The sequence below is a fragment of the Streptomyces sp. NBC_00316 genome (genome assembly GCF_036158715.1).
Classification (GTDB): Bacteria; Actinomycetota; Actinomycetes; order Streptomycetales; family Streptomycetaceae; genus Streptomyces.
The window spans coordinates 115,343-346,028 of sequence record NZ_CP108024.1 but is presented as its reverse complement, the minus strand read 5'-3'; the positions used below and the strand labels follow the sequence as shown (position 1 = coordinate 346,028).

Annotated in this window: 183 protein-coding genes and 28 pseudogenes (2 of these 211 cut by a window edge); 110 read left to right on the top strand and 101 right to left on the bottom strand. The window is 68.0% G+C overall.

The window, feature by feature from the left end; all coding sequences use genetic code 11:
- Nucleotides 1–540, top strand: partial view of an SDR family NAD(P)-dependent oxidoreductase gene (locus OG878_RS40855; RefSeq protein WP_328891765.1) — the 3' portion only. 186 nt of this gene lie to the left of the window's left edge; only the last 540 of its 726 coding nucleotides appear in the window; its start codon lies off the left edge, out of view; it ends in the stop codon at nt 538–540.
- A gap of 286 nt (nt 541–826) precedes the next feature.
- Here OG878_RS40855 and OG878_RS40850 read toward each other — a convergent pair whose 3' ends face one another.
- Nucleotides 827–1,522, bottom strand: a complete 696-nt coding sequence (locus OG878_RS40850; protein WP_328891981.1) for a VOC family protein — start codon at nt 1,520–1,522, stop codon at nt 827–829.
- A gap of 56 nt (nt 1,523–1,578) precedes the next feature.
- Here OG878_RS40850 and OG878_RS40845 point away from each other — a divergent pair.
- The 4 genes and pseudogenes from OG878_RS40845 to OG878_RS40830 all read left to right on the top strand — a co-directional run.
- A pseudogene (locus tag OG878_RS40845) lies at nt 1,579–1,862 on the top strand (NF041680 family putative transposase); the annotation flags it as partial.
- A gap of 46 nt (nt 1,863–1,908) precedes the next feature.
- On the top strand, nt 1,909–2,331 hold the full coding sequence (locus OG878_RS40840; protein ID WP_328891764.1) for a hypothetical protein: 423 nt from the start codon (nt 1,909–1,911) through the stop codon (nt 2,329–2,331).
- A 309-nt stretch (nt 2,332–2,640) separates the two neighbouring features.
- On the top strand, nt 2,641–3,648 hold the full coding sequence (locus OG878_RS40835) for a DNA-directed RNA polymerase subunit alpha (protein ID WP_328891763.1): 1,008 nt from the start codon (nt 2,641–2,643) through the stop codon (nt 3,646–3,648).
- A 203-nt stretch (nt 3,649–3,851) separates the two neighbouring features.
- Nucleotides 3,852–5,507: an IS1182 family transposase gene (locus tag OG878_RS40830; protein ID WP_328886378.1), complete on the top strand. Its 1,656-nt coding sequence runs from the start codon at nt 3,852–3,854 to the stop codon at nt 5,505–5,507.
- 117 nt (nt 5,508–5,624) lie between these two features.
- Here the strand turns inward: OG878_RS40830 and tnpA are convergent, their stop codons facing one another.
- Nucleotides 5,625–6,053 carry an IS200/IS605 family transposase gene (gene tnpA, locus OG878_RS40825; protein ID WP_328891762.1) on the bottom strand — a complete coding sequence of 143 codons (429 nt, stop codon included), beginning with the start codon at nt 6,051–6,053 and terminating at the stop codon, nt 5,625–5,627.
- Nucleotides 6,054–6,076: 23 nt separating this feature from the next.
- On the opposite strand from tnpA, the gene OG878_RS40820 reads away from it, so the two are divergent.
- The gene (locus OG878_RS40820) at nt 6,077–7,234 is read left to right on the top strand and encodes an RNA-guided endonuclease InsQ/TnpB family protein (RefSeq protein ID WP_328891761.1); all 1,158 of its coding nucleotides are present in this window, start codon (nt 6,077–6,079) and stop codon (nt 7,232–7,234) included.
- Nucleotides 7,235–7,777: 543 nt separating this feature from the next.
- On the opposite strand, the gene OG878_RS40815 is transcribed toward OG878_RS40820, so the two are convergent.
- Nucleotides 7,778–8,164 (bottom strand): fic family toxin-antitoxin system, toxin component, encoded by a 387-nt coding sequence (locus tag OG878_RS40815; RefSeq protein WP_328891760.1) that lies wholly within the window; start codon nt 8,162–8,164, stop codon nt 7,778–7,780.
- Nucleotides 8,161–8,457: a type II toxin -antitoxin system TacA 1-like antitoxin gene (locus OG878_RS40810; RefSeq protein WP_328891759.1), complete on the bottom strand. Its 297-nt coding sequence runs from the start codon at nt 8,455–8,457 to the stop codon at nt 8,161–8,163. The genes OG878_RS40815 and OG878_RS40810 overlap by 4 nt, the downstream gene beginning before the upstream one ends.
- A 611-nt stretch (nt 8,458–9,068) precedes the next feature.
- On the opposite strand from OG878_RS40810, the pseudogene OG878_RS40805 reads away from it, so the two are divergent.
- The 3 genes and pseudogenes from OG878_RS40805 to OG878_RS40795 all read left to right on the top strand — a co-directional run.
- A pseudogene (locus tag OG878_RS40805) lies at nt 9,069–9,280 on the top strand (methylmalonyl-CoA carboxyltransferase); the annotation flags it as partial.
- 156 nt (nt 9,281–9,436) lie between these two features.
- Nucleotides 9,437–11,332 carry a 2-oxoacid:acceptor oxidoreductase subunit alpha gene (locus OG878_RS40800; protein WP_328891758.1) on the top strand — a complete coding sequence of 632 codons (1,896 nt, stop codon included), beginning with the start codon at nt 9,437–9,439 and terminating at the stop codon, nt 11,330–11,332.
- Nucleotides 11,325–12,407 (top strand): 2-oxoacid:ferredoxin oxidoreductase subunit beta, encoded by a 1,083-nt coding sequence (locus OG878_RS40795; protein ID WP_328891757.1) that lies wholly within the window; start codon nt 11,325–11,327, stop codon nt 12,405–12,407. Before OG878_RS40800 ends, OG878_RS40795 begins: the two co-directional genes overlap by 8 nt.
- A 61-nt stretch (nt 12,408–12,468) precedes the next feature.
- Here OG878_RS40795 and OG878_RS40790 read toward each other — a convergent pair whose 3' ends face one another.
- A complete protein-coding gene (locus OG878_RS40790) occupies nt 12,469–12,984 on the bottom strand; it encodes a hypothetical protein (RefSeq protein ID WP_328891756.1) in 516 nt (171 codons plus the stop codon).
- A gap of 1,173 nt (nt 12,985–14,157) precedes the next feature.
- Between OG878_RS40790 and OG878_RS40785 the strand changes: the two genes are divergently transcribed.
- Nucleotides 14,158–16,146 carry a TOMM precursor leader peptide-binding protein gene (locus OG878_RS40785; RefSeq protein ID WP_328891755.1) on the top strand — a complete coding sequence of 663 codons (1,989 nt, stop codon included), beginning with the start codon at nt 14,158–14,160 and terminating at the stop codon, nt 16,144–16,146.
- A gap of 77 nt (nt 16,147–16,223) precedes the next feature.
- On the opposite strand, the gene OG878_RS40780 is transcribed toward OG878_RS40785, so the two are convergent.
- Nucleotides 16,224–16,475, bottom strand: a complete 252-nt coding sequence (locus OG878_RS40780) for a hypothetical protein (RefSeq protein ID WP_328891754.1) — start codon at nt 16,473–16,475, stop codon at nt 16,224–16,226.
- 80 nt (nt 16,476–16,555) lie between these two features.
- Here OG878_RS40780 and OG878_RS40775 point away from each other — a divergent pair, with 80 nt between their 5' ends.
- The 7 genes from OG878_RS40775 (at nt 16,556) to OG878_RS40745 (ending at nt 27,035) form a co-directional block, all read left to right on the top strand.
- The gene (locus OG878_RS40775; protein ID WP_328891753.1) at nt 16,556–18,502 is read left to right on the top strand and encodes a TOMM precursor leader peptide-binding protein; all 1,947 of its coding nucleotides are present in this window, start codon (nt 16,556–16,558) and stop codon (nt 18,500–18,502) included.
- 66 nt (nt 18,503–18,568) lie between these two features.
- Nucleotides 18,569–20,200 carry a SagB family peptide dehydrogenase gene (locus OG878_RS40770; protein WP_328891752.1) on the top strand — a complete coding sequence of 544 codons (1,632 nt, stop codon included), beginning with the start codon at nt 18,569–18,571 and terminating at the stop codon, nt 20,198–20,200.
- Nucleotides 20,201–20,212: 12 nt separating this feature from the next.
- On the top strand, nt 20,213–22,945 hold the full coding sequence (locus tag OG878_RS40765; protein WP_328891751.1) for a lantibiotic dehydratase: 2,733 nt from the start codon (nt 20,213–20,215) through the stop codon (nt 22,943–22,945).
- Nucleotides 22,945–24,009: a thiopeptide-type bacteriocin biosynthesis protein gene (locus OG878_RS40760; RefSeq protein ID WP_328891750.1), complete on the top strand. Its 1,065-nt coding sequence runs from the start codon at nt 22,945–22,947 to the stop codon at nt 24,007–24,009. Before OG878_RS40765 ends, OG878_RS40760 begins: the two co-directional genes overlap by 1 nt.
- Nucleotides 24,006–25,247 carry a hypothetical protein gene (locus OG878_RS40755; RefSeq protein ID WP_328891749.1) on the top strand — a complete coding sequence of 414 codons (1,242 nt, stop codon included), beginning with the start codon at nt 24,006–24,008 and terminating at the stop codon, nt 25,245–25,247. Before OG878_RS40760 ends, OG878_RS40755 begins: the two co-directional genes overlap by 4 nt.
- Nucleotides 25,240–26,193 carry an ABC transporter ATP-binding protein gene (locus OG878_RS40750; protein ID WP_328891748.1) on the top strand — a complete coding sequence of 318 codons (954 nt, stop codon included), beginning with the start codon at nt 25,240–25,242 and terminating at the stop codon, nt 26,191–26,193. Before OG878_RS40755 ends, OG878_RS40750 begins: the two co-directional genes overlap by 8 nt.
- Entirely contained in the window at nt 26,190–27,035 is an 846-nt protein-coding gene (locus OG878_RS40745; RefSeq protein WP_328891747.1) for an ABC transporter permease, read from the top strand. Before OG878_RS40750 ends, OG878_RS40745 begins: the two co-directional genes overlap by 4 nt.
- A 1,135-nt stretch (nt 27,036–28,170) precedes the next feature.
- Here OG878_RS40745 and OG878_RS40740 read toward each other — a convergent pair.
- On the bottom strand, nt 28,171–29,190 hold the full coding sequence (locus tag OG878_RS40740; RefSeq protein WP_328891746.1) for a DUF4331 family protein: 1,020 nt from the start codon (nt 29,188–29,190) through the stop codon (nt 28,171–28,173).
- Between the two features lie 280 nt (nt 29,191–29,470).
- Here OG878_RS40740 and OG878_RS42570 point away from each other — a divergent pair.
- Nucleotides 29,471–29,641 (top strand): annotated as a pseudogene (locus OG878_RS42570) (IS5/IS1182 family transposase); the annotation flags it as partial.
- 362 nt (nt 29,642–30,003) lie between these two features.
- On the opposite strand, the pseudogene OG878_RS42565 reads toward OG878_RS42570, so the two are convergent.
- Together OG878_RS42565 and OG878_RS40725 are read right to left on the bottom strand one after the other, a co-directional pair.
- Nucleotides 30,004–30,216 (bottom strand): annotated as a pseudogene (locus OG878_RS42565) (IS630 family transposase); the annotation flags it as partial.
- A gap of 147 nt (nt 30,217–30,363) precedes the next feature.
- Entirely contained in the window at nt 30,364–31,146 is a 783-nt protein-coding gene (locus OG878_RS40725) for a uracil-DNA glycosylase (RefSeq protein WP_328891745.1), read from the bottom strand.
- 152 nt (nt 31,147–31,298) lie between these two features.
- On the opposite strand from OG878_RS40725, the pseudogene OG878_RS40720 reads away from it, so the two are divergent.
- A pseudogene (locus OG878_RS40720) lies at nt 31,299–31,451 on the top strand (DUF488 domain-containing protein); the annotation flags it as partial.
- 187 nt (nt 31,452–31,638) lie between these two features.
- Here the strand turns inward: OG878_RS40720 and OG878_RS40715 are convergent.
- Nucleotides 31,639–32,073, bottom strand: coding sequence for a hypothetical protein (locus tag OG878_RS40715; protein WP_328891744.1), 435 nt, complete (start codon nt 32,071–32,073; stop codon nt 31,639–31,641).
- Nucleotides 32,074–32,488: 415 nt separating this feature from the next.
- Complete coding sequence (locus tag OG878_RS40710) at nt 32,489–34,138, bottom strand: alpha-keto acid decarboxylase family protein (RefSeq protein ID WP_328891743.1); 1,650 nt, start codon at nt 34,136–34,138, stop codon at nt 32,489–32,491.
- A 1,154-nt stretch (nt 34,139–35,292) separates the two neighbouring features.
- On the opposite strand from OG878_RS40710, the gene OG878_RS40705 reads away from it, so the two are divergent.
- Nucleotides 35,293–36,195, top strand: coding sequence for a glycerophosphodiester phosphodiesterase (locus OG878_RS40705; RefSeq protein WP_328891742.1), 903 nt, complete (start codon nt 35,293–35,295; stop codon nt 36,193–36,195).
- Between the two features lie 924 nt (nt 36,196–37,119).
- Here the strand turns inward: OG878_RS40705 and OG878_RS40700 are convergent.
- On the bottom strand, nt 37,120–37,953 hold the full coding sequence (locus OG878_RS40700) for a PIG-L family deacetylase (protein ID WP_328891741.1): 834 nt from the start codon (nt 37,951–37,953) through the stop codon (nt 37,120–37,122).
- A 557-nt stretch (nt 37,954–38,510) separates the two neighbouring features.
- Between OG878_RS40700 and OG878_RS40695 the strand changes: the two genes are divergently transcribed.
- Nucleotides 38,511–39,074: a dihydrofolate reductase family protein gene (locus OG878_RS40695; protein ID WP_328891740.1), complete on the top strand. Its 564-nt coding sequence runs from the start codon at nt 38,511–38,513 to the stop codon at nt 39,072–39,074.
- Nucleotides 39,075–39,146: 72 nt separating this feature from the next.
- On the opposite strand, the pseudogene OG878_RS40690 reads toward OG878_RS40695, so the two are convergent.
- Nucleotides 39,147–39,449 (bottom strand): annotated as a pseudogene (locus tag OG878_RS40690) (TnsA-like heteromeric transposase endonuclease subunit); the annotation flags it as partial.
- A 171-nt stretch (nt 39,450–39,620) separates the two neighbouring features.
- Nucleotides 39,621–39,875 (bottom strand): transposase, encoded by a 255-nt coding sequence (locus OG878_RS40685; RefSeq protein WP_443049308.1) that lies wholly within the window; start codon nt 39,873–39,875, stop codon nt 39,621–39,623.
- 93 nt (nt 39,876–39,968) lie between these two features.
- Here OG878_RS40685 and OG878_RS40680 point away from each other — a divergent pair, with 93 nt between their 5' ends.
- Nucleotides 39,969–41,813: a SpoIIE family protein phosphatase gene (locus tag OG878_RS40680; RefSeq protein WP_328891739.1), complete on the top strand. Its 1,845-nt coding sequence runs from the start codon at nt 39,969–39,971 to the stop codon at nt 41,811–41,813.
- 126 nt (nt 41,814–41,939) lie between these two features.
- Here OG878_RS40680 and OG878_RS40675 read toward each other — a convergent pair whose 3' ends face one another.
- The 3 genes from OG878_RS40675 to OG878_RS40665 all read right to left on the bottom strand — a co-directional run bounded on the left by OG878_RS40675 (nt 41,940) and on the right by OG878_RS40665 (nt 44,696).
- Nucleotides 41,940–42,425 (bottom strand): lipocalin-like domain-containing protein, encoded by a 486-nt coding sequence (locus tag OG878_RS40675; RefSeq protein ID WP_328891738.1) that lies wholly within the window; start codon nt 42,423–42,425, stop codon nt 41,940–41,942.
- Nucleotides 42,426–42,492: 67 nt separating this feature from the next.
- On the bottom strand, nt 42,493–44,070 hold the full coding sequence (locus tag OG878_RS40670; protein ID WP_328891737.1) for an aldehyde dehydrogenase (NADP(+)): 1,578 nt from the start codon (nt 44,068–44,070) through the stop codon (nt 42,493–42,495).
- A complete protein-coding gene (locus OG878_RS40665; protein ID WP_328891736.1) occupies nt 44,067–44,696 on the bottom strand; it encodes an isochorismatase family cysteine hydrolase in 630 nt (209 codons plus the stop codon). Before OG878_RS40665 ends, OG878_RS40670 begins: the two co-directional genes overlap by 4 nt.
- 45 nt (nt 44,697–44,741) lie before the next feature.
- On the opposite strand from OG878_RS40665, the gene OG878_RS40660 reads away from it, so the two are divergent.
- From OG878_RS40660 to OG878_RS42560, 3 genes and pseudogenes are all read left to right on the top strand, one after another.
- Nucleotides 44,742–45,041 (top strand): hypothetical protein, encoded by a 300-nt coding sequence (locus OG878_RS40660; RefSeq protein WP_328891735.1) that lies wholly within the window; start codon nt 44,742–44,744, stop codon nt 45,039–45,041.
- A gap of 151 nt (nt 45,042–45,192) precedes the next feature.
- The gene (locus tag OG878_RS40655; protein ID WP_328891734.1) at nt 45,193–45,780 is read left to right on the top strand and encodes a TetR/AcrR family transcriptional regulator; all 588 of its coding nucleotides are present in this window, start codon (nt 45,193–45,195) and stop codon (nt 45,778–45,780) included.
- 833 nt (nt 45,781–46,613) lie between these two features.
- A pseudogene (locus OG878_RS42560) lies at nt 46,614–46,694 on the top strand (DUF7639 domain-containing protein); the annotation flags it as partial.
- Between the two features lie 331 nt (nt 46,695–47,025).
- Here the strand turns inward: OG878_RS42560 and OG878_RS40645 are convergent.
- From OG878_RS40645 to OG878_RS40630, 4 genes and pseudogenes are all read right to left on the bottom strand, one after another.
- Nucleotides 47,026–47,451: a hypothetical protein gene (locus OG878_RS40645; protein ID WP_328891732.1), complete on the bottom strand. Its 426-nt coding sequence runs from the start codon at nt 47,449–47,451 to the stop codon at nt 47,026–47,028.
- A 306-nt stretch (nt 47,452–47,757) separates the two neighbouring features.
- Nucleotides 47,758–48,003: pseudogene (locus tag OG878_RS40640) on the bottom strand (ISL3 family transposase); the annotation flags it as partial.
- 25 nt (nt 48,004–48,028) lie between these two features.
- A complete protein-coding gene (locus OG878_RS40635) occupies nt 48,029–48,796 on the bottom strand; it encodes a hypothetical protein (protein WP_328891731.1) in 768 nt (255 codons plus the stop codon).
- Nucleotides 48,797–49,382: 586 nt separating this feature from the next.
- Nucleotides 49,383–49,844: an MmyB family transcriptional regulator gene (locus OG878_RS40630; RefSeq protein ID WP_328891730.1), complete on the bottom strand. Its 462-nt coding sequence runs from the start codon at nt 49,842–49,844 to the stop codon at nt 49,383–49,385.
- A gap of 246 nt (nt 49,845–50,090) precedes the next feature.
- On the opposite strand from OG878_RS40630, the gene OG878_RS40625 reads away from it, so the two are divergent.
- Nucleotides 50,091–52,172 carry an NPCBM/NEW2 domain-containing protein gene (locus OG878_RS40625; protein WP_328891729.1) on the top strand — a complete coding sequence of 694 codons (2,082 nt, stop codon included), beginning with the start codon at nt 50,091–50,093 and terminating at the stop codon, nt 52,170–52,172.
- Between the two features lie 131 nt (nt 52,173–52,303).
- Here OG878_RS40625 and OG878_RS40620 read toward each other — a convergent pair whose 3' ends face one another.
- From OG878_RS40620 to OG878_RS40610, 4 genes are all read right to left on the bottom strand, one after another.
- Nucleotides 52,304–52,534, bottom strand: a complete 231-nt coding sequence (locus OG878_RS40620; RefSeq protein ID WP_328891728.1) for a hypothetical protein — start codon at nt 52,532–52,534, stop codon at nt 52,304–52,306.
- 125 nt (nt 52,535–52,659) lie between these two features.
- The gene (locus tag OG878_RS40615) at nt 52,660–53,322 is read right to left on the bottom strand and encodes a Type 1 glutamine amidotransferase-like domain-containing protein (RefSeq protein ID WP_328891727.1); all 663 of its coding nucleotides are present in this window, start codon (nt 53,320–53,322) and stop codon (nt 52,660–52,662) included.
- Nucleotides 53,323–53,555: 233 nt separating this feature from the next.
- Entirely contained in the window at nt 53,556–53,702 is a 147-nt protein-coding gene (locus OG878_RS42555) for a DUF6221 family protein (RefSeq protein ID WP_443049315.1), read from the bottom strand.
- A gap of 39 nt (nt 53,703–53,741) precedes the next feature.
- On the bottom strand, nt 53,742–54,092 hold the full coding sequence (locus OG878_RS40610) for a winged helix-turn-helix transcriptional regulator (protein WP_326624003.1): 351 nt from the start codon (nt 54,090–54,092) through the stop codon (nt 53,742–53,744).
- A gap of 64 nt (nt 54,093–54,156) precedes the next feature.
- On the opposite strand from OG878_RS40610, the gene OG878_RS40605 reads away from it, so the two are divergent.
- The 4 genes and pseudogenes from OG878_RS40605 to OG878_RS40590 form a co-directional block, all read left to right on the top strand.
- Nucleotides 54,157–55,056, top strand: a complete 900-nt coding sequence (locus OG878_RS40605; protein WP_328891726.1) for an LLM class flavin-dependent oxidoreductase — start codon at nt 54,157–54,159, stop codon at nt 55,054–55,056.
- Nucleotides 55,053–56,363 (top strand): FAD-binding oxidoreductase, encoded by a 1,311-nt coding sequence (locus tag OG878_RS40600; RefSeq protein WP_328891725.1) that lies wholly within the window; start codon nt 55,053–55,055, stop codon nt 56,361–56,363. The genes OG878_RS40605 and OG878_RS40600 overlap by 4 nt, the downstream gene beginning before the upstream one ends.
- 87 nt (nt 56,364–56,450) lie before the next feature.
- Nucleotides 56,451–57,101 carry an FMN-dependent NADH-azoreductase gene (locus OG878_RS40595; protein WP_326816230.1) on the top strand — a complete coding sequence of 217 codons (651 nt, stop codon included), beginning with the start codon at nt 56,451–56,453 and terminating at the stop codon, nt 57,099–57,101.
- A gap of 89 nt (nt 57,102–57,190) precedes the next feature.
- Nucleotides 57,191–57,368 (top strand): annotated as a pseudogene (locus OG878_RS40590) (IS5/IS1182 family transposase); the annotation flags it as partial.
- Between the two features lie 94 nt (nt 57,369–57,462).
- Here OG878_RS40590 and OG878_RS40585 read toward each other — a convergent pair.
- The 3 genes from OG878_RS40585 to OG878_RS40575 form a co-directional block, all read right to left on the bottom strand.
- The gene (locus OG878_RS40585; protein WP_328891724.1) at nt 57,463–58,482 is read right to left on the bottom strand and encodes a zinc-dependent alcohol dehydrogenase family protein; all 1,020 of its coding nucleotides are present in this window, start codon (nt 58,480–58,482) and stop codon (nt 57,463–57,465) included.
- 88 nt (nt 58,483–58,570) lie between these two features.
- Nucleotides 58,571–59,158, bottom strand: coding sequence for a TetR/AcrR family transcriptional regulator (locus OG878_RS40580; protein ID WP_326623997.1), 588 nt, complete (start codon nt 59,156–59,158; stop codon nt 58,571–58,573).
- A gap of 326 nt (nt 59,159–59,484) precedes the next feature.
- Complete coding sequence (locus OG878_RS40575) at nt 59,485–60,081, bottom strand: TetR/AcrR family transcriptional regulator (RefSeq protein ID WP_328891723.1); 597 nt, start codon at nt 60,079–60,081, stop codon at nt 59,485–59,487.
- Between the two features lie 240 nt (nt 60,082–60,321).
- Here OG878_RS40575 and OG878_RS40570 point away from each other — a divergent pair, with 240 nt between their 5' ends.
- From OG878_RS40570 to OG878_RS40555, 4 genes are all read left to right on the top strand, one after another.
- Nucleotides 60,322–60,924 (top strand): nuclear transport factor 2 family protein, encoded by a 603-nt coding sequence (locus OG878_RS40570; protein ID WP_328891722.1) that lies wholly within the window; start codon nt 60,322–60,324, stop codon nt 60,922–60,924.
- 59 nt (nt 60,925–60,983) lie between these two features.
- Complete coding sequence (locus OG878_RS40565; protein ID WP_328891721.1) at nt 60,984–62,084, top strand: Gfo/Idh/MocA family protein; 1,101 nt, start codon at nt 60,984–60,986, stop codon at nt 62,082–62,084.
- Between the two features lie 155 nt (nt 62,085–62,239).
- Complete coding sequence (locus tag OG878_RS40560) at nt 62,240–63,142, top strand: NADP-dependent oxidoreductase (RefSeq protein WP_328891720.1); 903 nt, start codon at nt 62,240–62,242, stop codon at nt 63,140–63,142.
- A 58-nt stretch (nt 63,143–63,200) separates the two neighbouring features.
- Complete coding sequence (locus OG878_RS40555; RefSeq protein WP_328891719.1) at nt 63,201–64,670, top strand: MFS transporter; 1,470 nt, start codon at nt 63,201–63,203, stop codon at nt 64,668–64,670.
- A gap of 323 nt (nt 64,671–64,993) precedes the next feature.
- Here the strand turns inward: OG878_RS40555 and OG878_RS40550 are convergent.
- Nucleotides 64,994–65,314 (bottom strand): annotated as a pseudogene (locus tag OG878_RS40550) (RidA family protein); the annotation flags it as partial.
- Between the two features lie 276 nt (nt 65,315–65,590).
- Between OG878_RS40550 and OG878_RS40545 the strand changes: the two are divergent.
- On the top strand, nt 65,591–67,204 hold the full coding sequence (locus OG878_RS40545) for a serine/threonine-protein kinase (protein ID WP_328891718.1): 1,614 nt from the start codon (nt 65,591–65,593) through the stop codon (nt 67,202–67,204).
- Nucleotides 67,201–67,923 carry a hypothetical protein gene (locus OG878_RS40540; protein WP_328891717.1) on the top strand — a complete coding sequence of 241 codons (723 nt, stop codon included), beginning with the start codon at nt 67,201–67,203 and terminating at the stop codon, nt 67,921–67,923. The genes OG878_RS40545 and OG878_RS40540 overlap by 4 nt, the downstream gene beginning before the upstream one ends.
- A gap of 298 nt (nt 67,924–68,221) precedes the next feature.
- On the opposite strand, the gene OG878_RS40535 is transcribed toward OG878_RS40540, so the two are convergent.
- Both OG878_RS40535 and OG878_RS40530 read right to left on the bottom strand, forming a co-directional pair.
- Complete coding sequence (locus OG878_RS40535; protein ID WP_328891716.1) at nt 68,222–68,623, bottom strand: NUDIX hydrolase; 402 nt, start codon at nt 68,621–68,623, stop codon at nt 68,222–68,224.
- Nucleotides 68,624–68,880: 257 nt separating this feature from the next.
- Nucleotides 68,881–69,963: an aldo/keto reductase gene (locus OG878_RS40530; protein WP_328891715.1), complete on the bottom strand. Its 1,083-nt coding sequence runs from the start codon at nt 69,961–69,963 to the stop codon at nt 68,881–68,883.
- A gap of 187 nt (nt 69,964–70,150) precedes the next feature.
- Here OG878_RS40530 and OG878_RS40525 point away from each other — a divergent pair, with 187 nt between their 5' ends.
- Complete coding sequence (locus OG878_RS40525; RefSeq protein WP_328891714.1) at nt 70,151–71,047, top strand: AraC family transcriptional regulator; 897 nt, start codon at nt 70,151–70,153, stop codon at nt 71,045–71,047.
- A 221-nt stretch (nt 71,048–71,268) separates the two neighbouring features.
- Nucleotides 71,269–71,487 (top strand): hypothetical protein, encoded by a 219-nt coding sequence (locus OG878_RS40520; RefSeq protein ID WP_328891713.1) that lies wholly within the window; start codon nt 71,269–71,271, stop codon nt 71,485–71,487.
- A gap of 92 nt (nt 71,488–71,579) precedes the next feature.
- Here OG878_RS40520 and OG878_RS42550 read toward each other — a convergent pair whose 3' ends face one another.
- From OG878_RS42550 to OG878_RS40515, 3 genes and pseudogenes are all read right to left on the bottom strand, one after another.
- Nucleotides 71,580–72,056 carry an MmyB family transcriptional regulator gene (locus OG878_RS42550; RefSeq protein ID WP_443049307.1) on the bottom strand — a complete coding sequence of 159 codons (477 nt, stop codon included), beginning with the start codon at nt 72,054–72,056 and terminating at the stop codon, nt 71,580–71,582.
- Nucleotides 72,019–72,324 (bottom strand): annotated as a pseudogene (locus OG878_RS42545) (MmyB family transcriptional regulator); the annotation flags it as partial. The pseudogene OG878_RS42545 and the gene OG878_RS42550, both read right to left, overlap by 38 nt.
- A 168-nt stretch (nt 72,325–72,492) precedes the next feature.
- On the bottom strand, nt 72,493–74,967 hold the full coding sequence (locus tag OG878_RS40515) for a SpoIIE family protein phosphatase (RefSeq protein ID WP_328891712.1): 2,475 nt from the start codon (nt 74,965–74,967) through the stop codon (nt 72,493–72,495).
- A 111-nt stretch (nt 74,968–75,078) separates the two neighbouring features.
- Between OG878_RS40515 and OG878_RS40510 the strand changes: the two genes are divergently transcribed.
- The 4 genes from OG878_RS40510 (at nt 75,079) to OG878_RS40495 (ending at nt 77,168) form a co-directional block, all read left to right on the top strand.
- The gene (locus OG878_RS40510; protein ID WP_328891711.1) at nt 75,079–75,387 is read left to right on the top strand and encodes a hypothetical protein; all 309 of its coding nucleotides are present in this window, start codon (nt 75,079–75,081) and stop codon (nt 75,385–75,387) included.
- Complete coding sequence (locus OG878_RS40505) at nt 75,323–76,042, top strand: transposase (protein ID WP_328891710.1); 720 nt, start codon at nt 75,323–75,325, stop codon at nt 76,040–76,042. The genes OG878_RS40510 and OG878_RS40505 overlap by 65 nt, the downstream gene beginning before the upstream one ends.
- A gap of 6 nt (nt 76,043–76,048) precedes the next feature.
- A complete protein-coding gene (locus tag OG878_RS40500) occupies nt 76,049–76,237 on the top strand; it encodes a hypothetical protein (RefSeq protein WP_328891709.1) in 189 nt (62 codons plus the stop codon).
- A gap of 448 nt (nt 76,238–76,685) precedes the next feature.
- Entirely contained in the window at nt 76,686–77,168 is a 483-nt protein-coding gene (locus OG878_RS40495; RefSeq protein ID WP_328891708.1) for a cupin domain-containing protein, read from the top strand.
- 241 nt (nt 77,169–77,409) lie between these two features.
- Here OG878_RS40495 and OG878_RS40490 read toward each other — a convergent pair whose 3' ends face one another.
- The 5 genes from OG878_RS40490 to OG878_RS40470 all read right to left on the bottom strand — a co-directional run bounded on the left by OG878_RS40490 (nt 77,410) and on the right by OG878_RS40470 (nt 87,399).
- Nucleotides 77,410–78,639: an IS110 family transposase gene (locus OG878_RS40490; RefSeq protein WP_328891083.1), complete on the bottom strand. Its 1,230-nt coding sequence runs from the start codon at nt 78,637–78,639 to the stop codon at nt 77,410–77,412.
- A gap of 655 nt (nt 78,640–79,294) precedes the next feature.
- Nucleotides 79,295–81,256, bottom strand: a complete 1,962-nt coding sequence (locus OG878_RS40485; protein ID WP_328891707.1) for a hypothetical protein — start codon at nt 81,254–81,256, stop codon at nt 79,295–79,297.
- 876 nt (nt 81,257–82,132) lie between these two features.
- The gene (locus tag OG878_RS40480; protein WP_326623968.1) at nt 82,133–85,240 is read right to left on the bottom strand and encodes an alpha-mannosidase; all 3,108 of its coding nucleotides are present in this window, start codon (nt 85,238–85,240) and stop codon (nt 82,133–82,135) included.
- A 66-nt stretch (nt 85,241–85,306) separates the two neighbouring features.
- Nucleotides 85,307–86,653: a 6-phospho-beta-glucosidase gene (locus OG878_RS40475; RefSeq protein ID WP_328891706.1), complete on the bottom strand. Its 1,347-nt coding sequence runs from the start codon at nt 86,651–86,653 to the stop codon at nt 85,307–85,309.
- Nucleotides 86,650–87,399, bottom strand: coding sequence for a DeoR/GlpR family DNA-binding transcription regulator (locus OG878_RS40470; RefSeq protein ID WP_328891705.1), 750 nt, complete (start codon nt 87,397–87,399; stop codon nt 86,650–86,652). Before OG878_RS40470 ends, OG878_RS40475 begins: the two co-directional genes overlap by 4 nt.
- Before the next feature lie 127 nt (nt 87,400–87,526).
- Here OG878_RS40470 and OG878_RS40465 point away from each other — a divergent pair, with 127 nt between their 5' ends.
- The 8 genes from OG878_RS40465 to OG878_RS40430 all read left to right on the top strand — a co-directional run bounded on the left by OG878_RS40465 (nt 87,527) and on the right by OG878_RS40430 (nt 100,422).
- Nucleotides 87,527–88,582 carry a carbohydrate kinase family protein gene (locus OG878_RS40465; protein WP_326816214.1) on the top strand — a complete coding sequence of 352 codons (1,056 nt, stop codon included), beginning with the start codon at nt 87,527–87,529 and terminating at the stop codon, nt 88,580–88,582.
- 74 nt (nt 88,583–88,656) lie between these two features.
- The gene (locus tag OG878_RS40460; protein ID WP_267009668.1) at nt 88,657–89,937 is read left to right on the top strand and encodes an ABC transporter substrate-binding protein; all 1,281 of its coding nucleotides are present in this window, start codon (nt 88,657–88,659) and stop codon (nt 89,935–89,937) included.
- A 3-nt stretch (nt 89,938–89,940) separates the two neighbouring features.
- A complete protein-coding gene (locus OG878_RS40455; RefSeq protein ID WP_406308849.1) occupies nt 89,941–90,915 on the top strand; it encodes a carbohydrate ABC transporter permease in 975 nt (324 codons plus the stop codon).
- Between the two features lie 9 nt (nt 90,916–90,924).
- Nucleotides 90,925–91,776, top strand: coding sequence for a carbohydrate ABC transporter permease (locus OG878_RS40450; RefSeq protein WP_267009346.1), 852 nt, complete (start codon nt 90,925–90,927; stop codon nt 91,774–91,776).
- A complete protein-coding gene (locus OG878_RS40445; protein WP_328891704.1) occupies nt 91,776–94,727 on the top strand; it encodes a glycoside hydrolase family 2 TIM barrel-domain containing protein in 2,952 nt (983 codons plus the stop codon). The genes OG878_RS40450 and OG878_RS40445 overlap by 1 nt, the downstream gene beginning before the upstream one ends.
- Before the next feature lie 126 nt (nt 94,728–94,853).
- Nucleotides 94,854–96,698, top strand: a complete 1,845-nt coding sequence (locus tag OG878_RS40440) for a LamG-like jellyroll fold domain-containing protein (protein WP_443049306.1) — start codon at nt 94,854–94,856, stop codon at nt 96,696–96,698.
- Nucleotides 96,699–96,812: 114 nt separating this feature from the next.
- The gene (locus tag OG878_RS40435) at nt 96,813–98,489 is read left to right on the top strand and encodes a histidinol-phosphatase (RefSeq protein WP_328891703.1); all 1,677 of its coding nucleotides are present in this window, start codon (nt 96,813–96,815) and stop codon (nt 98,487–98,489) included.
- On the top strand, nt 98,473–100,422 hold the full coding sequence (locus OG878_RS40430) for an alkaline phosphatase family protein (protein ID WP_443049305.1): 1,950 nt from the start codon (nt 98,473–98,475) through the stop codon (nt 100,420–100,422). The genes OG878_RS40435 and OG878_RS40430 overlap by 17 nt, the downstream gene beginning before the upstream one ends.
- A gap of 55 nt (nt 100,423–100,477) precedes the next feature.
- Here the strand turns inward: OG878_RS40430 and OG878_RS40425 are convergent, their stop codons facing one another.
- Complete coding sequence (locus OG878_RS40425) at nt 100,478–101,260, bottom strand: AraC family transcriptional regulator (protein ID WP_328891702.1); 783 nt, start codon at nt 101,258–101,260, stop codon at nt 100,478–100,480.
- 70 nt (nt 101,261–101,330) lie between these two features.
- Between OG878_RS40425 and OG878_RS40420 the strand changes: the two genes are divergently transcribed.
- Nucleotides 101,331–102,149 carry a phytanoyl-CoA dioxygenase family protein gene (locus tag OG878_RS40420; RefSeq protein ID WP_267009352.1) on the top strand — a complete coding sequence of 273 codons (819 nt, stop codon included), beginning with the start codon at nt 101,331–101,333 and terminating at the stop codon, nt 102,147–102,149.
- On the top strand, nt 102,146–102,409 hold the full coding sequence (locus OG878_RS40415; RefSeq protein WP_267009353.1) for a hypothetical protein: 264 nt from the start codon (nt 102,146–102,148) through the stop codon (nt 102,407–102,409). Before OG878_RS40420 ends, OG878_RS40415 begins: the two co-directional genes overlap by 4 nt.
- A gap of 49 nt (nt 102,410–102,458) precedes the next feature.
- On the opposite strand, the gene OG878_RS40410 is transcribed toward OG878_RS40415, so the two are convergent.
- The 8 genes and pseudogenes from OG878_RS40410 to iolC form a co-directional block, all read right to left on the bottom strand.
- Entirely contained in the window at nt 102,459–103,466 is a 1,008-nt protein-coding gene (locus OG878_RS40410; protein ID WP_328891701.1) for a Gfo/Idh/MocA family protein, read from the bottom strand.
- Nucleotides 103,467–103,515: 49 nt separating this feature from the next.
- On the bottom strand, nt 103,516–104,457 hold the full coding sequence (locus OG878_RS40405; protein WP_267009355.1) for a TIM barrel protein: 942 nt from the start codon (nt 104,455–104,457) through the stop codon (nt 103,516–103,518).
- Between the two features lie 187 nt (nt 104,458–104,644).
- Nucleotides 104,645–104,845 (bottom strand): annotated as a pseudogene (locus OG878_RS42540) (aldehyde dehydrogenase family protein); the annotation flags it as partial.
- Nucleotides 104,794–105,180, bottom strand: a pseudogene (locus OG878_RS42535) (aldehyde dehydrogenase family protein); the annotation flags it as partial. The pseudogenes OG878_RS42540 and OG878_RS42535, both read right to left, overlap by 52 nt.
- Nucleotides 105,181–105,211: 31 nt before the next feature.
- Complete coding sequence (gene iolD, locus OG878_RS40395; RefSeq protein ID WP_328891700.1) at nt 105,212–107,068, bottom strand: 3D-(3,5/4)-trihydroxycyclohexane-1,2-dione acylhydrolase (decyclizing); 1,857 nt, start codon at nt 107,066–107,068, stop codon at nt 105,212–105,214.
- Entirely contained in the window at nt 107,065–107,925 is an 861-nt protein-coding gene (gene iolB / locus OG878_RS40390) for a 5-deoxy-glucuronate isomerase (protein ID WP_326623956.1), read from the bottom strand. Before iolB ends, iolD begins: the two co-directional genes overlap by 4 nt.
- Nucleotides 107,922–108,803 (bottom strand): Cgl0159 family (beta/alpha)8-fold protein, encoded by an 882-nt coding sequence (locus OG878_RS40385; RefSeq protein WP_328891699.1) that lies wholly within the window; start codon nt 108,801–108,803, stop codon nt 107,922–107,924. The genes iolB and OG878_RS40385 overlap by 4 nt, the downstream gene beginning before the upstream one ends.
- Nucleotides 108,797–109,741: a 5-dehydro-2-deoxygluconokinase gene (iolC, locus tag OG878_RS40380; protein WP_326623954.1), complete on the bottom strand. Its 945-nt coding sequence runs from the start codon at nt 109,739–109,741 to the stop codon at nt 108,797–108,799. The genes OG878_RS40385 and iolC overlap by 7 nt, the downstream gene beginning before the upstream one ends.
- Nucleotides 109,742–109,952: 211 nt before the next feature.
- On the opposite strand from iolC, the gene OG878_RS40375 reads away from it, so the two are divergent.
- Nucleotides 109,953–110,942: a LacI family DNA-binding transcriptional regulator gene (locus OG878_RS40375; RefSeq protein WP_328891978.1), complete on the top strand. Its 990-nt coding sequence runs from the start codon at nt 109,953–109,955 to the stop codon at nt 110,940–110,942.
- Nucleotides 110,943–111,257: 315 nt separating this feature from the next.
- Here OG878_RS40375 and OG878_RS40370 read toward each other — a convergent pair whose 3' ends face one another.
- From OG878_RS40370 to OG878_RS40350, 4 genes are all read right to left on the bottom strand, one after another.
- Nucleotides 111,258–111,473 (bottom strand): hypothetical protein, encoded by a 216-nt coding sequence (locus OG878_RS40370; protein WP_328891698.1) that lies wholly within the window; start codon nt 111,471–111,473, stop codon nt 111,258–111,260.
- A gap of 208 nt (nt 111,474–111,681) precedes the next feature.
- Entirely contained in the window at nt 111,682–112,665 is a 984-nt protein-coding gene (locus tag OG878_RS40360) for an IS481 family transposase (RefSeq protein ID WP_328891697.1), read from the bottom strand.
- Nucleotides 112,666–112,974: 309 nt separating this feature from the next.
- Nucleotides 112,975–113,379 (bottom strand): SsgA family sporulation/cell division regulator, encoded by a 405-nt coding sequence (locus OG878_RS40355; protein ID WP_443049304.1) that lies wholly within the window; start codon nt 113,377–113,379, stop codon nt 112,975–112,977.
- Between the two features lie 362 nt (nt 113,380–113,741).
- Nucleotides 113,742–114,149, bottom strand: coding sequence for a hypothetical protein (locus tag OG878_RS40350; RefSeq protein WP_328891695.1), 408 nt, complete (start codon nt 114,147–114,149; stop codon nt 113,742–113,744).
- A 592-nt stretch (nt 114,150–114,741) separates the two neighbouring features.
- On the opposite strand from OG878_RS40350, the pseudogene OG878_RS40345 reads away from it, so the two are divergent.
- Nucleotides 114,742–115,764 (top strand): annotated as a pseudogene (locus tag OG878_RS40345) (ISL3 family transposase); the annotation flags it as partial.
- 444 nt (nt 115,765–116,208) lie between these two features.
- Here the strand turns inward: OG878_RS40345 and OG878_RS40340 are convergent.
- Nucleotides 116,209–116,907, bottom strand: coding sequence for a TetR/AcrR family transcriptional regulator (locus tag OG878_RS40340; protein ID WP_328891694.1), 699 nt, complete (start codon nt 116,905–116,907; stop codon nt 116,209–116,211).
- Nucleotides 116,908–117,169: 262 nt separating this feature from the next.
- Here OG878_RS40340 and OG878_RS40335 point away from each other — a divergent pair, with 262 nt between their 5' ends.
- From OG878_RS40335 to OG878_RS40320, 4 genes are all read left to right on the top strand, one after another.
- Complete coding sequence (locus OG878_RS40335; RefSeq protein ID WP_328891693.1) at nt 117,170–117,550, top strand: hypothetical protein; 381 nt, start codon at nt 117,170–117,172, stop codon at nt 117,548–117,550.
- Between the two features lie 320 nt (nt 117,551–117,870).
- Complete coding sequence (locus OG878_RS40330; RefSeq protein ID WP_328891692.1) at nt 117,871–118,533, top strand: hypothetical protein; 663 nt, start codon at nt 117,871–117,873, stop codon at nt 118,531–118,533.
- On the top strand, nt 118,530–118,952 hold the full coding sequence (locus OG878_RS40325; protein WP_328891691.1) for a hypothetical protein: 423 nt from the start codon (nt 118,530–118,532) through the stop codon (nt 118,950–118,952). Before OG878_RS40330 ends, OG878_RS40325 begins: the two co-directional genes overlap by 4 nt.
- A gap of 48 nt (nt 118,953–119,000) precedes the next feature.
- Complete coding sequence (locus tag OG878_RS40320) at nt 119,001–119,123, top strand: hypothetical protein (RefSeq protein ID WP_328891690.1); 123 nt, start codon at nt 119,001–119,003, stop codon at nt 119,121–119,123.
- A gap of 122 nt (nt 119,124–119,245) precedes the next feature.
- On the opposite strand, the gene OG878_RS40315 is transcribed toward OG878_RS40320, so the two are convergent.
- A complete protein-coding gene (locus OG878_RS40315; RefSeq protein WP_328891689.1) occupies nt 119,246–119,854 on the bottom strand; it encodes a TetR/AcrR family transcriptional regulator in 609 nt (202 codons plus the stop codon).
- A gap of 70 nt (nt 119,855–119,924) precedes the next feature.
- On the opposite strand from OG878_RS40315, the gene OG878_RS40310 reads away from it, so the two are divergent.
- The 3 genes from OG878_RS40310 (at nt 119,925) to OG878_RS40300 (ending at nt 122,751) form a co-directional block, all read left to right on the top strand.
- Entirely contained in the window at nt 119,925–120,974 is a 1,050-nt protein-coding gene (locus tag OG878_RS40310) for an alcohol dehydrogenase catalytic domain-containing protein (RefSeq protein WP_328891688.1), read from the top strand.
- Between the two features lie 20 nt (nt 120,975–120,994).
- Nucleotides 120,995–121,597 carry an NADPH-dependent F420 reductase gene (locus OG878_RS40305; protein ID WP_443049303.1) on the top strand — a complete coding sequence of 201 codons (603 nt, stop codon included), beginning with the start codon at nt 120,995–120,997 and terminating at the stop codon, nt 121,595–121,597.
- 65 nt (nt 121,598–121,662) lie between these two features.
- A complete protein-coding gene (locus tag OG878_RS40300) occupies nt 121,663–122,751 on the top strand; it encodes an alkene reductase (protein WP_328891687.1) in 1,089 nt (362 codons plus the stop codon).
- Between the two features lie 173 nt (nt 122,752–122,924).
- Here OG878_RS40300 and OG878_RS40295 read toward each other — a convergent pair whose 3' ends face one another.
- Complete coding sequence (locus OG878_RS40295; protein ID WP_328891686.1) at nt 122,925–123,557, bottom strand: hypothetical protein; 633 nt, start codon at nt 123,555–123,557, stop codon at nt 122,925–122,927.
- A gap of 138 nt (nt 123,558–123,695) precedes the next feature.
- Between OG878_RS40295 and OG878_RS40290 the strand changes: the two genes are divergently transcribed.
- Nucleotides 123,696–123,962 (top strand): hypothetical protein, encoded by a 267-nt coding sequence (locus tag OG878_RS40290; protein ID WP_328891685.1) that lies wholly within the window; start codon nt 123,696–123,698, stop codon nt 123,960–123,962.
- On the opposite strand, the gene OG878_RS42530 is transcribed toward OG878_RS40290, so the two are convergent.
- Entirely contained in the window at nt 123,866–124,141 is a 276-nt protein-coding gene (locus OG878_RS42530) for a hypothetical protein (RefSeq protein WP_443049314.1), read from the bottom strand. The genes OG878_RS40290 and OG878_RS42530 overlap by 97 nt on opposite strands.
- A gap of 124 nt (nt 124,142–124,265) precedes the next feature.
- Here OG878_RS42530 and OG878_RS40285 point away from each other — a divergent pair.
- A pseudogene (locus tag OG878_RS40285) lies at nt 124,266–124,556 on the top strand (arsenic resistance protein); the annotation flags it as partial.
- A gap of 61 nt (nt 124,557–124,617) precedes the next feature.
- Here OG878_RS40285 and OG878_RS40280 read toward each other — a convergent pair.
- The 3 genes and pseudogenes from OG878_RS40280 to OG878_RS40270 form a co-directional block, all read right to left on the bottom strand.
- Nucleotides 124,618–125,270: pseudogene (locus OG878_RS40280) on the bottom strand (IS5 family transposase); the annotation flags it as partial.
- 430 nt (nt 125,271–125,700) lie between these two features.
- On the bottom strand, nt 125,701–126,288 hold the full coding sequence (locus OG878_RS40275) for a TetR/AcrR family transcriptional regulator (protein WP_328891684.1): 588 nt from the start codon (nt 126,286–126,288) through the stop codon (nt 125,701–125,703).
- Between the two features lie 478 nt (nt 126,289–126,766).
- Nucleotides 126,767–127,162, bottom strand: a complete 396-nt coding sequence (locus tag OG878_RS40270) for a CBS domain-containing protein (protein WP_328891683.1) — start codon at nt 127,160–127,162, stop codon at nt 126,767–126,769.
- An 829-nt stretch (nt 127,163–127,991) separates the two neighbouring features.
- Here OG878_RS40270 and OG878_RS40265 point away from each other — a divergent pair.
- Nucleotides 127,992–129,383 carry an IS1380 family transposase gene (locus OG878_RS40265; protein ID WP_328885304.1) on the top strand — a complete coding sequence of 464 codons (1,392 nt, stop codon included), beginning with the start codon at nt 127,992–127,994 and terminating at the stop codon, nt 129,381–129,383.
- 321 nt (nt 129,384–129,704) lie between these two features.
- On the opposite strand, the gene OG878_RS40260 is transcribed toward OG878_RS40265, so the two are convergent.
- Nucleotides 129,705–131,126 (bottom strand): MFS transporter, encoded by a 1,422-nt coding sequence (locus tag OG878_RS40260; RefSeq protein WP_328891682.1) that lies wholly within the window; start codon nt 131,124–131,126, stop codon nt 129,705–129,707.
- 570 nt (nt 131,127–131,696) lie between these two features.
- Between OG878_RS40260 and OG878_RS40255 the strand changes: the two genes are divergently transcribed.
- A complete protein-coding gene (locus tag OG878_RS40255; protein ID WP_328891681.1) occupies nt 131,697–132,248 on the top strand; it encodes a winged helix-turn-helix transcriptional regulator in 552 nt (183 codons plus the stop codon).
- A gap of 295 nt (nt 132,249–132,543) precedes the next feature.
- On the opposite strand, the gene cynR is transcribed toward OG878_RS40255, so the two are convergent.
- Nucleotides 132,544–133,449: a transcriptional regulator CynR gene (gene cynR / locus OG878_RS40250; RefSeq protein WP_328891680.1), complete on the bottom strand. Its 906-nt coding sequence runs from the start codon at nt 133,447–133,449 to the stop codon at nt 132,544–132,546.
- A gap of 122 nt (nt 133,450–133,571) precedes the next feature.
- Here cynR and OG878_RS40245 point away from each other — a divergent pair, with 122 nt between their 5' ends.
- On the top strand, nt 133,572–134,171 hold the full coding sequence (locus tag OG878_RS40245; protein WP_328891679.1) for a carbonic anhydrase: 600 nt from the start codon (nt 133,572–133,574) through the stop codon (nt 134,169–134,171).
- An 87-nt stretch (nt 134,172–134,258) separates the two neighbouring features.
- Nucleotides 134,259–134,729: a cyanase gene (cynS, locus tag OG878_RS40240; protein ID WP_328891678.1), complete on the top strand. Its 471-nt coding sequence runs from the start codon at nt 134,259–134,261 to the stop codon at nt 134,727–134,729.
- Nucleotides 134,730–135,218: 489 nt separating this feature from the next.
- On the opposite strand, the gene OG878_RS40235 is transcribed toward cynS, so the two are convergent.
- Nucleotides 135,219–137,357, bottom strand: coding sequence for an ATP-binding SpoIIE family protein phosphatase (locus OG878_RS40235; RefSeq protein WP_328891677.1), 2,139 nt, complete (start codon nt 137,355–137,357; stop codon nt 135,219–135,221).
- 890 nt (nt 137,358–138,247) lie between these two features.
- Between OG878_RS40235 and OG878_RS40230 the strand changes: the two genes are divergently transcribed.
- Nucleotides 138,248–139,903, top strand: a complete 1,656-nt coding sequence (locus tag OG878_RS40230) for an IS1182 family transposase (protein ID WP_328886378.1) — start codon at nt 138,248–138,250, stop codon at nt 139,901–139,903.
- Between the two features lie 62 nt (nt 139,904–139,965).
- Here the strand turns inward: OG878_RS40230 and OG878_RS40225 are convergent, their stop codons facing one another.
- Nucleotides 139,966–141,801, bottom strand: coding sequence for a helix-turn-helix domain-containing protein (locus OG878_RS40225; RefSeq protein WP_328891676.1), 1,836 nt, complete (start codon nt 141,799–141,801; stop codon nt 139,966–139,968).
- 115 nt (nt 141,802–141,916) lie between these two features.
- Between OG878_RS40225 and OG878_RS40220 the strand changes: the two genes are divergently transcribed.
- The 3 genes from OG878_RS40220 to OG878_RS40210 all read left to right on the top strand — a co-directional run bounded on the left by OG878_RS40220 (nt 141,917) and on the right by OG878_RS40210 (nt 147,363).
- Nucleotides 141,917–143,671, top strand: a complete 1,755-nt coding sequence (locus tag OG878_RS40220; RefSeq protein WP_328891675.1) for an FAD-dependent oxidoreductase — start codon at nt 141,917–141,919, stop codon at nt 143,669–143,671.
- A 45-nt stretch (nt 143,672–143,716) separates the two neighbouring features.
- Nucleotides 143,717–144,628, top strand: a complete 912-nt coding sequence (locus tag OG878_RS40215; RefSeq protein WP_328891674.1) for a YceI family protein — start codon at nt 143,717–143,719, stop codon at nt 144,626–144,628.
- Between the two features lie 776 nt (nt 144,629–145,404).
- A complete protein-coding gene (locus OG878_RS40210; RefSeq protein ID WP_443049302.1) occupies nt 145,405–147,363 on the top strand; it encodes a LamG-like jellyroll fold domain-containing protein in 1,959 nt (652 codons plus the stop codon).
- Nucleotides 147,364–148,163: 800 nt separating this feature from the next.
- Here OG878_RS40210 and OG878_RS40205 read toward each other — a convergent pair.
- The gene (locus OG878_RS40205; protein ID WP_328891672.1) at nt 148,164–148,772 is read right to left on the bottom strand and encodes a TetR/AcrR family transcriptional regulator; all 609 of its coding nucleotides are present in this window, start codon (nt 148,770–148,772) and stop codon (nt 148,164–148,166) included.
- Between the two features lie 236 nt (nt 148,773–149,008).
- On the opposite strand from OG878_RS40205, the gene OG878_RS40200 reads away from it, so the two are divergent.
- A complete protein-coding gene (locus OG878_RS40200; protein ID WP_328891671.1) occupies nt 149,009–149,758 on the top strand; it encodes a glucose 1-dehydrogenase in 750 nt (249 codons plus the stop codon).
- Between the two features lie 215 nt (nt 149,759–149,973).
- On the opposite strand, the gene OG878_RS40195 is transcribed toward OG878_RS40200, so the two are convergent.
- Complete coding sequence (locus OG878_RS40195) at nt 149,974–150,423, bottom strand: nuclear transport factor 2 family protein (RefSeq protein ID WP_328891670.1); 450 nt, start codon at nt 150,421–150,423, stop codon at nt 149,974–149,976.
- A gap of 626 nt (nt 150,424–151,049) precedes the next feature.
- Here OG878_RS40195 and OG878_RS40190 point away from each other — a divergent pair.
- The 3 genes from OG878_RS40190 to OG878_RS40180 all read left to right on the top strand — a co-directional run bounded on the left by OG878_RS40190 (nt 151,050) and on the right by OG878_RS40180 (nt 154,320).
- On the top strand, nt 151,050–151,508 hold the full coding sequence (locus OG878_RS40190) for a nuclear transport factor 2 family protein (protein WP_328891669.1): 459 nt from the start codon (nt 151,050–151,052) through the stop codon (nt 151,506–151,508).
- Between the two features lie 438 nt (nt 151,509–151,946).
- Nucleotides 151,947–153,020, top strand: coding sequence for an alkene reductase (locus OG878_RS40185; RefSeq protein WP_328891668.1), 1,074 nt, complete (start codon nt 151,947–151,949; stop codon nt 153,018–153,020).
- A 154-nt stretch (nt 153,021–153,174) separates the two neighbouring features.
- A complete protein-coding gene (locus tag OG878_RS40180) occupies nt 153,175–154,320 on the top strand; it encodes an MFS transporter (RefSeq protein WP_328891667.1) in 1,146 nt (381 codons plus the stop codon).
- 246 nt (nt 154,321–154,566) lie between these two features.
- On the opposite strand, the gene OG878_RS40175 is transcribed toward OG878_RS40180, so the two are convergent.
- Nucleotides 154,567–154,971, bottom strand: coding sequence for a nitroreductase family deazaflavin-dependent oxidoreductase (locus tag OG878_RS40175; protein ID WP_328891666.1), 405 nt, complete (start codon nt 154,969–154,971; stop codon nt 154,567–154,569).
- 132 nt (nt 154,972–155,103) lie between these two features.
- Nucleotides 155,104–155,535, bottom strand: a complete 432-nt coding sequence (locus OG878_RS40170) for an Rrf2 family transcriptional regulator (RefSeq protein WP_328891665.1) — start codon at nt 155,533–155,535, stop codon at nt 155,104–155,106.
- Nucleotides 155,536–155,632: 97 nt separating this feature from the next.
- Between OG878_RS40170 and OG878_RS42525 the strand changes: the two are divergent.
- Nucleotides 155,633–156,727 (top strand): annotated as a pseudogene (locus OG878_RS42525) (IS630 family transposase).
- 105 nt (nt 156,728–156,832) lie between these two features.
- On the opposite strand, the pseudogene OG878_RS40155 reads toward OG878_RS42525, so the two are convergent.
- The 5 genes and pseudogenes from OG878_RS40155 to istA all read right to left on the bottom strand — a co-directional run bounded on the left by OG878_RS40155 (nt 156,833) and on the right by istA (nt 162,820).
- Nucleotides 156,833–157,434: pseudogene (locus tag OG878_RS40155) on the bottom strand (NADPH-dependent F420 reductase).
- Between the two features lie 52 nt (nt 157,435–157,486).
- Nucleotides 157,487–158,506: a zinc-binding dehydrogenase gene (locus tag OG878_RS40150; protein ID WP_328891662.1), complete on the bottom strand. Its 1,020-nt coding sequence runs from the start codon at nt 158,504–158,506 to the stop codon at nt 157,487–157,489.
- Nucleotides 158,507–159,907: 1,401 nt separating this feature from the next.
- Nucleotides 159,908–160,432: a DUF1877 family protein gene (locus tag OG878_RS40145; protein WP_328884827.1), complete on the bottom strand. Its 525-nt coding sequence runs from the start codon at nt 160,430–160,432 to the stop codon at nt 159,908–159,910.
- Nucleotides 160,433–160,466: 34 nt separating this feature from the next.
- Nucleotides 160,467–161,225 carry an IS21-like element helper ATPase IstB gene (gene istB / locus OG878_RS40140; protein ID WP_328884826.1) on the bottom strand — a complete coding sequence of 253 codons (759 nt, stop codon included), beginning with the start codon at nt 161,223–161,225 and terminating at the stop codon, nt 160,467–160,469.
- Nucleotides 161,225–162,820, bottom strand: coding sequence for an IS21 family transposase (gene istA, locus OG878_RS40135; protein WP_328884825.1), 1,596 nt, complete (start codon nt 162,818–162,820; stop codon nt 161,225–161,227). Before istA ends, istB begins: the two co-directional genes overlap by 1 nt.
- Nucleotides 162,821–163,016: 196 nt before the next feature.
- Between istA and OG878_RS40130 the strand changes: the two are divergent.
- Together OG878_RS40130 and OG878_RS40125 are read left to right on the top strand one after the other, a co-directional pair.
- Nucleotides 163,017–163,261: pseudogene (locus OG878_RS40130) on the top strand (IS110 family transposase); the annotation flags it as partial.
- A gap of 87 nt (nt 163,262–163,348) precedes the next feature.
- Entirely contained in the window at nt 163,349–163,717 is a 369-nt protein-coding gene (locus OG878_RS40125) for a hypothetical protein (protein ID WP_328891997.1), read from the top strand.
- A gap of 107 nt (nt 163,718–163,824) precedes the next feature.
- Here OG878_RS40125 and OG878_RS40120 read toward each other — a convergent pair whose 3' ends face one another.
- The 6 genes and pseudogenes from OG878_RS40120 to OG878_RS40100 form a co-directional block, all read right to left on the bottom strand.
- Nucleotides 163,825–164,883: a CU044_5270 family protein gene (locus OG878_RS40120; protein WP_328891661.1), complete on the bottom strand. Its 1,059-nt coding sequence runs from the start codon at nt 164,881–164,883 to the stop codon at nt 163,825–163,827.
- Entirely contained in the window at nt 164,880–165,518 is a 639-nt protein-coding gene (locus OG878_RS40115) for an RNA polymerase sigma factor (RefSeq protein ID WP_328891660.1), read from the bottom strand. Before OG878_RS40115 ends, OG878_RS40120 begins: the two co-directional genes overlap by 4 nt.
- Before the next feature lie 74 nt (nt 165,519–165,592).
- Nucleotides 165,593–165,724: pseudogene (locus OG878_RS40110) on the bottom strand (IS630 family transposase); the annotation flags it as partial.
- A 243-nt stretch (nt 165,725–165,967) separates the two neighbouring features.
- A complete protein-coding gene (locus tag OG878_RS42520) occupies nt 165,968–166,549 on the bottom strand; it encodes a CGNR zinc finger domain-containing protein (RefSeq protein ID WP_443049301.1) in 582 nt (193 codons plus the stop codon).
- A gap of 189 nt (nt 166,550–166,738) precedes the next feature.
- A complete protein-coding gene (locus tag OG878_RS40105) occupies nt 166,739–167,281 on the bottom strand; it encodes a carboxymuconolactone decarboxylase family protein (RefSeq protein ID WP_328891659.1) in 543 nt (180 codons plus the stop codon).
- A gap of 1,487 nt (nt 167,282–168,768) precedes the next feature.
- Nucleotides 168,769–169,608, bottom strand: a complete 840-nt coding sequence (locus OG878_RS40100; protein WP_313934985.1) for an alpha/beta fold hydrolase — start codon at nt 169,606–169,608, stop codon at nt 168,769–168,771.
- A gap of 1,422 nt (nt 169,609–171,030) precedes the next feature.
- Between OG878_RS40100 and OG878_RS40095 the strand changes: the two genes are divergently transcribed.
- The 3 genes from OG878_RS40095 to OG878_RS40085 all read left to right on the top strand — a co-directional run bounded on the left by OG878_RS40095 (nt 171,031) and on the right by OG878_RS40085 (nt 176,872).
- On the top strand, nt 171,031–174,762 hold the full coding sequence (locus OG878_RS40095) for a S8 family peptidase (RefSeq protein ID WP_328891658.1): 3,732 nt from the start codon (nt 171,031–171,033) through the stop codon (nt 174,760–174,762).
- Between the two features lie 777 nt (nt 174,763–175,539).
- Complete coding sequence (locus OG878_RS40090; RefSeq protein WP_328891657.1) at nt 175,540–176,061, top strand: RNA polymerase sigma factor; 522 nt, start codon at nt 175,540–175,542, stop codon at nt 176,059–176,061.
- Between the two features lie 10 nt (nt 176,062–176,071).
- Nucleotides 176,072–176,872 (top strand): hypothetical protein, encoded by an 801-nt coding sequence (locus OG878_RS40085; RefSeq protein WP_328891656.1) that lies wholly within the window; start codon nt 176,072–176,074, stop codon nt 176,870–176,872.
- 262 nt (nt 176,873–177,134) lie between these two features.
- On the opposite strand, the pseudogene OG878_RS40080 reads toward OG878_RS40085, so the two are convergent.
- Nucleotides 177,135–178,068, bottom strand: a pseudogene (locus OG878_RS40080) (IS5 family transposase).
- Between the two features lie 93 nt (nt 178,069–178,161).
- On the opposite strand from OG878_RS40080, the gene OG878_RS40075 reads away from it, so the two are divergent.
- Together OG878_RS40075 and OG878_RS40070 are read left to right on the top strand one after the other, a co-directional pair.
- Entirely contained in the window at nt 178,162–179,271 is a 1,110-nt protein-coding gene (locus OG878_RS40075) for an IS630 family transposase (protein ID WP_328885022.1), read from the top strand.
- A 1,186-nt stretch (nt 179,272–180,457) separates the two neighbouring features.
- On the top strand, nt 180,458–181,954 hold the full coding sequence (locus OG878_RS40070) for a dihydrolipoyl dehydrogenase family protein (RefSeq protein ID WP_328891655.1): 1,497 nt from the start codon (nt 180,458–180,460) through the stop codon (nt 181,952–181,954).
- A 100-nt stretch (nt 181,955–182,054) separates the two neighbouring features.
- On the opposite strand, the gene OG878_RS40065 is transcribed toward OG878_RS40070, so the two are convergent.
- Complete coding sequence (locus OG878_RS40065; protein ID WP_328891654.1) at nt 182,055–182,957, bottom strand: pyridoxamine 5'-phosphate oxidase family protein; 903 nt, start codon at nt 182,955–182,957, stop codon at nt 182,055–182,057.
- 524 nt (nt 182,958–183,481) lie between these two features.
- Between OG878_RS40065 and OG878_RS40060 the strand changes: the two genes are divergently transcribed.
- Nucleotides 183,482–184,348: an alpha/beta fold hydrolase gene (locus OG878_RS40060; protein WP_328891653.1), complete on the top strand. Its 867-nt coding sequence runs from the start codon at nt 183,482–183,484 to the stop codon at nt 184,346–184,348.
- A gap of 169 nt (nt 184,349–184,517) precedes the next feature.
- A complete protein-coding gene (locus tag OG878_RS40055; RefSeq protein ID WP_328891652.1) occupies nt 184,518–186,278 on the top strand; it encodes an MOSC and FAD-binding oxidoreductase domain-containing protein in 1,761 nt (586 codons plus the stop codon).
- Nucleotides 186,279–186,850: 572 nt separating this feature from the next.
- Here the strand turns inward: OG878_RS40055 and OG878_RS40050 are convergent.
- Both OG878_RS40050 and OG878_RS40045 read right to left on the bottom strand, forming a co-directional pair.
- Nucleotides 186,851–187,072, bottom strand: coding sequence for a hypothetical protein (locus tag OG878_RS40050; RefSeq protein ID WP_328891976.1), 222 nt, complete (start codon nt 187,070–187,072; stop codon nt 186,851–186,853).
- Between the two features lie 35 nt (nt 187,073–187,107).
- Nucleotides 187,108–187,194: pseudogene (locus OG878_RS40045) on the bottom strand (hypothetical protein); the annotation flags it as partial.
- 648 nt (nt 187,195–187,842) lie between these two features.
- On the opposite strand from OG878_RS40045, the gene OG878_RS40040 reads away from it, so the two are divergent.
- A complete protein-coding gene (locus OG878_RS40040) occupies nt 187,843–188,019 on the top strand; it encodes a hypothetical protein (protein WP_328891651.1) in 177 nt (58 codons plus the stop codon).
- A 55-nt stretch (nt 188,020–188,074) separates the two neighbouring features.
- Entirely contained in the window at nt 188,075–188,491 is a 417-nt protein-coding gene (locus OG878_RS40035; protein WP_328891650.1) for a hypothetical protein, read from the top strand.
- 71 nt (nt 188,492–188,562) lie between these two features.
- On the opposite strand, the gene OG878_RS40030 is transcribed toward OG878_RS40035, so the two are convergent.
- On the bottom strand, nt 188,563–190,023 hold the full coding sequence (locus OG878_RS40030; RefSeq protein WP_328891649.1) for an FtsK/SpoIIIE domain-containing protein: 1,461 nt from the start codon (nt 190,021–190,023) through the stop codon (nt 188,563–188,565).
- Nucleotides 190,024–190,058: 35 nt separating this feature from the next.
- On the bottom strand, nt 190,059–190,667 hold the full coding sequence (locus OG878_RS40025) for a TetR/AcrR family transcriptional regulator (protein WP_328891648.1): 609 nt from the start codon (nt 190,665–190,667) through the stop codon (nt 190,059–190,061).
- Nucleotides 190,668–191,745: 1,078 nt separating this feature from the next.
- On the opposite strand from OG878_RS40025, the gene OG878_RS40020 reads away from it, so the two are divergent.
- From OG878_RS40020 to OG878_RS42515, 3 genes and pseudogenes are all read left to right on the top strand, one after another.
- Nucleotides 191,746–192,204, top strand: a complete 459-nt coding sequence (locus tag OG878_RS40020; protein WP_328891647.1) for a nuclear transport factor 2 family protein — start codon at nt 191,746–191,748, stop codon at nt 192,202–192,204.
- 236 nt (nt 192,205–192,440) lie between these two features.
- Nucleotides 192,441–192,569 carry a hypothetical protein gene (locus OG878_RS40015; protein ID WP_328891996.1) on the top strand — a complete coding sequence of 43 codons (129 nt, stop codon included), beginning with the start codon at nt 192,441–192,443 and terminating at the stop codon, nt 192,567–192,569.
- Nucleotides 192,509–192,887: pseudogene (locus tag OG878_RS42515) on the top strand (transposase); the annotation flags it as partial. The gene OG878_RS40015 and the pseudogene OG878_RS42515, both read left to right, overlap by 61 nt.
- 948 nt (nt 192,888–193,835) lie before the next feature.
- Here the strand turns inward: OG878_RS42515 and OG878_RS40005 are convergent.
- The 4 genes from OG878_RS40005 to OG878_RS39990 form a co-directional block, all read right to left on the bottom strand.
- On the bottom strand, nt 193,836–194,234 hold the full coding sequence (locus OG878_RS40005; RefSeq protein ID WP_328891646.1) for a nuclear transport factor 2 family protein: 399 nt from the start codon (nt 194,232–194,234) through the stop codon (nt 193,836–193,838).
- Nucleotides 194,235–194,963: 729 nt separating this feature from the next.
- Nucleotides 194,964–195,362: a nuclear transport factor 2 family protein gene (locus tag OG878_RS40000; RefSeq protein WP_328891645.1), complete on the bottom strand. Its 399-nt coding sequence runs from the start codon at nt 195,360–195,362 to the stop codon at nt 194,964–194,966.
- A 557-nt stretch (nt 195,363–195,919) separates the two neighbouring features.
- Nucleotides 195,920–196,897, bottom strand: a complete 978-nt coding sequence (locus OG878_RS39995) for a hypothetical protein (RefSeq protein ID WP_328891644.1) — start codon at nt 196,895–196,897, stop codon at nt 195,920–195,922.
- Nucleotides 196,894–197,550: a hemerythrin domain-containing protein gene (locus tag OG878_RS39990; RefSeq protein WP_328891643.1), complete on the bottom strand. Its 657-nt coding sequence runs from the start codon at nt 197,548–197,550 to the stop codon at nt 196,894–196,896. The genes OG878_RS39995 and OG878_RS39990 overlap by 4 nt, the downstream gene beginning before the upstream one ends.
- 73 nt (nt 197,551–197,623) lie before the next feature.
- Between OG878_RS39990 and OG878_RS39985 the strand changes: the two genes are divergently transcribed.
- Nucleotides 197,624–197,821: a TetR family transcriptional regulator gene (locus OG878_RS39985; protein ID WP_328891642.1), complete on the top strand. Its 198-nt coding sequence runs from the start codon at nt 197,624–197,626 to the stop codon at nt 197,819–197,821.
- 431 nt (nt 197,822–198,252) lie between these two features.
- On the opposite strand, the gene OG878_RS39980 is transcribed toward OG878_RS39985, so the two are convergent.
- The 4 genes from OG878_RS39980 to OG878_RS39965 form a co-directional block, all read right to left on the bottom strand.
- Complete coding sequence (locus tag OG878_RS39980) at nt 198,253–198,684, bottom strand: Rrf2 family transcriptional regulator (RefSeq protein WP_328891641.1); 432 nt, start codon at nt 198,682–198,684, stop codon at nt 198,253–198,255.
- A gap of 319 nt (nt 198,685–199,003) precedes the next feature.
- Nucleotides 199,004–200,227 carry an MFS transporter gene (locus OG878_RS39975; protein ID WP_328891640.1) on the bottom strand — a complete coding sequence of 408 codons (1,224 nt, stop codon included), beginning with the start codon at nt 200,225–200,227 and terminating at the stop codon, nt 199,004–199,006.
- Between the two features lie 1,057 nt (nt 200,228–201,284).
- The gene (locus tag OG878_RS39970) at nt 201,285–203,105 is read right to left on the bottom strand and encodes a PA domain-containing protein (RefSeq protein WP_328891639.1); all 1,821 of its coding nucleotides are present in this window, start codon (nt 203,103–203,105) and stop codon (nt 201,285–201,287) included.
- Complete coding sequence (locus OG878_RS39965) at nt 203,065–204,300, bottom strand: S8 family serine peptidase (protein ID WP_443049300.1); 1,236 nt, start codon at nt 204,298–204,300, stop codon at nt 203,065–203,067. Before OG878_RS39965 ends, OG878_RS39970 begins: the two co-directional genes overlap by 41 nt.
- Before the next feature lie 1,035 nt (nt 204,301–205,335).
- Between OG878_RS39965 and OG878_RS39960 the strand changes: the two genes are divergently transcribed.
- Nucleotides 205,336–207,027: a DUF885 domain-containing protein gene (locus tag OG878_RS39960; protein WP_328891638.1), complete on the top strand. Its 1,692-nt coding sequence runs from the start codon at nt 205,336–205,338 to the stop codon at nt 207,025–207,027.
- Between the two features lie 8 nt (nt 207,028–207,035).
- Here OG878_RS39960 and OG878_RS39955 read toward each other — a convergent pair whose 3' ends face one another.
- Together OG878_RS39955 and OG878_RS39950 are read right to left on the bottom strand one after the other, a co-directional pair.
- Nucleotides 207,036–207,185, bottom strand: a complete 150-nt coding sequence (locus OG878_RS39955; protein ID WP_328891995.1) for a hypothetical protein — start codon at nt 207,183–207,185, stop codon at nt 207,036–207,038.
- A 137-nt stretch (nt 207,186–207,322) separates the two neighbouring features.
- On the bottom strand, nt 207,323–207,661 hold the full coding sequence (locus OG878_RS39950) for a hypothetical protein (RefSeq protein WP_328891637.1): 339 nt from the start codon (nt 207,659–207,661) through the stop codon (nt 207,323–207,325).
- Between the two features lie 565 nt (nt 207,662–208,226).
- Here OG878_RS39950 and OG878_RS39945 point away from each other — a divergent pair.
- Both OG878_RS39945 and OG878_RS39940 read left to right on the top strand, forming a co-directional pair.
- Entirely contained in the window at nt 208,227–208,562 is a 336-nt protein-coding gene (locus OG878_RS39945) for a CBS domain-containing protein (protein ID WP_328891974.1), read from the top strand.
- A 55-nt stretch (nt 208,563–208,617) separates the two neighbouring features.
- Complete coding sequence (locus tag OG878_RS39940; protein WP_328891636.1) at nt 208,618–208,929, top strand: SCO5918 family protein; 312 nt, start codon at nt 208,618–208,620, stop codon at nt 208,927–208,929.
- A gap of 90 nt (nt 208,930–209,019) precedes the next feature.
- Here OG878_RS39940 and OG878_RS39935 read toward each other — a convergent pair whose 3' ends face one another.
- The 3 genes and pseudogenes from OG878_RS39935 to OG878_RS39925 form a co-directional block, all read right to left on the bottom strand.
- Nucleotides 209,020–209,889 (bottom strand): hypothetical protein, encoded by an 870-nt coding sequence (locus OG878_RS39935; protein WP_328891635.1) that lies wholly within the window; start codon nt 209,887–209,889, stop codon nt 209,020–209,022.
- 85 nt (nt 209,890–209,974) lie between these two features.
- Nucleotides 209,975–210,238, bottom strand: a pseudogene (locus OG878_RS39930) (YncE family protein); the annotation flags it as partial.
- Nucleotides 210,239–210,343: 105 nt separating this feature from the next.
- Complete coding sequence (locus OG878_RS39925; RefSeq protein ID WP_328891634.1) at nt 210,344–210,574, bottom strand: YncE family protein; 231 nt, start codon at nt 210,572–210,574, stop codon at nt 210,344–210,346.
- A gap of 741 nt (nt 210,575–211,315) precedes the next feature.
- On the opposite strand from OG878_RS39925, the gene OG878_RS39920 reads away from it, so the two are divergent.
- A complete protein-coding gene (locus tag OG878_RS39920) occupies nt 211,316–212,269 on the top strand; it encodes a multicopper oxidase domain-containing protein (protein ID WP_328891633.1) in 954 nt (317 codons plus the stop codon).
- A 140-nt stretch (nt 212,270–212,409) separates the two neighbouring features.
- Nucleotides 212,410–213,255: pseudogene (locus OG878_RS39915) on the top strand (transposase); the annotation flags it as partial.
- Here the strand turns inward: OG878_RS39915 and OG878_RS39910 are convergent.
- A pseudogene (locus OG878_RS39910) lies at nt 213,256–214,149 on the bottom strand (PP2C family protein-serine/threonine phosphatase); the annotation flags it as partial.
- A gap of 275 nt (nt 214,150–214,424) precedes the next feature.
- The gene (locus tag OG878_RS39905; protein WP_328891632.1) at nt 214,425–214,625 is read right to left on the bottom strand and encodes a hypothetical protein; all 201 of its coding nucleotides are present in this window, start codon (nt 214,623–214,625) and stop codon (nt 214,425–214,427) included.
- 109 nt (nt 214,626–214,734) lie between these two features.
- Here OG878_RS39905 and OG878_RS39900 point away from each other — a divergent pair, with 109 nt between their 5' ends.
- Entirely contained in the window at nt 214,735–215,655 is a 921-nt protein-coding gene (locus tag OG878_RS39900; RefSeq protein ID WP_328891631.1) for an NADP-dependent oxidoreductase, read from the top strand.
- 24 nt (nt 215,656–215,679) lie between these two features.
- Entirely contained in the window at nt 215,680–216,135 is a 456-nt protein-coding gene (locus OG878_RS39895; RefSeq protein WP_328891973.1) for a cupin domain-containing protein, read from the top strand.
- 37 nt (nt 216,136–216,172) lie between these two features.
- Here the strand turns inward: OG878_RS39895 and OG878_RS39890 are convergent, their stop codons facing one another.
- A complete protein-coding gene (locus tag OG878_RS39890) occupies nt 216,173–216,616 on the bottom strand; it encodes a hypothetical protein (protein ID WP_328891630.1) in 444 nt (147 codons plus the stop codon).
- A gap of 498 nt (nt 216,617–217,114) precedes the next feature.
- Nucleotides 217,115–218,158, bottom strand: a complete 1,044-nt coding sequence (locus tag OG878_RS39885; RefSeq protein WP_328891629.1) for a LacI family DNA-binding transcriptional regulator — start codon at nt 218,156–218,158, stop codon at nt 217,115–217,117.
- A 175-nt stretch (nt 218,159–218,333) separates the two neighbouring features.
- On the opposite strand from OG878_RS39885, the gene OG878_RS39880 reads away from it, so the two are divergent.
- The 12 genes and pseudogenes from OG878_RS39880 to OG878_RS39825 form a co-directional block, all read left to right on the top strand.
- Nucleotides 218,334–219,632 (top strand): ABC transporter substrate-binding protein, encoded by a 1,299-nt coding sequence (locus OG878_RS39880; RefSeq protein ID WP_328891628.1) that lies wholly within the window; start codon nt 218,334–218,336, stop codon nt 219,630–219,632.
- The gene (locus tag OG878_RS39875) at nt 219,632–220,612 is read left to right on the top strand and encodes a carbohydrate ABC transporter permease (protein WP_328891627.1); all 981 of its coding nucleotides are present in this window, start codon (nt 219,632–219,634) and stop codon (nt 220,610–220,612) included. The genes OG878_RS39880 and OG878_RS39875 overlap by 1 nt, the downstream gene beginning before the upstream one ends.
- On the top strand, nt 220,602–221,507 hold the full coding sequence (locus tag OG878_RS39870; protein WP_328891626.1) for a carbohydrate ABC transporter permease: 906 nt from the start codon (nt 220,602–220,604) through the stop codon (nt 221,505–221,507). Before OG878_RS39875 ends, OG878_RS39870 begins: the two co-directional genes overlap by 11 nt.
- Nucleotides 221,508–221,545: 38 nt before the next feature.
- Nucleotides 221,546–222,313 carry an SDR family NAD(P)-dependent oxidoreductase gene (locus OG878_RS39865; protein ID WP_328891625.1) on the top strand — a complete coding sequence of 256 codons (768 nt, stop codon included), beginning with the start codon at nt 221,546–221,548 and terminating at the stop codon, nt 222,311–222,313.
- Nucleotides 222,301–224,040, top strand: coding sequence for a heparinase II/III domain-containing protein (locus OG878_RS39860; RefSeq protein WP_328891624.1), 1,740 nt, complete (start codon nt 222,301–222,303; stop codon nt 224,038–224,040). The genes OG878_RS39865 and OG878_RS39860 overlap by 13 nt, the downstream gene beginning before the upstream one ends.
- A gap of 5 nt (nt 224,041–224,045) precedes the next feature.
- Nucleotides 224,046–226,070, top strand: coding sequence for a hypothetical protein (locus OG878_RS39855; protein WP_328891972.1), 2,025 nt, complete (start codon nt 224,046–224,048; stop codon nt 226,068–226,070).
- Nucleotides 226,067–226,666: a hypothetical protein gene (locus OG878_RS39850; RefSeq protein ID WP_328891623.1), complete on the top strand. Its 600-nt coding sequence runs from the start codon at nt 226,067–226,069 to the stop codon at nt 226,664–226,666. The genes OG878_RS39855 and OG878_RS39850 overlap by 4 nt, the downstream gene beginning before the upstream one ends.
- Entirely contained in the window at nt 226,663–228,387 is a 1,725-nt protein-coding gene (locus OG878_RS42510) for a polysaccharide lyase family 7 protein (RefSeq protein WP_443049299.1), read from the top strand. Before OG878_RS39850 ends, OG878_RS42510 begins: the two co-directional genes overlap by 4 nt.
- Before the next feature lie 108 nt (nt 228,388–228,495).
- Nucleotides 228,496–229,257: a polysaccharide lyase family 7 protein gene (locus OG878_RS39840; protein WP_328891622.1), complete on the top strand. Its 762-nt coding sequence runs from the start codon at nt 228,496–228,498 to the stop codon at nt 229,255–229,257.
- 234 nt (nt 229,258–229,491) lie between these two features.
- Nucleotides 229,492–230,124 (top strand): zinc-binding dehydrogenase, encoded by a 633-nt coding sequence (locus OG878_RS39835; protein ID WP_328891621.1) that lies wholly within the window; start codon nt 229,492–229,494, stop codon nt 230,122–230,124.
- A 54-nt stretch (nt 230,125–230,178) separates the two neighbouring features.
- Nucleotides 230,179–230,415: pseudogene (locus OG878_RS39830) on the top strand (SDR family NAD(P)-dependent oxidoreductase); the annotation flags it as partial.
- A gap of 217 nt (nt 230,416–230,632) precedes the next feature.
- Nucleotides 230,633–230,686, top strand: a pseudogene (locus tag OG878_RS39825) (cation diffusion facilitator family transporter); its annotated part runs 42 nt beyond the window's last position; the annotation flags it as partial.

Below are 230,686 nucleotides of genomic sequence, written 5' to 3'. Positions count from 1 at the left end.
CAGGCGGCACTCGACACCTTGCCTACGCGGGTGGACGTACTGGTCAACAACGCCGGCGGCAACACGGACATCGGCGCCGAGACGCCCTCTGGCCTGCTCGGGGTGGCGGCGGCCTGGCGCGCGAACCTCGACGCCAATGTGCTCTCTGCGGTCCTGGTCACCACCGCCCTGCGACCGCGTCTGGCGGCGGGGGGAGCCGTGGTGAGCGTCAGTTCCATCGCGGCCCACCGTGGTGGCTCCGGCTCCTACGGATCCGCCAAGGCCGCCGTCGAGGCCTGGAACCTCACGATCGCCCAGGACCTCGGCAAGGACCAGATCACAGCCAACGTCATCGCCCCGGGCTACATCGAGTCCACCGACTTCTTCCAGGGCGGGATGACCCAGCAGCGTCGTGCCACCCTGCTCGCGCAGACAGCCAACGGCCGGGCCGGTACTCCGGCGGACATCGCAGGCACCGTGCTGTTCCTCGCCTCACCGGCTGCAGGACACATCACGGGACAGACCCTGCACGTCAACGGCGGTGCCCTGGCCGGACGCTGAGCAACAAGCCCGTTCAGCTGGACGGAGCCGACCCGCCGCGGGTTCGCGGGCGGCTCCTGGATGCCGCTGTCGCCGCGCCGAAGACTGGGAGGGTCGGTTCCGTGCCGCTGGACAAGACGTTCCGGGCGTTCACGCCCGATCGGATGCTGTTGATGCCACTGTCGTTGGACGATTGGCCACCCAAGGCACATCTGGCAGTTACGACAAGCTCGCCGTTCGCTACGAGGCCACCGTCCTGGTAGCAACCATCAACGAGTGGCTGTGACCGCTGGGTTCGAAGCACACCTCAGTCGTCTCGGCCCTGCCATGTGGTCACGCAGGCCTCGTTCCCCTCCACGTCGGCGAGCACCCAGAACGCGGGGGCACGGGTCGCGGATACGAGTCGGCCCCCTGCCGCCAGCGCGGCCTCGATCCGCCGGGGTGCCTCGTCATGGGGAACGCAGATGTCGAAGTGGATGCGATTGCGCTGTGGGCGCGCCCGATCCATCTGCTGGAACCAGATCGCCGGGCCCTGCCCAACAGGGTCGACAAGCGGATCCTCCGGTCCTTTGGCGCCCGCCTCGTCGGCATAGCCCAGCACTGCCTTCCAGAACGGCCGAATCTCGGCGATGCCCAGCGCATCAATCGCGATCTCCAGGAGTTGGACTGACCGCGGTGCCCCCGTTCCGATCTCGGGCTCCGTCATCAGCAACCCGGTCTCGTTGACGGCGGCGGAGATCCGACGCGCGAGTTCGACGTCCCGGGTGGTAACCGCTGCATGGTCCAGCGACTGCAGAGTGAGCACGACCCGCTGGGGGCGGGCATCGACCCGAAGGTGCCGATCGGCGTTGCTGCCGCACACCGCGATGGCGTCCGCCGCCAAGCCGACCGCCTGAGCCAACGATCCGACCGGGACTGCCGTTCGCAAAGTGCCCAGCAAGAAGCGCCAGCCGTGGTCGTGGACAGCCTCCGACGCTTCCTGCCGACTCAATATTTGCTCCATGCCTGCATCCTCGCAGCCCACTGTCAGACCCGTCTGGCGGACATCTGAAACACGCCCTAGTCATCACGGCCCACACCCAGTTCCGCCTCGCCCGGCCGCTGACCTCCGCCGCCCCTGGGAGAAGCCGGCCGAGCCCGGCCGGCTCACACCCGCCCGGGTCCGCCGGGGGTTCCGGAACCTCCGCCCGACCCTGCACTGCCCGGCCCGTGCGTCGAAACCATCGCGGCCAGGCCCCGGTCGCCCGCTCGGCCCGAAGAACAAGCAGCCCGCCAACTACGACGTGGGCAAGACCGTCAGACGCCCGGGCACCCTGATCGAACGTGATCAAGCCCGGCTGTGAGGCCATGATCTGGGTCTGTCAGTGGCGCCGGGCAGAATGCACTCCCGTGAGCCTCCACTACGAAGTCGTCTTCACGTGCTTCCTCCGGGACGACACGCCCGACACGGTCCTGGCAGCCCTGCGATGGCACCTCGGCCTGGCCCCCGAGCGTCCAGCAGAGCTCGACGCGGAGGAGCACTCGTATCCACTGCTCTCCCCGGATCCGGACAGTCGCCTGCCCGGAGGCGATTTCGTGTCCCTACGACGCCAGTCCCGAGGCTTCACGCCCGGTGGTGAGCTCCACGCATGGGGACTGTTCAGCCGCAACCTCTGGCTCGACGACATGATGGGTGACCTCTACACCGTCCTGGACCTGCTCGCACCCCACGTCGAAGAACCTGGCTACAGCGGGTACTTCCGGGAGGAGTTCGACACCGAGCCGACCGTCTTCACGTTCCGAGACGGCACCTTCGGGCCACTGAAACTCTGAATCCGGTTCGGTCCCTGAACGCCGAAAGGGTTAAAGAACAAGCTCAGAAGCTGTGTCTGAGCCCTCCATGACAAGTCGTCAGGGCCCTTTGAACCGTTCCGGATGGCGAAGAGGCTCAAGAAGCGGGCCGAGCCCCGCATACGGCGCATCGGCGCACAGCGCGTCATCGACCGTTCGGGGATGGCCGAGGAGGCTGAGCCGACACCTGGGCAACGTCGCGCGGTGCGGCCTCGTGCAGGTCGGATTACCGATACCGTGCGGTGTCTACGGCGTCAAATAGCGGGCGCCGAAATCTGGAGGCACCACCCCATGCTGATTGCTCAGCGTCCCTCGTTGACCGAAGAAGTCGTCGACGAGTTCCGCTCCCGGTTCGTGATCGAGCCGCTGGAGCCGGGCTTCGGTTACACCCTCGGCAACTCCCTGCGTCGGACGCTCCTCTCCTCGATCCCGGGTGCGGCTGTCACGTCCGTCCGTATCGACGGTGTCCTGCACGAGTTCACCACCGTGCCGGGTGTCAAGGAGGACGTCACCGACCTCATCCTCAACATCAAGCAGCTGGACCTCTCCTCGGAGCACGACGAGCCGGTCGTGATGTACCTGCGCAAGCAGGGTCCCGGCCTGGTCACCGCTGCTGGCATCGCCCCGCCGGCCGGTGTCGAGGTCCACAACCCGGACCTGGTCCTGGCCACGCTGAACAGCAAGGGCAAGCTGGAGATGGAGCTGACCGTCGAGCGCGGTCGCGGCTACGTCTCCGCCGTCCAGAACAAGGAGGTGGGCCAGGAGATCGGCCGTATCCCGGTCGACTCCATCTACTCGCCGGTGCTCAAGGTCACGTACAAGGTCGAGGCGACCCGTGTCGAGCAGCGCACCGACTTCGACAAGCTGATCGTCGACGTCGAGACCAAGCAGGCCATGCGTCCGCGTGACGCCATGGCATCGGCCGGCAAGACCCTGGTCGAGCTGTTCGGTCTGGCACGCGAGCTCAACACCGACGCCGAGGGCATTGACATGGGTCCCTCCCCGACGGACACCGCGCTCGCCGCCGATCTGGCGCTGCCGATCGAGGAGCTCGAGCTCACCGTCCGGTCGTACAACTGCCTCAAGCGCGAGGGCGTCCATACGGTCGGTGAGCTTGTCGCCCGCTCCGAGGCGGACCTGCTCGACATCCGCAACTTCGGTGCGAAGTCGATCGACGAGGTCAAGGAGAAGCTGGTTGGCATGGGCATGGGCCTCAAGGACAGTCCGCCCGGATTCGACCCGATCGCCGCCGCCTTCGGCGACGCGGACGAGAGCTTCGTCGAGACCGAACAGTACTGAACGCTGCGCCGGGTCGTGCGGAGCCGGGAGTCGCCTCCCGGCTCCGCACGACCAGTCAGGCAAACGGCCACATGACGGTAGTTCAGCGGGATCTAGCGCGGAACCCCGGGCGTTCACGACTCCGTTGGAAAATGCGTAAACCGGGCTCGTCGGCTTGCTGAGGTTGACATGATCGTTCTGTTCGTCGGAGCGAGGGGGGCTGGGTGTCGCTGGAGTCTCGGGACGACCGTGGGGTGCCGGAGCTGACTGCTCGGGTCGTGCGGGCATCGTTCCCGAAGGGGACACTGGCTGTCCGCGTGCGTGAAGTGCTGGGCCCGCTGTTCGAAGACGATTCCTTCGCTGGGGCGTTTTCGTCACGGGGTCGTCCGGCGGTGTCGCCGGGGGCGCTGGCGCTTGTGTCGGTGCTGCAATACGCAGAGGGGCTGACCGACAGGCAGGCCGCTGACCAGGTGCGGGCCCGCATGGACTGGAAGTTCCTCCTTGGTCTGGAGCTGGACGATTCGGGGTTCGACTTCTCCGTGCTGAGCGACTTCCGCGCCCGGCTGATCGAGCACGGCCTGGAGGAAAAGGTCCTGGACCTGATCCTGGAGCGGATATCTGACCTCGGGCTGCTGCGTTCCGGGGGGCGTCAGCGCACCGACTCCACCCATGTTCTCGCGGCCGTGCGGACGTTGAACCGGATGGAGTTCGTCGGCGAGACCCTGCGCGCGGCGCTGGAAGCCCTGGCCGCCGCCGCCCCAGCATGGCTGTCGCCGCTGGTCACCGCCGACTGGGCCAAACGCTACGGCGCCCGGATCGACTCCTACCGCTTCCCCAAGGGCGACAACGTCCGCGCCGAGTGGGCCGGGCAGGTCGGCAGGGACGGCCTCACCATCCTGGAGGCCGTCTACGCACCCCAGGCTCCCGCGTGGTTACGGGAAGTCCCCGCTGTCCAGGTCCTGCGCCGGGCCTGGGTGGAGCAGTACCACCGCGACGGCGAGGAGGTGCGCTGGCGGGAGGGCAAAGACCTCCCGCCGGGCAGACGCCGCCTCGCCTCGCCCTACGACCCCGACGCCCGCTACGCGACCAAGCGCGGATCGGGCTGGTGCGGCTACAAGACCCACCTCAGCGAGACCTGCGAACCCCACGCCCCGCACCTGATCACCCATGTCGTCACCACGGACGCCACCGTCGCCGACACCGAGGTCACCGCAGCAGTCCACCAGGGCCTGGCCACACGTGAACTGCTACCCGATGAGCACGACGTCGATGCCGGCTACGTCACCGCCGCCCACATCGTGGCCGCGCGCGACGCACATGGGATCGAGCTGCTGGGGCCGGTCGGGCTGGATACGTGCCACGAGAACTACGAGGGTGAGCACTTCACGCAGAGCGCGTTCACGATCGACTGGGAAGCCAAGAACGCCGTCTGTCCCCAGGGCAAGATCAGTGCCAGCTGGTCCGACCAGCGCAAGAGCAGTGGCACTCCCGTCTCACGGGTGCACTTCACCGCCCAGGACTGCGCGGCCTGCCCGGTGCAGGACAAGTGCACCAAGGCGGCGAACGGCAAGTGGGGCCGAAGCCTGACCCTGCTGCCCCAAGACCAGCAGGCAGCACTGGAAGACCGACGCCGCGAACAGCTCACCGACCAGTGGCAGCAGCGCTACAACATCCGCGCCGGAGTGGAGGGCACCATCTCCCAGGCAATCCGGCGCACCCGCATCCGCCGGACCCGTTACACGGGCCTGCCCAAAACCCACCTCGGACACATCTTCGCCGCCACCGCCATCAACATCATCAGACTCGACGCCTGGCTCAGCGAAACACCCCTCGGCCAAACCCGCACCTCATACCTCGCCCGACTCCAACTCGCCGCCTGACGACAAGATCACACCCGCCGGTTTACGCATTTTCCAACGGAGTCGTTCACGCCCGGGAGGAAGCGCTTCTGTGGGCTGCTCTGCCCCGCAGGTTTCCACGGGTCCGTACTGTTGACCTCAGTTCGGGCGCTTCTGGTTCTCGATGTACTCCTTGATGATCGACAGGGGTGCGCCTTCGGAGGATGCGGCGAAGTAGGAGGGTGACCAGAAGTGATCGCCCCATAGGTACTTGCGGATGTGGGCGGGGAACTCCTGTCGGAGCCTGCGGGCGGATACGCCCTTGAGGGAGCCGACCAGCCGGGACAGGGCGATCTTCGGCGGGTAGTGCACGAGCAGGTGGACGTGATCGCGTTCGCCGTTGAACTCGACCAGTTCCGTTCCGAAGTCGGCGCATACGTCGCGCATGACTTCCTCGCAGCGTCGAAGGATCTCGTCGGTGAACGGACCGCGCCGGTACTTTGGTGTAAAGACCAAGTGGGCATGGAGAGTGTAGATGACCGTACGACCCCTGCGGATGTTGGGGTTTGGCTCCCAGCGTGGTGACATAGGTCAACGCTACGATCAGGGCTGTGAAGATCGTGACGCAGGTGAAGCTGCTGCCGGAGGCCGGCCAGGCCGCCGCGCTTGGCGCGACCCTGCGTACGGTCAACGAGGCCGCGTGCTGGGTATCCGGTGTGGCGTTCGAGCGCGGTGTCCCGCGTGAGTACGAGCTGCGCAAGCACACCTACGCCGAGTTGAAGGCGCGCGGGCTGGGGGCGCAGGCCGCCCAGCACGTCATCAAGAAGACGCGTGACGCCTATGCCACGTTGAAGGCGAACATCCGCGCCGGGAACCTGGGCAAGCCGGGGTCGAAGCGCAGGGACAAGGCGGAGTCGAAGCCGATCACGTTCCGGCCCCAGGCTGCGCAGCCCTACGACGACCGGTGCCTGTCTTGGCAGTACGACGCCAAAACGGTGTCGATCTGGACGACGGCCGGACGGCTCAAGAGCGTCCGCTTCGCCTGCTCGCCGGACGCGCTCAAGATGCTTCGCGAGCACCGCAAGGGCGAATCCGACCTGATCGAACGCGACGGCGTGTTCTACCTGATCGCCGTCTGCGACATCCCCGAGGCCGAGCAGTACGAACCCAGCGGGTTCATCGGCGTCGACCTCGGGATCACCAACATCGCTACCACTTCCACCGGCTACCGGGCTGCCGGGCGCGGCCTGAACCGGCACCGGAAACGACAGCTCGATCTACGCAAGAAGCTCCAGGCCAAGGGCACCAAGTCCGCGAAGCGCCTCCTCAAGAAGCGCTCCCGCAAGGAAGCCCGACACAGCGCCAACGTCAATCACATCGTCTCCAAGACCATCGTCGCCACCGCTGAACGCACCGGCTGCGGTATCGCCCTGGAAGACCTCACGGGCATCCGAAGCCGGGTACGGCTCCGTAAGGACCAGCGGACTCCCCTGCATTCGTGGAGCTTCCACCAGCTCGGCCAGTACATCGAGTACAAGGCCAAGCGGGCTGGGGTGCCGCTGGTGTACGTCGATCCGGCATACACCAGCCAGCAGTGCTCCGAGTGCGGTCATATCGACCGGCGCAACCGCCAGTCACAATCCACGTTCGCCTGCCGGTCCTGCGGGGCCCTCATGCACGCGGACGACAACGCGTCCCACAACATCGGCCGCAAGGGCGAGACCGTGTGGACCGCGGGGCGTGAGTCAGGCGTCCCTGCCACCCCCTAGGGGTGTCTGGACGGAGGAGCCCACCCAGCAGCCAGTTGGGCGCTACCTCCAAGCCCGGCCCTTCAGGGCCGGATCACGTTGACATGCCCTGTCAGTCACATCCGTTGTCGTGCGGCGACCCCTATGGGAACCCCCGTCCCGATCGGCCATGGCCCTTTCAGGACCGGACGATCACTGTCGACGGCCCCGGATCGGCCACCACCGGCTCGCATTTTTTGATCTTGCGCACCTGTCGGTCGATATCTGCACAAGATCAACTTTGCGACCCAGGGGCTGCACTTCCTGCACTGCCTCAGCCGAGACGATCACGTCTGTCATCAGGTGTCACTTCCTGTTCGAAGATCCACCATTGACCGTACAGACCCGGTGAGGGCGCGTAGCGGCTCTGGAGGTGCGGTGTGTGGACGCCGAGGGCGAGAACGCCGGACATGGCATGCCGTACGGCTGTGGCGGGCCGTTGCCGAGCCTGCCGCACCCGGCCACGCCTTTCGATCGGTCTCCTGGCTGTGGGGAATCCCGGGCCGGCATGGGCACTGCGGGTAGTCAGTTGATGGTCCAGTCGCGCAACTGACGGGCGGTGCGGGCTACGCCCAGCGTCCCGGCGGCGGCGTCGCGCACGAGGGCGACGGCCGCCTTGGGCGGGTAGTCGAGCCGGTGTCCGTTCAGGGCGAGGTACGCCTCGGTCGAGTGCCAGGCGAAGGCCTCGCCCGAGTGCTCGAGGCAGGGGAGTTTTGACAGGGTCTGCAACAGTGCGGCGGCCTTGAGGTGCACAGAGCCGTAGATGTCGAGTTCCATGGCGCTGGCGTTGACCCGCGCGACGGCCGCGTACAGCGGTCCGAGGTCGTCGACCTGCGGGTCGCCGTCCAGGAGCTCGGCGGCGTGCAGCAAGAAGGTGATGTCGAGCGGGTGCAGCGGTTCGGGCTGTGTCACGCGGCCTGGCCCCGCCTCTGCTGCTGAAGCTCGGCACGGGCCTGCTGCTCGGCGGCTCGCTGCTCCGGGGAGGGGTCGGTGCTGCTGGGCTCGGCGGCGAACGCGGCGCCGCTGCGCGTCATCGACTCCTTGAAGCTGTCCAGGAACCGCTGCTCCACGGCGGTCGCGCGGGCGTAGGCCGCGGAGAGGATGTACTCCTGCAGGCTCACTCCTTCCTGCGCGGCTGCGGCGGCGATCGCGGCCCGCTGCTCGGGGTCGGGGAAGCGTAGGTTCATGGCCTTCGGTTCTGGCATGGTACCGACGGTACCAGTGGTATCACCTTTGGCCTAGAGCAATGGCTCCGTCGGGGTGAGGTGGCAGGTGAAGGCAGCTCTGAAGGCAGCGGAAGCCGTTCCGCAGGGTGAGCTTGTCCTGGTCGCTGAGAGCGACAGACATGATGGGGGCTCCTTTACGTCGTACGCCGTACCCGGCACCGCTCCGTTTCCGTGGCTCCCTAATGGCACATGTTTGGCGCCATGGCGAGCCATTCGTGGTGCCATGTGTGTGCCAGTGGTGTCGTGGGTTGGTCTTCGGCCCATGAAGCAGCAGGTCGGAAGCTGCCTCCCTCCGGTGCCAATGCAGCCGAATTTCTTGGCGGGCCGAACCGGCAGCGGGCACGCAGGGGGCCCGCCGGTGCCCTCGGGGGATGGGGCGCCGGCGGGCGGTTCGTTGCTCCGCGAGGGATCATGACCGTCCGCAGCGGAGCTCACGACCCCGAGCCTCACACCCCGCGCTCGACGGATGTTCGCGCGGCGGTGGAGAGCCGGCATGGCCGGAGTCATCGTCATCCAGCGCTCCAACCGGCTTCGAGTGACATGGCAGAAGCTGGCCGTTGGTTCATCACGACGGCCGGAAGGGGAATTCCATGACCGCCCTGGACGACAGACCGGTCGGGCAGCAGCGCGGCGCCATCGCCGAACTCGAGGCCGTACGTGACGCTATGCGCCGAGGGCCCAGCGACAAGGCCACCGCGGCGCAGCATGCCAAGGGCAAGCCACGGCCCGGGAGCGGCTCCGGCTCCTCTTCGACGACGGCTGGTTCACCGAGGTCGAAGGGTCTCGCAGACACCGAGCGAGCCAGTGACGCGCAAGGCCCAACCGGGCGACCGCACAAGCCCTTCTCCATCAGTGATGCATAGCCTCCGGAGAGATGTACGACCTTGCACCGCACCGCGTGTCCGCCGACGTGTCTGCCTGACCTCGCGGACCAGGATCGACAGGAGCCGACACACGTATGTCCGTGAAAACCACTGCCCCTGACGTGACAGGGGCGTGTGACAAAGAAGTCCGCCGCCTGGATCGGGTGATCATTCGCTTCGCGGGTGACTCCGGTGACGGTATGCAGCTCACGGGTGACCGGTTCACCTCGGAGACGGCGTCGTTCGGCAATGATCTGTCGACGCTGCCGAACTTCCCGGCCGAGATCCGGGCCCCCGCCGGTACCCTGCCGGGCGTCTCCTCGTTCCAGTTGCACTTCGCCGACCATGACATCCTCACGCCGGGCGATGCCCCGAACGTGCTGGTCGCGATGAACCCCGCGGCGCTGAAGGCGAACATCGGCGATGTGCCGCGCGGTGCCGAAATCATCGTCAACACGGACGAGTTCACCAAACGGGCGATGCAGAAGGTCGGTTACACCGCCTCCCCGCTGGAGGACGGCTCGCTGGACGGCTACCACGTGCACCCGGTGCCGCTGACCACGCTGACGGTGGAGGCGCTCAAGGAGTTCGGGCTCTCCCGCAAGGAGGCCGAGCGGTCCAAGAACATGTTCGCGCTGGGCCTGCTGTCGTGGATGTATCACCGGCCCACCGGGGGCACGGAGAAGTTCCTCAAGGCCAAGTTCGCCAAGAAGCCGGAGATCATGAAGGCGAATCTGGCGGCGTTCCACGCGGGCTGGAATTTCGGGGAGACGACCGAGGACTTCGCGGTCTCCTACGAGGTGGCGCCCGCGGCGCACACCTTCCCCACCGGTACGTACCGGAACATCTCCGGGAATCTGGCGCTGTCGTACGGGTTGATCGCCGCGAGCCGGCAGGCGGATCTGCCGCTGTATCTGGGCTCGTATCCGATCACCCCGGCCTCCGACATCCTGCACGAGCTGAGCAAGCACAAGAACTTCGGCGTCCGCACCTTCCAGGCGGAGGACGAGATCGCGGGCATCGGTGCCGCGCTCGGCGCGGCCTTCGGCGGCTCGCTGGCGGTGACGACGACGTCCGGGCCGGGTGTGGCCCTGAAGTCGGAGACGATCGGTCTGGCGGTCTCCCTGGAGCTGCCGCTGCTGATCGTGGACATCCAGCGCGGCGGCCCGTCGACGGGGTTGCCGACCAAGACCGAGCAGGCCGACCTGCTGCAGGCGATGTACGGGCGCAACGGTGAGGCCCCGGTGCCGGTCGTGGCTCCGAAGACCCCGGCCGACTGCTTCGAGGCCGCGCTCGACGCGGCCCGGATCGCACTGACCTACCGCACCCCGGTGTTCCTGCTCTCCGACGGGTATCTGGCCAACGGCTCGGAGCCGTGGCGGATCCCGCAGATCGATGAACTCCCGGACCTGCAGGTGCAGTTCGCCACCGGTCCCAACCACGAGCTGGCCGACGGCACCGAGGTGTTCTGGCCGTACAAGCGCGACCCGCAGACGCTGGCCCGCCCGTGGGCCGTTCCCGGCACCCCCGGTCTCGAACACCGCATCGGCGGCATCGAGAAGCAGGACGGCACCGGCAACATCTCGTACGACCCGGCGAACCACGACTTCATGGTCCGCACCCGCCAGGCCAAGATCGACGGCATCGAGGTCCCCGATCTGGAGGTCGACGACCCCTCCGGCGCCCGGACCCTGGTCCTGGGCTGGGGCTCCACGTACGGCCCCATCACCGCCGCCGTCCGCCGGCTGCGCGCAGCGGGGCAGCCGATCGCCCAGGCCCATCTGCGCCACCTCAACCCGTTCCCGCGGAATCTCGGCGAGGTGCTGAAGCGTTACGACAAGGTGGTCGTCCCGGAGATGAACCTCGGCCAGCTGGCCACGCTCGTCCGGGCGAAGTACCTGGTCGACGCCCACAGTTACAACCAGGTCAACGGTATGCCGTTCAAGGCCGAGCAGCTCGCCACAGCTCTCCAGGAGGCCATCGATGCCTAACACCGACCAGGCACTGCCTACCGGGCTCCCCGCCCTGCAGTTGGTGCCCAAGGCCGAGGCCAGGCAGTCCATGAAGGACTTCAAGTCCGACCAGGAAGTGCGCTGGTGCCCCGGTTGCGGTGACTACGCGGTCCTCGCGGCCGTGCAGGGCTTCATGCCCGAGCTCGGTCTGGCGAAGGAGAACATCGTCTTCGTCTCCGGCATCGGCTGCTCCTCCCGGTTCCCGTACTACATGAACACATACGGGATGCACTCGATCCACGGCCGCGCCCCGGCCATCGCCACGGGCCTGGCCTCGTCGCGGCGCGACCTGTCCGTCTGGGTCGTCACAGGAGACGGCGACGCGCTGTCCATCGGCGGCAACCACCTCATCCACGCCCTGCGCCGCAATGTGAACCTCAAGATCCTGCTCTTCAACAACCGGATCTACGGGCTCACCAAGGGGCAGTACTCCCCCACCTCCGAGGTCGGCAAGATCACCAAGTCGACGCCGATGGGCTCGCTCGACGCCCCCTTCAACCCGGTGTCACTGGCTCTCGGCGCGGAGGCCTCGTTCGTCGCCCGCACCGTGGACTCCGACCGCAAGCACCTCACGAGCGTGCTGCGCGAGGCCGCGGCCCACCCGGGCACGGCCCTGGTGGAGATCTACCAGAACTGCAACATCTTCAACGACGGCGCCTTCGAGGTCCTCAAGGACAAGGACCAGGCGGAGAACGCGGTCATCCGGCTCGAGCACGGACAGCCGATCACCTTCGGCGGAGGGGGAGGCGCCAAGGGCGTGGTGCGCGATGCGGCCACCGGCGACCTGGAGGTCGTGCCGGTGACCGAGGAGAACCGCTCCCAGATCCTCGTCCACGACGCGCACGCCACGTCTCCGACGACGGCGTTCGCACTGTCGCGCTTGGCCGACCCGGACACGCTGCACCACACCCCCATCGGGGTGTTCCGCAACGTAGAACGCCCCGTCTACGACACGCAGATGGCCGACCAGCTCGACACCGCGATCGAACAGAACGGCAAGGGCGACCTCGCCGCCCTGCTGGCCGGCAGCGACACCTGGACCGTCGCCGGCTGACGCGCCCGGGACCCGGGCCGGAAGCCGGGGGAGCCGGGCGGTATCCGTGGCCGAGGCCGGATCAGACCGTGTCCGGCGAGGGCGCCCGCGACCCCGGTATCCGGTGGGAGCCCACGCCGGCGAAGGTGCGCGCGAGGTTCATTTCGGACTCCAGCACAGCGGCCAGCCGGCGCTTGCCCTCGTGGATCCGCTCCGGCGTCGGGTAGCAGTAGGACAACCGCATCTGGCGGCTGCCGGACTGGTCCGTGTGGAACCCGCTGCCCGACGCGTACGCCACCCGGGCGGACACCGCGCGCGGCAGCATCGCCTTCGTGTCCACACCCTCCGGCACCCAGCCGACCCGCAGGCCGGAGGCGAAAGGTCCGATGATCTGCGCGACCTGCGTCGAGAGTGACTCCAGCGGCAGCGCGGCCAGGTTCGGCACGCCGCCGGCCGGCGAGACCACCTCCGGCCTGCTGGCGACCGCGAACAACGACCGGATCTCCGAGGCCGTCATGCCCGCGGTGCGCACGGCGTACCGGTCCAGGTGCGGGTCGAGGACGTCACGGCCGCTCTGCGGCGTCGCGAGGCTGTGCATGGTTATGAAGGCGCCCCCGGGGCTCGGTGGACAAGGTGACTGCCGTGGTGGGACCGCAGAGAGGAACCTCGGGAGCTGCGGCTCAGTATCGGTAGTGATCCGTCTTGTACGGGCGGAACCGGTACCGCGATTCGCATGAGTACTCCTCCGGTCGCTTCAGTCGCTTCGGTCGCTGATCGCCCGTGGGGCGCGTGTCGGCCGACAGCGCCTGGCCCGGCCGTCGAAGTGCCGGGCTCAGATACCCGTGGCTGCCTTGAGCCGCTGGGCGCGGGCGGTGCGCTCCTGGGCGTACGCAGCCGAACGGCGGAGAGCGATGGCCAACACCGCGTTCGACACACCCGACGACCTCGACCGCATACTCCGCCGCGAGTTACGCAGAACCCGGCTCCGGCCCCACCTGATCAACGGATGCCTCACCGCCTGCCCCTCACCCCACCGACCCCACTCCGAAAAACTCAGGTAGCAACCCCTCACGCGCGGCGCTGCCCGCTCCTTTCGCCTTTCGTTGGCGCGCTATTCACCACCGGTTCAGGAGTCAGTCGGGGATCATGGGGCGCGACGCCGAATGCCAGGGCACCCGTGCACCGGTAACTTGTTTGCGATCGGGATCGTCCCGCCGGGTGAGGGGACGCGTCAACGCCAAGGGCTACCGTCGGTTACACGGTGATTCCACTGAAGGTTGATTGCGTTTCGCCAGTCGTGGGCTGCCCGCGGATTGTGGCCGTGCGCTAAGTATCGTTCAGCAAATCCAGGCCGGAGTGTGGCTGGATGACCCCCGAAATGCGCCGCCGGCGGAGCCTGATAATGCCCCGAGGGCGTGACCCTATATAGGTCCTCCTGCGTCGCCGCCGTCCGCCAGGGATTCCCAAAAGCGCCCAGACGGAAACACTCGTTGAAGTCGGTACAACCCGTTGACGTGGCCATGGCGGGGGCGACACAATCCTCCCCGGTGGACGCGGGTAGCGCTGCCCCACCGTTGAGAGGCGTACGATCCTGCGAAGGGACGCTATGCAAACGATCGACCGTGCACCTCTGATGGAGATAAGACCCCGGCTGCGTAATGACGTGGTATTTCTTCGCGTCGACACCGGAATCTATCTCAGAAGTTCAGAGACTTCCTGCGTACTCAAAGGCGCCGGCGCATATGAGTGGATGTCCGTCCTCGGTCCTCGAATGACTGGCGAATCCAGCATCGCTGAATTATGTGAAGGGCTGGACGACACCCGACGCAAAACCGCGGTCGGACTGATGCGCACCCTGCTCGACCGGGGCTTCGCCCGCGCCGTCCCGCGCCCTGACGTGCAGGTGCTGCCGGCCGCCTTATCGGATCTGTTCGCGCCGCAGATCAATTTCGTGGAACATTTCATGCACGCGGACCAGCGGACGCCGCAGGAACTCTTCGCGCGGTTCCGCTCCTCCCGGGTGCTGGTCAGCGGCCCACCCGGGAGCGTAGCGGCGGCCGCGGTGCGCGGCCTGCTGCGCAATGGCCTGGCCGAAATCGCGCTGGACCACGCCGCGTGGGGATCGGAATTCGACACCGAGACGGCCCGGCTCGCGGACGCGGGCGCACCGGCACACGTCGTCGTGATGCCATCGACCCCCGAGGATCTGACGCCGTTCGACGTCGTGGTGGCAGTGGCTGACGGATCGCGCAGCGGTGCGCTGCTCGAACTGGCCGAACGGCTGCACGGCGTTCCGCACGGCCCGCGCCTGGTCCCGGTGGTGGCCGACCCGGACCGCATGGTGGTGGGGCCGGTCTCCGGGCCCGCGGAGCAGCCGTGCTGGGTGTGCGCGCAGCTTCGGCTGTCCGCCAACTCCGATCCTCGTTTGATGGCCGACTTCTGGCGCTCGCTGGCGGTCGGCCCGGCCGGCGGCGATGACCCGGCCGACGGCCTGGTGGCGCAGTCCATGGCCGGAAACGCCGTCGCGTTCGAGGTCTTCAGGCTGCGCACCGGCCAGTTGCAGCCGGACGACGAGCGGCACGCCGTGATCCAGGATCTGACCACGCTGGAGGCCGGCCGCGAACGGGTGCTGCCGCATCCCGGATGCCCGATGCGTCACCAGCGGGTGGAGCCGGACGACGCCGTACGCCCGCCCGCGGACGACAGTGACGCCTATGGGCGTGCGGCTGTTCTGGTCTCCCCGCGATTCGGCGTGATGTCCGGCTGGACGGACGACTCGATCCGGCAGATCCCGCTCAAGACCGGCCGGGTGCGGCTCGGGCCGGCCGGCTCGCTGACCGACGGGGCGCGTGAGATCGCCGCGTTCGACACCGACACGCTCCTGGTCGCCCGCACGCGCTCGGTGCAGGTGGCGGTCGTCTGCTACGTGGGCCGGCTCGGGCCCGTCGGGCTACGGGGCGAGGTGGCCCCCCTGGACGGGGAACCGGTTCCGGCCGAGCGGCTCGCCCTGTTCAGCGGCCTGCCCGCACCCGAGGAGGAGTCGACGATGCGAGCACGCCTGTCCGCGGTGTCACTGCACGACTCAAGCCGCTGGCAGGTGCAGGCCGCGGCTGTCCACCCGCTCTCCCCGGCCAACTCCCGGCTGCTGTTCGAGCCGAGCCCCGCGGGTGCGGCGGCCGGCTGGACCGCGGCGGACGTACAGGAACGCGGGCTGTGCTCGGCGCTGGCGCAGCGCGGGCTCGTCCGCGCGATCCGCGGCGAGGACCCCGCCCTGCCACTCACCGAGGAGTGGCTGGCCGGCGACGAGGAGACGGCGTTCGCGCTCGGCGGCCTGCGGCACATCGGCCGCACCGCCCGGGTCTACGCGCTGCCCGGCGCCGTACCGGCCTTCGCGGTACTCGCGGTGGTCGAGGGTGCCGACGGCGGAGCGCTCGACTGGGCGACGGGCTCGGCGCTGTCGGTGCGCGCCGCGGTACGCGAGGCGGTGCGGGACGCCGTCGGTCTGGCCGTCGGCCGGCACTACGAGGGCGCGCCCATGGACCCCGGCGACCCGCTGGTGGCCGACTTCGACCCCAGGACCCTCACCGAGGGCGACGCGAAGGCCGAGTGGTCCTTCGACCAGCCCGGTGTGCCGATGCCCGAAGCGCTCGGCCGGCTGGACGCCGACGGCACGCGCGCCCTGTTCGTCGACACGACGCCGGTCGACCTGAGCGCGATCCGCGCGATGGTCACTGGAACGATCCTGCTCGCTGCGAAGTAGCGCGACAGCGAGCCGGTCCGCGCCCTCGAGGCGCGCCATGGTTCTCGGAACACCGGTTCCGGGTGCACATCCCATCATCACGAAGGGAGGATCGCCATGTCCGTTGAGCTCCGAGACGAACTGAGCGCTCTGGAGAGCGCGACGTTCGAGATCGAAGAGATGACCGACGAGTCCGTCGAGCTGGCGTGGTCCAGCTCGTCCTGCTCGTGCTCCAGCTGCTGTTCCTGCTCCACCAGCAGCTGCTGCTCCTGCAGCAGCAGCACCAGCTGACGCAGGCAGCTGACCGGGCCGGTGAGCACCTGCCGCCGGCCCGGTCGTCCGGCTGACACGTGCGGCTGCCCGACGCGACGGTCCCCGTCGCCGAGGCAGGCAGCCGCACCCCCCATCTTCGGAGTGACTGGGTGGACGGATGAATGTGGTGTCGAACGCGGTGACCACCGCGACGGTCCTGGACGACCCCCGGGTGACCGACGTCGTCCGCGGCTATCTGGCCGGGCGCGCCGGCGCGGGCGTCACGGTCGACGTCGGGGTGCTCGGCCTGCCGGAGCGGCCGGCGCCGAGCAGGGAGCGGCCGGCCGAAGGACTCGTCTACCCGGTGCGTCTGTACGGCGGGACGGTGCTGATGGGGCCGCTGCACCGGGCCGACGGCACGAGCCGGCCGTGCGGCCGTTGCCTGGACCGCCGTTGGCTGGCGCTGCGCCCGGTCGAGGAGCGCCGGCCGATCGAGGACGGCGCGGACGCCTGGGTGGCGGGTGATGAATCGCTCACCGCCTTCGCCCTGGAGCAGATCGCGCAGATCGTGCACGCGGAGACGGCTGACGGCGAAGTCGCCCCCGGCGACCGGCGGATCGGACGGATCGTGGAGCTGCGGACCGGTGATCTGACGGTCGACCGCCACGACCTGATCCCTGACTCCGAGTGCGAGAGCTGCGCCACCCCGGTGCCCGACACCGCCGAGGGCGCGAGACTGCCGCTCGGCCCGCGACCGAAGCCGGGGCCGACCATCTACCGGGGTGCGTCGGCGGCGGACCTGACCCTGCCGATCACCGGCCTGGTCAACGAGGTGTGCGGAGCGCTGGCGAGCGCGGCCCGCCGCGTCTACCAGTGCAGCGCCACCCTGCCCGTCAGCGGGTACTTCCGGGTGCGCAGCAAGTACGACTACCACGAGATGTGGTGGAGCGGGCAGTCCCAGAGCTCGGCGAGCAGCGAGCGATACGGCATCCTGGAGGGCCTGGAGCGGTACGCGGGCCAGTTCCCACGGGCCAAGCGGCCGGAGACGTACGGCAGTTACCGCGAACTGGCGCCGCAGGCCCTCGACCCCGCGACGATGGGCTCGTACCGTCCCGAGTTCTACGTCGGACACAACGACTACTACCAGTCCTACCATCCGGACACCCCGACCCACTGGGTCTGGGGCTACTCGTTCGGTGAGCAGCGGCCACTGCTGGTGCCCGAGCAGTTCGTGTTCTACCTGGACCGCCGCCCGGACCGGAAGTTCGTGCAGGAGTGCTCCAACGGCTGCGCCAGCGGCAGCAGTGTCGAGGAGGCGCTGTTGCACGGCATGCTCGAACTCATCGAGCGCGACGCGTTCCTGCTGTGCTGGTACGGCGCGGCGAAGCTGCCGGAGATCGACCAGGCGACCGTCGTCGACGAGGAGGTCCAGTTCGTACTGGACCGGGTCGCGAGGCTCGGCTATCGGATGCGCCTGTTCGACATGCGCGTGGACATCCCGGTGCCCGCGGTGATGGCGGTGGCCGAGCGGCTGGACGGCGGGATGGGCCGGCTGTGCTTCGCCGCCGGCGCGAGCATCGACCCGGTGGAGGCGGTGCGTGCGGCGATCGCGGAGACCGCCTCCTACATCCCGGGCATGGACGAGCGGGTGGAGGCGAAACTGCCCGACCTGCGCGCGATGGTCACCGACCACAACCGGGTGCACGAACTCACCCACCACGCGCTGCTGTACGGCCTGCCGGAGATGGCACCGGTGGTCGACTTCCTGCTGGACGCGGCGCCGCCCCGGTCGATGGACGAGCTGTACGGCCCGTGGCTCGCGCAGCGACCCGAGAGCCTGGACCTCACGGATGACGCGCGGTTCGTGATGGAACGGCTGCGCGAGGTGGGCAGCGACGTCGTCGCGGTGGACCAGACCTGCCCGGAGCAGGACGGCACCGGCATCCGCACGCTGAGCGTGCTGGCGCCGGGACTGGTGCCGATCGACTTCGGCTGGGAGCGGCAGCGTGTACTGCAGCACCCGCGGCTGAAGGCCTACCTCGACGGCACGCTGGCGGAGATCCATGCCCGCGACGAGGGGTTCGGTCCCACGGGGCTGAACCGCAGGCCGCACCCGTTCCCGTGAGCTGTACCCGCTGCCTTCCGTGAGCCGTCCCCGTCGGCGCCGGCCCCGGCCGAAGAAGGAGATCCCGTGTCCGAGAACCGCACGCAGGTTGTGAGCGACTATGTGGAGTCGGTGTTCCGGCGCGGCCGGGAGCCGATGGAGCCGGTCGGATTCGCCCCTGATTGGGAGGACCAGCCCTCCCGGCACAAGACCTACCTGGGGGTGCGGCGCTTCCCCCTGCCGGCGGGCACCGGCCTGCCGCTGGCCGGCGCCGCGGACGTACTCCTCGGTGAACTGCCCGCAGGCCAGGGCCCGCCCTGGACGCTCGACTCGCTCGCCGCCTTGCTGCGGCTGTCCTACGGCGTCCTCGACCGCAGGCTGCGGGTGAGCTGGAACCAGGACAGCCATGTGCGGGTGCTGTACCCGGAGGCGCTGTGGGGGAGGGGTACCGCATCCGGGGGCGGGATGTACCCGCTGGAGGTGTACTGGGTGGCCGGGCCGGGTGGTCCACTGACCCCCGGCGTCTACCACTACTCGACGGCGCACCATGGCTTCGAGCGCCTGCTGGCCGGTGATCTCACCGATGAGGTGCGCGCGGCGTGCGAGTCCGGGAACGGGACCGGGACCGCTTCCGGGGAGTCCGACGGCTTCCTCGTGGTGACCGTGCGGTTCTGGAAGAACTCCTTCAAGTACAACAGCTTCTGCTACCACGTGGTGACCCAGGACGCCGGTGCGCTGCTGGGCAGTTGGGAGCTGATCGCGCGGGGCACGGGCCGACGCCTCACCCGCGTGCTGTGGTTCGACGACGAACGGCTGAACCGGCTGCTGGGACTCGAAACCGACCAGGAGTGCGCGCTGGCCGTGGTCCCGCTGCCGTTCGGTGGGCCCGCCGTCCCTGCGACCGGTCCGGCGGACCGCGACGGCCCGGTCGGTCTGATCGACCGGCCGAGCTTCGAGAGGTCGGCGCGGACCCGCACCTTCGAGCAGGTCGAGCAGGTGCACCATGCGGTCCTGGCGGACCGCCGCGAGCGCCCGGAGCCCGAGGCGGCGCGCGGACTCGTACCGGTCCCGCCCGCCGGGGGCGAGGACGTCGTACTTCCCGAGCCGCTGACCGACCGGATGGGCACGGACGTCGGCGAGACGCTGCGCTCCCGCCGGACCAGCTTCGGCTCGTTCACCCGCTCCCGCCCGCTCGGCCTCGACGAACTGGGGACCGTGCTGGCCGGCACGGTGTCGGGGCAGCGGTACGTCTCGGACGTGGTGCCCGACGACGTGGGGCTGACGGGGTTGTACGTACTGGCGAACCGGGTCGCCGGGCTGCCCAGCGGCACCTACCGCTACGACGGCGGCGGGCACCGGCTGCGTGTGGTGCGCGAAATGCCGCTCGCCGAGAAGCTGCAACACAGTTACTACCTGAGCAACTACAACCTGGAGCAGGTCGGCGCCGTGCTGGCGATCTCGGGACGGTGGCGCAGCACGCTCGACGCCTACGGCAGCCGCGGCTACCGGGTGCTCAACTCCGAGGTGGGCGCGGTGGCGCAGACGGCCTACACCGCCGCTGCCGCGCTGGGCGTCGGCTGCGGGGTGGTGCTCGGCTTCGACAACATCGCCATCGACGAGTGGGCCGGCCTCGACGACGGGGACGAGCGAACCTTCCTCTTCGTCCTGCTCGGCCACGAACGCGCGGACAGCGCGGACTTCGACTACCGGCTGGTCTGAGAGGGCTCATTCGTGAAATCCAGCGCGCTGCCGGCGCCGACGTCACGTGTGACGTCGGCCGCGACCCTGCCCGACCACGAGAGCGCGGAGCGCGTGCGGTGGCACCTGGTGCCGAGGTTCATGCTGCGCGTCGGCGGTCTCCCCTTCGAAACCGCCGCCGCGCTGGCCACTCCCATGAGCGCGGCGTGGGCGGACGGCGTGCTCGACGCGCGGCGGCGGCTGCGCGAGCGCGGGGCCAGACTCGCCGACTTCCTGCAGGAGCGGGTGGCACAGAGCCTCGACGACCCGGCGGCCCGCCGGACGCTGATCAACCTGCGCCGCGACGTCTTCAACGCCCGTGCGCCACGCGGCCTGGCGGCAGCCGAGCCGCTGCTGGCAGCCACCGAACTCGCCGAGCTGCGCGAGTGGTCCGCTGAACGGCAGCGGCAGGAGGCGCTGCTGCGGACCGGCTCCGGCATCCTGGCCGAGGAGAGTGCCGCGGTCCGGCGGGAGCTGCGGCGCGCGGCGACGGAGACGGACCTGCGGCACGGCATCCAGCTGTCGTCCCCGTCGCTCGACGGGTATCTCGACGGTTACCTGCACCGCGCCGGCGGCCCGCTCAGCAAGCGGGAGAGGCGCATCGAGCGGTCACTGCTGGAGTACCTGCTGCGCACCGCGTGCAAGACCAGCCCGTTCAGCACCCTGACGGCGGTGTCCGCGGGCCACTTCGCCGAGGCCGGCGGCCGGCCGCTCGTCGCGTCCGTCGACGGGTGGGAGAAGCGGGGCAGCACCCGGCTGAACATTGCGGTACTCGCCAGACTGTCGGAACTGCTGACCACGAACCCCCGGATCCGTCATGACCTGCCGGTCCGGGCCACCAGCGGAACGCAGGTGCACCAGGACCGGGTCCGCTACCTGCGCAAGCTGCGTGGCGCCGACGGCAACGCGGACGCGGCGGTCACCCTGGACGCGGTCCACGAGAGCCTGTTCTTCCTGCCCGGCGGAGAAGCGCTCGCCGATGTGCTCAAGCTGTTCGGCGACGGCACGACGCTGCGGTTCGAGGACGCCGTACGGCAGTTGTGCGCGATGGACGCCAAGCGCCCCGAGCCGGAAGCGGAGCGGTATCTCGCACAGTTGCTCAGGCTCGGCCTGCTCGTCGTGCCGGATCTGCACATCGACATCCACGACCCGGACCCGGTCTCCACCTACCGAAGCGGGCTACGGGGACTGGGGACGAGCTGGGCCGACGACATCGCGACGCTCGTCGAGCGGATGGGCGCGGACGTCGAACGGTTCACCGGGGCCGGACTGGCCCGCAGGCGTGAACTGCTTGCCCACGTGAAGGAGTCGGTGGCCGAGACGCACCGCCTGCTGGGCCGCGACGACACACCGGTCCTGCGCACCCTGGTCTATGAGGACACCACACTGCCCGGGCTGGCGGTGACCGGCGACGCCGAGGCCTGGACCCGGCAGCTCACCCCCGGCCTGCGTCAACTGGCCCGGATTCTCCCGGCGTTCGACGGGAACGCGGTACGCAGGCTCGTCACCAAGGGTTTCTTCCGGGCGCGCTACGGCGAAGGCGGCCGCTGCGAGGACTTCCTGTCCTTCGCCCACCAGTTCAACCAGGACTTCTACGACAACTACAACCAGCGCCTGATGCGCCATCAGCGCTTCGACGGCACCACCTTGCGTCCGTACGACAACTGGTTCCGGCAGGAGGAGATCGCCGGCATCGACCGCGCCCGCGCCGCCGTGGCCGAGGAGATGAGAGTCCGGTACGACGGAGCCCGCGCGCGGGGAGCCGACGTCGAGCTCGACCAGGACTTCCTGGCCACCGTGGAGGAGCTGCTGCCGCGGACGGAGGACATGCGGTCGCTGTCGTTCTTCCTTCAGCTCGCCGAGAACGGCACTGAGGACCCCGTCGTGGTCGTCAACCGGGTCTACTCCGGACTCACCCTGCTCTTCTCCCGGTTCGCGCACTGCTTCGACGACGCCCTCACCGCGTCACTGCGCCGCTCGCTGGACGACGCCGTACCGGAGGGCGCCGTGTTCGCCGAGCTCAAGGGTGGCTACGACGCGACCAACCTGAACCTCCACCCGGTCGTCACCCCCTACGAGATCGTCTGCCCCGGAGAGACCAGCTTCCGCCCGCCGCACGAGCGGATCCCGGTGGAGGACCTGGTCGTCGAGCACGACGCGGCCACCGACCGGCTGCGACTGCGCTCCCGCCGTCTGGGCGTCGAGGTGATCCCCGTCTACCTGGGCTTCCTGCTGCCGATGGCGCTGCCCGAGGTGCAGCAGGTGCTGCTGAACTTCTCCTGCACCACCATGGTCCAGCTCGACCTGTGGGAGGGCACCGGCGTCCAGGAAGGCGCGAGCGGTGTCCTCCCCCGTGTGCGGCTCGGCAATGTGGTGCTGCAGCGCAAGACCTGGCGGTTCGCCGCCGACCAGCTGCCGCCGGCGGTGGCCGGACAGCCGGACGAGGAGTGGTTCCTGGCGTGGCGGGAATGGCAGTGCGACGCGGGGCTCCCGCGTCATGTGTTCGCCTCGCTGGGCGGTGAACACAAGCCGCAGTACGTGGACTTCGACTCCTACGCGTGCGTCCGGCTGCTGGAGACCGCGGTCCGCAAGAGCGCCTCGGCGGTGGTGCTCACGGAGATGCTGCCCGGCCCCGACCAGATGTGGCTGCGTGACGGCCGGCACCGGTACGTCACCGAACTCACGGTCCAGCTCGACGGCGTCAACGGAACTGATACGGAGCGGTGATGGACGGCAGACGAGGATCGAACGACGGGGGCACCGCCGACACGGAGCAGGACGGCGACGGCTGGATCAGCCTGCACGTCTTCTACGCCGCGAACGCCAACCCGGTACTGGTGCACTGCGTACGGCCGCTGATGTCACGCCTGAGTGAACGGGGCCTGCTGCGCTCGTGGTTCTTCATCCGCTACTGGCTGGAGGGTCCGCACATCCGGCTGCGTCTGCTGCCGGCCGACGCTTCGGCGGCCGGCGAAGTCGCCCGCGCGGCGCGGGAGAGGCTGGAGGCGTACCTGGGCGAGCGCCCCGCCCTCTACGAGGAGGACCGCAACTCCAGCGGCGACCTCTACAAGAACATGTTCCTCGCCGAGTACACCGAGGAACGCTGGAACGAACTCTACGGCGCCGACGGCGAGATGCCGTTCCGGGACAACAACAGCGTCGCGCCCATCCCCTATGAACGCGAGCTGGACCGCTACGGTGGCCCGGCCGGCATGGAGCTGGCCGAGTGGCACTTCCAGGAGTCCAGCGAGACGGTGATGGCGCTGCTGGAGACCACCAACGTGCATGTGCGGACCGTACTGCTCGGCCAGGCGGCGCAGTTGACGGCGGGACTGTGCTTCGCCCTGCTGCGGGACGAGGACGCGGTGGCCCGGTTCCTCGTCCGCTACCGCACCATGTGGGAGACCTCGTACCAGGAGCCGAGCGACAGCCAGCACGAGCGCTTCGACCGCTCCTACGAGCGGATGAAGGACAGGCTGGTGCCCCGGCTGCGGCATGTGCGCGACAGCGCCTGGGGCGACGTGGCGGCGTCGCCCACCCCGCTGGAGCGGTCCTGGCTCGACCACTGCGCCGAACTCCGCGACCGCGTACTGAAACTGGCCGACGCCGGACACCTGACGTTCCGTGACGGAGCCGTACCGGACCCGCAGGACGCGTTGGCCATCATGCTCAGCTCCTACGTCCACATGACCAACAACAGGCTCGGGGTGAGCATCCTGGACGAGATCTATCTCTCCTACGTCATCTGCAGAGCGCTGTCCGACATGGCACCCAAGGAGGCGCTGCGGTGACCGGAACGGCCTACGACCGACCCCGGCTCCGGCCCGAGGTGCTACTCGGCCCCGCCCTGCGCTCCGGCCCGAAGACCGTGCACCACGTCAAGGACGCACGCACCGGCTGCTACTACCGGGTCGGCCCCCGTGAGCACTTCATCATGGGGCTGATGGACGGCGGTCACACCCTCGAGGACATCGGACGCAGCTACACCGACACCTACGACCGCCGGCTCGGGCCCGCACACTGGCAGCAGATGTTCACCATGCTCGGCCGCTACCAACTGCTCGACGGATACGCCGACGACGCGGCCCTGGACAAGCTCAGACAGGCCCACGAGGCCAAGGAGTCGGCGCGGCAGAGCCGGCTGCGCCGGCGCTGGGTGATGCTGCGCCCCGACCGGTTGTGCGCCGCTCTGGCCACCCGGCTGGCGTTCGCCTTCCGTGCGGCGTTCCTGATCCCCGCGTTCGTCCTGGTGGCCGGTCTGCAGGTGTTCGTCTGGACGCACGTGTCCACCCTGACCCACGAGGCGACGCACCAGAGGTCCTGGGTGATCACCGTGCCGCTGTCGATGCTGCTGTTCTGGGGCATCACCGTGCTGCACGAGTTCGCCCACGGCGTGACCTGCCGCCATTTCGGCGGCACGGTCACCGAGATCGGGCTCAGCTGGCGGTTTCCGATGCTGACCCCTTATTGCCGCACGGACGACATCGTGCTCTTCCACCGACGCAGGGCCCGGGTGGGCACGGCGTTCGCGGGCGTCTTCGTCAGTCTGATGGCGCTCGTACCGGTGCTGGCCTGGTGGCTGCTGGCCCGCGACGGGGTGCCCGGGCGCTCGCTCGCTGCCGGGCTGCTGCTGTTCGGCAGCGGAGGCGCCGTGATGAGTCTGCTGCCGATTCTGCGATCGGACGGTTACGTCATGCTCACCCACTCGCTGAACATCGTCGACCTGCGCCGCGAGTCCTACCGGTTCTGGCGGCTGCGACTGCGCCGGCGCGACCCCGCCGCCCGGGAACAGCTCAGCGCCTACTCGCCCCGCGACGCACGCGCCTACGCGATCTACGGCATCACCTCGCTCCTGCTCCTCGTGGCGGCCTACTGCGCGCTGATGTGGGTGTGGTTCGGCACCCTTCAGCGCTGGACGGGCCCGGTGTGGGCGGTGGTGATCCTCGCCGTGGAGTCCGTGGCGGCGGCCGGCATCCTCGGGCTGGCCGCGCGAGGCCGCTCCGGTGAACGGCAGGCCGCCGATGCCTGACAGCGGCGACGACATCGCGATCCGCACCAGCGGGCTGACCAAGCGGTACGGCCCGGAAACCGGTGTGTTCGACCTCGACATGACGGTCCGGCGCGGCAAGGTCTATGGATTCCTCGGACCGAACGGGGCCGGGAAGAGCACCACCATGCGGATGCTGGTGGGGCTGATCCGGCCCACCTCGGGGACCGCCACGGTGCTGGGCCACCGCGCCGGGACCCGGAGCAGCCTGCACGGGGTGGGAGCACTGATCGAGGCACCGGCCCTGTATCCGCATCTGTCCGGCCGGGACAATCTGCGCGTCCTCGCCGGCTACGCGTCCGTACCCACGGCCCGCATCGAGCAGGTTCTCGAAGAAGTCGGGATGACGGCCAAGGCGGATGTCGCCTACCGCTCGTACTCGCTCGGCATGAAACAGCGCATCGCGGTGGCCGCCGCGCTGCTGAAGGACCCCACTCTGCTCATCCTCGACGAGCCGACCAACGGCCTCGATCCGGAGGGCATGGCGAGCATGCGCGAGCTGATCACAGGACTGCGCCGGGACAACCGCACGGTGCTGCTGTCCAGCCATCTGCTGGCCGAAGTGGAGCATCTGTGCGACCGGGTGGGTGTGATCCGGCACGGCCGGCTGATCGCCGAGGGAACGGTGGCCGAGCTGCGCCGAGGGGTCGGCGAGGGCGGTCTGACGGTGACCGTGGACTCGCCCGAGCGTGCCGCAGAGCTCGTACGGCAGTTGCCGGCGGTCCGCTCGGCGACCGTCGGCGACGGGGACCTGCGCGTGGTCGTCGACCCGCGTGAGGCGGCCGCCGTCAACAGGCTGCTGGTGGTGAACGGGCTGGAGGTCAGTGAACTGCGCAAGCAGGTCCTCTCCCTGGAGGACGTGTTCCTCGACCTGGTGGAGGGCCACCGGCCCACCGGACCGGAATCCATGGAGGTGGTGGGCCGGTGAATGGCGTCTTTCGGGCCGAACTGCTGGCGACACGCAAGCGTCCCGGTGTCTGGGTCGTCGGCGGGGCATGGGCCGGCCTGGCGGTGGCCTTCGGCATGGTGGTGCCGTACATCGTCTGGCTGGCCATCAGGAACCGGCCTGTCGGCTCGGCGGGTGATCCGGAGCAGTTGATCGGCGGCGTGCTGCCGGACAAGTTCCTGTCCGGCACAGTCGACCTGTACCCGATGTTCGGCAGCGCGCTGATGCTGATCCTCGGCGCTGTCCTCGTCGGCGGGGAGTACCGGTGGGGTACCTGGGGCACCCTTCTGGTCCAAGGACCCGGCCGGAACTCGGCGGTACTCGGGAAGGCCATGGCGGCAGCGGTGGCGGTCCTGTGCGTCACGGTGCTGGTGCTGGCGGCGAGCGCGGGGGCGAGCGGGCTCGTCGCGGCACTCACCGGCCGCCCCGCCCACTGGCCGGACGCGGCCACGCTGCTGGGCGGAACCGGCGCCGTCTGGCTGATCAGCATGGCCGCGGCGAGCCTGGGCATCTTCCTGTCGATCCTGCTGCGCGGCACCGGGGCGGCCATCGGAGTGGGCCTGCTCTGGCTGCTGGCGCTGGAGAACCTCGTTTCCGGACTGGCCGGCACCTTTCCCTCCCTCAAGTGGGTGCAACGGCTGCTGATTGGACCGAGCGCCGGGTCGCTCGCCACCGCCCTCGATCCGTCCGGCAAGCCGAACACCTCGATTCCCGGGGTCGTCTCGGTTTCGGGCCCCCTGTCCGCGAGCCTGGTGCTCGCGGCGTACGTGGTGGTGTGCCTCGGCCTCTCCTGCCTGCTCGTCAACCGGCGGGACGTGACCTGAGCCCCATTGATCCCAGTCGACGAAAGAGGAGTTGTGGAAAATTTCTGCAACTTGTCGGCATGTGTGTGGCGGGCTGTGCCGACCTCGACGGTCCCAGCCGCTGCCGGCTCGGATGCGTTTCGCGCTGCTTTCGCTCAGCAGCGCCCAGGCGCCAAGACTCACTTCCGCCCCCGCGGCCGGTCACAGCAGCCGGGGATCGGGGAAGACCGTCGTGGGATCGGCGAAGTCGACCACTGCGCCGCAGACGCGGTGCGCTCTGGTCATCGCATACAGCGTGCCCATTGCTCCCAGCAGGGGGCCGCCTGGACGCGCTGGGGCGCACCAGCTCCTTGGTCTTTAGCCGGGGGACCGGGCCGGGAGCGCTGCGGTCGGCCAGCAGCGCGACCGCCTCCTCGAAGGACGCGGCGGCCAGGAACCCCTCACTCCTGACGCGGACGGGACGAGTGAGGACCGCCGGGATAGCACTGGACCCGCCGCGGCATGAGCCGGCGACCGCTATGTAAAGGAGGAGGTGGCCGCCTGAGGGAGACGGTCGAACAGCGCACGCAGCACTCACGCGGCCGGGGGCGACCACAGCAGCGCGTCGCTGGTGATGCCGTGCCGGTGCAGGAAGGCGATGACCTGTGTGACGGTGGCTGAGCCGTGACGGGGCCCGGCGAGAGCCGCTTCTCCCGGAAGTAGGCGCGAACCCGCTGGTAGCCGCCCTGATAGCCAAGCGGCACAATCTCCTCCCACAGCGTCCAGGCGTTCGTGGAGCCTTGGTTCCAGCGGCCATCCAGGTAGGGCTTGAAGGCGTCGAGTTTGGATGGCCGGCCCTGCCACTGCCCGTGGAACAGGTCCTCAGGGGTGGCTGCGTCGGCGAAGAGCTTGACGGTGCGGGAGGTCATCCGAAGTTGGCGGCCAATCGCCCTTCGGCTGAGCCCGGCGGCCAGTAATTCGAGGACGGTCGCGTGGCAAACAGAGAGCGACTCGTCTGCCTCCGCTGGGTTTTCGTGTCAGTCCCCGAAAACGGTGCTCGGGCAGCTTCGGGAGGGGTGAGGAGGCGGACCCACGGCCCATCGGATCGGGGAACGGCTCCGCCGGCTGTGTCGGTTGGACCGTCGGAGCCCCGGGTGTGTCCTCCCGCCGGGATCCGTCAGGAGTCGGTTGCCGGGTGCGGGTCGCCGAGGTACGGGAACCGGTCCAGGGTGTCGGTGTGCGGCGTCAGACCGGTGGGCGGCGCCTCGTTCTTGGTGAGGAACGCGACGCGGATGTCGATGACGTCTTCCGTGAATGTCCGGCCGTTCGGGTACGCGGCAGGCTTGGACGGGTCGAAGTGCAGCACATCCGGCAGGAGGCCGTGCTCGTCGAGCGCGGTGATCGCCTCCTCACGCGAGTAGCCGCCGGTGTGACCCAACAGGTGGACGAACTGGTCCGTCCACCTGGCCCGGTCGTCGACCGGTTCGCTGGCGTTGTACTCCTCCTTCGTGTCGTCGGTGTTGAAGAAGCTGCTCATTGACGGGTGCCCGGCCCGGTCCGCGTGGACGAGTTCGCCGTCGCGCAGGACGCTGCACCGGCCCCAGATGTGCAGCTCGGGGTTGGGGGCCAGCTCCGCGGTCGGCAGTTCGACGGCCATGGAGAAGACGTTGGCCGTGGTGTTGGAGTCGACGCCGGTCCACGGGGACTTTCCGCCCAGGTGCGGCGCGGTGAAATTCCGCTTGCCGCTGGTGTCGAACAGATTCTTGATTCCGTCGAAGTCGAAGTAAAAGGCGTCACTGCGGCTACCGGCGGCCACCTTGTAGTCGCCGCTGCTGACCACGTTGGCCTGGGGGCCGAAGGAGACGGCGGCGTCCGACACGATCTTGGTGCCGACCGCCTCGGGCCTGCGGGACTCCGCACCGGTTGCCATGAAGACGCTGTAGGTCTGCGAGCCGTCGGATGACGGCGGGCTGAAGACCCAGCTCAAAGCGACGTCGGTCAGGTAATCGCCGTCGCTGTCGATGTTCAGGCGGTATACGGCATCGGGGTGCAGAGCATCGGCGTTGGGATTGGCGTTGAGGATGAGAACGGTCCTGTTCGGATCGCCGGGTGCCCCGAAGGCGTACAGGTCGCACAGATCCAGGCGCTGGTCGCCGAGCGGCGGTCCAAGGCTGAGGCCGGTGAAGTGGTTGGACATGTCGGGCCCTTCCATTGCTCGCTCGCCGGACAACCGCGAGAACGGTCGAACGGTCGTTCTGGGCGCGTGAGGTGCACCCACACCTGGGCGGTGTATCCACGCTAGCCGCCACAGCAGTCCGACCATCGAGGGCGAAGGCACCGTCGTCAAACAACGCTCGAATGGGTCACCGACAGGCGGGAAGTGACCGTCTCGCCGTCCGGGAGCAGGGTTGTCAGACAGCGCTGTCATTACTCGCCGGCCCCTTCAGTCCCCGCGTCGGCTGCTTTGGTCGCTGCTCAACGCCATCCTGAAGGAGTGCATGGCTCGCAAACTACGGACCAAGTCCGGCATGGCCGCCTACAGTCGTCGCAAAGCCATCGTCGAAGCCGTCTCCGGTCAGAACATGATCGGCCAGAACGCCCGCCAACTCCTCCTCCGGGGCGAGGACGGTGCCCGCAGCGGGTGGCGCCGCTCGTCCCAACTTCCGACACGCAGGAGCCTACGAAGCCCTTGCGCATCCCGTCGCAACGGACGGCACTGGCGCTCCGGCCGACTCACCGGATAGCGGTGGGGCCGAACCAGCCAACACTGCAGAGGAAACCTCGCTCAGGGCCTGAGCGAGGTTTCCTCCTCGGTCATGCTGTCCCTGTCATCGGCACATCCCTCAGGATGATGAAGGCGAGGAAGCGCTCCGGCTTGTGCTCATAACGCCGATGAAGGCGACGGCAGCCAGCCAGGGCACGCTCGCTGGATCAGCCGCCGAGGAGGTCCGAATTGGCGGATCGATAGTCCGCCGCCGAGGCAGCCCTGCGGCCCAGCGGTCACTGCGACTCGGTGCCTGCGGTGCAGAGAGCCGATGACCTTTCCGGTGGTCACCGGCGGCGAACAGGTTCGTGGTACCGGAGCGGCTCAGGGCCTGAATCTGCGACTTCTCGTCCACACACAGGACCAGGGCCTTCTCCGGCGGGTCGAAGTAAGGCCGACGACATCACAGACCCTGTGGATGAACGAGGTATCGGTGGACAGCTTGAACGTACCGGGTCTTTCATCTGCGTTACGGCGAGGTCATCCGCATCCGCGACTACATCGAAGCACCCATGCCCTCGTCGCCGTTCACGGATCAGCGGTCCGCAGCCTTTGACACGCGTCGACCGGCCCCGGTGAGAAGAGTTAGTCAAGGCTGGAGGAGGGTCACCCAGGAGGCCGACGGACCGCCACGTCGGCGATGTCGGCGCCGCGGTGCAGTACGTCGCGGAGCATGGCAGGGGTCAGTGTGCGGGTGGACAGGTTGCGCTGGCTCGGGTGGTAGCCGCCGAGCAAATGCAACACTCGTTCACTTCGGGCGTCGGTGAGCTGCGCGTGTGCGCCGTGCCCGAAAGCTGGGCGCGGACGAGGCACCTGCCAGCCGGTGGCGGTGAGGACCGGGAGCAGCGCCTGCCAGGCGAAGCCGCCGAGCACCACGATTGCGCGCAGGGTCGGGCGCAGGAGTTCCAGCTCCCGGGCGAGCCATGGCCGGCAGGTGTCGCGTTCGGTGGTGGTGGGGCGGTTGGCGGGCGGTGCGCAGTGCACCGGCATGGTGATCCGTACGCCGTAGAGCTTCATCCCGTCGTCGCGGTGCGTGGCTACTGGCTGGGAGGCCAGGCCGAGGTCGTAGAGGGCGGCGTAGAGCGCGTTGCCGGACGGGTCACCGGTGAAGATGCGTCCGGTGCGATTGCCGCCGTGCGCGGCCGGAGCCAGTCCGATGATCGCCAGCGGTGCGTCCGGCGGGCCGAAGCCGGGCACGGGCCTGGCCCAATACTCCCAGTCCCGGAAGGCCCTGCGCTTGACGTGTGCAGTCTCCTCCCTCCAGGCCACCAGCCGTGGGCAGGCCCGGCAGGTGGTCATGGCCTCGTCCAGTTCGCGCACGGAACCCAGTCGGGGGGCCATCACCGAGGGGAAGTCGTGGGCCTGCGTTGTCGTACGGCTGCCGCGCATGCTCGGCCTCCTCTCTCTCACCGGCCGGCTCGCCCGGGCGAGCCCCGCCGAAGGCGGTCACCGATAAAATGGGTGAGTCGGATGTGGGCGCGCGCGGCGCACCGCGGCCGCCCACCATCTCAGGCCGAGCGATCGATCTGGAAGGTGCCGTCATGGTCAAACAGATCACTTACCACAGAGTCTACGAGGAGACCTCGCCCAAGGACGGCAAGCGGATCCTTGTCGACCGTGTCTGGCCACGAGGCATGCGCAAGCAGGACGCACATCTGGATGAGTGGCTGCGCGATGTGGCCCCGTCAACCGAACCTCCATCGCCCGACGGCCTGGTGGACTGGCCACATTGAAGTTCCCCCTGCGCCGTCAGTCTGGCCGGGGACGAGGGACGTGGGCGGCTCGCGGTGCGGTTGCGGGGCCGGGTTCGCAGGACGGGGTGAGATCGGTGAAGTCGCCGTGTGGCTCTGCCAGTCCGCGAAGGTGCGGATCCGGTACGGATCAGATCCGGTTGCCGGCGTACGACCACCTGGCGTGCTGTTGGCACCGAGGCCGATGTCCAGGTCGGCCAGGGAAGGTTCCGGCCAGAGCGCGGACCGGGTCGTCGAGGCGCGCGAGGAGTTCGTTCGGGGCCAGGTTCAGGTTGGCCAAGGGTGTGCACGGCCGCACGAAGCCGCCCCATGGTGGCGGCCGTACGCACGCCGCGGCCGGGGCGCTCCCACTCACAAGTGCGACGCGGGCCCCCGGAAGAGGAATGACGTCGGTCCAGTCGTCGCCGGCTCCGGAGTAGACCATGTGATGAGCCCAGTCCACGGCCCGGGTGGCGGGGAAGCGCTGGGGCAGCATGCCTTGCTGCAGGGCGAGTACGGTGTTGCGCTCGCGGACGTAGCGGCGACCGTGGTCCAGGGCCACCGCTGCCCGGCCCGCCAGGTCCACAGCGAGCGTGAGATCGCCGTCCCCGAATGGGCCCTTCGCCGTACCCCACCGGTAGAAGCAGACCGGTCCCAGGGCGCGGTCGCGGACGACGATCGAAGCTCGGCTTCTCGCTGGCCAGGCGTACGAGGGGCCCGGATGAATCGGATGCTGCGCGCTCGGCCTCCGCGGTCTGCCGGTACCGAGCGGCGCGCCGACAGCGCGACCAGGTCGCGCTGTCGGCCGAGATGTGTCGCGACAGCGAGCTCGTCTTCGCGGGTGTGGCATGTGACGAACGCCGGGTTTCGAATGTACGCACGAGCTGATCAAGCCCGACGTCGCTTAGTGAGCAGGGCCGTTCCGCGGAGACCGTGGCTCGTCCGGCGTTCGGTTTTGACGGCCGGCCCCGGCCTCACATAGGAACGCTCGTGCACGATGCTCAAGTGGAGTAGAGCGTCGCAGTGTTCTCGTGCAGTTGCTCGGCCATGGGCGGAGCCTCGTAGGTTGCGGTGACGACCTCGATGTAACAGCCGGTGTCGGCCTTCGCCGCGGTTTCCATGGCCTGGTCGAGTTCGGCGGATGTGGTCACGCGAGCGGTGAACCAGCCTTCGCAGCCCAGGACTTCCGGCAGTTCGGAGTACTGCCAACGGGCGACGTCGTTGTAGGAGATGTCCGGGTGAGCGCACAGCAGGCGCTCGATCAGGTAGCCGTTGTTGTTGAGGATAAACACCACCGGGCGCAGGCCGTTGCGCCCGAACTGGCTGATCTCCTGCGCGGTGAGCTGGTGGGATCCTTCGCCGGTGATCAGCACGACGCGTTGATCGTCCTTGGCAGCGAGGGCTGCGCCCACCGCTGCGGGGGTGGCCCATCCGATCGAGCCCCACAGGGTCTGATTCTGGAACGTGGCGTCCTGAGGAAGTCGGGTGAACGCCATCCCCAGGGACACGGTTCCAGTTTCGGCCACAAGGATGTCGTTGGGCTTGAGGAAGCTCTCCCAGCGGGGGTAGAGGTTCTCCGCGGTGATGGGGTCGTCGCCGCTGCCGCCGGCCGCGGGCATGCGGACCACTTCTGCCGCCGGACGGGGCCACTGCTTGTTGGGCAGCTTCTCGGTGAGAGCGTCGAGGAGATCCTTCATCTCCACGCTCTGATACGTCATGCCGTCGACGCGCACGTAGTGGTGCCGGATGTCGATCGTGCGGCCGGGGTCCAGGTTTGCGGTGAACGCACCGGTGTTGAAGTCGTTCATCAGCGTGCCGGCCATGATGACGACGTCACCGTCCTCGACGAATCGGCGCACGCCCTCATTCATGAGCTTTCCGTCGTACATGCCGAGGAACGAGGACTGGTCCTCGTCCAGGACCCCCTTGTCGGACATCATCGTGGCGAAGGGCAGCCCTGTGGCGTCGAGGAACCGCTGGAGATCCTGGTTCAGACCGGCGCGGGAGACAAGGATGCCGGGCAGGACGCAGGCGCTCTTGGCTCTGCCGAGCATGTCGCTGATCGCCTGTGCGGCGGCGTCCACCTGCGCGGGGTCGCTGGCCGGGGCAGGGATCGGCTGAGCCTCACCGACCACGGTCATGTTCGCCAGGTCGGAGGGGAAGGCCATGTAGACCGGGCGACGGTGGTAGAGCGCCGCCGCGATGAGGCGCTCGGTCTCGGCTGCCACGTTCTGAGGGGTCATGATGGCGCTGGCGCAGACCACTGGTTCTGCCATCTTGTGGAACAGGTTGAACTCGCCGTTGCCCAGGGTGTGGTGAACGATTGAGTGGTGGGCCTGGACCGGCATCGCCGGCATGCCGACAAGGTGGAACAGCGGGAGGTGTTCGGTGTAGGCGCCGGCGATACCGCACATGGCGCTGAGCTCTCCGACACCGTAGGTGGTGCTCACCGCCCCCACGCCGTGAACGCGAGCGTATCCATCAGCGCTGTACGCGGCGTTGAGCTCGTTGCAGCTGCCGACCCACTCGACGTCCGGGTGCTCGGCGATGGCGTCGTTGACCGGGAAGGCGTAGTCACCTGGCACCCCGAAGACGTGTTTCACGCCGATGTCGCGCAGGCGGTTCAGCACGTGCTGGACCACGGTTGTCATGAATGGCTCCTTTGCCACGAGCGGCCACCGTTCCTCCGGGTCAGCTACTCACCGGCGACCTGGAGTATTGGGTGCCGCTTTGCCTGAGTGATCTACAAACACGGTTCGCGCGGTGGCGCTCATGCTGAGCCGAGAGCGGTGGCACAGGTCCGACCGCGGACATGACGGCGACAATGAGTCGAGTCCACGCGCGCGACACTCCTCCCGGTGAGTGCCCGGCCCGCTCTACGCGGGTCTGCTCGTCAGCGATCCGCCGCAATGCTCTACGGCAGAGCATGCGGAATAGCCGGGCAATCGACGTCGTTCACCATGCAAATAACGAACATAGTTATTTTTATGTCGAATAGTGGTCAATTGCAGGAAAGCCGCTCATTTCGCCCGAACCGTAACTCGAATGGCACCACCTTTCCCCGGACGCGCTCACGCTTGAGTTGTTGTTCGTAGGGGCCGTGTCGAACAGGCCCTACTGGCCTTGTGGTCATACGACGCAGGTCCGACGAGAGCGACGTGGGTCCGCCGTCGCACCAGTACACGCAGGACATTCGCGCCGGCCGCCGGGGTCGGACGGCAGGCGCTCGCCACAGATATCAGGGGCTCGGATCAGGCCGATCGGAACCAGTACTGCTTTGGCCGTCAGCGCCAGTTCCTCTTGCCTGCACCGGACTTCGATCGTCTCAGGGGGGTCGGCGCCCGCGGCAGCCGCATGGCCGATCAAGCGGGCCGAGATCCACAGGCACACGCCGATGCGCCGACGCTCCCGCGGGAGTTGCATCGCACGTAAGCGACGGTGCCGGGGCATCGCCGATGCCGGCCGCGGTGCTCCGGGAGCCGCGCATCGCCCCAACTGGTCTGCTACTCCGTGCGTGGCCGGCGGCTCGGCGGCGGGTTGGCCCTGAAGGAGGTGCGTCTGGAGGGAACCTGCAAGGACATCTACGACGCGTTCGACGAAGTAGTGGGCGGCGCCGACGTCACCGAGCTCAGTGCTGCGCAGATCGAGCGGCTGCGGGGCTCCCGCGCGCTGCACATCCCGTCCGGCACCCGCGGGACGGCCCGCTCTCTCACCGCGGCGAGTGGTGAGCGTTCTTTCCACCCCGGCACTTCGGCGGCCCAGCTCCTCTGCGACTATCTGTGCGATCTACTCAAGAGGAGATTGGATGCTCACACGCATCTACATATGCGTGGCAGGAATGGTCCTGGGGCTGGCAGCGGTGCTGCTGGTGACCTCCACGGCGACTGACGCGCCCGATCGCGACGGTGTAGCGAGCGTGGCCCACCGGGCCGGGGCATACCGGGCCCCGGAGAACACCTTGGCCGCGGTGGATGCCGCGCGGGCGGTGGGCATCGACTGGCTGGAGAACGACGTCCAGCGCACCAAGGACGGCACGCTGGTCGTCATCCACGACAAGAGCCTGGCCCGCACCACTGATGTCGAGAAGAAGATCCCGCACGGCGCGCCGTGGAACGTGGCGGACTTCACCTGGGCGGAGATTTCCACCCTCGACGCCGGCAGCTGGAAGGGCCGGCAATGGGCCGGCGAGAAGATACCGACCCTTCAGCAATACATGCGCCGCGTGGACAGCAACGACCAGCGGCTGGTGCTGGAGATCAAGTGGCCCGAGCTGTATCCGAGGCTCACCGAGGACACCCTGAACGAGCTGGACCGTCTGGGCTGGCTCAAGGGCGACCGGGTGACCGACCGGCTGATCGTCCAGGCCTTCGACACCGGCACCCTGAAGACCGTGCGCGCCCGCGCTCCCGAGGTGCGCACCGCCCTGTTGTCACGCGATCCGGTGGCGAAGGACCTACCCCGGTACGCCGAGGTGGCCGACCAGATCCATATGAAGTACCTCAAGGTCACTCCTGAATACTTCAAGGCGGTCCATGCCCTGAAAGGTCCGCACGGGCGCCGGCTGAAAGTCTTCCTCTGGACCGTCGACGACCCGCGGCGCGCGGTCGAGTTCGCCCGGTGGGGCGCGGACGGGTTCATCAGCAACCGCCCGGACCTGCTGCAGAAGGCCCTGGCTGAAGCCGGCTACACCGCTGACGTCAAGGACTGACCCCGGACAGCCAACACCCGGCGGCCTTGAGGTCACACGCAGCTTTCGCGCCCACCCACCGACATCCAGAAGGACGGCTCGAGGAGGCGCGCTGCCCGGCGCGCATTCCCCGCATCGGTGCACCCGAGGGCGCACCGCAAAAGCGCCCCTGTGCGAAGGCCAGCGCGGTCAGCACCGACCGCAGCCACGGTGTCTCAAGACGCTGCGATAGGTCCAGTTCCAACAGCTCACGCAGGCCACGGGGCATCGTCGCGCCGAGTTCCCGAGCCTCGAGAGCAGACACAGGCACGGTTTGGTCCGACACGGTCCGCATATACAGCGCCGGGATTGACGTGCTGTCAATGAAGTAGGCACTGGACGTAGCCGAGGCATTCCTGGCCCAGGACTGCGAAGGCTGGAACCCGGACACGATGCGGCTTGTGCATGAGCAGGCTGTGAGACCGCGAAGGCGGCCCACGCCGTTGACCACCGGCCGGAACTTCGGCACCGAGCCTGGTGCTCCAGCTGGGGACGTCGACCACATCTGAGCTGGGTCAGCCGTGCGTCGGCGATCGCAAGTGCCTTCGGCGTGGTGCGGGCGATGCAGGGGCGGACGAGAAGCTGGAGGGATGCCTGGCGGTGTCCCATCGCCCGAAGCCGATGCCACCGCCAGGCTCGTGCCTGGCCTCTTCACGGCCCATGGCAGCCGTAGGGCTTGAGCCGGGCCCGGCGCCCACGGGGGAGGCCACCAAGCCCGGTCATTTGGTCAACATGACGGGTCGGGCGAGGCAATGCTCCGACTCCCCGCAGGTGCCGACCAGGATCGCTCCCTCGGCTGACCGTGCGCCCTGTTTTCGTTGGGCCGCAGTGTGCCTCCGGGTGTGTGCGACCCGCTCGATCACGCTGTGCGGTCGATGCGCTTTCCCGGCCGGTCGGACGGGCGGATCAGCGCAGTCCGGCGAAGAGGTCGTTCTCGGGTATGGGCGCGCCGGTGGCGTCCTGGACACGTACGAAGGTCTCCATGCCCATCAACTCGCCGAACCTCTCCGTGCCCATCTTGAGGAAGAAGATGTTCTCGCCCTGACTGGCGTGCGCGGCCAACGCGTCGAACTTCTGACCGCTGAACGCGGTGGTGTCCACCCACGTGGTGATGTCATCGTCGGGGAGGCCGATCTCGGCCATCGCGGCGGCCTCGGCAGGATCCGGTTCCGGCATGTCCTCATGAAACTCGCGCATGATCTCGCCGAACCGCTGCATCATCGAGCGGGGCATCGTGGTCCAGTACACCTTCGGTGTCAGCGCGGTCATCTCCAGCGCCGCCATCGTGATGCGGTGGGCCTGGATGTGGTCGGGGTGGCCGTAGAAGCCGTTCTCGTCGTAGGTGACTACCACATCAGGTCGGTAGTGCCGCATGAGTTCCGCGAGTCGGGCCGCGCCTTCCTGCACGGGGGTCTGCCAGAAGGATCCGGGGGCGTCGTTGCTCGGCCAGCCCGTCATCCCGGAGTCGGCATAGTCCAGCATCTCCAGATCGCTGACCTTCAGGACGTCACAGCTCGCCTCGAGTTCTTGACGGCGCATCAAGGCGACCGACGCCGGATCGTGCCCGGGATCGCCCGGCTTGACTCCGCCCGGTCCGTCACCGCAACCGCCGTCGGTACACGTCACGAGAACCGTGCGGATGCCTTCCGCCGCGTACCGCGCGAGGACCCCTCCGGTTCCGGTGGCCTCGTCGTCGGGGTGGGCGTGTACTGCCATGAGCGTCAAGGGCCGGTCAGTCATGAAACAGTCCTCCTGCAGAAATACGTCTTGGTCCGAGTGCGCGGCGGGCGTACCGCGACTCCTGGGGCCCGGATCCTGGTGGTGCGGACGACCTTGTGGTCTCCGTGTTCCCCGCACGTGCGGCGCCGGTCCCTCGGTCGATGCAACCGTGCCGGCCGGACCGGCTGTTCCCGACGCGGCCGCTTGGCCTTCCAAGCGTCGGCGTTCAACGCGAACGAGGTACAGGCGCAACCTGCATGTCTCGGCGCCACGTCGGATCCGACTTCCATCCGGCACCAGCCGTGAGATTCCGACACGAAATTTGGGACACTACATCGCGTGTAGGGTCTCGCCGCCGATGACATGTCGATCTTCTGTGACCTGCTGGTTCTCTGTTGTCTCATCGCGATGTCACCCAAGATCAGTCTCAGATCGATGCCATTTCCTCGGCGGAACGATGAGTCTGCGGCTGAGCCACCGAGCACGAGGACTACATGCGAGCTCAGATCGCGCACCGATCAGTTTCCCGCGCCGCGCCGGTCTGTACGCGTGAGACCGACTCACGGAAGGCTGGCGCCATGCGGAAACTGATCTACGGCATGAACCTGACCCTGGACGGCTACATCGCCGCGCCCGGCGACGACATCGGCTGGAGCGTGCCGAGCGACGAGCTGTTCCAGTTTTGGTCCGACCAGTTGCAGGCGACCGACCTGTCGCTGTACGGGCGCAAGCTGTGGCAGACGATGAGCTCCTACTGGCCGACCGGCGACCAGCAGCCCAACGCCACCCCGGCGGAGATCGAGTTCGCGTGCCGCTGGCGGGACATGCCGAAGGTGGTGTTCTCCTCGACGACCGACAAGGTCGACTGGAACACCCGCCTGGTCACCTGCGACGCGGTCGCCGAGATCACCCGGCTCAAGGCCGAGGACGGCGGCCCGATGGACATCGGCGGCGCGACGCTCGCCGGGGCGGCCATGCGGGCCGGACTGATTGACGAGTACGTGCTGGCCACCGCGCCGGTCCTGGTGGGCGGCGGCACGCCGTTCTTCACCGCGCTGGACAGCTGGGTGAACCTGAACCTGGTGGAGACGCGGACGTTTCCCGGCGGCGTGGTCCTGACCAGGTACGAGACGAGGCGCTGAGCGCCCGTCACGCGACTCGACCGCCTGCCGGGTCCACGCGAACGTGAACGCCACCACTGGGGTGGACAGCCGGCAGTGCGGCTTCACATCCACCACTACCGGACCCTGCTCAGTGGTCAAGATGTAATCCGGGATGTGCTTGCGGACCTTCCCCTCGACTACGGACTTCAGCAAGAACGGCTGGGCCACGATGCCATGGACCGAGGCGTCGAAGCCGGCGAACAGCAGACGCGCAAGCACGAGGCGTGACTCGTACGAGACATGGCCCCGCTTCGTGGCTGACCAGTAGGTCCCCGCGTAATGCCGCTGCCCCTTGTACCAGCGAAAGGCCCGCCACGGTGAAGCCGAGCGCAAGAGGTCGACTGAATCCGTCATCCATATGCGGTCTTCCAGAACCGCACCATCGCTGCAGCGGACACTGAACATGACGTCAGGGCTGGTCATCGATGCCCCCATGGCGGTCGGTGGTTGATGAGGCGCGCTGTTAGAAGACTCATGAAGATCTTGGTGAGGGGTTGTCCGGCCGTAGCCGGGCGGCCCTTCGGTCTATGTGGTGGCTGGGTTGATCGTCCAGGTGCTGCCGGTGTGGGTGAGTCCGGGGTTGATCAGTCGGCGGAGGTCGAGGGCGGCGGCTCGGGTGTGGAGCCAGACGTTGTTGGCGATGGTGCCGCGGTAGCGGAGTTTGCGGTTGCCGTGGTGGACGAGCCAGGCGACTGCGCGTTCGACCGGTGGTCGCCAGCGGCGGTAGTCGGCTTGCCAGTCGCCGCCGCCGCTGGTCAGGTGACGGAACCTGGAGTGCACGAGCCCTTTCCGGGGGCGTCGCAGCGAATAGACCGGAATATCATGGGAAATGATCGTTTGGGCCATCGCTCGATGATTGTCAGGGAGCGGCAGATGGACACCTGGGACGAACTCAATCGGAGGGCTACCCCTTCCGCTCTTTTGACCCTGGACGGCACCATCCACTCCCTCAACGCCTCGATGGCCGCGACGCTGGGCAGGCCGGCGGAGCAGTGCGTAGGTCATGACTTCCTCGGTTTGCTGCCCGATACCCAGCGGGCCTCAGCCGTGAGTCTGCTGACTCACGGGGCGACGACGAAGACGGTCGCGATGCGTGTGCTGGAGTTCTCCGGGCCGGGCAGTGCGTCCGTGGTCAGCCTCATCGAGGCCCAGCCGGTGGAGGATCCGGCAGGTCGCGAGCGGCTGGTGTGGGTGTACTCGGTGGACGCGCGAAACGACCCGGGCGGGCTACTGATCCCGTTCCGGCTGGCGGCCGCGGCCGCGGACCTCGGTCTGTGGATGTACTCACCCCAGGAGCATCGGCTGGATTGGCTGGGTGGCGCACCCGCCCTGGCTGTGCTGTTCCCGCATGCCTCGGCGTCCTTGTCCAGGGTTGTCCGGCGCGTTCACCCGGACGACCGGGAGGCCCTGGGACGGCTCGTGCGCTCGACGGCCGCCCAGTCCCCCTGGATCAGCCTGCGGTTCCGTACCGAGAACGAGGGGTGGCACCATTTGGCCTGTCAGATCCGTCGGATCCAGCTGGGTTATGGCGGCCCTGAGCAGGTCTTCGGGGTGATCCGGGACGACACCCGGCTCGAGGCGAGCCGACAGAAAGCGCTGGTCACGCTGGCTGCCGAGCGGCAGCGTGCCGACGAGATCGCCGACTTCTCCGCCGCCCTGATCACCGCCACCACCGAGCAGGAACTGCAGCAGGTCGTCCTGACACGGGTCGCCGCGACTTTCGGCGGTACGGGTGCCATGCTCGCACTCGTCGACAACGAGACGCGGCGTCTATCCGTCTCCTCCGATGCCAGGGTCGACCCGCGGCAGGCCGACGACATGCACGGACTGTCGCTGGATGAGTCGGGACCGCTGACCTACGCGATCCGAACCGGCATGCCGCAATTCATCCCTAACCAGGAGGAATACGTTCGTCGCTGGCCGGGGGTAGTCAGTGCTCCGTGGCTCAGCTCCTATGTCGCCACGTCGATCGCCCCCCTCAGCCCGGTCGGCGAACAGCCGCTCGGCGCCTGGGGGGTGATCTACGACATCGAGCACCACGCGTCCCCCGACGAGCGCGCCCTCATGAGTACTCTGGCCGACCTGGCAGGCCAGGCACTCGAACGCATCCAACTGCAGCAGGCCCGCGTCGAGCTGGCCACGGCGCTCCAACAGAGCATGCTCCCCACGCTGCCCGAACACCTCCCGGGCCTGGAGGTCGCCGCCTGCTACCAGCCCAGCCGGGACGGGCTCGACATCGGGGGAGACTGGTACGACGCCTTCGTGATGCCCGACGGTGCAGTGGCCCTGGAAATCGGCGACGCCCAAGGGCACGACGTGGGTGCGGCCGCCTTCATGGGACAGGTACGCGGCTCCATGCGCGCGATCGCCGCCCACGAGCCGGACCCCGGAACCGTGCTGAGGCGCACCAACCAGCTACTCATTGCGATGGACGCACCACGGTTCGCCAGCTGCACCATGCTGCATATCGATCCGCGCAACGGGCAGGTCACCGGCACCAGCGCAGGCCATGTCCCTCTGCTGTGCGCACACGACGACGGCAGCCACGACATCCGCGAGCTGCTGGGCGGTCCGGTCCTGGGAGTCCTGCCCGACACCCACTACTCGGAGGAGACCTTCACGCTGGAGGAGGACACCGCGCTGGTCATGGTCACCGACCTGTCAAAGTGGTCCGGGCACGCCATGGCGATCCGGCGACAACAGCAGGCCGGCCCCTGAGCTCCCCGTCGAACAGGCCTCGCCCGCGTGCAGGTATTGGTAGTTCGCGACGACGGCCGAATCGGATTTCAGCCGCCGTCGACAGTGGTGGCGCTTGCACGCCGACCGAAGAAATGCCTTTTGAGGTCAGGCCAGCCTGCTCCAGGTGAGTTCGGCTGTCCGTTGCGCACCCCACAGACGGGTGGGAGTGGTGACGCTGAGTTTGAGGAGCGACCCTGCGAAGCTGACCTTCCGCACTTGGGGCTGTCCGATCCAGTTCGGGAAAAGGCTGGTGGTGACGTGGTGTTCGATGGTTGTGGGGTCGGTGACCTCGAACGGCCCGCCATAGGAGAGATAGTCGACCGCTGCCTGGGCCAGTTCGTCGGTTGCCGCGTCCTCAAGGCGTGCTGATCTCATGGGTGGGCGGTCGCCGCGCGCCAGCTGGGCGGACATGTATCCGTCGGGGGTGTAGACGATCAGTCCGTTCGGGGTGAGGCCAAGGGGGTGGATGACCTCACCGTCGGTGCTCGTGGCGGTGTACGACACCAGTCGCCATGCGCCAAGAAGCTTTCTGCGAACCTCTTCGCGGGCCTCGCCTTCGCTGCTTGCGACCGCCTGGCCGGTGGCTGTCATAGAGGGGATTCCTTTCGTCCGGGATACCGAATGGGCCCCATTCGGTGAACGGGACCCGGGACGAGCGTCAGGGCCGGCTGAGTTCGCCGTCGACGAGGCGCCAAAGATGCAGGAGGTTGGCCTCGCGCAGGGACTCGGGCAGCAGTTCGTCGGGGAAGTTCTGGTAGGCGACAGGACGCAGGAATCTTTCGATCGCGCTCATTCCGACCGAGGTGAAGCGGGAGTCCGAAGTGGCCGGGAATGGGCCTGTGTGGACGGACGCGTAGGTCACCTCCTGCGGGATCGAGAAGGCATTGATGACGATCCGGCCGGTGCGGCGCTCCAGGATCGGCAGGAGCCATTCGGCGGCGGCGTGGTCGCTCTCTTCGGCGTGGACGGTGGCCGAGAGCTGCCCACGGAAGGCGCGGGCCGCTTCGTGAAGTTGCTCCAGACCGGTCAGCCGGACCAGCAGGATGGCCGGGCCGAAGACCTCCTCGCGCAGGGTGGGTTCGGCCAGTAGTTGTTCCCCGGTGACCTCGTACAGCAGGGACTGGCCGTCCCATGCGCGGATCGGAGCCGGGCCTGCGGCGATCCGGGTGGCGCCGCGTTCCTGCATGCGCTGCGCGTTGCGGGTGTAGGCGTCGTGGATGCCGGGCGTGAGCATGGTGCGCGCGGCGACCTTTTCCACCTCGGCTCTCGCTGCGTCCCGCATCTCCTGGAAGCCGGGTCCGTCGACGGCGAGGAGGATGGCCGGCTTCAGGCAGGCCTGTCCGACGTTGTACATGGCGCGCTGGACCAGGCCGCCGCCGATCTCGGCGCCGCGGGCTGCCAGGGCGGCGGGCAGGACGAAGGTCGGGTTGACGCTGGTCATCTCGGTGAACACGGGGATGGGGTCGGGACGCTGCTGGGCCCGTCGGTACAGGGCCATGCCACCGCCCTCGGAACCGGTGAAGGTGACCGCCCGGACCAGGGGGTGGTCCACGAGTGCCTCGCCGATCTCGTTGTCGGCGCCCCGGATCAGCGAGAAGACGCCTTCGTGCAGTCCCGCCTCGGCGACGGCCTGCTGGATGACGCGGCCCTGGATCTCGGAGGCACCGGGGTGGGCGTTGTGGGCCTTGAGGACGACGGGGCAGCCGGCGGCCAGGGCGGAGGCGGTGTCGCCGCCTGCGACGGAGTAGGAGATCGGGAAGTTGCTGGCACCGAAGATCACCACGGGGCCGAGGGCCACCTTCTGCATCCGGTGGTCCATGCGCGGTCCGGGTCGGCGGTCCGGTTGCGCGGGGTCGATGGCCGTCTGGAGGAAGCGACCCTGACGGACGACGGTGGCGAACTTGCGGAACACGCCCGCCGTCCGCACGGCCTCGCTCTCGAGCTGGGCAGCGGGCAGGCCGGTCTCCAGTGACGTTCGGGCGGCGAGCTCCTCCTTGACCGCCTCGAGCTTCTCCGCGATGAGGTCGAGGAAGGCGGCCCGCTCGGCGAGGTCGGTGTGGCTGTAGCTGTCGAAGGCCTCGTCAGCCAGGCGCAGTGCGCAGTCGACCTCGGCCGCGCCGCCGAAGGCGAACTCGGGCTCGATGGGCTCGTTCGTGGCAGGGTTGAGCGCCGTCATTGTCCCAGCGGTGGCGGGCACGCGGGCCGCACCGATCAGCAGTTCTCCGGTCAGTGTCATGCGTGCGCTCCCTTGAAAGCGGCGGTGAGCTCGTCCGTGGAGACGATGGCGTGGGCGTAGGTGGGGCCGTTCAGCTCGTGGGCGGCGTGCAGCATCTCGGGGAGGAACGCCGCGGTGGCGTCACGGACCAGCGTCACGTGGTAGCCGAGCTCCATGGCGAAACGGCCGGTGGACTCGATACAGGTGTTCGCCAGCAGGCCGACGACCGCGACGTGGGTGATGCCGTGCTGCTTGAGCTGAAAATCGAGGTCGGTGTTGGCGAAGCCGCTCTGCGCCCAGTGCTCCTGGACCACGATGTCACCGGGCTGCGGCTGGAAGTCCGGATGGAACTCACCGCCCCAGGTCCCGCGCGCGAAGCTGTGACGCTCCATGATGGTGCGCTGGGTGGGGTTGGGGTGGTCCCACGTCTCGTAGTCACCCGGCTCCCAGCGGCGATGCGGAACGAACACCACGCGTACGCCGGTCGTACGGGCGGAGCTGACCACGCGGCTCAGGTGGTCCAGCAGGCCGACCTCGTTAGCCACGGGCTCCAGACGCGGCCAGATCTTGCCGCCCTCGGACAGAAAGTCGTTGTAGGGGTCGACCAGCAGGACCGCCGTATGGCGCGGGTCGTAGGTCTTGGACACGGTATCTCCTCGGTTCGAAGGCGCTCGCCATCTCAAAATAGGATTATGTTAATAATCCTGAAAGTCAAAAGTGCCAGCTCAGATCGCCTTTTCCTGTCGCTGGAGTCGCTTGGCGGCATCCGCAACCCGGCTCGTGCTCCACCCGCCACGAGGGGCGGCGCGGCCACGCAAGGCGTCAGTCGGCTGTCGACCTCGGTCGTCGGTGTGATCTGGGAGAGATTGGACCTCGCGCCGCGACTGCAGGACACCTTCGAGCTGTCCGCCGATCCGCAGTGCGTCGACGAGGTCGCCGATGTGGGCGGGCCGTGCCACGGCCCGCCCGAAAAGGCGGTGGCGCCGACGTGAACGTCCACATCCAGGCGCTGGACCGGTTCCGGCCGGGATTTCCGATGGGCAAGTGCGAGCAGCTCAAGCCGCCGATGTAGATGCTTGTGTATGATGGCCAACATCCAGTTGTCGGGCGTGCAGGCGCCGCTTCTCGAAGGGAAGGCCGAAGATGGGTCACTCACAGGCGGAGAAGACGGCATCTCGCGAGCGCGTGCTGCGCATCGCGGCCCGCAAGGTCCGCACGGAGGGCGTGACCCGTCCCGGCATCGCGGACCTGATGAAGGAGGCGGGGCTCACGCACGGCGGCTTCTACAAGCACTTCGCCTCCCGCGACGACCTGATCGCCCAGGCCGCGGCCCTGGCTCTGGCGGAGGGCTCGGCGAAGATGGAGCGGGCCGCGCGCAAGAACAAGCAGCAGCCGCGAAGCGGCCTCATCGATACCTATCTCGCCAAGCAGCACCGTGATGCGCCCGGCACGGGATGCGCCCTGGTCACCCTTGGCGCCGCCGCCGGGCGCAGCGACCAGCCTTTCAAAGCCGCCTACGAGAAGCAGGTCCGTGGATACCTGGATCTGATCGCCGGCCTCGGCGACGACGAGGAGGCACAGGCCGAGGCGATGCTCACCCTCAGCGCCCTGGTCGGCGCGCTGCTCATCTCCAGGGCCGTAGCCGACCCGGAATTCTCCGACGAAATTCTGGAGGCAGTCGCCGAACAGTTGAAGCGACACGGGCCGGAAGCCGCGTGGCCTGCTGCCTGATCCCGAATCCACCGGCTTGATTGGCGAGTGATGGTTTCGGGTGCTGCCGGCTGATACCTGCGTCGGAGGCCGTTGCCCTTCCGATCTTGAACGGTTCCGTCGAACGGGAATTGCGATCGGGTGATGGTGGCCGAGGTCCATGCCCCGTCACCGAAGCTGCCGCGACAGGCGGCGACGTGCAGCACATCATCCACGTCACCGCCGTGATGCGGGGGTGGGTGTTCGGTTCTCTTTTGGGCGGGCGGCGTCTGTCCGCTCTGCTGGAACGTCCACGGGCCCGCTGGCAGCGGTTACCTCGCAGCGGATTGGTCCCCGGAAGTCCTGTGCAGTGTTGTGGAAACCGCACTTGGCGCACCAGTGTGTCGCCCGACTCGGCCGCCCATCGCAGGCCTCGACGACCCAGCCTCTCACTGGGGTCGCCCAGCCCACGGTGCCCAGCACCAGGGGGACCTGGCCATCTTGTACATCGTGTGTGGAGGAGGACCTGGCCGGCTTGCTGCCGCTCCACCAGGCCGTGGCCGAGCGCGTCCCGGCGGAGTTGACGGCTGCGCTTGGCACACTCGGCGTTCCCGTCGCGGCCGGTGGAGCAGGCCCGCATGCTCCGGGAGGAACTCGTCGGCCACCTGCGGGATTTGTGGTCCGCTGACACCAGAGGGATTTCTTCTGGAAGTCGCTGATCGCATCGAAGCACTCAATGAGCGACCAGCTGCCGGGCAACGTTGCTGGGCTGCGATCCGACGCTTTCAGCAGGAGCCGGCCGAGTCCAACCGAGCACTTCTCCGGCGGCATATCTGGCGGTTCCGCCGCATCTTCGGATCTACGTCCTCGGAGATATGGACCGCCAGGACCGTCCCTTGCGGATCCTGCTCACGAGCATCGGTGAGGTTGTCGACGGCGATGGTCCGGTAGTGACAGCGGAGATGCATCAGGACGTCCTGGATTGCTTCAGCCGCGGAGATCAGGGAGACCGGAGCGAGCAGGAGCGGCGAGCCATCCAGCATGCCGACGATCCTGGCTACCAAGATCGTGCCCGCTGTAGGGGTGGTGCGCCGGGTGGTGTGGTAGAGCAACGCCGCCCTGTGAAGATCGTCTCGGCACGCAACTCCTTCGGATGCGGGCCCGCTCACACAGGTCCTTCCCGGAAGCAGAAACGCCACGCCTGGATGCTGCCCCAGGTCTACCCGCAACTGACCATGATGGCGTTGGCACACCGCGTCGCGGCCGCGGGAGCCGTTCGGGCCGGGTTCAGCAGTCGTAGCGGTGGGTGTACGGGGTGTCCGGGCAGACGCGACAGACGAAGAAATACACGCCGCCGATGTCTCCCAGGCCCATGTTGTGTCCGAACGCGTCGAGGGTGGCGGGGTCCGCCTCGGCCCGCCAAGACGGGGTCGCGGCCTGGTCCTGGCTGGGGTTCCGGTCGTCCAGGGGGAGCCAGCGACCCGTGCCCGGTTCAGTCGCGGTGGCGCTGAGCAGGTGTTCCATGCGTGTGCCGCAGCCCGCGCAGTCGGGCCAGTCCGGCGGCTGGGTCCACCCCGGGTAGCCGCCGACCTTGCTCTGCTGCGTGGTGGCTACCTCGAAGTAGTCGAATCCGCGTTCCTCCTGCAGGGCCTCGAACCGCTCGTCGAGCAGCTCGCTGAGCCCCTCCGGAAGGTCCCAGTTCGGATACTCCACGGCCGGTGCGGGTGACACCGTGCACGGGCGGGGCAGGTAGTCCTCCTCCGCGGTGTGCGGGCGGGGCGGTTGCCCGGCAGCGGCGTCGGCGCAGTGCTATCCGTCCGCTCAGGAGCACCGCCTCATCTGGCGCGGCCCCTACATCAAGGGCCCAGCTGATGGGCCCCTCATGCTGGGCGAGAAGGTGTACGTGGCTGACCACTGACGGGGTCGGGCAGGCTGACGAACCTTCGCGCAGCACGGTTCCGCCCCGCGGGCACGGGGCTTTCGGCCAACCTGCGGACTGCGCCGCGCACGTTGCTGGTGTCAGGTCCTCTCCACTGCGGCAGACAGGTTCTGCAGCAGGTGCCACCTGTCGGCGACTTCGAGGGAGCTGGGGGCGGCTTCCTTGATCGCCTTGGCGTAGGCGGTGGCACGGTCGCGGCAGATGATCTCCGCACCGCGATGCTCCTTGAGCCAGGCCGCGATTGTCTCCGAGGTGCGGTCGGGCAGCACGTCCACGACCCGGCCGGCCTCGACGTCGACCAGGACCGTGCAGTAGGTGCAGCCCTTGCCGAAGGCGAACTATGAGGCCCGGTCACCCGAAGGCCGGGGTGCCGTCGGCTGTGTCGGTGGAGCGCAGCAGGCGCAGGAACGCCTTCACGCCCGCGATGATTTCCTGGTTGTCGGTGAGGCGGTTCACCGTGGACTCGAACTCCCTGCCCAGCGCGGCGATCCTGCGGTTAGCCTCCTCGGTCCGCTCGTACGTGCTCATGGCCAGCGCGTCCACGGTGCGGCGCAGTTCGCCGAGGGCTCGGTACTGTTCCTCCGCCTTCTCCTCCAGAACCCGCGTCCCGGCCTCGGCGCGGTTCAGCCGGGCGTGCAGCTCAACGACGTCGTCCCGCGGATACGTGACGTCCTTCAGGAGGGTGCCCAGGCGCCGCCGGAGCTGGCCGAAGTAAGCGCTGGCCGGACGGAAGAAGGTGCTCAGCAGGAAGAATGCGGCGAACCAGTAACCCGTGAACTCGCCCGTCGCCCAGGTGACCGCGAAGACAACGGCTGCCGTCAGGACGTGACCCGCGACCGCCGCCCGGAGCATCGTGCGGGCGATGCGCGCGGCCTCGGCATCCCGGGCCGGGGAGACCTCCATGCCCTTCTCACGGCTTACCGCGATCTCGGCGAGCACCGCATGCGCGCGGAAGTACAGGTTCCAGGGCAGCGTGAGCAAGAGCAGCAGCCATAGAAGGCTCAGCACGCCCGCCCCGACGGCGAATACCACTGCGGGCGGTGTCCCCACCACGTATGCGAAGACCAGCGCTGCGGCCGCGGCCACGACTGCTACCACCGTCCCCAGAAATCTGCCCATGCCCCCGCCTTCCGGTACGCCGACACAGCCCATGGTCCCTGGCGCGGTGCGGGTGGGCATGAGTAGGCGTACTCAGTGGAGTGTGCGGCGCGGCAGTGTTCGCCAGCAAGGCGGCGGCCAGGGGTAGAGCTGCAGACGATTTCATGCGGAATGCGCAAGTCCAGGATTCCTCGAACCGTGCGCTTTCGCCTTCGACGGACTGACTGAAGGTCTCGGGTAGAGATCAGTTGCGGCAGCCCTACCGTGAGCGCGGCTGTGCGACATTTTCCGAAGCGGCCGCATTCGCGGCCGCTTTCGTCAACCCTCCTCTGAGTGGCACTGCCCCGGGCACTTGGAATCCCAGTAGCGAGGCCTGGCTGTAGAGCCCGCCCCAGATCGACTCGGGATGCCCCGTACCGGATCGAGCAGGGTGCTGGGGGCGGCCAGAGAGACGGTGACCGCGCCGATGAGCGCCTCGGTGGTCTCGCGCACCACTGGTGAAGCGTCGGTATTCGGGAGCTGGGGTATTCCTCCGCGAAGTGACTCGCCGATCCCGTGGGAGACATCGACTTCCCACGGCAGGTGAACGACGCAGGTGAGACCCGGCTCAGGCCCCGGGACCGGCCGGATGGGGGTCCGGTGCGGAGCCGGTCGCGGGCGCGTTCCAGCTGCTGAGGATGCGCAGGGACTCGGCTGTGGCGGAGCCCGGCTCGGGGAGGTAGACGCACAGCGTCTGGTTCTCGTCGCCGGGCGGCTGCAGCGACTCGTACGAGAAGTGCAGGTCGCCGACGACCGGGTGCCGGTAGTGCGTGGTCCCGTGGTTGCGGCGCACCACGCGGTGGTCGTTCCACCAGATGCTGAACTCCGTGGACTTGAGGGTCAGTTCGCCGATCAGGTCGGCCAGCTTGCGGTCCTGCGGGCAGTAGCCCGCCTCCAGGCGCAGCATGGCGACGATCTCGCACGCGATCTGCTCCCAGTCGCCGGTGCGCTCGCGGGCCTCGGGGTCGAGCGGGTAGTAGCGGGCGAGGTTACGCCGCGAGGCGGGCAGCGCCATCTCCTCAGGGGCCACACCTGATACAAGCTCACGCGGTATCCGGCAGACGGCAGTCGGGGTACCTCACGAAGCTCTCCTAGTAACTCCTAATTTAGGAATTATTATTGACACGCGCCGGTAACCGCTGCAAGATCCTGGAAACCGACCGCAGGCGCGCGGGCATTGACTGGTCCGAAGGCCGACCACCGCACCCTCCACGAGGGAGCGGTACCTCAGACTCACGACCAGGACGGGTCGGCACGCCTGATCGAAGGATCCGATGTGAAACGACATCTCACCGTCCTCCTCGCTCTCCTGACCGGCTTGCTGGTCGTGGCAGCACCCGCCCACGCCGGGCCGGCGCCCGGCACTGCCGCCGTCACGGCGCCGGCACCTCAGCAGGTGCTGAGCCCGACGCCGTACATGGGCTGGAACACCTACTACGCGCTGGGTGGCGATCCGACCGAGGCCGAGGTCAAGTCAGTAGCCGACTTCCTGGTCAGCAGCGGTCTGCGCGACGCCGGCTACCAGTACGTCTGGATCGACGGCAATTGGGCGGCGCCGACCCCGCGTAGCTCGGCCGGCGACTTGGTGGCCAACCCCGACCAGTTTCCGAACGGGCTGAAGCCGCTGGTCGACTACATCCACGCCAAGGGCCTGAAGGCCGGCATCTACACCGACGCCGGCCCGTACATCCCGGGCAAGTGCGGACTCGGCAGCCACGGCTACTATCAGCGCGACGCGGACCAGTTCGCCGCCTGGGAGTTCGACGCGGTCAAGGTGGACTACCTCTGCGGGATCGCCGCGGACCTCGACCCGAAGACCGTCTACACCGAATTCGCGCAGGCGTTGCGGAACAACGCCAGCGGGCGCCCCATGATCTTCAACCTCTGCAACCCGGTGACCTCCCCGGACTGGGGCAACTACCCGCAGGAGCAGCAGTCGACGTACTCCTGGACCTACGCGCCGGCGATCGCGCAGTCCTGGCGGACGTACACGGATGTGGGTTTCGTCGGCGAGATCAAGTTCAAGGACGTGCTGCGGAACTACGACGCGAACGCGCGGCACCCCGAGGCCGCCGGGCCGGGGCACTTCAACGACCCGGACTACCTGGGACCTGAGCTGGGGATGACCGACGAGGAGTTCCGTACCCAGATGACGCTCTGGTCGGTGGCGGCCGCGCCGCTGCTGATCGGCAGCGACGTCCGTAAGCTCAGCCAGACCTCGCTCGGCATTCTCGCGGACCCCGATGTACTCGCGATCAACCAGGACACCGCCGGCATCCAGGCCGTCCGCGTCGGCCCCGCCGGTACGACGGAGACCTGGGTGAAGCGGCTGGCCAACGGTGACCGTGCCGTGATGCTGCTGAACCGGGGCGACAGCCCAACGACCCTGACCACGAAGGCGTCGTCGGTCGGGCTGTCCGGGGATCGGTTCACCCTGAAGAACGCCTGGACCAACCAGGTCACCGAGAGCGCCGGCACTATCAGTGCCGCCGTCCCGGCCCACGGCGCGGCCCTGTTCCGGGTCGGCCCGGCCACGGGCAAGCCCGGTGTTCCGCACGTCGTCGCCGGCCTGCCGCAGGTGACGCAGGTCGGCGGCGACGCGGTGCCGGCCGGGGCCGCCCCGCTGGTCGCCGGCGGCGACCAGGCCCGGGTCGAGGTCACCGTCCGTAACGACGGTGCGCAGCCGGTCTTCGCGCCGCAGGTTGAGCTGACGGTGCCCGCCGGCTGGACGGCCGATCCGCTCGGCAAAGCGCCGAAGCTGCTGGGCTCCAACCATTCCGCGACCTTCGCCTTCACGGTGACCCTGCCGGCCACCGCCGCGCCGGGCAGCGCCGCGCTGACCGGCAAGACGTCGTACAAGGTGATCGGCAAGGGACGCCTGCGGCAGGAGACGGCCACGTCGGTAGTCGTCGCACCGGCAGCGCCGGACGGCGACGTCGTACTGTCGCACCACAAGTGGATCAGCGCCACCAGCGGGTGGATGAGCCCGACGGTCGACCTGAGCGTCGGTGGCTCGTCGCCGATCAGCATGCTCGGCCAGGTCCACCCGACCGGTATCGGGGTCGCCTCACCCTCCGCGGTCCGCTACTACCTCGGCGACAAGTGCAGCCGGCTGACCGCGACCGTCGGCATCGACGATGCGGTGCGCAACGTCGGCCCGGACGGCGGCACGTCGACCTTCCAGGTGATCGGCGACGGCCGGGTGCTGTTCGACAGCGGTGTGCTGACCCGCGACGACACCCGCCAGGCCGACATCGACCTGACCGGCGTCCGCGTGCTCGACCTGGTGGTCGGCGACGGCGGCGACGGCGGCTACAACGACCGCGCCAACTGGGCCGGTCTGAACGCCACCTGCTGATTCGGCTCGGCCGCACGCAGGTGACACCTCACCTGGGTGCGGCCGATTCGCCAAGACTTTGAGACGCCGTCGCGCGGTTACGCGCCACGGCGTCGTGATGTTGGGCCGGCCCGCATGGGGAGCGGACGGCGTCAGGCGCGCCGCAGCACAACGAGTTCGGGGCCCTCGATGACTATGAGGTCGCATTCCCTGAGCCCGATGCGGACCTGGGAGTAGAACGTCGGTGAAGCCACATGCAGCATCGGGAAGATCACGAATTCACGTGGCGTCCCTGTCCGCCTCGTGGTGATCACAGCAGATCGGACGGCATGCCCGGTCACCTCGATGATCTGCATGATTCCGGGCCGCGATCGGTTCGTCATTGCCGAGCAGGGCGGAGGGGCCCTGCACTTCAAGGTGCTGGCGATCTTCATGAGTCTTCCAGCTGGGAAGTGCTGCAAGGCGACAAGGTCACGTCCAACGGCGCGACGTCACGAATGCCGGGTGGCTATGACCCGAATTTCGTCCATTGCCCTTCGGAGACCACCTCGACGAGGCCGTCGACGACCTTGATGGCCGTCTGTTCGTCGATGGCGTAGGCCGGAACGCCGATGTCGGCGGCCCACCGCTCCGCGTCAGCCAGGGTGTTCTGCGGGAAAGCGTCCAGGTGCGGGAAGATCGAGAAGTCGACGACTCCCAGGGTGCGGTCGTCCGGCGCGGACGGCCACTCGACGAAGTACGCTCCGATCCGGGGCGTCATCACCATGCTTCCGGCGCTCACTCCCACCCAGACCGTGTCGGGCAGCGAAGGCAGCAGATCGGCCAGCCCGGACTCCCGCATCCAGTGGCACAGGTACGTCGCGTCGCCGCCGTCGACCAGGAGCACATCGGCCTCCCGGATCCAGGGGACCCATCGCTCCGCGCCGATGGTGGGCAGTGCGGTGAGCTCCAGGACACCGAGCGACGCCCAGCCCAGGCCGGACAGGTGCTGCCACTCGGGCTCGGCGGCTACGAAGCCCCGCGCCGATGTCGGACCGCACATCGGGTGACCCCACTGTGCCGTCGGGACGCAGAGGGCGCGGCACTCGGCGATCGGCTTGCCAAGAAGCTGCACGAGCGCCGAGTTGATGCTTGGGTTCGTGACGCCGCCTGACGTCAGCAAGAGCTTCAAGGTGCCTCCAATTTCGCGCGCGGAAGGTGGCTGTACCTGAAGACCCGGGACCGTGCCGGGACTCATCGCAGTTTGGGCAACCTCTTCAGAGGGTCTCTCAGATCGCCGCGCGCGATTGCCCACTAGAAGATCTTGCTCGGGCCGCCCGGCTCATATCGGATTGCCCCTAATGCCAATCGGGTTGAACCGGTGCAAGCCGGGCGCGGTTTCAAGATCTTCAGTGGTTTTCTAGGCTAGAGCCTGTTTCCTTGAGGCTTCCAGGGGCGCCATTCCCGGCGGTAGGCGGGGTGTTCGGCGTACGACTGCGCGAGGACGCGGATCGCATAGGTGAGGCCCTGTCGAACCCAAAGACGCGCTCGCCGAAGACCTGGGCGCCTCAGAGCCGACAGAATGAGTGCGCGCGCCTCCTTAGCCGGAGGCTACGTCGACGACGGAACCCGCCCCGAGCCCCTGGGCCCTGAGCGGTGCATGCTCCACTGCGCGAGCGGCAGCAGGGCGTCCACAAGTGCCTGGCCGTCCGGGGACAGCTGATAGCGGACTTGTACGGGCGTAGAGGGTATGACGGTGCGCTCGATGAGGCCCGCGGCCTCGAGTTCTTTCAGGCGCTGGGAGAGCAGCCGGTCGGAGATGCCGTCGATCATCGTCCGGTACTCACCGAAGCGCCGGGCTCCACGGTCGGCGGCCTGCAGTACCGAACCCGTCCAGCGGCGTCCGATCAGTTCGAGGGTGCCTTCGAAGCTCGGGCAGGTGTCGTCATGAATGGAGCTCACTTACAAAAGATTAGCACCTTACCCACCGCTTTGCCGGTGGGGCGGTCCGGCGCACCGTAGACGCATGACCGACTACGGACGCCCACTCTCCTTCGGAGTGAACCTCGATCCCTCCGCCGGGGCCTGGGCGCAGACCCGGCGCCTCGCGCGGACGGCGGAGGACTCGGGCCTGGACTACCTCGCCGTCCAGGACCACCCCTACCAGCCCGGCCACCTCGACGCTTGGACCCTGATCACGCATCTGTCCGCGGCCACCGACCGCATCTCCTTCCTCACCGACGTCGTCGACCTGCAGTTGCGTCCGCCGGTGATGCTCGCCAAGGCCGCCGCGTCGCTGAGCGTGCTCACCGACGGACGGATCCAGCTCGGTGTCGGCGGGGGCGGCATCCCCGATGCCATCGCCTCGATGGGCGGACCGGCGCGACGCGGACAGGACATGGTGGCATTCGCCGAGGAGTCCCTGGGGCTCCTGCGCGCGGCCCTGTCCGGGGGCGTCGTACGACTGCACAGCCAGTACCACGCCGTCGGCGGTTACCGCGCCGGACCGGTGTCCCCGAAGCCCGTCGAGCTCTGGCTCGGCGCCCAGAAGCCGCAGATGCTCGCCGTCGCCGGCCGGTTGGCCGACGGCTGGATCTCTCCGCTGAACATCTACGTCCCGCCGCAGGAGGTGCCCTCGCGTCAGCGGATCATCGACGAGGCGGTCGCCGACGCAGGCCGCGACCCGAGGACGCTCCGGCGCGTCTACAACGTGACCGGCGTGATCGGCGACCACGCGGACGGACCCGGGCTCGTCGGCGATGTGCGGCGGTGGACAGACACACTCGCCGAGTGGGCCGAGGAACTCGGCTTCGACACCTTCGTCTTCTGGCCCGCCACTGACCCCGAGCAGCAGCTCGCGCTCTTCGCCGCCGAGGTCGTGCCCGCAGTACGCGAGCGCGTCGGCGCTCTCCGGAGCAGGCGATGAACGGCACCCTCTCCACCGTGCCGACCGAGCTCGCCGGCAAGCTGGTCATGCCCGACGACCGCCGCTACCGGCTGCTCCGTTCCACCTACACCACCGTGGGCCACCCAGCCGCCGTCGTCCTGCCCGAGTCCGCGGGCGATGTCGCGGCGGCGCTGCGGCTCGCGCGGGAGACGGGGCTTCGGGTGGCCGTTCGCAGCGGCGGGCACGGCCTGTCCGGCAGCGGCACCAACAACGGCGGGCTCGTCATTGACCTGAGCGCGCTGCACCGAGTCGACGTCCTCGACCGCGGTTCCCGTCTGGTCCGTGTCGAGGCGGGCGCCCGCTGGGCCCAGGTCGCCCAGGCGCTCGCCCCGCACAGGCTCGCCATCAGTTCGGGCGACCACGGCAACGTCGGGGTCGGAGGCATCGCCACCGGGGGCGGCGTCGGATGGCTCGTACGGCAGTACGGACTCACCGTCGACCACATCCGCGCCGTCGAGCTCGTCCTGCCCGACGGATCGGCCGTGCGCGCCGATGCCGAGGCCGAGCCTGACCTGCTGTGGGTGATGCGCGGGGCCGGCGCGGGTGCCGGGATCGCGGTGGCCTTCGAGATCGAGGCCATGGATCTTCGTGACGTCGGTTACGCGCAGCTGGTCGTGGCGGTGGACCCGGCCGGGGAGACGCTGCGGCGCTGGGAGGCCGTCATGGCACGGGCGCCGCGCGAGCTGTCGACGGCGGTGATGCTGTCCTCGCAGGGCGCCGCCACCGCCGCGTTCATCAGCGCTGTCGTGGCCTCGGACAGCCCGTCAGTCATCCGCGACGCCATCGAACCGCTGCTCGGCATCGGTGACGTAATGGCCCAGCAGGCCCATGTCATCTCCTACACAGAGCTGGTCCCACCGCTCCACCTGCACACCAACACCGGGCAGATGCCCTCCAGCACGACCAACGGACTGCTCACCGACATGACTCCGGATGCCGCCCGTGTCCTGGTCGCGGCGTCGGCCGCCCCCGACCCGGTCCTGGTCCAGCTGCGTTCGCTCGGCGGCGCGGTCCACGACCCCGCCCCCTCTGCCATGGCCTTCACACACCGCCATCAGAACACCCTCGTCATCGCCTCGGCGTTCCCGCCGGACGACCGCGCCACGCTGGCCGCCGCCTGGGCGCCCCTCGCCCCACACACCGACGGCGTCTACGTGAACTTCGAGAGCAATCCCGACAAGACGACGTTCTCACGCGCCTACCCCGGACCGACCGGCACCCGCGTCACCGACCTGTGGAAGCGCTACGACCCCGACGGTGTCCTGCGCCCCCGGCCGCCGGCCTGACCGCCGGCCCCATCGACTCACCGACCACGAGCCCCACGGCACCCGCCGCAGGCGCCCGCCCTGTCACCCCCCTACTGGAGACAAACCATGGCCACGTTGCTGCACATCGACTCCTCCGTGTTCCCGGGCGGCGCCTCCGCCTCCCGCGCCGTTACGGAGACCTTCCGCAAGACCTGGGAAGAGCAACACCCGGAGAGCACGGTGATCTACCGCGACCTCTCCGTCGCCCCCGTCCCGCATATCACCGCCGCCGCACACACCGCGGGCTTCGCCGATCCGAACGCCCACACGCCCGAGCAGGCCGCCGCCTTCGCTGAACGCCTCCAGCTGATCGAGGAACTGGAGCAGGCAGACGCGGTGCTGATCGGCGCGCCGATGTACAACTACTCGATCCCGTCGACCCTCAAGGCATGGCTGGACAACGTGATCCTCCACGGCCGCACCTCTGGCGAGAACCCCTCTGCCAAGGGCACCCCGGTCACCGTCGTCGCCAGCCGCGGCGGCTCCTACGCGCCCGGCACCCCGAAGGAGCCCTACGAGTACGTGCAGAACTACCTGACGGCGACCCTCGCCGACATGCTCGCCCTCGACCTCGACTTCATCGTTCCGGAACTCACCATGGCCCCGCACAACCCGGCCATGGCCGAACTGGTGCCGCTCTTCGAAACCTCCCGCGACCGCGCCCTGCAGGACGCGGCCACCAAGGCCAAGGCCCTCGCCGAACGCCTCGCCGCGTAAACATGGGAGCGCCGTGCGCATCCCTGCCGCCAGGGCATCGCGCGGCGTCCTCGATTCGCCCCGACAGCGTCCACGGGAGTGAAGGTCGTCTCGACGCCGACACCCGGCTCAGCGTCGCCGCCGCTCGGCCGGCGGCGGGTAACCACAACGACTGCAAAGTGGGAACAGGCCGGCACCAAGCACGCCGTCGGCCGGGCCACAGTCATCGCGGACGGCGGCTGCCGGAGCACCGGTCTGGTCATCCCGCACTGTCGCGAGCGGGCCAGGCCGAACTCCCGGCCAGTTCGGGCTGTTGGCGCAGGCACGCGGGGCGTCCGAGCGGCGTCCACATATGTCCGGTCGCCGCCTGAACCGGAAACGGTCACTCCGCGACGTCGATGATGATCTTGCCCGCGGCGGATCCGCTCTCCACCGCCTTGTGGGCCTCGGCGGCCGTATGGAGGGTGAAATGCCGGGGATCGACCATGGGCATGAGCGCCCCGGCGTCAACAAGGGCGGCCGCCTCCCGCAGAATCTCCCCGTGGTGTTCCCGGCCCCGTCCGGTCAGCATCGGCAGCAGCGTGAAGACGCCCGAGTATGTGGCCCCGCGGAACGACAGGGGCGCAATGCTGTGGGTGCCCCAACCCAGGGCGCTGACCACATGACCGGTGTAGGTGCGTACCGCGGTGAAGGAGGCGTCGAGCGTTTCGCCGCCGACGGTGTCGAAGATGATGTCGAAGCCCTCACCGCCGGTGTGCCGGGTGACGTAGTCCTCGACCGGGGTGGTGGTGTAGTCGATCGGCGTTGCTCCAAGGCGGGCGATGGTCTCCAGGCTGCGGGCTGATCCGGTTGCGAAGACCTTGGCTCCCCGCGCCCGGGCGATCTGAATGGCCACATGCCCGATGCCGCCGGCTCCGCCGTGGACGAGGACCCGCTGACCGGTCTTCACCTGCGCCCGGTCCACCAGACCCTCCCAGGCCGTGATGACGGTCAGCGGCAGTGCTGCCGCCTCCCGCGGGCTCAAGGAGACGGGCTGGTGCGCAAGCAGCCGGGCGTCGACGGCCGCGTACTCGGCCAGCGAGCCCTGCAGCTCGCCGACGCCGCCGGTGAGCCCGTACACCTCGTCGCCCGGGGTGAAGCCGGTGACCTCGGGACCGACGGCCTCGACCACGCCGGCCAGGTCCACTCCAAGGACGGCGGGCAGTCGGCTGCGAGCGTGGGCCGCCTTACCGGCCCGGATCTTGGTGTCCAGCGGGTTCACGCCGCTGGCCGCTACTCGCACCAGCACCTGGCCCGGCCCGGCGGCAGGGGTCGCGAGTTCGCTCAGGGTCAGCGGGCCGCCGAACTGCTCCAGCACAACCGCGCGCATGGACGCGGCCGCCGCAGGGCGGGAGGTGGTCATAGTATTCCTTTCGAACAGACAGGTCTGTTTTCTTTGGATCCGAAAATCCCTCAGGTGCCCCGAGGGGGCGCATGAGGGCCTGGAGGGGTCAGGTGGTAGGAGGCGGGCAGGAGTATTCGACCGCGAACCGTGCCGCCTCCTTGGCGGCGGCGGGTATGGCCGGGTCCTGCTCGAGCTTGCCCGCCGCCAGCGCACCGTCGACCAGCAGGGTGAGCTGCAGGGCCAGCTGGTCGGGGTCGGCAGCTCCGGCCGCCTCGGCCAGGTCGCGCACCCATGCCCGCACCGCTCGCTTGTGTTCGACGGTCACGGTGTGCGGGAGGCTCCCCGGCACGCTCTCGGCGGCGGCGTTGATGAACGGGCAGCCGTGAAATCCGTGCCGTTCGTAGGAGGCGGTGACCGCGTCGAACAGACCCACCAGCTGATCGCGGGGACTGTCACCGGCCGCCAGCGCGGCGGCCCGCAGTTTGCCGCGCCATGAGTCGTCGGTCCGCCGCAGATAGGCGGCGGCCAGTTCGTCCTTGGACGGGAAGTGCACATACAGGGTGGACTTGGCGACGCCCGAATCGGCGATGATGCGGTCGACGCCCACGCCGCGCAGCCCATGGGCGGAGAACAGCTCTTCCGCCGTCGTAAGGATGCGCTCGCGCGCCGGGAGGCGCTTGGCCGTGGCAGGCATGGCAGTTACTCGCCCCTCTCCGGGACCCCTAGGATTCGTCACCTGAAGACTAACAGACAGGTCTGTCCGATCAACCGGTCGGACGGCGTGCCTGGCTGGCGATCGAGGACCTCGCAGATACGGGGGCGGAGTGATGAGGCGGATCGCGCGGGCGCGGTCGTTCTTCAGGATGGAAAGGTTCGTTGGCCACGCCGACCCGGGAGGCGTCGGGCGCCATCGCGCCGTCCCTTCCAGATCCTCCCTCTGCGACCAGGCAGAGCCGAGGCAGTCATCACCTGTGACCCGCGGTGCTTCGCTGAAGACGCCCTGGCGCGATGCGTCGTGGATCAAGCGGTGCCCGTTCGGTCAAGGGCGCCCAGGGCCACTTCGACGGCCCCCATCAGCGAGGGCCGGTCCGGATCGATGGCACCCATCACCTTCAGCCCCTGCATGGTCACCAGGAGGAATCGGGCCAGGTCGCGGGCGCCGCGGGCGGCGGGCAGCTCCCCACTTGCCTGCGCTTCCGCGATGAGCTCGCAGAGCGCGTCCTCCAGTGAGGCGGTCGTCGAGCGCACGTGCGCGGCGGCCTTGGGGTCGTGTGCGATGCGCTCCGTCGTGGCGCCGACGATCAGGCAGGCCTGCCGGCTCCCGTCGCGCACGATCGCGTCCACGGTCCCGACCAGGACCTCGCGCAGCAGCTCGCGAGCCGGCGCCCCACCGCGCAGGAGCTCGACCAGAGGCAGCGCATACCGTTCGCGGTACCTGTCCATGGCCGCCAGGTACAGCCCCTCCTTGCTGCCGAACGCGGCATACAGCGATCCGCGACCCAAGCCGGTGGCGCTCACCAGGTCCTGAACCGACGTTCCCTCGTAGCCCCTGCGACGGAAGGCGTTCATCGCCGCCTCCACCGCCGCCTCCGTGTCGAATTCCCTGATGCGTGCCATGAACCGAAGCCTATCAGGAACGGACAGTACAAATTTTACTTCCATATGGGACATGTAAACAGAAGTTTTTTTTGACTCATCGTTCCACATACGATTCACTGAAGGCCGGCGCCCGATCGCCCTCCCGGCAACGGCGCTCCTTGGATCAGCGTCCGGCGCTCACAACGCAGGCCTGGAACTCAATGGCCGGACAAGACCTGCCGCTCCCGCCCCGAGGCACGGAGCCGAAAGGAAGACACCATGGACGAACAGGAATCCCGTAAGCCCTCCGCGTGGCGCTCCCGCGTGGCCGCCGCGGCCGCGGCGGCCACGCTGCTGGTCGGCGGCGGCGCAGGAGCGGCGGCCTGGGCCTCCCAGTCCGCGTCCGCCGAGGCGCACTCCCGTACCGCGTCGAACGCGGCCAGTGTGCAGCGACTGGCCGACATCGAGGACATCCGGCAGCTGAAGGCGCGTTACTTCCGGTCCATCGACAGCAAGCAGTGGTCGAAGCTGGCCACGCTCTTCACCGCCCACCCCACGATCGACGTCGGCGCCAAGTACAGCAGCGGCAAGGAGCTCGCCGAGAAGACGGCGGCGCTGCTCGGCGACGCCCCCAGCGCCCACCAGGGCTTCCTCCCGGAGATTCAGGTGCACGGCAACCGCGCCTCGGCAATCTGGGCGATGGAGGACTACGTGAGCTTCCCGGCCGGCTCCACCTACAGGAACGGCTTCCACGGCTACGGCGAGTACCACGACACGTACAAGCGGATCAACGGCCACTGGTACATCGACAGCACCGTGCTGTCCCGGTTCCGGGTGGACACCGTCCCCAACTGGACGCCGTCCTCCGCGCCGAAGAAGTAACAACAAGACAGACACACCCTCATGAGCCCGCCAGGGCCCCTATTCGCAGGAGTGACAACATGAACACCATCGGTGTCGGCATCATCGGCGGCAGCCAGGGAGGCTGGGCCTCCATCAGTCACATCCCCGCCCTCAAGGCACTGCCGGACTTCGAACTGCGCGCCGTCAGCACCTCGCGCCAGGAATCCGCGAACGCTGCCGGGAAGGAGTTCGGGGTCGAGGCCGCTTTCGACAACCACGCGGACCTCCTCGCCCATCCCGGGGTCGACGTCGTCGTGGTCGCGGTCAAGGTCCCCCACCACCGGGAGCTGATCTCGGCGGCGATCGACGCCGGCAAGACGGTCTACGCCGAATGGCCACTCGCCCTGAACCTGGCCGAGGCCACCGAGCTGACCCGGCGCGCCGAGGCTGCGGGGGTTCGCACCGCCATCGGCCTGCAGGGCCGCTACCACCCCGAACTCCGCTTCGCGCGCCGCCTGGTCGAGGACGGCCGGATCGGCCGAGTCCTGGGCACCAGCATGGTGGCCTCCGGCATGGTCTGGGGCGGGGAGACCACCCGGGCCCATGCGTACTGGTACGACCGGACGCAGGGCGCCACTCCGCTGACCGGCGCCGCCCTCCACGCCATCGACGCGCTCAACGTCACGCTCGGCCAGTTCGGCCACCTGTCGGCCGAGCTCGTCCTGGGCCGCACGCAGGTCACCGTGACCGACGACGGCAACACCGTCGTCCCGGTGACCGCCCCGGACCAGATTTCCCTCATCGGCACCCTCGACAGCGGCGCCGCGGCGTCCGTCTTCTACCGCGGCGGCACCTCCCGCGGTGACAACTTCCGCTGGGAGATCAACGGCACCGACGGGGACCTGGTCCTGACCGCCCCATGGGGCAACCTCCAGGTCACTGACCTCACGCTCCAGGCCGGCTTCGGCACGGACACGACCGTCTCCCCCCTCGAGGTGCCCGCCGCGTACTCCGCCGACATCCCCGCAGGCCTCACCGGCCCGGCCAGGAACGTCGCCGCGCTCTACACGCACCTGGGACGGGACTTGCGCGAAGGGACCCACACGGTCCCCGACTTCGCCTACGCCCACACACGCCACCAGCTCCTGAACGCCATCGACCGCTCATCCGCCGAAGGCGCCGCACAGACCCTGGCCTGACCTGCCCGACCCGGCCCGACGCCGGTGAGAACAGCCGTGTGCACCCGGCCACCCCCATGCCCCGAATCTGTAACGAACAGTCAAAATTGTGAGGGATCATGAAGACAGTAGGCGTAACCCGATTCGGGGGGCCGGAAGCCCTGCGGGTCTTGGAAGTGCCCGAGCCCCACGCCGGTCCCGGTCAGGTGCGCGTCCGGGTGCACGCCGCATCGGTGAATCCCGGCGACAGGTATCTGCGCAACGGTTCACTCGGCCTCATCTCCCCTGCACCCCCGTACGTTCCGGGCATGGAAGCCGCCGGAGTGTTGGATGAGATCGGGGCGGGCGCGGTCACCGATCTGCGCATCGGGGACCGGGTGATGGCGATGACCATGCCGACCGAGCCCGGCGGCGGCGCCTATGCGCAGTACCTGACCCTGCCCGCGCAACGGGTGACCCGCGCACCCGAGGGAACCAGCCATGCCGAGGCGGCGACGCTGCCTATGAACGGACTGACCGCCCGGCGGGCACTTGACCTGCTCGGCCTGTCCGCCGGGCAGAGCGTCGCGGTCACCGGTGGTGCGGGAGTGGTCGGCGGACTCGTGATCCAGATGGCCAGGGCCGAGGGGCTCACCGTGGTGGCGGACGCGTTGCCGGCGGACGAGGAGCTTGTGCGTTCGCTGGGGGCCGACCTCGTAGTACTGCGTGGACCCGGCGTGGCCCGTCGCATTCTCGACGCCGTGCCGGAGGGCGTGGACGGACTGGTGGACGCGGCCGTCATCGGCTCCTCGGCGGTGGCCGAGGCCGTCCGCGACGGCGGCGTCATCGTCACGTTCCTCGGCGAGGGCCCCCGCGCTCTTCGCCCCGCCGATCTGCGACGCCGATCCCTGCGCACCTACATGGTGTTCGTTCCGGACTACCTCGACGACCGCGCCCGGCTGGACCGCCTGCGCTCTCAGGCCGAAGCAGGCGAACTCACCATGCGTATCGCCCGGGTCCTGCCGGCGGAACAGGCCGCCGAAGCCCACCGTCTCCTCGAGGCCGGCGGTGTCCGCGGCCGACTCGTTCTGGAGTTCTGACCCTCCCAGCACCAGTACCAGCACCGCATCAACCAACTGCTGAGGAACCTCTTCCTTCATGTCTGCGACATTCGCACATCCGCATCCGCGCCGCTGGGCCGCACTGCTGTTCATATCCATCGCCCAGCTGATGGTCTTCCTGGACAGCGCGGTCATGAACATCGCGCTGCCCTCCGCCCAGGACGCCCTCCACTTCTCCGACGGCGGCCGCCAGTGGGTCATCACCGCCTACGGCCTGGCCTTCGGCGGACTGCTCATCCTCGGCGGGCGCCTGAGCGACCTCCTCGGCCGCAAGCGCACCTTCACCATCGGCTTGGTCGGCTTCGCCCTGGCCTCCGCGCTGGGCGGAGCCGCCACGAACCTGGGCGTTCTCCTGACCGCGCGCGCCGGGCAGGGCGTCTTCGGTGCCCTGCTGGCGCCCTCCGCCCTGGCCCTGATCTCGCTGACCTTCACCAACCCCAAGGAACGCGCCAAGGCCTTCGGCATCTTCGGCGCCATCGCCACCGCCGGCGGCGCCCTCGGCCTGCTGCTCGGCGGGGTGCTCACCCAGTACCTGAACTGGCGCTGGTCGATGCTGGTCAACATCCCGATTGCCGTCATCGGCATCATCGGCGCAATCACTGTGGTCCACGACATCTCCACCGAGGGCAAGCGCACCCGCCTGGACATACCCGGCGCGATCCTCGCGACTTTGGGCCTGGTCGCCCTGGTCTTCGGCTTCGCCGAGGCCGAGAGCCGCGGCTGGGACTCGGTCCTCACCATCACGATGCTCATCGCAAGCGTGATCCTGCTGCTGGCCTTCGTCATCCTGGAGGGCAAGCTCACGTCGCCGCTGCTGCCACTGCACATCCTGACGGAACGCAACCGGGCCGGCGCCTACCTCTCAGTGGGCCTCGCCGTGATCAGCATGTTCGGCATGTTCCTGTTCCTCAGCTACTACCTGCAGCTGGTCAAGGGCTACTCCCCGATCGAAACCGGTGTGGCGTTCCTGCCGCTGGCTGCCGCCCAGGCCTTCGGCTCCATGGTCATCGGCACGCGACTCACCGGCAGGATGCGTCCCGGCCTGCTGATGAGCGGCGGCTACCTCGTCACCGCAGTCGGCGTGCTCCTGCTGGTCCTACTACGGGAAGACAGCCCCTACAGCCTGCTCGCCGTCGCCGAGATCATTACCGGCCTGGGCATCGGCACCGCCTTCATGCCCTCCATGAGCCTGGGCACCCATGGAGTCCAGCCCGAGTACGCCGGCGTAGCCTCCGCGATGGTCGGCGCCTCCCAGCAGGTCGGCGGTTCGGTCGGCACCGCGCTGCTGAACACCATCGCGGCCAGCTCCACCGCCACCTACCTGCTCTCCCACGCACACGGCAAGGCCAACACCAACGCCGCGCTGGTGCACGGATTCTCCACGGCCTACTGGTGGGCGGTCGGCTTCCTCGTCCTGTCCGCCCTGATCTCCCTCCTCGCGGTCAACGCCCCCCACCCCAGCCACCACACCACCGAATCCTCCAAGGCCCCCGAGATGGCGATCTGACCACTGAACCCCTCTGCAAGCCAGGCCTTTGAGCCTCCCCTAGATGATCGATTCCAAGGCTTGGTCGACGCCCGCTGCATGTGTTCGCGCTTCCGGCGCGAGTCGATCACCCGGTGATGGGCCGGCCGATGACCTCTTCCAGTTGGAGATCGCGGAGAACAGCTTTGCCGAGCTTGGCGTCGGTGGCATTCGTCAGCCCGGGGGGTGGGGCACCGGTGCGCTGAGAGCTGGTCGTGTGGGTAGTGCCGCCGTGAGAGGTCGGCCTCGATCAGCTGCCCGGGAAAGCCGAGCTGCGCGATTCCCAGCAGTGTGCTCGCGGTGGTGAACGCGGGCCCGATGGCCGAATGGGTGAGGCGTTGCCAGGCGGCGCCCAGGATCACGGCATCGCGGCTGACCACGTAGATCACTGAACGGACGACCTGATCCGGCTGGGCACCCACCGTACTCAGGGCGGCGAGGGCATTGGCTGCCACTTGGTCGATCTGGGCATCGAGGTCGCCATGACCCACCAGCGCGCCGGAGCGGTCGAGAGGGCACTGCCCGGCCAGGAACGCCGTCCGGCCCGCCTCCACCACCGTGATGTGGTGATAGCCCGGCGTCGGATGAAGCTGATCGGGATTGATTCGAGTGATCTCGGCGGTCATGCGGGCGAGTCTGGTGATTCGGCCGACGCAGTGCACTGGGCTTTCGTCCGGCCCTCAAACCAGGCACGTACTGTCCGCGAAGCCATACAAGTGGACCTACGACGGCACCCCGCTCAAGGCCGCCTGATCATTCCAACGCCCCTCCACGAACATACGCGGAGCAGCACCAGGGGTGTCCTACCGCAACCGTGATGCCCGAAAATGTGTCTCTCATCCCGTGCTCGATGCTCCGGGGCGGGTGAGGTTCCGGGGCACGGCGGCCTTGGGGGGACGGACATGAGCACTTGGGCGGTGCCGGGATACACCGAGTTGCTGGAACTCGGTTCGGGGGCGAGCGGACAGGTCGTGCTCGCCGTTCATGTGGAGACCGGGGTTCCGGTCGCGGTGAAGTACCTCAGCGACTCCTTGCGCACCCAGCCGGGCTTCGTGCAGGGGTTCCGCTCGGAGGCGCGGCTGCTGGGCGGGCTGGGGAGTCCGTACGTCGTCGGTCTGTATGAGTACGTCGAGAGCCCCGACGGGGCCGCGATTGTGATGGAGCTGGTCGACGGCATCTCGCTGCGCACCTTGCTGATGAGGCAGGGCCCGCTGGTGCCGGAGGCGGCGCTCACCGTCCTCAAGGGCTCGCTGCTGGGGCTGGCCGACGCGCACCGGGTCGGTGTCGTCCACCGCGACTACAAGCCGGAGAACGTTCTGGTCGGCACGGACGGGTCCTCCCGCCTCGTCGACTTCGGCATCGCGGTGGACTCCGGCGTCAGCGCCGGCATCGCCGGGACACCGGCCTATATGGCGCCGGAACAATGGACCGGTGCGCCCGCCTCGCCCGCCGCCGATGTGTACGCGGCCACGGCCACCTTCTTCGAGTGCCTGACCCGCCGTAAGCCGTACCAGGGCGAGAACTTCGCCGAGCTGGCGCTACGGCACCTGGACGCGCCGATTCCGGTGGAGCAGGTGCCGGAGGCGGTACGGGGTCTGGTGGCTCGGGGCCTGGCGAAGAACCCGGCGGAGCGGCCCACACACGCCGAGGAGTTCGTGCAGGAGCTGGAGGTGGTGGCGGGGGCGGCGTACGGATCCGACTGGGAGGAGCGCGGCCGCGAGGCGCTCGCCGTGCTGGTTGCACTGCTGCCCCTGCTGTTGCCGTCGGGGCGTACGTCCCCGGCCTCCACGACGGACTTCGCCCTGACGGTGCTGCGTCAGCCCTCCGCGGGAGGTCGGCTGCGGCCGTGGCTGCCGGGCCGGACGGGACTGGTGCTGTCGGCGGCCCTGGTGCTGCTGGGAGTACTTCTGGCCGCCTACGGTGTCCAGTCGGCCCCTGCCGCTTCCCCGCGCGAGGCGGCGCGGGCGCTGGCGACGAGCAGCGTGGGACCCGGGGCCGACCACGTCGCGGAGTTGAGCGAGACGCCCACGCCTGCCACCACGACCGCCCCGACGGCCCTCGAGTCACCCACCCATCCGGCCACGTCGTCGACCTCGCCTCCGCCGGTCGATCCGCCGCCCCCGGTGACCACGACCCCGACTACCCCCGACGTCGATCCGCCGCCCCCGCCCCCGCCCCCGCCGCTCGTCGAACTCGGGGAGCCGGACCTCCAGCAGACCAGCCCCACGACCGCCACGGCGACGTTCAGGATCCAGACGGACGGCGCCGGGCCGCTGACCCTCACCGTCGCCTGGTTCACCAGCGGCGAGCCCGGCGGGCCGTTCACGCCCGACGGCCCGCCGGAGACCTTCAAGCGCAGCGCAGCGAGCAGGGGCAGCAACTACTTCACCGTCACCGTCGAGCACGCCTTCCAGACGGATGCCTGCTATTGGACCGTGCAGGCGACCACCGACCCGGCGTCCCCCGGCGGCGTCAGGACCGCGCAGGTGGAGCTGAGGCGGTGTGTGGTGCGATGACCACCCCCGAAGACCAGGTTCCCGAGGAGCCCACCCGCAGACTCGGCCCCACCGAGGCCGAGTACAGCGCGACGGTGCTGGCCGGCCACTGGTTCACGGGCCCGGAACAGGAGGGGGCCAGGGCGACGGTGCCGGAGCAGGGGGAGCCCTCCGTGACGGTGCCGGTCGGGGGGTTCACAGGCCCGCGGCGGCAGGTGTCCCCCGCGACGGTGCCGGACCGCGTGGAGGGCACCGTCCTGCGCTTCGGCCCCGGTGTCACGGCGGCGACGGCCCACCCTATCCACAGCACGCTGCCCGTCACGCCCCCACCGCCCCCGCCCGTCCCACACAGCGGCCTGCGCCGCTACGCGCTCCCGGCGCTGGTCTTCCTCTGCGTCCTCGCCTTCCTGGCGTGGCAGCGGCTCGGCCCCTCGGTGGAGGTACGCGACGTGTCGGTCACCGCCCGCCCGGCAGAGCTGGGCTGCGGCGAGACGGCGCAGATCCTTGCCCAGGTCACGACGAACGGCCGCCCGGGCACGTTCACCTACCGCTGGTTCCGCAGCGACGGCACGTCCTCGGACGTCCTGCGCGAACGCCTGCCCCGCGGCCGACGTCACGCCACCCTCAGCCTCCGCTGGACCTTCGAGGGCAAGGGCCACCACGCCGGCCGAGCGGAACTCCGCCTCCTCACGCCGTCGGTGCACACGGCGGTCACGAGGCTGACCTACGACTGCCGATGACCTCGCGGTGGCCTGTTCGGCCGAAGTGGCCACCGCAGCGGGCACGTTCCGCGCCGATGCCCTGGTGAAGAAGGTGCCGAAGCGGGCCCCAGCCGCCGGCTCCTGAAACTGGGGCGGCCCGCACGACGGCGATGATGCACCGGCACCACGCCGGCACGGAGAGCGGGTTCCACGAACGGACAGACCGGCCCGGAACGCCAACCGCTCGTGCGGGCGGCTGATGTAGTCCTCAAACCACTGCCGGATTACCGCATCCTGCTGCGGCGTGGGGTCGCTGAAGCGCACCTGGACGCTCATGTCACCGGCCCAGCCCGGCAAGGCGGGCACGCATGAGCGCGGCGAGGGTGAAGACGTCGGTGATCTCACCGGCCCTGGCCATCGCCTCGGCCCGGGCGAAGGACACGGTGCGGGCCTGCCGGATTCCCTTGCCGTACGGCACGTCGCCGACCTCATCGATGCGCGCCGCATACAGCAGCACCGCGTCTGCCAGGAGCCCGGTGTCGGGGTGGACCTTACCCAGCGGGATCAGCTCCCGGGCGCTGGCGCCGATTTTCTCCTGCAGCGTCCTGGCCGAGTTGTCCGTGGAGATCAGGCCAGGAATGCCCCCGCCGCGGGGGATCTCCCAGTGCCAGGCCCGGGTGGCGTGCCGGTAGTGCTCGATGAGCACCACCTCGCCGCCCAGCAGCGGCAGCACCGCCACGCCGGCACTTCGAAGGTGGTACGCACAACGGTGGTCTTGATGCCGCGGTCAGGGTGGGCCTGCGTGAGCGCGGCGGAGATTGGGCGAGCAGCCAGGCGAGGACGACCCGGGCGACGGTGATCTCCTTGGCGGCGGCGAGCTCCTTCGGCTGCCCCGCCAGTGATGAGCGCCGACGTGCCTGTAAACCCTGCTCTGCTGTGCCCGCGAGGCTGCCTCGGCGGGCGTTCCGCCACCTTGTCGGTCCGGCAGTTGGCGTGTCAGTAGCGGGTGGGGTTGGTCTGAAGCAGGGGGGAGACGATGGTCTGCTGGTCGTCGACGGTCGCGCCGGCGAAGGCGAGCATCGCGGCGAGGGTCCTGTTGTTCTCGGCGGGGAAGTTGAGGGTGGGAGCGGAGACCTCGTCGAGGGTTTCGCGCTGGGCGTCGGTGAGGGTGACGGCGAAGGCGTCGAGGTTGGTCTCCAGCTGTGCCAGCCGTCGGGCGCCCACCAGGGTCGAGGTGATGCCGGGGCGCTTGTTCACCCAGTTCAGGGCGACTGCGGCTGGGCTGGCACCGGCCTCGGCGGCGATTTCGTTGAGCGCGTCGATGACGATGTAGTCGCTCTGGCTCGGAGCGCCGACCAGGGCCGAGCGCGCGGTGTCGACCGGCCCGGTGCGGCCGCTGGAGTACTTGCCGGACAGGAAGCCGCTCTTGAGCGGGCTCCACGGCAGTACACCCATGCCCTTGGCTTGGGCCAGCGGAATCAGCTCTCCCTCCGAGGAGCGCTCCAGCAGGGAGTACTCCAGCTGAAGCCCGACGATGGGCGCCCAGCCCCGGAACTCCGCGAGGGTGGCCGCCTCGGCGGTCCTCCATGCCGGCACGTCGGAGAAACCGATGTAGCGGACCTTGCCGCTGGCCACCAGGTCGTCCAGGGCCCGCATGGTCTCCTCGATCGGTGTCGCGGGATCGAAGTTGTGCAGCCAGTAGATGTCGACGTAGTCCGTCTGCAGGCGCCGCAGCGAGTTCTCAAGCTGCTGCATGATCCCCTTGCGGCCGGCCCCGCCGCCGTTGGGGTCCTTCTCGTAGAGGTTCCCGAAGAACTTCGTGCCGATCACGACACGGTCGCGCAGCGAGCCTTTGCCGGCGAAGTAGTCGCCGATGATCTTCTCGGAGTGCCCGTTGGTGTAGATGTTGGCCGTGTCGATGGAGTTGCCACCGCGCTCCAGGTAGGCCGAGAGGATGTCCTTCGACTCCGCCGGGCTGGTTCCCCAGCCATGATCCTCACCGAAGGTCATGGTCCCGAGGGTGAACGGACTGATCCTTAGCCCCGAGCGGCCGAGCGTGACGTACGAATCAAGCGACATGGTGCAACTCCGATGTGAGTCGGGTGAAAGGAATCGGGGGGCGGGTAAGGCATTGCTGCCGGGTACCTCCATCCGACCACCGACCTCGTCGCAGCCCTAGGCCAATGCGCTCAAATGAATGCACGATCCGCTCAAGTTGGCCCGGATGGTATTCCGTCCTGTGCGGGCGCGTGGTTAGGGTGAGGCGGTGGAAAAGCTCGACGAACTACGCGCACAGATCGTCCGGCTCGCGCGGCGGAACGCTCCGCCGGAATGGATCGACGGAGTGCAGGTGTTCGCCACCGATCAGGTGACAGAACCGCTCGGCACGGTCACCGAGCCGTGCCTGGCCCTGGTCGCCCAGGGGGAGAAACGATCCGCCCTCGAGGAGCGGATCTTCGACTACCGTGCTGGCCAGTACCTGGTGGTCACCCTCGATCTGCCCCTGACCTCACAGATCACGCACGCCGACACGGCCGAGCCGTTCCTCGCCTTCGGGCTTCCGCTCAATCCCGCGGTGATCGCACAGCTCCTGCTCGACGCCGGCACCGCTACCGGCACGGGGAAAAAGGACACAGGCGTGGCCATCGCCACGAGCGACGCCGACGACGATCTGATCGACGCAGCCGTCCGACGTCTGCGCCTCGTGGGCAACCCCGTCGACCAACGCATCCTCGCACCGGCGATCGAGCGTGAGATCCACTGGCGCCTCCTCACCGGCCCCCAGGCGGCCACCGTCAGGCAGATCGGACTCGCCGACAGCAGGCTCTCCCTTGTCGCCCGCGCCATTCACTGGCTCCAGGCCCGCTACGCCGAAGTCATTCGGGTCGACGACCTCGCCGCCGAGGTAGGGCTGAGCGTTTCCTCACTCAACCGGCACTTCCGAGCCGTTACAGCCATGAGCCCGATGCAGTACCAAAAGCAGCTCCGCCTCCAAAAGGCCCGCATCCAGCTCATCGCCAACCCCCACGACATCGCCGCGATCGGGCACGCCGTCGGTTACGACAGTCCGTCTCAATTCAGCCGCGAATATAGACGCATGTTCGGCGCACCACCGGGCCAGGACGCGGCCAGACTCCAGACCGCGGTGCTGCCCGCGGGGTAAACGCAAACACCGCACGGGTGCGTCCTTGGACGGCGCACGCGAGCACATGCCCCTGCTCGGGGCGGGAACTGTACGGGCAGGGCGTGTGCGCCGCCGCGAGAGCACATCTGCGGGAACGGACGCAGCGGCTGGTTCCTGGCCGCCCTGAGAGCACGGAGCCTCCCCGGTGTGCTCCAGCGCCAGCTCCACGACCCTGCCGATCGGCACCTGTGATCCAGGAGATGTACCAGGCAGGGTTGCCGAGCAAGCCGATCGCGGAAATCCTGCCGTACCTCGCGACCGGCATGGTGACGCCGCCGCTGCTGGAGCGGCTCGCGGCGGAAAGAGACCGCATCGACCGGCAGATCAGCGCTCTGGTCACGACCCGCGACAGGCTCGGTACCGGCATCGCCGAGGCCGCTGCGAACGCGGCCGCGGGTGCGCGGTGCCGCCTTGCCTGAGCGGCGTTTTTTCCGCGCGGGCCCGCTCGTACATCGGCCCGCCTCGCTGCCTCTCCGCCCGGCCGCCGTCGCGCCATCCTCGTGCCGTGCCCTCAGCTCCCGCCTATGCGGCCAAGGCAGACAACAACGGGCCGTGAGTACGTACGGCGGCAGGTCCCCCCAGCCGAGGTCGCCTCAGCGAGACGCATGATCGGCCGGACAGGCACTAATCGATCCCAGCCTCGCCTTTCAGGCTTTCCCCGTCGCCCCACGGCCGGGCGGGCCAGGCGCACCCCCAAGCCTTCCTCGCGCTGGATGTGCGTGGTGTCAGCGGTCCAGCTGGCAAGCAAGCGCAGGGCGTTTTCCGACGGTGATCCGGGTTCGACGGTGTACAGGCCCAGCGTCTGGTCGGGGTCGCCCATGGGCTTGAAGGCCTCGAAGCCAAGGGTGAGGTCCCCGACGAGTGGGTGGTGGGAGCGCTTGGAGCCGTACTTGGGCTGGTACACGTCGTGGTCCGCCCACCCACCGGCGGAAGTCCCGGTCGTCGACGGACTGGGCCAGCCGGGGATCGCGCGGATGGTGGCTGGCATACAGGTGCAGCATGCCCACGTTTTCGCGGGCGGTCTCGGGCCAGTCGACGTAGAGATCCCGGGCGGCGGCGTCGACGAACATGTAGCGGGCCATGTTCCACCTGCCCAACAACGCCCCCGGGTGAGCTTCAGCGCGAGGACGCGGTCGAGGAGGGCGAAGGTTTCGATGTGTTGCTGGTTGTAGAGGTAGGGGCTCAGGTCCGAGTCGCGCTGTCCAACACGGGGGTCCAGTTCGGTCAGGCCGCTTCGAACCTTCAGTCCTGAGCATTGCTCGATTCGAACCTGCGCACACGGCTCCGGGGTGAACGCGTAGATCACCACTCGCAGCCCTCTGACCTGTGGCGGAGTCCGTCAGAGGACGTCAGCGGCGCAGAGTGTGTCGGAGGCGTGTTGGACGCCCCTGCGAAGCCCGCTTCGCGAGGTCTGTGGGTTCGCCTCAGATGCGCGCCGATCGGGGGCCGGCTGTACGGGGGAGGTCTTGTTCAGCCCAGACGACCTTGCCGCCCGGTATCGAGCGGGAGCCCCACCTGCGGGACAGGTTGGTGATGAGGAAGAGCCCGCGCCCGTTCTCGTCCGTGGTGCGTGCGCGACGCAGACGCGGGATGCAGGGTCCGGTGTCGGACACTTCGCAGGTCAGGACCTGGTGCCGGACGAGCCGCAGCCCGACCTGTCCGGTGCCGTGGCGGATGGCGTTGGTGACGAGTTCGCTGACGATCAGTTTCGTGGAGTCCTCAAGACCTTCCAGGCCCCATTCCGTCAGCTGACGTGCCGCCAGGTTGCGGGCGTTGCGGACTGCCGCCTGTTCACCGGGCAGTGTCCAGGAGGCCACCCGGCTCGGGCTGAGAGGACGGGTCCGGACGAGGAGGAGTGTGACGTCGTCGCACGGAGCCTGGTCGGGAAGGGTCTGCATTGCGGTGTCGCAGAGGGCATCGAGGGATCGGCCCGGCTGCGCGAGGGCGGCGCCCAGCCGGTGCATCCCCTCTTCGATGTCGTGGTCGCGGGTCTCGATCAGGCCGTCGGTGTACAGGGCGAGGATGCTTCCCTCGGCCAGTTCGAGTTCCACGGACTCGAGGGGGTCCCCCAGGCCGACACCCAGGGGGGCTCCGGTGGGGAGGTCGGGGTACGAGACCCGCCCCTGGGGGTCGATGATCGCGGGCGGGGGATGCCCGGCTGATGCCATGGTGCAGCGGCGGATGGTGGGGTCGTAGACGGCGTACAGGCAGGTGGCGCCCACCACGGGGGTCGGGTCCGGGGAATCGCAGTCTTCCTCGCCCAGTCGTTGGACCGTGTCGTCGAGTTGGGCCAGCAGTTCGTCCGGGGGTAGTTCCATGTTGGCGAGGGTGTGCACGGCGGTACGGAGCCTGCCCATGGTCACGGCGGCGTGGAGGCCGTGCCCGAGCACGTCGCCGACGACGAGCGCCACGCGTGCGCCGGACAGCGGGATCGCGTCGAACCAGTCGCCGCCGACACCGTGGTCCACGTCTGCGGGCAGGTAGCGCGACGCCACCTCGACCGCCGTGCCACCCGTCAAATGGCGGGGCAGTAGATTGCGTTGCAGCGTGAGGGCGGCGGTGTGTTGGCGAGCGTACTGACGGGCGTTGTCCAATGCCTGCCCGGTGCGGCCGACGAGCTCTTCGGCCAGGAGCAGATCGGCCTCATGGAACGGCACGGGATCCGTTGTGCGGACGAACAGTGCCATGCCCAGCAGGGCGCGCCGTGCACGGATGGGCACGATCATGATCGAGTGCATGCCGTTTTCGCGGACCCTGTGCGCCAGTTCCGGCACCTTGTCGACCCATGTGCCTGAAGTGGTGTCCAGGACCGCCTCCAGGCGGGACTTCCCGGCACGCAACACGGCGGTAAAGGGTGAGGCGGGAGGTACGTTGACCGGCTCGCCGCGCATCCATGGGGATTCCGGCATACCTTGGTGGTTCGAGGCCAGACCTGCCCGCCGGAAAGCGGGGAGGCGGTTGCCCGTCGTGCTGATGCCGACCGGGGGCCCCTCGCCGAACGGTATCGACTGCTCCAGGTCCACGGCGACGTAGTCGGCGAGCAGAGGCACGGCAAGGTCAGCCAGTTCCTGGCTGACCTGCATCACATCCAGGGTGCTGCCCAGACGCGCACTGGCCTGGCTGAGGGCGGCGAGGCGCTCGCGTGCCTGCCAGCTCGCGGTAACGTCGGCGCTGATGGTGCACACCCCCAGCGATTCGCCGTCGGCGCCCTGGAGGCACTGGAACGAAGCCGCGAACTGGTGCTGCGGGCCCTGGCTCGTCGGCTGCCACGTCCGGTACTCGTGGATCTTGGTCGTACCGTTTTGGAGGGCCTGCCGCATCACCGCCTCGAGTGCCTCGGCATTGGCACCGGGCAGTACCTCGGTGAATCGACGTCCGAGGCGCCGGTCATGGGGAAGGCCGTCGTGGCTCTCAGCAACGTCGTTTACGTAGGTGGACCGCAGTTGCCGGTCACGAATGCCGACACCGATCGGCGCGCGGGCGAGCAGTGGCCCCCGCACCGATCTGTCTGTCGCGTCCCCGGACTGCGGGACGGTGTCGGTCACGGACGCGAGCCATCGCGTTGTTCCGTCCTGACCGTGCAACATCGTGATCCGCAGGCTGACGTCGAGCACACGGCCGTCCCGGTGGCGCACCGCCGTCGCCCCCGACCAGCCGTTTTCGGCGCGGCACTGCTCGACGAACGCCGATGGCGTCGTCGTTTCGCCGAAGGATGGCAGCACGAGTGCGGCGGACCGGCCCACGACCTCCCCGGCGGAGTATCCGATGAGCTGTTCGGCCGTGTGTGTCCATGCGGCGATCATTCCCTGCTCGTCGAGCAGGGCGATTGCCGTGTCGAATATTTCAGACGCGTTCAACTGCTTACCGAGTGTCACCGCGTCGAGGCTGGTCGTGGTCATCGAGTGCCGTCCTCGGGAGTCCGGGAAAGCCGACGGTATAGGGCTGGAATGATGTGACCCTTTTGCATGGAATGACCGGATAAAGACCAGCTTTGTGACGGCGCTGCAGCGGTGACTGATACTGCTCCCGTCATTCAGGTCGTCGTCGGGCTGCGAGCCGGGCGGAGTGCCAAGCTGCCTGCCGACCCGACCGTCTCCCGGCTCATCGACAAGCCCGCCGCGGCCGGGCCGAAGGCTCTGACCGTGATCCAGTCAGCGCGGGCCGACGTACGGGAGCGAGTATGGAGGTTGGCTGGCGCCTCGTCTCCGGACGCCGCAGGTCAAGTGGTCGTGGACCTGGACGGGGTACTGGTGCTTGCGCACTCCGAAAAGCAGGACGCGGCGGCGACCTGGAAGAAGACCTACGGCATCATCCACTGATGGGTTTTGTCGACCACGGCAGTGGCGGCACCGGGGAGCCGGTGCCGCCCTGCTGCGGCCCGGAACGCGGGGTCCAACACCGCAGCGGACCACATCACCACCACCCAACTTGCCCTGCCTCCCCGAGAGATATCGGCGGGGGCGGAACACGCTGATTCGCACCGACTCCGCGGACGCCACCCATGAGTTCCTCGCCTGGCTCTCCAAATGGGGGAGGTGGCTGTCGTACTCGGTCGGGATGACCATCACCGAGCAAATTCACCAGGCGGTGTTGAGGGTCCCGGACTCTGCGTGGAGTCCGGCGATCGAGCCGGGTGGAGAGATCCGCGAGGGTTCCTGGACCGCCGGACTCGATGGCGACGTACTCAAGGGCCGGCCGGGCGGGATCCGTCTGGTCGTCCGCAAGGAACGGCCCCACCCCGGAGCCCAGTTGCGCTTCACCGACGCCGACGGACTGCGCCTGACCTGCTTCGCCACCAACACCGCTAGCGGGAAGATCGCGGACCTGGAACTACGGCACTGCCGACGTGCCCGGGCCGAGGACCGTACTCGGGCCGCCCGTGCCACCGGCCTGCGGAACCTGCCCCTGCACGAGGCCTCTCAGAACCGGATCTGGCTGGAGATCGTCCAGCCCGCCCTCGATCTGCTGGCCTGACTACCGATGCTCGCGCTGGCTGGAAAGCCCCGGCTCTGGGAGCCTCGCCGTCTGCGGTTGCGACTGTTCTCCGCCGTCGTCCAGCTCGTCACCACCGCCCGCCGACGACACCTCAGATTCGCCCGGCACTGGTCATGGACCGACGCGATCACAGCGGCAATCCAGCGCCCCGACGCTCTCCCCAACCCCGGCTGACCAGCAACAACCCGCCCCGACGAGCAGAAACACCAGCGACCGGACCCGTGGAAACCGGCGCCCACCCGACGCGACAGCCGGGTTGTCGGCTTGCCATCACGATCTCGAAGAGCCGCGGCGAGAGTGTCCTCCGTGAGAGCGTGCAGGGGCACACTGTCAGGTGCGGTCATCGTGCTGATCTCTCCTATCAAAGACTTAGTCGTCTTGAAGGATCAGCCGGTGGCCGTTCATCTATGCGGGCGTCATCCCCGAAGCCGGAACAGACCCCCGGACCGGGTCGAACCCGTACTACCACTTCCAAGGACGCAACCGCGCGCAGAGATCCTGGAACTGCGGTGATGCGATGTGTCACACGCGATGGTCGTACCCGGTCTACCGTGTGAGTGGTGGCCTGCACACGCCCCCCTCAATGCATCGTTGCATCAAGCATACGTAGGGAATGGTATACATGTCGTACCCGAAGCAGGTGTATTTCGGAAATGGCGGCGAGATCAGCGCGAATTTCCGGCCGGAGAGCACCGGACCCAATCTCGGCGAGGCCGGCAAGGACGCCATCCATTATCTGGCGACCACGGCCACCACACGAGGCGAGTTCGGACTCTACCGAGTCGAGATGAGTCCGAAGGCAGGCGGCCCCAAGACGCATTTCCATCGGTCCATCTCGGAGTCGTTCTTCATCCTCGACGGAACCGTTCGCCTTTTCAACGGCGAGGAATGGGTCGACGCGCAGAAGGGCGACTTCTTGCACGTGCCGCAGGGTGGACTTCACGCCTACCGCAACGACTCCGACGCGCCGGCTCAAATGCTGCTGCTCTTCGCGCCGGGCGCACCGCGTGAGAAGTACTTCGAGGGACTGTCGCAGCTGGCCCATGCCACGGATGAGGAGCGAGCCAGGTTCCTCGACGAGCACGACTCGTACTTCGTGGAGTAGCCCGACCCTCCGGGTGCCACCCCGGCCCGGTCCCACCTGGCGGCTCCTCGTGAGACCGCCAGGTGGAAGAGCACCGAGCGGCTCACCGGGCGGCCGGTCACCGCCGGGGCCTGGCGTTCGCGACCGCGCGGCGTGCGGTGGCCAAGTGCCGAAAATTAGGTATGAGTTGGTCTGCCCCCCCTTCAGCACACTGAGGCATGGGCGGACTGTACGTGGTCAGACATCCCATGCCGTTTTGGTGTCAAGTGGTGGCCGAGAGGGTCGCGTGGTGTGACCACCCGGTGGACTCGTCGTAGGGGGTGCGTGTCTTGAGGCATCCGTGGAGGATGCCGACGAGGCGGTTGCCGAGCTGACGCAGGGCGGGGTTGTAGCCCGCGTCGCGGGCGCGCTGTTTGTCGTAGTAGCGCCGGGCTCCGGGCGAGGTGTTCAGCGCCGAGAACGCCTGCCGGTGCAGGGCGTCAGCGAGGCGGTTGTTGCGTGCGTAGCGGGCCTGAACGGCGTGTGTTCGGCCGGAGGCACGGGTGATCGGGCTGGTGCCGGCGTAGTTCTTGCGGGCCTTCGCGGAGGCATAGCGGGTGGGGTCGTCCCCGAACTCGGCCAGCACCCGGGCGCCGGTGATCGCGCCGATGCCGGGCATCGACAGGTAGATCTCAGCGTCCGGGTGCTCACGAAAATGCGCGCTCACCTGCTCTTCCATCATGGCTATCTGCTCGTTCAGGGCGATCAGGAGCCTGGCGTGCGCGGTCGCGGCGGCGCCGTAGGCGGCCGCGACCGGGGTGGCGACGCCGAGCTGGGGCTCGCGGAGTGCGGCCTGGATCGCGCCGGCCTTCTGGTCGCGGTGGTGGCGTCGGTGCCGGGCCAGGACCGCGGTGATCTGCGGCTTCGTGAGCTTCGCCGCCTGCTCCGGGGTGGGCGCCTTGACCAGCAGTTCCAGGGCATCGGTGCTGGTCAGCTCCAGGGACGCGTAGGCAGTCAGCGCGCCCGGGAAGTACTCGCGCAGTGTGTTGCGCAGCCGCTGGAAGGTGCGGGTGCGTTCCCAGATCAGGGTCTGGTGGGCGCGGGCGACCACGCGGACGGCCTGGGCTTGGTCGCTGTCGCCTGCGACGGGTCGCAGCTGGGGGCCGTCGATGCGGACCATATCGGCGAGCGCGTGTGCGTCGCCCTTGTCGCTCTTGGCCCCGGAGGTGCCGTACCGTTCCTTGAACCGCGCGGCCTGGCGCGGGTTGATCGCGTAGACGCGGTAGCCGGCTGCGATCAGCGCCTGCACCCAAGGGCCGCGGTCGGTCTCGATCCCGACCGCTACCTTCTCGGACTCCAGGTCCTCGCCGCCGTGCCGGGCTATAAGCGTGTGCAGCTTGGCGATGCCCTCCACACCCTCGGGCAGCTGGGCTGAGGCCAGTTTCCGGCCTGTCTCGTCCTGCAGCTCGACATCGTGGTGGTCCTCGGCCCAGTCATCGCCTATGAACAGCAACAACACTCAACTCCTTGCCCTCGTCCGGTACTTGCCTGCAGCCGACGGAAGGCACGGCTCGCGCCCTAATGGATCCAGTGCTCACGCCCAACCGCCCGGCGGGCACGCCATCCCATCAGCAGTCAGGCCTCCCGGCCGACCAGCAGGGGCACGGTCTGACCACAGAGCTCGAATGGCTCCGGCATGGAGAGTGCTCACCTGCTGGCGGCTACGGACCGTAGTCTCTCTCACGGCCCGATGAATCCCATTAGGCATGAGCCGACCTGGCGCGAGGAGCCGGAGCCGGACGACGAGTACGACAATGGCACGGACGAGAAGACCCTGTATGCCCTCTTCGGGCTACTAGGCCGACGGCATGGCACGGAGCGCTGCGCGCCGAGCTCCCGGCTGGTGTCGCCTGCCTGCACCTGCCGACGCAGTCCAGCCGACCTCCCGTCTGGTACTCGTTGAAGCCAGTCACCAGCACGGCTGCGATCACCCTGGGCGAGGCCGTCCCCCCGAGGCCAGAGCAGACGCTCTGCGCCGGGACCAGCAGCGGAAGGCGGAAGAGAAGCGCACTGCTGCTTTCCTCCAGGACTCAGTTCAGAACTGTGAGTTCTCGGCCTGAGTCCTTACTTGTGCCTCGCGGATACCCGGGGCACACGATGCCACCGAGTCAGCGTTTCTGGAAATCCGTCTCTGGGGTTGTGATCAGGAGAGTTGCCGGTCCTAGCGGTGGGGGAGGGGTGTCCAGGCTGTCGCATACGTAGACCGTGAGGTGAGGGGAAAGGCGGATTCCGTCGGCTGCCCGACGGGCACGCTTGCGGTCGCGACGAGTTCCTTTGCCCGGCTTCGTGGGGTGCAGCGCTCTGCGCACGGGCTGCCAATCTGTGGCCTTCAGTGCAAGCGTGGCGATCGCCAGGTGACGCCAGTCCTCCGGCCGGCCCTGTTGGACGAGGTCCAGGGCGTCCAGCACCTCGGACGGGATGCCTGATGTCGGACGGCTCGGAGAGGGTGACCCCGGGGCATCAACGTGCGTGTAGAACGCGTTAACCGCCTCACTGCTGGTGTCGAGGTGCACGAGTTCGCCAGCGGGGGGCTCGACAGGCTGAACGCGGTGTTCCAGCCAGGCCGCCAGAGCATCTGCCTCGACGAAAACAGTGGGCCCCTTGGCCTTGGCCATGGCAGCGCGGGTGCTGGCGTAGGCGTAGAACTCTGCCGGGTGACGCAGGACGTCTGCCACCATCATCAGATCCGCGAGCGTGACCAGCCAGGTCCCATCGTCTGGGGCCGCGCCGCGTTTGCCGCCATCAGGAAGGTGTGTGGCGAACGGATCCACACGGTCGAGCGTGACGATCACCGACACCGCGGTAGGGAGATGGTCCGGCAGGGGCAGATGGCGCTTGTGTCGGTCCCGGAAGTCCCTTCCACCACCGTCGAGGTAGGCAATGGTGCGCGCGTTCTGCGTGAGGGCCTTGTCGACGAACTCGCGTGTCTTCTTCTTCACTCGGTCCGGCGCAGCCCTGCGGGCTGGGTCAGTGAAACGTCCCCCCTTGGCCTCGACCGCAAGTACGGCACCGGGCATGGCCATGAGGACGTCGACGTCCGGGTTCCCAGCCTCCGGATAAATGACGCCGGCGTGGGTGTACTCGTCCCCGAAAACCAAAGCCAGGGTGCGTCGGGCCTGTTCCTCGCAGAAGTCCTGGCGTCGCTTGTCGAACTGCTTCAAGAGGTCCGGATGAGCGAGGCAGGCGTCTGCGGCCCAGTCGAGTGCCTCGTGCAGGAAGTCGCCTGGACGAGCCCACAGGCCTCGCGTGTCTCCCAGGCCGATGATCGGGCGACGACGCAGCGTGTTGGTGTCGCTCAGTTCACGAAGGCCTGGTTGGCTGCCCAGCTGCGTCGTCAGCGAGGCGACCAGGCGGGTCATTTCGTCACGAGGAGCGTTGAGGCGTTCGGCCAGCAGCCCGGGAAGGTCGTCTTCGACAGGGGCTGCCCCGAACGTTGCCACCCCAGCGGCATGAACGAGTGCTAACTGTGAGCGGTGCGCCTTGTCCGTGGAGGCCTGGAGCGCGGCGAGAACGTCCTGAAGTGCGTCCACGGCCTGGTTCATCTGCGTGGCTCTCAAGGAGTGATACGCGTCAGCCGCATCCACGGCATGGTGAAGTGCGAAACCGAGGGCTTTTCGAGCCTGGCCGGCCAGTGGGGCGGTTATGCCTTCGATAATGGGTCGTAGGTGTGCGGGGTAACCCTGCATCCGGTCGAATCGCCGCTCTAGTTGCAGCATGTGCAGGACGTTCGTCTGCCGGTCTGCGGTGCCGTCGCGCAGCATTTTGGCCTGGTACGCCAGAGATTCGGCCTTCCCGTACTCGCGCAGCAGCGAATCCACGTCGAACAGGGCCTGCGGATGGTAGTCGGTCCCCAGCCGGGCGAGAACGTCGTCCGGCGGCATTGCCGTAACCAGGCCTCCGTAGAACTCCGTCAGCGCGTCACTGCCGAACACCAGTCTTGCCGGTAGCACCGCCCGGCTCATCGCGTTGAGAACGTGCATGCTGCTGTAGATCACGAGCGGATCGGCAGCCAGAGAAGCTCTGGAGATATCTGCCAACAGCTGCGGCAACTGCTGCTCTGCAGTTGCCATCTGCCGCCACGCCTGCTGCGCTTGATGCAGTCCGGCCTTGGACGAGGCATCCGGCCGACGGTGTCGCCGAAGGCCGCTGCCAACGGCTGTAGGCACAAAGGATGTTCCGGCCCCCAGGTAGGGCTCAAGCTCACTTACTGCGGCCGTGTAGTCGTTGGGCCGAGGACCTGACGTTGCCAAGAGGCTTCCTTTCCACCCACCCAGACTGCGGCCACGTCCGATGGCGCTGGTCAGCATAGAGCGTCAAGGACGCAGCCATGAGCGTCGCATCAGCACAGCCCTGCTTGCTGCAGCGAGCCGACTACTTGCCTTGGGACCGCCTTGATTGATCCTGGTTGCCATGACGGCCATCGCGGCACGCTGCGTCGCGCGTTCGGGGGGCCTTGCCGAGTCCGCCGGGCCTGCGGATGTTGGTGAGCCATTGCCCGACGGGTTTGACGAGGGCGGTGGCGTGGCGGGGCGCGGCCAGGGTGCCGGCTTCTGGTAGTAGCTGGCATCGGGAACGCCGTCATCATGTGCGAAGGACTACCGGGCGGACTCCATCGTCCACGGTGCCCTGACAGCCAATGCCGCCACCGTTGACAGGGCCGAGAGGTGAGCCGAATGTGTCGGTCACAAAGCCGCTGAGGTGTCGGTGTTCAGGTGAATGTGTAGAGCCGTGCACAGATCAGCTGGGTGTGGGCTGCGCCGGTCAGCCGTCGGGGCCCGCGATTGCGGATGGTGCTGCCCACGGGCTGCAGGATCTTGCCCTGGAGCGACGAAACGCGCCCTTTGGCCCGTCCCATGGTGCGCCGGGAATCAGCGCGCGCCGCCGGAAGCAACCGGCACAAGGGTCCCGCCCGGCCCATGGGGAAGACCGGGCAGGGCCCCGTACCATCAGCCCGCGGGCGTCAGCCGCACGGTGAGGATCTGGAACGGCCGTAGTGTCACGGCCACCTCCCCCTCACGGGCCGCTGATACCTCTGCGGGCTGCCCCGCGAGCGGGCGCTCCAGCAGGTCCGTGACCTGTACTTTGCCCAGCGGGAAGCCCGGGCGCAGAACCGCCTGCGCCCGGCCGCCCAGCGACTCGTAGAGCCGCACCACCACATCGCCCGAGCCGTCGTCGGCCAGCTTGACCGCCTCGACGGTGACGGCCGGGTTGTCGCTGGTGACCACCGGGGTGGCCGAGGCCGCGGCGCCGACCCGCAGCGGCAGGTTCAGTGCGTACCCCTCGGCGACGGCGTCCTCGACCGTCGCGCCCGGCAACAGGGCGTAGGTGAAGCGGTGCTTGCCCTGGTCCGCCCCCGGGTCCGGGACGCGCGGGGCTCGCACCAGGCTGAGACGGACCGTCGTCGTCGTACCGCCGTCCGTCTCCCGCGTGGTGCGGGAGACATCGTGTCCGTACGTCGAGTCGTTGATGACCGCGACGCCGTACCCCGGCTCCCCGATGTGCACCCACCGGTGGCCGTAGACCTCGAACCGGGCAGCCTCCCAGCTGGTGTTGGTGTGCGTGGGGCGCTGCACATGGCCGAACTGGATCTCGGCGCGGGAGTGGTCGGCCCGGACGTCGACCGGGAAGGCGGCCTTGAGCATCTTCTCCGCCTCGTGCCAGTCGATCTCCGTCTCGATGTCGATCCGGCGGCTGCCCGCACGTACCACGATCCTCTGGACGATCCGTGAGCCCTTGCCGAAGGAGCGCTCCACCCGCAGCGCGCCGAGCAGCGGACCCTCCTCCGACACAGTGACCGACTCGGCCTCGGTGAGGTCCGTGTAGCGGTTCCGGTAGTGCTTGTCGATGTCCCAGGCGTCCCAGTAGTTGGGCAGGTCGCTGTGCAGGCGCAGCAGATTGCCGGCAGCGTCCGGCGCCAGCACCTCACGGCCGGCCACCAGGTCGCGGACAGAGGCGATGGTGCCGTTCGCGGCGACTTCCACCCGCACCAGGCCGTTGTCCAGCACCCGGCCCTCGACGGTCACCGGCTGCGGGGCGGCCCCCGACGCGCCGAGCGGTGCGATGCCGCTCGCCGGGACCTCGGTGTACACGGCCACCGATCCGTCGGCCAGCTGCTGGCCGTCGGCCGCTGTGCCCGCGGGCACCGTGACTACCTCGGCGCGGTCGCGCGGAGCGGTGTTGAACACCGAAAGGCCTTCACCACCGGAAAGCGCCGCCAGTGCCTCGGTCGTCAGCTCCTGCACCTCGGCCGCGACCCGCGCGTACTCCGCCTCTGCCTCGCGATGGACCCAGGCGATCGAGGAGCCCGGCAGGATGTCGTGGAACTGGTGCAGCAGCACCGTCTTCCACAGCCGGTCCAGCTTCTCGTGCGGATAGCGGTAGCCCGGCGCGTGCAGCGCGGCCGTCGTCGCCCACAGCTCCGCCTCGCGCATCAGGTGCTCGCTGCGCCGGTTGCCCTGCTTGGTGCGCGCCTGCGAGGTGTACGTGGCGCGGTGCAGCTCCAGATACAGCTCACCGGACCACACCTGGTCCTTGGGAACCTCCTTCGCCGCCTCCGCGAAGAAGGTGTCCGGGTGCTCGACCGTCACCTTCGCCGAGCCCTCGAGGTCGGCGAGCCGGCGGGCGCGCTCCAGCATCTCCCGGGTGGGGCCGCCACCGCCGTCACCGTGCCCGAACGGGGCCAGCGAGCGGGTGCCGACGCCCTTGTCCTGGTAGTTGCGCACCGCGTGCGCCATCTCCTTGCCGGAGAACTCGGCGTTGTAGGTGTCCACCGGCGGGAAGTGGGTGAAGATCCGGGTGCCGTCCACGCCCTCCCACCAGAACGAGTGGTGGGGCAGCTTGTTGGTCTGGTTCCACGACAGCTTCTGGGTGAGGAACCACTCGTTGCCGGCGAGCTTTGCCAGCTGCGGGTAGGCGGCGTTGTAGCCGAAGGAGTCCGGCAGCCACACGCCCTTGGTCTCGATGCCGAAGTGCTCGATGAAGAACCGCTTGCCGTGGATCAGCTGGCGGGCGATGGCCTCACCGCCCGGCAGGTTGCCGTCCGACTCCACCCACATGCCGCCGACCGGCGCCCACTGCCCGTTCTTCACGGCCTGCTGGATACGGGCCCACACGTGCGGGTAGTTGTCGCGCACCCACTCGTACTGCTGGGCCTGCGAGCAGGCGAAGACGAACTCGTCGTACTCCTCGGCCAGCGCCGTGACGTTGGAGAAGGTGCGGGAGGTCTTGCGCTTGGTCTCACGGATCGGCCACAGCCACGCCGAGTCGATGTGCGCATGCCCGACGGCCGACATCCGGTGCGCACTGGCGTGCGCGGGCTTGGCCAAGGCCTCCTTCAGCACGGCGCGGGCGTCGGCCGCGGTGCCGGAGATGTCGTCCAGGTCCAGCGCGTCCAGGGCGCGGTCCAGACACGTCATGATCTCGTGCCGGCGCGGGTCGTGCGCCTCAAGCTCCAGCATCAGCTCGCGCAGCACCTGCAGGTCCAGTGACAGATGCCAGACGTCCTCGTCCAGTACGGCGAGATCGGCGCGCTTGAAGGTGTACAGCGGCTTGTCACCGGCAGTGAGCCGGTCGCCCAGCGGAGTGGGGCCGATGAAGTCGTTGGCGAGGATGTCCGGGTTGGAGGCGGCCTCCACCAGGTAGTGGATCTCCTCGCCGCCGACGGCCGGGTTGGCGACCGGGACGTACTGGTTCTGCGGGTTGACGGCCTTCAGCGGGCGGCCGTCCGGCACGTGCACCAGCGCCTCGGCCTGGTTGCCCGGCCAGTCGCCGACGAAGCCCAGGTCCATCACCGTCTCGACACGCTTGCCGGCCCACTCGGCCGGCACCCGGCCGCGCATCCGGAACCAGGTGGTGCCCCACGGCGGGCCCCACGGCGTGCCCATCGCGAAGGGTTCGTACGCGGCATCCGCGGCCTCGGCGAAGGGCACCGGCTCGCCGGGCGCCTGCCAGGCCTCGACCATGAGCGGGACGGAGGCGGAGTAGACGGCCGGCTTGATGCGCTGGTCGTGGATGCGTTCGACGCGCTCCTCGATCCGGCGGCGTTCGTCGTGCATGGGATCTCTTTTCAGAAGTTCTTGGGCAGCTCTCAGGGAGCTTTGCGGCAATGGAGAGGCGCGGCGCTACGTCAGGTACGCGAGGCCCGGATGCACCTCGCGGTACTCGTCGACCAGCCGCCGCGCCACCTCCACGGAGTCGATGAGCGGGTGCAGCGCGAAGGCCTTGATGGCGGCGGGCCGGGAGCCGGAGGCGGCTGCGTCCAGCACCTCGCGCTCCACGGCCTTGATCGCGCAGACCAGCCCGGCGGCATGACCCGGCAGCGGGGAGACGGTCACCGGGTGGGCGCCGTTGCCGTCGACCAGGCAGGGGACCTCGATGACGGCGTCCTCGTCGAGGATGGGGAGGGTCGTCCGATTGCGCACGTTGAGGATCAAAGTGGCGCGCTCGTCGCGGGCGATGGCCCGCATCAGGGCGAGGGCGACCTTCTCGTAGCCGCCGGACTCACTGAGCGACGCCTCGTCCCGCTCGCCGGCGCCGGCCGCCTCGCGGTTCTCCGACATATAGGTCGCCTCGCGCTCGGCCCGGGTGTCGTCCCAGGTACGCAGCGCGGGCGCGGCCGGGTCGCGCATGCAGTCGTAGAAGCGGGCCTGCTGGTCGCGCAGGAAGGCGCCGCGGGTCTGCTGCGCCTCCCGGTACGCCTTCACCGCTTCCCGGTTGAAGTAGTAGTAGTGCAGATACTCGTTCGGTACGGCGCCCAGCGACTGGATCCACTCCGGGCCGAAGAGCTTGCCCTCCTCGAAGCTGCCCAACAGCTCCCGGTCCGCGAGCAGCCGCGGCAACTGGTCGCGGCCGTCGATGTGCAGGCCGCGCAGCCAGCCCAGATGGTTCAGCCCGACGTAGTCGATCCAGGCGTCCTGCGGGCGTGTGGCGCCCAGCGCGCGGGCCACCCGGCGGCCCAGGCCCACCGGGGAGTCGCAGATGCCGATCACCCGGTCGCCCAGATGCCGGGACATGGCCTCGGTGACGAGGCCCGCCGGGTTGGTGAAGTTGATGAACCAGGCGTCCGGGGCCAGCGCAGCCACCCGCCGGGCGATGTGGTCCACGACCGGCAGCGTGCGCAGCCCGTACGCGATGCCGCCGGCGCCGACCGTCTCCTGGCCGAGCACGCCCTTGGCGAGCGCCACTTGCTCGTCCGCCGCCCGGCCCTCCAGACCGCCGACGCGGATCGCGGAGAAGACGAAGTCGGCGCCCCTCAGCGCCTCGTCCAGATCCGTGGTGACGGTCACCGCCGGGGCGTCCGGGTGACCGGCGGCCTGCTCGGCCAGCACCCGGGCGATCGCGGAGAGCCGGCCGGCGTCGAGGTCGTAGAGGGTCACGCCGGTGACCCGGCCCTCCGCGCGGTCGCCGAGCAGCGCACCGTACACGAGCGGCACCCGGAATCCCCCGCCGCCCAGAATGGTCAGTTTCATACTTTGATCACCTCTGCGCCGGCCTCCGCGAGCGCGGCGAGGGTCGCCGGGTCCGCGGACGCGTTGGTCACTACTACGTCGAGGTCCGCCGGACCGCACACCTTGGCCATCCCCTGGCCGGGGAACTTCCCGGCGTCGGCGAGCAGCACCACCTTCTCGGCGGCGGCCATCATGGCCCGCTTCACCGGCACCTCGATCACGGTGGTGTCCATGACCTGTCCGCCGGGTCGGACGCCGCTCGTTCCCAGGAACAGCCAGTCGGCGTGCAGTTGGCGCAGGCTGTCCTCGGTGAGGAAGCCCACCAGCGAGCGGTACTCGCGGCGGACCACACCGCCGGGGAGCACCAGTTCGATGCCGGTGTCCTCGGCCAGCTCCTCGTACACCACCAGATTGCTTGTGATCACGGTGAGTCGGCGGCCGTGCAGCTGCCGGGCCAGGCGGTAGGCGGTGGTGCCGATGTCCAGCAGCACCGTCTGGCCGTCCTTGATCATTGCCGCGGCGCGCTCCGCCAGGACGTCCTTGTCGGAGACCCGGACCTCGGCGACCTCCGCGAAGGGCTGATCACCCTCCTCCACCACCGCGCCCCCGTGGACGCGGGTGAGAAGGCCGTCCTCCTCCAGCCTGATCAGGTCGCGGCGGACCGTGGCGGCGCTCACGTCCAGCTCGGAGGAGAGATCGGCCACAGAGGCGGGCCCCCCGGAGCGCAGTGCCCGCAGGATGAGTTGATGTCGTCGCTCTGCCAGCATGCAGTGCACACTACCCTTCAATTTCATTCAATTCCATGCTTGATATTGAAGAAGTCTTGAAAAGTTTGCGCACTTGTCCCACGATCGGCTGGTCGAACTTGCACACTCTTGACGAGAGGACGCGCTCGTGAGCGAGCCGCTCCCAGCCTCCGACGTGACACCGGGCGATGAAGCGCCCGACCTCCTGCTCACCGGTCTGCTCTTCTACGACCTGGTCTTCACCGGCCTCGGACAGCCACCCGTGCCGGGCGAAGAGATCTGGACCCGGGGGATGGGCAGCGGTCCCGGCGGCATTGCGAACCTCGCGGTCGCCGCCGCCCGCTTCGGCCTGCGCACCTCGCTGGCCACCGTGTTCGGTGACGACTTCTACGGCCGCTACTGCCGCGAGGTGCTTGCCGGGCAAGAGGGTATCGACCTCTCCCTGTCCCGTACGGCCCCGGCCGGCTGGCACACGCCCGTCACCGTCTCCCTCGCGTTGGGGGATGACCGGGCGCTGGTCACCAACGGCCACGAGCCGCCGTACAGCCAGGACGAGCTCATCCGTGACCCACCGGCCGCCCGCTCCGCGCTGGTGCACATCGGCGCCGAGCCGCAGCAGTGGCTCGCCAAGGCCGCCGCTTCGGGCACCAAGATCTTCGCCGACGTCGGCTGGGACCCCTCCCAGCAGTGGTCGTCCGACGTGCTCGACCGGCTCTCCCTGTGCCACGCGTTCCTGCCCAACGAGGGCGAGGCCATGGCGTACACCCGCACCGACACCCCGACGGCGGCGCTGCACGCGCTGTCCGACCTGGTGCCGGTCGCGGTGGTCACCCGGGGGCGGGACGGCGCGATCGCCGTCGACCAGAGCACGGGTGAGTTCGCCGAGGCCGGCGCGCTTGACGTTGATGTCCTGGATCCGACCGGCGCCGGGGATGTCTTCGGGGCGAGCTTTGTCGCCGCCTCCCTGGCCGGCTGGCCGCTCGCCGAACGGCTGCGTTTCGCGGCGCTCGCGGCGGGGCTGTCCGTACGCCTGCACGGCGGGGCGCTGGCGGCGCCCGGCTGGGGCGGCGTCGCCGAGTGGTGGCGCGGTGTCGCAGCCGATCCCGGCGCCGAGGCGCTGCGCCGCGAATTCGGCTTCCTCACCGACCGGATCCCCACCGACCCCGGTCCGCCCCCACCAAGGGCACCGGTCACTCCCCTGTAGGACCTTCCTCCGTAAGACCCTCCGTAACACCTCCTGAACCCTCAACGACGAGAAACCGAAAGGCGGTGGGAGCAGTGCATCTCTCGCGCAGAGGACTGCTTCGCGCGGGCCTGGCAACCACCTCGGCCGCCCTGTTGGGCGGCACGGTCGCCGGCTGCTCGGTCCCAGCCGGATCCACCGGGAGCGACATGACGCTCTGGTACTGGGGCGGTGGACTGAGCGACAAGCTGGTGGAGGACGCCGTCAAGCGCTTCACCCAGGTCGACCTCAAGGCCACTCAGATCGGCGGCTACTTCCGCTCGAAGCTGCTGACGACCCTCACCGCCCGCGCTCATGCGCCCGACATCACCGGACTGAAGGGCGAGGACATAGCCTCCCTGCTGCCCAACGCCGACCAGTTCATCGACCTCAATACCCTCGGCGCGGACAAGCTGAAGAGCCAGTACCTGGACTGGAAGTGGAGCCAGGGCACCGCCGACGACGGCCGCCAGATCGGTTTCCCGATCGACACCGGCCCCTGCGTCCACTACTACCGCCCCGACATCTTCGAGAAGGCGGGCCTGCCCACCGAGCCCGAGGACGTGGCCGCGCAGATGGGCACCTGGGACGACTACTTCGCCGCCGGTGAACAGCTGGTGAAGAAGGCCAAGGGCTCCTACATGGTGAGCGACCCGCTGGCGATCTTCGGCATGGCCGTGGGTCAGTCGACGAAACGCTACGTCGACAAGGACCGGCACTTCATCGGTGACCAGGAACACATCACCCGCGCCTGGGACCTCGCGCTGGAATGCCTGGACCGGGGCATCGACTCCCCCTTCAAGTCCGGCACCGTGGACATCAACCCGGCGCTGGAGGACGGCAAACTGCCGAGCCAGATCGGCGCCTCCTGGGTGGCCGGCGACTTCAAGTCGCAGCTGACGAAGTCCAAGGGGAAGTGGCGGGTCGCCGCGATGCCGGAGCGCCCGGCCAACGACGGCGGCTCCTTCCTCGGCATCACCAGGTACTGCCGTGATCCCGAGCTCGCCTTCCAGATCATTACTTGGCTGCTCGGCCCCGAGAACCAGTCCCGCGGCTTCCTCGAAGCCTCCCTCTTCCCCTCCACCCCGGCCTCCTTCGAGTCGCCGGACCTGCGCACGCCGGACGAGTTCTTCGGCGGCCAGATCACCATGGACGTCTTCGGTCCGGCCGCGCAGCGGGTCCCGGTCTCCTACAACAGCCCGTACGACGTAGCCCTCAGCCAGCCCATCAGGGACGAGCTGACCTCCGTCTACATCTCCGGCAAGAACCGCAAGAAGGCCTGGCGGGACGCCATGGCCCAGTGCCGACGTATCGCAGACCACCTGGGGGTGAGCTGAGTCATGGCCGATCTGAAGACCGCACCGGCCGCAGCGGCCATGGACGCGCCCCCACCGGCTGTCGCTGCCAAGGCCCATCCGGAGGGCGGCATCCGTCGCCACTGGCGGCTGTACGCCGCGATCTCGCCGTTCTATCTCCTCTTTCTCTGCTTCGGCCTGATCCCGGCCGGCTTCTCGCTCTTCCTCGCCTTCCAACGCTGGGACGGCCTGGGCAACATGGAGTACGCGGGGCTGTCGCAGTTCCGCTATCTGCTCACCGACACCCAGTTCTGGGACGCGCTGGGCAACACACTCGTGATCTGGGCCATGGGCACCTTCCCGATGCTCGTCATCGCCCTGATCAGTGCCGTGATGCTGAACTCCGCGGTGCGGCTGAAGCGCGTCTACCGGTTCGCCTACTTCGTGCCGTCGGTCACCTCGGTGGTCGCCGTCGCGATCATCTTCGGCTCCATCTTCTCCACCAGCTTCGGCATGGTGAACGCCGTGCTCAAGGCCATCGGGGTCAGCGAGGTCGCCTGGCTGAACGAGCCGTGGGGCATCAAGGTCGCCGTCGCCGCGCTGATGACCTGGCAGTGGACCGGCTACAACGCGATCATCTATCTCGCCGGTCTGCAGACCATCCCCAGCGAGCTGTACGAGGCCGCGAAGGTCGACGGAGCCGGTCCGGTCAAGACCTTCTTCAAGATCACCGTGCCGATGATGCGCCCGGTCATCCTGTTCACCGTGGTGGTGTCCACGATCACCGGTCTGCAGTCCTTCTCCGAGTCGCAGGTGCTGCTCGGCGCCAACAACGGCGGCTCGACGTTCTCCGGCGGCCCCGAGCACGCCGGCCAGACGGTGGTCCTCTACTTCTTCCAACAGACCTTCGACAACAACGACTTCGGCTACGGGGCGGCCATCGCCTGGGCGATCTTCCTGATCGTGGTCGTCTTCTCCATCATCAACTGGCGGCTGGTCCAGCGCCGGGAAAGGGACTAGGAGGCCGCCATGACCAAGACCTTCACACCGAGGATCAAGGGTGCCCTGGCCCGCGGTGTCTCCTTGCACACCGCGCTCATCGCGGGCGTACTGCTGTCGGTCTTCCCGTTCTATCTGGCCGTCGTCATGGCCACCCGGACGACCAGCGAGATCTTCTCGTACCCGCCGAAGCTGCTGCCCGGCTCGCACTTCGGCGAGAACGTCAAGAACCTCTTCGACAACGTGGACTTCTTCGGGTCGATGCTGAACTCGTTGATCGTCGCGGTCAGCGTCACGGTGCTGGTGTTGTTCTTCGACTCGCTCGCGGCGTTCGTCTTCGCCAAGTTCGAGTTCCCGGGGCGCAAGCTGCTGTTCGGGCTGATGATGGCCATCTTCATGCTGCCCGCGCAGCTGGCCGCCATCCCGCAGTTCGTGATCATGGCGAAGCTGGGCTGGATCGGCTCGCTCACCGCGCTGATCGTCCCTGCGGCGGCCAACGCGTTCGGCATCTTCTGGATGCGCCAGTACATGACGGGCGCCATCCACGACGAGCTGATGGACGCCTCCCGCCTCGACGGCTGCAGCTTCCTCCGCCAGTACTGGCATGTGGCGCTGCCCGTGGTCCGCCCTGGCCTGGCGTTCCTCGGCATCTTCACCTTCATGAGCCAGTGGAACGACTACGCCTGGCCCCTGATCGCCCTCACCAACCCGGACAACGTCACTCTCCAGGTCGCGCTGTCCCAGCTCAACGGCGTGCACAGCATGACGGACTACGGCATGGTCATGGCCGGCGCCCTGCTGGCCCTGATCCCGCTGCTCATCGTGTTCGCCTTCGCGGCCCGCCACTTCATCGCCGACCTGGCCAAGGGAGCCATCCGCTGATGACCCGCCCGTCCCTGCCCACCCGCCCCTGGGAGAGCCCGGAGCTCACCTCCTGGCAGCGGCTGCCGATGCACGCCGTACGCCGGGAGGGGGACCGGATCGAGCTCGACGGCAGCTGGCGCTTCCAGCTGCTGCCCGCGCCCGATGTCCCGCTCGCGGACTTCTGGACCGAGCTGGAGGTGCCCGGCCTCTGGACCATGCAGGAGTTCGACGATCTGCACGGGGTGGCGGACCTGCCGCACTACACCAACGTCCAGATGCCGTTCCCGCACTTCCCGCCGCAGGTGCCCGCCGCGAACCCGACCGGTGTGCACGAGCGGGAGGTCGACATCCCGGCGGAGTGGGCGGGGCGGCGGATCGTGCTGCACGTGGGGGCGGCGGAGAGCGTGCTGGTCGCCGCGGTCGACGGGCGACCGGTGGGGATGGGCAAGGACTCTCATCTGGCGGGCGAGTTCGACATCACCGACGCCGTACGGCCCGGCGAGCGCGCCACCGTACGGCTGACCGTGGTCAAGTGGTCCGACGCCACGCACATCGAGGACCAGGACCAGTGGTGGCACGGCGGTATCACCCGCTCCGTGTACGTCTACGCCACCGATCCGCTGTATCTCGCCGATGTGAAGATCACCGCCCCGGCGGACGGCGGTCTTCTGGCCGAGGTGCAGGTCCGCTCGGCGGCGGGGGCGCTGCCCGCCGGCTGGTATGTCAGCGGCGAGCTGGAGGGTGTCGGGGAGCTGGCGCAGGACGCGGAGTTCGACGCGTACTGCAAGGAGGAGTGGCGGGTCTCCGACTTCCTCGGCGAGGCGCGGCTCAAGGCCGTCGTGCCGGACGTGCGGCCGTGGACCGCGGAGACCCCCGAGCTGTACGGACTCACGGTGCGGCTGCACCGGGCGGACGGCAGCGTGGCGGACACCTCGCGGCACCGGGTGGGCTTCCGCACCGTGCAGATCCAGGGCCGGGACCTGCTGGTCAACGGCGAGCGGATCTTCCTGCGGGGTGTCAACCGGCACGACTTCCACCCGCTCACCGGGCGGGTCGTGTCGCAGGCGGACATGCGCGCCGACCTCGTCCTGCTCAAGCGCTTCGGCTTCAACGCGGTGCGCACCTCGCACTACCCCAACGACCCCGCCTTCTACGATCTGGCCGACGAACTCGGCGTCTATCTGATCGACGAGGCGGACATCGAGTCGCACGACCACGCCCATGAGATAGCCGACGACCCGCGCTATCTGGCGGCGTTCACCGACCGGGTGTCGCGGATGGCGCTGCGCGACAAGAACCACCCCAGCGTGCTGATCTGGTCGCTCGGCAACGAGTCCGACTACGGCGCCAACCACGACGCCGCCGCGGGCTGGCTGCGCCGCTACGACCCGACCCGGCCGCTGCAGTACGAGGGCGCCGCGAAGATCGACTGGGCCGACACCTCGCTGGCCTCCGACATCGCCTGCCCGATGTACGCCAACCTCCCCGAGGTTGTCGAGCACGCCCTGTCCGGGCGCCAGACCAAACCGCTGATCTGGTGCGAGTTCTCGCACGCCATGGGCAACAGCAACGGCACCCTCGCGGACCACTGGGCGGCCATCGAAAGCACGCCGGGCCTCCAGGGCGGGTTCATCTGGGAGTTCCGCGACCACGGCATCCTGCAGCGTGTGGACGACAAGCGACCGACCGGCACCGCGGGCGCCGGCGCCTTCGCCGACGGTGTCGCAGGTCCGGGCCTGCGCTGGGCCTACGGCGGCGACTTCGGTGACACCCCGCACGACGGGGCGTTCGTCACCGACGGCATGGTCTTCCCCGACCGCACCCCCAAGCCGGCGATGTACGAGCACCGCGAACTGGCGGCGCCGGTCCGGCTGACCGCGTCGGTCGACGGGTCGGTGACGGTACGCAACCACCAGCACTTCCGCGATCTGTCCTGGCTGGCGGGCGAGTGGGTGCTGGCGGCGGAGCGCACCGGCACGCACACCGTCCCAGCGGTCCTGCCCGACCTGGGTCCGGGGGAGTCGGCGACCGTCGCCGTACCCGCGGAGCTGCTGGCGCAGGCGGACGGGGACGGCGGCGAGGCGTGGCTGACGCTGCGCGCCACCACGGCCGGCGCGGAGAGCTGGGCGCCGGCAGGGCTGGAGGTGTGCACGCCGCAGGTGCGGCTGCGCGGCGCCGCCCCGGCGGCCGCCGACACCGCGCAGGGCGAGGTCACCCTCGACGAGGACGGCCTGCTCGTGCACCCGCTGCTGGCCGCGCCGCCCACGCTGAGCCTGTGGCGCGCGCCCACCGACAACGACGAGCTCGGCGGGATCGCGGAGCGGTGGCGCAAGTGGGGCCTTCAGGCTCCGACCCGCACCCTGCTGGACGTGTCCGTACGCGACGGGCGCACCGTCGTACGGGCGGAGTACGCCACCGCCGAGGGCGCCGTACGCCATGAGCAGACCTTCACCCCGATCCCCGGCGGAGTCCTCGTCGAGGAGACGGCCGAGCTCCCCGAGGGCCTGACGGACGTCGCCCGGGTGGGTACCGTCTTCGAGACGGCCGCCGGCTACGAGGAGCTGGACTGGTTCGGCCAGGGGCCGTGGGAGTCCTACCCCGACCGCTGCGCCGGCCCGCCCGTCGGCCACCACCGGGTCGCCGTGGACGACCTGTTCACCCCCTATCTGCGCCCGCAGGAGAGCGGCGGCCGGCACGGCGTACGCAGCCTCGCCCTGCACTCCGCCGCGGGGGAGCGGCTCGCGGTGCGCCTGGACGAGCCGCGCCAGGTGTCGGTCACCCGGCACCGCGCCGCCGATCTGACGGCCGCCACGCACCACGACGAGCTCACACCGCAAGAGCGCTGCGTGGTCCATCTGGACGCCGAGCACCGCGGTGTCGGTACGGCGTCCTGCGGGCCCGACACGCTGCCGCAGTACCTCGTGGGCCCGGGCGTCCACCGCTGGTCCTGGAGGCTGACCGCCGAGTAGGCGGCCCCGGGGCACCGTCCACCACCAGCCAGCCAAGTCCGCATCCACCGGGCCGACAAGCCCACCGCGCTCCGTCCCCGAGCCGGAGCGCGGTCCGGGCTGCCCGAAACCTCTCCTGGAGACGATGTGTGCACCTCGCACGGCACCGACCGGCGCACCTTCCTCAGCCGCGCCGGGCTGATCACCGCAGGCACCGCGCTCGCCACGGCCACCGCCGCCACGCAGGCCGCAGCGCAGGCGGACGAGCCCGCCGACTGGCGGCCGGACCCGGACAGCAACCGGTTCACGCTGGTCGTGATGCCCGACACCCAGTACCTCTTCGACGGTCCGAGCATCCAGCGCGCACCCGTCGAGGCCTCCCTGCGCTACGTCCTGGACCACGGCCGCGACGACAACATCGTCTTCCTGGCCCATCTGGGCGACCTCACCGAGCACGGCACGGACACCGAGTTCGCCGCCGTGGGCGAGGCGTTCGAGCTGCTGGACCGCAACGGCGTCGGCTACAGCGTGCTCACCGGCAACCACGACATCCCCTCGCGCACCGACGACCAGCGCGGCGCCACCCCGTATCTGCGCACCTTCGGCCCGGACCGGATGGCCGATCTGCCCACCTTCGGCGGGGCCACGCCGGACGGCTACAACACGTACCACCTGATCCCCGCCGCCGGCCGCGAGTGGCTGGTCCTGGCGCTGGACTGGCGGATGTCCGAGGCGGGCTTCGCCTGGGCCCGCCAGGTCATCGCCGACCACCCGGAGTCCCCCGTCATCCTCACCACGCACGACCTCGTGGGCGTCGACGAGGACAAGGGCGGGGCGGTCGTGTCCGACTACGGGCAGCGCCTGTGGTCCGAGCTGATCCACGACCACGACCAGATCTTCCTCACCCTGAACGGCCACTTCTGGCCCGCGGCCCGCACCGTCCGCGAGAACGCCGCCGGCAACGACGTGCACCTGCACCTCACCAACTACCAGAACCGCTACTACGGCGGCGCCGCCATGATCCGCCTCTACCACTTCGACCTGGACCGCGACACCATCGACGTCGAGACCGTCTCGCCGTGGATCCTGGGCCGGGCCGCCGACGGCCTGAACGAGCTGGAGCGCGGGGAGATCGAACTGACCGGCCCCGACGACCGGTTCTCCGTCGCGGTGGACTTCGCCGAGCGTTTCGCGGGCTTCGCCCCCGTGGCCGCGCGCGGGCCCCGGCCCGCGGCGCAGCTGCTGGTCCCCGGCACCCTGGCGTACTGGCGTTTCGACGGGCGCGAGGACGGCGCCAGGGCCGAGGGACCGATTCGCGACCTGACCGGCCGCGGCAACGACCTCACCGTCGTCGCCGTCCCCGGCTCCTCCTCCCGCAGCCTCACCTTCTCCGCCGCCCACCACCCCGACCAGCCCGGTCACGGCAGCCTGCGCTTCGCCGGCGGCAAGCCGCCGCTGCAGGGCGCATATCTGCGTACGGTCCAGGGCGCACCGCTGAACGCCGCGACCTTCCCCGACGGTTACACCATCGAGGCCTTCTACCAGCCCGCCGAGGACTGGGACTCCGCCCGCAACGCCTGGGGCGGACTCGTCGGCCGCACAGGCACCGGCGGCGCCGCGGGCAAGACGCAGGACGACCCGGACGAGCCGCTGGCCACCCTGTCGTTGTCCGACGGCCCCGGCCCGCAGTGGGCCGTCCGGCCGCTCAACCAGGAGGGCATCGCCACCAACTGGGGCGACGAGACCGCGCCCGGCCGCTGGTGGCACGTCGCCGTCGTCAACGACGGCAGCCACACCACGATGTACGTCCAGGGCTGCCCGGTCGCCCGCAACCCGCACGCGGCAGCCGTCGGCCTCACCTCGGTCGGGCTGCCGTGGCTGCTGGGGGGTTACGAGTACGGCGGCAGGATCGACCAGATCCTCAACGGCCGCCTCGGCGACGTCCGCATCTGCGACCGGGCGCTGGCCGTCGGCGACTTCATGCTCAGCTGACGGACTTCATCCGGGCCGACAGGTCCCGCCCGAGGGCTCGCCCCCTCTCGCCTCCGGGGGCGAGCCCTCCATCCCGCCGATTCCCGCCATCCACCGCAAGGGAGTAGGACCCGCATGCCGTCCTCCAAGCTGCCGATCTGGGCCGACCCCGACGTGCCCGCCGCCGCGCTCAGCGCCCAGGCCCTGTCCCGCCGCGGCCTGCTGCGCCGCGCCGGCCTGTTCGGCGCCGCCTTCGCCGCCGGATCCCTGCTCAGCCCGTCCACCGCTTCCGCCGCGTCCGCGCCCCAGCTCGGCGGCACGGACCCGGAGTTGGCGTACCTGGTCGGCGACCACCACATCCACAGCGTCTACAGCCACGACGCCAAGTACACGTTCAGCCAGCTGGCCGACGCGGGTGCCCGCTACGGCCTGGACTGGATGGTCTTCAACGAGCACTCCAACTTCGGCCACGCGAGCTACGGCGCCCGGCTGGAGCACGAGGAGATCCTCAAGGCCCGCGCCGCCCACCCCCGGCAGCTGATCTTCCAGGGCCTGGAGTGGTACATCCCAGCCGCCGAGCACTGCACGGTCTTCGCCGCCCCGGGACCGCACGAGGTCGACCTGCTCACGCGGTTCGAGCTCGCCTACGACGGCAAGCTCCTGGACTACACCGCCGGCGGCCCCGACCACCCCGACACCCCGCGCAACGAGGCGCACGCCGTGGCCGCCATCCGCTGGCTCGCCGAACAGCGCCGCACCGGCTACATCGACGACGTCCTGGTCATCGCCAACCACCCGATGCGCCTGGGCATCGACTCCCCGCACGAGATGCGCAACTGGCGCGACGCCGCACCCGACATCATGATCGGCATGGAGGGCGCCCCCGGCGCCCAGGGCGGCGGCATCCCCGGCTGGCGCGGCCCCGACTCGCAGCGCGGCGAGTACGAGAACGCCCCCTCGGCCAACTCCTGGCCCGGCTACCCCACCGACGCCTACGTCACGTACGGCGGCTTCGACTGGGTGACCGCCACCGTCGGCGGCCTGTGGGACGCGATGCTCTCCGAGGGCAGGCTGTTCACCATCACCACCAACTCCGACGTGCACCGGGTGGTCTTCGACACCTGGAAGAACGGCGACTGGCCGCCGGGGCAGAACCTCGACAACACCGGCCGGCTGCCCGACCCGGTGAACACCACCGAGCCGCAGCCCGGCGGCGACTTCTGGCCCGGCCAGTTCAGCCGGACCCATGTGGGCGTCACCAAGTACGGCTACCGGCCGGTCATGGCGGGTCTGCGGGCCGGCAGGGTCTGGCTCGACCACGGCCAGCTCCTGGACGGGCTCGACGTGCGCCTCAGACGCGCCGACGACACCGGCCGCGGAGTCACCCTCGGCGGCCGGCTGCGGGTACGCCCCGGCGACCGGCTCACCCTGTCCGTCACCGTCACCACGGCCTCCCGGCCCAACGCGCACGACATCCTGCCGGAGCTCGCCCACGTCGATGTGATCCGCGGTGCGGTGCGCGGCCCGGCCGCGGACCGCGACTCGTGGCGGGCGCCCGACACCCGGGTCGTGCACACGACGGACGTCACCGGCCGCTCCGGGACCTATACCCTGCACATCCCGCTGACGGCCGGCGACGAGCCCTTCTACGTCCGGCTTCGCGGCAGCGACGGCAACCGCAACGGCACCGGCTACCTCGGCGCGTCGATCGACCCGCACGGGCCGATCGCACACGAGCCGGGCGACGGCGACCCGTGGCTCGACACGTGGTTCTACACCAACCCGGTGTTCGTCGATGTCGCGGGGAGCTGACGTGACGGCTCAGCTCCCGGCCTCGGTGCTGCGGATGCTGGCCGAGGAGCCGCCGGCCGGCGGGCTGGAAGACGTCCGGCACGTGGTGGTCCTCATGCAGGAGAACCGGTCCTTCGACCACTACTTCGGCATGCTCCCCGGCGTCCGCGGCTTCGGCGACCGCAATGCGATCCGCCTCCCCGGCGGCGCCCTGGTCTTCGACCAGCCCGACGGGGAGCGGACCGTCCGCCCCTTCGCCGCCCGCGCCGCGGCCGGTACGCCGCAGCTGGCGACCTTCCACGACCTCGACCACGGCTGGGAGACCGCCCAGCAGGCCTGGCACGGCGGCTGGATGGACGGCTGGGTCCCGGCGAAGACCCCGGCCACCATGGCCTACCTGGACCGGGACGACATCCCGCTGCACTACGCACTGGCCGACGCCTTCACGATCTGCGACGCCTACCACGCGTCCATCCACTCCTCGACCAGCCCCAACCGCAACTACCTGTGGTCCAGCCTGTCCGGCCATGAGCCGGACGGCCGCCGCGCCGTCGACAACGACGCCAACGACGAGGACGTCCACCCCGGCTACGACTGGCCGACGTACGCCGAGCTGCTGGAGCGGGCGGGCCGCAGCTGGCAGACGTACAGCGAGTGGGAGAACTACACCGACAACCAGCCGGAGTTCTTCGCCACCTTCAAGGCCGTCGCCCGCAAGGCGCTGCGCAAGACCGACGGCCACACCTACCTGGAGTCCTTCTACGAGACCGTCCGCGAGGCGGCCGACGACGCCGAACGGGACCGGCTGCTGGGCCTGCTGGAGGAGGGCGTCGACGCCCTCGCCCCGGCGGAGCGCAGCCTGTTCGAGCGAGCCCTGCGCCGGGTGCCCACCGGCACCCTCACCGACGCCTTCGCCCGCGATGTGGCGGCGGGCCGGCTGGCGGAGGTCTCCTACGTCGTCGCCCCGGCGGTGTCGTCGGAGCACCCCAACGTCTCCTCCCCGCAGGCCGGAGCGGAGGTGATCCACGGGCTGCTGGACGCGCTGGCCTCGCACCCCGAGGTGTGGCGGCACACGGTCCTCCTCCTGACCTACGACGAGAACGACGGCTTCTTCGACCACGTCCCGCCGCCAGTGCCGGGCCCGGACGACCCGGACGAGTGGTGGGAGGGACACCCCACGGGCCTGGGGATCCGGGTGCCGATGCTGGTCATCTCACCCTGGTCGACGGGCGGTCACGTCTGCTCGGAGCTCTTCGACCACACCTCCGTGAACCGGTTCCTCGAGCGGTGGACGGGGGTCGAGGACCCGAACGTCTCGCCGTGGCGCCGGACGGTGACGGGCGATCTGACGGCGGCGTTCGCGTTCGACCCGGAACCCGCTCCGGCCGCCGTGCCGCCGGGAACGCGTCCCGCCCGCGCGCTGCCGTACCAGCCGGACGCGCACGCCGTTGTGCGCGGCGAGCAGGTCGCGCTGACGCTGGTCAACACCGGCGCGTCCAGCGCGCACTTCGCGCTCTACCCCTACGCGGGTGAGTTCGCCGCGCCCCAGCACCGGGATGTAAGGGGCGATGCGCAGTGGACGGTGCCCCTTACCGCCGACCACTACCGCTTCACGGTCACCGGCCCGAACGGCTTCCGCCGCGAGTTCACGGGCACGCCGTCCGACGGCGTGGAGGTCGCCTCGGCGGTCGAAGCCCCGGCCCGTGAGCTGCGGCTGACGCTCACCAACACCTCGGCGCGGCCTCAGACGGCAACGGTCCGCCCGCAGGCCCGTGAACGGGATCCGCACCCGGCCTGCCTGCGGTTGGCACCCGGCGAGACCCGCACCCTCACCCACCCCACCAGCGCCGCACACGGCTGGTACGACCTGGTGGTCACCGTGGCGGGTGACCCGGCCTTCTCCCGGCGGCTGGCGGGACACATCGAGGACGGGAGGCCGAGCGTCACGGGGTGACCGGTCCGCCAGCCGCGACAGCCCGGAGCGGTCAGGCCGAGCCGGTCGGCGACGGCTAGGGCCGCGCCGCCTCGCGGATCGTACGCGGCGCCGCTCCCAGTTCGCGGCGGCAGGTCTTGTTGAAGGCCTGGAGGTCCGGGATGCCGACCGCCGCCGCCACCGCCGGGATCGGCATCGTCGAGGCCTGGAGCAGATGCCGGGCGCGCTCCATACGGCGGCGGCGGATGTAGGACACCACCGTGTCGCCCGTGCCCGTGCGGAACAGGCGGGTGAGGTGGTTGTGCGAGACCCCCGCCGCCCGGGCGATCCCCGGCACCGGCAGCGGTCCCGCCAGCCCCTGTTCGATGTACGCGAACGCCGCCGCCAGCGCCGGATGCGGCTGCCCCGCCGCCTCCTGGCCGCCGCCCAGCTGCGCCGTGTGCCACAGCACCGTCCACACCTCCGCAGCCGCCCGCGCCGGCGACACCGGCATCGCGGCCACCGCGTGCCGCAGCAGAGCGGTGAGCAACGGGGCCTCCGCGCCCGCGTCCTGCATCACCGGCACGGTCCGCCGCTCACCGCGGCCGGGCAGCGCGAAGTGCGCGTACAGATGCTCGTTCCGGCGCGACTCGTAGTGGAAGTGCACCTCTACATCCGGCGGCACCAGGCTCACGTGCCCGGGCCGGATGGGATACCGGCCGCCGCCGAAGGCCAGCTCGCCGGAGTAGGTGTACAGGTGCAGCTGCCACAGGCCGGGAAGCCGGAAGACGTCGTGCGAGCCGAGGGTGCCGTGCATGCCGACGCCCGCGTTCACCGCCTGCGGCGGTTCGTCCAGCGGCAGCACCACATGACCGGTCATGGTGAGAAATTACCAGTAGTCGATGAATAGAGCACACGACAGGGGGGCAGGCCCTTTCTAGGCTTGCCGTATGTCAACCAGCAAGCAGCTACTGAACTCGGCCCAGGTGGCGAGCTTCGTCGCGCACGGCTCGCTCCGCCTGGACGCCGTCGTACCGCCGGAGATGAACGAGCAGGCCATCGGCGTCTTCGACGCCGGGATCCCCGAGGTGCCGTTCGGCACCCCCGTGGACAAGGCCTTCCCCGAGGGGTCCTTCGCCCGCCGGCTGATCGAGCTCCCGGCCGTCGCCGGCGCCCTGGAGAGCCTCGTCGGCCCGGGCCCCACCGTCGACCACCACTTCGTCCACGTCCGCGAACCGCACGGCGGCGAGGCCCAGCCCCTGCACGCCGACGCCGTCATCGACATCCGGCCCGACGCGTTCGACGTCCAGCTCATGTACTACCCGCAGGACGTCACTACCGAGATGGGCGGCACCCTCAGCGTCCCCGGCAGCCATCTGCGCCGCACCAACGAGTCCGACACCGGCCGCTACCAGAACCTCCGCGGCCAGACCCGCCTCACCTGCCCGGCCGGCACGGTCGTCCTGCTGCACCATGGCATCTGGCACGGCGGCCGGCGCAACGACAGCGACATCCTGCGCTACATGTTCAAGATCCGCTTCAACCCGACCGTCCCCCAGGTCCGCCTCTGGGACACCTCCGACCTGGACGACCCCGCCGTCGCCAGGGAACTCAGCCGCACCTTCCCCTGGTACGAGCCCGCCACCGGCCGCCTGGAGGTCTACAACCGGGTGAAACTCTGGCGCGCCCTGACCGGCGACGACACCTTCGACATTGACTACTGGGCGACCCGCGTCGCCAACCGCCCCACCCTCCGGAGCCACGCATGAAGCAGCAGGTCCTGGTCCTCTATCTGGCCAACTCGGCGCTCGACTCCGAGGTGGTGGGCTGGTCGCAGTACGACGGCACGGGCCGCACCAGCCCGACCACCGGCGACAGCGACGAACCGCCGTACGAGACGGGCGTCGCGGCGCTCCAGGACGGCTGGCGGCTGTTCCAGGCCGCGCAGCTGATCCCGCCGTACCCGGGCGCGGAGTACGACACGTCGTTCCTGAAGCACGAGTTCTTCTTCGAGAAGCTCCAGGGCTGAACGCGTAAGGGGCGCCCTCCGCGGAGGGCGCCCCTTACGCACGCCGACGTCAGGCGTAGAACGCCGGCTTGTCCACCATCTCCACCTGCTCCACCGCGCCGGAGCGCTGCGCCCGCACCGCCGCCACCGACACCGCCGTGGCGGCGTAGCCGTCCCACGCCGACGGCCCCGTGGCGCGGCCCGCCGCGGCCGAGTCCACCCACGCCTGCAGCTCCGCGTCGAAGGCCGCCGAGAAGCGGTCGTCCCACTCCTGGTCGATCGCGGTGCCGATCCGCGCCGCCGCCCGCAGCTGCGCCCGGGCCGGGTCGGGCAGCCGGATCAGGCCCTCCTCGCCGATCGCCTCGCACTGGATGTCGTAGCCGTACTGGCAGTTGACGAAGACCTCCAGATCGATCCGCACCCCGTCGGCGGTCTCGAAGAGGATGAACTGCGGGTCCGCCAGGTGTTCGAAGCGCCGGCTGGTCGACCGCGGCACGATCACCTGCACCGAGACGATCTCGTCGTTCAGCAGCCAGCGCGCCGCGTCGATCTCGTGCACGCCGGAGTCCTGCACCGCCATGTCGGTGGTGTACGCGTCCGGCACGGCCCGGTTGCGGTGCGCGCAGTGCATCATCAGCGCCCGGCCGATGCCGCCGCCGGAGATGATCCGCTTCAGCTCGCGGTAGCCCGTGTCGTACCGGCGCATGAAGCCGACCTGCACCAGCCGCCGCCCGTAGGCCTCTTCGGCCGCCATCACGGCCAGGCAGTCCTCGGCGGTCGTGGCCAGCGGCTTCTCGCAGAGCACCGGCTTGCCCGCCGCGACGGCGCCGAGCACATGCTCGGCGTGGGTCGGGCCCCAGGACGTGACCAGCACCGCGTCCACGTCCGCGGAGGCGATGAGTTCGGCGCCGTCGGCGCACACCCGGGCGCCGCCCGCCTCGCCCGCAGCCTTCTCGGCCAGGGCCCGGTCGATGTCGGTGACGGCGGAGATGACGGCGCCGCTGGTACGGCGGGTGACGCGTTCGATGTGCTCGCGCCCGATCGAGCCGGTGCCGATCACTCCGATACGTATGGTCATGCTGGTCGTTCTCCTTGCGGGTCGGGCGGGACAGCGGCGGGCTTGCGGGCTAGCGGTTGGGGCGCCGGGTCCCCGACAGCCCGGCGCCGTTCAGATACTCGCGGGTGCGCACCGCGATCGGCAGCGGCACCTCCGGGGCGCAGGGGTACAGGTCCTGCTCGACGATGACGAACAGCTCCGCGTCGAGCTCCGACAGCGCGGCGACGATGTCCGCCGGGTTCGGCACCCCGGCCGGCGGCTCCACGCACACGCCGCGCCTGACGGCCTCGCTGAAGGACAGGTCCTCCGCCTCGACCTGGGCGAGGATCTCCGCGTCCATCTGCTTGATGTGGACGTAGCCGATGCGCTCGGCATACCGGCGGATCAGATCGAGGTTGTCGCCGCGGCCGTAGGCGACGTGCCCGGTGTCCAGGCAGAGGTTGGCGTAGCGGGAGTCGGAGGCGTTCAGGAAGCGCTCGATCTCCGGCTGGGTCTGGATGTGGCTGTCGGCGTGCGGGTGGACGACGAGGCGTACGTCGAACTCCTCCAGCAGGATCTTCCCCAGCCGATCCGCCGCGCCGCCGACCAGGTCCCACTGTGCGGCGGTCAGCTCGGGGGACTCGGTGAAGGAGCCGGTCTTCTCGTCCCGGTACAGCGGCGGGATGAACACCAGGTGGTGCGCGCCCGCGGCGGCGGTCAGCTCGGCCACCCGGCGGGCGCCCGCCAGCATCTCGTCCCACTGCTCGGGCCGGTGCAGCGCGCCGAAGACGGTGCCGCCGGAGACCTGCAGTCCGCGGGCGGTCAGCTCGTCGGCCAGGCGCCGCGGGTCGACGGGGAGGTAGCCGTACGGGCCGAGCTCCAGCCAGCGATAGCCGGCCTGGACGAGTTCGTCGAGGAAGCGGGTGTAGGGGACCTGGTGCTCGTCCTCGGCGAACCACACGCCCCAGGAGTCGGGCGCGGAGCCGAGGCAGAGGTTGCCCGCGGTGGCGCGGGGGGTCGATGCGGTGCTCACGGTATGGCCTTTCAGGGGTCTGGGAGATACGGGCGGGTTCAGCGGTCGCAGCCGTCTCGGCGGTCTCAGGTGGACGTCGGGAACGCGAAGGCGGCGCGCGGGCCGCCCCGTCCGGCCAGCGGGTGGTGACGACCTTCGGCCGGGTGTAGAAGCGCACGCCCTCCGGGCCGTGGATCGGGCTGTCGCCGATGAGGGAGTCCTTCCAGCCGCCGAAGGAGTAGCCGGCCATCGGCACCGGCACCGGCACATTGACGCCGATCATCCCGACCTGCACCCCGCGCTGGAACCGCCGCGCCGCGCCGCCGTCGCCGGTGAACAGGGCGGTGCCGTTGCCGTACGCGAGTACTGCGCCGAGTAGTCGCCCTTGAGCGCGTCGGCGATCCCGCACGCGAACTCCACGACCTCCAGCCCGCGCACCACCTCGCCGCGCGCGTCGTCCAGCACCTTGCCGTGCTCGGCGGAGATGATCCGGGCCAGCTCGTCCTCATGCCGTACGAGCAGCTCACGGAAGGCGAACATGACCCGCATCCGGGTGCTGAGGGAGCTCTCGCTCCAGCTGTCGAAGGCCTTGGCCGCGGCGGTGACCGCCGCGTCCACGTCGGCCGGCTCCGCCAGCAGCACGCTCGCCCGCTGCCGTCCGGTCGCCGGGTCGAAGACGGGGGCGGTGCGGCTGCCGCAGCCTGCGGCGGGGGAGCCGGCTATCCAGTGCTCGATGGTGTGCAAGGGGTTCGTTTCGCTGTTCAGTCGGTACGGATCACAGATACGGCCGCTGCGCCCGCTTGGCGGTCTCGTACGAGGCGTGTGCCTGCCGGGTGGAGTCCAGCTCCGCGACCTCCGCCACCGGCACGTCCCACCAGGCGGAGCTCGGCGGACCGGGGCTGAGATAGTCCGTGGTGACATGCACGACCGTCGTGCGGTCGGCGGCCCTGGCCTCCAACAGCGCCGCACGGAACTCGGGAACGCTGCCCGCGCTCAGCACCCGCGCGCCCAGGCTCGCCGCGTTCGCCGCCAGATCCACCGGCAGCACGCCGCCGTCCAGCCGCCCGGTCTTCTCGTCGCGGAAGCGGTAGCGGGTGCCGAAGCGCTGCGAGCCGAGGGACTCCGACAGCGCGCCGATCGAGGCGAAGCCGCCGTTGTCGACCAGCACCACCGTCAGCTTCAGCCCCTCCGAGACCGCGGTGACCAGCTCCTGGCACATCATCAGATACGAGCCGTCGCCGACCAGCACCACCACCTCGCGGTCGGGGGCGGCCAGCTTGGCGCCGACCCCGGCGGCGATCTCGTAACCCATGCAGGAGTACGCGTACTCCACGTGGTACGCCTTCGGATCGCGCGCCCGCCACAGCGCCTGCAGATCGCCCGGCATCGAGCCGGCCGCGTTGATCACCACGTCCCGGTCGTCGAGGAGTTCGTTCAGCGCGCCCAGGATCTCGGTCTGCGCGGGCAGCGGGCCGTGGCCCAGGTGGTAGGCGTGGTCGGTGGCCCACCGCCAGTCGGCGGCCAGCTCCCGCACGCGGGCCCGGTACGCCTCGTCCGTGCGCCAGTCCGCCAGCTTGCGGGTCAGTGCCTCCAGGCCCGCCCGGGCGTCGGCCACCAGGGGTTCGGCGGCGTGCTTGACGGCGTCGAGCCGGGCCACGTTGAGGTTGACGAACCGCACCTGCGGGTAGGCGAAGACCGTCCGGCTGGCGGTGGTGAAGTCGCTGTAGCGGGTGCCGATGCCGAGGACCACGTCCGCCTCGGCGGCCAGCGCGTTGGCGGCGCTGGTGCCGGTCGAGCCGAGGCCGCCCACCGCGCACGGGTGGTCCCACGGGATCGCGCCCTTGCCGGCGTGCGTGTCCGCCACCGGGATGCCCGTCGCCTCGGCGAACTCCCGCAACTGCGGCCACGCCTGCGCGTACACCACACCGCCGCCCGCGACGATCAGCGGCCGCTCGGCCTGCCGGAGCAGCGCCACCGCGCGCGTCAGCGCGTCGGGTTCGGGCTGCGGCCGGCCCACGTGCCAGACCCGGCGGCGGAAGAAGTCCTCCGGCCAGTCGAAGGCCTCCGCCTGCACGTCCTGCGGCAGGCACAGCGTCACCGCGCCGGTCTCCACCGGGTCGGTGAGCACCCGCATCGCGGCCAGGGCGGCCGGGATCAGCTGCTCGGGGCGCTCGATCCGGTCGAAGTACTTCGACACCGGCCGCAGCGCGTCGTTCACCGAGACATCGCCCTGGCGCGGATCCTCCAGCTGCTGCAGCACGGGGTCGGCGACGCGGGTGGCGAAGGTGTCGCCGGGCAGCAGCAGCACCGGCAGCCGGTTGACGGTGGCCAGCGCGGCGCCGGTGACCATGTTGGTGGCGCCGGGGCCGATGGAGGAGGTGCAGGCGTAGGTCGCCAGCCGGTCGTTCATCTTGGCGTAGGCGGCGGCGGTGTGCACCATCGCCTGCTCGTTGCGGGCGAGGAAGTACGGCAGCTCGTCGGGGTACTGCAGCAGCGCCTGCCCGATCCCCGCCACGTTGCCGTGGCCGAAGATCCCCCACACGCCGTCGATCAGCCGCCGCTCACGACCGTCGCGCTCGCTGAACTGGTTCGCCAGGAAGCGCACCAGTGCCTGGCCGGTGGTCAGTCTCATCTCGTCGTCCCTCCGAACGGCAGCCGCGGATCGGTGGGCTGGTCCTCCCAGGTGGTACGGATCCAGCCGTGCGCCGGGTCGTCGCAGATCAGCCAGGCGCGTTCGGGGCCGGGCCCCGCCATCACGTTGAGGTAGAACAGGTCGTAGCCGGGCACAGCCATGGACGGCCCGTGCCAGCCGTGCGGAATCAGCACCGTGTCGCCGCTGCGCACCTCCTGGAGCACGTCGACGGGCCGCTCGGGGGAGCCGTACACCCGCTGATAGGCCATGCCCCCGTCCGCCACCTCGAAGTAGTAGATCTCCTCGAGCTCGCCCTCCTCGCCCGGCCGCGCCTCGTCGTGCTTGTGCGGTGGGTACGACGACCAGTTGCCGCCCGGCGTCAGCACCTCGCACACCAGCAGCCGGTCGGCGTCGAAGGTCTGCGGCAGGCAGTAGTTGTGGACCTGCCTGCTGCAGCTGCCGGCCCCGCGCAGTTCCACGGGCACCTCCTCCGCCGGGCCGTAACGCACCGGGAGGCGCCGCTCGCAGCGGGCGGAGGGTAGCGCGAAGCGGCCGCCGTTGCGGCTGGTCACGCGGGCCTCGCCGTCCCGGGGCAGGTAGAGGAAGTCGGTGGGAGCGCCGAACACGCCGTCGCGCCCCTTCAGTTCGTACGACGCGCCGTCGACGGTAACCGTGCAGCCGCCGGACAGGGGCAGCACCAGATGCTCCGCGTCACTGGTGCCGAAGACGTGCTCCTGGCCCGGCGCCAGTTGAAGGATCCGCAGGCCCGAGTAGCCCCACCCCGCCGACTTCGGCGTGATCACCGTTCGGTACGGCCCGGAGGCCGCGGTATCCGCTTGCAGATATTTCGTGCTCACAGCAGCCCCACCGCCCTGTCCACCGCTCCCGCCACATCGCCGTCCGCCGGATAGAGCAGCGAACGGCCCACCACCAACCCCTGCACCCCGGGCAGCCGCAGCGCCCGCCACCACTTGGCTCGCGCCACCCGCTCCCCATCTGCGTCGCCCGGATCGCCGCCGAGCAGCAGCACCGGCAGGGTGGTCGCAGCCAGTACCCGCTCCATGTCGTCGACCACCGGCAGCTTCAGCCATGTGTAGGCGCTGCGCCGGCCGAGACCGGAAGCAATGGCCACCGAGCGGACGACCGCGTCGGGCGACAGGTCGTTGCGCACCCGGCCGTCCTCCCAGTGGGACAGGAACGGCTCCACCATGGCCAGCAGCCGCCGCTCGGCCAGCTCGTCGACTGCCCGGGCCGAGTTCTGCAGCACGCCGGCGGTGGCCGGATCGTCGAGGGCGACGCGAGTGAGCATCTTGCCGCCGTCGAAGCGGAGTTCGGCGATGGTGTGCGCGTCGTAGCCGGTGAACCGGTCGTCGATCTCGAAGACCGAGCCGGCCAGTCCGCCCCGGTTCATCGACCCGAACACGCACTTGTCGTCCAGTACCCCGAGCAGCAGCAGGTCCTCCAGGATGTCGGCGGTGCCCAGCACCCCCGTCACCCCGGGCCGCTCCAGTGCGACGCACAGCCGCCGCAGCAGCTCGGCACGGTCCGCCATGGCCAGCGCGTCGCCGCCCACCGCCGTCGCCCCGCGGGCCGGATGGTCGGCGGCGATGACCATTGCCCGCCCGGTGTCTCCCAGCGGGGACTTGGCCCGCCTCCGGGTCGCGGCCGCCGTGGCCACCGCCTCCGGATCCCGCACCCGCAGCGAGGTCAGCTCCCGGATCCGCCCCCTCACCATGTGCCGGCCGCCTTCAGCCGCTCCGCGACCTCGGTCTCGGTGGGCATGGCGTCCGAGCAGGCGAGCTGTCCGGCCACATGGGCGCCGGCCGCGTTGGCGAACGCGATGATGTGGTCCAGTTCCCAGCCGGCCAGTAGGCCGTGCACCAGCGCACCGCCGAACGCGTCGCCGGCACCGAGGCCGTTGACCACATCCACCGGCACCGGCGGCTGCTCCACCGCGGTGCCGTCCCGATGCACGGCCAGCACACCGCGCGGTCCCTGCTTGACGACGGCCAGCTCCACGCCCGTGGCCAGCAGCGCTCGGGCCGCGGCATACGGGTCCCGCTCGCCGGTGGCGACCTCGCATTCGTCGATGTTGCCGACAGCGACGGTCGCGTGCGCCAGGGCCTCCTCGTACCAGGCCCGGGGCGGGGTGGTCCAGAACATCGGGCGCCAGTCCAGGTCGAAGACCGTGTGCGCCCTCCGCCCGCGCGCCCGCAGTGCCGCCAGAGTGGCGGCTCGGCTCGGCTCCTCGCACAGCCCGGTGCCGGTCATCCAGAACACCCTTGCCGAGCGGATCGCGCCCAGGTCCAGCTCCTCGGGCGTGATGTCCAGATCCGGAGCCTTGGGGAAGCGGTAGAAGTACAGCGGGAAGTGGTCCGGAGGGAAGATCTCGCAGAACGTCACCGGCGTCGGCAGCCCCGGGGAGACGCCCACATGGGCGGTGTCCACGCCGTAGCCCGTGAGGGCCGCGCGGACGAACTCGCCGAAGGGGTCCGCCCCCGTCTTCGTGACGACGGCGGCGGCGCGCCCGTAGCGGGCCGCCGCCACGGCGACGTTCGTCGGGCTGCCGCCGAGGTAGTTGGCGAACGAGGTGACCTCCGCCAGGCCGACGCCGCTCTGCAGCGGGTAGATGTCCACGCCGCCCCGCCCCATCGTCAGCACATCCAGTGCCATGAAACCCTCCTGTCGCGCTCTACTAGAGCGCGCTAGATGCGAGTACCATGATCCCGTAGCGCCGGGATGTCAAGAGTGCGGGCGGCGGCCGGCCGAGGAAGTGCGTTCCCGCGCGGGAGCAGACGCGAAGGACCGCACCGTCAGGACGACGGCCAGAGCGCGGCAAGACAGGAGCGAAGCGTTGGCAGGAACCGACCAGAAGCGCCCCACCATGGTGGATGTGGCCGCCCGGGCGGGTGTCTCGCGCGCCCTGGTCTCCCTGGTCTTCCGTAACCGGCCGGGCGCCAGCGAGCAGACCCGGCAGCGCGTCCTGCGGGCAGCCGACGAGCTGGGCTACCAGCCGGACAGCGCCGCCCGGCTGCTGGCCCGCGGCCGCAGCCGCACCATCGGCGTGCTGCTGACCCTGCACCATCCCTTCCACGCCGACCTGGTCGAGGCGATCTACCCGGAGGCGGAGCGCCTGGAGTACGACGTGCTGCTGTCGGCCCGCGCCCCGGGGCGCGACGAGCGCACGGCCGCCGAGGCGCTGCTCAGCCACCGCTGCGAGGCGCTGATCCTGCTCGGGCCCGAATCGGAGGCCGCCTTCCTCGGCGAACTGGCGCGGCGCAGCTCCGCCCTGGTCGTGGTGGGCGCGGACGTGCCGGGCAGCGGCGCGGACAGCGTCCGTACGGCGGAGGGCAAGGGCGTACGCCAGGTCATCGACCACTTCGTCACCCTCGGCCACCGCCGTATCGCCCATATCGACGGCGGCCGGGGCGCCGGCTCCGCGGAGCGCCGCCGCGCCTATCGTGCCGCGATGCGTCGTCACGGCCTGGCCGACGAGATCCGGGTCATTCCCGGCGGACATACCGAGGAGGCGGGCATCGCCGCCGGGCGACTGCTGGCCATGGAGGACGCCCGACCCACCGCGGTTCTCGCGGCCAACGACCGCTGCGCCGTCGGCCTGCTGCACAGCCTCGCAGGCGCGGGGCTGGAGGTGCCGGGGGACATCTCGGTCGCGGGTTTCGACGACAGTTACCTCTCCCATCTGTCGCACATCGACCTGACCACGGTCCGCCAGGACGCCGCGGCTCAGGCCGCGCAGGCGGTCAGCTTCGCGGTGGAGCGGCTGGAGGACGCGGCGTCGACGCCGCCGCGCGAACTGGTGCTGGAACCGCGGCTGATGGTGCGCGGGACGACGGGGCCGCCGCCGGGGGCGTGAGGAATGGTCTCCCGTCGCACAGCCACACCCCGCCGGCTTGCGGAGACGCGGCAGGCGGTGGCGTGGGGGTGGAGTACTAGGGTCGCGCCCTACCGGCGACCTGAAGATCGGCCGCCTGTGCCGCCATTCTGTGCGTCGTTTTTCGAGCGGGGTGCGCGATTTCACCCATTCGCCCTACCGCTGTCGTGCCTCTTCTGAAAGGCGGGCCATTCTCACTGGTCTTTGACGAGCGACGCGTTCGTCTCATCGAAGGGCGGTCAAACTTTCGACGAGATCGGCAAAGAGGTGGGCGGACGGGGGAGTGGAGATGGGCCTTCAGTTCATGGGGCGTGGTCCTCGAGCCGCGACGAGGAAGAGCTGCGGGATCCCGGCAGAGGCGGCCAACGCCAGCCCTGTGGCGAGCAGGGTGTCTCCGTGGCCCTGCTTACGGTGCAGCACAGCGGTGACGAGGTCCTCCAGCTGAGCCAGCCCGGCGGATTGGTTGAGGTAGAGGTCGGTCCAGGCCGCGATCTTCAAGCCCGAACGCCTCATGGGTGAGTTCCCCGACGTTCTCCCCATACGTCTCCGGTGCCGGCCACCTCCTGTAGGACAACGGGGGAGTGGGTGGCCATGCTGGCCATTCCGTTGCGATCTGACAGGAGGTCGAAGACGCCTCCGCATGAGCGCGGCGAGGAGCGGGGGGTGCAGGTGGGTTTCTGGTTCGTCGATCAGGACGAGCGTGCGCTCGGTGACGACTCGACTAGGTGTATTGACCCGGAGCGTTGTTGACTCGGCTGATCGGTGGCTTGCCGTCGAGTGCGGTGTGGCAGCGGTGGTGGTTGTAGGTGTGGAGGAAGTCTGCCAGGGCCGCGGTTCGTTCGGTGTTGGTGGTGTAGGGCCGCAGGTAGGCCCATTCCTCCAGCAGGGTGCGGTTGAAACGTTCGACCTTGCCGTTTGTCTGGGGCCGGTAGGGGCGGATGCGTTTATGGGTGATGCCGGCTGAGGTGAGGGTCTGGGTGAACAGCTTGGACTTGTAGCAGGAGCCGTTGTCGGTCAGTACCCGTTCGACGGTGATGCCGTGGCCGGTGAAGAATGCCTGGGCGCGTTGCCAGAAGGCGATCGCGGTGTGCTGGCGTTCGTCGGGCAGTACCTCGCTGTAGGCGAGGCGGGAGTGGTCGTCGACGGCGGAGTGGATGTAGCTGTAGCCGATCACCGGCTTGCAGCTCTTGCGCAGGTCGGTAGTGGCCTGCCGGTTCTGGTTGCCGGCTGTTCTGCCGACCGTGCGCCAGCCGCCGCCGTCAGGGATGTTGCCGAGTTTCTTGATGTCGACGTGCACCAGCTCGCCGGGGCGGCTGTGTTCGTAGCGGCGTATCGGCTCGCCGGTGGGCCGGTCCAGCCAGGCCAGACGGTTCAGTCCGTGACGGGTCAGGATCCGGTGCACTGTGGAGGCGGGCAGCCCGAGGATCGGGCCGATCCTGGCCGGGCCGAGCTTGCGGGCCTGTCGCAGATCGCAGACAGCGGCTTCCGTCTCGGGGACCGTGCGATGCGGGGTCGTGTGCGGCCGGCTCGAGCGGTCGAACAACCCCGGATCGCCTTCCGTGCGCCACCGTCGCACCCACTTATGGGCGGTCGCCCGCGAGATCCCCATCTCCTTGCCCACATGAGCGACCGGGCGGCCGGAACGGACACGCTGGATCAACAGCCGCCTGCCATGAACAGTCAGCCGGGCATTACGGTGGGACACGAAGAGCTCCGTGTGGTGCAGTCCTAGACAGCTCCACCACACCGGAGATCTTCGCCTTTGATCAAGACCCTCGCGTCAACAACGCTCGTGATCAATACATCTAGGTCGCTCAACGGCGACGGTTTGCACTCCTCGGTGGCGTATGCGCCGAAAAGAGCCGGCACCGGCAACGGCCGGCACCGGCAGATTCGGCAAACCACCGTAGGCGGCGGCCAGGCACACCAATGCGTCATAGGTGCCGGATGCGTGCGAAACTCTCCGCGATGATCGTCAGCGCCCGAGGCGGCGCGTGCGTAGTGCGGGAGGCGTTCAGCTGCCCGCCAGCAGGTGCGCCAGCTCGGCATCCAGGTCGAGTTGGCCGGACTCGGCCCCCGGCGGCACGACGGATCGCGTCTCGCGCAGGAAGGATTCCACGCCCCGTGCTGGGACCTCGAGCAGGATCGAGCCCGCAGGCGGGCTGAGGGCGATGTACAGCACATTGCGTCCGAGGCCGTCACCCGACCACATCCGGACGTCTCCATGGCCAGCGTGACCCCGCAGGGCCTGAGCCAGCATGTCACGACTGAAGAACCACTCAACCGTCCCGCCATGGCCGAGGGGGTAAAGGGCGGCACGGACGGCGTAGGGATCGCTCGCCTCGTACTGCAGCCCCATGGGCAGCGGCATTGACAGGTCACGTGACACGACAAGCCGCACGGGCAGCTCGTACACCACGGTTCTCAACGATTTCATAGTCTTTCACTCCGAGGTGTCTGCTTCGCCGTTCACTCCGACTGCTCGCACCTGGCCTCGATCCGTGGAACAACAACGGCCACTGTGACGCAGCACGAACCATCGAAGAGGAAGGGCGGCAAAAGGCGGTTCCTTTGCGGACCCTGCCCGGCCAGGAGGCGATCTCACTGCAGCGGCCTGATGCCGCTTCGATGAGCGGTCACCTGACGGTGCCAAGTCTCATTCGGCGACTGCGTCTTGGCGCCGCAGTACACCAGCCGGACGGTGACCACCGACGACGGGGCGGGCCTGTGCGCGCCGACGGGCGGGTACGGGCAAGCCGGGCCCTCGTCCGGGCGGCTGAATCAGCGCTGGTCCTGCAGGAGCTGGTCCATGTACCAGAAGTCAATGCTGCCGTTGCGGAACGGTGTCACATCGATCCATCGGCCGTCGTCCCAGACGTAGAGGCGGTGTCCGTCCCAGCGGTAGTGGCTCTTGTGGTGCCAACCGCGGTGGTGGTCCCGGTGACCGTCGTGCGTGTACCAGCCACGGTATCCGTCCCAGCCGTCGTTGCGTTCCCCGTCGTGGCCGTACCGGCCTGCGTGGTAGCCGTCACGGCCGCCGTCGTTCACGGAACTGACGATCGAGGACCGGTTGTGCTCGATGGGGCCGGAGGTCGCCGCCGACGCCGAGCCTCCGGCACCGAGGATGGCTCCGCCCGCGATCGCAGCGGAAGCAACAGCAACCGAGACGCGCCTTACGAACCTCTTCATGGTCATCTCCTTGTGACGTGCCGGTGACGCGAAATATTCGAAACAGATCGCTACCGAGCGAACCAGCCAATCGGAGGGGTCCCTCACGTTTGGCTCTGCCAGCGTACTCGAGGGCCCCCTCATGTTTGCGGTGAGCCTCATCACAGCAGGTGGAGCGCCATCCGGAATGGCCTCCACTACGGGGCGGAAGCCAAGCGGAGACCATTCGCCGATGATTGTCGGCGGTCCGTTTTCAGTGGTCGGGTTCAGGGCGGTGGAGCCTGTGCCGCCGGTCCTCCGTAAAGCCGCGGGTCCGCGGGCGCCGTGGCGCCTGCGGACCCGGGTGGTCGAGCAGCGAATCGGATCAGTAGGAGAACTGCTGGATCTGGCTGCCGTCGCCTGCGTACGTCCAGCCGGTCCGGGTTGCCGGGTCGAGCTGGATGGCGCGCTCGCCGACGAACACCAACCCGCCCTACAACGGCCCATACGACGGAACCCGGGCAAGCGTCGGCGGAAGCGACGGCACCGCCAGCGCCGGAAACGGGACTGTAAGAAGAACGGCTCTGTCCCGTAATCGGTGGTAACGAAGCGTGAGCAGAGTCGTTGACATCTCATGTGCGATGTCAACTCCCTTATAGCGAACGTGTTTTCGGGGCTGTCGGTGCTGGTTGTCGAGGATGTGGTGGACGAGGGTGAGGTGGTCCGCCTGTCGGCCCGGACCCAGCAGGAGCCGGTGCCATGCCCGATGTGCGGGACGCCGACCGCGAAGGTGCACGGCATTCATCGCCGGACGGTGGCGGACGTGCCGGTGGGCGGCCGACGGGTGGCGGTGTCGGTGCGAGTGCGGCGCCTGGCCTGCCCGGTGCTGGGCTGCCCGAGGCAGACCCTCCGCGAGCAGGTTCCCGGGCTGCTGGAGCGATACCAGCGACGCACGACCCGGCTGACTTGTCAACTAGGCTGCTTGTTCCGAGAGTTAGCGGGCCGAGCAGGTGCCCGCCTCTCCAGATGCCTCTCCGTCGCGGTCTCCCGCTCAACCGCGCTGCGGATGCTGACACGACTGCCGCTGCCCCGACTACAGGTGCCGCGGGCTCTCGGGGTCGATGACTTCGCCCTGAAGCGGCGTCACCGCTACGCCACGATCTTGATCGACGCCGAGACCGGCGAGCGGATCGACGTACTACCGGGCCGCAGCGCGGATACGCTGGAGCGATGGCTGCGCAAACATCCCGGCGTGGAGATCGTCTGCCGCGACGGCTCGGGCGCATACGGTGAGGCAATCCGCCGCGCCCTGCCCGATGCAGTGCAGGTCAGCGACCGCTGGCACATCTGGAAGAACCTCTGCGACAAGACCCTGGCTACCGTCCGCTCGCACAGCTCCTGCTGGGCCACCGTTAACCCGCCGCGTCCCGCGGGCGTGCACGAGCAGACCACCCGTGAACGCTGGCACCAGGTCCACGACCTGCTCGGCAAGGGCGTCGGCCTGCTCGAATGCGCCCGCCGCCTGAATCTGGCGCTCAACACGGTCAAACGCTATGCGCGGACGAGGGAACCCGAAGCCCTGCGCCGGGCCCCACGCTACCGGCCCACCCTGGTTGATCCCTACCGCGATCACCTCCGCGAACGCAGGGCCGTCGATCTCGATGCCGACACTCTCGCCGGGGCCGGTCAGTTGTCGTCCCGGCTGCTTGAATGCCCGCTCGAACCGGCTGAGGGCATTGGCAACCGCGTCCGGCCGGAGGTGCTGGGCCTCAACACGGCGTACCGCCGTCCGAGTCCGAGCCGATACACACGGGAGTCGACCGACCGGCATGTGCCTGGGCGGCCGCTACCGCTCAACGCGGACGGCCGTGGGACGCCTACGCGGCATCGCCCTTTCGGATCAGAACCGTGTCGGCATCCTGCCACGGCCCGTGCCCTCGGAGGGGGCCGGCGGACTCGGCCCCGTCTCACCGAGAGGCCCGCAGGCGAACAGCCGGCCGGCTCACGGCCCGCGGTGAACGCGCCGGGTCCGCCGGGGGAGGCCGGCGATGCGGAAGACGTGCTCGCCCTGTGAGGTGCGGGCGGCGTGTGACAGCACGGGTCAGGCCCGCTGCTCGCGGCAGTCCTCTTCGTTGCACTCGAGAGTGGTGAGGGTCTGGTCGACCTGCTCGCTGGTCAGGGGAGGTTCGGGCAGTTCGTGGGCGCCCTCGGTGCGGAAGGCGTCGAGCATCAGGTGGAGGTAGCGGCGCCAGGCCTGGGGCGCGACGGTGCGGGTGGCCCGGATGATCCCGGCCTGGGACCAGATCACGAAGGCGATGTCCTGCGCGGTGACGTCGCCGCGCAGGACGCCCTGTTCCTGGGCGTTGCGCATGATCTGGCCGCAGAGTTCCTTGGTTCGGTCATGCATCTCGCGGCCGGTCGCGTGAAGGGGCAGCCGTGCTGAGATCAGGTCGTTGAAGGCGCGGTCGCAGGCCTGCAGCTGGCAGAGTTTCTCCATGGAGCGGCAGAACCCCTTCCAGGCGTCGTCCATGGCCGCGGCTTCTTCCGCGGCGACGAGTAGCTCCGTGTACTTCGCGTTGAAAAGCGTTTCGACCAGGGCGAGACGGGTGGGGAAGTGGCGGTAGAGCGTGCCGATCGCCACACCGGCCTCGCGGGCGACGCCCTCCAGGGACGCCCCGAGGCCCTGCTCGGAGAAGGCTGTGCGGGCTGCGGCCACGATCGCGTCCCTGTTGCGCTGTGCGTCACGGCGCAGGGGTTTCGCCGGTGACTCGCTCGCGGACGGGGCGTGGTGGTGGCTCATGGCTCGACAGTAACATGAGGCACCCCTCCAATTGGATTGTTGTGATGTTTCCGATCGCAATCTCGCGCCTCCGACGTGCTGTGATGAGCCTTACTGCAAACATGAGGTGCCCCTCGGGTACGGTGGCGGAGTCAACGTGAGGAACCCCTCCGGATGACCTTGAAGCCAGCCGACTGACCCGGGATTTCCGGATCTCGGTTCACATGGAAGCGGCGCCCGCCGGATCGGCGAAGCCCGCGGCAGTTTTGTAAGGGAAATGACCATGAGCAGCATGACGAAGCGCCTCTCGATCGCACTCGCCTCCACGGCACTGGCCGGCGGAGCGCTTCTCGGGGCCGGCGGCTCGGCGTCGGCAGCCACGACTTCGGTGTCCGTGCAGCACACGCAGCACGTGTCCGCCACGTCCGTGACCGGCAGCGAGCGAGTCGGCCGCTACGCGGACCACGAGGCCGAAGCGGCGTCGTGGCACGGTGTCAGTGCCGCTCGTTGGTACGAGGACCAGGTTGAGGCTGCGGCGTCGTGGCACGGTGTCAGTGCCGCTCGTTGGTACGAGGACCAGGTCGAGGCTGCGGCGTCGTGGCACGGTGTCAGTGCCGCCCGCTGGTACGAGGACCAGGTCGAGTGGTCCCTGAACCACAGCTGACGCGGCCCGGACTGCCCAACTCCGGAACGGCGGAACCTGCCCGGACAGCAGCACGGCCGCACCCCCGGCCGACCGGGATCCCGGATCGCGCCCCCTACGGCGCTCCGCACCCGCATCGGGAAGACCACCGCACGCAAGACGAAGGCACTCCGGCCCCCAGCGCCCGCCACGCCGACCACGGCCAGGCCCACACCCGCACATGAACCCCACCGGCCGCATCCCCGGCCGACCGCTTCCTGCTGTTCGACCACCACGCCCACGACCTGCGTGGCACCCGCGCCGGCACCGGCTCCCTCACCGTCCACACGCTGGGTATCCGGGTGGAGGACTTCGTCACCTGGGCCAACGACGAGGCCACTGCCCATGGGCTAGCCCATGAGGTCATCCCGCCTGATCCGCACGGGAAGATCCGTACTGAGCGGTTCCGCAGGAGCCTGGCGTGGCATATCGCCCGTCGGCCCGGTGGGCTGGTCGCTCTCGCAATTCAGTATGGCCATCTGCGGACTTCGGTATCCGCCGGCTACGCCGCGCGCGGCCGGGACGGCATCCACGACCTCCTCGACGTCGAGATGGCCCACGCGACCATCGACACCGTCGCCGGCCTGAACGCCGATCTCAAGGACGGCCCCGGCAACATCGTCACCGCCCGGCAGGCCCGCCAGATCCGCGCCAACCCTCAACTGGCCGTCTACGACAATCCCAACACGCTGCTGATGTGTGTCTACAAGCGCGACAAGGCCCTGTGCCACCGCGGCACCAAGGACACCCCCAGTCTCGACCGGTGCGTTCCCACCTGCGCGAACATCGCCCGCACCGATCAGCACGCCGCCGGTCTCAGGTGCCGTGCCACCGTGTTCGATCAGCGGGCAGCCCAGGTCCCCGGCCCGCTGGGCGAGCGGCTACGCAGCAACGCCGGGCGCCTACGCGACCTTGCCGACGCCCACTACCGAACCCGGACCACACTCCAGGACGGCACCGCATGAGCCCCGCACCCGACGAACGCGACCGTATCCGTGCGGCCATCGGCCGCATCCTGCAAGGGACCCCACTGCGCTCCAACGGCGCGTGGACGATCGTCGCCCTGGCCGAGGAAGCCGGCGTACCCCGCAACGCGCTGACCCAGCGGCACCCGGACCTCAAGATCGATTTCTGTGCGCAGGTCAGGGCGCGCGGTAAGACGCCAGACTCCGAGATCCGTCTACGCAAGCAGATCGTCAAGCTGAAGGAACTCCGCGTCAAGGACGCCAAGGAGCTGTCGCAGTTGCAGACCGACATCGATCACCTCGTCCGCGCCGTCAACCAACTGACCGTGGAGAACCGGCAACTACGCGGTGCGCTGTCGCAGCCCAGCTCCCCGGTCAGAGCACTGCCGACGCAGCCGCGGCCCAATCGGATCCCGTGAACCGCGCTCAGGGGCCCAGTTCGGCCGTGGGGAACATCGATACAGCCGTTGGCAAGAGCCCTGATCGTCCTGGGCCGCTACAGCTTCAACGCCTCCGTGCCGTGCGAGGGCCTACGTCCGCTGCGTGACCCGGACGCGATCGAGCTCGACGAAGACGGCGCGGAGGAGTAGAGCCCTCGACCAGGTCAGGCCGATCAGCCTTGTAGGGAGCGTGTCCATTCCTGCGCCTGTCGGGGCCGGGCCGTCTATCGCGAACGCCTCAGCTCCACGTCCCGCAGCGGCCCTGAGTCGCATCAGTCGAGGGCGTGGCTGCGGCCGGTCTGCAGGATCTCGTCGGAGAGCTCGGGCTCGACGTGGCATACGGCGCGGGCGAGCATCAGCGCGCCGACCATTTCGCTGAGCAGGCGGATGGCCCTGTGGCGGGCCTCGGCCGGGTCGAGCTCGTGGCCCTTCTCCTCGGCTTCGCGCAGGAACTCGGCGGCGAAGCCGGTGAGGTAACCCTCGACGCCTTCGGCGTACGCGCTCTGCACGGCTTCGCTGTGCCGTCCGGCGTCGGTGACCAGGGAGGCGGAGGGACAGCCGCCGTCCGGGGCGTCACGGTGCGTGGTGGACAGATACCCGGCCACGACCCGCTCCAGCGGAGAGCCGGCCTGGCCCGGACCGTCCTCGATCGTCCGGGCCAGGCCCCCGAGCGAGGCGGCGTAGGAGGCGCCGCACACCTCCACGGCCAGGTCGTTCTTGGAGGCGAAGTGGTTGTAGAAGCCGCCGTGGGTGAGTCCGGCTTCCTTCATCAACTCGGCGATGCCGACCGCGTCGATGCCCTGCGAGCGAAACATGCGGCTCGCCGCTTCGAGGATGTTCTGCCGGTTGCGGGCCTTGTCCTCCTTGGTGATCCGCGGCATGGCCGTCCTCTCGCGTCGCTCTCGATTTGACATTTTTAATGATGCCTCTCATCATAGCAGGAGAGTTTCAATGATGACCATCATCAATAGTTCGTGGAAGGGGAGCGTCATGCGCGCCATCGCCTACGACCAGCACGGAGAAGCCGGGCAGGTACTACGCCTGAGCGAGCAGCCGGCTCCTGCCGCGCCCGCGGCCGGGCAGGTGCAGGTGCGGGTGCTGTCCCGGCCGATCCACCCCGGCGACCTGGCGGGAGTGGAGGGCCTTCCGGGTGGGCCGCGGCAGCGGTTCGCCACGCCACGGATTCCCGGCGTGGAGGGAATGGGCGTCATCGAGACCGTCGGCGAGGGTGTGCAGGATCTGCGGCCCGGTCAGCGGGTGGCGTTCTTCCCGGTGCCGGGCGCGTGGAGCGAACTCGTCACGGCGCCGACCGGTCTTGTGGTGCCGGTGCCCGAGGACCTCAGCGACGAGACCGCGGCTTTGACGCTGGTCAACCCGCTGACCCTGCTCTCCTTGCTGCGGGCGGTCGAGGACGCCCAGCACGGCCAGGCTGGTCCGGTGGTGCAGACGGCCGCCGGTTCGTCGGTGGGAAAGCTGGTCAGCGCCGCAGCACTCAAGCACGGCATCCCGCTGGTCAACCTGGTACGCAGCGCCACGGGGGCGCAGACCTTGCGGCAGCGCTTCCCCGGACTGCCGACCATCTCGACGGCCGACGCGGACTGGCGCACTCAGGTCCAGGACGCGACCGGCGGCCGGGGTGCCCAGGTCATACTGGACGCGGTGGGCGGATCCCTGACCGGTGAACTGGCCGGGCTGCTCACCGACGGCGGCACGCTGATCACCTACGGACAGCTCGGTTCCGGCAGCACGCCGCTGGAGTCGCTCGCGCTGACCCCGCGGGCCCTGACCGTGCGGGGCACGTCCATCTTCCAGTGGATGGCCGCCCGCACGCCTGAGGAACGGGCCGAGGACGTCGCCTTCGCCGCCCATCTGGCCGCGACCGCCCCGGAACTCTTCGAGGTCGCCGCCAGCTACGACCTCGCCGACTTCGCGAAGGCCATCGACCATGTCCGCCGCCCCGGCAAGAGCGGAACCGTCCTGCTCACCAGCCCCGCACCCTGAACCCCACGAAGGGCACCGCCATGAAGATCGGAACCCTCGGCGCCGGAACCGTCGCCCAGGCCATCGCCCGCCACGCCGTGGCCCACGGCCACCAGGTCGTACTGAGCAACAGCCGCGGCCCCGCCTCCCTGGCCGGCCTCGCCGACGAACTCGGACCGCTCGCCCACGCCGGCACCCCGCAGGAAGCCGCCGCGGCGGAACTCGTCGTGCTCGCAGTCGGCTGGCCCCAGATCCCGGACGCGGTAGCCGGCCTGCCACCCTTCGACGGGCGCATCGTCATCGACGCCACCAACCAGTTCGCCTCCCCGCCCCCGCCCATGAAGATCGCCGACCTGGGCGAGCTGACCGGCAGCGAACACGTCGCCTCACTGCTGCCCGGAGCCCGCGTCGTCAAGGCGTTCAACACCCTCTACGGCCAGTACATCGCCGCCGACCCGCGCCACCAGGCCGGACGCCAGGTGCTGTTCCTCGCCGGTGACGACGCCGACGCCAAGACCACCGTCAAGGACCTCACCGCCGCCTTCGGCTTCGCCCCCGTCGACCTCGGCTCCTTGCGCGAGGGCGGACGCCTCATGCAGCTCGGCGGCCCACTCTCCGGCCTCCACGCCCTCAAACAGGACTGAGCCGGGCCCTCGCCCATTCCTCGCTCTCCTCCTCATCCACCCCCCTCAGCACAAGGAAGTTACTCATGACCACCACCCAGCCCCTGCTGCAGCCCGTCCGCCTCGGCGCGCTGGAGCTCGCCAACAGCGTCGTCATGGCTCCCATGACCCGCGCCCGCGCTCAGAACGCCGAGCTGGCCCCCACCGACCTGCACGCGACCTACTACGCGCAGCGCGCCGGCGCCGGCCTGATCGTCACCGAGGGAACCTGGGTCAACGCCGACGCGATCGGCTTCATCCACGCGCCCGGCATCTACACCGACACGCAGACCGCCGGCTGGGTGAAGGTCACCGAAGCAGTCCACGAGGCCGGCGGGCGGATCGTCTCCCAGTTCGGCCACCTCGGCGCGGCCTCCCACCCCGACCACCTCGGCGGCCGCCTGCCCGCCGGACCCTCGGCCATCAACCCCGGCGAGAAGTCCTTCACCCCCTCCGGCCCGAAGGACACCGTCACCCCGCGCGCCTACACCGCCGCTGAGATCGCCGCCACCATCGCCGACTACCGCCATGCGGCCGAGAACGCCCGCCGCGCCGGCTTCGACGGCGTGGAAATCCACGCCCAGCAGTCCCACTTGATCCCGCAGTTCCTCAACCCACGTCTCAACCAGCGCACCGATGCCTACGGAGGCAGCAGCGAGAAGCGGGCCCAGTTCCTCCTCGACATCCTCGACGCCGTCAGTGACGTGTGGGGCAGCGACCGCATCAGCGTGAAGATGTCCCCGGGCTGGGCCAACGGAACCACGTTCACCGCGGACGAGGAGGCACTCGCCGACTACGACCAGCTGTTCAAGAAGCTCAGCGACAGCAACCTGGCCTACCTGCACCTCCTGGGCACCCCCGGCACCATCGAGGAGCGCATCGCCCTCTTCTCCCGGTACCGCGCCCACTACCAGGGCAACATCGTCGCCAACCTCGGCTTCACCCAGGCCCTCGGCAACGAGATCCTCGACCACGGGATCGTCAACGCGGTCTCCTTCGCCGAGCCTTTCATCGCCAACCCCGACCTGGTCGAGCGCTTCGCGCAGGGCCACCCGCTGGCCGACGGCGACCGGGGCACCTACTACGCCGGTCACAGCGAGGGCTACACCGACTACCCCGCCTTCACCGCCAACTGAGCAACTACGTCTTCCTGCGCCTTTGACGGTTGATCGGAGGCCCGCCGCGCCCGCTCCTCGCCACAGCGAGGAAGCGGCGCGGCGGACCTCGGACGCGCCGGCTGGAGGTGACTTGTGCACCCTGGCTCAAAACCGTGCGCACGGACCTGTTCGGAATCGGCGCAGGCAGGAACTCAGGACCGACTGCGGGACGGCGACAGGCGGCCGCGCCGCCTCACGCCGGACACCCCAGGCCTGGCAGCTTGGGGCGTGTTGAGAGCGGGCGGCTCGGCCAGCCACTTGCCCGCAGCGACCACGAATTCCCGGCGGCCCGTGAGCATTTCATGGCGCGCTTTCTGGTCCCGCTCCAGCTGCTTCTTGCGCGTCGCCCGGGCCTCGGCCGATCCAAGAAGCGTCGACACGCTGAGCCCAACCGGCGGACCATACTGACCGAATTCGTTCTCGATCTCGTATATCTCCTGTTCTCGGTCGGGCTCCAGCTTCCCGGCCCGCACTGCCCGGTCGTCTTCGGATCTGATCTCCCTCACCCTGTCCCGTACCCACGCCAGCGACACGGCGTCGGAAGGGACGCTGTTGCGGGGGTCGTCGAGCATGGCCTCCTCGTGGTCTGCGCTGCTCCGCAGCTCGCGAAGCATCTTCTCCTCAGGATTTTCTTGGAGCGCTTCGTCGCTCATTAGGCCGACCGCTCGGAACTGGATGCGCTCTGCGACCTCGACTGGGCCGACGCCCGACTGGAACACGAGCTGCACCCTCAGAAGCTGTGCCCGCATCGTTCTCTCTGTCGCCGGCGATGGATCGTCCAGCACCGCGCCAACGGCCCCAAGAAAGTGGCCTGCAGAACTTGAAGCCAGCCGACTGACCCGGGATTTCCGGATCTCGATTCACATGGAAGCGGCGCCCGCCGGATCGGCGAAGCCCGCGGCAGTTTTGTAAGGGAAATGACCATGAGCAGCATGACGAAGCGCCTCTCGATCGCACTCGCCTCCACGGCACTGGCCGGCGGAGCGCTTCTCGGGGCCGGCGGCTCGGCGTCGGCAGCCACGACTTCGGTGTCCGTGCAGCACACGCAGCACGTGTCCGCCACGTCCGTGACCGGCAGCGAACGAGTCGGCCGCTACGCGGACCACGAGGCCGAAGCGGCGTCGTGGCACGGTGTCAGTGCCGCTCGTTGGTACGAGGACCAGGTCGAGTGGTCCCTGAACCACAGCTGACGCGGCCCGGACTGCCCAACTCCGGATCGGCGGCACCTGCCCGGACAGCAGCACGGCCGCACCCCCGGCCGACCGGGATCCCGGATCGCGCCCCCTACGGCGCTCCGCACCCGCATCGGGGAGACCACCGCACGCAAGACGAAGGCACTCCGGCCCCCAGCGCCCGCCACGCCGACCACGGCCAGGCCCACACCCGCACATGAACCCCACCGGCCGCATCCCCGGCCGACCGCTTCCCCGCACACCGTGACACCCGGCCGGACCAGGCAGGTCCTCTCCACACCGGGACGGTCACCCGCGACGCGAACACCACGCCACGCCCGGTCCCTTTCCGCCGCGCTGGTCGTGAACTTCGTGATCGTGCCGCTGGTCGTCGCCGCGATATTCACGTTCCTCCCCGCCGACCAGACCGTCCGGCTCGGTGTCCTGCTGGTGCTGCTGTGCCCGTGCGTGGACTACGTGGTCGTCTTCTCCGGCCTGGCCGACGGATCCAACCGCCGGCTCCTGGCCGCGACCCCGCTGCCGCCCGTGTTCCTGTACCTCTTCGTGGGCTCCGAGCTGGCCGACATCGTCGAGGTCGAGCCGTTCCTTAAGAATTCATCTCATTTGGTGAGTCTGTGGTAGCAGATGAGGGTGCAGGCGAGGAAGTGCTCGGCTTTGCGCTCTCGACTCCCTTGCGTGCGATGCGGTGCTGGATGCCGCGCTGGCGTAACCATCGTCGCAGGTGGTAGTAGTCGTAGCCCTTGTCGGCGTGGAGCTTTGCGGGCTTGCGTCGTCGGCGTCCGTGGCGGGAGCGGATCGGCGGTATCCCTTGCACGAGGGGAATCAGGGCCTGGCTGTCGTGCAGGTTCGCCCCCGAGATTGCGACGGACAGAGGCAGATCGGTCCGCTCGGTGATCAAGTGGATCTTCGACCCGTACGTGCCCCGGTCGACAGGATTCGGACCCGTCAGATCCCCCTTTTCAGGGCCCGCATGTTCACCGAGTCGATCGCGCACCGCGACCAGTCCAACTCGCCGCAGGCCCCGAGCTCGTCGAGGACCAGGCGGTGGAGCTTCGCCCACACCCTGGCCTTCGTCCACTCGGAAAAACGCCGATGAGCTGTCGCTCCCGACGGCCCGAACGAAGCCGTGGGCAACTGCTGCCACGTGCAGCCCGACGTGGCCACGAACACGATCGCGGCCAGCACCTCACGATCACCATGCCGGCGCCGTCCACCACCCTGAGGACGCGACGGCGCCTCCGGCACAACCCGCTGGAACAACACCCACAACTCATCCGGCACCAGCCGCTCAACGATCCCCACCATGGCCGACAGCTTACCGACGAAGCCAAATGAGATGACTTCTAAGGCGCTCTCACGCTGTCTCCCTGGAGAAACAAGCCCGTTGAGGTGCCTTGGTCGCTAGGACCTGGGAATCAGGTCCAAAGACCGATCGCGGACATGATCATTGGCGGACACCTTCCTGGCAGCGGATGCTCCAGCCGATGGCGATCGCCGCAACGGAGAAGTCGCGAAAAAGCGGCAGACGTGGGCCCTCAACACCACTTGAACGGTCTCGCTCTGATCGGTGGGTGGTCCTGTGACCCAGGCCCTATGCGGTTGACTCCCACACGCTCGGCGCGAAAGACGTCGGCAACTGGCTCTACACGCCCCACGGGCCAGGGTTGCCGCTCGTCGCGGACGGGATCGAACACACCGAACATCGCGCCGCAGGGCGGCCTCAAGCGCGTGCGGGTCAGGGGCGAGGGAGGCTCAACAACGCGGTGCGGCCGATCTGCATGAGGGCCGAGGCGTCCATGTCGGTCTTGGCGAGGAACTCGATTCCCTGTAGGACCGCGAGCAGCAGGTTGCCCATTTCCTGCGGATCGGCACCTTTAGCTAGGTCGCCTTCCCGTTGTGCATCCTTCACACAGGCGGCCAAAAGGTCTTGTACCTCCTGATAGGTCGCCCGGGCGCGAGAGACCACTTCGGACTCCTGGCCGTGCAGTTCGGAGGTGCTGTTGACCAAGAAGCACCCGCGGCGGCAGGCATCATTCGCGTAACCGCCAGCGGCGCCGTCGAGGAGGCGCCCTAGGCGCTCCAGCCCCGAACCCGGTCCGGTGAGTATCTGCCGGACGCTGTCGAGCTGCTCCCTGCGATAGTCGTCCAGTGTGCGCAGGAAGAGCTGGCGTTTGTCGCCGAACGCCCCGTACAGGCTTCCTTTGCCCAGTCCGGTGGCCGACATGAGGTCTTCCAGCGATGTAGCCGTATAGCCCCGGTTCCAGAACTGCTCGCGCGCGGACTGTAGAACCTGGTTCTCGTCAAAGCTTCGGGGGCGCGCCATGCGCCCACTCTAACAGTTCTTGACTTTTCAGTCCATTTGCATGAGGAGTCGCTACCGAGGGTTCCGGTCGGGTGCCCGGCATGAGTTTCCACGGTGGTTCGCCGGCGGCAAGGGCTGGTGCCACACTGCTGCCCCGCCTCAGCCTGCGGTCGTGGCGCGTGCTTCTCGACGTACCCGGTTCACCACCAGCTGCGGATCGCCCAGCACCAGGCGCAGCCACAGGCAGCGACTTTGTCGCGCTTGGTGCACCCTCCTGAATAGGTCGTGCCCCCACACGGCGCTGATTGCCGGCGATCCACGTGATGAAGGATCTGTCTACGACTCGGCGGTTCTGCCCTTATCAGCGGTCTATCGGTGCCTTCGGCGCGCGGTCACCTCCCAGATCGTGATCAAGAGGAGGAAGAGAAGTCATGTAGGGCCCGGCTGCTGGGAGCCCGCTGTGGAGAGGTGGAAAAGATGCCGGGGGACAACTTGGCGATCAGTGGTTGGCCTGGGCGTTTCCGAGTGCGATGAGTACCTCTCGTGCATGGGCCGTCTCAGCAATGTCGCTTAGCGAGAGAAGTCCCACGAGATGGCCGTCGTCCACGACAGGTAGACGGTGCAGTGCATGGTCGCACATCAATGCGGCGGCCTCGCAGAGAGTGGTGTCGGAGGTGACGGTTACCAGGGCTCCGGACGCGGCTTGGTGGGCCGTTGCGCTTCCCGCGATCATACCTTCGGCAGTGACGCGGACCGTGATGTCGCGGTCCGTGATCAAGCCGTGAAGGGTGTCGTCAGTGACGACGAGGACGCAGCCGACGTTGGCGTCACGCATACAGGCGGCAACCGAAGTCAGGGCGGTGTAGGGCGGTACGGTAACGACGTCGCTGGTCATCGCGTCTCGAACCAGGTTCACAGGCTCCTCCGGTCGTAAGCGGGTCCAACCACGATGTGTCACACAGGGATGTCGTGAAGTGTGCGGGTATCCGGTGGCCTTCGACGGAACTTTCCGGCGATGATCCACGGGGGCACCGAAGTCTCGGTTGTCTGGGCGAGAGAATTCCGAGGCAGAGTTTGCGATGCGACGGTCTGGCCATGATCGGTGGCTTCGCGATCTGCACGACGTGTAAACCGCGAACATGATCCCCGGATCGCTGTGCAGGGCTGGTCATACTTGCCCCTTTGCGTCGGCTGCACCGACATAAGCATCCTTGAGCGGGCAGGAAGCCCATGACTCTTGCGGTCAACCGAACTTCCCCTGGTGTTTGCCATGTTGGCCGAACAAGTACTTGTATTCCGAAGGAAAGCTTTCCCCATTTTCCCACTGTTGCTGAGGTCTCGCCATGTGTGCCCCACTTGGCATCAATAGCGCTGCGTCCACGATCAACAGTCTTTGGAGTTGTTCGGCGGCGGATGCCTGCAGGTCGGAGCGGAGTCGCTGGGGAGTAGATGCTGCAGTCCGTGCGGGGCGGCGCACTTGGCGAGCCGCTACCGTTCTTGCTCCTCACTGGGCCGAATAGGACGCCCAAACCACCGACCACACACCGGAATCGGCGGTCAGACCCCAGTCAGCCGCATCACCAACCTGCCCGGACAGCCCTTAGCCTCGATCCACCGAGTGGCTCGCTTGCTGTGGATGAGCAATCAAGAAGAGGTGCCTGCTGACCTGCGATGATGGGAGTTCTGACGCTTCCAGCACGCACAATCAGCAAGGCACCTCGTAGATGCAAGTTTCCCATACTCCGGCAGCGGTCTCCGCTGCGTTCGATGACCCGAACCTGATCGCGTATGCCGGGCTGCTGCCGGTGCTGCGGCTGGCCGAGCGGTGCGGGCTGTCGCGGTTGGTGGCCGAGAAGGTGAAGCTGACCGGCGCGAAGAACGGGGCTGGGGCTGCGGCGGATGCCAAGGTCACCAGCATTGTGGGCGGCATGGCCGCGGGTGCGGACAGCATCGACGACCTTCACGTCCTGCGGCACGGCGCGATGCCGGCCGTGTTCGCAGGTGCCCGTGCCCCGTCCACGCTGGGCACCTTCCTTCGCTCGTTCACCCACGGTCACGCCCTCCAACTCCACGCTGTCCACCGCCGGTTCCTGGCCGCACTGGCCGCGCACACCCCCTTGTTGCCGGGCTCGGACGAGATGGCGTTCATCGATGTCGACTCCACCCACAAACGCGTCTACGGGCGGGCGAAACAGGGCGCCGAGTACGGCCGGTTCAAGGGCATCCGCACCCTGCACCCGCTGCTCGCCACGGTCTGCACCCCGCAATCGAGGCCGGTGATCGCCGGCGTGCGGATGCGACGCGGCAAAGCAGCAGACTCCCGCGGCGCCCCGAAATTCGTGAGCGAGGCCCTGGCCACCGCCCGCGAGGCCGGCTGCACCGGGACCCGAATCCTGCGGGCCGACTCGCAGTTCTACAACGCCGGTGTGATCGCCGCCTGCCACCGGGCCGGAGCCCACTTCTCGCTCACCACCAGCATGAACCCCTCCATCAAACGAGCCGTCCACAGCATCCCCGACGAGGAATGGCAGCACATCAGTTACCCGACCGCGGTGCCCGACCCCGCCACCGGTGAACTCATCTCGGACGCCGAAGTCGCCGAGATACCCCAATACACCGCCTTCGCGAGCCGCAAAAAGAGCGAGCAGATCACCGCCCGGCTGATCGTGCGCCGGGTCCGTGACCTCGCCAAACCCGCCGTCGTGGGTGAACAGGGCGAGTTGTTCCCCGTCTGGCGCTACCACCCCTTCTTCACCGACCAGCCCGCCGCAACCCTGCAGGCCGAGCGGGAACACCGCCACCACGCCGTGATCGAGCAGGTCATCGCGGACACCAAAGCCGGCGCCCTGGCCCACCTGCCTTCCGGGCACTTCCACGCCAACGCCGCCTGGCTCACCCTGTGGGCGATGACCTACAACCTGCTGCGGGCCACTGGCTCCCTGACCTCCGCCTTCCACGCCAAAGCCACCACCGCCACGATCCGCACCCACCTGGTCCACGTTCCGGCCCGGATCGCCCGCTCCGCCCGCCGCATCACCCTGCACCTGCCACACAACTGGCCCTGGCAGCACGCCTGGACACACCTCTTCCACACCGTTCACGGCCCACCCGGCTGACGCGAACAGCCCCTACCCGACTCGCCCGCCGCCAGGGCCCAACCGGAACCGAACCCGTGGAAAAGCTGGGCAGACCAGCGACTACAACCTGCCCATACCCGAGCGCCGACCTGAAACCGGCTCGAAACCGGTCACAAGATCACTCCCCAAACCACGTCGGTGGATCAAGGCTTAGACGGCCTTAGCTCGGCAGGTGAGCCTCACCGAGGTGACAACCGCTTCAGGTCTTCGTATTGGGCACAAGTGGTCTTGGATGGTGCCCGTGAAGCTTGCGGCGCCCTGAATCTCTGCACGGAGCCGCCATCGCCATGGTGCTGTACGTCATGACATCTCAGGTGTGACGGTCAGGGCGGCAGAGGCGCTGTCGGAGGGTGTGCTACGGGGGGTCATACGCAAGGCGGTCAGTGCGCCGACGAAAGCCACAGCGGCAATGGTCCACCGCGCGAGCGTGAAGGCCGCGTGTGTGGCGGTATAGGTGTGGGGGACACTGACAAGCGCGATCAAGATGCTTACTCCCAGGACTGCTCCCAGTTGGCGGCTCATGTTGACGATTGCGCTGCCGGTCGCAGCACGGTTGTTGGGGAGGTCGGCCGTGGCCGCGGCCAGGATGGTGGGCAGGGCCAGACCGACGCCCATGCCACTCAGCAGCCAGCCCGGAAGCACCTGCGTGAGGTAGGCGGGCTGAGCGCCCAGGCTCAGTTGCAGCACGATGATGCCGGTGCCGAAGAGGGCCGATCCCACCGCGGTGATCCAGCCGGCCGGCACTTTGTGAGCGACAGCTTGGGCCAGGGAGGCGAACAGCGGCACCATCAGGGGTCCCGGGGTGATTGCCATGCCGGTCCTGAGCGCCGAGTAGCCCCATACCTCTTGCAGCCACATGACGGTGGCGAGCAGGCCGGCGGCGAACGCGGCTGTGAAGGCCAAGGCGGTGGCGTTGGACCAGGCGAATGAGGGCACGCGCAGCAGCGCCGGTTCCACCACGGGGGAGGCGTGGCGTAGGGAGCGGCGCCAGAAGACAGCCATGCCCGTGAGAGTCAGTCCCAGACATACAGCGGTCCTGGGGCTGCCCCAGCCCCAGGAAGGAGCTTGGACCAGCCCGAGAGCTAGGACGCTGATGCAGGCCAGAAGAACAGCGGCACCTGGGAGGTCCGGCAGCCGGGCGTCCACGTCGTGTCGGCTGGCGGGCAGCGAAGGAAGCGCCAACAGGAAGGCAGCAGCGCCGATCGGCACGTTGACCAGGAAGATCCAGCGCCACGAGGCCTCGGCAAGGAGGCCTCCAACGACGGGCCCTGCGGCGGCCGCGAGACCGCCTGTGGCCGCCCAGACGCGCACTGCTCGCTCTTTCCGGTCGGCGGGCGTGGCAGTGAGGAGCAAGCCGAGGCTCGTGGGAGTGAGCAGGGCGGCGCCCATTGCCTGTATTCCCCGAAAGGCGACCAGGGGCCACAGGCTGTCGCTCAAGGCGCAGGCGGCGCTGGCGGCGGTGAATACAGCCAGGCCACTCAGGAAGCCCGCCTTTTGCCCGAAGCGGTCAGCCAGGCGCCCCAGGGGAACCAGAAGGGCCGCGTACAGGATCGCGTAGGCGTTGAGGATCCAGCTCAGGTCGGCCAGCGAACTGTCTGGGAACTCTTGCCCGATGTCCGAGAAGGCAACGTTGACGATGAACAGGTCCAAGCTGGCCATGAACGCGGCAACGCAAAGCACCGGCAGTACCCAGGCGGTCTTCGCCTGGCTTTGATTTTCCATAGCCAGACGCTATCCATCTGGCTGGGACCGACGCAAGCCAGATGCCTCGCGAACTCGCTGTCGGCTCGTACGTCGACGGCTCAAGGCTCGGCTGCCAGCCCTAACCCTCTCCCCGCGTGCTGAGCGCCTCGGCGCGCGGGACGTCGGTGGGTGCTGGCGTTCCCGGCCGGTGTGACGGTGGTGGAGTGGTGTTCGCCCTTGCCGGCGTCCAGGTCGAGGAAGACGTCGATGTCGCCGTGTCGATCACGTGCAGGCCCCCCTCCACTCACGCTTTCGTCCGGCCTGTCGCGGCACCGAGCTGTCGCAATCCCCGTTACGGAGAGCTCTTCGGTCTGGGTGAAGCCGGTGCTCAAGCCCCTTATAGGCGGTCCGTCGGTGCCCTCGGACCTGGTGACTGATACCCCCGGATCATTGCCAACAAGGAGGAAGTGATGCCGGACCCGAAGGTCGGAGGCGCCATTGCGAACCACGAGAGGTAACTGTGATAGTCGTCCTGCGGCCCGCTATCCATGAGTCGGAGCGTTAAATGGCCTGAGTAGGGAAATCTCAAGCCAGCGTTAGTCTTGGCGCATGTCGACAGAAGCTGCACATCTAGACGGACCGGTGGCCGACCGGGACGGCTGGATCACTGACCGTTGCTCCCTCGACCGCGCTGTGCGCGCGGTCGGCAGTCGCTCCGCAATGCTGCTGATACGCGAGGCCTTCTACGGCACTCGGCGCTTTGACGACTTCGCGCATAGGGCGGGCATTTCCGAAGCTGTCGCTGCCTCGCGCCTGCGCGAACTCGTGGCTGTCGGTGTCCTTGAGCGTCGCCCCTACCAGGAGCCCGGCACGCGCACCCGGCATGAGTACGCACTCACGAAAAGAGGCCGCGACCTGCTCCCTGTGGCCTTGGCTCTCATTCAGTGGGGCGACCGTTACCTCGCCGACCCGGCCGGACCACCACTCCTTTTCACCCACCACAACTGCAGCGCGCCGCTGAGGGCAGGCGTCACCTGTGAGGAGGGGCATGAGGTTCCACTCGGCGAGGTCGGCGTCGCCTTTGCGCCGAACAAGTTGAACGGATCAGACCTCAGCTCTGCTTCCACGCTCTCGGAGGGCGACCAGACGGCAAACTGCTAAGGCTTGTCCCGTGGGGCCGCCGCGGCGGACGACCACCCGGCTTCGACCGCGAGGTCTACCGCCGACGCAACACAGTCGAGCGCTGCTGACGCCGGTGCGCACCCGCCTCAGTAGTTCGTTGAGGGTGATTACCGGGTCCATCAAGGTCTCGATTGCCGCCTGGGGTCTGTTCCGACGGGTGGGTTGGGACAGAAATCCGATGCAGGGTGTCGGTCGGTGTCCGGCCCTTGCTGCCTGAGCCGGCGTCTTTGGGCGGCAGGGCCGACAGCCGCGTTGGCATCCGCTGCCTCCTTGGTCAGCAGAGGTTGAAGCCGTGGGCAGGCGCCCAGTTGGTGGCCCGGTTGGTGAAGGCGCGGGCGGCGGCGCTTTGGTACGTGCTTTCACGGTGCAGGAGTGTGACAGTGCGGGACGGGAGTGCGGGGGAGAGGGGGACGGGGGCCAAGTGGGGATGGCCGCGGGTGATCGCGTCGGGTAGGACGGTCGCGAGCGGGGTGCGGGTCACGATTTCGGTGAGTGCGTTGATGGAGTTGGCCTCCATCGCGATTCGTGGCTGCACGTGGTGTTCGGCGAGGTGCTGGTCGATGTGCTGACGGGTGGCGAAGTCACCGCTGAGCAGGGCGAGATGGCGTTCGCGGAGGTCGGTGATGGTCAGGGGGTCGCGCCTTTGGGTGTCGGGGTGATAGGGGCCGACGACGAGGCTGAGGGTCTCGGTGAACAGTGCGGTGGCCTCGATGCCCGGGTGATGGGCGCCCATGAAGGCGATGCCGAGATCAATCCGATCGCTGAGCAGGTCGGCTTCGATGCGGGTCTGGGGCATCTCCCGCACGTCCAAAGTGATGCCCGGATAGCGGGCATAGAAGTCGGCGACGAGGGGGCCCGTGAGGTAGGCCGTAAAGGTAGGGGTGACAGCGAGGCGTAGGTGCCCACGGGAGAGGTTCTGCACGTCCAGCACCGCCTGCTCGCCGGCCGCAAGGTCCTGTAGCGCGCGCTGGGCGTAATGGGCGTAGGCAGTCCCGGCGTCGGTGAGGCGTACCGTGCGGCCAGTGCGGTCCAACAACTGGACACCGAGGATCTTTTCCAGCTGCCGGACCTGCTGAGACAGGGTGGGTTGCGAGATGCGCAGGCCCTCGGCGGCGCGGGTGAAGTTCCCGTGCTCGGCCACTGCGAGCAGGTATCGCAGATGACGCAGTTCAGGCTTCACACCCATAATTATAGATGCGGTCGATGGAACTCAGTGGTAATGAGTCTTGGACGCTATAAGGGCAGCTCGTGCACAGTGAATGACGTAGACCTCATCGGCAAACCCACCGGAAGGAGTACGGCATGCGTCATCTCGCCGAGGGCATCACCCGCTTTCAGCGGGAGGTCTTCCCCGCCAAGGCAGGGCTTCTCGCTCAGCTGGCCACCACCCACCAGCCCAGCACGCTGTTCATCGGCTGCTCTGACGCCCGTGTCATCCCCGAGCTGATCACCCAGGCCGATCCCGGCGAGCTGTTCGTCATCCGCACTGCCGGCAATCTCGTTCCCCTCTACACCTCCGGCGCCGACGGCATCGTCGCCAGTATCGAGTACGCCATTGCCGTCCTGGGAGTGAAGGACATTATTGTCTGTGGACACTCAGCATGCGGTGCAATGACCGCTCTCGCCCAAGGCCATGACCTGACCGACACCCCGGCCATCGCCGACTGGCTGCGCCAAGCGGCTGCCGCCCAGGACCTCAGCGCACCCGCTGGAAGCAGGCAGACAGTCGCCGCATTGGTACGGGAAAACGTCGCTGTCCAGCTGGCGAATCTGGCCGCACACCCCTCGGTGGCCCATGCGCTGGCCAAGGACAGTGTGCGGTTGCACGGCTGGGTCTTCGACATCCCAACTGGAACCGTCGAGGAACTCGACGCCGGGCGGCACCGCTCCCGCGTGGCCTGACCCCCCGGCCCAGTCTGGCCGCTCCAAGGACTATTTCTTCCGCTCTCCGCACTCTCCAAGGGGGGCCGACTGAAAGGAAGCAACGCCATGATGCACGCCCAACTCGACAACGCCGCCCGCCAGCAGCTCGCGGTCACCGCGGTCGAAGCCAAGACCCGCAAGGACCTCACCTGGCAGCAGATCGCAGACGCTGCCGGCCTGTCCGTTGCGTTCGTCACGGCCGCCATCCTCGGCCAGCACGCGCTGCCAGAGAAGTCGGCCGAGGCCGTCGCTGAACTCCTTGGCCTCGACGACGATGCGGTAACACTGCTGCGAAGTATTCCCACCCGCGGCTCCATCGAGGGCGGCATTCCCACCGACCCGACGATCTACCGCTTCTACGAGATGATCCAGGTTTACGGCACCACACTCAAGGCCCTGATCCACGAGCAGTTCGGTGACGGCATCATCTCCGCGATCAACTTCAAGCTCGACGTAAAGAAGATCGCCGATCCCGAGGGAGGCGAGCGCGCCGTGATCACCCTGGACGGCAAGTACTTGCCCACTAAGCCCTTCTAGCGACCCGAGTCAGAGTTCATCGGCAGTAGCGGCGCTTTTCGAGGATCTCGTCGGCTATCTGCGTCCAGAAGAAGGGGGCGTGGTTTGCCGTTCCAGTCGGCGAGCCAGGCGGCGGTGTGGCGAACGGCTTCAGTAGTTGTCTGCGGGCATCTGTGACGCCGGGGCGATCTGCCCGTCCTCGACAGACTGGGGACCCGCACGGCGGCCTTACGGGTCATACGCTAGGTCAAGCTGAGGTTGACGTGGACGTCCGTGATCCCGGTGGGGCGCAGACAGCGGGCCAGGCGCCGACAGCGGTGCCTGGGCGCCGAACATGCTGTGCCGGGAGCCGGTGCCCAGCCAGAAGCCGCCTGTCCTACAGGACAGCAGCGCGGTGGAGTCGGTCATGCGCAACAGGCCGGTCGGGGGCTGGCGGGGTGGCCAATGTCCACGCGCCGGTGCGCCGTTCCGCCCAGGTGTCGGAGAGCGACGGCGCAGGTCTGCAGTCCCTTATTTAGGAATGTCGATCCACACTGTCTTTCCTCGGCCGTGGGGAGAATTTCCCCACGCGGAGGAAAGGATTTCCACAATGCTTAGCCCCCTCCCGTGCTCCGCCACGGCGTTCGCCTCGTCGGAGTCGGTGATGGATGTCGGCACTGGAGGCTTGGCATCGGTGTCACGGACCTCGAAATGAATGCGGTCGGGGTATTCGCGGAGCCATACCTCGACATCGCTGTCGGCATGAATGAGGGCATTAGTGACGATTTCGGAAGCCATCACTTCCATGTCGTCGGCAAGTCTCTGCAGGTCCCGTCTGAGCAGGTAACTCCGCACGAACCTCCGCACAGACCCCACGCCCTGGATGTCGTGCCTTCGTATAGCCATCCGGTCGACCCTGCGGACCGAGCCGAGAGGATTTCCCTCGTATAGAGCAAACAGGAGTGCCATGTCGTCCCGCTGGCGCTCGGGGCGCTTCGACGCGCCCATGAGGAGCAAGTCCGCAATCTTGTGCAGGGAACGGGCTTCGACTTTGTCGGCTGAAGCGAGAAGGCTGCGTGCGTCGACCACCGGGTCGCCGGTGGGGGAGTTGACGATTCCGTCCGTGTAAAGCATCAGTAGTGTCTCCGGGCGGATGGTGAATTCCGTGCTCCTATACACATAGCCAGGCTCCACGCCGAGCGGGAGGTTCGGCGGAGCGTTCGGCGCTATGATCCCGGCCTCGGGGCAGCGAAGGAGCGGAACCGGGTGACCGGCCAGAGCGATCTCGACGACCCCGCCTTCCGGATCGAGCCGGACGAAACAGCAAGTGGCAAAGAGATCGGTGTCGAGTTCGGCGAGCAGTTCGCTGGATCGGGCGAGCACATCGGCGGGCTTGTGTCCTTCCGCAGCATACGCGCGCAGTCCGCTTCGGAGCTGTCCCATGATCACCGCGCTGTCGATGTTGTGGCCCTCCACGTCGCCGACCACGAGACCGGTTTGCCGACCCGGCAGGGGAATGACGTCGTACCAGTCACCGCCCATCCCCGAGGGAGCTGACGCGGACAGGTACCGCGCAGTGATCACCACCTCGGGGAGTTCGGGCAGTGAGCGGGGGAGTAGCTTCTTCTGCAGCGCCTCCGTGAGAGCGTGCTCGCTCTCGTTGAGTTGGGCACGCTCCATGGCCACGGCGAGCTGGGCGGCCATCATCAGCAGGACGGCCTGTTCTTCGGCGCCGATCCATCGCGCAGTCTCAAAGCCAAGCAGGCAGCTGCCCCGGAAGTTTCCGCTGCCCACCAGAGGTAGCACCGCACACGCCTGGACGTCAGCACTCTCCAGAGTGGGGTAGGCCGCTAGCAGCGCCGCGCGATCGGGGAGAAAGAGGGGTTGTCCGGTGCAGAGCACATCTGCACTGGGGGTGCTTCTGTCCAGGGGCGCCCCGTGGACCATCCGCACCAGCTCCGCAGACCCGCTGTGCCCGGCCACCCGGAGTCTGCCCTCTTGAGCCACCGCAGCCACGAATGCGCCGGCGCCGAAAGGCAGCATGATCCGTTCACGCGCAGCTCGCATGACGTCGACCAGCCCCGGCGCCTCGTTGAGCGCGGCGGAGAGTTTGTGTACTTGGTACATCTGCGAGAGAGCGGCTGATCCGGGAAGGTCGGGCAATCCCCAACGTCGCTTCACCTCCGCAGTGGGGATCCCTTCACCACCCGGGCTTCGGAACATGGGGATGATCAGGGGAGATGCGGTCGGCTTCATAGCGTGATCAACCTGAGACTGGTCGACCAAACCGGACGCCAGCAGTTCCCCCAGCGTCGCCATCCGTTCCTGCAGTCCCTCGCAGGTCTGGCTTGGCGGTACCCAAATCCCGGTCAGCACTCCAAGCTTCTCGTCCCCGGCGATGAGGGGTACGGCCACGACCGAGTATGGATAGGGCATCATCCGCAGTGCGCGCTCTTCACGGGAGATCGCATGGGCGGCATCGGAGGCCATGGTGCGGCCGGTGCGGTAGGCGGCAGCCGTTACGAGGGGACCGTCGCACGCAATGACCTCGGGGATGGTGAAGACGGCTGGCGGGGCCCCGCCGACTGCGGCTGACAGCAGGTGCGTGCCATTAGCATCATGCGCAGCCAGGTAGACGACGCCGACATAGGCGCCGAACTCGAATCTCATCTGACGGAAGACCTCGGCAAGCAGCTTGCTCCGGTCAGTGAGAGCCGGAGGGGGGTTGCCGGTGGCGTCAGTTCCGTCGTTGGCTGTCCGCGTATCATTCACCCTTTCCCCACACGGTGCGGCGCGCTATGCGGCTATAGGGAGCGGATTGCGTCATACGGCGCCTACGTCCCCGGTCCTATGTGATGGCACTCATTCAAGTCATCTCACCCCGGTGACTCTGGTGCAACCGCGACGCGGCGATGCTCTCGCGGCTTGTCTTCAGCATTGGGAAGTGTGTCCGCCGTAAACCTCGGATTCTCGGCGGTGGCGCCAATGGCTTCGCGGTGAAGGGCGGCGCACTGCGCACCAGCCCAGTAGGTGGGGCGGGGGAGGGTGCTCGTTGTGGTCCGCTTGTGGACGGCAAGGCCCTGCTGTGCGGGGGTACGGTGCCGTCGGCGCCGTACGAGCGATAGACAGCAACGTTGTCAGCGACGGGCGGCGAGGCCGGCGACGCTGCGCCCGGCGCAGCCAGTGTCCTTCTGGTAGTCGGGCTTGGTCTGGTATTGCGCGCAGCCGGAGCCCGCCCGTAGTTGCGGTCGTGCAGGGCGGCAGGCCGCACTGCACGCGGTAGACGGCCAGGTCGGCCTCGGCGTTGGGATTGTCATACGCATCGACGATCGCGATCACCTGGCCCGCGCAGCCGCCCGGGGCAGGCTGTAGGCGCTTTGACTGCGATAGCCCTCTTCCGGCTGGTCAAAGGGCTACACCTTCACACGGCATGCCGTGACGACGGGGGGTTCCTGGACAACCGCATGGCTGTAGGACTCCGTTGGAAAATGCGTAAACCGGGCTCGTCGGCTTGCTGAGGTTGACATGATCGTTCTGTTCGTCGGAGCGAGGGGGGCTGGGTGTCGCTGGAGTCTCGGGACGACCGTGGGGTGCCGGAGCTGACTGCTCGGGTCGTGCGGGCATCGTTCCCGAAGGGGACACTGGCTGTCCGCGTGCGTGAAGTGCTGGGCCCGCTGTTCGAAGACGATTCCTTCGCTGGGGCGTTTTCGTCACGGGGTCGTCCGGCGGTGTCGCCGGGGGCGCTGGCGCTTGTGTCGGTGCTGCAATACGCAGAGGGGCTGACCGACAGGCAGGCCGCTGACCAGGTGCGGGCCCGCATGGACTGGAAGTTCCTCCTTGGTCTGGAGCTGGACGATTCGGGGTTCGACTTCTCCGTGCTGAGCGACTTCCGCGCCCGGCTGATCGAGCACGGCCTGGAGGAAAAGGTCCTGGACCTGATCCTGGAGCGGATATCTGACCTCGGGCTGCTGCGTTCCGGGGGGCGTCAGCGCACCGACTCCACCCATGTTCTCGCGGCCGTGCGGACGTTGAACCGGATGGAGTTCGTCGGCGAGACCCTGCGCGCGGCGCTGGAAGCCCTGGCCGCCGCCGCCCCAGCATGGCTGTCGCCGCTGGTCACCGCCGACTGGGCCAAACGCTACGGCGCCCGGATCGACTCCTACCGCTTCCCCAAGGGCGACAACGTCCGCGCCGAGTGGGCCGGGCAGGTCGGCAGGGACGGCCTCACCATCCTGGAGGCCGTCTACGCACCCCAGGCTCCCGCGTGGTTACGGGAAGTCCCCGCTGTCCAGGTCCTGCGCCGGGCCTGGGTGGAGCAGTACCACCGCGACGGCGAGGAGGTGCGCTGGCGGGAGGGCAAAGACCTCCCGCCGGGCAGACGCCGCCTCGCCTCGCCCTACGACCCCGACGCCCGCTACGCGACCAAGCGCGGATCGGGCTGGTGCGGCTACAAGACCCACCTCAGCGAGACCTGCGAACCCCACGCCCCGCACCTGATCACCCATGTCGTCACCACGGACGCCACCGTCGCCGACACCGAGGTCACCGCAGCAGTCCACCAGGGCCTGGCCACACGTGAACTGCTACCCGATGAGCACGACGTCGATGCCGGCTACGTCACCGCCGCCCACATCGTGGCCGCGCGCGACGCACATGGGATCGAGCTGCTGGGGCCGGTCGGGCTGGATACGTGCCACGAGAACTACGAGGGTGAGCACTTCACGCAGAGCGCGTTCACGATCGACTGGGAAGCCAAGAACGCCGTCTGTCCCCAGGGCAAGATCAGTGCCAGCTGGTCCGACCAGCGCAAGAGCAGTGGCACTCCCGTCTCACGGGTGCACTTCACCGCCCAGGACTGCGCGGCCTGCCCGGTGCAGGACAAGTGCACCAAGGCGGCGAACGGCAAGTGGGGCCGAAGCCTGACCCTGCTGCCCCAAGACCAGCAGGCAGCACTGGAAGACCGACGCCGCGAACAGCTCACCGACCAGTGGCAGCAGCGCTACAACATCCGCGCCGGAGTGGAGGGCACCATCTCCCAGGCAATCCGGCGCACCCGCATCCGCCGGACCCGTTACACGGGCCTGCCCAAAACCCACCTCGGACACATCTTCGCCGCCACCGCCATCAACATCATCAGACTCGACGCCTGGCTCAGCGAAACACCCCTAGGCCAAACCCGCACCTCATACCTCGCCCGACTCCAACTCGCCGCCTGACGACAAGATCACACCCGCCGGTTTACGCATTTTCCAACGGAGTCCTGTAGCGGGGCGGTTCCTCAGTCTGGCAGTCCCTGGTAGCCACGCAGCTTGCGATACAGCGTTGCCCGGCCGATGCCCAGCGATGCTGCAGCGCGCGCCTTGTTACCGCCGTGGCGGTGCAGTGCGCCGAGGATCGCCTTGCGCTCGGCGAGCGCCATTGGGCTCAGGTTCCGGGCGGCGGGTGTCTCCCGTACAGCGTCGGGAAGTTCGCCACGGCGCACCGGCCCGGAGCTGCGCCGCTGCTTCGCCACCGCCCGTACAAGGTGGGCGAGTTCGGTGATATTGCCGGGCCAGGAGTGCTGTTCGAGCGCTCGCAGCGTGTCGAGTGTCCAGGTCAGCGGCGGCTGCCCGGGCTCCGGCCGAGGTGCCAGGAGGGGCAGCAATTCCCTTATGTCATCGACTCGTTCACGTAGGGGCGGCAGTACGACGGAACGTGCCGCCAGTGCGTCCAGCAGCCGCTGCAGACACGGGCCGGGCGCGGTCCCTGGTGTGTACGTCGCCACGAGCGGCAGCTCCGGGTGCTTGCCGAGGAGGGCGATCAGTGCGGCCACATCACGCTGTGCCAGCTGCTCGGTGTGGCGCAGCAGCATGGGATTGGTCAGGGCGCCCTTAGCGCCCAGCGACTCGCATTGAGCGGCTAGTTCGCCGTCTGGTGCCTGGGCGGCATCGACGATCAGCGGCCGGGTGTTATCGCGCTGGGCGAGTAGGGCCAGAGCCAGCGCGGTCTTCCCGGTGCCGCGCTCGCCGGTCAGTAGCAACGGCTGCCCGGACTGCGCCAGGTCGAGGGCGCGGCCCGCTGCATGCCGCCACGGCACGGAACTGCCGGCCAGCCTGGCCAGCTTGTCCCGCCCTAGCCGTGGTTCATTGAAATGTTCCTTGCGAAGGCGGTCTGGCTCACCGCGTCGACTTGTCTTTTCGGACAGGTGTGAGGGCGGGGAGAGCGCGGCGCTCAGCTCGCTCGGTTCCTCGACGACAGCGAGCACACCACCCGTCCGCAGCGGAGTGACCCGGGCGACACGCCCCTCGCCGTCCGGAAGTTCGATGTTGTATGCCTCCGCAGGCTCTTCCCATACTCCTGCCGCCTCCCGTTCGAGCGCTGCCAGTGCCTGCGGGGACAGCAGCCGCGCGGCGCCGCCGCTTACCAGCTGGTTTCGGCCGTCGAGCGCGAGCACCGCCCGCCCGTGGGCGCTCTCCCGCAGGTAGGCGTCGAGCAGCAGTCGCTCCGGCGGGCGTGCCGCGGCGGCCAGCTCCGCCTCGACGGCCGCTGCCGTCGCCTCGGCGAGTACGGCGCCCGGGTGCGGGACGCAGTCCGGGCGTAGTCCGCCCACGACGGTTACGGTGCCGGCCGCGCGCCCAGAGCCAGGTACGCGGAGCGGAACACTGACACAGGAGAGTTCCTGCCACAGGTCGAGAAAGTGCTCGGGTCCGTGCACCTCGGCGCGAAATCCCGTGCGCAGGGCGAGCGCCGCGCTGTTGTTGCCGACGACTCTCTCCGACAGATCACGGTGCAGGGTGTTCGGGGACCAGCGGCCACACCACCACAGGACCTTGCAGCGTTCGTCCGTGAGGAGCAGCGCGTAGTCCCCGCCGTCCAGCGTGGCTGCGAGCCGGTCGAGCACTGGGCGGGCGGCGGCGAGCAGCGCCGAGTTCTCGGTGGCATCGGTGCCGGGCGCGGTCGCCAGATCGTGCCGTACTCCGTAGAAACGCGCCCGCCGCCAGGCCGCTACGACGTTGTTCGGTACATCGTCGGACAATGGCCGACCCTGCAGGAAGCGTTCGCGTGCCTGGCGTAGCCGTTCGAGGGAGAACGCTGTGCTGGACTCGGCTGTGGGGGAATGCTCGGTACTGGTCACGACGGCTCTACGGTATCTGGCTGCCGGTGTCTCGAATTGAGACACCCATTCTCACGCGGGCAGGTCCAAGATCACTAATGACAAAGTTGTGAGTCCATCCCCAGGAGATACACCGGTGCACACCGTCGAGACCGACGTACTGATCGTGGGCAGCGGCCCCGCGGGATCTTCGGCAGCCCTGGCACTGAGCACCTACGGCGTGCCCAATATCGTTGTGACCCGCTATGCCTCCCTGGCGGACACTCCGCGCGCCCACATCACCAACCAGCGCACCATGGAGGTGCTGCGTGACCTCGGCGTCGAGGACGAGGTCGTGGCCAAGGCCACTCCGCAGCATCTGATGGGCAACACTGTCTTCTGTACCAGCCTCGCGGGCGAGGAGCTGGGGCGGCTGCGCTCCTGGGGCAATGAACCGCTGGTGCAGGCCGAGCATGAACTCGCCAGCCCGAGCCGCATGTGCGACATGCCGCAGCACCTCATGGAGCCGATTCTTGCCGACGCGGCGGTTGCGCGCGGTACTTCGCTGCGCTTCGAGACGGAGTACCTGTCGCACGTACAGGACGCGGACGGGGTGACAACCACCGTCAAGGACCGGTTGCGCGGGGACACTTACGAGATACGCGCGAAGTACCTGATCGGCGCGGACGGCGCCCGCAGCCGGGTCGCGGAGAACGCGCGGCTGCCGACCGTCGGCCAGATGGGTGTCGCGGGCAGCATCAACATCCTCTTCGAGGCGGACCTCAGCAAGTACACCGCGCACCGTCCGTCCACCCTCTACTGGGTGCTCGCCCCGGGCGCCACAGTTGGCGGCATCGGCGCGGGCCTCGTTCGCTGTGTACGCCCGTGGAACGAGTGGATGATCGTGTGGGGTTACGACCTCACGGCCGGCACCCCCGACCTCACCGAGGAGTACGCGGTGTCGGTCGTACGCCGTCTCATCGGTGACGACGACATCCCGGTGACCATCACCTCGTCCTCCGCCTGGACGGTCAACCATCTGTACGCCGAGAACTACCAGGACGGCCGTGTGCTGTGTGCTGGCGACGCTGTACACCGCCATCCGCCGTCGAACGGACTCGGCTCCAACACTTCCATTCAGGACGCGTACAACCTGGCGTGGAAGCTGAAGCTTGTCCTGGACGGCACCGCCGGCGCGTCCCTCCTCAACACCTACACCGCCGAACGCGCTCCCATCGGCAAGCAGGTCGTCGAGCGCGCCAACAAGAGCATCGGCGAAACTGCACCCGTCTTCGAGGCGCTCGACGGGCTCTCCCCACAGACGCCCGAGCAACTGTGGGCCAATATCGCCGGCCGTAAGGACGCCACCGAGGCCGCCGAGAAGCAGCGGGAACAGCTGCGTGAGGCGATCGCCTCCAAAGCGTACGAATTCAACGCCCACGGCGTCGAGATGAACCAGCGCTATGCGTCGGACGCGATCGTCTCTGACGGCACCGAAGGCCCTGGTTTCGACCGCGATCCCGAGCTGCATCATCAGCCCTCCACCAGGCCGGGCGCCAAGCTCCCGCACGCCTGGATCACCCGCGGCCGCGAGCAGCTGTCCACCTTGGACGCGGCGGGTCGGGGGCGGTTCACCCTGTTCACCGGCATCGGCGGAGACGACTGGACGTGCGCGGCCATGACCGCCACCGAAACGCTCGGTGTCGAGCTCGCCACGGTCGTCATCGGCCCCGGGCAGGAGTACGAGGACCCGTACGGCGACTGGGCGCGGCTGCGCGAGATCGCTGACTCGGGGGCTCTGCTCGTACGACCCGACCATCACATTGCTTTCCGGCACGCTCACGCCGCGGCGTGCGGTGACGCGGAGGTGCTGCTCACCGCGGCGCTGCGTCAGATCCTCGGACACGGCTGAACCCCTCTCAATGCTTACCCTGCATTTCCACGAAAGGTGAACACCATGGCCTTCGCACTGCTCAGGCGCAGGCGCACCCACGGCTTCGGCGGCGGCACAGGCCTCGCTCTGCCCCTTCCGCCCGGCGCAGGCGGCCTCGTCCGCGAGGTGCTGGACCCGTTGGGTCACCCCCTCGGCGGCGTTGACGTCACGGTCACCGCGACTGATACCCAGCGGGTCGCGGCACGAGGCACCACCGATCCGTACGGGCTGTTCTGCGCCGCATTGCCCGCCGGCCGTTACAGTCTGCTGATCACCGCGGAGAGTCTGCAGCCGCACCGCGAGGCGGTGGACATCGTCGCGGGCGAGGGCGTACCGCAGGCCAGGACACAGCTGGACATGGCCCGCCAGCCGGAGCTTCCGTCCCCCGGCGTCTGGCTCTTCGACCCGCCGCACACTGCGATCCGCTTCATCGCTAAGCATGTCGGCATGGCAAATGTGCACGGCCGATTCGAGCGCTTCGAGGGCGGCATCCGGGTCCACGAGAACATGGAGGAGTCGCAGGTCGAGGTCAGGATCCACGCCGACAGCATCACCACGGGCAACAACACCCGGGACAACCACCTGCGCTCGGCGGACTTTCTCGACGTCGAGAACTACCCGTACATCGACTTCGCCAGCAGTCGGTTCGTTCACCGCGGTGGCTCCAAGTGGTCGCTGCAGGGCACGCTGACCATGCACGGCGTCAGTCGCTCGATGGCCCTGGATACCAACTACCTGGGCACGGTCAACGGCGGCTATGGCGAGGAACTGCGCTGTGCCGCGCTGGCCAAGGCTGAACTCCACCGTGAGGACTACACCCTCAACTGGCGCAACATGTTGGCGCGCGGTATCGCCGTGGTTGGACCGACGGTCAAGCTGGAGCTGGACATACAGGCGATGTACCGGAGCCACGACACCCCCACGCCGCCCCGGTAGTTCCCGCGCCGTTGAGCCTGCGCCAAGTCGCCTTCATGACACCGGGGATGAATGGCGACATGCCTCAAACCAGGCGACACAACCTGCCGCGCCCTGTCTCGTTACCTGTCCGATCCGTGGGAGGACATGGGGCTTGGACCTGTAAGTTTGACCCCCTTGTTAGCGCGCATGAGCTGATTGTGCGCGACGCCGTTGCTCGGTCAGCTTGGCGGCCATCCCCGAGATGCAGGAACCCGCTCAATTGCCTCACGCAGCCGGGATGCCTGAGGGTGCAGACAGGGGCGAGGGGAGTTCGAATTCTTCTCTCCCGGAAGAGCCTGGGTCTCACCCCCGGTGTTGGCAACGTTGCTGGCCATCCCGCGCCGGCCTGCTCCGCTCGCTGCTCGGGCGCTGATCACGGCTGGAGTGATCGGTGAGGTATGTCAGTCATGTTGATCGAAGGCCTGACCTCGACACGCATCGCGCACTTCCTCGTCGGCTTCGACCGGGAGTTGTTCTCGGTCTGCCGCCCCATGACGTGAAGGTGTGCACCCTAGCTGTCACGGCCGAGCCCGAAACTCAAGGCGGTGGCCTTGAGGGCAGTGGCACTGGGTCGAGATGTCGACTCCCTTTCGTTACTTTCCGCTCTCAAGAGATCGGCTTTTGGTCGTGATTTGCCTTGCGCTTTCATCGTGGACAGACGCTTGATCATCGTTTGTCATCTCGCGTCTGCCCAGCTCAGACCGCTTCTGCGTAACATCGTTGCGGTTTGAACTATCGATGCGAGAGAGGCTCTCATGTGTATTCACGGTGACACTCCGTCACAAGAGTCGACTGGGCAGAATCGGCGAGGTTTTCTGCGTAACGCGGCGCTGGCCGGTGCGGGAGCGGCAGCCGTAGGAGTCGGCGCGTCCGCGCTCGGCGGGACGTCCGCGTTTGCCGCGGACGCCACCAGGAGTGGGAGTGGTAAGACCGGTCCGTGGAGACCGGATTCGACCGCCCTCCAGTTCACCCTCGCGGTCATGCCGGACACCCAGTTTCTGTACTGGGGAAGCCAGGACAGCGTAAACCGGACGCCGCAGGAGGAGTCGTTCCGCTACATCATCAACAACAGCGGGAACCCCAGTAACAACATCGTGTTCATGGCACACCTCGGTGACCTGACACAGGACGCCGACGCGTCGTCATTTCAGCAGGTCGACAAGGCGTTCGCCCTGCTGGACTCGCACGGTGCCGCGTACAGCGTGGTGGCCGGCAACCACGACGTGTCCGGCGACGACAGCCGCGGCGACACGCCGTACCTGAAGACCCTGGGCCCGCAGCGGTTCAAGCGCTCCAAGACGTTCGCCGGGTCGGACCCGACCGGCTACAACACCGCGCACATCTTCCAGGCCGCTGGCCGCTCGTGGCTGGTGCTGGCGCTGGACTGGCGGACCACCGACCAGGGCTTCGCGTGGGCCAACAATGTCATCAAGGCCCACCCGAAGATGCCGGTGATCCTCACGGCGCATGACATCGTCTATTCGGACTACGACGACAACGTCTTCCCCTACGAGTCCGGCGACCCGGAGGACAACGCGGCGCTCTCCGACTACGGCCAGTCGATCTGGGACAAACTGGTCAACGACAATGACCAGATCTTCCTGACCCTCAACGGTCACTACTGGCCGTCCGGGCGCATGACCAAGAAGAACGCCGCCGGCAACGACGTGCATATGCACATCACGAATTACCAGAACCGCTACTTCGGCGGTGGCGGCATGATCCGGCTGTACCACTTCGACCTGGCCCGCAACACGATCGACGTCGAGACGATCAACCCGTGGATCCTGGCTCAGGAGCCGGAGTCCCGCACTGAACTGGCAGCCGAGCACGCGCGGATCACCGGTCCGGTCGACAACTTCTCGATCCCAGTCGACTTCGAGCAGCGGTTCTCGAGCTTCATCCCGGTCCCGGTCCGGCCCGCCCGGCCCGCCGGTAGAGAGCTGGTGAAGGGCACGCTGGCGTATTGGCGCTTCGACGGGCAGGGCGCGCCCGGCACCTCGCTCTCCGTGGGCCAGACGATCCACGACCTGTCGGGCAAGGGCAACGACCTGACGGTGGTGACCGTGCCAGGCACAGCCGCCGACGCGCTGACATGGTCCGCCGACCACCACCCCGACCAGCCCGGACATGCCAGCCTGAAGTTCGTCGGCGGCAGGAACCCGGTCCACGGCTCGTACCTGACCACCGGGGCCAAGGCTCCGCTGAACTCGGAGACGTTCAAGACCGGGTACACGATTGAGACGTTCGTGAGGATGCCGCTGGACTGGGACGCTGGCAAGAATGGCAACGCGTCGATACTCAGTCGCCGGGGTTCGGCCGGGGCCGCCGGAAAGCACGGCAAGAACACCGACCCGAACGAGCCCGTGGCTCAGTTCGCTATCACGAACAACGGCCGCGAGCCGCAGTTCAACCACTACCCGCTGAACAACACCTACCCGACGACCAACTGGGGTCACGGCTTGGTGGAGCTCAAGTGGTGGCACCTGGCGGTGGTGAACGACGGCCGTCTCACGAAGTTGTACGTTGAGGGCGCCCCGGTCGTAGACAACCCGAACCGCCTGTCGGTCGGCCTCGCCTCGCTCGGGTTGCCCTGGCTCGTGGGCGGCCACGAGTACGCGGGCGCCGTCGACGTCGTCTTCCACGGCAACGTCGGTGACATCCGCATCGTGAACCGTCCCTTGTCCGCGGAAGAGTTCCTGACCGCCAAGTAGGGCTGTCCCTCCCGTCTCCCGTCTTCGGCCCACCCGCCGGAGGTGGGAGGCACTCATTCCAGGAGGCGGCGTACGTCGGCGGCCTCGCACTAGGACAGGGGTGAAACCTGAGCTCACGTCGGCTCCGCTGGAGCAACATCCCAACGCGATCCGATCTGACGACATCTCCTCAACCAGCGCTTCGCCTGCCCAGTCCGTGGCACAGCACCCGTCCCGCACCATGCGGTGCAGGCAGCCCAAAGTCAGCGGCAGCCGGGTGTGCCGCGGCCCGCCTGTGGCGGGCCAGGAGCTTCCCCCGGAGGCGATTCAAGCATTCGACCTACCGCAAGAAGGCAGGACGTCGATGCCGGGATTTATGCCAGCCAGCGAAGGCTCCGCGACCCCAATCGATTACCTTGTCAACCATCCGAGCAGAGCCGCTCGAACGCCTTGAGTCCCGGTGGTTCAGCTGAGAGCGGCGGCTTCCACGGGAACCCTGCGCCAGGCCGCGCCCGCCCAAGTAGGCCCGCCTACATCCAGTTCCTGGACGGCAGCGCTGCCCGCTTCGCCTTTCCCTAGTCTCCCGCCGCCCCAGCACCGCGGACTCTCTCGGCTCACCACAGTGCAGCCGGCAGCCCGCGCATCAATTGCGGTACCCAAAGCACAGCCTGTGGTTTCGGCTCACCACACATCAGCGACACTACGCCGCCAACTCCCACGAAGGGCGCGCCCGAAGAAGCAGGCGGCCCAGGCCGACTCGGATGAGTGTCTTTTGTGCGACGGCCGAGGCATCGGCAACCCACGCCCTCGGCCCGGGCGCGTCAGTCGGACGTCGGGCCGGTGTCGCCTGGGAAGGCCCGTAGGGCGATTTCTGCGGTCTCTTCGAGTTGCCGGCGGTTGGCGCCCGCTGCGGCGTGTACGGCTTGACCCTCGGTGAAGGCGATGATGTAGCGGGCGAGGGCGGCCGGGTTCGTATCGGAGGGCAGGTCGCCGTCCATCACCGCCGTGCGGAAGCGGTCGGCCAGTGCCTGCTCGCCCTCCAGTCGGCTCGCGGCGAGGAAGGCGCAGACCGAGGCGTTGTCGGGGCTGGTGGACAGGCCGCCTTGGATGGACAGGCAGCCGGCCGGGCGGTCTTTCCGGGTGAGGGCCTTGGCGTTCTCCAGTAGCAGGGTCCGGGCGACGGTGGCGGCTGTCGGTTCGGCGAGCGCGGCGGTCTTGTAGCCCATGTCCCGCTCCGCGTAGCGCGCGACGACCCGCTGAAACAGTTTTTCCTTCGACCCGAACACCGTGTACAGGCTGGGCTTGTTCATGCCCATCGCGGTGGTGAGGTCGGTGATGGAGGTGCCCTCGTACCCCTGGCGCCAGAAGACCTCGACCGCGAGGTCAAGCGCTTCCGCCTCGTCGAACGTGCGGGGTCGGCCGACAGCCATGGTCGCCTCTTGTTTCTCTCCGGTTCAACCTGTCCTTCGGACAACGTACGACCTTTAGAACCGGGCGGTCAATAATTTTGCCGTATGTCTTCGAGGTGGGGTACTGTGAATTTTGACCAATCGGTAAGAAAGTGTCGGGGTGATGATGACGGCGGCCGCCGTTCCGTCAGGTGAGGTCGGCGCCCGCGCGCCCCAGCATCACCCTCACCTCACATCTAACATCTAAGGAAACGATCATGGGACAGCTCGACGGCAAGACGGCCCTCGTCACCGGCGCCACCTCCGGTATCGGCCTGGCGACGGCCCGCCGCTTCGCGGCGGAGGGGGCGTACGTCTTCCTCACCGGCCGGCGCGAGCGCGAGCTCGACGAAGCGGTCAAGGCGATCGGAGGCAACGCCGTCGGTGTGCGCGGTGACGTTTCCGACCTCGACGACATCGACCGGATCATGGCCGCGGTTGCCGAGCACGGCAAGGGCCTGGACGTGCTCTTCGCCAACGCGGGCGGCGGCACCATGCTGCCCCTGGAGGAGATCACCCCCGAGCACTTCGACGAGATCTTCGGGAGCAATGTGCGCGGCACTCTGTTCACCGTGCAGAAGGCGTTGCCGCTGTTCAACCAGGGCGCCTCGGTGATCGTGGCGGGCTCCACCGAGGCCAGTAACGGCTCGCCGGCGTTCAGCGTCTACTCGGCCTCCAAGGCCGCGATCCGCTCGTTCTCCCGTACCCTGGGCGCCGAGCTGGCCCCGCGCGGCATCCGGGTGAACACCATCGCCCCGGGCCCGACCCATACCCCCGGCCTCACCGGCCTCGCCCCCGCCCCGGAGCACGTCCCGGCGATGCTGGAGGCCCTGGCCGCCGGTATCCCGCTCGGCCGCCTCGGCCGCCCCGACGAGATCGCGGCGGCGGTCCTCTTCCTCGCCTCCGACCAGAGCAGTTTCATCACCGGCACCGAGCTCTTCGCCGACGGCGGCACCAACCAGGTCTGACTCCCGTACCCCGAAAGGCCCGCGTCCGCCAGAAGGCCGTGTCCGCCACCCGCTACGACCCCGTGTCGTGGCGGGCGGCGGGTCGTCGCCGTCTGCTCGCGAGGCCTTCCCCTTCGACCACTGCCGTACGGTTCGACACCGCCGTTCGGCATGAGGGGCGCGCATGGCGCTGCCCGCCCCGGCCGTTTGGCCGGGGCGGGCGCTTCCAGTAGGCCCTACAGGCTGGCGCGCACCGAGTCGCCCCAGCTCACGCCGTCGGCGTGCGTGCGGCCGAAGTCCGGGTCTTCGTAGATGTGCAGCCGCTTGATGTGTTCGCCTTCGAACTCGAACACATTGCAGAACATCCCGCTGATGGGATCGCTGTCAGGGAAGGACGCCCCCGACGTCAGGGTTCCCCGGCCCGTTCCCTCGACCACCACGTGGTTTCCGGACGACATCACATGAAGGCCGGACACGTCGTGCTGAATCGACGCGATCGCTCCGGCGAAACCCTGGGCGAACGCCGCGATCTGGGGCTTTCCGGTGGCAATTCCGAACTTCGGGAAGAACATCTGGGCGTCCTCCGTGAAAAGATCGAAAATCGCCGGGTCACCTTGGTCCACCAGGCGGAAATAGCTGAGGGCTATCTCTTCGTACTTCTTCTGGCGATCGCTGTTGCTGTTCACTGTGGCTCCTGGTGGGTGTGCATTTTCTAAGTGCTGGATCTTCGCGCGGCGCCTTGCGCTCAGGGGTTCGGTCGGCGCTTGCGGTAGCCGTGTCGCGACGTCGAATTGCCGCCCCCTCTGACGGGAGTGGTGCGACGTGACAATATTTAACCGATCGGTTAGAAATATAACCGGGGCGGATCCGCTCCGTCAACAAGGCCGGGGACGGTCTTCGGTTGCCGGGTGCGCTTCGGGATCGCCCGCGGGGGCCGTTGACGGTTGCCCAGCCTGCTGATCGGCGGCCCTGTGGCGGCCGCCCGCCCCGCCCGCCCTCGATGGAGGGTGACGGTCGGCCTGGAGGCTTCTTGACAGACCGGCCCATCGCGCCTAAATTTTTAACCGTTCGGTTAAGAAGGGCTGTGGCGCGCACCCTGAACGTCGGCACGAGGCGACAGGAAGGTCGCGCAGGGTCATGATCGGACCGAGTCCCACTGGCCCTCGGGGCTGATGTGATGGCTCTGTGGACCTTGTCGGCCCATGATCCGCAACCGGTGCGCGGAAGCAGCCCTCTGCCGGGATGGCAGGGCGTAACTGGTGCGCCGCGGAAGAAAACACGCGAAAAAGCAGAACATCCAACAGGAGGAAAAGTGAACGGCAACAGCGATCTCCAGAAGCGCCGCGAAGAGATTGTCATCAACTACTTCCGCATGGTCGACGCCGGAAACCCCGCGGTGATCGACATCTTCACGGACGACGCCCAGATGTTCTACCCGAAGTTCGGCTTCGCCGTCGGCAAGGCGCAGATCGGCGCGTTCGCCCAGGGCCTCGGCCGGGGAATCGCGTCGCTCGAGCATGAGATCGACGGTTTCACCGTGCTGTCGTCCGGAAACTACGTGATCGTCGAGGGTGCGGAGAACGGAACGACGACATCGGGTGTGGACTTCCCCGACGGCGTCTCCTCTTTCGGACTGTTCTGCAATGTTTTCGAGTTCGAGGGCGAACTCATCAAGCGGACCCACATCTACGTGGACCCGGACTTCGCCAACACGCACGCTGAAGGTGTGGCGTGGGGCAAGTCGGTGCAGGACAGCATCGCCAGCCTGTAAGGCCAGGCCGCGCGACGCAGACGCGCGAGGCGGGATCCCGCCGTCGTGGGCCGGTCTGCAGTGGCGGAACGTCGGACGTGAAGCGGTCCTGTCATGGGGCGGGGCGGGTTGGCTGACGGGCACCGTCCTGGTTCGGCGGCGGCCAACTCGCTGTCCGCCAAGCCAGTCCAGGCCACCCCGCGGTCTCAGTCGTCTTTTTTGGTTGCAACTCCTGTTGCTGCCTCGGTTAGGGCAACAGTGCAGTCGCATTCCTCGATGTAACCAAAAGAGTTGCTTCAATTTCGTGCCGGACGGAGTCTCAAAGCCGTCCGACCGATGGGCGTCGGCTGCTGCCTGGCGCTGCCCGGCCTCCGGCCAGGGGTCTGCGTACCACGCAGTGACGTCCGCCCTTCCCCTGCTGGATGCCTCCCCGAGTAGTGCACGTAGAAGGAGATATCGATGACCAACCTGTTCGAGCCGGTGACCGTTGGGAAATGGGTCCTGAGCAATCGCATCGTCATGGCGCCCATGACCCGGAACCGGGCCGGCGAGGGGCAGGTGCCGCAGGAGATCAGTGCCCAGTACTACGGGCAGCGGGCCGGTGCCGGCCTGATCATCGCCGAGGGGACGCAGCCCAGCCCGCGCGGCCAGGGTTACCTCGACAGCCCGGGAATCCACAGCCCTGAGCAGATCGAGGGGTGGCGTCCGATCGCGGAGGCCGTCCACGCGCGGAACGGTCACATCGTCGTGCAGCTGATGCACGTGGGCCGCATCGCGCACTCTGAGAACAAGCCAGGCCAGGAGACGGTGGCTCCCAGTGCCATTGCGGCCCCGGACGAGATCTTCACCGCGAAGGGCATGCAGCCCTACCCGGTGCCCAGGGCGCTGGAGACACACGAACTGCCCGAGCTGGTTGAGGAGTTCGTGCACGCGGCCCGATCCGCCGTCGAGGCCGGCCTGGACGGTGTGGAGCTGCACGCGGCGAACGGCTACCTGCTTCACCAGTTCCTCGCTCCTTCCACGAACCTGCGCACCGACGAGTACGGAGGGTCTCCGGCAGCTCGGGCGCGGCTGGTCGTGGAGGTCGCCGGGGCTGTCGCTGACGCGATAGGGCCGGAGCGGGTGGGGATCCGTATCTCTCCCGCGCACAACATCCACGGCGCCATCGAGGACAACACCGCCGAGACGGCTGCCACGTACCGGGCGCTCCTCGACGGCATCGCCCCGTTGGGCCTGGCCTACCTCCACGCGCTCGCCGACCCGGCCGAGGCGTTGATCCAGGAGCTGCGCACGCGCTTCTCGGGACCTTTCATCGCCAGTGACGGCTTCGCACAGGTCACGACGAAGGAGTCCGCGCAGGGGATCCTCGACGCGGGCCTGGCCGATGTCGTTGCCGTGGGCCGCCCGTACATCGCCAACCCTGATCTCGTGCGTCGCTGGAGCACCGGCGCGGAGCTCAACGAGGCCGACCCGGCGACCTTCTACGGCGGTGGTGTGAGCGGATACATCGACTACCCCGCCCTCGAGGACTGAGAGCCGACCTCCCCCCCACCCCCACCGGGCCCCGCCCCCTTCCCGAAAGACGAACATGAACTCCTCAACGACCTCTGAGCTGAGTACTGAACCGGCTCTCGGTAAGCACGCCCGAGCAGGTGTGCCGTCCACGACCTCCGGTGGGACGAACTGGGTGGCTGTGTGGGCGGTCGCGGCGGGGGCATTCGCCCTGGTCATGTCCGAGTTCCTCGCGATCGGGCTGCTGCCCGACGTGGCGAAGAGCCTTGATGTGTCGGAGGGGACGGCGGGGCTCATGGTGACCGCCCCGGGCCTGATGGCCGCGCTCTCCGCGCCGTTGCTGACCATGGCCGCGGCCCGGGTGGACAGAAGGGTCATCCTGCTGTCGCTGAGCGTCCTGCTCGTGGCGTCCAATCTGCTGGCAGCACTGGCCCCGGCTTTCTCCGTGCTGATGGTCGCGCGACTGCTGCTGGGCGTGGCGGTCGGAGGGTTCTGGACGATCGGCGTCAGTGTCGCCCCCCGGCTGGTTCCCGTACAGGTCGTTCCTCGGGCAGCTTCAGTGATCACCTCGGGTATTACCCTGGCGACCGTGGCCAGCCTTCCGCTGGGTTCTCTGGCCGGTGACCTACTGGGCTGGCGCGCGGGATTCCTGATCATCACCGGTCTAGCTCTGGCCACCCTCGTCCTGCAGTTCTTCGCCCTCCCGCGGATGCCGGCGCAGCACGCTGTCACGTTCGGGTCGCTGCTGACTCTCTTCAAGATGCCCAGGGCCCGGGCCGGCGTGATCGCCTCGGTGCTGGTCTTCTTCGGCCACTTCGCGGGATACACCTACCTGTCGCCCGCGCTGCACAACCTCGCCCACATCGACAGCACTTGGACGACACCCGTCCTGCTGCTGTTCGGAGTGACCGGGATCGTGGGGAACTTCGCCGCGGGCGTGACCGCGGCCCGCAGCATCAGGGGGACACTCACCGCAGGGGTGATCCTGCTGGTCGCATCGCTGGCCCTGCTCCCGCTGATCGGCACGACGGCACCGGGCGCGGTCGTGCTGGTCGGACTGTGGGGCCTGGCCTGGGGTGCGATGCCGCTCGGACTGCAGCTGTGGATCCTGGACGCAATGGGTGAGAAGGCCGACAGCGGACTGGCCCTCTTCATCTCCGCCAGCCAACTCGCCCTCGCCGCAGGTGCTTTCCTGGGAGGTGTCACCGTCGACAGTGCAGGCCTCAGCCCCGACCTACTGATAGCGGCGGCAGTCTCGGCTGCGGCCCTCATCGCACTGTGGACAGCCCCACGGCTGTCCGCGGCACACAGCAACTGCTAGCGAACGGGACGTTCGGTGGGACCGATGGAGTATCAGTCCCACCGAACGTCGTTCACCGTCGCGAGCGGAACTGTCGAGGCGGCGGAGGCGGTCGGCCGACAGGTGGAGCGGCCCGCAGACCTTCTGTACACCGAGTGGTTGGGCGCGGCGGAGCGGTCTCCCGCAGCGCAGGGCGTCGACTCGCCGAAGCCCACTGGAAACCGCCTTTTCTGAGGGGCTTTGCGGAGTCTGCCTGTGGGCAGGTCCTCAGACTCGTGTGAGGACGACGACCGGCAGAACACGGCTGGTCATCTGCTCATACTCGGCATACGTGGGAAAGGCCTCCACCATCAGCGGCCACAGTGCGGCCCGTTCGGGGCCCTCGGCGGTGTGTGCCCGCACGATGAACTTCTCCGCATCGACCTGAACCTGGACCTCGGGCTGCGCCACGAGGTTGAGGTACCAGTTGGGATGGGTGTCCATCCCGCCGCGCGAGGCCACCAGGACGTAGCGCTCGTCGACTTTCCGGTAGATCACCGCGAACTTGCGCACAGCCCCACTCGTCCGGCCGATGGTGTGGAGGACCAGCGTGTACACGCCCTCCATCCATTCGTGGCCGATCTTGCCGTCGCTGCTCTCGTATGCCTCGATGTGCGCTTGCTGGAACAGCATGGGCGAGTGTCGCTCCTGATCATGTCTGGCTGTCCGACCGCCCGGAATGCTGGTGCTACCGGGCTCAGCTCATCGTAACACTTTGTGTTACATCTGGGAGCGCAGGGTCCGAGGCTGCTGACCTGTCAGGATTCACGGCACCGCGATGACGTCGCGGAGTACGTCGGCGAGAGTCCGGGACGCCAGCTCGCGCCGCAGTACTTCTTCCATTCCGTCATAGACGATCTGCATCGCGGGGCGGATGCCGTAGCCGACAGGGCAGTTCTGATTGGGGGTGGCTCGGTGCATACCGAAGAGCGGACCGGCTTCCAGCGCGTTCTGGACGTCCAGGAGCGTGATGTCCTCCAGCGGCCGCGCCAGTTGCCAGCCGGCTCCCGCGCCTCTACGCGACTCGACCAGCTGTGCGTTGCGCAGCTCACTCAGCAGCCGCCGGATGACAACCGGGTTGGTGTTGACACTTCCGGCGATCTGCTCAGAGGTGGCTACCTCGTAGCCCTGGCGTCGGTGCAGTTCAATCCACAGCAATGCGTGTGTGGCAATGGTCAGCCTGCTGTTGGCACTCATACCGCCTCCTCCCTGACGTCACAATAATAGTTACGGTTCTTTTGTGGAACTCTGCCCCTACTGAGGATTTCGGGTTGTCGTCGGGTAGTGACGGTTCATGATCCCTGCGGTATGCCGTTGGTATCGTTATCCGGAGGGTGGGGGCCTGACCGCTGAGCGTCGGGCGTTTCGTGAGGGGATCCGGCTCCAGGCCGGCGGGCGGTTCGCGGCGGGGGAGAAGACCGCGGTGATCGCAAAGGATCTGCGGGTGAGTGTGCGGTCGGTGGAACGCTGGCGCCGCGCCTGGCGTGAGGGCGGGATGGAGGCCCTGCGCTCGGCCGGGCCGGCGAACTCCCCGGCGGTCACCGATGCCCAGTTCGCCGTGCTGGAAGCGGAATTGGGCAAGGGTCCGGCTGCGCACGGCTTCGAAGACGAGCGGTGGACCCTGGCCAGGGTCCAGACGGTGATCCGCCAACAGTTCCGGCTGAGTCTGTCGGTGGCGACGGTGTGGCGGCTGCTGAAACGGCACGGCTGGTCCTGGCAGGCACCCGCCCGCAGAGCACTCGAACGCGACGATCACGCCATCGAGCTGTGGAAGAAGGAGGTGTGGCCGCGGGCAAAAGGATCGCGGCGGCGTGTGGGGGCTGGATCGTCTTCGAGGACGAGGCCGGCTTCTCCATGACGCCGCCCCGTGCCCGCACCTGGGGCCGACGCGGACACACCCCCCTCATCCGGGTCAGAGGACGCTCCCGCAGACGGACTTCGGTGGCAGCCCTGTGCTGCTACAAACCCGGCGAGGCAAGCCGGCTGATCTACCGGCCTCACGGTCACCTGCTGTTGAAGGGTGCACGCAAGAGCTTCTCCTGGAAGGACTACCGGGACCTGCTGGTACGGGCCCACATCCAGCTCGGCGGCCCCATCGTGGTGGTCTGGGACAATCTCAACACGCACATGACGGCAGGCCTGAAGCGGTACGAGGCCGAGCACGACTGGCTCACCACCATCCGCCTCCCGCCGACACACCGATCTCAACCCCGTCGAGGGGATCTGGTCCCTGCTGCGAAGAGCGATGGCCAACACCGCGTTCGACACACCCGACGACCTCGACCCCATACTCCGCCGCGAGTTACGCAGAACCCAGCTCCGGCCCCACCTCATTGACGGATGCCTCACCGCCACCGGCCTGCCCCTCACCCAACCGAACCCACCCTGAAAACCTCAGTAATCACCAATCCGGACTCGTCGTCAGCGGGCGGGCTCTCTTCGTCATCCGAGGCGCTGACCGGTGGCGGGCGCCGCTGAGGTCGGAATTTATGGGTCAGAGGCGTTCCAACGGCTCCGGCTGGAGCAGGTGGTGCGCCGACAGTGTGCCGCCCACCTGCATCATCCGCCCGCCGCTGCGCAGGGCGCTCACGTCGAGGGGGGAACCCGAAACCCTCGGCGAGCGATGCGACCGCCGCCGTCGCCACCACGTCGTCCCCCGCATGGAAGAGGACGAGACCGCACGCCGTGGGGCGGCGATGTACTCGGCGAAGAGAGTGTTGAATGCTTTGACGACCCTGGCGCCGGGCGCGAGTTCCGCCACGAACTCACTGCCCGTGGTGTCCCCAAGGTCGTCGATGAGACCTTGGCGAGGGAGGCGAACTGGTTGGTGACACCGATGAGAATGCGGCCGTCCCACGCCGGCAGCACGTCAAGGGCCATGGGGACGACCGGCCACGGCACGGCGACCAGCACTATCTCGGCCGCGGCAGCCTCCTGCCGGGTGCCGGCCGAGGCGCTGCGCCCCAGTTCGGCGACGAGCTGCTGGAGACTGGCGGGCCCGCGGCTGTTGCTCAGTACGACCTGATGCCCGGATGTCAACGCCTGACGGGCGGAGGCCGCCGAGACCGTGCCAGCTCGGATGGTTCCAATCTTCATGCGATCGCTCCTTGGGATGAGCGACACGGCGAGCGGGCTGGCATGCCGTTGCTCAGGCGGAGGGGGAACTGAGGAGAACCGTGCCCGTCTTGCCCGAGCGCTCCATGTGCTGGACCGCGTCGGTGACGTGAGCGAGGTCGTACTCGGCTGCGCCGTCGAAGAGATCGGGCCGCTCTTGCGCAAGCTTCAGGGCGCCGTCGATGTCCTGCCCGCGCAGTGCCTCGGAGGCGCTGATCAGCCATCGCCCGATGGTCACACCGCGTACTGTCAGCCCGCGCGAGGTCAGGGTCATCGCGTCCAGGCCCATGGGCTCGCCCTCGGCGAGTCCGCCGTAGGTCAGCAGGGTGCCGCCGTCGGCCAGCAGGCCGGTCAACTCGACGGAGATCGCTCCGCCGATCGGGTCCACGGCTACCTGGACGGGCCGGCTGCCTGCCGCCTCGCGCAGCCGCGCCACCCAGTTGTTGTCGTCGGTGCTCAGGACGGGGACGTCGAACGTCTCGCGCAGTACGGCGGCTCCGGTGGCGCTGCGGACGACCGAGACCGTTGCGAATCCGCGGGAGAGTGCCATGGCGGTGACCAAGCGTCCCACGCCGGATCCGGCGGCGGTCTGCACCAGCAGCCCGCTGTCGGCCGACAGCCCCGCCTCTTCGGCGGCACGCAGCAGCATTGCCGCGGTGATCGGCTTGACCATCAGCTGGCTGGCCGCCACGTCCGTGACGGTGTCGGGGACCGGCGTCACGAACTGACGGGGGGCAACTACTCGCTCGCCCCAGCCGCCCGGAACGGGGAAGAACGCCACCCTGCCGCCCACGGTCAGGCCAGAGTCCGCGCCGATACCGTCTCCCAGCGCCTCGACCGTGCCCACGCCTTCCATGCCCGGCGTGACCGGGGCCGGCAGGTGGTGATCGGTGGTGTAGCGCCCGCGAATGCCGGCGAGATCTCCAGGATGCACGGGGCGCGTCGTGACCCGGATCAACACTTCGCCGGGTCCGGGCGCCGCCGGGTCCGGGACCTCCGTCACCCGCAGGACCTCCGACGGCTCGCCGAACCGGTCGTGAACAATGCTTCGCACAGGAGCCTCCAACGAATTCAAAAATGGACACAAGGACTCGCGCCGCGGCCACGCTCCCCCGGGGCTGGGGAAGGTGCAGTGCCGTTTCGGCTGAGATCCTCGTGTGGGGCGACAACCCTTTTTGACCGCTCGGTTAAGAATAACTATTTCGAACCGCCCGGTCAAGAAGCAAGGCCGGGGGTTGCCCCGGTCGCCGATCTCCGGAGCCGACGGTCCCAGACTCTTCCAGTGGCCCTGCGCTCTGACCGATCCGGTCACAGCCATTGCGGTGCAGGTGACTGACGAAGGTCAGGCTCTTGGCCACACATCCACCGCGTCTGGCACGGGCAGGAGCCGCCTTGTGCTGCTGCGGCTGCCGGACGGAGTCCTGGTCGCGCACGTTCTGAAGTGAGACTGCGAACAGCGCCGACTTCACGGCGCTGTGACTGCGCGCCGCCGAACGCGTGGGCCGCCGTGACGCCGACGCAACCGGCCCGGATTCACGGGTCACTGGGGCGCTTCCTGCATAGGTCCCAGGCCGTGCCGAACCTGGTGGGGTCGTCACCGTGCTCACCGGCGCTCGGATGAGGTGCAGGTGGAATCGGGGGTGGGCCAGCAGCCACTTCTTGACCGCCGGCCGCAGCTTCCCGGCTACCACTGATAGATATCGCCAGCTCCTCGACTGGGCGAAATCGCTCGGCGTGCTGCGACGGGCCGGCGTTGAATGCACCGGTTCCTACGAAGCCGCCTTGACCCGCCACCGGCGCGCTGAGGGCATCGAGGTGACCGAGGTCAACCAGCCGACAAGGTCGCCCGACGCTGTCACGGCAAGACCGACGCCATCGACGCTGAGCTCGCAGCCCGCGCTGTGCTGACCGCACGAGCCACCGCCTCGGCGAAGACCGGAGATGGTCCAGTGGAGACGCTCCGATTGTTCAGGCTGGCGAAGGGACCTGCGATCAAGTCCAGAACCAATCAACCAGCTGCGCACTCCGCGAGTTGCTGGCGGGACTGGGTAACCCGCACTTGTTCAAGCTTTGCGCCGAGTTGGAACCCCAGCACTCAAGTGAGCCGGCCGCGGCTGCCCGTCACACTCTGAGGCTGCTGGCCCACCGTATTCGGCACCTGTCCGAGGAAAACGACGAACTCAACAAGCGGATAGCCCAGGCCGTCGAAGCGAGTACGCCGGGCCTGCTGGAAGTCCGTGGCGGCGGACCGGACAGCGCCGCAGCCCTACTCATCACGGCCGGCGACAACCCCGAGCGACTGGCCAACAAGGCGTCCTTCGCAGCGCTATGCGGCACCAGCCCGGTCGAGGTGTCCTTCGTAAGACCCGGGTGTGGACGGTCACGCAATTCCCCAGGCGGAAGTTCACGTAATTCCCCAGGGTGCTGCTGTGATCTGACTGGAGGACGCCCGGTGTCAGTCCCACCACAGCACGAGAAGAAGGTGCCGTTGGGATGCATCACGGTAGAACTCTCGCAGGGCATTGAAGTGCCCCAGCAGGTACTTCCTCGGGCCGCCGACGATCCTGGCCGGCCCGTCGCCGATCAAGGAAGCGGCCTCTGTCTCGTCGGTCGGCAAGGCGGCCAGAAGGGCGGTCAAGTCGATCTGCGAGAGCAGTTCCGAGACGCGAGCCACCTGAGCCGCGGAGAGGGCCGTGGGAGCGGGCCCGAAGGGACCGATGGCATGCGGGTGTGTGTTGAGGAAGCCGAGGTCGATTGCAACATCGCCCTCGGTGGACTGCCGCAGAGCGTTGAGGTGGACGTCATCGAGACCTCCCAGCTCGCAGATCCGTTCGAGCAGAGTCGGCGCCCAGTCCAGGTCCAGGGTGTCCGCCGTGGGTGGATCCCAGTGAGGATCTCCATCCGGTGACTCGTCAGCTGACTGCTGGCAGGAGGTGAGGTACTCCGCAGGGATGCGGGCAAGTTGTTGAGTGACGGCCATGAGGGCAGTATCCCGACGACGTCCACCGATTTTCCTACTTGGTCTTGTCAGTGGGGTTCTTTGGCCGCTTGTTGGGGCGGTAGCTGGGGCCGTTCATGATCACCTGGTGGCTGGTGTTGATCAGGCGGTCCAGGAGCGACTCGGCGACGACGGGGTTGGGGAAGAGCGGATACCAGTCGCTGGGTGCCCGGTTGCTGGTGATGATCAGGGACCGTCCCTGCCGTTCGCTGACCAGTTCGTAGAGGTCATCCGCCTGGGCCGCGCTGAGCTGGCGCATGGCGAAGTCGTCGAGGATGAGCACGTCGGGCCGTACCAGTTCGCGGATCCGCTTGTCCCAGGTGCGGTCCGCGTGGCCGCCGGCGAGGTCTGCGAGGATGCGGCTGGTCTTGGCGAAGCGGACGTGGGCGCCCTGGCGGATCGCGAGGTGGCCGAGGGCCTGGGCGACGTGGGTCTTGCCGACCCCGACCGGCCCGAAGAGGATGACCGACTCGCCGGAGTGGAGCCAGCGCAAGGCCCCGAGATCTCGGATCTGGGCGGCTGGGAGCTTCGAGGAGGCGTTGAAGTCGAACTCCTCCAGGGTGACCTGCTGCTCGAACTTCGCCCGTGTCAGGCGTCGTTGGAAGGCGACGGTCTCGCGGCGGGTGATCTCGTCCTGGCAGAGGACCTGGAGAAAGTCCAGGTGTCCGAGTTCGCCGCCGTGGGCCTGGGCGAGGCGGGCGTCGAGGGTTTCCAGCATTCCCGAGAGCCGCAGGGATTTCAGCGACTCGCGCAGGGCGGTGTCCATCACGCTCATCAGATGCTTCCCTCAGCTTCGCCGTGGACCTGGTCGTCGTGCATGTCGTCCGCCGTCTCGGCCGGGGCGACGGAGGCGAACAGTCGCTGGGGCCCGTGGAGGAAGGCTGCGGCTCCCGCGTCTCCGCTTGATTCGGGCTCCGGGTCGGTCTCGGTGCCGGCGATCAGGATGCCCTTGATGGTGCGGTAGGACGGATCACCGACCGTGATTGCCTTCGCGCAGGCGGCCTCCAGCCGCGTCTCGTCGTACTTCTTCCTCAGCCCGACGACCCCCTGGGCGGCGCGGAGACGGTAGAGCGCGTTGACCTCCAGTAGCTGGTCGACGACGGTCCGGCAGGCGTCCCCGACCTCGGATGCCTGGGTCCGGCACCAGATTGGCGTGCGCATCTGGAAGGCGATCTTCTCCGGCGGGTAGTCACCCTTGTCGGTGCGTTTGCCCTGGTCAAGCGAGGCGTGGGTCTTGACCAGGTCGCCGTCGAGGAAGACCTGCACCATCGTGGCGGTGGAGCGGACGTCGACCCGGCGGCCGATCAGTTTCCAGGGCACCGAGTAGAGGGTGCGGCCGGCCTTGATGTGGATGTCCGGTCCGACCGTCGCTGTTGACCAGCGAGCCAGGACGAACGGAGTGGGTGGCAACGGCAGTAGGGTCTGGGCTTCGACGGCCTCGAACACTGCCATCGGTGAGGCTCCCTGCAGCGGCCGGCACTGTCGTCGGCCCGCCACCTTCTGACTCCAGGCGACAGCCTCGGCCTGCATGTGCTCGATCGAGGTGAACTCCCGTCCACGCCAGAACGAGTCCCGGATGTAGGGCATGGGCCGCTCGACCCGCGGCTTGTCCTTGGGCCGGGCGGCGCGGGCTGGATCCACCAAGGCGCCGTAGTGGGTGGCGAGTTCGGCATAGGCCTTGTTGATCTTCGGGTCGTAGAGATCGGGTTTGTCGACGCCGGTCCGCAGGTTGTCCGGGACCAGGCGGCGCGGGACGCCCCCGAAGTAGCGGAAGGCGGCGACGTGGGCCTCGGTCCAGGCGTGCTGGTGCAGGTAGAGGACCGGGCGGACGAACATGTGTCGCGAGCACGGCAGTACCATCACGAAGGCCCAGATCCGGTGCCGTTTGCCGGTCTTCGGATTGGTCCACTGGCCCAGGTGGCCGTAGTCGATCTGAGCTTCTGAGCCCGGCTCGACGTCATCGCGCAAGACCGTGACCTGCGACCTTGTCGTCTCATCGGGCAACGTGGCATGTACCCACCGGCGGAACGAGGAGATCGACACGTCGAGCTTGTGCTCGTCCCGCAGCCGTTGGTGGATCGTGGAGACGGTCACCGTCCCCAGCAGGTTCTTGATGTAGTCGCGGTGCTGGTCGATGTCGGGCCAGGTGATCTGCCGCAGCCGCCGGTCAGACAGTTCAGGGAACCATCTCTTGATCAGCTTGGCCCAGTCGGCCTCTCGCATCGGCGGACCGCCCGGGACGATCTCGGACGCCTCCGCCGGTGCCAAGTACTTCCTGATCGTCTTGCGGTCCACCCCCAGCGACGCGGCCAGCTCGCTCTTCGATCGGCCTGCGTACCAGTGGACATAGATCTCGGTGATGTCGACCACGACGAACGTTCTCCTCGCCATCCGGGCTGCCCATCGGCCATCCGCACTACAGGCCGAGAGCTGCCCACGCGCCTCCGCGATGACCAGGTCCCTCGATCCCGAACTCCGTCGTACCCCTGGGGAATTAGGAGAATTCGGGATGGGGAATTACATGACGCTCAAACCACTCGTCGTGGGGAAAAACGTGAACGCTCACACCCGGCGTCGCAGGCTGAACCGCGGAGGTAACTGCCAAGCCGACGCTGCCCTCGACCGCATCGTCCTCAGCCGCCTGCGCTGGGACGACCACACCCGCGACTACCTACGGCGGCGCCTGGCCGCGGACAAGACACGTCGCAAGATCATCCGCTGTCTCAAACGCTACGTTGCACGAGAGATCTACCGATCGTCCCAGCGAACACTGCAACTGGCCCGACAACACCCGCTGGCGCTGCTGCTTGACATCTATAGGGGCATCAAGCGCCGCTACGTAGTACCTCGGCACGGTCACCGCGGGGTCCGTCGCGATCTGGCTCCGAACGCGAACCCTTGCGCGACTCAGCAACGGATGTCCTGCCCCTGCGTCGGGCATTGCTGACGAAAACAGCTAGTCCCCAGGATCACGGAAGCGATCTCCGTGTCTATGGCCTCACCGTCCTCCCCACGCCGCAAGGACCGCTCCACCGCGTCATCCTTCAACTCGGAGCTCTCAGCCTCGGCGAGTGCTGCGGACAGGCGAGGCGAGATCGCGAATTCGACGCACCCATCATCACCCTGGCCAGCGACGAGACGAGCTTCACCAGCTACGACGAGTTCCTCGCTGCCGCCGGCAAGAAGGCACTGCCACTCGACCACAGCTTCGGGATCGAAGTTGCCGAAGGGGAAGCGACTCGAATGCGCGCCGCGGTCCTGGTCTGAAGAACCAGAGCCGCGGACGCGTCATCCGGAGCCGCGAAGAACTCGACGATGATGCTCACCCGGACATCGTGCCGGACCGCCCACGACCGTGATCGGCCGGACAGCTCTTAGGCGCGGGTGTCTGCGGGGAGTTCGCCCATCTTGTTCACGACGTTGCGGGAGAGGATGGCGCTGGTGCCGGTCAGCATGCCGGCTTTGCCCTCGGGGGTGTCCTTGATGAGGTAGCTGCGCTCTCCGAGGAAGAGGTGGGTGTCGCGGTCGAAGATGTATTCCGTGCGTTCGCCGTTGGAGACGTGGGCGATGGCTTCGCCGTGGCGTCCGGCCGCGTCGACGGAGTCCTTGACGAGGACGACGCCGGGGATCTTTGCGGCGGCCCGCCAGATGATGGAGGCCACGTTCCCGGGAACGATCGACTCGGACACGGCGTCGCCGACCCAGTTGAACGCGGCTGCGTCCTTGCCGGGGGCCTGGCCACGGGTGTCGGAGTAGATCTGCTTCAGCAGTGCGTCGGGATTGGTGGGCAGGGAGGCGATCTGCGGGACGGTGCCCGGGCGCGGGTTCTGCGGCTTGCCCGCGTCGGGGTTGACGATGCCCTCACCGCTGTTGTGGATCGTGATGTCCTCGCCGCCCTCACGGATGAGGCCGTCCTTCGAGGGATCGGCGGCCAGCCACACCTCGCGCTGGTGGACGGCGTCGAGCTTGGCGGGACCGCCGATGGTGCGCTGCTTGACCTGGTGGGTGAAGCCGACCTTGCTCTTGACGTAGATGAACTGGTTGGCACCGACGACCGGGGCCTTCTGCTTGCCGGCCGCGTCCGCGACCTGCGTGAGCAGGGCGGTGGTGCCGGTGGCCGAGGCGGGCTGCACCTTGATGACCGATGCCATGGCCACACTGTCGTCGCCGTGGGTCGTACCGGTGGTGCTGGCCACGACGGCCGCGGCCACGGCCATGGCCGCAATCGGCGCGGAGATCAGGCTCCAGCGGGGCATTCCGCGCTTCACGGCGGGAGACGGCTGGGTGTGCGCGCTGGTCTGGGTGACTTCCTGCATCAGATATTCCTCAAGACGTTGAGACCGGGCGGGAGAGAGACCAGGTGTGCCGGGGCGCGGCAGCAGGTGGGACAGCTCCTGGCGCTCGACGTCTTCACCGTTGTTCGGGGCGTTCATCGGGCTTTCTCCTGTATCGACCGGACCGCGGGTGTGCGGTCGCCCTGTATCTGTCGCAAGTCCTTGGGGGGTTCCACTCTTTTTCTCGCACGTCGCAGTTCGTGCTCGGTCAGTTTGAGTAGACGGGCACGTGCTCGCGACAGCCGGGAGCGCACGGTGCCGACCGGGATGCCGAGTGCTTCGGCTGCCGCGGCGTAGCTGAGGTCGGACCAGACGCACAGCATGAACACATCGCGGTCCGCGCGGCGCAGCTTGGCCACCGCCGCTCTGGCCGCTGCGAGTCTTTCACTGTCATCGATGCGCTCAGCGACCTCGTCGGAGAAATCCGGCACCGTGTCCGCTGCCGGGAAGCGGGACAGGACCTGCTGGTGTTTGCGCGCAGAGCGTCCGCGGTTACGCAGGACGTTGGTGGCGATGCCGTAAACCCAAGGGCGCACGCTCTCGTCACCCTCCTCCAGCTGCTCCCGCAGACGCCACACTTCCAGAAACGTCAGTGACACCGTGTCCTCGGCCGCCGACCAGTCGCCCGTGGCTCTGTAGGCATGCGCGTAGATCGCCTGGCCTAGTTCCTGAAAATGCTGCCGGAAAGCTTCTGGATCGCCGGCTCGCAGACGAGCTCGCAAGGATTGCTTCACGTAGGTACCTGTCAGATATACCGGGGCAGTTCCCGTGAGGTAGGTCACTCAGATGAGGTCCAGCAGGATTTCGGCACCCGTTCCTTCTCGTCCACGCAGAGGACCAGCGCTCTTTCCGGCGGATCCAGGTAGAAGCCCACGACGTCGCGGACCTTGTCGATGAAGAACGAGTCCGTGGACAACTGAAAGGTCTCGGACCGGCGCGGGGGCGAGGGCCTCGGCTCATCGGACAGGCCGTCCAGGCCACCTCGAATGGTGATCGGCACCCTGTCCGCAACCGGTATTGAGCAGGCTCGGAAGCGTGCAGCTGGCGACGTCCGGGAGTGTTCCCTGATCGCCACAAGTCATCCGCAGCTCCGGCCTACAGGTCTGCCTGGGCGGTCACAGGCGTACTTGCAGCAGGTGACTCTGCAGTCCGGCTCGCGAATCCGATTCCAACCCGCTCATGCTCAGTGTGATTGTGGAACAGCGGCCTTGCGTTGTTTCCGGTAGGCGCGAGCCGCTCGCACCCTGTTCGCACACGAAGGCTGGCACCACTTACGGCGTGAGTGGTCTTTGATGAAGAGCAGAGGACAGTCAGGTGCCGGGCAGGAACGGAGCAGCTTCCTGCGTTCGGTTCCGAAGAGATCGACAGCATCCCAGGCGAACTCCGCCAGCAGCCTGTGCATGCCAGTTGCAGCCGACTCGGAGCGTGAGATCAAGCCGGTCTGCTCCATGTCCAGTCTTGGATTCGCGCGGTTGGCGCGCGCAAAGTTGTTGATTCGATCTACTGCGTCACCGATTTCTCCGTCACCCACAATCAGGGCTCGAGCGACCGTTCGGATCGCATCGCGGAGTTCGATGAAACTCGCCAGACCTGCTGGGCCTACGGTGCAAACAGGAGCGAGGCTCTGGCTCGTACGCATGGCTGCCAGCCAGTGTTCCAGGGCCTCTATGTTCGACAGACCCTCTACGGGCTTTCCTCGAACGGCGAAGTGTGTATTCGCAAGGTCGAGCGCTAGCGTATCTCCAATGATCGGCGACTCATGCACGGCACACTCCTAACGAATCATCCTGTAGCTCTGTGACAGGTCTGCAGGATTTCCCGGCGCCCTAGTCTAGATCCATGCCGCATCGGACAGATCAGGCCCTTGGGGCTGTGCTGACTCCCTGCCACCGTCGGCTTTCGCGCCGCGAGGTGTGCCCAGACACACGGAGACCTGGGCACAGCGACGGCACACTCACTGGTCGTGCCGGACCTCGGGCCAGTCGAGGTCCGTGCCTACGGCCTTGTTGAAGTAGTTGGTGAAGATGCTTAGCGACACGGCGGCGATGATCTCGGCAATCTCTGCGTCCGACAGTCCTGCCTCGCGGGCTGCGACGACGTCACCATCCGCTATGTCACCGCGGCTCCGCAGAACAGCCGCCGCCAGGCGCAGTGCCGCATCGGCTTGCGGGTCTGCCGACTTGCCGTGCCGCGCCCGCTCCACTTCGCCCTGGTCGAGCTTGGTCACCTTGGTAGCGATGTAGGTGTGCGCAGAAAGGCAGTAGTCGCACTCGTTTTCCTGGGCGGCCAGGAGAGCGATGCGCTCCCGGACCTCCGGGCGAAGCTCACCGCTGGCGAGGGCCCCGGAAAATGCCAGGTAGCCCTTGAGGACGGCCGGGCTGTTCACCATTGCCTTAGTCATGTTGGGAGTGACTCCCATGGCCTTCTGGACGCCATTCAGCAACTCAGCCGCCGCAGGAGTGGCGGTTTCGGGCTGGATCAGGGGGATGCGGGACATGTTACTTCCTTGTCTTGGTGCGGCAATGAATCGAATAGCTCGCGTCAAGACCTCAGGAGGGTTTGTTACCAGCGTCCCTGAGTGAGGCCGGGGGCGTTCGCTAGTTTCTGCCGGCTCACGCCGGTCCTCCTGCAGTCGTGAACGAGACGACGGCCCCGTCGCGGCAGCCGGCGAAGCTACCTGGACGGAGAGTGCTGCTGCCTTGCAACACAAATCATTCTCACGCTTACTTTGCTGTCCAACCGTGAGAATGACTCACCGATTCCCCGCCCCTTGAACCGTGAGTCACGTCACTGCCTCGCCACTCTCGATCGCATGCTCGGCCATAGGGGCGTCCAGGACCTGCACCGACGTCGTGATCGCGCTCCAGACATCCCGCAGGCCATCAGCAGTACCTACCACCGGTGGCCAGGCGCTGCCCGACGCGAGATGCCATCGCAGGCGGCGCTCAGCTCGCTCTGACGGAGTGGGCACTCCTGGGCAGCTGGGCGGTCCCTGGGCGGGAACCGCCGAACGCTCGTCTCGTGGGGGAGAAAGGCAATGGAGCGTGAAGGTCATCGCTGTTCTCGGCGGTCAGGGTCAGCTCGGCTTATGTGGGCAAGCTGTGGGAAGCGACTGATGGCTGAGCGGCCAGGGGCCGTGTGCCGTTCAGTCGGTAGAGAGTGCTTCCAGCAGGTCGCCAACCCGGAGGTCGGTGCAGGGCGCCGGCCACGTCGGCTTCGCCGACCCTGTCGACCAAGCGGTGGCCGTCGATGGCTGGCAGGCGGCGGACCTTGTGGCGCGGCATCACGAGCGGCCCGATGGCGACTTCATCATCACGCCGGCGCGCGAGTCTTCCAGAGGGTGGGGGGCTTACGGAAGTTCTGGCTCTCTTTTCATGGCGCAGCCGCCTTGGGCGATCGTCGCCGGTACAAACTGTTGGGGAGCCAGATCGAAGCCCCCTGCTTCTACCCTCTCGTCGCCTGGAGGCAGGGAGGGTAGCCACCGCGCCTCGGCCTCGGCTGACGAGGAACGGGCCGTCGGATGAGCCGGGTTCACGCTCACCCGGCCCCCATCCCGACGCCGCCACGCAGGGTGCTTGTACCTCGCTTACGCCCTCGGCACAGAGTCCGGCCCTCGGTAGAATTCGGCAGGCACGATCACCACGTCTTCCACACCCATACGGTGCCGAGAACAGCGGCGAAACCCGCGCCGCCGACGACCCGGGCTCCTCGCAGACGGCACAGAAGTTTGCGTGCAAGACGTCGACCGCCCGCAGCCCGCGTCAGCGTTCGGCCCAGCGGCCCTGATGGAAGCGGGCACGCGGGCGGCATCGCCCACGCTTGGCAGCCGAGCATTCGATGCTTTGCACCGTGGCTTCATCGGGGCGAGGCGAAGGCGCAGCACGTAGGCGGCTACGAGGGCTTCCGTGCCATCCGAAAGCGGTCGACACCGAAACTCGGCAAACCCGTGTGTCGATTTGTGGTGTGGCTTGCGGACGCGGCGTGCTATCGGACCGTTGAGTGGGCAGCCTTCTCGATCAGGCTCGCGACAGCGGCCGGGTGGGAAACGGGAACGGCGTGGGACGCCTGGATCTCGATCGTGTGCGAGTGCGCCCGCTTGGCCATGAACTTCTGTGCCGCCGCCGGGATGTTCTTGTCCTGAAGGGTGACCAGGTCCCAGGAGGGAATGGTCTTCCATGCCGCTGCGGTCGCCTTGTCGGTGAGCGCACTGGCGGCCACCGGGCGCTGGGTTGCGGCCATCAAGTCGGTGGTCGACTTGGGGACGTCGGCTGCGAACTGGTCGTGGAACTTGTCGGCCTTTATGTATAGGTCGCTGCCAGTACCGCCGTCGGGAAGCGGGAAGGACACGGAGTTGAGAGTCGGGCCGAGTGTGCTCCCGGGGAACTTGCTGGAGAGGTCTGCCGCGTTCTCACCTTTGTCGGGAGAGAAGCCGGCGATGTAGACGAGCGCCTTGACGTTGGGGGCTTCGGCGGCTGCCTGGCTGATGACCGAGCCGCCGTAGGAGTGACCGACGAGCACGACGGGCCCATGCACGCTCTTGAGGAAACTGCTGAGATAGCCGGCGTCCTGAGTTAGCCCCCTCAGCGGGTTGGCGGGAGCGGCGACCGGGTAGCCCGCGCGCTGCAGGCTGGCGATGACCCCGTTCCAGCTGGAAGAGTCCGCGAAGGCACCGTGAACCAGCACAACGGTGGGCTTTGTAGCCGGGGAGCGACCCGCAGCGGAGGCCATCCCGGGCGCGGTGGTCGTCAACGCGATCGCTGCCGCACTGGCGCCCAGCACGGTGGCGTAGGTCCAAGGCGAGCGGTGCAGATGCTTGCGGGTCATGGTGGTTCTCCTTTGGGTTGCTGCCTCAGGCCGAAGGCTCCGGGCGGGCCCCGTCTGCCGGGCCAAACATAACCATAGCCCCCAATTCATTTGTGCACAAACTAATCATGCACGAGACCATTGCCTGCCCTGGAATTGTGAGAATGGTCGCGGCAGCTCGCCAGCTGACAGCAGAGGAGAAAAGCCCGTGAGCAGTACCGACGCCCTCACGCCTGCTGAGTCCCCGGAGCCCTCGCTGCCCCACCTCGAGTACGGACCCTGAAGCCACTGATCAAGCGCTTGGAGACCAACGGCCTGTACAAGCGGCAATGGTGGGCCGACGATGAGCGAGTAGTCGAAGTGACGCATACCGCCCAGGGCGTTGCACTACGTGAGTGCGCCCTCGCCATCCCCCCAGCCCTGGATGGCGCCATGGCTGAAACCAGACGAGATCACTGTCGTGCAGAACCTTCTGTGTCGGATGACGACTGACCTCGCCCTGGCCAGCACCGACTACTGAGTTTGCAGCGTGGTCTCGGCTGATACCGATTGCCGTCCGTGACGTGGGGCAGCTGCCAGCGGGCTCAGAGTGGGGCGCTGCCGACGGGTATCACGGCAACCCACAGGTGACGTCCACCGACCGGGCGGAAGCCGGTATGACCGAGCGGCGCGACTGGACTCGACGTGGCCACGGTCGAGTTCGAAGTCTGGCCTTTCCAGCACGTAGTGATGTGCGAGGGCTACTTCGGGTGCGCCAAACCGGCGCGGTGCGCCGGGCGTGCGGTGCCCAAAATTGGCGTGATGCGACCGAGGCGGCATGAAGGTGCTAAGACGATGTCCTCGTCCGGATGCTGTCCACCTGGGCCTATTCAAGGGCGAGTTGGCAGATCAACCTACCGAACACGTCCTGACCGACGCTATCGAGCACGACCAGCGCCACGCCCTGATTCATGCCCTCGCCGAGCGCGGCGCAGGCACGGCCAGGGTTCACGTGTACGGGGCCGCGTCCGACAGCCATCCGCCGACGCCGACCTGGCCCGGAAGCTGGTCCCTGCTCACGGAGGGCAAAGGCCCGCGTCGTCTGGCTCCTCGGCAGCGCCGGCTCCGGACTGGGTACCCAATGGTGGGTCGTAGAGCCTGCGTTCACCACCTGCACTGGTTTGCCGCCTGCGGATCCGCTGGGAGATACACCACGGCATCCCCGAAGCCTTCTTGTCCCTCGGACGCGCACTCTTCTGCAGCGCCTCGTTTGGCATTCCTCCCGAGCTCACAGCCGAGCAGCTGACGGACCTCGAGGCGGGCGATAAGTCTTGAGAGGGGCGCCAGTTGAGGTCCACTGGGTCTTCCCTTTGAATCATATGGACTACACAATCAATCCACTGATCATGTGGCGGCACGCGTCTGGTGGTGCCCGTGGCCGACGTTCCGAAAAAAGGATTCTTTGTGTCACTTCCCCACTCCCGCAGACCCAGGCTGATAGCCCTGGGGGCTGCCCTCGCGGTACTGGCGGCCATTCCGACGTCGGCGGCCGCTGCGCCGGCGGCCGCGCCTGCGATCCCGCGCGGACTCTCGGGCGCACACTCGGGCACCCCCCGCACTGTCACCCTCATCACCGGTGACAAGGTCACGGTGACCAGCCCAGGCGACGACCACCTCCTCGCGACCGTGCGGGGCCCCAACGGCGGTCCGGTGGGCGCTCACACCATGAGCGTCGGGAAGGACACTTATGTCTATCCCGACGCCGCGATGCCGTACATCGCCTCCGGCCAGCTGGACGAGCACCTCTTCAATGTCACCGAACTGCTGGCCGACGGGTACGACGACGCACACAGCGAGCATCTGCCGCTGATCGTCTCCTATACCGACGCGGCAACCCGTTCGCGCAAGCAAGCCGTTCCCACCGGGGCGACCCGCACTCGCACCCTGGACAGCATTCAGGGGGCCGCGCTCTCCGCCGACCACCGCCGTGCACCGGACTTCTGGTCCGCCCTGACCGGCAAGGCACCCGCGTCCGTGCACGCCCGAAGCAAGAGCGCCGCACCGGCGTTGACAGGCGGAATCGCGAAGATCTGGCTGGACGGCAAGGTCAAGGCCACGCTCGCCGACACCACCGCGCAGATCGGGGCGCCCCAGGTCTGGCAGGGTGGCGATACGGGCCAGGGCGTGGATGTCGCGGTCCTGGACACGGGCATCGACGCAGCGCACCCGGACTTCGGAGGCAGGATCGCCGCGTCCGCCAGCTTTGTCCCTGGCCTGGATGTGACGGACCGTCATGGTCACGGCACACACGTAGCGTCGACCATCGCTGGCACCGGTGCTGCCTCCGATGGCAAGGAGAAGGGCGTCGCTCCCGGCGCCAAACTCCACATCGGCAAGGTCCTCGACAACGATGGCAGTGGTCAGGACTCCTGGATCTTGGCGGGAATGGAGTGGGCTGCTCAGGATCAGCACGCCAAGGTCATCAGCATGAGCCTGGGATCGGGCCCCAGCGACGGCACCGACCCTATGAGCCAGGCCGTCAACCAGCTCAGCGCCCAGACCGGTGCACTGTTCGTCATCGCCGCCGGCAACGCTGGGCCGGATTTTTCCACCGTGGCGTCGCCCGGCGCCGCGGACGCGGCCCTGACGGTGGGGGCGGTGGACGCCTCCGACCGGCTGGCCGTCTTCTCCAGCCGCGGCCCGCGCAAAGGCGACCATGCGCTCAAGCCTGAGCTCACCGGCCCCGGCGTCGATGTACTTGCGGCCCGCTCCCAATATGCCTCCGAGGGCGAGGGAAGCTACCAGACCATGAGCGGCACCTCTATGGCGACGCCCCATGTCGCCGGTGCCGCCGCCCTGTTGGCACAGACCCATCCCGACTGGACGGGGCAGCAACTCAAGGATGCCCTGGTCAGCACAACCAAGTCGACTCCGCAGTTCAGCCCGTACATGGGCGGCAGCGGCCGGGTGGACATCGCGGCCGCCGTCAAGGACTCGGTGGTCGCGTCAGCTTCCGCCTTCGCATCGGCTAAGTGGCCCTACACGCAGGGCCAGGTGGCTTCCAAGGACGTCACCTACACCAACACCGCTGCCGACCCTGTCACCCTGGACCTGGCGCTCAGCACGCCGGGTTCACCGACGGGCCTCTTCTCTCTCTCGGCCTCCCAGGTGACCGTTCCCGCACACGGCACCGCCACGGCAACCGTGACGACCCATCTGGACCTCGCGTCCGACGACGTCGGCTACAGCGGGATACTCAATGCTTCCGGCCCTGACGGTGTGCTGCGTACTCACACCCTGATCGGTAGCAACAAGCAGAGCCGACGGGTCAACGTCGCGGTGAAGGGGACGGGCTGGCACGGCACTGCACTGCCGGGGACGCTGATTGTCAAAGACATCGCCCGGGACACGGTGCCCCAGGTCTTCGAAGTTGACGACAGCGGGAGCCTGAACCTCAACCTCGCACCCAGCACGTACTCGGTCTGGATGTACGCGGATGTACCTGGCGTCAACGGCCCGCACTCACTGGGCCGCGCTGTCCTCAGCGCACCGCAGGTCGTCGTCGACAACGACCGGACACTCACGTTCAATGCCTCCGCTCTCCGCAGAGTCAGGGCCGTCACCCCGAAGCTCACCGCGACGAGCTCGGTGCGAGTGGATCAGTACCGGTCGTACAGCACCCTGCACCCGTTCACCGACAGCTACGAGATCGAGGCCGTCTACGACAGCCTGTGGGCAACTCCCACGTCGAAGGTCACCCAGGGTTCGTACACCTTCGCCACGCGCTGGCGCCAGGTGCAACCGCCGCTGACCGTGGCCTCCTCGTCGCAGTCGTTCGAGGACCTGCAGGTCCAGAGCATGTCCCCCAGCATGGCCAAGGGCACGGGCAACTACGCGACGGTCTACGCCGGAAAGGGTGCGGCATCTGACTTCGCGAAGGTACAGGTACGGGGCAAGATCGCGATCGTTCGCAGGAACGACACGGTGACCGCTCCCGACCAGGCCATCGCCGCAGCTAAGGCCGGGGCCAAGCTGCTGCTCATCGTGCATGACGGTTACGGTCGGCTCGACGCCTGGTGGGACCTGCCGGAAGCCGCCGCGCTGCCCGTCGCATCCCTCTCCGCGGACGAGGGCGAGGAGCTCATCCAGCGGATCCGGCTCGGTAGGACACGCCTGTCCGTCTCGTCCCATCCCTACGCCGACTACCTGTACGACTTGGTGCAGCACCACAAGGGAGCCATCCCCACCGATCTCACATACCGGCCAGGCGCTGGCAGCCTCGCCCGGATCAACACGTCATACCGTGACTACAAGCAGGGTCAAGCGGTGGACGTCCGCTACGACCTGTCGCCGGGGTTCGACTTCGCGGTCGGCGGCGCCGCGACGCTGCAGCAGGCCCAGGGGACTCACACGGTCTGGGTCACCGCTTCGCCCGGCGTCAAGTGGACCCAGCTGGCGGCCACACCGGACCTCACCGAAATCAGTGCCGCACGGTCCTACGCGCCGCGCAGCACCACCAAGGAGACCTGGTTCGCTCCCGTTCAGCACGCGCGCATGCTGAACGACAACAAGGTGAACATCGCGCCGTCACGGTTCGGCGACATCATTGCCACCTTCGGAATGCCCGCCTGGGGCGATTCCGGTGGGCACCTGGGAATCGTGTGGGAGGGAGACGTCTCCTGGGCGACAAAGCTCTACCAGGGGAAGACACTGATCGGCGAGGGCGTGGACCATGTCCAGGCGGAGGTTGCGCCGGACAGGCTCCCGTACCGGCTCGTCCTGGACAGCACACGCGGGGCTGGCATGAGTCCGTACGCGACCAGCTCGCACACGGAATGGAAGTTCACCTCCTCCACCGCCGCGGTCGAGGGCGCGTACCTGCCGCTCGTTCAACTGGACTACGGAGTCAGTACGGATCTGTCGGGCAAGGCCGGACGGCACAGCGACCTGAAGGTCACGCCGTCGCATCTGACGGGCGGTCCCAGCTCGCATACGATCCGCAGCGTCGCGCTCCAGATCTCGTACGACGACGGCGCCACCTGGCACAAGCTGGCGCTGCGCCACCTTGGCGGCGACTGGAAGGCGCACTTGGCGGCGCCGTCCAAGGCCCGCTTCGCGACGCTGCGTGTGACCGCCGGGGACACCCAGGGCAACAGCGTCAGTCAGACCGTGGTCCGGGCCTTTGGTCTGAAGTAGTCGCCGGGCATCCCGGGGTGAGGTAGCCCACACACCTCACGACAGTGCACCCCACGGAGACGGGGCCGCGTATGCTGCGGCCCCGTCTCCGTGGGGTGCACTTGCCTGCGAGTGCGGTTCCCGTGCGGGATGTCCCGCTAGGGAAGCGTCCTGAGCTGGGCGTACAGGCCCGGATGGTTCATCTTCACGACGGCCACGCAGTGCGCGCCGGGTGTACAGGGCGTCGGCGGTCACCACCGTGTACCTCCTGCTGGGACGGGCAGCCTCAGCCGGCGTGGTGATGTCTCTTGGCCCCGCTGATGCCCTCGCCTACGGTCGAGGACGTCGCCGCAGGGCTCGATGGCGGCGTCCAGACAGCGGCGAAATCCGGCAACGCGGCCCGGTGTGCCGCGTCGGCGACGCAGGTTCTTGACCATATGGTCCATAAAGCGTACTTTTGGATGGGCGGTCTGGTCAGCGTTCGCGAAGTGCGAGGGATCGCGAGGGCTGACCCTTGGCGGCGAGACGACCGGCCGCGTTCCGCATCACCCGCGCACTCCGTGTGTCGACAGCACGAGGGGCTCCTTGCCTCCTCACGTGCGCTCCTTGAAGAGCCTCTAGCGCTAGGAACTGATGCGCTGGCGCGCCGCGGGAACACCCGCGGTGGGCTCGGCTCTTTTGTCCAGCACCGAGCTCCGTCTTCCGAGCTGCTAAGGACCGGCGCAAATTCCTTCGAATTCTCGCGTTGCACCTTCGCGGGTGGTGGACACGTAGGGATGGAAGCAGCGAGAGGAAGCCATGGCCATCGACACCGAGGACGAGTTCACTGATGTCTACCGCGCTCACTATGAGGACGTATTGCGCTTCGTCCGTCGGCGTGCTCACCCGATGAACGTGGATGACATCGTCGGTGAAACGTTCCTTGCCGCGTGGCGTCGTCGGAGCGAGTTGCCCGAAGACCCACGTCCGTGGCTCTTCGGCACCGCACGTAAAGCGATGCTTAACGCCCACCGCGGGCAGCGTCGCCAGACGGCTGTCGCGGTGCGTGTCATGGAGAACGGTGGCGACGACAGCTACGACGGGATGATCGAGGCCGAGGACCGGATGGACCTCGTAGCCGCCTGGCGTCGGCTGTCGGCTGCCGACCAGGAAGTACTGGCGCTCCATGTGTGGGAGGGCCTCACGGACCGGGCCGCGGCTACTGTGCTCGGCTGCTCACGCGCGGCCTACACGATGCGGCTCTCCCGCTCCAAACGTCGCCTGGCCAAGCTGTTCGGGCCGACCAGCCAGACCACATCCGCTCCGGCTTTGACGCGCTGAAGGAAGAGACGTGAACGATCGCGAGAAGAATCTCCCTCGGTTGCTGGCCGCCCTGGACGCTGCTCCCGTCCGTGAACTGACCGAAACCGAAAACAACCGTAAGGAACATCTGTTGCGTACCGTGATGCATGGCGCCGCTTCCACGACGCAGTCGGCTTCCCCGGCTCGTCGTCGCCTGTTGAACTGGGTGGCGGCTGGCGCTGTCGCTGCCACCGCGGCCGTAGTCGTAGTCGTAGTGAGTCAGACATCGCAGAGCGTGTCAGGCTCGAGTGGCCCGCTGTCCTCAGCGGAACTCGCGAGCTGGACCGGCACGCCGAGTCAGCTGGCGGCTACCTCGCCCGAGGCCACCGTCGCGGAGAAGTGGTGCGTCAAGGCCCTGGGGAGCGACTACTCCGGCAAGCCGGTCTCGTACAGCAACCTGGACGTGCGCGGCTCGATCACCTCTGTGGTCGTTACCGGCGGGACGACCATCTCCTACTGCCTCACCGACAAGACCGGACAGGGTATGACCGCGGTGATCGATCCGGTCAAGAAGGTCCCCAGTAATGCGATCGAGGTGGACTCGGCCGGTGGCCACGGCGAAGGGAGCACCGGCTTCAACTACCTCGTGGGCTCGGTAGGATCCGATGTCAAGGCCGTGACCCTGCACGACGGCGGCCGCACTATTGAGGCCAACATCCAGAACGACCGGTTCACCGCCTGGTGGCCGTCCGCTGAGCCGACGGGCAGCGCCAGCGGCAAGGTCGTCCTCACCCTCAAGAGCGGCTCCACCCGGACCGTCTCCGGTGACTCCATCTTCCCGAAGGGGTAAGGAGCCAGTGTGGTAGGCGGCCGCTCCAACCTCATGGACCGGCCGACCGGCTCTTCAGGAGGCAGGCTGCCGTTCCGTGATCCTCCCCCTCCTGAAGAGCCATAGCCGTCGTAAAGAGTTGAGGGAAAAGCAGCAGCGTCCGCCGGGCATCGCTGCCCCCTCTGACCTGGACCGTTCCTGCGGACGCCAAACCGGTGCCGGCGATTCGCCCCACACCTGGCCACCGTGACGGTCACCGATCACCTAGGCACTGTTTCTCGGATCATGCTCGGAGCCAGATCATGATGGCTGCGAGGGTGACGGTGCCGAGGTAGATGTAGGCGCGTTTCTCGTAGCGGGTGGCGATGGCGCGGAAGCCTTTGAGTCGGTTGATGGCGCGTTCGACGGTGTTGCGTTTCTTGTTGCGCTCGCTGTCGAACCCGGTGGGCCGGCCTCCTCGAGAACCTCGGTTCTGCCGGTGACTTTGCTGGTCGAGACGTTCGGGGATGGTGTGTCGGATTCCGCGTCGTCGCAGGTAACGGCGGTTCTTCCGGGACGTGTAGGCCTTGTCCGCCAAGACATGGTCGGGTCGCGTGCGGGGCCGTCCGACTCCGGTGCGGGGCACGGAGACCTGCTCCGACACGCGGTCGAGCTGTGGGGGCCGTCACCGTAGTGTCCGGGTGTCAGGACGAAAGCGAGGGGGCGGCATCGTCCCTCGGCGACGAGGTGGATTTTTGTGGTGAAGCCGCCGCGGGAACGTCCCAGACACTCGCCGATCTGACCACCTCCTCCAGCCGGACGGCCAGTTTCCGCAGCACCGGATCGACCTGGTTCGTCCCCCGGGCGGCCCCCTTTTCAGGGACCGCGGCCGCCGACGCTTTCCTCGCGCCGGCGGCGCGCTGGTGGGCCCGCACCGCCGTCGAGTCCACCGACACATCCCAGTCGATCCCGCCCGCGGCGTCCTCGGCAGCCTGGATGCGCGACAGCAGCATCTTCCAGGTTCCATCAGCTGACCAGTGGCGATGCCGTTTATAGACCGTTTCCCATGGCCCGAACCGCTCCGGCAGATCCCGCCACTGCACACCCGTCCGCACCCTGTAGAGAACCCCGTTGATCACCCGCCGATGATCGCTCCACCGACCCCCACGCGCACCACCAGGAGGTAAGAACGACTCCAGCCGATCCCACTCCGCATTCGTCAGATCCCCACGGCCCATACAGCCAGCCAGACCCCAACACCCCACTCACGTCCGGAGATCCGAGAAACAGTGCCTAGTGTCCTGAGTCAATAATTCGTCTATGGTTTGGGGATGACTCGTCCGGGACCGAAGCTTGTGCCGTTGGATCTAACTGCTGCGGAACGCGGGGAGTTGGAGCGGTGGGTGCGGCGGCGCAAGGGTGCCCAGGACATGGCTCTTCGAGCCCGCTTGATCCTGGCGTGTGAAGCGGTGGGTGAGGACGGGTTTCCGGTCTCGACGAAGGCAGTCGCGGGCGAGATCGGTGTGACGCGGGAGACGGCGTCGAAGTGGCGGAAGCGTTTCCTGGTCGACAGGCTCGCTGGTCTGCAGGACGAGCCGCGTCCTGGCCGGCCTCGCACGGTTTTGGACGAGCAGGTCGCGGATCTGATCGCACGGACTCTGGAGTCGAAGCCGGAGAACGCCACGCATTGGTCGACGCGCTCGATGGCGAAGAAGACGGGTCTGTCCCAGTCGACGGTTTCACGTGTGTGGCGGGCTTTCGGGCTGCAGCCGCACCGCTTCGAGTCGTTCAAGCTGTCGACGGATCCGTTCTTCGTCGACAAGGTCCACGACGTCGTCGGCCTGTATCTCGACCCGCCTGAACGGGCGTTGGTGCTGTGTGTGGACGAGAAGTCGCAGATCCAGGCCCTGGACCGGTCTCAGCCAGTCCTGCCGATGATGCCGGGGGTGCCGGAGCGGGCCACCCACGATTACGTCCGCGCCGGCACCACCACCCTCTTCGCCGCGTTCGACGCCGCATCCGGCAAAGTCATCGGCTCCCTCCACCGCCGCCACCGCGCGACGGAGTTCAAGAAGTTCCTCACCAAGCTCGACAAAGAGATCCCCGACGACCTCGAGGTCCATCTCGTCTGCGACAACTACGCGACCCACAAGACCGCCGACATCAAGAAATGGCTCCTGGCCCATCCCAGATTCCACATGCACTTCACGCCCACGAGCTCTTCCTGGCTGAACCTCGTAGAGCGATGGTTCGCAGAGCTGACGGCCAAACAGATACGCCGCGGCGTCCACAAATCCGTCCAGGCCCTGGAGAAGGACATCCGCAACTGGATCACCACCTGGAACGAAGACCCCAAGCCATTCATCTGGACCAAGACAGCCGACCAGATCCTCGAATCACTCGCCACGTACTGCAAACGAATTACTGACTCAGGACACTAGAGGAGTTGTTCCCCAAGGTCAGTCACACTGCTGCAGGAAGAACGCGTCCTCACCCACGCGCCGTCGACGAGTCCCTCACCGAGCCCTGGCTCACCCATTGTTACGGCCCACCATCTCCGTGGCGCGGCACGACGACAGCTGGACGGCCCGCTCCACTGGCCGTCCGGCGTCGTGGCCAGGCACCCGGTGCGACCCGCTCCAGGGGAGCCGCCTGGCCCGGATCGTCCTCGATCGTCCGGGTCAGCCTCCGAGCGAGGCGGCGAGGGAGTCGTCGAACACCTCCACGGCCAGGTGGACGTTCTGCCGGTTGCGGGGCTGGTCGTCCATGGTGATCCGCGGCATGGCCGTGCTTTCGCCAGGGACATTGCGCGATTGAGATTGGTCCGGTTCGCCAGCCTCGTGTGGTTGTCGAGAGCCATGAGAACCGAGCGAGACCGTGCCTGTCCATTGCCCATCCCTTCGTGGTGGAGCAAGTGGGCTCCCGACGATCCCCTCACCCCAAGCGATGTCGCTGACCTGCGGCGTTTCCTGATGCCGGTCGCCGATCCCCGCGATGCGCGGGACTGCCGGTATCCGGCCCCCGCGTTGCTCTGCGCAGCCGTCTCGGTGTGCTGACCGGGCTCCCGCTCGCTTCTTGTCTGTGCGGGGCCGGTCAACGATGGTTTCATGATCCGGCAGCTCGCATGCATGCCACGGGTGGGCAGCTGCAGTGGCCCTCTCGCGGGCTTCAAGCGGTTAGGACCAGGCCGAAGGCGTACGCTTTCTCACATGGGGCGTTGACACAATCGAGCTTGACACCCGAACGAGCCGTAAGTGTTGCCCCCAAATGGCGCCCCGCGGAAGGAAATCTTCTGTGCACCACAGCGTCCGGAGTTGTCGACCGAGTACTAAAACGAGGTGGGTTTCCCGTCCCCCTCGGCATTCCTAAGGGCTGTCCAGTAACCCCTGGTGGGCGCACGTCGACAAGTGCGGTACCTCGCCGCGTTGAACGCCCGCATGCGCCTAGCACGGGACGATCCTCCGCCTTGCGGCGCACCGCATCCGGCGCCGCGAGCTGAATCGCCAGGGATTACGGGACAGACCTTAGGAGCCATGCACGCAATGGCCAACGTATTCCCACCACAGACGGGCCTCACAGGAGTCCACGCGTCCCGATTCTCCGCAACCCATATAGGAAGGCGCGACTATGACAGCAAGTGTGGATCCTGATCGCTCCGAGTGGGACGTCATCGTGTTGGGCGGGGCCGCGGCGGGCGAGAACGCGGCTCAATACGCCACGCAGTTCTCAGGTCTGGACGCGGTGCTGGTGGAAGCGGAACTGCTGGGTGGCGAGTGCTCGTACTGGGCCTGTATGCCCAGCAAGGTTCTGCTGCGCCCCGCCGACGTACTGGAAAACGCAGAGCATGTGCCCGGTGTGTCCTCGCTGTTGACCGGACACCAGTTGGACGTGCCGGCGGTACTGGCTCGCCGGGACACTGTCGTAAACGGCCTCGACGACTCCTCGCAGATCGGCTGGGCACTCGGCGTCGGCATCGACGTTGTACGCGGATACGGGCGGCTCGACGGGGAGCGCTCGGTGGCGGTGGAGATGACAGCGGGCGGTACCCGTGTGCTCACCGCCAGGCACGCGGTGGTGATCGACACAGGCTCCTGCACCGCCGTGCCCTCGATCCCAGGCATGAGGGAGGCCCGCCCGTGGACCTCCCGCGATGTCACCAACCTGCATGAGGTGCCGCGCCGTGTCGTCGTCTTGGGCGGTGGAGTGGTCGCGTGCGAGGCGGCGACCTGGTTGCGGGCGCTGGGCGTGGCCGAGTTGAGCGTCGTGTACCGGCGGACTGAGCTACTCCCGCGAGAGGAACCGTTTGCCGGACGTATGGTCGGTGACCGGCTTAGGGATGCAGGGGTGCGGCTGCTTCCCGGAAGGTCGATCACCAAGGTGGGACGCGACGACCCGCGCGACACGGGAGTCGGGCTGCCACATGGCGGAGAGGTAACCGCCTGGCTGGACGACGGCAGCACGCTCGTTGGTGACGAGCTGGTGCTTGCCACCGGCCGTACGCCGAACACTCAGGACATCGGCCTGTCGTCGGTCGGATGCTCCGACGACGGCTTCCTGGAGGTGGACGACGAGCAGGCTGTGCAGGCGGTGAGCGGGCACTGGTTGTACGCGGTGGGTGATGTCTGCGGACGTGCGCTGTTGACTCACATGGGCAAGTACCAAGCGCGGGTCGCTGGTGAGGTGATTGCCGCCCGTGCCACGGGGCGGCCGACGGCCGGTGCACAGAGCGGTGCGCGGGGCGCTGCCGACGGACATCGCGGCAACCCGCAGGTGACGTTCACCGACCCGGAAGTCGGATCAGCAGGTATGACCGAGTGGCAGGCCCGCACGGCAGGACTCGACGTGGCAACGGTCGAGTACGACATGGCTGCCCTCGCCGGTACGTATGTGATGCGTGAGGACTACCTCGGGCGCGCCAAACTCGTCATCGATCGGGTGAGCGACACGGTGGTGGGCGCGACCTTCGTCGGATCGGGCGTCGCGGATCTCGTCCACTCCGCCACGACGGCCATTGTTGCCCGGGTGCCGCTTTCCGTGCTGTGGCACGTCGTGCCCAGCTACCCCACCGCCAGCGAAGTTTGGCTCCGCCTGTTGGAGACGTACCGAACTCAGCGCTATGCCTGATCGCGAAGGGGCAACGTCGGAGAGGCGATTTCACCGGCACGGGTGCTGTGCGTCGCCCCGCACAGCACAGAAACTCGGGAGGAGGAGCAGCATAAACGTGCTAAGAGCCGTCCGAAGCAGCCGGGGCCACCGGGGGGTTGAACCGTGAGTACTGTGGTGCCGACCAGCTCAAGGCGTCTTCAGAGTGGTCGATCTGGATGACCTTGGTCACCCTGAATTCCACCGTTCGTTCCGCGCCGGGAAATCCGGCAGCGGCGTGCGCACTCCAGTTGACTGTCGCTGTACCGGTCAGCTGCACGGTCGCACCGCGCTGCCAATCGATGAACACCAGACCTGCTGCCGGATTGACGGTGAGGTTTCCCAAGGTCATCAGCATCGTGTTCCCCTCGTAGTCGGGCCACTGGACCCGGTCCGCGGAAAGACTGCGGACGAAGCCGGGGTTACCGCCCCGATGGGAAGCGTCGGCGTCTCCTGCTGTGGAGGTTGAGGCGATGAAGAAGGTGTCTGCGGTATCGATCACCCGGCGTTGTTCCGCAGTCAATTCGCTGCCTTCCGACACCATTCGCGTCGAACGAGCCGGACCGGTTTTCTGAGGTGATCTGCGCTGGATGTACTTAGGGCAATTCCCGTACGCCTGGTCCACGGACAGTCGGAGCCCGTCTTGTGAGGGAGTCACCCTGCCGTTGATCCGGAGCCGTCGACGGTTCGGAAGGTCGATGGCAAGAGTGCCCACAAGCGTGGGCTGCTGCAGGACCGCCGCCAGTGGGTCCACCTTTGTAGGCCGGGCACCGATGTACACATCACGGGAACCGAGCACGTGCAGAAAACCCGGTTCTCCGTAAAGAACGGATGCCCACACCTGCCCATCCGGAGATGCAGCACCGACTACGAGAAATCTGAGCTCGGCCAAGAAACCTGCCGCGCCCTGCGGAAGGGACTCGCCGATGATCGGGCGCAAGCGGTCGGCACTCTCACGAAAACCTGCAAGATCCTGGGCGGCCAACTCGCCTTCGTGATAAGAGGCCAGGTGAGATCGGCTCCCTCTCATATTCATCTTCCCCTGCCGTCGTTTCAACGGTTTGTTAGCGATGACGGGTTTGCTAGAGATGACGCACCGACGACTGGAAATATTCCCATGTGCTCTGTCTTCCCTCGCTCGCGCCAACCGCCCTGTTCGAGTGCGGCCGAAACCCTGCGCGCCACCTTAGACTCGCAAGCTTTTCGATGAGGCGCCCCGGACGCCCGGATGTGCCAACGACGCCGGACATTCGAGAATACATCTATGCAGTTCGGTGATCACACTCTGCTATCCGGTCGTTGCCGCGTTGCTCGTACTGGGAGTCGGGTCTAGCGTTGAAATGGTGGCGTCGTGCACCGGCCTGCCGAAAAGCGAAAAGCGGCAGGCCGCTGAGGGAAAAGAGTCCCCGGCCTCCGGTGACGACCGCCCCATCCACTCGTGTCGAATGGGCCACTTGCGGACGGATTTTTTGACGCAGATTCCGCGCTCTGGCGCTCCCGGAGGTCGACGTGCTCCCTACGCATCACAACACAGCGACTATTGACGGCCAAGAGGTCTTCTACCGCGAGGCCGGCCCCAACGACGCACCGGTCATCCTGCTCCTGCACGGATTTCCCACCAGTTCACACATGTTCCGCCACCTCATCCCTGCACTGGCCGACCGCTACCACGTGATCGCCACTGATCACATTGGCTACGGCCAGTCATCCATGCCCAGGGCCGACGAATTCGACTACACCTTCGACAATCTCGCCCGTATCACCGCCGCACTTCTCGACCACCTGGACATCAAGCGCTTCGCGGTCTACGTCCACGACTACGGGGCGCCCATCGGGTGGCGGCTGGCTCTCAATCCCTCCTACGAGGTCACCGCTATCGTCTCGCAGAGCGGCAACGCCTACATGGAGGGCTTCGCCGAGCCCTTCTGGGACGACCTTTTCGCTTATGCCTCCGCTCCCGGGCCCGACACCGAGCCGGGCGCACGGGCCAAGTTCTCCGCAGAAACCACCCGTTGGCAGTACCAGAACGGCGCCACCGACAGGAGCCTGGTCAGTCCGGACAACTGGCTTCACGACCAGGCCTTGCTGGATCGACCCGGCAACGACGAGGTGCAGTTGGCGTTGTTCCGTAACTACCCGACCAACATCGACGGCTATCCGCAGCTGCAGGATTACTTCCGCACCAGCCAGGTGCCGACGCTCGCGGTTTGGGGCGGGAGGGACGAGATTTTCGGGCCAGACGGCGCGCGGGCGTTCGCGCGCGACCTGCCGGACGCGGAAGTCCATCTGCTGCCGGCCGGGCATTTTGCCCTGGAGACACACCTGGATGCCATTAGCGGGTACATCCACGGATTTCTCGGCCGTGTCCTCGCTTGAGGTGCGGACGGCACCTGCGGATGCCGGAAAGAGGTCTTCCGGCTAGTCGGTGAAGGTGTCGCCGACCGTGTCCCCGACGCCTTCGCCCGAGGAGATTTCCATTCTGTGACGGGGCGAGCTCTCTGGCGGGGGAGGGCCCCGCATGAGAGGTGACGTGGTGGCTACGTTGATGGCAGTGAACGTCGGAATGCCCCACGACGTGCCCTGGCACGGGAAGACGGTGCACACCGGCGTATACAAGCAGACCGTCACCGGGCCGCGGATGGTGCGGCGCCTCAACATCGACGGGGACGGCCAGGGAGATCTGGGCGGACACGGCGGTGAGCAGCGGGCCGTACTGGTGTACCAGACCGAGTCCTACCAGTACTGGGCGAAGGAGCTGGGGCGCGAGAATCTGCAACCGGGCGAGTTCGGTGAGAATTTCACCGTGGACGGCCTTGCGGACAACGAGGTCTGCATTGGGGATCGGTACCGCATCGGCGACGCGCTCTTCGAAGTCACACAGCCGCGCGTGACGTGCTACCGGGTAGGTCTACGCATGGGGGAGCCACAGATGGCAGCGCTGATGGTGTCCCATCGCCGCCCAGGCTTCTACATGCGGGTGATCAAGGAGGGTGAGGTAGAAGCCGGGCAGGAGATCGTCAAAGTCTCCACGGGCCCGGAGGCGATGACCGTCGAGGAGATCGACGGGGTGCTCTACCTACCCGGACACACCCGCGCGCAGGTCGAGCGGGCGTTGCGCATCCCGGCCCTCAGTCCGGGATGGCAGGGCTCAATGCACACGCTCCTGGACCAGGCCGAGGGGGACACGGCCCGCTCCTCGGGCAGTGCCGGGCTCACGGCGGCGGCCGGCGCCCCGCCACCCGGCTGGCCGGGATTTCGCCCCCTGACCGTCACGCACATACAGCCCGAGAGCCGGAGCGTGTTCTCACTGTCCCTGGCCTCAGCCGACGGCTCAGCACTGCCCGCTGCTTCGCCCGGTCAGTTCCTCACTGTGAAGGTCCCGCTCGAGGCAGATGTGCCGCCTCTGATCCGCAGCTACTCGTTGTCCGGCGAACCCAGCGCGGGCACATATCGAATCAGCGTGAAAGTGGAACCGCACGGCGCGGCCAGCAACCGGCTGCGCACTCACGTCCGAGTCGGTGACAGCCTCGACGCCGCCGCGCCCCGCGGAACGTTCTGCCTGTCCAAGGGCGACAACCCTGTGGTGCTGCTGTCCGCCGGGGTGGGGGTGACTCCCGTGCTGGCCATGCTCCACGCGCTTGCACGCGGCCACTCCCCGCGCCAGGTGTGGTGGCTGCACGCAGCCCGTGACAGTACCGAGCATCCCTTCGCTCAAGAGAGCCACGACCTGATCGAAGAACTCGCGAACGCACGATCGACCATCTACTACAGCAAACCGAACGACACCGACCGCCAGGGCGTGGACTACACAGAGGCTGGCCGACTCTCGGTCGACCGCATCTTCGGTCTCGGTCTGCCGACCGACGCCGACGCCTACCTATGCGGGCCCGTGGGCTTCATGAACGGCTTCACCACCGCGCTCGTCGACGCCGGGCTGGAACCGTCCCGAGTGCACACCGAGATCTTCGGCGCCGGGCCCTCCCTCACCCCGGGAGTGAAAGATTCCTCGACCGTACCCGAGCCCCACCAGCCCGCAGGCTCCGCCGGCACCGGCCCTCCCGTGTCCTTCGCCCGCAGTGGCCTCACTGTCCCCTGGAACAACAACCAGGACTCCCTGCTGGAACTCGCCGAAGCGTGCGACGTCCCGGTCCAGTGGTCGTGTCGTACCGGCGTCTGCCACACCTGCGAACTCGCCCTGATGGCCGGCACCGTCGAGTACTCCCCGGATCCGGTCGAACCACCAGCCGAAGGCAACATCCTCATCTGCTGCTCCAAGCCCACCGAAGGCGTCGTTTTGGATCTGTAAGGCAACCGGGATGTCGGTGTACAGCCGGGCACCATTGCTGCCAAGCTTCCAGGGGCCCCGGGCGAAACCTGCGGATGGGAGGAGGCCTGCCGTCCGGCACAGCGGCCCGCGAGCAGCAGATCAGGGCGGGTGCCGTCGGCAGCCGACGATTGCGGCGGTAGCAATGTCACGTGGACCAGCCGCCCGTCCTCATCCGCTCGTAGCTGCGGACCGGCCGCAGGCCAGCCGGGGTGGGCCGTGACGGGCGAGGACGCGGGTGACCGTCGGGTCGGGCAGCCCCAGGTTCGGCCGGTCCTGACCGGTCCGATCCTGGCGCTGACGCAGCTCACACACCCCGCGGCCTCGATCGTGGCCGGAGCGCGGAGCGGGGTTGCCCGGGGCCGGCCGGAACGGTGGGGCAGCCCCGCGTCGCCCTGGGCTGCGAACCTGCGCACCCACTGGTAACACTTGGCGCGCAAGGTATTCATCTGGGCTACGGCATGGGCGACGGCCCACGTGTGTTCGAGGCCGGACGATACACAACAAGCGAGAAGAACCTGGGCGCGAGGGCAGGCTTGTGCGTGCCGACCACGTCAGCGTGTGACTTTCTTGCCGCTGGTCCCAACGGCGAACCATGTTCCGCCGATGCCTTGGCCGTTGAGATCGCCCGGCTTGGTGTCACCGGCGTAGCGATAGACAGGCCACCCACCGTAATTTGGATCCGACCGTCCTGGCGTTGGATTGCCCCTATCCGCTGGGGGCTCACCCCTGCCAGATAGACGTTCCCGCCCTGCCTGATCGTCACAGGAGGCCACTGCGCGGCACAGTCGTCGTTGCAGGCGGACTGCGACGGGCTCGCGGTGTCGTTGTCGAAGCGATAAAGCGCCGCCTGGTTGATGTTGATCAGATGGGGTGAGCCGAGCGGGGGCGAGGACACCGCGGACAACTGCACCCACTGCGGGGGGAACTCTTGTGTGGCGGCGCCGACCACGGTGCCGCCGGTACCGGTCCTGCCGTCCTGGGCGGCCGTGGTGTCGACAACCTGCAGCGCGGTGTTGCCCGCTGCTTGGCCGGACGGCGCTCCCGAGGCGGAAGCCGATGCGGCCGAGCTCGGGTTGTCACTGATCGCGATGCTCTTGCCACAGGCAGACAGCCCTGACGCGGCGCAGATGACAAGGACGGAAGCGACAACGGCGCGGCGTAGCGGTCCGGGGGCGCTGCGCGTGATGGAAAGAAGACGAGGGAGAGTCACACTCCCCACACGAGGCAGGGGGGACCATAAGTTCACCTGCTCGCGCAAGCTGCTCACCTGGCCGGATGCGCTGGTTGAACGAAGGGCCGGCCTGCCTCGTGTGAAGAACGGGGTCACCACCACACGCCGAGGAGATCCAGATGGCTCAGGACGTCAACAAAACCGAGAGCGGAGTGCAGGAGGTGCGAACGTGATGGGCTTCATACATGACCTTCTCGGCATGGAGTGCCCCACCTGCGCAGGCCTCGCCATCGCGCCGCCCCGGCATGGCCGCGGCATGCGAGAGGGCGGCGACTATCAAGTGAAGCGTTGTGGCGGCGGGCAGGGTGGCCGATGAGCACAGCACAGCGTTTCCTGCTCGACGTCCCCGAGGCCTGGGACGAAGTCGACCTCAGCGGTGAAGGGCTGGCCAAGGCCCGGGCGAAGGCTCTGGCCACTACCGATGATCCTCGGGAGAAGGCCCGGATCAACGACATGTTCCGTCAAGGCCGCGAGCAGGGCAGCACGTAGGCACGGGGCGCTGCTCGCCTCGGGCACCGCCACCCTTTACGACGAGGGCCTGTTCATGGCATACGGCATGGTCTTCGCCGTCACCACGCCCGCGGGCTCGGAACTGACGTTGCCTGTACTGTCTGGGCAGTTGGGTGTGTCCTCGGCGACGGGGACGGCGCCGAAGGACCGGGTCATCACGTCCGCGAAGGTCCCCCAGGTGGGGACGGTTGCTCGCGTCACAGGGACCGAGGTCACTCAGCTGACTGGTGATATTTCCGTCGAGCTGCTGACGATGCACACCATGATGCCGGTGCCCGGCACGACCGAGGACTTCCTCGTGGTTACTCTCGCCAGCCCCAATCTGCCCTTGAAGAGTGAGGTGTACGACCTGTTCGATGCCATCACCAGTACATTCCGCTTTATGTCCGACGATGGTGTCACCGTAGCGGGCGGGGGACCGGCAACGGGGACGCCTGACCCTCCAGGCTGACAGCAGAATGGCTGCCCGGAGGAGACGTCCGGGCAGCCATTCCAGGTGAGCGTGTCAGGAGTTCCGCGCTTTCAGAGTTCTCCCTCTGAAAGTGGTACCTGCACCGAGAGCAGGGAGCCATCGCCCAGGTGGAGCAGCCCCCGGCCGGCTTGGGGCGCCTGCCCGACGGCGCCGCGAGTCAACTTCACCCCGATAACCTCGCCGTCGCTCAGGTTCTGCGGTGATAGGAGCATGCCGGTGCGGTTGCGTTTCACTTGTCCTATCCAGCCGGCCAGGCTCAGCGCCAGCGACTCGGCATTCCCCGCCACCAGCAGTCCCCACCCGGTGCCAGCACCGCCACGCGCGAGCAGTGCGAGATCGGCGTCGATCTCGGCACCCATGAACAGCTCCGCATCGTCCACTACGACCACCGCGTTCTCCTGGGGCACGTTACCCAGTACCTCCCTGAAGTCCTCCACCAATACTTGCGAGTCGGTGATGACAGCTGCGACACCAGGACGGCCCTCGAGGTCACGCAGCGGGGACCGCCTGGGTGCCAGGACTATCAGGCCTGTGCCCGCTGCCAGTAGCGAGTGCGCCGCGGAGAGCAGCGCGCTGCTGCGGCCCGTGCGCGGGGGTCCTGCGATGACGAAAGTCGGTACGTCGGCGAGGTCCGGTCCCACCGAGGTCAGGACATCGCCGCCGATGGCGATCATCGGCCGCATCGGATCACCTTGCGTGTGCAGAGTGATGGCGTTGGTGTAGGTGATCCGGTCCGGAAGGACGTCGAGCCGCAGCGCGCGGCGCGCCGGAGCCACCTGGGCCTCACGCAGAGCCAGTTGTTGCCCGAGCTCAGCCAGGGCCTGTCCCTGTGCTGCTCCGGACAGGTCGCTGGCCAGCACCGCGATCTGGGTCTCGCTCAGATCCTGGGTGCGTATCCCACGTCCGGGCGCGGGGTCGGTAGGCGCCGATTTCGACGGGATCCCGACGGAGGAGTAGTCCTGGCGGTCATTCAGCCGCAGAACGACCCGGTCCTCGGTGGTCCCGGAGAACCGGCTGCTGCCCAGCACCCGATCGCCTGCCAGAACGAAGTGGATGCCGGCTCCTGCGCCGTCACGCAGGAGTCGGATCATCCGCTCCATGAAGCTGCCGTTGTCGTACGAGGTGAAGTCGCGGTCGAAAACCTCGAACCGGTCCACCATCACCACGATGTGCGGCAGCCGCTCGCTCGCGGACTGGACTCTACGCAGTTCGGCGAGGTCGGCGGCGCCGCGCGCACCCAGCAGGCCCTGCCGGAAGGTCAGTTCGGCATTGAGACGGTCCAGTAGCCGTCCCAGCCGCTCCACCTGGTTGCGATCCACGACTGCTCCGCAGTGGGGCAGGGACGTAAGCGCGTTGAGCGCACCGTTGCCGCAGTCGATACCGAATAGGTGCACGTCGTCGGCCCCGTGCGCCTGGCCCAGCGCCGCGGCCAGCGTCCGCAGGGTCTGCGAGCGTCCGCTGCGGGGCGATCCCATGATGTGCAGATGCCCGGCGCGGTCGATGTCGTACATCAGCGGAACAGGCGCTGGACGGCGAGCGGAGGGGGTCAGTCGGACGTCGGGCTGGTGTCGCGTGGGAAGGCCCGTAGGGCGATTTCTGCGGTCTCTTCGAGTTGCTGGCGGTTGGCGCCCGCTGCGGCGTGTACGGCTTGGCCCTCGGTGAAGGCGATGACGTAGCGGGCGAGGGCGGCCGGGTTCGTATCGGAGGGCAGGTCGCCGTCCGTCACCGCCGTGCGGAAGCGGTCGGCCAGTGCCTGCTCGCCTTCCAGTCGGCTCGTGGCGAGGAAGGCGCAGATCGAGGCGTTGTCGGGGCTGGTGGACAGGCCGCCTTGGATGGACAGGCAGCCGGCCGGCCGGTCCTTGCGGGTGAGTGCCTTCGCGTTCTCCAGTAGCAGGGTGCGGGCGACGGCGGCGGCCGTCGGTTCGGCGAGCGCTGCGGTCTTGTAGCCCATGTCCCGCTCCGCGTAGCGCGCGACGACCCGCTGGAACAGTTTTTCCTTCGACCCGAACACCGTGTACAGGCTGGGCTTGTTCATGCCCATCGCGGTGGTGAGGTCGGTGATGGAGGTGCCCTCGTACCCCTGGCGCCAGAAGACCTCGACCGCGAGGTCGAGCGCTTCCGCCTCGTCGAACGTGCGGGGTCGGCCGACAGCCATGGGCGCCTCCTGTTTCTCTCCGATCTACCTTCTTCCGGCAAGCCAACATACGACGTTTCGAACCGATCGGTCAATAAATTTTGCCGCCGGGGTGGGATATGTCAAATGGGCGGGACGCCACGTGATGTCGCGCCAGTGCGCCGCTCGACGCGTCGAAGTTCCTGCGCAGGTAGTTGCCGCGCCTGCTGGTGCGAGGGTCTCTCGCGCGCTCATCCGCGAGGTGCTTGTCCGACTTTCCAGTGCTGCTCGGTGGACGGTCTCCCGGTCGCCCGTCTGCTGCTACCGAGTCCGGGAGGGCTACGACGTGCTGCCCGGCACGCTGATCGAGGCGTGGATTGCTGTCGCCCTCCGCGGCGCCACGCCGCTCACGCTTCCATCCGCTCACGGAAGATCTTGATCGGGCGTGGGGCGGTTGGTCTGGCCTTGCGTGGTCTGACAAATTTGAACCATGGGGCACCGGTAGGGCGCTTGCCTTAAATCGGTTCCTTTTCGATGTGTGCCGCCGGGTCCACCCGGGTTGCTTCGCCCACGGGATCGGGCGGCGTTTGAGCCGGCTTCCCTCGTCGCCGACTCCTCGCCCTTCCCGGTCGAGGGCAGTGTGACGCGGACCAATAGTTAACTGATGGGTTCGAAACTGGGCCAGCGGGCCGCTCCGTCAAGAAGGTCCACGGGTGGGTCCGGCTATCCCGGGCCCGGATTGCCCAAGGGTGCCAGGCGGCCATGGGCGGCGAGCTTGCCGTCAGGGGACCTGCATCAGCGGATCTTCGCGATCCTCGAGCGAAGGAACCAGTCAAGGCTGGGGAGTTCTTGACAGATCGGTCCATCTCATTTAGATTTCCAACCGTTCGGTTAATAATGATTGTGTCGCACACTCTCACGGCCCCAGAGCAGGAGGCGGGAGGGTGACACGGGTCGTGATCGGACCAAGGGCCACCAGGCTCCCCGGAGCGAAGCAACCCGGGCGGACCTGGGGGGCATCCGTCGCCACTGACGGCGGTACGCGGAAGGCGGCCCTCCTGTCTGGGCGGCATGGCATACGGGTTCGGCTGCGAAAACGCAGCACACATCAGGAGGAAAAGTGAACGGCAACAGAGATCTTCAGAAGCGCCGCGAAGAGACTGTGATCAACTACTTCCGCATGGTGGACGCGGGCAGCCCCGCGGTCATCGACATCTTCACCGATGACGCTCAGATGTTCTTTCCGAAGTTCGGAATCGCCATCGGGAAGGAGCAGATCGGGGCATTCGCACAGGGTTTCGGCCGGGGGATTTCGGCGATTGAGCACGATATTCCTGGCTTCACTGTGCTGTCGTCTGGAAATTACGTGATCGTCGAGGGGGCGGTGAAGGGGATGACTGCATCGGGTGTAGCTTTCCCTGACGGCGTTTCCTCTTATGGGTTGTTCTGTAATGTGTTCGAGTTTGAGGGTGAACTCCTTAAGAGGCTTCACATCTACGAAGACCCGGACTTCGCCGCCACGCACACTGACGGGGTGAGCTGGGGAAAGTCGGTGCGCGACAATATCGGCAGCCTGTAGAGCCTGACCTGTGTCATGGTCTCGCCGCCGCGGGTCCAGTCGCAGGACGGCGGAACAGCCAGGACGCGAAGCGGCCCGCATCCGCTCGATGAGGCGGGCCTGGTGGACGTGAACCATCCCGGCTCGGCTGCGGCCGACTCGCCGTCACCAGGACGGCCAGGTCCAGGTGAGACATCCGGTGGAGCGGGATGCTGAGTCGATCCCACCGGATGGTTACCTTCAACACATTCATCGTCGTGAGCGACGTGACCGCCTGTACCGAAGTGGTTGAAGTGGCCCAGCCGGACGAGCTGTCGTGGATCTTCTGGACGGCCGATTGGTTGGGCAGCTGGTCGAACGGGCTGGCGCGAGTGGCCTTGAGCTGACTGGCGAGAGCGAGCTCCTCCAGCAGCTGACCAAGCACGTGCTGGAGTCCGCTCCGGGGGTGAGATCACCGATCATCTCCAGTACGACTGACTGGAACGACCCGGCCGGTGCCGGCAGCGGCAACAGCCGCAACGGCTCACGAGCCAAGACATTGCTGACCGATGTCGGACCGGGCGGGGATCGCGGTGCCGCGGGACCGGGAGAGCGGCTTCGAGCCGCAGACCGTCAGAAGCGTCAGCGGCGGTGTATCGGCGTTGACGAGATGGTGCTGTCGCTGTCGGGCCCGGGGTCTGACCCGCGGCGACATTTCCGTCCATTAGACCCGTGATATGCCGGTTCTCGAGGCTGGCGTGGGGGCGGCCGCCGAAGACGGGTGGTAGGTGATGGAAATCCTGCCCAAGGCGCCGGAGCGAAACAGCGTGTACACGCCGCCGATAGCCTTGAGCCGGCTCGAGCATGTGCAGGAGGTGGTTGCGGTGTGCCGCCAAACGAGCATCCGCAGTTGCGGGTTGTGTCATGTTCTGGGTCCTGGGGGTCGTACTCGTGCCCTGCCCGCGGGCCGAAGCCGAAGGCTCTCGCGCCGAACTGGAGAAGACCCATGGCCGTGACGTTTGGAGCACCAAGAGGCGGGCTGGAGAAAAGTGGCATCGGCCTGATACCGCGGGTGTCCGCGGGGGCCGACGGGTACGGGATTATGCAGGGTCCGGCGAAGCGCCCCGAGTGGAAGCCGCACGCGGGGTGAGCCGAAACAGACGATCATGCCTGAGTTTGAGGCCGAGATTGCCGGGTTGTGCTGCTGATGAGTGAAGTCGGTGGTCGGCTGTCTGTGCTAGCCGAGGGTAGCCGTCAATGAGACGTATTCCCTGTTCGCGGGGCTCGCTCTCCATCGACCACATCCGGGACTCCAGTGTGCAGTGCAGACCAAGTCCTCTCGTGAACGAGCCCTTCGAATCTGTCCGCTCCAGGACGAGGACGGAAACGTCGGCCAGCGTTGCACCTCACCAGCGAGTCACAAGCCGCCAGGCTCTGCACCGCGATGACGGCCTTCGATTTGCGCATCACACCACGCCTGATCACTGGGTTGAACCCGGCTGCGATAAAAGGAGTTCTGTCAAGAACACACGCCTCGGCGTGTGTACAGGGACGGCTGAACCGTCGTGGCAGGTGTGTTCGAAGACATGGAGGTCTGGAAGCGCGGTGCCTCGCGCACACGGCAGGCTCCGAAGCGCCCGGTTGGCTCAGCGCGAAGCCCTTGGGGGGTCCGATCAGTCGGCGTACGCCGCGGCCACCTTGAGCGTGTCTTCGTAGAGATAGAACTTGACGATCTTGTCGCCTGCTACCTGAAAGTGCATTGCTATGGGCATGTGGTACGTCCTGCCCGTACTCCTCGCGACACGCGTGAAACGCCCAAGCATGACTGCGTGGTCACCATCGATGAGCAGCCCTTCGACCTCATCGACGTTCCTCTCAGGGACGATGTTCGACCCCAGTGTCCGCAAGTAGTCGGCCACCTCGTCCCCCTTGGAGCGCCGCCCTGTCCAAGGGGGCGACTTCGATCCAGGGACGTACCAGTCGATTTCTTCTGCGAAGGCCTCTGCAACCTTGTCCGGGTCCCCTCCGGCCAACAGGTCGAAGAACTGCTCGACGACGTCACGCGTGGTCATATCAAATACCTTCCGAGTCTGGGCCCCTGACGCGTATCCCAGGGAGCATCACCGCATCGTTGCCATAGCGGCGCCGCCGGCAGACACGTGAAGAGGGTGGCGGCGGCTCTCTGGAGAAGTTATGGACCGCACAGTCAATTAGAGGAGATATGGACTGTAAGGTCAAGAAACGCAAGAGGTGATGCCTCCCACAGGCACCGTCGGCTGCTCGGCAATTCGCGCGGATAGGGTGCAGGGCGCTTGGCTGGCGGTCGAGTCGGCGAGTGGCTGTATGAGGGCAACCTGTCGCATGACCTCCTTCCGTGTGTGCGGGGCGTCGAGGTGCGCAGCTGTCGGACCCGGAGGGAAAGCGGGGGCGGCCACTGCGGTGTGAGCCATGGCCGCCGCAGGTCATCGCCCTGAGAGCGGGGTGAGGGGCGTCAGGGCCTGGGGGCTGGCGGCGTGGCGCCCGCGCCGACAGGGTGAATGTGCTCAAGGTGGTCGGGCGCCAAGGCTGAGGCTGACGTAAGGGGCGGCGCGCGTTGCCGAGAACCCGACGTCCAGTGCCGCCTGCGGGAACAGATCGAGAGTAGGGAACGACTGGGCGCTCAGGTCTGCGTGCTCAAGCGGCACGGGACCAATGGCTGCGCTCCAGGCGCTGCGAGCGATACGGCAGGGGCTGAAAGTGAGATGAACGGCAGGAGAGCCACCGTGTCTGGCAAGCGGGGGCTCCGGCGATGAAACAGGCCGTCAGTCGGTGTAGGCCTCAGACACCTTGAGGGTGTCCTCGTAGAGGTACATCTTGACGATCTTGTCGCCTGCCACCTGGAAGTGCATGGCGATGGGCATCTCGTAGGTTCGGCCCGTGCTCTTTGCGACGCGCGTGAACCGCCCGAGCATGACTGCGTGTTCGCCGTCGATCAGGAGAGCCTCGACTTCGTCGATGTTTTTCTCGGGGACGATGTTCTCCACGAGCGTCCGGAGGTAGTCGGCCACGTCGCTGCCTTTGGAGCGCTGCCCTGTCCAGGGCAGCGACGGCGAGCCGGGAACGTACCAGTCGATGTCATCTGCGAAGACTTCGGCAACTGCATCTGGGTCGCCGGCAGCCAGCAGGCCGAAGAACTTCTCCACAACTTCACGTGTTGTCATGATCAAAGACCTTTCCAAGAGCGGGAGTCCTGGGGTGGCATTCCAGGATCAGGGGGCGGTGCACAAACCGTCGGGATCGCACGGCCGTTGGTAGGGCGGGAGGCGAAAGGGCCCCATCGAGGAACCCGGCAAATTTCTTGTGCCGAGTCAAGTAGAGCGGATGTGGACCGATTAGTCAAAAACTTCGCACGGTCTTCTTCGATCGTCGATCGCAACTGAGCTGAGGAAAAATGCGGTCAACCCAATGCGCGCCTCCAACATAGGGCGCGGCCATGTCGCGGCGAAGTTCCTGGCGACGCCTATCCGGGCGAGCATCCTTAGGACTGTCCCGTAATCCCTGGCGGGCGCACGACGACAGCTGCGGCACCTCGCCGCGTTGTCGGAACGCCCGAATACACCCCGTATGAGGACGCCCCTCCGCCTTGCGATGCACCGCATCTGACGCCGCGCGCTGATCCACCAGGGATTACGGGACAGCCCTTTGGCGCCGGCACACTCAGCGCCCAACCGCACCCACCTGACCATGTCGCTCAGTAAGCAGCCCCGGCTCGCTTGGGTTAGTCCACTGGGCCGGGGGCGGCGAGATGCTGTAGGCGGGCGGCCGTGCCGTCGCGACGGGCACGCCATAGCCCGTACTTGGCCAGCAGGCCATTCGAGACCGTCAGGAGAGTCTTGTACGGTGGCGCTGCCAGGCCCTTAGAGGTATGGGGGGAGTAGATGGCGCCTTCATCGGTGACGGTCAGCCAGCCGGTGAGCGTTCGCATGCCCAGCCCGACGCACTGAGGCTGGAAGGCATGGGCGAGGAACCCGGCTCGCCGCCCGCCCGGCGGCAACAGTCCGGAGGGCACGTCAAGGTGCAGCCCGGCATCGTTGTGCCCGGTGACCCTAACGGGGAGAATCACAGGGAAGCCGTCCGCGCCTCGGTAGGCGAGCACCCGGTGCGGCAGTCCGCTGATCTGGCGCGCGACCGCGGGGACCTCGACACGCGGGTCCGTGCCGTTCTTCGGCGGCTTCTGCTCGATCGGCGCCTCTGGCCAGGTGGCGCCAGTGACGGTCATCGCATCCCGGGCCGCCAGGTCGGGCCAGACGGTGACACGCTCGATTTCGACGTCGACGAAAACACGCTCCTGGTGATACTCGCGCAGCAGCCAATCCCATACTGGCCCGCGCTTGGTCTCCCCGAGGAACGGCTCGGAGGCCCGCATCAATTCCGCCAGACGCTCAGGTGACGGGCGCAGGTCGACCGATGCTGCGCCCTGTGCGAGTACGTAGGCGTTACTTGAGGCAAAGCCGTGCTCGCGCGTGTGGTAGGCGAGCGACACGTGCGGATCCCGAAGGATGCGCTCGAGTTTCTTCGGGAAACCGAGCGAGGTGGTGAAGCCGACACGGCCCACCCCCCGATCTCCGAGGCCTACTGGCGAAACACTGGTGACCACGGCACCGCCGGCCGGGGTGACATAGGCGACCGCAACGGTGAGGTCACCCCTGATCACCGCGTCTGCCGCATCCGGCCACCTGACTGTGGCAGAGGTCATGAGCCAGTCCCGCGGAGGATCTTCAGGTCGTCTGCTGCCTGGGTACGCATGGCGGGGAGCAGCGGGCGCACCGGCTCCGGCAGGCCCGCGAGCACCAGTTCAACCTCCGCGGGCGTGCCGACCTCATCGAGGAATCCGACCATCAGGTGTCCGGCCACGGGCGGCGTGGTCGAGATCACCCGCTGCGCGAAGTCCTTCCATTCCGCAGGGCTGACGTGGTCGCGGAGTGCGGGGAAGAGGATCGGCTCTTCATGGGTCAGGTGGTCATGCACCGTGTCACGTACTGCGACGGCCGCGTCGTGCAGCGCGGCCCGGATTCCCTCACTCGTGGCGCCCTCACCATGGCCGAGGTTTGTGGCGGCCAGCCGGTCGAGAGCGGCGTCCAGTCGTTCGTGCTCCTCGGTCAGTGCGTCGAGCTCGTGTGCCGTGGCCGGCGCTGCCGCGACGATCCGCGGCCACAGGTCGTCGTCCTCGGTCTCGTGGTGATGGCGCAGGTTCACGACGAGGAAGTCGCGCAACTGCGCCAGTGCGCTGAGCGGTACAGAGGGGCGAACGGCCGCCTCGGTCAGCAGGGTGGTAGCCACGCGGTGGACCCCGTGGGCAAGCCGGGTCTCGATGACCGCCGTGGACTCGTTGAGGGAATCTATCGTCATGTAGTGGACAATATTCATTAGACGGTTGCATTGTCAATATGGTCACCTACTGTAGAAGAGGTAGAATGTGCCGGTGACCACCACCCGGAAGTACAACTCACCCCGCCGCGCCAACTCGGCAGCCGCCACGCGTGAAGCCATCCTGAGCAGCGCACACGCACTCTTTCTGGCCCGCGGGTACGCCGGGGTCACCATCGGGGAGATCGCGGAGGCAGGAAAGGTCGCCGTGCCACCGTGTACAGCAGCGTGGGCAACAAGCCGGGCATCCTGACGGCCCTGCTAGAACCGGCTCTCACGGACCCGGCTATTGCCAGCACCCTTGCCGCAGTTGAGGCCAGCGACAACCCACGTGCTGTGATCGAGTTGACCGCCGAGGGCACCCGGCTTACGCATGAACGCCACTGGGAGCTCTGTATGGGCTCTTCTATCGAAACCCGCCCGGGGAACCGGCCGTTAAGGCGGTTCTTGACAGGGGGGCGGACGACTACGTCCAAGCCCTGACGCGTGTGGCCGATCGGCTCGTTGCGCTCGACGCACTCCGTGCCGAGGTCAGTCGCGCGAAGGCCATCGACCTACTCTTTTTCGAGCCGAGCGCCTGCATAAGTTGATTGCGGCCTGGCACGACCACGTGGTGCGCCGATCCGAGAATTAGCCGAACCGGCGGGCGTCACGGAAGTTGGGAGTTTGGCCGGAGTAGGGCTTCTATCTCTGCTGAGCGAGGACATCCCGCAGCATGTCAGCGATCGTGGTGCGAGCCAGCTCTTGCTGCATCTGCTCCTCCAGTCCGCTGTACACCTGCTGCAGGGCCGGCCGGATTCCGAAACCGATCGGGCAGTCGGGGTTTGGCGGAGTGTGGTGCATCCCAAACGGGCCCCCGCCCTCCACGGCGAGGTAGACCTCTAGCAGGGAAGTCTCTTCGGGCTCCCGAGTCAAGATCCAGCCAGCTCCTACGCCCCTCTTGGCCTGAACCAATCCCGCCTTGCGGAGGTCACCCAGGCACCGGCGGATCACCACGGGGTTGGTGTTGACGCTCCCCGCGATGCGGTCCGAGGTGGCGACCTCATTGTTTTGCCGGTCCAGAGACATCCAGGTGAGCACATGGACGGCAATCGTCATTCTGCTGTTCGCGCTCACTTTTGACTTCCTCCCCGACTGGCGTGGCCAGCAGCCTGCCGACCCCACCGTTCGTATCGTAATAGATTTCGTTACATTGTACGGCAGTGCCTCGATAGCCGGAAAGTTGCGCCCGCGGCGCCAGACGAATCCTGCGGCGGCCCAGCTCCCTCCGACTGCAGAAGCAGGCCTCGCGTCAGGCCATGCTGTGCCTTGTAGCGAACCCTTTTTGCGGGAGGATCCTCCCTTAGGCCGGGCCCGAAAGAGCGAGGTCGACAAAGCCGTGCGAAGCAAGTGCGGCGAGGACGGTGGGACGGTTCCGCCCTCACAGCGGGTGGCGTCACCCGACCGGCATGCGGGAGCGGATCTGGGTGGCCGCGCTGAGCAGTGCGAGCATGCCGCCGACGGCGAAGCCGGCCAAAGTGCCGTAGCCGTCAATGACTATGCCGCCGATGAATGACCCTGCGGCAAGTGCAATCTGGCATGAGCTGACCAAGAGCGCCATGCCGCTCTCGGGAGCCTCGGGGGTTGCGCGCAGGATCCATGTCTGCAGAGCCAGGGGCACCGCACCAAAAGCCGCACCCCAGAGCATGACGAGCGCGACAACCGCAGGTGCCGCGCCTGCCAGGGCGTTGAGGAGTGCGGCTGCGGCTGCGACCAGGAGGCTCGCGGTGACGTACACCACGCGCAGGCTGCGGCCGATGAGCACGCCAGCGGCGAAGTTGCCGGCCAGCCCCGCCAGACCGTAGGCCAGCAGGACGGCCGTCACAGCGGAGGAGCCGAAGTGTGCCTGCTCCTCCAGGTAAGGAGTGACGTAGGTGTAGGCGGCGAAGTGCCCGAAGAAGATCAGCGCGGTGGCCAGCAGGGCGATACGGGCTGCGGGGTTTCGCAGGGCGGCGGTGAGCGTTGCCAGGCGGATTGTTCCGGTGGGCGGCAGCGCGGGTAGCCGCAGTGTCAGGGTCGTGAGTGCGAGCAGAGCGGCACCGGCGGCAACGACGAACGCCATTCGCCATCCGGCGAGATGGCCCACCAGTGCGCCGAGCGGCAGACTAACTACGGTGCCGGCCGAGATTCCGGCAGTGATCAACGATGTGGCCCGGTGGACGGCCTGGGCGGGTACCAGTCGAGCGGCGACACCGGCACCCATTGCCCAGAAGCCGCCGACACCGACGCCGAGCAGGATCCGGGCTGCCGCCATCGCAGCCATGTTCGGGGCAAAGGCCGCCATGACGTTGGAGACTGCGATGAACAAGGCGAGGGCGATGAGGACCCTACGCCGGTCGAGCCGCCCTGATGCGATGGTGACCAGGGGAGCTGTGACCGCAGCCATCAGGCCGGGCACGACCACCACCAGGCCAACAGTGCCGATGGATACATCAAGGCTGGAAGCGATGGTGGGCAGTAGCCCGATCGGCAGGAACTCTGACAGCACCAGGACAAAGGACATCAGTGCGACGGAGGCGACGGCCGACCAGCCGCCCTGCGGGGCATGTTTGCCCTGCACTGACGCCTGTATCGATTCCGGCTGTCGGACGGCCGAAGCCGCGCTGGAAGGGTTGCTCATGCTCTCTCCTGCAGGGGGCGGGGACCCCGTTGTTCCGTGTCGCGCTACTGCGCGGAGCGTGCGCTTCCGTGAGGCGGGAGCGGGCTACGGTCACGCCGGTGTGACCTGAGACGAGGGGGGCGCTCAAACCGGAGAACTGCCGGTCCGCGCCATCCCGAAGTTGTAACAATAAACGTTACATCTGAGGCAGGCAAGTGCCCCCGAGGAGACGATCTCGACACGGGTCGACTGGCGATCAGGTCGTGGGCGGGCAGTTGGCTGTGACTGCGAGCGACATCTGGAACCACTGCGCTATCCACACTCATCGTCCCGGCTCATCTGGTCGCGGGCCGGTGTGGGGGCCAGCCGCACCAGAAGATTCTTCAAACCGGGTGTGAGATCTGGTCGGGGGGCGATCGCGTGACGCGCCCCGGCTGATCGTCCTCAGGAACACTTCCCGGAGCCCAGTTGTGTTCCACGATGCCGGCGGCTTCCCCGTCTTTGCCACCAACACGCAGGTCGAGCGCGAGCGACGATCCCAGCCAGATCCGGTCATGTTGCGTTGGGGTGTCCAGCTCGTACCCGAGGTTGCAACGCGCCGCCCAGTTGCCCGGTCGGATGTGCCATGTCCGCGGCGCTCTTTTTCGCGAGGGCGCGCGTCCGTGCGTTGTGCAAGTACCAGTGATACGTCTGTTGTGCTGGTGCGGCGGTCGGCTCGGTGACCTGTCATGGTTCCTCGATCCGGGCGGCGGCGAGGAAATGGGGCCGTACGCGCGGCGGATGGTGCGCCGGCGTCCTGGTGGTTGTCGAAGTCAGGGTGTACGGCGACCAGTCGAGTTCTGGGCACTGCGCATGTAACAACCCCGCGTGCCCCCCTTGGAGACCTTGCTGTCCGGCCTGAGTGCCCTTCACTGGGCGGGGGAGCGGCGCGCCGCTGCACTCGCGCGGATGCTGCGGTGCGACGGTGGGCGCGTCCCGGCGGAATTCGGGTTAACGCTTGGGCCCCGCCCGGATCCAGGCTCGACACCCGGGCGGGCCGCTGTGTGCAGTCCCGCCCGGGTGACGGGCTTGAGAGTGGCTACTTCAGCCCGAAGGCCCGGGTGATGCTCTGGGTCACGCTGTTGCCCTGGCGGTCGTGTGCGGAGGTGCGCAGGGTGGCGTACGCGGTTTTGGCAGGGGCGTGGAGTGTGGTCTCCCATCCGTCACCGCGGTGGGTGAGGGATGCCTTCTGCCAGGTGGTGCCGTCGTCGTACGAGATGTCGAGTGTGAGGGCGCAGATGGCCTTGGAGCTCGGTCCTCCGGGGAGATGGGAGGGAGCGACCACGAGTTCGGCGTTCCGGCGTGCCTTGCCTGAGGTGTCGGTGTCGACCTTGTAGTCGAGCTGGATCAACGGCAAGACCGCCGTCGTGCCGGGCTCACCGGCCGCCGAGGTGAAACCCCACTCGGTTCGCGTGCTGGTGGAGTACGGGTTCGCCCAAAAGCCGCGGGAGTTCTCCGAGACCAGCCGGTAGGGAAGACGCTTGGGGCTGAGTCCCGCGACCGTGATCCAGTCGGAGTAGAACTGGTCCAGGAGTGTGTCGCCCTGGTACAGCGTCACCAGATTGTTGACTCCCGGGTTGCCCAAGGTGGTGCCCACGTGACCGCCGCCGGAGTCGCCCCAGCCCGGGACATTGGCGTAGATCTCGTCGTCGGTTCGCTGCTGTACCCCTGTCTGGTTGTCGAGGCGCGGGCGCTGGATCGGGCCGAACCAGTGGAGGCTGCTGGTGCTGCCGGCCTTGTAGCGGAGCGTCGCGGAGGACTCCTGGACCGCACCGGGGATCTGGGCCCGCTCCAGCCACTGGATGTCCGAGTCGGCGGAGACCCAGTCGGTGCGATCACCCTGGGCGGGAGCCTCGTGAAGGAAGGATGCGCTTTGTGTGATTCCCTGCCAGATGTCCGAGCGGTAGTCGGACGCCCGGTCTGGCCGGTGATTGCGGAAGGAGACGTCGACGCGGGCCAGGTCGTCCTTCTCCGGCCGGTAGGTCGGGTCGGCGGGTACCGCGCCTTCGTAGTGACGGACAAGGTCGTAGAGGTAGTCCGTGATGCGGCTGGAGTCCAGGGTCAGCGGGGTCCTACCGTGCCGGATCCGGGCGATCAGCTCCTCGCCCTCGTCCTGGGTGAGGGTGGCTACCGTGACAGGCGGCGGAGAGGCGAAGGACTGCACCGCGCTGGGCCAGGGTTGCAGTCGGCCCACTCCGTCGTTGACGACCAGCAGCAGCCGGGCACCTGCCTGGGCGGCCGCGGCCGCCTGTTCCCCCAACGTGACCGTGTCGTTGCGGCGAACCACGACGATCTTGCCTTGAGGCTGGAGCCCGGCGTAGTCAGCCGCTGCGCCCTGCCCGGCGAGGATCGTGTCGAGGGTCATCCGTCCATCGGGAAGCGGCGCCGCGCCCCGCTGGACCCTGAGGTCGTCGAAGCTCCGGTTGTCGGAGGCCACGGTCAGTGCGGGCTCCTCCTTGCGCCAGCGTACGCCGAAGGCGAAGTCCCCCTTGGTGACCTTCTTGCCGGTGGGCAGCACCCACATGCTGTCGTACCCGGGCGTGGAGGGGTCCAGAGTGCCCGATGTGAAGTGGTCGGAATCGAAGGCTCGGTAGATGTCCATGCGAACCTCGGAGTCGGTTGTCTCCTTCGGGACGATGGCCTTGACCTGACGGGCCGCCGAGGCGTCCAGCGTCACCTGGCGATCCCGGTCCAAGATGATCTCAGGAGCGCTCAGCATGGCTTTGCCTAGGGAGTGTGGACCGTACGTGCCCTGCACGTCGGCCTTGAGCCACACGGCGTACGTGCCGACCGGCATCCGCACGGCAACCGTGCCTGACTCATCGAGCTCGTACTGGTGGAAGATATTGCTTCCCGCCACGGTGAGTTGCCCGGAGAGCGGCTTGCCGACGCGGTCCTTGGCGGTGACCGAGGTTGTAGCGCTCGGCCTCCTTGCCGACCCCGATGAGGGTATGGGCGACGACCTTTCCGTCGGCGCCGAAGGCATTGATCACGCCGCTGAAGTGGCTGTCCAGGGGGGCTTTGTCCAGGTCGGCCGTGAGCGTGACCTTGCTGGTGCCGTGCGCGGGCACGGTGACCTGCGTGGCGGACAGGGTGAACAGATTCTGGGGTGCATCAGGGGCGTTGATAACCAGATTGAGTGTGACCGGGGCGTCGGCGATGTTGGTGTAGGTCACCGCCTTGTCGCCCTTCTCGCCGGGCTGGTGCGGCCAGAGGTGGTAGCCGGAGTAGGCGCTGCCGGTCGCGAACACCGTGTCCCGCACAGCGGCCGCGACGTCCAGGCGGCCGGCGCCGGCCTCGTAAGGAGTGTAGTGCGGGGTGGCCTTGGCCGAGCTGATCAGGGCGTCCTTGAGTTGCTGGCCGGTCCAGTCCGGGTGCGCTACGGCGAGCAGTGCGGCGGCTCCCGCGACGTGCGGGGCGGACATTGAGGTGCCGCTCATCGTCCGGTAGCGGCCATCACCCTCGGAGAGGTGCGAACGTGCCGCGAGGACGTCGACTCCCGGCGCCGTGAGTTCCGGCTTGAGCCCGTAGTCGCCTGCGCGCGGACCCTGGCTGGAGAAGTCGGCGAGTTGGTCCGAGGTGTCCACGGCGCCGACGGTGAGCGCGGCATCCGCGGCGCCCGGCGAGCCGACGGTGTACGGGGCACCGCTGTTGCCTGCCGCGATCACGAAGAGCGCACCGGTCTCCGCACTGAGCCTGTTGACGGCCTGGCTCATCGGGTCGTCGCCGCTGGAGGGGGCGCCCCCGAGACTCATATTGATGACCTTGGCGTGCTGGTCGCGGGCGGCCCACTCCATGCCCGCAAGGATCCACGACTCCCTGCCGTGGGCGCCGCAGCCGAGAACATCGCACGTCGTGCCGAGCACCTTGCCGATGTGCAGCGCGGCGCCGGGGGCGACGCCCTTCTCCTTTCCGCCCGAGGCCGCGCCGGTGCCGGCGATGGTGGAGGCGACGTGCGTGCCATGGCCTGTGTAGTCGTCGAAAACGCCCTCGTCGGGCACGAAGCTGGCCGCGTCGGCGATGCGGTCCGCCAGGTCCGGGTGACCAGAGTCCACGCCGGTGTCCAGCACCGCGACGTCGATGCCCTTACCCGTGTTTCCTGCTTCCCATATCTCCGGGGCGCCGATCTGCGCGGTGGTGTCGGCCAGAGCGGCCTCGACCCTCCCGTCCAGCCAGACCTTGGCGATGCCATGGGTGAAGGAGGGCCGGGAGCCGTTGATGGCGCGTTCGGCGCCTCGCGCACCGGTCCCGCCGGTGAGCCCGGACCAGAAGTCGCCCGCTTGGTCGCGCTTCTCGGTCAGCGCGGCGCCCCGGATGCTGCTGAGGGTGCGGATTTTTGTGACTCCGGCGGGGAGTGCCTGGGCAGGGCTGATGCGTTCTCAGATGGCGAGATGAAGGGGCGGGCCGGGTTCGGTGGGACCGGGGGCAAAGTAGGTGACCTGTTCGGGATCAACTGGGTGCCCCGTGCTCGGCGGGTATCGCGCCAGTCGGGGACTGATCGGGCACGCGATACGCTCTCCGTCATGCCAGAGACAGGGCGCCGACTGATGCGCACCTTTTGGGCCGTGGACCGTTTCCTTGGCGGCGAGCGCCCACCAACACGTACACAGAAGTTCGCGGCCCGGTATCCGCTCCTCCCGGCATGCCTGGCAGGAACGATCTGGGCTGCGTACTTCCTGTTGCTCCCGGGGGTCCAGCCCTCGGATTATGCCATCGGGCCGGTCGGAGGCATCCTGCTGGGCGGCATCTTCGGCCTCACGGCACTGTACGAGAGGCACCGACAGCGCCGCCTGCGACGGCTGGGGCTGTGGGACGGCTCGTGAGCGAGCCCAGTACAGCCTTCGACGTGCCATCGAGGTCCTCCATCCTCGCCGCCCCCATCCCAGGCGTTGTCGTCCACTGAGCAACTCAAGGTCACATGGCAGGCAAGCCTCGTCGGCCCGTGGGCGGCAACCCCGCGCGCAAACGATGGACGCGACGTCTGGCTTTGTTCACGAGAGGCAACTGCTCGATAAAGCCAATCGGATGAGGCAACGACTGGTTTCACTGAGAACGGTCAGTCAAGTCCGATGGCACGTCAGGATGTCTGTATGGCAAATGAATCGATCACCCCGCGCAGCATTGCCGACAGCCACCTCGACCAGGTGGCCGAACATAACCCGATGACCTCCGCATGGCTGGGCCTGAACCGGGGCGACGACCGGCAACCGGACCTCTCGCCGGATGGCTTCGAGGCTCACGCCGAGTTTGCCCGCTGCAGTCTCGCCGCACTCGATGCCGCCCCTGCAACGGACGACCCCGCTGAACAGGCCTGCGCCCGGCTGCTGCGGGAACGCCTCACCGCCGAGCTCGCGATGCACGACACCGGCGAGAACTTCCGACAGCTGCGCACCGTGGGCGCGCACGTCGACCAGGTGCGGACGATATTCGCCTTCATGCCCACCACCACCGACGAGGACTGGGCGGCGGTGGCCGGACGGCTGCGCAACCTCCCCAGCGCGCTGGACGGTTACCGGGCCACCCTCACCGAGGGGATCTCCCGCGGCCTGCTCGCTGCTCCCCGGCAGGCCGCCGGGGTGATCGGCCAGCTCGCCGACTGGACCGGGGAGGCCGCCGGACAGCACGCGGGCAGCGGCGCGGGCTGGTTCGCCGACTTCGTCGCGGACGGCACCGACCGGCTGCGCCCCGAGCTGGACGCCGCCGCCCGCCAAGCCACCATCGCCGTCTCCGAGTTCCGCGACTGGCTGCGCGACACCTACGTCCCCGCCACGGCGGACACCCCGGACGCCGTCGGCCGAGAGCGCTACCTGCACGCCGTCCGCTACAACACCGGTGCCGAACTCGATCTGGACGAGGCCTACGCCTGGGCCTGGGATGAGTTCCACCGAACGCTCGCCGAGATGCGCGTCGAAGCCGAGCGCGTCCTGCCCGGCTCCACGCTCCTTGAGACCATGCACCACCTGGACGAGCACGGCCACGCGGTCAAGGGCGAGGAGGCCGTCCGCGACTGGTTGCAGCAGCTGATGGACGAGGCGATCACCGCCCTCGACGGCAGCCACTTCGACCTCTCCGGCCCGATCCGGAAGATCGAGTCCCGGATTGCGCCCGCGGGCAGCGCCTCCGGACCCTACTACCAGGGCCCGAGCCTCGACTTCAGCCGCCCCGGACGCACCTATCTGCCTACCCTCGGCCAGGACACTTTTCCGACCTGGCAGCTCGTCAGCATCTGGTACCACGAGGGCGTCCCCGGCCACCATCTCCAGCTCGCTCAGTGGGTCGCGGTCGCCGACCGGCTCAGCCGCTACCAGGTCACCGAGGGCATGGTCAGCGCCAACATCGAGGGCTGGGCCCTGTATGCCGAGCGCTTCATGGACGACCTGGGCTTCTTCTCCGAACCCGCGCGCCGCCTCGGCTTCCTGGACGGGCAGATGCTGCGCACCATCCGGGTGATCGTCGACATCGGTATGCACCTCGAACTCGCCATCCCCGCCGACTCGGGTTTCCACCCTGGCGAGCGTTGGACCCCGGCGCTCGCCACGGAGTTCATGGCCACCTACAACGGCAGCCCGGCTGCCCGCCGCAACGGCGAGATCGACCGCTACCTCGGCTGGCCCGGCCAGGCCATCGGCTACAAGATCGGCGAACGCGCCTGGCTCCAGGGCCGCGCGGCCGCGAAGCGCCGCCATGGTGCCGCCTTCGACCTCAAGAACTGGCACATGAAGGCTCTGTCCCAGGGCTCGTTCGGGCTCGACGACCTGGTCGGCAATCTCGCGGCGCTGTAGTGCACAGCTCAGTCGGCCAGCTGCAGGTAGACGCGGTTACCGGAGGCCGCGAATTCCGCCGACTTCTTGAGCATGCCCGCGGCGATCTCCCCTTCCGTCGCGGCAGGCTCGTCACCGCCGAACTGCTCTGTGATGCTTCTACTGATCTTCATCGACACAAGAGCCAGCCTCGTATTGCCGCGGCCAGCCCGACGGCCACGCATACGACCGAGGCGGCAAGCAGCAGTTCGGCGCCGATCGACCAGGTGAACCGGCGCACCGGTCGAGCGTCTCCCGACACAGGGCGAATGCGTTCTCAGGCGGTGAGATCGAGGAGGGCAGTCGCGTGTTCGGGGCGTGACCGATAGTGGTCGGTTGCGGTGGCGATGTTGGTCCAGCCGGCCTGGCGCATGAGACCGATGGCCAGGTTCCGCATCGTGGCCATGGCTCGTGGCGCGGTGCCGGTGCGCACGCGCGAGGCGTCCTCGCCGTAGGTCACGTCTCTGACATGGTGCAGGGCCTCAACTGACCAGTGGTTCTGCATCAGTTGGGCGAGCTGGGACGGGGTGGCCCGGCCCGGGGGCAGGCTGGTGACGAAGCTGTGGCTGGCCAGATGCAGGATGCCGTCGTGGCCTGCGAAGGATGGCTGGAGCACCCAGCGGGCAGCCGCTGTGGCAGAACGGCAGGCCGCAGTCCATGCAGCGCCCCGCCTGCTCGGAGATGAGGCACGCTGATCAAGATGCTCTCCGGCGCCTACCGCCCGGAGCCCGAGTCCCGCGACGCCGCTCTGCTCGCGGTTCTCCCATCTCTTCATCCCGGTGGAGCCCGACGACGACGAGAGGGAGACCTCGAGGCGCGGCCAGCCTCCACAGCGATGCCGCATTTCGGGTCTCCCTTCGTCATGCGAAGGGCGTCTTTCGACGCCCTGAATTTGCGCCACGGGACTGACAGCCGAGGGGCGCTCCCGAGCACGGTCACGCGTTGCAGGGCCTGTTGGGTCGGTGTCTGCCGTCGAGCGCGCGCATTATGCAGAACGGCACCGACAAACACGACGGCCGACCAAGTCAGTGCAGGTCAAGGCGTGAGTCGTACCCATCGACCTGGTGCATCCGCGTCGGCCCCACCTTGAAATAGCTGTGAGCGATGGCACATTGAGGAACTCGGTTTTCCTGTCCATCTCGGCAGTCATCCTGTGGACCTCGTGGACGGCGGCCGACGCGATGGACACAGCCGGACCGCAGGTCTGTGACGACATGACCGTCGAGGTCGCCCTGTCAGTCATGGCAAGCGCCCGCACCGGGCACCTGCTCGTCTGCGACAACGACGGTCTGTGCACCGGGCGGGTCACCCAGGCCCAGCTCGCCGCAGTTCGCGACAGCTCCGCGTACACGGACCGGGTCCAGCTGCGTGACATCCTCGGCAATTGCGGGCCGTTCACCTCGCCTGTGACCACCAGGACCGAAGCCGAGCACACGATGCGCTACCGCCGGCTCGATGGCCTGCCTGTCGTCGACGAACAAGGCAGCGCTCTGGGCATCCTCGCCCTTGCCGGCTGAACCGCCTCACCGCGGCAGAACCATCCCCCCTTCGTTCTTCTCCTTGTGAGGCATCATGCGCTGTGTCATCGCCCGTTTCCCGTTCGACCTCACCAAGAGCGGCGTCCTGGAATCCATGAAGGGCATCAAGCCCGAGCAGGTCTTCAGCGAGTCCGTGATCATCGGCTGCCGCACCTACCCCGTCAAGCAGGTCGGCCAGGTCGTCACCCGCCAGGACCGGCGCGACTTCAGTGTCGGTGAAGTTGTCCGGGCCATGACCCAGCTCGGCTTCACCTGCCGCGGCCTTACCAGGGCTGCCGCACACGCACGCGTCCTCAGCCCGCTCCAGCAGGCTTCCGCGATGCTCGGAATCCCGGCGACCGTCTGACTGAGGGGACCGGCGCGAGCCGACACCTGAACAGCGAGGAAGGCCCGACCGGCACACGTGTGCCAGTCGGGCCTTCCTCGTGGTGGGGTTCTAGGAATGGTTCGGTGGCCGAGGGCGGGGCTCTCCCGCCAGGTGGAGCTGGTGCAAGGTGCTTTCCCTCTCCTGCCTGAGGTGTTCGGGAGAGGCGAGACGCTGCCACAGCGGGTCGGGGCGGCAGGGGACGGTGGCGTCGCGGGCGGCCCATTCCTCGGCGAGCTTGCGTGTACAGAGGGTGTCCTGGTCCGCTGCTTCTATGGAGGTCTGGCCGCGGGCGTGTGCCAGCCCGTGGAAAAACCTTTGGCGCGCTTGTTCCGGGAGTCGGGCCGCGGCTCTGCGCTTGCCGCTGCCGGCCTGTGCGTTGCGGCTGAAGTACGTCCAATGATCATCCGTCATCTTCGTCAAAACGATTCTTCCACCCCCTTGGACACCGTTTGCGATGAGGCGCGCACAGGGGACCCGGCCTGAAACCGGATGGGTTGCGGTCGCTGGACGCTGCGGGATGAACACTCGCCCCCAAGGATCACCCCGAGCGCCCCGGGGCCGGGCCCCCTGCGGTCCTGGCACCTGACCGCCTCGCCGTCGGGCCGCGAGGGAGTACCTGGAGAAGGCTGCCGAGGCGGCGCAGAGAGCCGGCAGCCCGCCGCGTTTGCCTCTTCGCTCCCCGCCTGGGTCATGGTTCTTGTCGACGGCGGTGGTCCGCTTCCTGGGGGGCCCTCTTGTATGTTTCTGCGACTTCTGGGGGCTGGCCTGCGCGGGCGCTGAGGTCGGCGGCCAGCAGCCTGTTGAGAGCACTCGGGTTGGTGCAAGGCCGTTGGGGGTGATGGCCACCCCGGTGGGCTGGTTCCCGACCGGGACGATGTCGGTGACGGTGTTGGTGCTGGTGTCGATGACACTGACATTGTTCGACCCGTTGTTGGCCACGTAGACCTGGCGGCCGTCTGGGGCAGCCGCTACCCCCCCATGGGGTGGTGCCGACCGGCACGGTGGCGATGATCGCGCGGGTGACGGTGTCGATGATGCTGACGGTGTTCGCGGCGCTGTTGGCAATGTAGAGCCGGGTGTTGTTGGGGGAGATGGCCGCTCCGAGCGGTGCGGACAGACCGGTGATGGTGTCGACCACGGTCCGGGTGACGGTGCTGATCACGCTGACGGTGTTGGAGCCCTTGTTGGAGACGTACACCTCCAGCCCCGTGGGGGCGACCGCGACGCCGGTCGGCTGGTCTCCGACGGGGATGGTCGCGATAACGCTGTCCGTGAGCGTATCGACCACGCTGAGGGTGTCCGAACCCTGGTTTGCGATGTAGAGGCGCACCCCGCTGGGGTCGACTTTGATTCCGGAGGGGGTGTTGCCGACGGGGACCGTGCCGACAACGGTCTAGAGGTCGCGTTGCGCGACGGTGATGGCGTTGGTGGCGATGTCGGCGACGTAGAGGTGGGTGTTGTCCGGGGCGACCGCCACTTCGGCGGGGCCGGGCAGCGGTGCCAGCGCGGTGGCGACCGTGAAGGTACCGCCGTCCACGACACTGACCGACCCCGAGCCGTTGTTGGCGACGTAGGCGTTCAGCCCTACCGGGCTGACTGCCAGGCCCAGCGGGCTGGCACCCACCGGAAGGGTAAGCACCACCCTGGGAGCTGCCAACCCCGGCGAAGACTCGTCCAGGCTCGGCCGGGCGAGGGAGGAGACTTTCGATGTGCTCATCATGCACCTGCCATGTACGGGTCCGAGGGGCCAGGTGGAGGCCCCCTCTGCACGGAGGGCAGCGAACACAGGGTTGAAGAGCGACCGGGATAGCAGAAGGCTGCAATATCCCCATCAAAAATAAGTTCACCACCAATGCCAATACCACCGGCAGGTGGTATTGAAGCGAATGCATATCATCGTAAATACGCCTGTAGTTCCGCCTACTGAGGAACGCGCCGGAGCCACTGCCCGTCATCTGCAGTGCCGGCACACACGCGCAGCTCGCGGCTCGGGAGAGAGGCGTCGTGACCTGTACCGGCACGTCACGTCGTCACGATCCCGACAAGGAAGTCCCCGCCGAGTTCGACGTCCACCTGATCTGCGACAACTGTTCGCGAAGTTCTTCGGCGCGCCGTCTACCCTCGCAAACCGCGTGTCAATCGCGGACCCGCGCCGCCACTTGCGTCGGACAATCGCCCATCACGCAGCACTTGGACCTTCCCGGAACCCCACTGTCTCCGAGTCCGGCGAGTTTTTGCCGGACGTCATGGACTCGCGTATTCAAACAATTCCCCCTGGATATGGATAAACTCGCGCCGTGCCGCTGCCGTTCTCTCTTGCAAGCGGCTCCTTTTCGTGAATTTGTTGCCAGGATGGGAGTTCCGCATGGACAGACGCAGCTTCAACCGCCGGATGCTAGTGGGCGGTGCGGCCGTCGCGACCTCCATGTCACTGGCTCCGGAGGCCGCCGCGGCCCCCAGATGGGTGAAAACCGCGCCCGCCGGTGGCAAGGAGAGGCACATCAAGTTGTTCGCCGAGCAGATCGGTCGCAACCAGATGGGCTATGGCATCGGGAACGGCAGGGCGACCATCCCGGGCCCGTTGATCGAGATGAACGAAGGCGACACGCTGTACGTCGAATTCGAGAACCGGCTGCACAGCTCGACGGGTCTGCACGTGCACGGTGTGGACTACTCAATCAGCAATGACGGGACGAGACTCACCCGGAGTCTTGTGAAGCCGGGTCACACGCGCACGTATGTCTGGCGCGCTCATGCGCCGGGCCGTCGCGCGGACGGCACCTGGCAGGAGGGCAGTGCGGGGTACTGGCACTACCACGACCATGCCATCGGCAGCGACCACGGAACGGGCGGCGTCAGCAAGGGCCTGTACGGGGGGTTGGTCGTACGTCGCCAGGGAGACATCCTCCCCGACAAGGCGCACACGCTGGTTTTCAACGGGACCACGATCAACAACGGGAACGGGCATGCCGGACCCGATATCAAGGCCACCGTCGGGGAGCGTGTCGAGTTCGTGATGATCACCCACGGCAATGAGTTCCACACGTTCCACCTGCACGGTCACCGCTGGGCATACAACCGCACGGGACTCCTCACCGGCCCTGACGACCCGAGCCAGCTCATCGACACCAGAGTGGTGGGGCCCGGAACCTCCTTCGGCTTCCAGGTGATCGCGGGCGAGACCAGCGGCGCGGGCGCATGGATGTACCACTGCCATGTGCAGAGACACTCCGACAAGGGGATGGCAGGGCTGTTCCTTGTGCGGAATACGGACGGGACGATTCCCAGGTACGACGACATGGTGCACCGCGGACACTAGCTTGATCTTTAACCTCGGGGTCCGAACGACTCCTCGTACTTGATCACTCGGAGTGGTAACTGCCGTACATGCAGGCGGCCTTCGGCTGGACATGTGATCCGACCAAGGAACACACAACGCCCAGCACGAAGGCCGTGGGGATGAGTCTGCTGCATCACGTCGTCCGGCAGGATCCGTTTGCGGAACTGTCACACTTCCGGGGTGAGTTCTACTCCTGTCTGACCAGACGTGCGGACGCATTGTTCGAACTCGCGGACGCGGTGCTGTGTGCAGACGGTCCGGTCCGGTCGCTGGTCGAATTGTCGCTGGTCGGCGAACACCGTCGCGGGCACGGCGGGCTCTACGACGCCCTGTCCGTGGGCCGGGTCGATGTCGCCCGGCTGAGACGAGCTCTGGCCACGGTGCCGCTGCCGCGGGCGGCGGACGGCCGGCTGGTCCTGGCCGCCGACCTCACCTGCTGGCTGCGGCCCAGCGCCCACACCTCATCGCAGCGGATCCTGTGCCACACCTACGGCCGGGGCAAGGACCAGCACATTGCTGTTCCCGGCCGGCCGTATTCAGTGGTCTGCGCGCTGGAGACGGGCGGCAGTTCCTGGACCGCACCGCTGGACGCGCTGCGTCTGGAGCCGGGCGACGATGCCGCCACTGTTACCGTCGGGCAGATGCGTGAACTGGTCGAGCGGCTGATCACGGCCGGGCAGTGGAAGGACGGTGACCCGGAGATCCTGATTGTGGTGGACGCCGGCTACGAGGTGCCGCGTCTGGCCTTCCTGCTGGAGGATCTGCCGGTGCAGGTGCTGGGCCGGATGCGTTCGGATCGCGTCCTGCGACGTGCGGTCCCGTTCCGCGAGCCCGGTGTCCGGGGTCGGCCGCCCCGCCACGGCGGCGAGTTCGTCTTCGGTGACCCGGCCACCTGGGGCACACCCGACGCGGCAACAGTGACCCAGACCCGTCTCTACAGCACCGCCACCGCCCGGGCCTGGAACACGGATCAGCAGCGGTGCCGGGTGGCCGGCGTTGACCCATTGCAGTCGGCCCGTGGCGATGTTCAGACACATCATCTGTGCGGTGACGAAGTGGTCGGGGCCGAACTGCTCATCAATAGCCTTGTCCATGAACGCGTACACCTGGGACAGACCGGTGTTGGCCCGTCGCGTGTGGCGATAGGCGCCGATGGCCACGGTCGCCATGGTCGCCGCGTCCAGGCCGTGACCCATCGCGTCGATCATGGCCACATGAAGGATGTCGCCGTTGAGCGCGTAGTCGAAACTGTCGCCGGCCACGTCGTACGCGGGCTCGAGGATTCCTGCCACCTCAACCTGCGGAACAGTCATCGACAGCGGGGGCAGCAACGACCACTGGATCTCCGCGGCCACGCTCATCGGGGCGCTGCGTCGGGCCTGGAAGAACAGGTCGGTGTAGGCGTCCTTGGTGACGATCATGTCTGCGACCAAGCCGGCGAGTCTGCGCAGCAACCGCCGGTCGTCGTCATCGACGCTGTCCAGGGTGACGGCCATCGCCGCGATCTGGTCGCTGCCGTCCAGCAGCGGCAGATACATCCGCACACTGCCGTCCTGCAGCACCTCCACCGCTTTGCGGCTCAAGAACGCCTCGCCGGCGGGAGAGCCCTCGACCGGTTCAGGGTCACCGACCGTCAGCCGACGGTCCGGCAGCGGCACCAGCAGCATTTGTTCGTAGTCCTGCAAGAGGATCGAGAGATCCCGGCCACCGACCCTTGCCACCTCCTCCGCAACGAGCGGAGCGATCAACTGCGGCGGCATCTCGTGAGTCCGGTCCAGCAGCACACCCAGCAACCGCTCACCAAACCCCTCCGACCGGTCCACCCCAAACCTGCTCGGGTTCCGCCCGCCTTCGGCCATCGCTGCGTGCACCCCTTCGTCCCGCGGCCTCGGGGGAAATCACCGGGCGGCTGTCTCCCCGAGCTGTTCGCCAGGCTGCCTGGCGCTCGCCTTCGGTGGCCAGGCGCCGGTACGAGGCGGTACCAGCCAGGATGGAGATCACCTTCTCCCGCCCCTCGGCGCGCACCTTCACCACTCCGGCCCCGCATTCCGGCTCACAATGCTGTCGCAGGGCATTCAGCACCGCCGTTGCACTTTGGTTCGGTGCAACGGTGGCCGCGTCCGTAGGGGCGTTACTACAGCTCCCGCTCGATCTGGTTCTCGCTGACCTTGTCTTCGCGCAGGGTCGCCTCGTTCTGGACGGCGTAGCGAGTCTGTGCCCCACTGCCCTCAGCACTGCGGATCTCGCCCCGCTGAAGCTCGTCCTGCTGGTCCCGGTACTCCACGTGCTGTCCCTTGCGGTAGGCCATGGTGCACGAGCAGGTTAAAGCGATCATGCGGAACGGCATACATCCACCTGCTGCATCTTCCCAATGACAGGCCGCTATGAGCCCTGTGTGTGAACGAAACTGCGCGTTTGAGTCGCCCCTCTCAGTAAGGACCTGTATGCAAGCCATCACTGTTCGAGACCGTGACGCTGGTCTTGCCGGGATGTCCCTGGCGGACATGCCCTACCCCCACGCGGCCGAGAACGACGTCATCGTGCGGGTGCACGCCGCGGGCTTCACCCCCGGAGAGCTGGACTGGCCCGGCACGTGGACCGATCGCGCAGGCCGCGACCGGACGCCGAGCGTGCCCGGGCACGAACTTTCGGGTGTCGTCGTAGAGCTGGGGTACGGCACCACCGGCCTGAGCGTCGGGCAGCGGGTGTTCGGCCTGGCCGACTGGACCCGCAACGGCACGCTCGCCGAGTACACCGCGGTAGAGGCCCGCAACCTCGCCCCGCTGCCGGCGGACCTCGACCACACCGTGGCCGCCGCGCTGCCCATCTCCGGGCTGACCGCCTGGCAGGGTCTGTTCGACCACGGCCGCCTCACCACAGGCCAGACCGTCCTGATCAACGGCGCCGCGGGCGGCGTCGGCTCGATCGCGGTACAGCTCGCCCGCGATGTCGGCGCCCGCGTCATCGGCACCGGCCGCGCCTCCGACCGGGACAGGGCACTCGCATTCGGCGTCGACGCCTTCATCGACCTGGAGGCCGAGAAGCTGGAGGACGCCGACGAGGCCGACGTCGTGTTCGACGTGATCGGCGGAGACATCCTCGACCGCTCGGCCGCCCTGGTGCGCGCCGGCGGCACGCTCGTCACCATCGCCATGCCGCCCAAGGTGCAGCCCAAGGACGGGCGGGCTGTCTTCTTCGTCGTCGAACCCGACCGCGCCCGGCTCACCGACCTCGCCCAGCGGGTAAGGAACGGTCGGCTCAGGCCGACCGTCGGCGCCGTGCGGCCGCTCGCCGAAGCACCCGCCGCATTCGCCCCCGGCAAGCGCACCCCCGGCAAGACGATCATCCGCGTCACCCAAGACTGAATCAGGAGACCCATCGTGATTGGAATGCGGATCGCCGGTGGCCTCCTGGCCGTCGCCACGCTGGCTGTGTCCACGGCCTGCACCACCTCGACCCCAGCCGCCCATGCTAAGGCTCCGGCCTCAGCCGCTGCCTCGGAGCACCCCGCCGAAACCCTGACGCCCTTGCTCCAGCAGGCCCTTCCGAATGTGAAGGGCAAGACGTTCACCTCGGCGGTCGTCGACTTCCCGCCCCGCGCACGCGCGGTGCCCCATCGGCACGGCCAGGCGTTCGTCTACGCCTACGTCCTGGACGGCACCGTGCGCAGCAAGCTCGACGGCAAGGCTGTGAGCACTTACCAGCAGGGCGAGAACTGGGTCGAGCCGCCGGGCGCCCACCATGTGCTCACGGAGAACACCAGCCGGACCAAGCCGGCCAAGCTCCTGGTCGTCTTCGTCTCCGACACCGGAGACGAGCTCAAGGTCGACGACCCGCGGTCGTAGCCCGTCCCACGCAGCGGGCGGCACGGTCCCGCACTAGCTAGCGGTTCGGGTAGTAGGCCGGGAAGCACACGGCGCCGTCCGCGCCGCAGATCTCGGTCTTCGGAATCTGGCGCGAGTGCTTCTCGTAGGAGATCAGGCCCAGCTTTCGGCCCGAAGCGAAGGTCACGACGGCGTCGTGGATCGGGCCCGCCGCCTCTGGCGTCGCCCCCTTGTAGTTGTACGGGCCGTGCTCGCCCTCGACGATGGCAAGGAAGACGAACAGGCTGGGCTGCTCGCCGGGCTTCTCCTGGTACGGCTCGCCCGTCGTCACGTTCAGGACGCCCTTGCGCGGCCAGCTCTCCGGCAGGGACCTGCACTCGATCCTGGCCAGCCCCTCGCGAACGATCGCGGAGCAGTACGTACGGTCGTCCTTCATCCACAAGAGCTCACCGGCGTCCGGCGCATCCCGCCGGATCACCGCTACGAACTCGTCAGACGGCATCTCGTGGGACGGCAGCGAGTTCATGCTCTTGCGGACCGACGCCAGCATCGGTCCGTCTGCGACCGTGGGCCGCGCCGCCCCGACCGGGACGCCGGGCCCCGACGAAGATGCCGGCTAGGGCGGCGAGGGCGACGCAGTGGGTGAGGCCTGCGCCTGCTGCGACTGCGGCGGCGCGGATCCCGACGGCGGAGCCGCCGTGCACGAAGTCACGGCCAGCAGTGCCAGTCCGTACCCCGATCCGTGCGCGACGAGCCTGCGCCCGTGCCAGTTGAGCCCCATCTGCCCCACCCCCGTGGTCGAACCCCCGAGCCCCTCGAACGGGGCGAACCGCCGGGCCGCCTGCTGCCCCGTACATCCGTGCCGCTCCGGTAACTGCCAGGCTCCCTCGACGGTGCAGGAGAGAGGGAACAGGCGACCGATCAGCGTCTCCCATGGCCTGCCGTCGGGCTCCGCTCTCGTGCGGTCGTCTCGGCGTCGGTCACGCCGGCGCCTGTGTGGTCATGGCCGAGGCCCCGAGGATTCGCGGACGATCAACTCGGGGCGGTGCAACATGGAATGCCCACCTGCAGCCTCGTTGTCGATCCGGCCGCGCAGGGTCGCAAACGCCGCCTCGGCCATTGCGGACACGGGCTGGCGCACCGTGGTGAGCCCGGGCATCGCCATCTGGGCCAGCATGATGTCGTCGAAGCCGACCACGGAGACGCCGCTGCCGACCTCCAGGCCGCAGTCGCGGACGCCGGCGCACACGCCGAGGGCGCAGATGTCGTTGATGGCCACGATGGCCGTCGGAGGGTTCGGACCCTCGAGGAGTTCCTTCGAGGCGACACGGCCCAGTTCCGCCGCGTCGCGGTCGTCGAAGGTCGAAGTGGCGTCGCCGGACCAGGCGGTGATCTGGTCGTCCGGGATGCCTGCGGCCTCCAGGGCGTCCCGGAAGCCGCGGTATCGCTCGGAGCGGTTGACGGACCCGATGGAGCCGGCGACGAAGGCGATCCGCTCGTGCCCGAGTTCAAGCAAGTGCCGGGTGGAGAGCTGGGTTCCGAGGAAGTTGTCCGTGCTTATGTTGACCACGCCGTCAGGGTCTCCTGGTTGCGCCGTGCGGTCGAAGGCGACCAGGTTCAGTCCCTGCTCGACCAGGGGACGCACGTGGTCAAGAGTTGGCAGTGAGGAGCAGAGCACGACTCCTCGGATCCCGTCGGCCCAGAGCTCCTCCATGTAGCCGCGCTCCCGCACCGGATCGCGCTCGCTGTTGCAGAGCAGTACGTAGAAGCCCTCCGCGAGTGCTGCCGCCTCCAGTTGCCGGGCGAAGGTACCCCAGAAGGGGTTCGCCACCGAGGGCACGATCAGCCCGATCATCTTGGTACGACCCGTGCGCAGCTGTCGCGCCGCCCGGTTCGGCCGGTAGCCCAGTTGCTTGATGGCGGACTCCACCCGCTGCCGGGTCTCCGGCAGCATCTTGCCGTGCCGGCCGTTGAGGAGGTTGGAAACCGTGCTGGGTGAGACCCCGGCTGCCTTCGCCACTTGGTAGATCGTTACACCTGACATGGCTCAACCTCCGGCTGCACGTAGTGAGAGTTGTTTCCAACTTGTTGACACGGATGCCGACCGTTCCTAATCTTCGTGCATTGATGCACCAGTAAACCGTTGCACCACTGCTTGGCGCAAGACCTTCCCGGACACATCAGCTACCGCCCGGCCACCCGCCGATGGGAGTTCAGCCATGCGTTCCATACCCTCGTCGTCCCTCTCCAGAAGAGGTCTCCTCGGCCTCGGCGCGGCGGCAGCGGCCGGCGCAGCGCTGTCCGCCTGCGGCGGTCCCGCGCCGGGCAAGTCGGGTGGCAAGGGCGGCAGCGGCTCCTTGCGGATGATCACCCCCATCTTCGACCGCTCCGACGGCCAGCAGCTGCTCGAATCGCTGCTCGCGGACTTCAAGAAGGCCAACCCGGGCGTCTCCGTCCAGGCCGACTACACCAGCTACGACAAGCTCAATGAGAAGCTCACCACCGCGATCGTCGGCGGCACGCCGTACGACGTGATGCTCATGGGCGTCGGCTGGATCCCGCCGTTCGTCAAGAAGGGCGTCCTGGCCGACCTGGGAACCAGCGAATCGGCGCTCGCGAAGATCTACAACCCCAGGGTGCTGCAGGCCGGGATCTACGAGGGCAAGGTCTACGCCCGCCCGATCGTCCTCGACACGCGGATCGGCATCTACCGCAAGGACATCCTGGCCGAGGCCGGCATCGACGCGCCTCCGAAGAACCTGACCGAGCTCAAGGAGATGGCCAAGGAGCTGACCGTACGCAAGGGCGGTGAGCTCCAGCGCACCGGCCTGGACATCCTCAGCAATGACCTGCGCCAGACCTTCCTGCCCATCATGTGGGCCCACGGCGCCGATCTGTTCAAGGACGGCAAGCCCGCCTTCGACTCGCCTGAGGCCGTCGCCGCGCTGCAGTGGATGACCGACATCATCCGTAAGGACAGGATCGAGGACTACGGCTTCACGCAGAAGGGCGCCGTCACCGCGCCGCTGATCCAGGGCCGTGCCGCGATGATGATCGGCCACAACGACATGTGGCGGCAGTTGAAGGACAGCGCGCCGCAACTGATCGAGGAGGACAAGGTCGGCGGCTTCCTGCTCGAGCAGGCCCGCCCGGCGCTCTTCCAGGGCGGCACCCTGGCCACCATGTCCGCGAAGACGAAGAGCCCGGAGGCGGCCAAGAAGCTGGTCGAGTTCCTCTCCGGCGAGAGCGTCTCGCCGAAGGCCGCCGAGCAGCGTGGCAACATCCCGGCCGTCCTCAGCGCCGCGGACTCGGCGTACGTGAAGGGCGACAAGCTCGTCGCCTTCGCCATGGACAACCTGGACCACGCCTTCTCCGAGGGCGGCGTGCCGTCCTGGCTGGAGATCCGCGAGGAGTTCAAGCCGGCCATCGAGAGTGCCCTGACCGGCAAGGCGAGCGCGAGCGAAGCATTGCAGTCGCTCGCGGACAAGGCCAACCAGATCATCGCCAAGGACTCCTGATGTCAGCACCTGCCACCGCGGCTGCGAGGGCCGACCGCCGCAAAGCGCCGGCTAACACCGGCGACGCGGCGTCCGGGCGTGCCGGCCCGCGTCGGCGGCGGACGTTCGGCCACGAGCGCCGCCGGACCGCATACTTCATGCTCGCCCCAGCAGTGATCCACCTGGTCTGGTGGATCGGCATCCCGGTCGTCACCACCGTCGTGCTCGCCTTCACGAACTACGACATCCTGGCGGGCACCGCCACCTTCAACGGCCTGGACAACTTCAAGGCGATCTTCGCCGACGCCACCTGGAACGCATCCATCTGGCACACGGTCGTCTTCACCTTCTTCACCGTGCCGGTGGCCATGGCCGTCGCGGTGGTCATCGCCGTACTGCTCAACAACAACATCCGTGGCCGCGCCTGGTACCGGGCAGCTGTCTTCATGCCGCACGTCACCGCCACCGTGGCCATCGCGCTCGTGTGGATGTGGATGTTCGAACCGCGTATCGGCATCCTCAACACGGTGCTCGGCTGGGCCGGGATCAAGGGCCCGGTCTGGCTGGCCGATCCGGACTGGGCGCTGTTCGCCGTGATCATCGCGTCCATCTGGAAGGGCATCGGCATCAAGATGCTCATCTATCTGGCCGCGCTGCAGGCGATGCCGCAGGACGTGTACGAGGCTGCCGAACTCGACGGCGCGTCCAAGGTCAGGACCTTCTGGTCGATCACTCTGCCGCTGCTCAAGCCGGCGACCTTCTTCGTCCTCGTCATCTCGATCATCGACTCGTTCCAGGCCTTCGACCAGCTTTACGTGCTGACGCCCGACGGGGGCCCGAACAACTCCACCACGGTGATGACGTACGAGATCTACCGCACGGCGTTCAAGGAGTTCCGGATGGGCCCGGCCTGCGCGCAGAGTGTGGTGCTCCTCGTCTTCCTGCTGGTGGTCACGTTGATCAGCCGCCGCCTCACCGGGAGGGAGGACGATGTCCGCTGAGGTCGCCCGGACAGCGGTCCGCCGCAGTCCGCAGCTGACGCGCCGGCTGCGCCGCCTGGCGCTGCATGTGGTGCTGATCCTGATCTCGTTCTCGATGGTCGTCCCATTCCTGTGGATGATCACCACCTCGGTCAAGACCGAGCCCGACCTCGCCTCCTATCCACCGCACCTGCTGCCGCAGACCTGGAAGTGGTCGAACTATTCGGAAGCGCTGTCGTACGCACCCTTCGGTACGTACTTCAAGAACAGCCTGATCATCGCCGTCGGCCATACGACGATCAATCTCGTGCTCGCCTCGATGGCCGGCTACGCGCTCGCCCGGGTGCCGTTCCGCGGCCGGACCGTGCTCTTCATCGCGGTACTCGGCACGATGATGATCCCGAGCTACACCAAGATCGTCCCGCAGTATCTGATCGCCAAGGGCATGCCATTCTTCGGCGGCAACGACTATCTCGGGCGCGGCGGCCACGGCTGGATCGACTCGTGGTGGGGGCTCATCGTCCCGGGCGCGCTGACGCCCATGGCGATCTTCCTCTTCCGACAGTTCTATCTCTCGCTGCCGAGCGAGCTGGAGGAGGCCGCGCGCGTCGACGGACTCGGCGAGTTCGGCATCTATGCGCGGGTGATGACCCCGCAGGTCAAACCGGCCATCGCGACCGTCGCACTGCTGACGTTCGAGAGCAGCTGGAACAATTTCGTCTGGCCGCTCATCGTCACGACCAACACGGACAAGCGCGTCATCCAGGTCGGCCTCTCCGCCTTCCAGCAGGCGGACCAGCACGCCTGGGCCTATCTCATGGCCGGTACGACGCTCGCCACCGTTCCCATGGTCGTCCTCTTCCTCTTCGCTCAGCGCTACTTCGTGCAGGGCTTCGCCAACTCCGGCATCAAATGACCCCGTCGTCATCGCACTTCGTACTAGGAGGCACCTTCATGCCCTTCGACCTCACTGGACGCCGCGCCCTCGTCACCGGCGCCGGGCACGGCATCGGCGCGGCCGTCGCACGCGGACTCGCCGCCGCGGGAGCGGATGTCGTGGTCCACTACGGGCACAGCGCGGCCGACGCGGAAAACGTGGCCGCGGAGATCGGCGGGCTGGGCGTCAAGGCCAAGGCGCTGCAGGCCGATGTCACCGACGCCCGCCAGGTCGGCGGGCTCGTCGAGGAGGCCGCCGGATTCCTCGGCGGGATCGACATCCTCGTGACCAATGCCGGGCATCTCGTCGCGCGGGTGCCCATCGCCGAGATGTCCGAGGAGCACTTCCACGCCGTGGTGGACGTCAACCTCGGCGCCACGTACCGGACCGTGCGCGCTGCCGTGCCGCATCTGCGCGAGGCGGGCCGGCGCGGCCGCATCATCACGATGGCCTCGCAGGCAGCGCACGACGGCGGCGGGCCGGGGGCGGCTGCGTACGCGGCGGCCAAGGCTGGTGTGATCGGGCTGACCAAGGGGCTGGCCAAGGAGTTCGGCCCGGACGGCATCACGGCGAACGCGCTGGCGCCGGGTTTCATCGGCGATACGGCTTTCCACGGCACCTTCACCGCGCCTGCGGTGCAGGAGAAGATCGTCAGTGGGCTGCCGATCGGCCGCGGGGGCGTCCCGGAGGATGTGGCAGGCGCCGCGGTCTACCTCGCGTCCGACGAGGCCGGGTATCTCACCGGCGCCACCTTCGACATCGGCGGCGGCGCATGGCCCCGCTGACCCCGCCACCGGACCGGGGCGGTTGGTGGCACGACTACGTCTGCCCCGTGCACGGCACCGAACTCGCCCACGGCGACCTGCTGTCGGGTACCTTCCCTGCGGACGGTGCCGCCTGCCGGCACGGCTGCCGCATCGACACGCCGCCGGTGCGCGGCGCGTGGACGGTGCTCGCGCACCAGGCGTGCGCGCTGCGGCTGCGCCACCTGGCGGCCTCCGCCGACCCCGCCGACCGCGACGCAGCGCTCGTGGGGCTGGAGCGGTACGCCGAGCTCTACGCCGAACTGACCGCAGACGGTGAGCGGCACGCCGGGGCGCAGAGCTGGATGCTGCGCGGCCGGATGTTCCACCAGGCACTCACCGAGGCGATCTGGGCAGTGTCGATCGGGCACGCGGTCCGCAGTCTCACGGAGCGCGGCGAGGGAGAGCGGCTGGCGGCCATACGTCCCATGCTGGAGACGCTCGCCACTGTTGCGGAGAAGGCACGCGCCGAGCTGGCGGCCCAGGGCAAGGAGAGCTCCAACTACACGGCGTGGCTGGACGCTGCCGCCGCCGTCTGCGGCGGCGGCCCGGACCCGGCGCTGCGCGGCCATCCACAGCTCGCCACCCGTCCCGACGGCTGGGAGTGGGAGGGCAGCACCTATTACCACCTGTTCGTGCTGCGCGCTTATCTGCTCGCGCTGCGCGGCACCGACCCGGCCGCGCTGCCGGCAGAGACCGTCGAGCGACTGGCCGCGATGATTGCCGCGCTGGCCGGGATCGCCACGGCGTACGGCGAGTTGCCGGAACTGCACGACGGGCCGTACCGGCGTACGGGCGCGCTGGCCGAGCTGCATGAGATCTGCCTGCTGGCGCACCAACTGTTCGCGGGGGAACCGCTGGTGGCGGTGGTCGGCTGGACTGCGGCCCGGACCCCACAGCCGCCCGCAGATCTGGAGGGCTGGTTCAGCGGTGTGCCCCTGCCCTGGCCGCGCCCGGCCGCTACCGCCGATCCCGGCGTGCACCGGATCTTCCCGGACGCCGGGTTCGCGGTCGTTCGTGCGGGTGGCATCCATGCGGTGCTGGATGCCGGACCGCACGGCGGCAGCCACGGCCACCAGGACAAGCTGTCGCTCTATCTCTACGGCGACGAGGGCGCCGCCTGGCAGCCCGATCCAGGCCAGGCCCCGTACGGCCACCGGCACTTCCGCAGGTACTACGCCTCGGCGGCCGCCCACCCGGCATTCTCGGTGGACGGCCTCGACCAGCAGCCGGTCGACGCCCGGCTGAGCTCGGCGGGCAGCGGGGAGTGCACCGGCGCCTACGACGGCGTGACCGCCACCCGCGCCCTCACCGCGGGCCCTGGCTACCTTCTGGACATCCTGACCATAGAGGCCGACCGCGACCGCACGCTCACCGCGCACCTGCGCCCGGCGGTCCCGTTGAAGGTCGTCGCGGCGCCCGGCGGCCAGGTGCGCACCACCTGGGGTGAGGCCGACGGACCCGTACTCATCGGGCACCACGCGGCCTCGGCCCACGCGGAGTTCGCGCTGCGCCCGCATCCCGGCCCGGCCGACGACCCCACCGCGATACGCCAAGGCTCTGACTGGTCGGTACACGGAACGCGCGCCGTGTTCGCCTCCGCCTATGCCTCCGGCCGCTCCCCGGTCCGCGAACTCCGGCTCACCGACGACGGCGTCACCGTCCGGCTCGACGACGGCTCCGCCCACCACCACGCGACAGGAGCGTGACCGACATGCTTCTCCTCGACGGCCGACTCGATGAACTCAGCCACCAGATCCGCGACGTGCGGGCCGCCCAGTGGCGGCGGCTCTACGAGCAGTGCGACTGGTACCGCGGCCAGACCCCGCCCGTCGAACACCCCGCCATGTCCATCACCTATTTCGGGCCGGCCGCAGCCAACCTCTCCCTCGCCTACCGCCTCACCGGCCGCCGAGGCTACCTCGAGGAGGCCTGGCGTTGGATCTCCACCTGCATCGGCTACCCGCATTGGGGCAAGGCCCACATGCCGGACCACGACCTCGACGCGGGGTGGCTGCTGCACGGCTTGTCCCTCGCGTACTCCTGGCTCGACGGTGACCTCGGCCCGGAGCGCACCGCCCGACTGCGCGCGAAGATCGAGCTGCAGGGCGAGCGGCTGTGGGCGTACGTCCAGCAGAACACGGGCTCCTGGTGGACCGACGCGTACTGGCAGAACCACAACTGGATCTGCTGGACGGGCCTGGCCACCGCCGGTTACGCACTCGGCCACCGTGAGTGGTCCGACGCTGCCCGCGCCAACTTGGAGACCGTCCTCGCCCAGCTGCCCGAGGACGGCTCCGACTCCGAGGGCGTCGTCTACTGGCGCTACGGCGTACCGTGGCTGGCGATCCATGCCGATCTCGTCCAGCAGACGGAGGGCATCGACCTCTTCAAGGGCTGCGACTTCCTGCGCAACACCACGAACTGGCGGCTGCACCAGTTCGCGAGCGGTCGCTTCGAGGAGAACATCGACCACGGCGACTGCCACGACCGCCGCAGCGGCCACAGTGTCGCCCTCTACTACCGCCTGGCCTCGGCCTACGGCGACGGCACCGCCCAGTGGCTCGCGAACCTGGCCGCCGAAGAACACTTCTGGCGGGAGGCCTACGCCTCGGGCGTACGCCCCGGCGTGATGCCCGAGTGCTTCCTGGAGCTGCTCTGGTACGACCCCGAGGTCGCGCCCGAGGCGCCCCAGGCCGTCCCCACCACCGCGTACTTCCCCGACCTCGGCCAGCTCACCGCCCGTACCGGCTGGGACCCCGAGGCCACCGTCGTCAGCTTCAAGGCCGCCCCGGGCGGAGGCCACCGCGCCTGGGAGACCGGTGAGCGGCTGCGCCGCGAGACCGGCTGGGACGCGGCCAGCGCCGGGCACCACCATCCCGACTCGGGCGCCTTCGTCATCGCCTCACACGGCGCGTTCCTCGCCGTCGACGAGGGCTACAGCAACAGGAAGCGCGCCGCGCACCACAATCTGGTGCTGGTCGACAACCAGGGCTGGGCCGACGAGGACCGTTACCACGTCTACAAGGACATCCCGTACGAGCGCATCCCCCTGGTCCGCGACGTGCTTGCGCAGGGCGGCTTCGCCCACGCCACGTCGGAGACCGCCTGCATGTTCCCCGCGGAGCTCGGGGTCGCCCGGCTCGACCGGACCCTGGTGGTCACCCCGCGCGGCCGGGTCGTCGTCCTCGACCTGCTCGAGGCCGAGCAGCCTCGGGAGTGGACGTACGTGGTCAACGCCGACTGGCTGCCCGAGCAACTCGACGACCAGGGCTGGCTCCTGGCCTCCGGCCCCGCGCAGGCCCGGCTCACCCGGCTGGCGCCGGAGGCGGTGCGTACCGAGCAGCGACCGGTGGCGATCGAGGCCAACCCCACCTCCAGCACCCCCAGCCTGAAGATCGAGAAGACGCTGCAGACGCTGCGGTTCACGACCGAGCGGCTGGCGCGCGCGAGCTTCCTCACGGCGTACGAGTGCACGAGCACGCTGGACCCGGTGCCGGCCCCGGCGGCACCGCTCGAGGCGGTGGGCTGGGCGGTCCGGGTCGGCGAAGGGGCTGAGGCCGAGACGGTCCTGCTGTCCCCGGTCGACCGCCGGATCGAGGCGGCGGGTGTACGGGCGGACGCGGCGGCCGTCCTCCTTTCCGGCGACCGGACCGCGGTGGTGGCCGCGCTACGCGTCGAGCGGGAGGGCCGCGAGCCATGGGCCGCCGACGCCCCGTTCACGGGGATCCTGCCATGAGCTGGGAGCGCAAGGCCCTGCGAGCCACCGAGTTCGTCGCCTGCCCGGCACTGGCCGGGGCCGCATTCTGCCTGCTCGCCCTCGGCGCCGTCACCTGGCTGCCCGCCCTCGCGGCCGCCGCGAACAGCTTGCAGACCTGGCGCACCGACGGCGCCGCCCGCTGCTTCACCGGCACCCTACGGGCCTTCCCCCGCCACTGGCATGCCCTGTGGCGGGAGAGCGTCGCGGGCACGGCTGCCGCCGTCGTCCTCGTGGTCAACGCTCTGTTCCTCTGGGACAGGAACGGCCCCGCCCTCGTCCTGCTGCCCGTCCAGGTCGTGCTGCTGGCTGCACTCGTCCTCTACGCCCTGGCACTGGCCACGGTTGCTGCCGCCGCACCAGAGGACCCGAAGGGCTGGCGGCGCGCCGCCACGGCCTTCGCCTTCGGCTCGCCCCGCCGGGCCGCCGTCCTGCTGGCCGCGGCGGCCGTACTGCCCCTTGCCGTCGTGCCCATCCCGCTGGGGCCGCTCCTCCTCGGTCCCACCCTGCCTCTCATGCTCGCCCTCTCCCTGCACGCACCCGCCGATCCACGTATCCGAAAGGTGTCCCACGCATGAGTCGCACCACCGGACGTACCTCCAGACACGGCGCTCGCGCGGTGCTCCTCGCGACCGTCCTCGCCGCCTCGTTTGCAACTCCGGCCGAGGCGAGCACCGGCGCCGATATCCGGGTGACGCCCGCCGACAGCATCCAGCAGGCGATCGACAACGCCCCCGAGGGTGGCACGATCCGCCTGGCGCCCGGTAGGTATCTGCAGGACTTCAAGGTCACCAAGCCCGGGCTGACGATCACCGGGCCGCGCTCCGCGGTGGTCAAGGGCGCAGGCGCCACCCGCATCGTGGAGGTGCAGCAGGACGATGTCACCCTCTCCGGCTTCACCGTCGACGGACTGCACGGCGATCCGTCCCAGATGTCCGGGTATCGCAAGAAGCTCATTTATGTCATGAGTACGACACCAGGCGATGGCGTGGACCATGTGAAGATCACCGGGATGTCGCTCAGGAACGCCGGCGAGGAGTGCGTACGGCTTCGCTACCTGATCACGAACGCCGACGTCTCCCACAACGTCATCGACACCTGCGGGGTGTACGACTTCCAGTTCGCCGACGGCGGCAAGGTCGGCGAGGCCGTCTACCTCGGCACCGCCCCCGAGCAGCAGGGGCTCAACGGCGCCCCGGACGCCCGACCGGACATCAGCCGCGACAACCACGTCCACCACAACGTGATCACCTCGCGGGGCAACGAATGCGTGGACATCAAGGAGAACTCCACCGCCAACCTCGTCGAGTACAACGCCTGCAGCCACCAGCAGGACCCCAAGTCGGCCGGCTTCGACGCGCGCGGCAGCGGCAACACCTTCCGTTACAACATCAGCCGTGACAACGTCGGCGCCGGCGTCCGGCTCGGCGGCGACACCGCCGCCGACGGCGTCCGCAACAACGTCTACGGCAACATGCTGTCGGACAACGGCGGAGGCGGCATTGCGTTCTCGGCCACCCCGCAGGGCCGGGTCTGCGGCAACGTGATGACGCACAACACCGGCGGCGACGCCATCGGCGAGTTCGGAGATGGGTTCCGACCGGATACACCCTGCGGCTCACTCGACGCGGCGTGTACGTATCCCGCCCAGCGCCTCGACCTCTCACGGTGGAAAATCACCCTGCCCTCGGGCGAGCCCGGCAAGCCGAAGGAGGTGCTGCAGCCCGAGCTGACCACCTTCTCCGTCGCACCCTGGTTCGGCGTCCTCGACGACTGCGCCGGCGTGCAGTTCCGCGCCGCCGTCGACGGCGTGACCACCTCCGGCTCCGGCTACCCGCGCACCGAGCTGCGCGAGATGACCGGTGACGGCACCGTCAAGGCGAGCTGGGATCCGACCCAGGGCACCCACACCCTGACCGTACGCGAGGCAGTCACCGCGTTGCCCCACGACAAGCCGCACGTCGTCTCCGCACAGATCCACGACGCCGACGACGACGTGACCGTCTTCCGCCTGGAAGGCTCCAACCTCTACATCACCAAGGGCGACGACACGCACTACCACCTGGTGACCGACTCGTACGAGCTCGGCACGGTCTTCGAGGCCAAGTTCGTGGTCGAGAACGGGCAGGTGAAGGCGTACTACAACGGCGAACTCGAGACCGTCATCGAACACACCGAGCCCGGCAACTACTTCAAGGCCGGCGCCTACACCCAGGCCAACTGCAGCAACTCAGCCCCCTGCAGCGCCGACAACTACGGCGAGGTCGAGATCTACGACCTGAAGGTCAGCGATTCCTGACCCGCCGCTCCCGAGCCCGGCGTCCGGGTGGACGCCGTACGCACAACCCCGCACCACCTTTGTGCCACCCGCACATCCGACGGAACACGACAGGAAGGTGCACCACCCATGAGCCGCACCCATATCCGCACGCTCGCCCTTGCCGCGGTGCTCGCCGCCGCAGGCCTCGCGCCGCTGACCGGCCAGGCCGCCGCCCTCGACGGCTGCAGCTACCCCGCCGAGCAGCTCGACCTCACCAACTGGAAGGAGACCCTGCCCACGGGCTCCGCGGGCTCCCCCACCGAGGTCAAGCAGCCGGCCCTGGCGACCTTCGCCTCCGATCCCTGGTTCACCGTCAACCCCGCCTGCACCGGCGTCCAGTTCCGCGCCGCCGTCAACGGGGTCACCACCTCGGGCTCCGGCTACCCACGCTCCGAGCTGCGGGAGATGACGAACAACGGCACCGCGAACGCCAGCTGGTCGGCCACCTCGGGCACCCACACGCTCACCTTCCGGGAGGCCTTCAAGCACCTTCCGAACGACAAGCCCGAGGTGGTGGGCGCACAGATCCACGACGCGGAGGACGACATCACCGTCTTCCGCCTCGAGGGCACGAACCTCTACATCACCAACGGCGACGACACCCACTACAAGCTGGTCACCAGCTCGTACGCACTGAACACCGTCTACGAGGGCGAGTTCGTCGTCAGCGGCGGGGAGATCAAGGCCTACTACAACGGCACCCTGGAGGCCACGATCCCGTACACGGGCTCCGGCAACTACTTCAAGGCCGGCGCCTACACCCAGGCCAACTGCAGCAACTCAGCCCCCTGCAGCGCCGACAACTACGGCGAGGTGCACATCTACAACCTCGAAGTCACCCACTCTTAGCACAGGCATGAAGCGCACCAGCGATGCCGGCTCCCTGCCCCGGGGGCCGGCGCCGCCGTGTGTGGCGCCGGCCCCCATGACCCGACCCGCGTAGCGGCTCCCGCCCGTTCCTGAGCTGCAATCCGAAGCAGTCCGCCAGGCGCTCGGTGAAGGCGTGGAGGGCTTCGCCGTCGGCGACACAGTGTTCGGCGTGGTGATGAAGCCGTTCTTGGCACCGGGTCACTGGCCGAGTACGTGACCGTGTCCGCCGCCTACGGCGTCGCTCACGTCCCCGCGGGCCTGGACATCAAGGACGCGGGGGCGCTGGGCCTGGCCGGTACCGCGGCCTTCGACAGCCTGACCGCCCTGGACGTCGCCAAGGGCGAGACGGTGCTGGTCTCCGGCGCCACCGGAGGGGTCGGCGCGCTGGCCGAGCAGCTCGGCGCCGCCACGGGTGCTCACGTGATCGCCACCGCCCGCCCCGGCGCCGAGGCCGACTTCATCACCGGCCTGACCGACGCCGACGTCGCCGTCGTGGACTTCACCGGCGACCTCGCCGCGCAGGTTCGCGCGCTCGCCCCCGAAGGTGTCGACGCGATCATGCACCTGGCCGGCGACGGCACAGAGCTCGCCAGGCTGCTCAAGCCGGGCGGCCGGATCGCCTCCACGATGGGCCTTACCCAGGAGGCCATCACCGGACAGGACGTGACCGTCCACGGCGTTATGGCCGACGCGAACGCCCAGACCCTGACCGCGCTGGCCGAGAAGGCCGCCTCCGGCGCGCTGCGCGTCCCGGTCAGTGCCACCTTCCCGCTGGAGCAGGCCGCGGACGCGTTCGCCGCGTTCGGCGCAGGGACGCTCGGCAAGATCGCCATCACCTGCTCCTGACCACCACGTTCCACCCACACCACGGAAAGAAGAGACGGAAAGAAGAGCCTGATCGTGTCCACCATCGCCATCATCGGCGCCGGCCCCGGCATGGGCCTGGCCATCGCCCGCACCTTCGGCAGCCGCGGCTGCAACGTCGCGCTGATCTCCCGCAGCAAGGACAAGCTCGACGCCCTGGCCGAGCAGCTCGGCGGCGAGGGCATCACCGCCGAGGGCTTTGCCGCCGACGTCATGGACCAGCCCTCCCTGATCGCCGCGCTGGAGGCCGCTGAGGCCCGGTTCGACGGCGAGCTCGAAGGGCTGAGAGTCCAGCTCGTCGTCGAATCCGGCGTCGCCCTGGTGGCGCTGGGGGTGGCAACGGCGCTGTCCGTGTACAAGCCGCGGGGCCGTACCGGCACGGGCTGCGCAGGCAGCGCGCGGCGACGGAGTCCGTCGACGCATCCGCGCCCGGTCGGCCCCTGGGACGCGCAGCAGTTTCCTGACCAGCGAGCTATGGCGGCCGCAGTACTTCATCGGCAACGAGTGGGTGGCCCGCTACCGCAGCCGCACCAGACGCATGATC

What these genes read in the sequence shown, in the direction of transcription:
- OG878_RS40385 (WP_328891699.1), bottom strand. Translation starts at nt 108,803, where the DNA reads ATGGTGAGGGGGCGGATCCGGGAGCTGACCTCGCTGCGGGTGCGGGAT.
- OG878_RS40055 (WP_328891652.1), top strand. Translation starts at nt 184,518, where the DNA reads ATGGCAGTGAACGTCGGAATGCCCCACGACGTGCCCTGGCACGGGAAG.
- OG878_RS40305 (WP_443049303.1), top strand. Translation starts at nt 120,995, where the DNA reads ATGAAGATCGGAACCCTCGGCGCCGGAACCGTCGCCCAGGCCATCGCC.
- OG878_RS40795 (WP_328891757.1), top strand. Translation starts at nt 11,325, where the DNA reads ATGCCTAACACCGACCAGGCACTGCCTACCGGGCTCCCCGCCCTGCAG.
- OG878_RS42550 (WP_443049307.1), bottom strand. Translation starts at nt 72,056, where the DNA reads ATGCCAGCCACCATCCGCGCGATCCCCGGCTGGCCCAGTCCGTCGACG.
- OG878_RS40030 (WP_328891649.1), bottom strand. Translation starts at nt 190,023, where the DNA reads ATGTACGACATCGACCGCGCCGGGCATCTGCACATCATGGGATCGCCC.
- OG878_RS39880 (WP_328891628.1), top strand. Translation starts at nt 218,334, where the DNA reads ATGCGTTCCATACCCTCGTCGTCCCTCTCCAGAAGAGGTCTCCTCGGC.
- OG878_RS40785 (WP_328891755.1), top strand. Translation starts at nt 14,158, where the DNA reads ATGACTGGCGAATCCAGCATCGCTGAATTATGTGAAGGGCTGGACGAC.
- OG878_RS40300 (WP_328891687.1), top strand. Translation starts at nt 121,663, where the DNA reads ATGACCACCACCCAGCCCCTGCTGCAGCCCGTCCGCCTCGGCGCGCTG.
- OG878_RS40415 (WP_267009353.1), top strand. Translation starts at nt 102,146, where the DNA reads ATGAAGCAGCAGGTCCTGGTCCTCTATCTGGCCAACTCGGCGCTCGAC.
- OG878_RS40215 (WP_328891674.1), top strand. Translation starts at nt 143,717, where the DNA reads ATGGCCTTCGCACTGCTCAGGCGCAGGCGCACCCACGGCTTCGGCGGC.
- OG878_RS42510 (WP_443049299.1), top strand. Translation starts at nt 226,663, where the DNA reads ATGAGTCGCACCACCGGACGTACCTCCAGACACGGCGCTCGCGCGGTG.
- OG878_RS39905 (WP_328891632.1), bottom strand. Translation starts at nt 214,625, where the DNA reads ATGATCGCTTTAACCTGCTCGTGCACCATGGCCTACCGCAAGGGACAG.
- istB (WP_328884826.1), bottom strand. Translation starts at nt 161,225, where the DNA reads ATGAGCGTGATGGACACCGCCCTGCGCGAGTCGCTGAAATCCCTGCGG.
- OG878_RS39850 (WP_328891623.1), top strand. Translation starts at nt 226,067, where the DNA reads ATGAGCTGGGAGCGCAAGGCCCTGCGAGCCACCGAGTTCGTCGCCTGC.
- OG878_RS40430 (WP_443049305.1), top strand. Translation starts at nt 98,473, where the DNA reads ATGTCGCGGGGAGCTGACGTGACGGCTCAGCTCCCGGCCTCGGTGCTG.
- OG878_RS40800 (WP_328891758.1), top strand. Translation starts at nt 9,437, where the DNA reads ATGTCCGTGAAAACCACTGCCCCTGACGTGACAGGGGCGTGTGACAAA.
- OG878_RS40710 (WP_328891743.1), bottom strand. Translation starts at nt 34,138, where the DNA reads ATGACAACCGTGGTCCAGCACGTGCTGAACCGCCTGCGCGACATCGGC.
- OG878_RS40495 (WP_328891708.1), top strand. Translation starts at nt 76,686, where the DNA reads ATGTCGTACCCGAAGCAGGTGTATTTCGGAAATGGCGGCGAGATCAGC.
- OG878_RS40205 (WP_328891672.1), bottom strand. Translation starts at nt 148,772, where the DNA reads ATGGCTGTCGGCCGACCCCGCACGTTCGACGAGGCGGAAGCGCTTGAC.
- OG878_RS40600 (WP_328891725.1), top strand. Translation starts at nt 55,053, where the DNA reads ATGAACGGCACCCTCTCCACCGTGCCGACCGAGCTCGCCGGCAAGCTG.
- OG878_RS40070 (WP_328891655.1), top strand. Translation starts at nt 180,458, where the DNA reads ATGACAGCAAGTGTGGATCCTGATCGCTCCGAGTGGGACGTCATCGTG.
- OG878_RS40370 (WP_328891698.1), bottom strand. Translation starts at nt 111,473, where the DNA reads ATGAGGCGTTCGGGCTTGAAGATCGCGGCCTGGACCGACCTCTACCTC.
- OG878_RS40325 (WP_328891691.1), top strand. Translation starts at nt 118,530, where the DNA reads ATGAGCCCCGCACCCGACGAACGCGACCGTATCCGTGCGGCCATCGGC.
- OG878_RS40025 (WP_328891648.1), bottom strand. Translation starts at nt 190,667, where the DNA reads ATGGCTGTCGGCCGACCCCGCACGTTCGACGAGGCGGAAGCGCTCGAC.
- OG878_RS40655 (WP_328891734.1), top strand. Translation starts at nt 45,193, where the DNA reads ATGGGTCACTCACAGGCGGAGAAGACGGCATCTCGCGAGCGCGTGCTG.
- OG878_RS40580 (WP_326623997.1), bottom strand. Translation starts at nt 59,158, where the DNA reads ATGCCTGCCACGGCCAAGCGCCTCCCGGCGCGCGAGCGCATCCTTACG.
- OG878_RS39860 (WP_328891624.1), top strand. Translation starts at nt 222,301, where the DNA reads ATGGCCCCGCTGACCCCGCCACCGGACCGGGGCGGTTGGTGGCACGAC.
- OG878_RS40005 (WP_328891646.1), bottom strand. Translation starts at nt 194,234, where the DNA reads ATGACCACGCGTGACGTCGTCGAGCAGTTCTTCGACCTGTTGGCCGGA.
- OG878_RS40700 (WP_328891741.1), bottom strand. Translation starts at nt 37,953, where the DNA reads ATGACTGACCGGCCCTTGACGCTCATGGCAGTACACGCCCACCCCGAC.
- iolD (WP_328891700.1), bottom strand. Translation starts at nt 107,068, where the DNA reads ATGAGACTGACCACCGGCCAGGCACTGGTGCGCTTCCTGGCGAACCAG.
- OG878_RS40350 (WP_328891695.1), bottom strand. Translation starts at nt 114,149, where the DNA reads ATGAAGAGGTTCGTAAGGCGCGTCTCGGTTGCTGTTGCTTCCGCTGCG.
- OG878_RS40760 (WP_328891750.1), top strand. Translation starts at nt 22,945, where the DNA reads ATGGACGGCAGACGAGGATCGAACGACGGGGGCACCGCCGACACGGAG.
- OG878_RS40275 (WP_328891684.1), bottom strand. Translation starts at nt 126,288, where the DNA reads ATGGCGCGCCCCCGAAGCTTTGACGAGAACCAGGTTCTACAGTCCGCG.
- OG878_RS40185 (WP_328891668.1), top strand. Translation starts at nt 151,947, where the DNA reads ATGACCAACCTGTTCGAGCCGGTGACCGTTGGGAAATGGGTCCTGAGC.
- OG878_RS40255 (WP_328891681.1), top strand. Translation starts at nt 131,697, where the DNA reads ATGTCGACAGAAGCTGCACATCTAGACGGACCGGTGGCCGACCGGGAC.
- OG878_RS40270 (WP_328891683.1), bottom strand. Translation starts at nt 127,162, where the DNA reads ATGACCAGCGACGTCGTTACCGTACCGCCCTACACCGCCCTGACTTCG.
- OG878_RS40120 (WP_328891661.1), bottom strand. Translation starts at nt 164,883, where the DNA reads ATGAACGCCCCGAACAACGGTGAAGACGTCGAGCGCCAGGAGCTGTCC.
- iolC (WP_326623954.1), bottom strand. Translation starts at nt 109,741, where the DNA reads ATGGCACTGGATGTGCTGACGATGGGGCGGGGCGGCGTGGACATCTAC.
- OG878_RS39995 (WP_328891644.1), bottom strand. Translation starts at nt 196,897, where the DNA reads ATGACCTCTGCCACAGTCAGGTGGCCGGATGCGGCAGACGCGGTGATC.
- OG878_RS40565 (WP_328891721.1), top strand. Translation starts at nt 60,984, where the DNA reads ATGAACACCATCGGTGTCGGCATCATCGGCGGCAGCCAGGGAGGCTGG.
- OG878_RS40515 (WP_328891712.1), bottom strand. Translation starts at nt 74,967, where the DNA reads ATGACCACGACCAGCCTCGACGCGGTGACACTCGGTAAGCAGTTGAAC.
- OG878_RS39890 (WP_328891630.1), bottom strand. Translation starts at nt 216,616, where the DNA reads ATGCCGTCTGACGAGTTCGTAGCGGTGATCCGGCGGGATGCGCCGGAC.
- OG878_RS40540 (WP_328891717.1), top strand. Translation starts at nt 67,201, where the DNA reads ATGACCACCCCCGAAGACCAGGTTCCCGAGGAGCCCACCCGCAGACTC.
- OG878_RS40200 (WP_328891671.1), top strand. Translation starts at nt 149,009, where the DNA reads ATGGGACAGCTCGACGGCAAGACGGCCCTCGTCACCGGCGCCACCTCC.
- OG878_RS40675 (WP_328891738.1), bottom strand. Translation starts at nt 42,425, where the DNA reads ATGACAGCCACCGGCCAGGCGGTCGCAAGCAGCGAAGGCGAGGCCCGC.
- OG878_RS40090 (WP_328891657.1), top strand. Translation starts at nt 175,540, where the DNA reads ATGGCCATCGACACCGAGGACGAGTTCACTGATGTCTACCGCGCTCAC.
- OG878_RS40530 (WP_328891715.1), bottom strand. Translation starts at nt 69,963, where the DNA reads ATGTCGCTTGATTCGTACGTCACGCTCGGCCGCTCGGGGCTAAGGATC.
- OG878_RS40375 (WP_328891978.1), top strand. Translation starts at nt 109,953, where the DNA reads ATGGTGGATGTGGCCGCCCGGGCGGGTGTCTCGCGCGCCCTGGTCTCC.
- OG878_RS40575 (WP_328891723.1), bottom strand. Translation starts at nt 60,081, where the DNA reads ATGGCACGCATCAGGGAATTCGACACGGAGGCGGCGGTGGAGGCGGCG.
- OG878_RS40705 (WP_328891742.1), top strand. Translation starts at nt 35,293, where the DNA reads ATGCTCACACGCATCTACATATGCGTGGCAGGAATGGTCCTGGGGCTG.
- OG878_RS40245 (WP_328891679.1), top strand. Translation starts at nt 133,572, where the DNA reads ATGCGTCATCTCGCCGAGGGCATCACCCGCTTTCAGCGGGAGGTCTTC.
- OG878_RS40570 (WP_328891722.1), top strand. Translation starts at nt 60,322, where the DNA reads ATGGACGAACAGGAATCCCGTAAGCCCTCCGCGTGGCGCTCCCGCGTG.
- OG878_RS40420 (WP_267009352.1), top strand. Translation starts at nt 101,331, where the DNA reads ATGTCAACCAGCAAGCAGCTACTGAACTCGGCCCAGGTGGCGAGCTTC.
- OG878_RS40835 (WP_328891763.1), top strand. Translation starts at nt 2,641, where the DNA reads ATGCTGATTGCTCAGCGTCCCTCGTTGACCGAAGAAGTCGTCGACGAG.
- OG878_RS39865 (WP_328891625.1), top strand. Translation starts at nt 221,546, where the DNA reads ATGCCCTTCGACCTCACTGGACGCCGCGCCCTCGTCACCGGCGCCGGG.
- OG878_RS40620 (WP_328891728.1), bottom strand. Translation starts at nt 52,534, where the DNA reads ATGACGAACCGATCGCGGCCCGGAATCATGCAGATCATCGAGGTGACC.
- OG878_RS40100 (WP_313934985.1), bottom strand. Translation starts at nt 169,608, where the DNA reads ATGACCCGCAAGCATCTGCACCGCTCGCCTTGGACCTACGCCACCGTG.
- OG878_RS40315 (WP_328891689.1), bottom strand. Translation starts at nt 119,854, where the DNA reads ATGCCGCGGATCACCAAGGAGGACAAGGCCCGCAACCGGCAGAACATC.
- OG878_RS40290 (WP_328891685.1), top strand. Translation starts at nt 123,696, where the DNA reads ATGAGCAGCATGACGAAGCGCCTCTCGATCGCACTCGCCTCCACGGCA.
- OG878_RS39990 (WP_328891643.1), bottom strand. Translation starts at nt 197,550, where the DNA reads ATGACGATAGATTCCCTCAACGAGTCCACGGCGGTCATCGAGACCCGG.
- OG878_RS40545 (WP_328891718.1), top strand. Translation starts at nt 65,591, where the DNA reads ATGAGCACTTGGGCGGTGCCGGGATACACCGAGTTGCTGGAACTCGGT.
- OG878_RS40520 (WP_328891713.1), top strand. Translation starts at nt 71,269, where the DNA reads ATGTACCAGGCAGGGTTGCCGAGCAAGCCGATCGCGGAAATCCTGCCG.
- OG878_RS40445 (WP_328891704.1), top strand. Translation starts at nt 91,776, where the DNA reads ATGACCCGCCCGTCCCTGCCCACCCGCCCCTGGGAGAGCCCGGAGCTC.
- OG878_RS40425 (WP_328891702.1), bottom strand. Translation starts at nt 101,260, where the DNA reads ATGACCGGTCATGTGGTGCTGCCGCTGGACGAACCGCCGCAGGCGGTG.
- OG878_RS40850 (WP_328891981.1), bottom strand. Translation starts at nt 1,522, where the DNA reads ATGGAGCAAATATTGAGTCGGCAGGAAGCGTCGGAGGCTGTCCACGAC.
- OG878_RS40740 (WP_328891746.1), bottom strand. Translation starts at nt 29,190, where the DNA reads ATGTCCAACCACTTCACCGGCCTCAGCCTTGGACCGCCGCTCGGCGAC.
- OG878_RS40500 (WP_328891709.1), top strand. Translation starts at nt 76,049, where the DNA reads ATGCTCGCGCTGGCTGGAAAGCCCCGGCTCTGGGAGCCTCGCCGTCTG.
- OG878_RS40635 (WP_328891731.1), bottom strand. Translation starts at nt 48,796, where the DNA reads ATGGGCAGATTTCTGGGGACGGTGGTAGCAGTCGTGGCCGCGGCCGCA.
- OG878_RS40680 (WP_328891739.1), top strand. Translation starts at nt 39,969, where the DNA reads ATGGACACCTGGGACGAACTCAATCGGAGGGCTACCCCTTCCGCTCTT.
- OG878_RS40410 (WP_328891701.1), bottom strand. Translation starts at nt 103,466, where the DNA reads ATGACCATACGTATCGGAGTGATCGGCACCGGCTCGATCGGGCGCGAG.
- OG878_RS40475 (WP_328891706.1), bottom strand. Translation starts at nt 86,653, where the DNA reads ATGAAACTGACCATTCTGGGCGGCGGGGGATTCCGGGTGCCGCTCGTG.
- OG878_RS39895 (WP_328891973.1), top strand. Translation starts at nt 215,680, where the DNA reads ATGCGGATCGCCGGTGGCCTCCTGGCCGTCGCCACGCTGGCTGTGTCC.
- OG878_RS39840 (WP_328891622.1), top strand. Translation starts at nt 228,496, where the DNA reads ATGAGCCGCACCCATATCCGCACGCTCGCCCTTGCCGCGGTGCTCGCC.
- OG878_RS40660 (WP_328891735.1), top strand. Translation starts at nt 44,742, where the DNA reads ATGTTAATAATCCTGAAAGTCAAAAGTGCCAGCTCAGATCGCCTTTTC.
- OG878_RS40260 (WP_328891682.1), bottom strand. Translation starts at nt 131,126, where the DNA reads ATGGAAAATCAAAGCCAGGCGAAGACCGCCTGGGTACTGCCGGTGCTT.
- OG878_RS40585 (WP_328891724.1), bottom strand. Translation starts at nt 58,482, where the DNA reads ATGACCACCTCCCGCCCTGCGGCGGCCGCGTCCATGCGCGCGGTTGTG.
- OG878_RS40310 (WP_328891688.1), top strand. Translation starts at nt 119,925, where the DNA reads ATGATGACCATCATCAATAGTTCGTGGAAGGGGAGCGTCATGCGCGCC.
- OG878_RS40235 (WP_328891677.1), bottom strand. Translation starts at nt 137,357, where the DNA reads ATGAGATTCGAGTTCGGCGCCTATGTCGGCGTCGTCTACCTGGCTGCG.
- OG878_RS39975 (WP_328891640.1), bottom strand. Translation starts at nt 200,227, where the DNA reads ATGAGCAACCCTTCCAGCGCGGCTTCGGCCGTCCGACAGCCGGAATCG.
- OG878_RS40670 (WP_328891737.1), bottom strand. Translation starts at nt 44,070, where the DNA reads ATGACACTGACCGGAGAACTGCTGATCGGTGCGGCCCGCGTGCCCGCC.
- OG878_RS40790 (WP_328891756.1), bottom strand. Translation starts at nt 12,984, where the DNA reads ATGCACAGCCTCGCGACGCCGCAGAGCGGCCGTGACGTCCTCGACCCG.
- OG878_RS40555 (WP_328891719.1), top strand. Translation starts at nt 63,201, where the DNA reads ATGTCTGCGACATTCGCACATCCGCATCCGCGCCGCTGGGCCGCACTG.
- OG878_RS40000 (WP_328891645.1), bottom strand. Translation starts at nt 195,362, where the DNA reads ATGACAACACGTGAAGTTGTGGAGAAGTTCTTCGGCCTGCTGGCTGCC.
- OG878_RS40340 (WP_328891694.1), bottom strand. Translation starts at nt 116,907, where the DNA reads ATGAGCCACCACCACGCCCCGTCCGCGAGCGAGTCACCGGCGAAACCC.
- OG878_RS40775 (WP_328891753.1), top strand. Translation starts at nt 16,556, where the DNA reads ATGAATGTGGTGTCGAACGCGGTGACCACCGCGACGGTCCTGGACGAC.
- OG878_RS40695 (WP_328891740.1), top strand. Translation starts at nt 38,511, where the DNA reads ATGCGGAAACTGATCTACGGCATGAACCTGACCCTGGACGGCTACATC.
- OG878_RS40075 (WP_328885022.1), top strand. Translation starts at nt 178,162, where the DNA reads ATGACTCGTCCGGGACCGAAGCTTGTGCCGTTGGATCTAACTGCTGCG.
- OG878_RS40145 (WP_328884827.1), bottom strand. Translation starts at nt 160,432, where the DNA reads ATGGCCGTCACTCAACAACTTGCCCGCATCCCTGCGGAGTACCTCACC.
- OG878_RS39920 (WP_328891633.1), top strand. Translation starts at nt 211,316, where the DNA reads ATGGACAGACGCAGCTTCAACCGCCGGATGCTAGTGGGCGGTGCGGCC.
- OG878_RS40335 (WP_328891693.1), top strand. Translation starts at nt 117,170, where the DNA reads ATGAGCAGCATGACGAAGCGCCTCTCGATCGCACTCGCCTCCACGGCA.
- OG878_RS40175 (WP_328891666.1), bottom strand. Translation starts at nt 154,971, where the DNA reads ATGCTGTTCCAGCAAGCGCACATCGAGGCATACGAGAGCAGCGACGGC.
- OG878_RS40470 (WP_328891705.1), bottom strand. Translation starts at nt 87,399, where the DNA reads ATGCTGGCAGAGCGACGACATCAACTCATCCTGCGGGCACTGCGCTCC.
- OG878_RS40810 (WP_328891759.1), bottom strand. Translation starts at nt 8,457, where the DNA reads ATGCCAGAACCGAAGGCCATGAACCTACGCTTCCCCGACCCCGAGCAG.
- OG878_RS40170 (WP_328891665.1), bottom strand. Translation starts at nt 155,535, where the DNA reads ATGAGTGCCAACAGCAGGCTGACCATTGCCACACACGCATTGCTGTGG.
- OG878_RS40455 (WP_406308849.1), top strand. Translation starts at nt 89,941, where the DNA reads ATGGCCGATCTGAAGACCGCACCGGCCGCAGCGGCCATGGACGCGCCC.
- OG878_RS40750 (WP_328891748.1), top strand. Translation starts at nt 25,240, where the DNA reads ATGCCTGACAGCGGCGACGACATCGCGATCCGCACCAGCGGGCTGACC.
- OG878_RS39855 (WP_328891972.1), top strand. Translation starts at nt 224,046, where the DNA reads ATGCTTCTCCTCGACGGCCGACTCGATGAACTCAGCCACCAGATCCGC.
- OG878_RS39940 (WP_328891636.1), top strand. Translation starts at nt 208,618, where the DNA reads ATGCGCTGTGTCATCGCCCGTTTCCCGTTCGACCTCACCAAGAGCGGC.
- OG878_RS39960 (WP_328891638.1), top strand. Translation starts at nt 205,336, where the DNA reads ATGGCAAATGAATCGATCACCCCGCGCAGCATTGCCGACAGCCACCTC.
- OG878_RS39945 (WP_328891974.1), top strand. Translation starts at nt 208,227, where the DNA reads ATGGACACAGCCGGACCGCAGGTCTGTGACGACATGACCGTCGAGGTC.
- OG878_RS40605 (WP_328891726.1), top strand. Translation starts at nt 54,157, where the DNA reads ATGACCGACTACGGACGCCCACTCTCCTTCGGAGTGAACCTCGATCCC.
- OG878_RS40480 (WP_326623968.1), bottom strand. Translation starts at nt 85,240, where the DNA reads ATGCACGACGAACGCCGCCGGATCGAGGAGCGCGTCGAACGCATCCAC.
- OG878_RS40450 (WP_267009346.1), top strand. Translation starts at nt 90,925, where the DNA reads ATGACCAAGACCTTCACACCGAGGATCAAGGGTGCCCTGGCCCGCGGT.
- OG878_RS40265 (WP_328885304.1), top strand. Translation starts at nt 127,992, where the DNA reads ATGCAAGTTTCCCATACTCCGGCAGCGGTCTCCGCTGCGTTCGATGAC.
- OG878_RS40040 (WP_328891651.1), top strand. Translation starts at nt 187,843, where the DNA reads ATGAGCACAGCACAGCGTTTCCTGCTCGACGTCCCCGAGGCCTGGGAC.
- OG878_RS39885 (WP_328891629.1), bottom strand. Translation starts at nt 218,158, where the DNA reads ATGTCAGGTGTAACGATCTACCAAGTGGCGAAGGCAGCCGGGGTCTCA.
- OG878_RS40595 (WP_326816230.1), top strand. Translation starts at nt 56,451, where the DNA reads ATGGCCACGTTGCTGCACATCGACTCCTCCGTGTTCCCGGGCGGCGCC.
- OG878_RS40485 (WP_328891707.1), bottom strand. Translation starts at nt 81,256, where the DNA reads ATGGCAACTGCAGAGCAGCAGTTGCCGCAGCTGTTGGCAGATATCTCC.
- tnpA (WP_328891762.1), bottom strand. Translation starts at nt 6,053, where the DNA reads ATGTCACCACGCTGGGAGCCAAACCCCAACATCCGCAGGGGTCGTACG.
- OG878_RS39875 (WP_328891627.1), top strand. Translation starts at nt 219,632, where the DNA reads ATGTCAGCACCTGCCACCGCGGCTGCGAGGGCCGACCGCCGCAAAGCG.
- OG878_RS40725 (WP_328891745.1), bottom strand. Translation starts at nt 31,146, where the DNA reads ATGCGCGGCAGCCGTACGACAACGCAGGCCCACGACTTCCCCTCGGTG.
- OG878_RS40035 (WP_328891650.1), top strand. Translation starts at nt 188,075, where the DNA reads ATGGCATACGGCATGGTCTTCGCCGTCACCACGCCCGCGGGCTCGGAA.
- OG878_RS40210 (WP_443049302.1), top strand. Translation starts at nt 145,405, where the DNA reads ATGTGTATTCACGGTGACACTCCGTCACAAGAGTCGACTGGGCAGAAT.
- OG878_RS40435 (WP_328891703.1), top strand. Translation starts at nt 96,813, where the DNA reads ATGCCGTCCTCCAAGCTGCCGATCTGGGCCGACCCCGACGTGCCCGCC.
- OG878_RS40105 (WP_328891659.1), bottom strand. Translation starts at nt 167,281, where the DNA reads ATGTCCCGCATCCCCCTGATCCAGCCCGAAACCGCCACTCCTGCGGCG.
- cynS (WP_328891678.1), top strand. Translation starts at nt 134,259, where the DNA reads ATGATGCACGCCCAACTCGACAACGCCGCCCGCCAGCAGCTCGCGGTC.
- OG878_RS39870 (WP_328891626.1), top strand. Translation starts at nt 220,602, where the DNA reads ATGTCCGCTGAGGTCGCCCGGACAGCGGTCCGCCGCAGTCCGCAGCTG.
- OG878_RS39900 (WP_328891631.1), top strand. Translation starts at nt 214,735, where the DNA reads ATGCAAGCCATCACTGTTCGAGACCGTGACGCTGGTCTTGCCGGGATG.